The sequence below is a fragment of the Sphingobium sp. 15-1 genome, from assembly GCF_013375535.1.
Taxonomy (GTDB): Bacteria; Pseudomonadota; Alphaproteobacteria; order Sphingomonadales; family Sphingomonadaceae; genus Sphingobium; species Sphingobium aromaticivastans.
Window position 1 is genome coordinate 2,798,890 of sequence record NZ_JABXJG010000001.1, and the last position, 226,012, is coordinate 3,024,901.

The following is a 226,012-nucleotide window of genomic DNA, read 5'->3' on the forward strand; positions in this document are numbered from 1 at the left end:
GAGAATGATTTCGGCCACCTGTGTCCCTCCGGTCCTGAGCGGGGAGAGGAGAGCACTGAGGTTGGTCTCCCGGGATGGGACGGGAATCACCACGCTGATCGAACTTGTGGGGGGGGCGAAAGCGAGTTCGAACAGGCCGAGATGGGCGTCGCGCGCCCAGCCCGGCTGTTCTGCGGTCGCACGCAATCCCCGGCGAGCCAAGGCGTCGGTCACCGCGAGCCGCCCCGCCTCAATGCTTTGCGGCTTCGCGTTCCCGGATAGGGCGGTCGATCCCGGACTTTCCCGCCAGTGATAGAGTATCTGCGGAATATGATCGATGCGCCGTGCGATCTCGGACGCGCGCAGGGCGAAGTCGAAATCCTGGCTGCCGTCATATTCGGACCGGATGCCCCCCAGCGTCTCGAACAGCTCTCGCCTAACCGCCATCGCATGACTGAAGTACATGTAGGACAGCAGCAAGGTCGACGACCAGCCGGGTTTGAACGTCGGTGACTTGCGCTGACCGTCCGGTGCCAGTTTGTCGCTATCGGAATAGGCGAGGTCGCACTCGGGAAAGTCGCTGAAATGAATCGCGAACCGGGCGATGCAGTCCGGGGACAGGAGGTCGTCCTGATCGAGGAACAGCAGTATCTGTCCGTCAGCCAACGCGGCTGCGCTGTTCGTGGCGGCGCCGATGCCCTGATTGCTGGGATGGGTGGCAACGCGGATCCGCCGATCGCTCTTGGCGAGGTTGGCGAGATAGGTCGCAAGCTCCGGGTCCCTGCTCCCGTCATCGACGATGCAGAGTTGCCAATCCTCGAAGACCTGCTCTCTGACGGAGCCTATGGCGGCGGTCAGCATGTCCATCGCCGGGCGATAGACGGGCATCACCACCGATAGGCTTGGCAGGCGGGCGCTTCGAGCGGTCATCGCGGCGATCAGGTTTTCGTCGGCGCGCCGGCTTGCGCCGTTGACGGACAGCCAGGCATCGAAAGGCGGGGGCGTTTCCAGCCAATGCCGATGATCTCTGGGCAGCCATTGCTTCAGCCAAACCAATCTCAGGGCCGCGCGCAGGCCGTGTCCCGCGATCCAGTGATCGATCCGGCGCGGCGGCGGGTTCATCCGTATCATTGTCCTGATGTGTAGACTGACGTCACAAAGGAGGGGTCGCTGCTCCTGCTTTCACGACCGTATCTATCGCCAGCAAAGGGTGTAGGAAGTCTTCCAGATCTGCAAGTCAAAGCGCGCTCGGTCCGTCACACAGGGCTTTGGCCGGATCGGAATGCGTTCCGAGCCATGCATGATTTGCGATACCGGCATCAATCGGAAGCCGATCACACCGCCGAGATGCAGGATACGAATATGATCGCGGGAAATGCCGCGCAAATCCATGACTGCCAGTGCCAGTGCCAGTGCCAGTGCATCGCCCAGAGCCAATTGCACGGTGGTCGATGTGATGTCGACCGTGCATGCCTCCCTGATCTGAAGCAGGACCTGGCGGACGTCCGCCAGGTCCATGCCCACGGCTACTGCAATGGAGGATGCCATGGCAGGCGATTATAAATTGTTCGTTCAGGGATCGGGCAAGAGAGTCGAGCGCGTGGGCTTCCAACTCGATGACTTCATGGTCATGGGCCATAATTTGTTCACTGGAATTATGGTCCAACTCAATCAGATGTTTTGCCAAGTACGCCTCTACAATAGTATTCCAGTATTTCTAGCATTCATCTAGTAATATTCAAAAAATATTACGTTGTGATTGATGTCATTAAAGCATGAAATCTGGATGTTCGTGCCGGACAGAATAACTCCGCGATGGATCGGTTTCAACAGCTTTTGTGTCAACGCTTCTTCTCGACATAGCGCGAGACAAGAGGGGTGGAAGCGGAATTTGGGGAACCGGGGTAGAATTCGGCGAGGGGTTCTTCAGCGGGATGGAAAGTGGCATGAGAGTGGGCTAAGGCTAGCGCGAATATAGTCCCGGAGTATGATGTTGATCTCCTTTTTCCTTGGCGCTGCCCGGTCGCGGGCGCTGCGCGGTGCGTGTCTCTCGGCCATGTTGGTATCGCTCGGTGGCTGCGGAATGATGCCAGCGGTCGGACCGTCGTCGCGAACCATTGTACGGGCGGAAGGTCATACTGTCGCTAACGCTGACATAAAGGTCATCGACGTCACCGACGGCGTTGCGCGCCAGATGGTTGCCGGCAGCCGGGCCGCGCTTTTCTCGGAAGTGCTGGGTCAGGGTGCACCGGACAGCACGGTGGTGGGGCGAGGGGATATTCTCGACATCGTGATTTGGGAGGCTCCCCCGGCGGCGCTGTTCGGCGGAACCATCGGCGGCGCGACAGAGGTCAATCCCGCCAATAGTCAGGTGGCGAAAAGTACGAATATGCCGGAGCAGATGGTCGGTACAGACGGCCGCGTGACCGTTCCCTTTGCAGGATCGGTTCTGGCGGCTGGCCGGACGCCGCAGGACATTGCGCGGGATATTGTCGGGCGCCTTTCCGGGAAAGCCCATGATCCGCAGGTCATTGTCCGCCTTGTCCGTAACGCGACCCGCGAAGTGACGGTCGTGGGCGACGTGGTGACCAATACCCGGTTGCCCCTTACGGCGAAGGGCGAGCGCGTCCTCGACGCTTTGGCGGGCGCGGGTGGCGCCAAGCAACCCGTCGGCAAGATGACCATACAGGTGAGCCGCGGCACGCGCACAACGTCTCTGGCCCTTTCGACGATTATCGCCGATCCCGCCCAGAACGTGTATCTGCAACCTGGCGATGTCGTGACGGCACTCTATCAGCCGTTCAGCTTCACTGCACTTGGAGCGATGGGCGGCAACGGCGAAATTCCGTTTGAGGGTAATGGTATCACCCTGGCTCAGGCTCTTGGCCGGGTGGGAGGATTGCGCGACGACCGGGCGGATGTGCGCGGCGTTTTCATTTTCCGGCTTGAAACGCCGGCGGCGCTCGATCCTGCCATGGCAGCAGGCGCGCGCATGACCCCGGATGGCAAGGTGCCGGTCATCTATCGCATCGACATGAAGGACCCGGCGACCTTCTTCATCGCGCAGAGCCTGCCCATTCGCGACAAGGACGTGCTGTACGTTTCCAACGCGCCGATCGCGGACCTTCAGAAATTCGTGAATATCCTGTCGTCACTGATCTTCCCGGCTATCACGATCCAGAATGCAAACCTATAGGGTGAAGTGTTAGGAGCTTGCCTGATGGTTCAGGCAAGTCCTCTCAGATACGCGCCATAGGCCGACTTGCCCAAGTCTGCGGCCAGACGCTGTAGTTGGGTATCGTCGATGAAGCCCATTCGCCACGCAATTTCTTCCGGGCTGGCGATCTTGAAGCCCTGGCGCTTTTCAAGGACACGCACGAATTCCGCCGCTTCGATCAGGCTGTCCGGTGTTCCGGTGTCCAGCCAGGCGTAACCGCGCCCCATGACCTCGACCGACAACTCGCCACGTTCGAGATAGGCGCGGTTTATGTCGGTGATTTCCAGTTCGCCTCGCGGCGATGGCTTCAGATCCGCGGCTATATCGACGACTTGCTCATCGTAGAAATACAGACCCGTCACCGCCCAGTTCGATCTGGGGTTTGCCGGTTTCTCGTCAATCGACAAAGCCCGTGCCTGTTCGTCGAACTCGACCACGCCATAACGTTCGGGGTCGGTGACATGATAGGCAAAGACGGTCGCGCCATTCGTCTTGGTCAAAGCCTTGCCGAACATCTCGTTCATGCCGTGACCGTAGAAGATGTTGTCACCCAGAATGAGCGCCGATGGTCCGCCCCGCACGAAGTCCGCGCCGATGATATAGGCTTGGGCGAGACCATCGGGGCTTGGCTGCTCGGCATATTGGATGTCCAGACCCCATTGACTGCCATCGCCCAGTAAGGCCCGAAACGCTGGAATGTCGCGGGGGGTGGAGATCAGCAATATCTCCTTGATCCCTGCCAGCATCAGAGTGGACAGTGGATAGTAGATCATCGGCTTGTCGTAGACAGGCATGAGTTGCTTGGAGGTCACCAGTGTCATCGGATGCAGCCGGCTTCCTGTGCCGCCTGCCAGAATGATCCCCTTCATGTTTCAGTCCATACTCTCTGATTAAGGTTAGTTCAGGCCAGGGTGGTCGACTGTCAGCCGACCTTTTCGAGGCCCAGCCGCTCCGTGGTGTAGCGTTGGTCCAAGATGTCCTGCCACCATGACCTGTTGTCGAGATACCAACGGGTCGTGGCCTCTATGCCCTGCTCAAAGGTGACGGACGGTTGCCAGCCGAGTTGATCACGTATCTTGCTCGCGTTTATCGCATAACGTTGGTCATGACCCGGCCGGTCCGCGACGAAATGAATTTGCTCACTATAGGAACGGCCATCGTCGCGGGGGAGGAGGCGGTCCATGATGGCGCAAATGCTGTTCACGACATCGATGTTGCGCCGTTCGGAATTGCCGCCGACATTATAGGTCTCGCCCGGCTTGCCCCGTTCGAAGACCGTTCGCAAGGCACGGGCGTGATCCTCCACGAACAGCCAGTCCCGTACATTGCTGCCATTGCCATAGACCGGGAGTTGCGCGCCCGTCAGCGCACGGATGATAATGAGCGGAATCAGCTTTTCGGGGAAATGATAGGGGCCGTAATTGTTCGAGCAATTGGTTATCAGGACGGGTAAATCATAGGTATGGCCCCACGCCCGGACGAGATGATCCGATGCCGCCTTTGACGAGGAATAGGGCGAGCGTGGATCATAGGCCGTCGTCTCGGTAAAATAGCCCGTCTCGCCCAGAGATCCGAACACCTCGTCGGTCGAGATATGATGGAAGCGGAATGCGGCCTGCGCGGTGCTATCCAGGCTGCGGAAATAGCCTAGCGTCTGCTGGAGCATCGTATAGGTGCCGACGATATTGGTCTGAATGAACTCGCCCGGGCCGTCGATGGAGCGATCGACATGGCTTTCCGCAGCGAGGTGAGCAATCACCTGAGGCTGGAATTCTGTCAGCAGACGTGTCAGGAGCGGCGCATCGCAGATATCACCCTGCACGAAACGGTAACGGGGATCTGCGGCAACGGGAGCAAGCGACGATAGCACGCCCGCATAGGTGAGCTTGTCGAGGTTCAGTATCTCATGGTCGCTATCCGCGATTAGATGGCGGATGAGCGCCGAGCCGATGAAACCGGCTCCCCCGGTGACCAATATGCGCATTATGACCCCTCGTATTGGGCGTGAATCCAGTTCACCGCTCGATAGAAGCGAGCGGCTCACCTGTATATTGGAAAGGGCTATCGAATTCGGCCAGAGTCGGGAGCGTCTCGTCCTTGGCCGACAGGACCGGGCCGGAGGCCGGCAAAGGCCAGTGGATATTGATGTCTGGGCAATTCCACCGCACGCCGCCGTCGCAATCTGGCGCGTAATAGTCCGAAACCTTGTAGATGACCTCCGTATCGGGATCGAGGGTCACGAAAGCGTGCCCGAAACCGACCGGTATAAAAAGCTGGTGGCCGTTTTCCGCGCTGAGTTCGGCGGAAACATGCTGGCCATAGGTTGGCGAGCCAGCGCGCAGATCGACTGCATAGTCGAGTATCCGGCCGCGGATGCACCGAACCAGCTTGGCCTGCGCGTGCGGTGGCTTCTGGAAATGAATGCCTCTTATGGTCCCCGTGGGTGCGGAATAGCTATGGTTGTCCTGCACCAGCCGGACATCGACCCCGGCCTCCGCCCAGCGCGTGTCGACATAGGTCTCAGAAAACCAGCCCCTGTCATCGGAAAAGCGGCGAGGTTTGATCAGCTTGATAGGATTTGTCACGGTCCGCGCCATAGTGAAGATTCCGAACTGCTAGCCGCAGCAAGAGAGATTGCAAAGGGCTATTCGGATTTCGCTGCAATAAGCCGATGGCGCTGGGCGCGATGGACGAGATCGTGATCCTGCCGTGATGCAATGGAGAGCGGCGCTACGCCGATCAGGCGAGCGCCGCTCCCGAATCACAGCACATATTTACTCAGGTCATTATTCCGCGCGATGCTCGCCAGCTTCTTGTCCACATATGTCCCTGGGCCGGAATCGGCTACGCGACTTCGATGGACAGGGAAGCGCCCAACGTGGACAGGCCCTTGCTCATCCTCGAGCTGGATGAAATGCTGATGCATGCATGGGAGTAAGCGCTCGACCGGGCCGCAGATTTTTAGGTTTTCGGTTACCATGTCTAGTGGCGGCCATATCTTGCCGATTTCCTCAAGAGCGTTCGGGCTGATTTTGATCTGGCCGTTTGGTCTTCCGCTTCCGAGACTATGCCGCTGCCGCGGTCAGCCATCTTTTCGGCGTCGACTTTCCGCTTCGTTTCGTATGGGGGCGGATCCGCGCGACGTTGATGCGGCTCATGCGGGACGAATATGGCTATTCCTACGATCCCTGGGATCATCGCCGTTCTCAAGAAGATGAAGCGGATCGGATGGCGTCGGGAGCTGATGCTGAGCGCGTGGTGCAGATCATCTTCGAGGAATTCGGGGACGCCAACAATCTTGCGACCGGCAAGCGTAAGGCGGGCCGCATCCACAAGATCATCCTCTATGGCAGCTACGCGCTGCGGCTGGGTGGACGAGCCCCACACCGCTAGCCGCATCTTACACCGGCTTCTGCGCGGGGACCGTCCAACCCACCACGTCACGTCCTCCACTAGAAGGTGAGCCTCAATCCAGCCATTGCGCTTTGACCACTGGCTTTGGCACCGAATTCCGTTCGGCCGCTCAGGCTCAATGTTAGATGGTCAAGAACATCCAGAGCGGCGCCACCGCTGACTGTCGCCAACGTTCTATCGCGGCTTGCACCTGTCACCGTGAATGTCTCGCTATTGCCCATGAACGCCCCGATGGCGGTACCAACCCGTCCGCTGAGCTGGTGGCGAATGCCTACGGAGAGCCAAGGCCGCACGCGCTTGACCGCATCAGCGCCGAGATAAAGGTCGCCGCTGATGAAATTTGCCTTGAGCGTTTTGCCGGTGACCTCGAGGAGGAAGGGCTCATTTCCAGCCTCGCTGAGGGCTGCCCGTCTGCTCTCTATATGCGTGAAGCCAATTTGCGGTTTCAGGGAAAGGCCGTCGCCAACCGGGAAGCGATAGGCCGCCGCGAAGTCTGTGGTCCATGTCCGTAGCTTGTAGCGCGAATTAGCATCCATCGCGTTCATGATGCTGCGCTTCGTATCCGTCTTGCTGTCATCATAGGTCATGGCAAGACTCAGATCGAAATTCCCACTTCTGGCTTTGACCATCGCGCCGGCCACGATGCCGTCCGCATCGTTCGAGGCGCCGATAGCTCTCATATTCTGCCGCGCATCAACATGCCCGACAAAGACACCAAAGCTCATATCTTGCGTGCCATAGCCGATGCCGCCAAACAGCCCGCTTGTCCTGACGTTCGCTGTTGAGACGCCGGTTAAGGAATAACCGGGCAAACGCCGCCAAGCACCGAAGGCTTGACCGAAGCCGAACCAATTGGAATTCTCCGCCGGAGCGGCAAATGCCGTAGACCGCAGTGCAACGCTGAGCGCCAGGCCATTTTCCACACCAGTCTGGAGCACGGAGGCGTAGGCTTCGGGATTAAGACGGGCAAAGAGTTGAGGATTGGCGGCTCCGTTGCCATCGATCATGGTGGGGGCGGCATCAAGCAGACCCGTGCTGGCGGTTCCTGCAACCAGCAGCCCGTTTACATAATCCACTGTCCTTGCGACTTGGGCATTGGCGCCCACCGGAAGCTGGAATTGTCCCAAAAGCTGGATGGCCGTATCGGTTTGGCGAATGAACCCGAGGACGCTCGTTGCCTTGTCGATAGTGGTGAATTGGCCACTGATACCATCCGAAGCCGTGATCAGATCATAGACGATCCCGGGCGTGAGCGGCCGCTCGCCCGTCAGTTGGAAGGTTGAACCGCTGCCGATGGCGAGCTTGCCGTTGATTACGACCGCATCGCTGACCGTCGGGGTCATCTCGAACATCGTGATAGAGCCAGCATTCAACGCGACATTGCCGTTGATCGTCATCGTGCCGGGCGATGCGCCTGGTGACAGGACCCCATTGACACTGATTGCGCCGTTCACGGTTCCTGCACTGCCGAAGGTGGCGCCGTTTGCCACGGTGACGCCGTTACTCGCGGAGATCGTGGAACCGGGGAGGCCGATCAGGCGACCGGCATTCACGTCGATATGATCGAAACTGATATTGCCCGCCAGGGTGCCGATGCCGCCTTCCAGCGTAAGCCGCTGGAACTGCTGATAAGGGCTAAGGTCTATGGCCTGTCTCGTACCGTCGTTATTATAATAGAGAGAGAGCTGATTGGCACCCGTACCGCCCGAAACGATCCCGCTGACCGACGATCCCTGATAGAAATCGAAACGATCGTCGCCATCGCCAAGATCGACGTCGCCGATGATGGTGCCGTGGTTGATGAGATGATCGGGGCCGGTGCTGCCGGTCACTGCAACCGGTCCCAGTGTCTGCAATGTCGAACCGGCCTGCAGTTCGAACTGCCCGTCCAGTTGCAGTGTGTCGATCTGCAATAGGCCTTGCGTCGCGATGGGGCCGGAACCGGTCACGCCGAAATGCTCGAATTCCACGAACTTCTCGAATGAGGTGGCATCCAGCGTACCGCCTGCGTCCATGTCGAGCAGAACCGTATCGTTCCCGCTTCCACCATAGATCGAGCCGTTGATCTGCGCGGAAAGCTTCTGGATGAAGCGTTCGTCGCCGCTGCTCAGGCGGACGTCGCCGTTGATCGTCCCCTCGTTTCGAGCCGTCGCATCTTCCAGGCCGAGATCGACCGACCCGTTGATCATACCCTTGTTGCTGAAGGAGTGAACGACCCCGGTGAAGCCGCCATCCAACCTGCCTTCATTGATGAAGGAGGATAGGACGCCGATGCCATCGGCCGCCATGCTTGCATCGTAAGTAGCCACCAGCAGGCCACCAATGATGGCCCTGTTGACGATCTGACCGTCTCCAGCGACCCGCAGGCCACGACCGCCATCGGCACCGGTCAGCGTCACCACGCTGTTTGGACCGATGGATTCAACCAGCTCTCCTTCAAAGCTGGTGGGAAGGGCGCCGCCGATCGTCGTGGATGCATTTGCGGTGTAAAAGCGGCCGAAAAGATCGAATCCGTCGCCCGCATCGATAGTGCCGCTCACCCCCGTCATGCCCTCTCGGGTGAGCAGGACATCCCACGTCGATCCGAAACGAAGGTCTCCGTTCAATGTGCCGCCATTGGCGACATAGGTGCTGCGGCTGCCGTACCAGCCATAGGGCGAACCGAGGACGACATCGCCTTCGATCGTCCCGGCATTGACGACCGACATCCCGGATTCGCCGGTGATAGCCATGGTCTGACCCCGGATCATACCCGAAGCCTGATTGACGATCGAGGTATAGCTCGAACTGATCGCGATATCCGCGCGGCTTTCGATCAGGCCGCTATTGTCAATCTTGGGAGCCGAAGAAAAGAAGCCGTAGCCGGCGATCGCCGTCCCATCGACGCTGATGGTTCCATTGTTCACAATCGACGATACGCCGATGATGGCGGAGGACGATCGGGCGTCGCTTTCCTGTCTGACGGTGCCGTTATTGATCAATCGGGTTGTGCCGGAAATGCCGGTCGCGCCGTCCAGCGCTATGCTTCCGCTGTTGGTGACCAGCTTGCCGCCCATGATCGCATAGGGCTGATACCAGTCCCCGGAACCTGTCACGCTGATCGTCCCCGCATTTTCGAAGGTGGCGGTTCCGGCATTCACCGCGGCCAGCCCATAAGCATAACCGTTGTTCGACGTCACGGAGATGTTCCCCTTGCTGGTGACGGTGAGTTCATTGCGCAGCATGCTGCCGTCCCCCACCAACTGGGCTGTCGTCACAGGAGCAAGGTCGAGCACGACATGGTCGGTTTGGCTGAGATCGGCGTTGATGGTCGCCTTGCCCTTGCCGCCGATAGACAGCGCGAGATCCTGAAATGCCGCTGATTGGAGGTCAAGCGTGTGACTGTCCGCAAGCTCGAAGCCAACCGCTTCGAAGCCGGTGGGAGCGATCAGTGTCGTTGTGACGTCGCTATTCACGCGATAGCGGATGGTGTCAAAGCCGGTACCGGCATCGATGGTCCCCGTCACGCCGGCCAAATTGCCTTGTCGGTTGAAATCCGTGATCAGATAGTCGTCGCCACCGCCCAGCAGCAGATTGCCGTTCACCGTTCCGCCATTATCGATGAAGATATCGTTGGCGCTGTCATAGCCGCCATTGCTGATCAGGCGCACATCGCCGTTGATGGTGCCCGCGTTGCGCACTACCGTCTGATAGGCATAGCCCGAAACGCCAATGGCGGCGGTCGTTCCCGTCACGATGCCACCTGCACGATTGTCGAACCGGGCATTATAGCCCAGATCGACGCCTAGGCCGGACGAAGCGCTGATCGTGCCGCTGTTGACGAAACTGGCGCTGTCGATGCGGACGCCGGCGGTCTTGCCTTCGATATTCCCGCTGTTCGACGAGTCGCTGCCTGCTGTCGTATAGCTGTTGATTACCGCGATGCCGCCATTGGAACGGATGGTGCCGGTGTTGGTGAGTGTGCCCGCCATGGAAACGGCCGTGCCGTCCGCCACGATCGTCCCCTTATTGGTAAAGCCGCTATTGCTGTTGCCATAAGATGTCGACAGCAGCAGGCCGGCGCCGCCGACGGAAGTGATGGTGCCGTTATTCTCGCCAAGGCCCAGATTGCTCAAGCTGATGGCATAGGTGCTTGCGTTCGCCATATTGGCGGTAAGATTGCCGTTGTTGATCAGGCCGATCGTCGAGGGATAGCCATAGATCCCCGTTACAAGAGATCCTTCGCTCGTGGCGTCGCGATTGATGACGAGGGTGCCTGTTCCGCCAAGGCCGACGCCATGATCCAGATTGAACCCGTCGTTCAGTTCGACCCGCGCATCATTGCCGAGCGTGAATTGGAACCGCTCGAAATTGAGCGGCATGTTCGCGCCGTTCAGCCTGGCGTTCTGGGTGAGGGTTAGAGCGACAGTGTCAATACCTGCGCCCCCATCGACCGTACCGCTTACATTGGCGAAGCGGCCAAGCGTCGGATCATAAGCGCCGCCATAGAAGAGGTCGTCGCCCCCGTCAAAGACGATGTCGCCTGAAACTGTGCCTTGAGAAGTGTCGATGGTCGACGTTTGGCTGCCCGAAATGCGGATGGAACCGACAATGTCCCCTCGATTGTCGAGATATAGCCCGCTCGACGCTTGGATGGCGCTGCCCGAGCCGTAATTTGCGATCAGCCCGGTATTGCTGATCGAGCTATATTGTAGCGAAAGCGTGGCGTTCCCGGATGTAGACCGGATCGTGCCCAGGTTCGTGATCGGGCCGTTGCCCATGTTCTGAATGGCCGATCCTGCGCCGCCGTCGATGATCCCATCGTTGATCAGGGACCCGACATTGCCGGAAATGCCCCCAATCACGCCCGTCGCGTAATTGCGCATATAATTTATGCTGGTGCCGGCCTGCAGCACAAGCGCCGGACCGGCGGTACCGGTCAGCGTGCCTGAATTGTCCAGCGTGAGCAGGATGCTTCCTTGGCTGTTGTCCGGCCGCTGGGCCAGCCTGATCGCGGAGCTTCCTGAAATGGTGGCGCCGGCATCGACCATGATCGAAGCGACAGCCCCGGGATAGATCCATCCCCATTGTCCATAGCTGGGGGAGGCCCCGGCATAGGGATCCAACATCCCCCAATAGGGCGCGGTATTCGTGACCAGCACGCCATTGACGCCATTGCCATCAACAGTGCCTGAAACGCGCAGCGAATTGATGCTGGCGAGAGTGATGCTCGCGCTGCCGCTGCCCGGCAGCACCAAGGCGCCAGATTGAACGAGGACATTGGTTGTGGTCATCACCGACAGGCCGTCGCTGTCGGTTCCGCTACAGATGGTCTGGGCAGCGGGGATCGTGGGATCCGGTGAGCAGGCTCCATAGGCGTTGGCGGAAACCGCACTCATCGCTACGATGCTGGAAGTCAGAAATGCACGATTACGCATGCGCCGATAGAGCGACATGATGCCCCACTTTATTGCCCCTGTTAATCAGGGACTTAGAGGCATCTGAGCTGCTGTCAATCAATGGTAAGAGCGGGACGCTTTATTTTCCAATTTGACGGCAATTCCTTCTGGTATGACTTGTTGATGGATTGGACGAGGCTTCCCGGCTGGGTTCGCCGAGTGGGCTGCTGACAGGCTAAAGATCGGCTTTACAGCCTTTCCTTTGACGCTGCGTTGTACGGGTAGGCCTATCCTGTTACGCTGTCCCCGGCGCCGCGAATGGACCGGACTTGAATGCCGGGAGGGGTGTGGCAGCGCTTGGGCGTGTCCGGCCAGTATCGGGCTTCTTGCATAGGAGGTTCCAACGCCCGCCCCTTCCTCGCGTCTGCCATCGGCAGCGTAAGGCACGCATGTCAAGTTGTGCTTGTCAGGCCTGTGCGAATAAGACAGTTTCTTCCTACCGCAGGGAGGCCTGCGGCAGGGGCGTGGAACCCCCTATGCAGAGAAAAGCGCTTCAGCGGGATAACCGTTGGAGCCTTTGTGGCTGTCATGGCCGCCTGGATCGTTGCGCCATTGCAGGCGCCACGCCGACGCCCGCGCATGGGTGTTCCACTTTACGCATTATCGCGCCCCTTTGTTCGCAAGGAGGTCGGCGCGATGGCGAAACCCGTCATCAAGATTGGAAGCGGTCGGGACAAGGGGGCGGAGGAGGAAGATTCGCTCCGCGCCTGGCACGCGTCCCATTCTTCCTGGCTGCATGCCTTCCTGCGGCGTTCGCTCCATATCCCGGCATCGGAAGCCGACGATATCGTGCAGGATACCTGGCTGCGGATCATCCGCACATCCCTTGCGGAGGTCGAGCACCCGCGTGCCTTCCTGTCCCGGATCGCGCTCAATCTCTTTCGCGACCGCCGCCGCCGCGATGTCGTGCGAAACGCGCATCACCATCTTGTTCTCGCGAGCGATCGGGATCGGGTCGACGCGCAGGCGCTGACGGAACAGGAAGCGCAAAGGGAATTGGAGCAGGCGATTCTGGATTTGCCCCAGAACATCCGTGATGTATTTGTGCTCAGCCGGTTCCGTCACATGACGAACAGGGAGATCGCGGCGCATCTGGGCATTTCCATCAAGACGGTGGAGTGGCGAATAGGCAAGGCGATCCAATTGTGCGCAAACAGGTTGCGGAGCTAGACGCGGCGGATGGACGACGAGGATATCGCGACAGAAAGGCGGCGTGCAGAAGCGGCGCAGTGGTTCGCGCGCTTGAAAACCCTGCCGGTCTCCGAGAACACGTTGAAGGAATTCTTCGCGTGGCGCCGGTTCAAGCCGAATGCGGAGGCCTTCGAGGAGGCGGAACGCTTCTGGACGGAAGCGGGGAAAGCGGGTGATCGCCCCTCGATCCTGAGGGCTGTCGAGGAAGCCGCCGCTCGCAGCCGCAGCCGGCGGCGCTTTCGGCCCGCGATCCTGATTCCAGCGATAGCCGTTCTTGCCGCGGCGGTAACGGCCGGCATCCACTATATGTCCCTGGCGGGTTCCACTTTCCAGACCGAACCCGGTGCCCAGCGAACGGTCGCGCTGGAGGATGGCTCGCGCCTTCGCCTCAATACCGACACGAGCTTGCGTGTGCGCTATGGTGCAGGCCAGCGGAAACTCGTTCTCGAAAGGGGCGAAGCCCTGTTCAACGTGGCGCACGACGCCGCACGCCCCTTTGTCGTGGCGGCGGGGGAGGTGAGGGTGACGGCGATCGGCACCCAGTTTGACGTGGCTCGCTGGGACGACCGGATTTCCGTCACCCTCGTCGAGGGCCGTGTCAGCATTGTCGCCCCGGACGGAAACGCATTTCAGCTAAAGCCCGGCGAGCAATGGCGCTGGCCCCCGCAGAGCCGGCAAGTCCAGACGGTCAGCGCCGCCAATGTCGTCGCCTGGACACAGGGCCGGATCGTTTTCGACAACAGGACGCTGGACGACGCGATCGCCGAGGTCAATCGCTATGGCGGCAAGCCGATCATATTGGACGCTCCGGCAATGGCTAGGAAACGCATCAGCGGTACATTCGAGGCGGGCGACAAGCAGAGCTTCGTCAAGGCGGTGACCGCTTTCCTGCCGTTGCGCGAAAGTGCGGCTGGCGGCCAGGACATCCGTCTCGTTGTCGACGAAGGGCGACAAGAAAAAATTTCGCTGCCTTAGGGTAGGCCGCCAGTTGCCGCGTCTCATTCCCGAACGCGCTTGAATGCCGATACCGAAAAGCTTGTCGGATCAGCATTTTAAGCCAAAAAAGGGGAATGACGATGGCGATGGGGGCTCTACGAAATATCCTTCGGCACATGGCGACATCTGCCGCGATGCTTGTTCTGGCGGGATCAGGCACGACTGGAGAAGCGCTGGCGCAGATCACAATGCCGCAGGACTTCGCGTTGGACATCCCCGCCGGCTCGTTGCAGTCGGCCCTGACAATCTTTGGCCGCCAGACCGGATTGCAACTCATCTATGCCCCGGAGGCCGTTTCCGGGCGGCAGGTCGAGCGCCTGCGCGGGCGGTTCACGCCCCGTGACGCTCTGCAGAGGTTGATCTCCGGAACTGGCCTTCGCATTCGCGCGGTCGGTGCGAAAGTGATCGTGCTCGAAGGGCCTTCCTCCTCCCATGTGGGGGGAGAGGCGCGGCCGTCCAATGTCGTTCCCGGAACGGCCGAGGCGCGGCGGCCATCGCCGGCATCGGACGGCGCGGATGGGGCAGGCCGCCCGGCCAGCTTGCCCGAAATCATCGTGACCGGCTCCAACATCCGCGGACAGGCGCCGGTAGGCTCGAGCGTCAGGACGATCAGCCGCGCGCAGATGGAGGAAAATGGCTATCGCTCGGTCGCCCAGGCGCTCCAGGCGCTGCCCGGCAATTTCGGCGGGGTCGCCAATGAACAGGCTTCGCTTTCCTTCGTCGACCGCACCGGCACCAACGCCACCCTCTCGAGCGGCGTCAATCTGCGCGGGCTGGGCGCGGCTGCCACCCTCGTGCTCGTCAATGGGCGGCGTCTGGCGGGGGCCGGTAATCTCGGGGACTTTGCCGATGTGTCCAACATACCGATGAGCGTGGTCGACCGCATCGAGGTGCTGATGGACGGCGCCTCGGCCATCTACGGATCGGACGCCGTGGGAGGGGTGGTCAACATCATCATGAAGGACCGGTTCGAGGGTCTCGAAAGCGGAGCGCGCTTCGGGACGGTGACAAAGGGCGGCATGCACGAATTCCAGGCCTATCAGACCGTGGGGACCGAGTGGGGCACCGGCGGCGCGCTCCTCTCCTACGAATATTATGACCGCCGGCCGCTGATGGCGCGGGACCGGCGCTTTTCCCGCACTGCCGACTCCCGCCCGTTGGGTGGCACGGACCACCGCAATATCTACAGCCTGCCCGGGAACATCCTAGGCTTCGATCCCGTGACAGGCGGGCTGGGCGCGCTCTATGCGATACCGGGGGGCCAGAACGGAACGGCGCTTGGGCCCGAGGATTTCCTCGCCGGAGAGGCCAATGCCGGGGATCCGCTCGCAGGCGCTCAGCTCATCCCTGCTCAGACCCGACACAGCATCTATGCGGCAGCGAACCAGGATCTGGGCGGCGGCATCCACCTGTCGCTCGAGGGCCGCTTCACCCGGCGCGATTTCGAAGCGCTGGGCGGCGGCTACATCACCATCCTCACCGTGACCCCGAACAATCCCTGGTTTGTCTCGCCGACCGGGCAATCGGCCGATCTTATCGGCTATGATTTCGGGACGGAGATCGGTGCGAGCCGCGACGGCGGCTGGTCTCAGTCCCTCGGCCTGACGGGCGCTCTCGACATCGATCTTGGCGGCGACTGGAAACTGGCGACCTATGCCGCCTATGCGCGCTCGAAGGAACGGCATCTGACCGACCAGATCGCGAACGAGGCGCTGCTCGCCGAGGCCCTGGGCACGATCGGTGACGATCCCGCGACGGCCTATAGCCCGTCGCGCGATGGCTATTTCAACCCTTATGGCGATGGGTCGGCCAATTCGCCAGCCGTCCTGGCGGCGGTCGGAAGCGGCTTCCTCGATGCGCGCAACGTCATGCATGTCGCGACCGGCAATCTGCAGGCGGATGGTACCCTCACCGATCTTCCCGCCGGCCCGCTGGGGATTGCCCTGGGCGCCAATGTCCGGCGCGAGCTTTTCCGGAGCGACTATACTTCCTTCTACGCCACCGGCACGCCTTCGGTAGATGACCCCATCCGCCATGCCCGGACCATCTTCGCCGCCTTTGCCGAGGCGCGCATCCCGATATTTGGCGAGCAAAATGCGCGGCCGGGTTTGCGCCGTCTCGACCTGTCGATCGCCGGACGCATCGAGCGCTATCCCGATTTCGGAACGACGGCCAATCCCAAATTCGGCTTGAACTGGTCGCCTTTGAAGGGACTGGCGATCCGGGGAACCTATGGCACGTCGTTCCGGGCGCCGAACCTCGCGCAACTGCGCGACCGGGTGAGCACCGTCTTCACGAATCTGGTGAACGCGCGCGGCGCGGCCGTTCCCATCCTCTTTCTGGGCGGCGGGAACCCCGATCTCGAGCCGGAACGCGCACGAAGCTGGACGGTCGGCGCGGACCTCGAGCCGTCGGCCGTGCCGGGGCTGCGCATCAACGGCACGCTGTTCCGGACCATTTTCGATCGACGGATCGACCGGCCAGCGGCGCGCGACCTGCGCAATGCGCTGATCAATCCCGATCTCGCGCCGTTCGTGCGCCATGTTTCGCCCACCACGAACACGGCCGACCGCGATTATGTCCTTGCGCTGGTCGAGCGGTTCGGCGGCGCCGGAACGACCTTCCCGGTGGACCGTATCGCGGCTGTCGTCGACGCGCGCTATGTCAACACCGCCTCGACCGATGTGCGGGGGCTGGACATGGCGATCGGCTATACGGCGCGCCACGGGCGGAACAGTTTCTCGATCGACGCCAATGCGAGCTATCTTCTCGCCTGGCGCCAGCGGACCACGCCGACATCTGTCCGCATCGACCAGCGCAATCTTTCCGGACAACCCGTTGATTTCCGGGGTCGATTGAGCGCATCCTGGCGCCGCGACGCTTTCGACGCGCTTGTCGGCGTGAATTATGTCGATCATTATCGCAGCGCGGTCACCGGCATCCCCATCCATAGCTGGACCACGGTTGACGCGCGCCTCGCCTGGACGGCGCCCAGCGACAGTTCGGTAAAGGGGCTGACCGTCGCACTGGCGGCGCAGAATCTCTTCGACCGGGACCCGCCCTTCTATGATTCCTCCTCGGGTGTCGGCTATGACGCGGCGAATAGCGACGCGACCGGCCGGTTCGTCTCCCTCCAGATCACCAAGCGCTGGTAATCGCGATGAGCCGTTGGCGGACTTTTTGGGCCGCTGCCCTGCTCATCCTGAGCGGGGCGGCCTGGGCCAGGACCTATACGGTCGACGATCTCTTGCGGACCGAGGATTTCGGCGCGCTGGTCTTCGACCCTCAGGACCGCTGGCTGGTCTTCGAGCGGCGGGAATCCTTCCTCGACATGGGTCGGTTCGATATGCTGGCACGTGCCGTCGTCCTGCGGTCGCGGCTTTACCGCGTCGATCTGCGGGTGCCATTTCGAGCCACGCCGCTGCTGCCGGATGCGCAGCCCGGCACGATCCTCTACGGCTTCTCCTCAGGCGGCACGCATCTCGCCATTGGCCGCCTCATGGGCGACCGCTGGCAGCTCGGTGTCGTGACGATGGCCACAGGAGCGGTGCGCTGGTTCGATCTTTCGCCCGACTATAACCCCTTTCACGTCACACTGCGCTGGATATCGGACGAACGGCTGGCGGTGATCGCCGATCCAGCCGGCCAGCGCCCCTGGTGGCTGCGCATCGACAGTCTGCCCGCCGACCGCCTTCCGGCGCGCTGGGCGGCGACACGATCGGGGGCCTCCGCGGCCGTCACCACGGTCGGCAGCGGGCGCTTCAGGGGGGCAGGGGACAGGCTGCCCGACAATCGGCTGGTGTTGGTGGAGGCATCGACCGGCGCCACGACCGTTCTGGCGACGGGACATTTCCTCGCCATGGCGGTCGCGCCCGATCGGGACCATCTCGCCCTGATCGAACAGGGGGAAGCGACGCCCTTGCCGCAGGATCGTGCCGTGAGTCTGATCGACATGCCGTTCCGCCGGATACTGTCCCTCTACGATCTCCGCGCCCGGGCCGCTTGGCATCCCTGCCCGGATTGCGACGTCCAGGGCATGATCCAATGGTCGGTGGACGGCAGCGGCCTTGCCTTTGTGGCGCGGCGCGGCGGCGAGGACTGGGCGGCGGCGAGCGCTTTTGAACTGAACATCGCCCCGCGTTCGCTTGCCAGGCTTGAGGGGCATGGTGTCGTTCCCGCCATCGCGGAATTCCCCGACGGTTCGGTCAGGATGCCCTTCGCCTGGCGCGGCAAGGATATCCTGCTCTTGGGCCAGTCTGCTTCCGGACCGAACCGGCGGACGGACTGGTACAGGCTGCGGGTCCGGGGCGCGCCACAGCCGCTTACAGCGAACCTCTCCCACGTCGGTACTGATCTCTCCCGGATCGGTCGGTGCGCGGCGGCGATGAGAACGGCCGATGGCCCATGGTGCCTTGACGGCACGAAGCCGCAGCGGATGCAGCAACCCGGCACGGGACTCATCGGCAACATCGCCCATATGCGCGACGTCGCGGGCGCCAGTGGCAGGTCTGACCGGACGGAGCGGGTCGAGATTTCCCCGAGCGGCAAAGCGAAGGCGGTCCAGATCCTTGCTTCCGACGGAACGAAAACCCTGCTTGTGATATCCGCGAGCGGGACCGCGATCGTCGATCGCGTCAATCTCCATTTGCGTGATGTCCAGCCCGCCGATCCCCGGCGGCTCACCTACCGGCTGCCTGGCGGCGGCCTTGCGACGGGATGGCTCTATCTTCCGCCGGGTGCTCCTGCCGGGCGCAGTCATCCGCTCGTCGTCATTCCCTATCCGGGGCAGAGCTATGGCAAGGAGCCGCCCGACGGGCAGGGACCGGCCAGCGCGCGCTTTCACGCCAATGCGCAGATATTGGCGGGCGGCGGTTATGCGGTGCTGCTTCCAAGCCTGCCGTCGGGCGCCGCCGCTTCGGACAAGGGGTCGGGATTTGTCGAGGAAGTGGACCTGGCCGTGGACGCGGCGATCAAGACCGGAACCGTCGATCCGCGTCGCATCGCGCTTTGGGGGCACAGCTATGGTGGCTATGCGGCGGCGGCGATCGCTTCGCGTTCATGCCGCTATGCTTCCATCATCGCCTCGGCGGGGGTCTATGATCTTGGCGCGGTTCCCGGCATTTTCGGGCCGACGCTTCGCCTGGCGCCCGAACTGGCCCTGCCTATCGGATCGCAATTCGCCTGGGCCGAAACCGGTCAGGCCCGATTGGGCGTGCCGCCCTGGATCGATCCGGCCGCTTATGTGGCGGCCAGTCCCTTCTATCGTGCCGGCCATATCGCCACGCCGATGTTGATCGTCGCGGCGGACCGCGATCCATCCCCGATGCAGCAGGCCGAACAGCTTTTCTCGGCCCTCTACCGCCAGAACAAGGATGCCCAGTTGCTGACCTATTGGGGCGAGGGGCATGTCATCGGCAGTCCCGCCAATGTGCGCGATCTCTACGCCCGGGTCTTCGCCTGGCTTGATGACACTATGAACCGGCCGCGAGCGGGGCCTTGCGCCCCGCGCGGATCGCCTCCACCCGGCCTTGCCAGACGCGCGCCCAATGCTCCATCAGGATGACCGAGCGCAGCTTCGCATAGCAGTCGAAGCGCATGAGGAAATCCTCGTCCAGCATCGGCTCGAGGCGCTTGCCGTCGAGGACGCCGTTTCGAACGAGCAAACCGTCGAGCAGAAACGCGCGCAGGAAGGGGACGCTCGCGCAAAGGCAACGGCCGAAATATTGGGCCAATACCCCCTTGCCCATGCGCTCGACGACGCTCGCCGGAAGCCGCCCGGCAAAGGCCTGGCGCGCCAGCGCGCGGTCTCTTCGGCCCAGGGTCAGCCGATAGGCATCCGCGGCGATCGTCCACTCCACCAGCGGTTGGGAGAGCAGGGGATGGATCACCGTCAGCGACCGGCTTCGCCATGACGGACCGATCACACTGCGGTCCGTCGCGATCGCCGTGATCTGCACCCGCTTGGCCGGCGGAAGAGAATTGAGCTCGCCTGCCCATTGCGATGCAGGCGCAGGGGTGTCGACATGGATCGGAAGGCCGGCGAGCGCCTCGTCGGCCAGCCCGGCGGTCCTGTGCGGGATCGGGAAGTGGAAAGCGTGACGGGCCACGGTCCAGACCGATTCCCTGCTCCATTTGGCCAATGCCGCATGGGCCTGGATGTCGAAGCGCGGAAAGCTTGGATCGCCCGCGATGAGAGGCGTCGGATGCTGGAAGAAGAGCGCATCGCCGCCGTGCCCCGTGAACAGCGCCGTGGCGCCACGATCCAGCGCGATCTTCGTCAGCGCCCGCTCGTGAAAGAGCGACGCGCTGCTAAGGCCTGGCCGCGCATCGACGGGAAGACCCTCCAGATCCTCTTGCCCAAGCCGTCCGACCGGCATGAAGACCTCGTCCAGCTTTATGCCGGTCTGCGCGCTGATGTCGCGCGCGAACCGCCGTTCATCGCCCGAAAGCTGGCCGGTGAAGAAATTGATTCCCCATCTTATGCCGGCGCCACCGTTCGTCCCTGCGGCCGCCACCACCGCCGAATCGAGGCCGCCCGAGATTTCCAGCATGGTCTGCGCATAGGTTCCGGTCCATGCCTGAACGCAGCGCTGTACGGTTTCGCGCAATTGCGCCGCGTCGGCTTTTCCTGCCTGTTTCCGGTCATAGAAGATGGAAGGCTGCCAGAGCCGTCGCGCTGCCATCTTGCCGCGCCGGATGTCGAGAACCGATCCGGCGGGGATCGTCCCGACGCCCGTCAAGGCTGTCGCCTCTGCCAGCGTGGCCGAATCGACCAGCAATTGTGCGGTCCGTCGCCAATCGATGGCGAGCCCGGAGGGCGCGCAGATCTCCAGCCAGGGCATCACATTCGAAGCGGCGATGCTCAGGCCCTCCTCCTGCCAGATCAGGCCATCGAGCATGCCTATTGGATCGCGGAACAGTGACATCTCGCCATCGCGCCCCAGGCGCACCGCGAGATAGGCGCCCCAATGGTCGCGGATAAGGCGGTCGCACAGGTCCGGGAAAGCAGTGCCCACTTCCGACAGGCCACTGTTTCCGCTGTCCGGACGGCGCGCAAAGAGGTTCCCGATGATGAAGGTTGAAGCCTCCTCGGGACCGATCGTCTTTGCAAAGCTGTCGCCGCCGATCGCTATGAAGCGGCCGGGCCGGTCGATAAGCCGGCGCCAGTTGGAGCAGAGCGGCCGCAAATGGCGCACCAGCGCTTCCGCCCTTGCATCGCCTTCCTTCCAAGACAGGATCAGATAGGGTGTCATGGGCGCTGCGGCGAAACCGTCCAGATGATGGCATAATCCTCGATGCAGTGCCGCAGCTCGTTGAGCAGAAGGTCGCCCGACGCCACCCAGCAATGAGCGCGAAAGGGGAAGAGCTGTACACCGAAGATCCAGTCGGCGCGGAGGCCATGGGCATCGAGGAAATGAAGCAGGGCATAGGAGCCAAACAGGCATTTGGGTGTGAACGGCGTGAAGGAAAGCAGATAGCGGAACAGGTTGGACGCCTGTTCGGGTGTGATCGGCTGTGGTCTGTCCCTTGCCTCGAACCGCTGCACGCGCGTCGCCAGTTCCGCCACCGATCGGCCGGGGAATCCGATGGCGGCCCTGATGAGGGCGGCAAGGAAACGCATGAGATGGGCGAGGGTCGGGCGCGGAAAATTTGAGGGTTGAAGGTCCGTCCAGCGGGACGTCAGCATCGGCCGCGTCGGGTCCGGGTCAGCGCCGCTGGCTAAAGCCATGCGCTGGGCATAAGCGGCGACTGGCTCTTCGGGATCGTAGCGGCAGGCATAATCATCATGCTCAAGGTCGAGGAAGACGATTCCATCGCCCGATCTTACGGCCAGACCCATATTTCTTTCCAAGGATAGGACCTCCTGTCAGGAGCGGGGACGCGGCATCTATCGCTGTCGCGTCCCCGTCTTTCGATATCAGCCGCCGAAGCGCTGCGTTTTGTCGCCGACCAGTTCCGGGGCGATTTCATTCATCGATGCCCGCGTCTGGTGCCGCGCTTTGCCGAGTTTCACGAGGGACCGGCCGGGTCCACGGCCGGATTTGACATCCTGGATATGCATGACTGACTCCTGGTTTGAAGCGACGTCGTTCGTCGCAGGCTCATTAAGGCATGGCTGGGCCAGAAGACGAAGTCATATTGTAGAATATATTGTTGAACTTCTTCATCGATCCGAAGAAATCGTCCAGATATCTCTTGATTCCTTCTGGCATGTCTCGTGATATTTGCTGATGATGCTGCGCGCTTTTCTGACTTCTCCTTTGTTCAGGGTGTCAGCGATATTCCACTTCAGACCCGTGACTGAGAAATGGATTTCCTCCGCCTTGCGAAACAGGGCGAGCCTTCCGGAGAGATAAAGCTGCATTCCTACAAGCGCGGCGTCCCCGCTCTGTTTCGCGATCGCGGCGAAAAGCTGCCATCGATTGCGCGGGCGATTCGGCAGAAGCCTGCCCTCCGCGCAGCGCTGGAGGGCAAGGTCGACGATGAGGCCGTGCGCGGCGTAAAGCTGGTGCAATGTCGCGCTGGTCATCGGCGCGATGAAAAACCCCCTGTTATGGCGTTCCACCAATATGTCCCGGCCTACCAGGTGGCAAAGCGCTTCGCGCACGGGAATGGCGCTGCTTCCCAGATCGCGGGCGATTACCCCTGGGATGATCCTCTCTCCGGGGCGATATCTGCCATTTTCGATTCGGCGCATGATCTTGCGCGCTATTTCGGGACCTGACGATCTTGTACCGTGCTTCATTCCATCCCTCGAGAAGAACTTGACTGCTCATGAGGCGAACGGCTTTGACGGCTTTTGTCGAGCCGGGGTCCGCTATTTCATGGGCGCGCAGTGGGCGGCTGGACCGATTTACGCGTTCGGCTCGCAAGGCCTTGCGGCCAATCCGCAATTTCCCTGCATGTTTTTACGAATGCGATTGCGGTGTCGGGCCGCGACGGGAGAGGAGATAGGTGGGTAGGGCCGATTCCCGTTTCGAATCGGAATTCAATTTGTCATAAATCTGCCATGGAGAGGCCGTTCGCTCGCAAAGGGTGCAAGAATGCTGCTTTCGTCCATCGACTGTCCAGGCGGCCGCGATGTCCTCGCCCAGGTAACGCGCGGCATCAGGCGCAAACGAGATCTTAAAACAAGCCAAGTGGCCGAGCGTATGGGCCTGCCGCTGCGGACCTATGAACTGTTCGAGGCGGGCGGCGGGCGTCTCAGCCTCGACCGGATCAGGAAATTTGCCGAGGCGACGGACAGCGACCCCTTCGCGATCATCCTGTCGGTTGCCTTCGAGGATGCCGGGTTCGCCATCGCCTGTGCCGATACCAAGATGGCGCTTATTCTCGCCATGCATCTGCAGGGCTTTTACGAGGATCGGGGAGCGGACATTGCCTTCCTCGAGCCGCCCAACATCATCGGCGCGTTCGAGCGCATCTTCAAGGAACTGGGGGCGAAACTCGACGATAATGAAGCCTTTTTGCGCCGCTGGTTCGACGGCCGGACTGGGTCTATCAGCCTGGGTTCGCTTTCGGTGCGCGGGGTCCGCCGGCGCAAGGCCTGATGCGCGTTCAGCCGACCAGATCGAGATAGCCCCCCGCGGCCAATTGCCTGGCTTTGGTCATTAATCGCCTTGTGGCCATGCGGAGATAGTCGGAAGCATGGGCCCAGTCGGCATCGACTTTCTGTGTGCCGTATAGTTCGCTTGCCACGGCGCGCACCCGCCTATGATCCGCCAGCGCATTGAGCGTTCGCAGGATCAGGTCGCTCCGGACCGCGTTGCGCGGCTTGCCCAGGAGTGCATGCGGAACTCGTCCGAGCCGCAGCAGCGCGTCGAACTGGCGCAAGGCGAGCAGGCGGCGCTGGAGCAATCTTCGTCCGCCCATGCGAAAATCGAGCATGACGGGACCAGCGAGCAATGTTCCCGCTTCGATGCAGAGCCTGATCGTCAGTCGACCGCAACGGATAGCGAGTTCTTCTCCGGCGGCATCCTTGAGGATCGATGCCGGCATTTTCAGCCTCCCGATATCGAAGGCGTCGGGATGTCCACTCGGGCAGGGCCGCGCCGCGGCGCGGATTGTCATCGGATCGCGGTCGGCGTGCCAGAACAGGCGGGCATTGTCCGCCGGCCGTTCAGGGTCTTCGGCGAAAACGCAGCCCCCATCGGTCGGGCATGTCTGCCGGACGGACCAGTTCAATCAGAGCTGACTGGCCGATCCGTTCCACCGTCGCGGGAGTCGCGCGATAGTCGGCCCGTCGGCGCACGATCTCCCAGGCAAAGGCGCGCGGGTCGCAAAGAGCGCCCGAGTCGGGATGGGATCGCCGGATCAACGCAGGATATGGCGGCATCACTTGCATCAACATCGTCCCTTTCATGTGGAAGGAATGATGTTCAGCGATGATGTGGACGATCCCGCACAAGACGGCCGATCATCATGCGTCAGGACGCATTTTTATCCTTGATTCGCAATGCCTTTGCGGCATTCCGCAAGATGCTCCGCCGGGTAACTCAATATTGTGGGATATATTCGCGGATTCGCGGGAGCACGATAGAAGGGCCATGTCGGGGATAAGGGGGCGGGCGTTGGAACTTCCTGCAGAGGGAGCCCGCTGCTTTGCGACATGCCCGTGCGCCGATTGCCCCCGGCTGTCGGCATCCCGCTATCTCGCGGCACCCGCATGGGCTGACTAACCCCGCCCGTTGTTCCTGACAAGGTGCGCGAGAGTGACGAGAGGGCATTGGCGATCGCGCCAGAGAGCCTTTCGCTTCGTGAGCGGCTTGGCTTTCTCGCACCGGACGCATCCTTCTGACCCGTTCTGCCGTGCCACTGCCGGCACAGCATGGCCTGAAGGCGGGACACGCGTCCCGCTCGACAGACGCTTCACCGGGGCGCATGCGCCCGGGCCAGTTGCCCGGCGCGCCTTCGTCGCGCCGGCGTCGTTGGTGGGCAACCCCTTGGGCGCGGAGGGTGGTCGGCGCGCCCTGATAGGCCCGCGGCGCCGGCCGGCAAGCCTCGCTGCGCTTCGGCTGCTCCACTTCGTTCCGCCCCCTTGGGTGCCGCCCCGCGCCCTTGCGGGCCTGTCCGGTCGCTCCTGCCGCCCACCCCCCACGCCCGGCGGGTTTGCGGTCGGTTTTTGGGCAGCATCAGGAGGCCAGCCATGGCCATTTCCGGCACGCGCCGCGCGCGGGGGGAGGGACGCAACAAGGCGGCGCGCTCCCGCCTCAATCTCTATGACGAGGTGACTACCAAGATCATCGCGCAACTCGACGCGGGCCGCTTTCCTTGGGTGCAACCGTGGGACAGCAGCGCCTGCGCCGGTCCCGGCCTGCCGAGGAACGCGCTCACCGCCCGACGATATTCCGGTATCAATGTGCTGCTTTTATGGAGCGCGGCCATCGCGGGCGGCTATCCCACGCAATGCTGGCTGACCTTCCGGCAGGCGCTCGAGGCAGGCGGCAACGTCCGCAAGGGCGAACAGGGCGTGGCCGTTGTCTATGCCGACCGCTTCACTCCCGAAACCGAGCGGGAACGCGCGCGCGAAACGGGCGAGCATGCCAAGGCCGTTCCCTTCCTCAAGCGCTTCACGCTCTTCAATATCGCGCAATGCGAAGGGCTGCGCGAGGGACTCGCAGGTGATCCCGCGCCGCCGCCCGAACGCGAGATCGTCCCGCGCGCCGAGGCCCTTATCGCCGCGAGCGGGGCGGACTTCCGCATCGGCGGGGACAAGGCCTATTATTCGCCCTCCGGCGACTATGTGCAGGTGCCGCCGCAAACCGCGTTCCGCGACCAGATCAACTTTTATCGCACCGCCTTTCATGAGCTTTCCCATCATGCCGGCGCAGCCCACCGGCTGAACCGCGATCTTTCCGGTCCGTTCGGCTCGAAATCCTACGCACGCGAAGAACTGGTGGCGTTATCTGGACAGTCTGCGCCGGATGCAACCGTGCGGTAAAATCCGCAATGTACATCGACGGCGGGCAGTTATCTGGCTGGCCGTAGCGCTGACCCAAGAGCTGGCGGAGGCCAGCCTGATGACTGCCGAGTCAACCACGCATGGGCCGGTCCACCTTCCGGGAGGGGGGGCAGGGGGAGGGTTTCACGTCGGTGTCTGTCATCGTCGTTTCCGAGGGGCGGGAGATCTCTGGCCTCGATGCGCATGTGCCGCGGATCCTTCGAGATGGCGCGCTCTATGACGCTGACCTCGACCGCTTCTTTCTCGACCTACCGTTGTCGGGTGTCCGTTCGCGCCATTCGCTGCGCGCCTACGCCTATGATGTTGCGGTCTGGCTCCGCTTTCTCGATGCCTGCGGCAAGACGATGTGGACCGCGGAGCGCGATGACGTGACCGCCTATCATCGTGCGCGTCGACGCGACGAAGCCGCCCAGCGGATCAGCGCTGCAAGCTGGAACAGGGCGGTCGCGAGCCTCGATCGTCTCTACCGTTGGGGTGAGCAACAGGGACTGATCGCCGAGGCGCCGTTCAGTCGGCGTGCTGTATGGCGCCCGGCGCATGGCGGCGGTCGCGGCATGATCGCGGCGCGCAACGATGCCTATGAACGTGTCGCCAGGCGATCGGATGTGCGGTTCGTCACGATGGACGACTACCGCATTTTCCGCGAGGTCGGCCTGCGCGGGCTCACCCCTGACGGCACCGAACGCCCCGGCGCTCGCGACCGTAACGGGCTGCGCAACGCACTGTTCGCCGATCTTCTCGTCACCACCGGCCTGCGCCTCGAAGAGGCGTCGGGCTTGCTCACCGCCGAGCTCGCGGCGATCGACCGCGCGGACGGCGATGCCCGACAACTTTGGCTGCCTCTCCCGCCGCCGCTCACCAAGGGCGACCGGGGACGTAGCGTTCTGCTCCCGCGTCGGCTGCTTCGCCAGATCGCCGCCTATGTCGCCGTCGAGCGAGCAGCGGGCGTGGCCAAGTTCGCCGCGCGCGATGGGGCGGCCAGCTTCGAGCGACCGATCCCTGTCCCCCGCGCCGGTCTCGACCGTATGCGCGATGTCTGCACCCCGGAGGAACGATGCCGCCTGATCCTGTGCGACGAGGATGCAACGCCCCGCGAGCCGGCGGCGCTATGGCTGACCGAGGTCGGGCAGCCTGTCCGCCCCAACTCGTGGGAGGTGATCTTCACCCGTGCCTGCAACCGGTGCGAGGAGAACGGCTTCCCGCTGTCGATCAGCCCGCACCAGCTTCGCCACACCTTCGCAGTCCATATGCTCGCCTTGCTGATCCAGCAGCGGCTGCGCGAAGCAGCATTGCCGGCGGGACCGGTGGAGAGCTATCGGCTGATCCTCGGCGACCCGCTGCAACAGGTGCAACGCCTGCTCGGCCACGCCAGCCTCGCCACCACCTATATCTACCTCGACCATATCGCGACCCGCGCCGATACGGTGGACGCAGCCGTTGAGGAACTGCTGGCGTTGCTGCCGGGGCCGCAAAGCGTATGAGCGGTCATCCCCGTAAGGGCCGGCCTGTCGCCTTCGCGCCGATCACGCCGGAGCCGCAGAAGCCCGATCCGGTGCTCGGCCTCAAGTTCACCATCGAGGCCCGGCATGGCGGAACGGTCCAGGTTGATATGGCCGCACTCGATCCTCGCCCGCTCGCTATCGCCTTCGCCGGCGCGCTGCGTCGATCAGCAGCGCTCGGCGGCCCCATCGGTGCGGCCAGCGTCATCAAGCAGTATGTGCAGGTCTATCGTCACTTCTTCGCCTGGCTTGGCGATGGTGCGCCCGAGGTGACCGGCGTCAGCGATCTGCGCGCAGTCCATATCGATGGGTTCGCCTCCGCGCTCGAACAGCGCGGGATGGGCGCGATCCACCGGCACATATCGGTCGGCAAGATCGTCAACACATTGCGCGCGATCGAGGCAGACCGGCCCGATCGGATCGCGCCCGACCTGCATGAGAGGGTGCGCTACACGCTGGCCACATCGGCGGGCCGCTCGACCCCGCGCGATGCTTATAGCCCCTTCGTCGCCCGCGCGTTGCGCGACGCCGCGAGGACCGATGTCGAGGCGATGTTCCGCCGTCTCGGCGCCGACGACCGCACCGATGAGGGCGATCCGGTCATCGCCAGGGCGCGCGCCGATGCCGAAGCGATCATCGCGCGGCAGGGCTTTATCGTTGCAGACCATCCGGCGCTGAAGAGCCTCTATTTCATGCGCATGCGGCGCGGTCTGCCGATCAGCACGCTGGTCGATGACCTCCATGGCCGGCACCATCTGCTCGCGAGCGACCTGCCGGCACTGCTCGTGCTGCTCACGCTCGATACCGGCCTCGAGCCCGAGTGCCTGAAGGCGCTGACCATAGATTGTCTCACCAACCCGCATGCCGGCACGGTGGAGCTGCGCTATCTCAAGCGCCGCGCCCGCGGCGCCGAGCACAAGAGCATGCGCATCCGCGACGGCGGGGGCGGCACGCCTGGCGGTCTTATTCGTCGCCTGATCGAGGTCACGGCGACTACCCGCAAGCATCTGAACGACGATCGTCTTTGGGCTTATCACAACGCTGGCGCCCTGCGGGCAGGTATCCGCCACCCGACGGAACGGATCGATGCCTGGGTAGCTCAGCACGATATTGTCGATGACGACGGCAAGCCCCTCCACCTGCTGCTCTCCCGGCTCCGCAAGACCCACAAGGCGCTATGGTACATCAAGACCGAGGGGCATATGACCCGCTTCGCGGTCGGCCACTCGCGCGAGGTGGCGGCGCGCCACTACGCCGATCTGCCGTCGCTCCGGCCCCTGCACGAGATGGCCGTCGCCGATGCTTTTCGCGCAGCAGTCGCCGCCGCGATACCGACCGTGCTTCCGCCCACCGCCGAGCAGGCGCTGCGCGAAGCACCCGAACAGGCCGCGCCGTTGCTGCCGCCCGATACCGTGGGTCCGTTGCTCGACGGCGAACAGGATGTCTGGCTCGCCGCCTGCGCGGGCTTCCACAACAGTCCCTTCGCCGAGGCCGGATCACCCTGCGCGCAGCCCTTCTGGGGTTGCCTTGATTGTTCCAACGCCGTCATCACCGTGCGCAAGCTCCCCGCGATCCTCGCCTTCCTCGCATTCGTCGAAGAGCAGCGGTTGAGTCTGTCCGCGACCGACTGGGCGGCCAAGTTCGGCCGCGTCCATGCTCGCATCACCGCCCAGGTCGTGCCGGCCTTCTCCGATGCCGTCATTGCCGATGCGCGCCGGCAGATGGAGAGCGAGCGGCTTTATCTGCCGCCGGAGGTCCGCGCATGACCATGCCCGCCCATGCCCAGGCACCGGCCTTCGACGATCGCCCCGTGCTGGCGAGCGCGCCGCTCAAGGAAGGCCATATCCGTGAGGAGCTATCACGCGTCGGCGACCCGAGCTGGGATCTCGGTCCCGCCGTCTTCCGCGAGAACGCCCGGCGCTGCCACGTCACCGTGCATTTCGACGTGCTCGAACATGCCGATGTGCAGGCGGCGATGCGCGCCTATCTCTACGCGCGCCTCAACGTCGATCTTCCGGGCTATCGAACGAAGTTACCACCGGCGAGCATCCGCCAAGTATTCAACCGTGCCCGCCGGTTCCTCGCCTTCGCCCGTGAGCGGCTCGGACGGCTCGACGTTTGCCGTATCGATCAGGCATTGGTCGATGCCTATGCCCGTCATCTTCGTGACGATCCTGCCCGACGACCCGTCATCGTCGGCCACCTCCTCGAAGTGGTTTCCGATCTCTATTACTATCGTGACCACCTCGCTGGCGGAGGCCTTGCATTCGAGCCTTGGGCCGGACAGGCGCCCGCCCGCGTTGCGGGCTACCGCCATGTCCTGGAGAACCGCACGCCGCGCTTCCCGGAAGAGGTCATCGCCGCGCTACTCGCTTGGTCGTTGCGCTATGTCACCATGTTCGCAGACGATATTCTGGCCGCCCGCCGCGAGCTTGCGCGGCTCGAAGCGCGCCGGGATCGCCTTGCCGCCGCCGACGCCGGCCTTCCGGACGCTGATCGCCGGCAACGTCGCCGCACCCGCCTGAAGGCCTATTTCGGTCGCCGACGCCGCGAGGGGCGCGGCGCACCGATCTGGGGCACCGCTCATAACGGCAAGCTGCGCATCGACCCCAACACCGGCGCCGTGACCCCACCGATCAACGCCCATCTCCTGCATCTCCATGCCGGGATCGACGTGCAGGCCGAACCAGGCGCGCATTTCATGCTGACCGGCGGTGAAGCGAGGTTGATCGACGCAGTGGCGGCCGAGCTGGGGGTGGAGGTCGGCGGCATGGACACGCCGATCTCGATCGATCCCGAGAGCGGTCAGCCATGGCGCGCACGTTTCGATGCGAAGACCCTCGCACATGAGGAACGGATGCTCCAGGCGGCCGCCTATATCGTGTGTGCCTACCTGACCGGCATGCGCGACTGCGAGGTGCAGGCGATGCAGCGCGGGTGCCTCTCGATTGTGCGCAGTGAGAATGGCCTGATCGAGCGGCATCGCATCCGGTCGACCATATACAAGCGCCGGGCGGCCATGGGCGAGGCGGCGAGCTGGGTGACGATCGAGCCGGTCGCAGCCGCGATCGCGGTGCTCGAACGCCTGTCGGCACGACCGGCGCGCGCGAGCGGCAGCGATACGCTCTGGCCGGTGCTGCGCACGAGCGCCGTCACCAAGACGCATCTGTCGAGCGAGGTGGTGCGCCAGCTCAACGCTTTCCGCGATCACCTCAACACCGCCTTCGGCAGTCCCGATGCGCCGGTCATCCCACCCGGACCCGATGGCGAGCCGTGGCGCATCACGACGCGGCAGTTTCGGCGCACGATCGCGTGGCACATCGCCAACCGACCGTTCGGCACCATCGCCGGCATGATCCAGTACAAGCATGCGTCCGTCGCCGCGTTCGAGGGCTATGCCGGGACCAGCGCATCGGGGTTCCGCGCCGAGGTCGAGGCGCAGCGCCGGCTCGGTCAGATTGACGACCTGCTGGACTATTTCGACCGGCGGCAGGGCGGCGCATCGCTCGGCGGTCCGGCGGGACCGCGTATCGCGCGGACGCTCGACGATGCCGCCGTCAGACAAGGGCCTTTGCCCGCCATGATCGCCGATCGCGCCCGCCTGCGCGTCATGCTCGCCAGCGTCGCGCGCACCTTCCATGTCGGCCCGCTCGCGGATTGCTTCTTCGATCCCGCGACCGCGCTCTGCCTCAAGCGCGTGACGACCCCCGATCCCGCGCAGCCGCTCACTGCCCTGTGCGAGCCGACCCGCTGTCCCAACGCCTGCATCACCGCTCGCCACAGGCCGGCCTGGGACCGCGCGGCTGCCGATGCCAGGGCGCATTTACGCGAACGGCGCATTTCCGATCTCCAGCGTCAGGCGCTCCAGGGCGAGCTGGATCGTCTGACCGCGGTGATTGCCGGGATCGATCCTCCCGCGCCGTAGACCACCCCGGCTGTTGGCGGAGTCCTGCGCCGGTCGGCGCGCCCGCGCAATGGCTTCGCCGTCCTTCGCTTCGCTGCGGCCCTGACGGGTGCGCGAGCCCCCCTGTGCCCGGCGCGAACAGGCCTCCGCCGCCGGGGATGGTCCCCGGCGCGAGAACGGAGAACAGATCATGTCAGCCTCACCACGTGTCGACATCTACGCTCGCGTCACGCAAGCGATCGTCGATGCCATCGAAGCCGGCACCGGCACTTGGCGCATGCCGTGGCATCATTCCGGCGCCGACGTCACCCGCCCGACCAACATCGCCAGCGGCAAGCCTTATCGCGGCATAAATACGGTCTCGCTCTGGGCCGCCGCCTATGGCAGCGGCTATGCGAGCGGCGTCTGGGGCACTTATCGCCAGTGGCAGGCGCTCGGCGCGCAGGTCCGCAAGGGCGAGCACGCCAGCCTCGGCGTCCTCTGGAAGGAGTTTCGCGCGAAGAGCGACGACGCCGGCGACGATGACGAACACCGACGGCTTTTCGCCAAGGTGTTCAGCCTGTTCAACGCCGACCAGGTCGATGGCTATGCGCCCGAACCGGGGCCGGATCTGCCCGAGAGCGAACGCCTCGCCGCCGCCGAAGCCTTCATCGCCGCCCTCGGCATCGATACCGTCTACGGCTCGGCCAGCGCCTATTATCATATCGCCGAAGACCACATCCACATGCCGGATTTCAGCGCCTTCCACGATGCCCACGGCTTCTACGCCACCCATATTCATGAGGCAGCCCACGCCAGTGGCGCAGCCCATCGGCTCGACCGGGATTTCAGCGCCAAGTGGACCAGGCACGCGCTCGCCATGGAGGAAGCGACCGCCGAGTTGACCGCATCGTTCCTGCTCGCCGATCTCGGGATCGCGCACGAACCGCGACCCGATCACGCGGCCTATATCGCTTCCTGGCTGCAACTGCTCAAGGACGAGCCCCGGGCGATCTTCACCGCGGCGAGCAAGGCGCAAGCGGCAGCCGACTGGATGCACGCCCAGCAGCCATGATCCAGCAGCGACCAAGGCTGAGCGGCCGATCCCTCGCGGGCTCGGCCGCTTCGTCGCGCATGCCGATGCGCGGGCTTCGCCCGCTCACCAGCGGACGCCGCTGGCGCGGCGGCGCTGATTTCTTTGGCCTCCCTCGATGCGGGTCTGGTCGGCGCTCCCTGCTAGGCCCGCCACGGCGCGCCGCAAGCCCGGCTTCGCCGAACTGCTCCATTTCATTTCGCCCCTCCGGGTGCGGCCCGCCGCTTGCGCGGGCCTCTCCGGTCGTTCTCGCCGCCAACCCCGCCTCGGGGGAGCCATGGGGTTTTGGGCAGTGCTGGAGGCACCGATGGTTTTTACCTTCCAACCGCCATTTTTGGCTGGACTGTCAGGATATGTAGCGGAAATCTCCGCCGCCTTCCTCTGCGCGGCGCTGGGGATCGTGCCCACCGTCCGGCACGCCGATTATGTCGGCGCGTGGCTGGCCGTGCTGCGCGAGGATAATCGCGCCATCTTCCGCGCCGCCAGTCAGGCGAGCAAGGCCGCCGACTATATCCTCGCCTTCGAAGCGGCTGACGATCAGGGGAGGCAGGCAGCATGATCCTGCTCCCCGATGACCTTCGCGCGCGCCTGCTGGCGAACGGCGAAAACCGTGGCCCCGACCATGTACCGGTCCTCAAACTGTTCAACCCCATTGGCGCGGCGACGTGGCTGGCTTCGGAACTTCATGAGGATGGCGATACATTGTTCGGGTTGGCCGACCTTGGTTTCGGCTGCCCGGAAATGGGCGCGTTCAGCCTGAGCGAAATCGCCAGAGTCCGTCTTCCCTTTGGGCTGCGGATCGAACGCGACCTCGCATTTACCGCCCGCTTCGGCATCACCGTCTATGCCGACGCCGCGCGCCTTGCGGGTCGTATTACCGAGGACGAACGCTGGCTGGCGATGGCGGCGCGGGCACGCGCGCTTTCGCGCGATCCGGACCGCAATGACCCCACCGACGACGAGATTCCGCGCAACCCGCACGGATGAGCCGCGCGGACTCTTCTTTCCGCGCCTATCCGGCTCCGTCCGCCGCAATTGCCATGACAGGGAACGGAGCCGGTCCACCCAAGATGGAGTGAAGACCCATGGAACTGGCAAATATCGAAATTGGCAAGCTGTTCGTCAGCCGGACCAACATGCGCCATGCCGACAAGGCCCCCGACGTGTCCGACATTCTCCCCACCGTCAAGGCGCGCGGCGTCATCGTGCCGCTGATCGTCCGCCCCGGCGAGGCTGAGGGGGCGCCCGGTATGTTCGGCATCGTCGCGGGCGCGCGGCGCTTCCGTGCCGCCATCCTTGCCGCGCAGGAAACCGGCGAGGCCGAACCGCTGCCCTGCGCGATCATGGGGCCGGGCGACGATGCCGCCGCGCTCGAAGCCTCGCTCATCGAGAATATCGGCAGGTTGGACCCGGATGAGGTGACGCAATGGGAGACCTTCACCCGCCTCATCCAGAAGGAAGGGCGCAGCGTCGAGCAGATCGGCCAGACCTTCGGCCTTACCGACCTCTATGTGCGGCGCATCCTTGCCTTGGGCAATCTCCTGCCGCGCATCCGCGCCCTCTATCGCGATGGCGAGATCAACGTGGCGAGCGTGCGCCATCTCACCCTTGCGACCAAGGCGCAGCAAAAGGCTTGGCTCGCCCTGTTCGACAGTGAAGAATATTGCCCCACCGGCCAGCAACTCAAATCATGGCTGTTCAGCGGCGCGGCCATTTCCACCAGCCACGCGATCTTTCCGCTCGAAAGCTACAAGGGGAAGATCGTCGCGGACCTGTTCGGGGAGGATGGCGTCTTTGCCGACGCTGCTTCTTTCTGGCGCGCGCAGAATGAGGCCATCGCCGCCAAACGCGACGAACTTCTTGCCGCTGGCTGGGCCGATGTGGAGATTATGGAGCCGGGACGCTATTTCCATAGTTGGGAATATGAAAGGACGCCCAAGACCAAGGGCGGCAAGGTGTTCATCACCGTCACCCATCAGGGCGAAGTCGAACTGCATGAGGGCTGGCTGTCCGGCAAGGAAGCAAGGCAAGCGCGCGCGCAGGAGGCCAAGGCGAGCGGCACGCAGGCCGACAAACAGGCCGCGCAGGCGTTGCGCAGCGAGACGACGAGCAGTTTGCAGACCTATGTCGACCTCCACCGTCATGCCGCCGCCCGGGCCGTGCTGACCGATCATCCCGGCGTCGCGCTGCGTCTGTTGGTTGCCCATGCCATTGTCGGGTCTCCGCTCTGGACCGTGCGGGTCGAGACGCAGGCCTGCCGTAATGAGGCGATTGCCGAGAGCGTCGAAACCGGCATGGCCGAAACCCGGTTCGACGAAAAGCGCCGCGCGGTTCTGGCGCTGCTCGACTTCTCGCCGGAAGAGCCGACCGTCGCTGGCGGCCATGGCAAGGATGAGGGCATCGCCGCGATCTTCGCCCGGCTGATCGGCCTTGGCGACGGCGAGGTGCTCGCCATCCTTTCTGTCGTCATGGGCGAGACGATGGAGGCGGGCAGCGCCGTCGTCGAGGCCGTGGGCACTTATCTCAAGGTCGATATGGCAAGTCTTTGGACGGCGGACGATGCCCTGTTCGACCTTGTCCGCGATCGTCAGGTGGCGAACGCCATGCTGCGCGAAGTGGCGGGCAAGAAAGTGGCGGACGGCAATATCGCGGAGAAGGTCAAGACGCAGAAAGCCATCATCCGCGATTGCCTGACCGGCAGCAATGACCGCAGACGGGTCGATGGCTGGGTTCCCCGGTGGCTGCGGTTCCCCGCCGCCAGCTATACCGCTCGGCCTTTCGCGTCCCTTGCGAAATGGAAGCAGGCCGAGGCGCATATGAAGGGACTGCCCGCGCCCTTGCAGATCAAGGGCGCTCCTTCCGATCCGCAGGCGATTGCGGCGGAATGAGGCAGGCCAGGGGCGGCCTTGGCCGTCCCTTCCTCCTTAAGAAGGCGCAAAAAATTTCGCCGGTGGCGCGGCCATGCCGCGCACACCGGCTTATGGCGAGGAGAATATTTACTCGAGCTTGGGGCTCGCGACAGCAGATATTGGCCGTTTCCGCACGAGCGGCTTTTTCCGCCTTCCCGTGGAACCCATTAGCTAGCCTACAGTGGGCATTGCGTTTTGATCGATGAATGGAACAAAAGCGAGGACGCCATTCCACGAATGTCAAGAATTGCACATTTATTGTTATTGGGTATCATGCGGCGATGTCGAATGGAGAGTCCTATGAATGTTTCGGTAGGCGAACGCTGGGAAGATTTTGTGAACGCCGTTGTCAAGTCCGGCCGCTATGGGTCGGCCAGTGAGGTCGTGCGCGAGGGTCTTCGGCTTGTTGAGGAGCGCGAGACCAAGCTTGTCGCCCTACGCGAAACACTGAATGCCTCGATTGCCCAAGGTGGGGAACATGATGCTCATGACGTGAGGCGGCACCTCGCCGCAGTGTCGCAAGAACTGAGCCGTAGCGGCGACTGAGTGCGTCGGCTCGTTTATCTCAAATCGGCCAAAAACGATCTGGCCGGGATCCTCCGTCACATCGCTCTTGAAGGTGGCGATCTCCCGATTGCTCAAGCCTTTGTCGAGAAGCTCATGGCCCGATGCGAGCATGTTGCTAGCCTGCCCGGCACGCTCGGAACCCATCGACCTGAACTGCGACCTGACATTCGATCTCTTTCACATCAGGGATATGTGATCTTCTTCCGTTACCGCGATGATCGCTTGGAAATCGTGAATGTACTGAATGGTCGAGTGGACGTCGAAAATCATTTCGAGGCTCACTGAAGACTGGCGCTGCGGCTGCCCGTGTCACCACGCTCATGAATGTCTCCCGCGCGCTCGGGCTGGAGATGATGCTGGTGCCGCAGGCGATGATCCCCGCCGTCCGGGCGCTGATGCGCCCGCGGGACGACGATGATCTGCCGTCTTCTCTTCCCAGCCCGATTGAAGACGAAGGTCATGGCACAAGCTCCTCTGGCACTGCAGACGGCCCAGTCCCTCGACATGTTCCTCCATGTCCTCACCCGTCAGGGGGTGATGGCCACCTCCGCCGTCGGACCATTCAGGCGATCGACCTTGGGATGGTAGACCTCGAACCCGGCGTCGAGGGCGCGGGGATCGCACTTGCCCTCCGCTGGTCATCGTCGACGACGGCGTTGCGCTATGCGCGCGAACTGGCCGTGGGCAGCAATGCCGCAGCGCGCGTGCTCGGCAAATTGCGTGCAGCGGCGGCTTCGGCGTCGGGATAGCAACTGGTCCGGCAAACTCTTGGATCCGTGCCCGTCACGCCCCGTCCGACATGGCGTACTTGCACGTAGCTGCACATCATGATAGTCTCCTTGCCGACCCATGGTTCTGAGGATGACATCCATGTCCCCCCCCTCCCGGCGCCAACAGCGCGCCATCACCATTCGCTCTGATCGCGCACTCGCCCGCCTCGCGCTTCTGACCCGCAATGGGCGCAGCCAGGTGCAGGTGATTGAGGAAGCGCTGGATCGTATGCCCCTGCCCAAGCCTCTTTCTGATCAGCAAGAACGGCGGGCGCGGATCGAAGCGATTCTCGCCAAGGTGCCGAAACGCCAATATCCCACCATGGCAGAAATCGATACGGAACTGTACGATGAGAATGGATTGCCCCGGTGATTGTCGATAGCTCGGCGCTGATCGCCGTTCTGCTTGGGGAAGAGGGGGGTGACCGCATTCTCGACGCGCTTGACGAGGAAGCCGGCTTCCTGCCGGCACCGGCGCTTGCAGAATTCTGGGCTGTTGCGAGCGGAAGCCGGGTGGATGCAACACAGCCGGCTCGGGAACTCGTGGACCAATGGCGGGATGGCGGTCTGACCGTGCTGCCTTTCACCGAGGATCACGCTCAGCGTGTTCTGGAAGCGATTCCGCTTTATGGAAAAGGCAATGGGCGGGGAGGGTTGCTCAACCTGCTCGATCTGATGGTCTATGCGGTCGCGAAGGAGCGCGGCGAACCGCTGCTGTGTGCTGGCAAGGATTTTGCCGCAACCGACATAGAGCTCCATGCCGCAAGCCGACCCTTCTAGACAAATGGAACGATGGCTTGGCGGAGGCGGAAAGCTCCGCCGGTCTTCAGACGGCGGTCGTGACGGTCGGCGGTGCAGCGGCGATCAGAATGGAAATGGCTTCCGTCCGGCGGCGAATGGGCGAACTCAGGATCAAGCAGGCGGACCTCGATGCCGCGCTCGAGAAGCAATTGTTCGCCCACGAAACTGTCACCCAATCTGGTCCCTTCGCGGGCGCGACGGTGACCAACAAGTCTCCATCCTCGGCAAAGGTTGCCCTGTTCCGCAGCCTGTTCACGGGCCGGGTGGCATCTTCCGGAACGCGCCGTCGTTCTTGCGCCAGTGCTCGAACGCATCGACGCGCATGTGAGGACGATCACGCCGTTCCTGAACTCCTGCGCGAAAAAATGAGGGCTGGAGGGCTTTGGAACAATAGGGCTACACTTTCGGATCGGTGAGATCGCCCATGGGACCGTCGCGGCACGCCCTGATGTTCCGTTGCCTGGCCGCGAGACCGAAGGTCGGCAGGCGCTGCTGCCCGCTTTCGACCGAGACCCGAACCCGGCTGCGTGTCGGACCTATGGGCTGGCCCGCACGCCCGCAACCGGGATGCGCGCCTATTTTCCCCGCCTTCGCTCACGCTCCGGCTCCTCGCGGCCGCTTCGCTCCAAAATAGCCGCGCATCCCGGTCCTCCGCTCGGCGCTCCGGCCCATCGGGTGCGCGCGTCCCGGCCAGCCCATCACGGTCCCGCATCGCCGGGGATCGGCTCCGGCGGGAAAGCGAAAGGAACAGCATATGTCCACTCTCGGCATCGTCTCGCGCAACCGGGAAACCAACGAGATGCGCGGCGCAATCGGTCTTCTTGGCCGCCGCAATCCGCTTAGCATCGAGATCGTTCCCAATCCCGACAAGCGCACAGATGGGCAGCCCGATTTCCGCATCTACAGCGGCACGAACGAACTCGGCGCGGGCTGGATCAAGACCGGACGCGAAACCGGCAAGGCCTATATCTCGCTCCGGATCTTCCACCCGCAGATCGCGCAGTGGCCGATCTACGCCAATCTTGGCCGGGCCGCCGGACAGGAGGACGACGATGTTCTCGCCGTGATTGTCAACGAGACGGTCTGACCGTCTCATGCCCCCGCAACCATGGTTGCGGGGGCTTTCGCGCGGGATGGAGCGCGGGCGGTCGAAAACAGCTCTGTGCGAAATCGACCCTGCCGAGAATGCGTTCGCGCCTGCATTCTCCCGGCCGGTGGTGGACGAATGCTTTTCCTCCGCCGCCTTCGAGGAGGATCACGCATATGGATGACGAAGACGAGAACGCCCGCGCCGCCCGGGCGCGAAAGGGCAGCCCGTTTCTGAATACAGCGCAAGCCGCCTATTATATCGGCCTCAACTGGCGGACCCTCGAACAGATGCGCTGGAAAGGCCTGGGACCCAGTTTCCGCCGCCATGGCCGCTTCATCCGCTACCATATTGACGACCTTGACGCCTGGTCCCGCACCAACGGGAAACCCTCTCCAAAGGGAGGCGCCGATGCGTAAACCGCTCCATCGCCCCAAACCCGCGCCGCTCCTGGATTGGGAACCGCCCCTTGCCCGGCAATTGCGCCGCCGCCGAGGCCCCGTCTTTCTCGCAGGGGGCGCGGGGCTGGTCCTTATCGGTCTCGCCGCGAGCCTCGATTTCGCGATCCGGCCGGCACCCCGCCTCGTCTGGAATGCCTCGTCCAGCGCGCCGATCGGTCTGTGGCGCATTCATCCGGGCAACCGGCTGCGGACCGGTGACATGGTGCTGGCGCGCACGCCGAACTCGGTTCGCGCGCTTGCGGCCAACCGTCATTATATCCCCGCCAATGTCCCCCTCGTGAAGCGGATCGTCGCGGGCGACGGTGACAATGTCTGCGCGCTTGGGGTCACGCTGTTCGTGAACGGCCGGCCGGTCGCCAAGCGGCATGTTCGGGATCGCCATGGCCGCCTGCTGTCTTGGTGGCAGGGCTGCGAACGGCTCCGGGATGGGCGCCTGCTCCTCCTGATGGACCGGCCCGACTCCTTCGACGGGCGCTATTTCGGACCGGTCGACGGGCAAGCGATCATTGGCAGGGCAACCCCGCTGTGGTTACGCTGATCCGCTTTGCAGCGCTGATGCTGGCGCTTTCAATCACGCCCGGCAGCGCGATTGCACGGAATGTGGACCCGGTCGCCGCCTTCAGTCCGGCCATCGAACGATGGCGGCCGATCATTGCGGAGGCATCCCGGCGCTTTGCCGTGCCGCAGGCCTGGATCGCCGCCGTGATGCAGGTTGAAAGCCGGGGGCGTACCCATCTCAACGGCCGTCCCATCGTCAGCCGGGCTGGCGCCATGGGGCTCATGCAACTCATGCCCGGTACATGGGCGGCGATGCGCGAGGCCCATGGCCTGGGCCCCGATCCGCACGATCCGCGCGACAATATCATGGCGGGCGCCGCCTATCTGCGCGCCATGTACGACCGTTTCGGCTATCCCGGCCTGTTCGCCGCCTATAATGCCGGCCCCGGCCGCTATGCCGCGCATCTGCGTGACCGTAGACCGCTCGCCGCCGAGACGCGCGGCTACATCGCCCAGCTTGCCGGAGCGCCCGCCAGTCCCTCCCTGCCGCCCGCGATCCTGTCGGGAACGAGGCTGTTCTTCACGCTCGCCATGGCCCCGCAGCCCGCTGACGAAAGCGTCCAGAGGGAGCCGGCCAGGACGATCCTCGTGCCGCTCGAACCAGCTTGGCAGACCCCCAAATGAGAGCGCGGCGCCAAGCCGAGAGCAAAAATCCGCTCAGCCATGCCCATTATCCGGCATGGATCGGGCCGCCTCAAGGACGACGCCGGACACCATTTTTCCCGGCGATCAGGCGGCATCTCTCCTCGCGCCAGGCCAGCGCGGCGCCGGAAAAAATAGCGCCCGGCATCGCCGCTCGCGCGGCCGCTTCGCGGTCCTTGACCCGGCCCGATCCATGCCGGGCGCCCCTCCTGTCTTTCGAAGATCAGGAGGTCAAGATGACAGTTCAACAGCATATCGACGAACTTCGGGCCGAACTCGAATGGAACGATGACTTGATGGAAATCCGGCAGATCAAGGCCGAACTGGAGGCCGCCCTAGCCGAGCGGGATCGTCAAGAACGGGGGGAATGATGGTGGTTCCGGGGCGGCGTCGCGAGGCGCCGCCGCGCCATCGGCATGATCGGGAGATGGCGGTCGGGGAACGGAAAAGGCGCGGATCGGAGGGGGAACGCGGCTAGGGCAAGATCAAAGAAATGGCGCCATGCCTTTGGGCATCACGCCATAACCTCTTGTCTGCACATCCTTTTTCCGAGGTGGGGCGATGGCGGCACGAATCTGCGTATAGCGCCATGTTCCCCAAAAGACGCGGATTTCCGCCACTCTTCATGGCGCCATCGGCGCTACGCCAAAGGAATTGCACCATGTCGCATGACGACGAGATCGAACCGCATCTGGGCAAGCCGCGCGCAACGCCAATCCGGCGCGGGCGCAGTTATAGGGGACTGGTGTTGCAGGCCGCCAATCTGGCCGGCGGGATCAGGACCGCTGGCGCGCGCCGAAGCCGGTTCCATGGCAACCGATCAGGCGTTGGCGTTGGTGTCGGCCGGGTGCTTGCTTCGCGCGATCGCTTCGCCGCCTACCGCCAACGTCGCGCCATCGTGAAATCACGCATCGTCCGGCTCGACCGGACGAAGGGCATGGATGCAGCGCGCGCGCATCTGCGCTATATCCAGCGCGACGGCGTGACCCGCGAGCGCACGCCGGGCCAGCTCTATTCGACCGGCGAAGACCGGGCCGACGGCAAGGCGTTCCTCGAGCGCCAGACAGGCGATCGGCACCAGTTCCGCTTCATCGTCTCGGCCGAGGACGGCGAGCATTACGACGACCTTAAATCGCTGACCCGCCGCCTGATGACGCAGATGGAGCAGGATCTTGGCACGAAGCTCGATTGGGTGGCGGTCGATCATTTCAACACCGGCCATCCCCACAGCCATATCGTCGTGCGCGGCAAGGACGAGCGCGGCCGCGATCTGATCATCGGCCGGGAATATCTGACCGGAGGAATCCGTGAACGCGCCGCCGAGCTGGTGTCGCTCGACCTGGGGCCGCGCACCGACATCGAGATTGGCGAGCGCCTCCGCAACGAGATCGAGCAGGAGCGGTTGACCAGCATCGATCGTCATCTGTTGCGCGGGATGGACCGGGATCGGATGGTGGCCGCCGCCGACCGCGATCCCTTCCAGCAGAGCTTGCGCGCGGGCCGCCTGCGCAAGCTCGAACGGCTGGGCCTCGCCGACGAGATCGAGCCGGGCCGCTGGAGCTTGGCCGAAGGCATGGATGATGTGCTGCGTCGCATGGGGGAGCGGGGCGACATCATCCGCACCATGCAGCGTGCCTTCTCGCAGCATGGGCTGGAACGCGCCGGGAGCGACTATGTGATTGCCGATCCGGCGGCCATGCAAGCGGTCGTCGGGCGCATGGTGGAGCGGGGTCTGTCCGACGAGCTTAATGACCGCCATTATCTGATCGTGGACGCGACCGATGGGCGGTCGCATTATGTCGATATTGGCAGGGGCGATGCGACGGGTCCGATTCCCGCGGACGCGCTGGTGCGGATCGAACCGAAAATTGTCGCTGCCCGTGCGGTGGATCGCACCGTGGCGGAGGTCGCCGCCGCGCATGGCGGACGCTATTCGATCGATATCCATCTTCGGCATGATCCCAATGCTTCGCAGAGCTATGCCGAAACCCATGTCCGACGTTTGGAAGCGATGCGCAGAATCATGGGCAGCCTTGAACGCGAGGCGGATGGCACATGGATCATCGCTCCCGATTATGTCCAACGAGCGATCCTGTTCGAGGCCCGGCAGGCGAAGGCAGCGCCGGTCATCATCGAGACGCTCTCCACGCTGCCGCTCGACCGGCAAGTGGGCAGCGATGGCGCGACCTGGCTCGACCGGCAGCTAGCCGGCACCGATCCCGAACCGTTGCGCGATGCGGGTTTCGGCCGGGAAGCGCGCGAGGCGCTGGACCAGCGGCGGCGTTGGCTGATCGAACAGGGACTGGCAAAGCAGGAGCAGGATAACATCGTCATCCGCGCGAACCTGCTGGCGACATTGCGGCGGCGGGAACTCGCCCGCGTCGCGGGGCAACTTTCCGACGAGCTCGGGCTGGCTTATGCAGAGGCCAGGCCGGGTGAGCGGATCGAGGGTGTGTATCGTCGCCCGGTAGACCTGGCATCGGGCCGTTATGCGCTGATCGAAAAGAGCCGCGAATTTACCTTCGTGCCGTGGCGACCTGTACTGGATCGCCACATCGACAAGCAGGTGTCCGGCATCATGCGTGGCGATGCGATCAACTGGACGATCGGCCGCCAGCGTAGCGGCCCGTCGATTTCTTAGGGATCGAAAGCAAGGATATCGCATAGATTTTGGCGGTCTATCGTAAATACGGAGTGGCGATGTCCAAGGACGCCGTTTTCATGATGAAGCTGGAACCTGACCTCCGTAATATCTTCATGGAAGGGGTCGAAGCGGCGCATCGCCCGGCTTTGCAGATCGTGCGCGACTTTGCGCGCGGGTTCGCCCAGCGTCAGCGTGAAGCGCAAGGCTATGATGATTTTTTGAGGCAGAAGGTCGAGACGGCCCGTTTGTCGCTCCGTGCCGGGCATGGCCGGTTCAACGAAGAAGTCGAGGCGGACTTCGCTGTCCGTCGAGCAGAGTTGCGGCGTCCTATTGGCGAGGTGGGCGTGTAAAGGCCGGTCAGGCGCGGGAAACCATGCAGAACCGGATTGAGATCGTCGACTATATTGCGGCGGGCCTTGTCAACGACAGCGACAAGATAAACGGGGGACCAACAAGATCATCGGCAACAGTCTCGAGCATTGTGAGAAGTTCACCTTGAAGGCTCATGCGCGCGCCATCCGTTCTTCGAACCTGTCTTGGGCCAGATTGGCTTCGCGCTGATTGCCCAGCCTGATCGCATCGACCAGCGCCAGAAATTCATAAAGTCGCTGATCTATGAGAGCTGCTTCGGGGACAGATTTGAATAATGGCGTTATTGATGAACCTCGCTGGCTTCCTTCGGCGTGAGGCCACACATAGATATCCGCGCCTGAGCTAACAAGTTGTCCTTCGGGCATGGGCGCAGCAGCAAAACCGGTAGCGATGCCACGCTGCGGTGCACCAGGTTTGGCAGGAAACACATACTTCAGCCCGTGCTGAACAAATTCAGTGAGATTGCGTCGGTTGACTTTCGGGCGATCGTTGGACTTAATGGCCAATGTGGCAGCGATACTGCGCTGGAGTGATGCGCTTATCTCCGTTTTGCTGATGCCCAATGCGCTTTCCAGACTTCTCAGTGCAAATGGGTCGGAGCTAACTGGCTCATTAAGGCAGCCTCGCCTGATCTGGTCTTCCAAACTCACCAGCTTGAGCAATATAACGATGTCTTGGCTTTTCATGGCGAGCTCATCTGTCCGCTGTCCTAGGACCAAGGACAAATATGCTCTAAGCCATAGGTGTCAAACACCAAGGATCTTGGAGGTTCAGGCCTTCGGTAATTCCTCAGGCAGTTCACACTCACATCGCATATTTCGGCATCGATAAGATAGAATGCGGGAAGGAAAGCCTGATGCGCGCACTCGCCGCATTTCACCGTCCTCTGCCGCAAATCCCTTTCGCCCACTCGTTGGCACAGGCCGGAGATTAACCGGAACAGCCCGTCTTGTTGTTATCCCATCGTCGGGGGGAAAACATCGACGCGGCCGGCGAAGAACTGACGGAACAGCGCGAGTTTTGCATCGGGCGATGAAGAGGCTGAGATCGTCGGAGTAGTCGGGTTTGTCGCCAACATCTCGTCCGACACTTTCCTGCCCTGTTCCCCTTCGAGCACACGGAGCGCGCGTTCAAGTTCCGACCGCTCGGCATCCAGCGCTGCGAGGCGTGTCCTGATTTGCCGAATCTTTTCGAACGTCATGCTGTCGCCGTCGACCTTTCCGGGGCGCCTTTACAGTGTCCCGCCAAGATTTGTATGCCATGCGGAGTTCGGATTCACAGTGGCAGGCGGAAGGTTCGAAATGCCCGGAAGTAAGCTGCGGGTCTGGGCAAAAGCGCCGTCGCGTCCGATTCCTCCGGATGACGTCGAGAAGCGGGCCATCATGGAAGCTTGTGAGTCGTTCATCAGCGACGTGCTTAAACCGCGTTTCTTGCCTGCGATCAAGCCGACCGAGTGGAACTACGTCATCGACATACGGGGAGCGTATGCGGCAGGGCGCTATCGTTTCATGCAGCGTTACCGATCGGGGATGGTACACAATCGCGGCGAGGAGTTCGATGCGCCCTTCGCGCGGATTGACCGGATGGGGCCGGACAACTTCGACATTCAGTGGATGCGGCACACCGGGCAATGGTGGCGTCTTCATAGTGGGGTGACGTTTGCCCGTGCGCTGCACCTGTTGGAAACGGACGGGGTTCTCCATCCGCCATGATGGGTTTGTCCGAGCGGCGCGCATCCATGAGAAGGCAACGATGACGGCCAGTGATGTGATCGCGCTGTTTCATGAGCGGCGGTGCGCCTTCGCACCGACGGGGGGGTGGGGCGCACCTGATGCCGATCAGATAGGGTTGGCGTACACCCAATAAAGCACGAACCCGGCATGATTCTGAAGAAAAAAATATGAGGTGGGCGGATGGGGGCATGTGTAGGTTAAAGTTGGCATGTCAGTGCAGATTTTTATAAGTATAGATATCGATTGAATCTGTTCTTCACAAGAGTTTTGGAAGCGGATTGGTAAAATTTGATTTTAGTAATAAATTAGATTGTATATTAAATAGTTGCTGTATATTAATAATTAATCCGTCGTATCCGAAACCGGATCATTTTGTATTTTGAAATGCAGGATGAGTTCATGGCGCCCAGCATCTATCTAGCCGCGTATGAAACTGTGCCTCCAGCGGGTTTGGCCGGGTGCAACCGATGTAACGCCTCTTCCCTGACCTGATCCAGCTTTGGCCCCGTCCGTGCCGCATGTCGCGGCCCGCGAGTCGGAGCCATCGCCATGACCCCTACCAAGCTGCTCGTCGGGCAGATTTTCATCGTTTTCGCCATCGTCATCCTGGGGCTTTGGGCCGCGACCCAATGGGCCGCGGCGATGCTTGGCTATCAGGCGCAGCTTGGCCAACCCTGGGCGATCCTGCTCGATACCCCCATCTATCGCCCCTGGCAGCTCTTCGGCTGGTGGTATCATTATGAGGCTTATGCCCCGGCGGTGTTCGACAAGGCCGGAGCGCTGGCGGGCGCGAGCGGTTTTCTGGGTTGCGCCTCGGCTATCATCGGTTCGCTTTGGCGGGCCCGGCAGAAGCGCCATGTCACCACCTATGGTTCCTCGCGCTGGGCGTCGCGCGGAGAGATCGGCAAGGCCGGGCTGTTCGGTGACGCAGGTGTGTTCCTCGGAAGGCTTGGTGCGGATTATCTGCGCCATGACGGGCCGGAGCATGTCATGGCCTTCGCGCCGACCCGTTCGGGCAAGGGCGTTGGGCTGGTGGTGCCCTCCCTGCTGTCCTGGACCGGCAGCACCGTGGTTCATGACATCAAGGGGGAGAACTGGCAGCTCACCGCGGGCTGGCGCTCGCGCTTCTCGCATTGCCTGCTCTTCAACCCGACCGATCCGCGTTCGGCCCGCTACAATCCGCTGCTGGAGGTGCGCAAGGGTCCGGACGAAGTCCGTGATGTCCAGAATATCGCGGACATCCTTGTCGATCCCGAAGGTGCGCTCGAACGTCGCTCGCATTGGGAAAAAACCTCCCACTCGCTGCTGGTCGGCGCGATCCTCCATGTCCTCTATGCCGAGGAGGAAAAGACCCTTGCGCGGGTAGCGACCTTTCTGAGCGATCCGCGGCGATCCTTTGCCCACACGCTGCGCCGGATGATGGCGACCAACCATCTGGGCACCAAGGAGCATCCACAGGTCCATCCCGTCGTCGCGTCGGCCGCCCGCGAAGTGCTGAACAAGTCGGAGAATGAACGCAGTGGCGTTCTCTCCACCGCCATGTCGTTCCTTGGGCTCTACCGCGATCCCATCGTTGCGCGCAACACGGCGGCCTGCGACTGGCGCATCACCGATCTTGTCGATGGGCCGGTGCCGGTATCGCTCTATCTGGTCATTCCGCCGTCCGACATTTCGCGGACCAAGCCGCTGGTGCGCCTCGTCCTGAACCAGATCGGCCGTCGCCTGACCGAACGGCTGGAGGGCGATCCCCGCAAAAGCCGCAAGCATCAGCTCCTCATGATGCTGGACGAGTTCCCGGCCCTGGGGCGGCTCGATTTCTTCGAGACGGCGCTGGCCTTCATGGCGGGCTACGGCATCCGCGCCTTTCTGATCGCCCAGAGCCTCAACCAGATCAGCAAGGCTTATGGCGAGAACAACGCCATTCTCGACAATTGCCATGTGCGCATCGCCTTCTCGTCCAATGATGAGCGCACGGCCAAGCGGATTTCGGATGCGCTCGGGACCGCCACCGAATTGCGCGCGCAGCGCAACTATGCAGGCCACCGGCTCGCGCCCTGGCTCAGCCATGTCATGGTCTCGCGGCAGGAGACGGCCCGCCCGTTGCTGACGCCCGGCGAGGTGATGCAGTTGCCGCCCGCCGACGAACTGGTGCTGGTTTCGGGCTTGGCTCCCATTCGCGCGAAGAAGCTGCGCTATTTCGAGGACCGCAATTTTACGGTGCGGGTGCTGCCGCCTCCCAATCTTGATAATGACGATGGCGTCTATGCCGATCGGCCCAAGCCGCGTCCCGACGATTGGGGCAGCGAGGTGCGTGGTTTGCACATCGGTCTGACGGCAAGCGTCGAGGAAGATGCTCAGGCCTTTGACGAGGAAAGCGAGGGCGGCCCGCAGCAGCAGCGACATCCCGGCCTTCCCGAAGAACAGAGCGTCCAGGTCGTCGAACCCGATCGCGATGTGCTGGTCGGCACGGAGGACGAGAGCGACGAGGTTGCCGACCGGCGCGCCATGGATCGTCTGCGCGGCCTTAATAGCGTGCAGCGGGCCCATGCGATGAACGAAGCCGATCGCGGCGACGATCTGCTGCCGAGCTTCTGATGGAAAGTCGGCAAATATGAAACCCCGCCATCACCTCTATCTGGACGAGGAACTGACCGCGCAACTGGAACGGCTCGGATCGAAACCGGGCACGTCCAAATCTGCGATCGTCGCTGACGCGCTGCGCGCCTATCTCAATCGCCGCGCCACGCGCGAGGTCGACGATCTTCTCAAAGTCCGGCTCGACCGGATCAGCACCCAGCTCGGCCGGATCGAGCGGGACAGCCTTGTCCTTCTGGAAACGCTCTCGCTGTTCGTCCGCTATCAGCTTACCGTCACCGCGCCGCTGCCCGAAGCCGACAAGGCCGCGCAAGCGGTAGGGCGCGAGCGCTTCCGCCGCTTCGTGGATCAGGTCGGGCGGCAACTCGCCACCGGCCGATCGATCGATACCGCCTCTTCCGATGAAGGAGACGCGCGATGAGCAGCGCCGGCAACGCGACCGCTCGCGGTCGTCACTGGGCGATGCTTCGCACGGCGATGGGACCGGCCGTAGCCGCGGCTTTGTCCGATCCCCTCGTCGTCGAGATCATGGTCAACCCTGATGGCGCGCTGCGTCTCGACCGATTGGGCGAAGGGCGTATCGATACCGGCGCACGGCTCGAGCCTGCCGAAACCGAACGGATCATTCGCCTGGTCGCCAGCCATGCGCGCGCGGAGGTTCACGCCAATGCGCCGATCCTCAGTGCCGAACTGCCAGAAGGCGGCGAGCGTTTCGAAGGGCTGCTGCCGCCGGTGTCGGCAGCCCCCTGCTTTTCCATCCGCAAGCCGGCCGCGCGCATCCATCGCCTGATGGATTATGTGACGGACGGCATCATGCGCGCCGAGGTCGCGCTCGCCTTGTCGACCGCGGTGGTCGAGCGCAGGAATATCCTCGTCGCGGGCGGCACCTCGTCGGGCAAAACCACGCTCGCCAACGCGCTCCTTCATGAAATGGCGGATCTCGATGAGCGGGTGATCCTGATCGAGGACACTCGCGAGTTGCAATGCGCCGCGCCTGATACGGTCGCGCTTCGCACCAGGCCGGGCGTTGTGACGATGGCCGACCTGGTGCGCTCGACGCTGCGCCTGCGCCCGGACCGCATCATCATAGGCGAGGTCCGGGGCGGCGAGGCGCTGGACATGCTCAAGGCCTGGAACACCGGCCATCCCGGCGGCATCGCTACGGTCCACGCCAACAGCGCCCGCGCCGCGCTTTACCGGATCGAGCAGCTTGTCGCCGAATGCGTCGTCACCGTGCCGCGGCGGCTGATTGCCGAGGCGATCGACATGGTGGTGTTCATCTCCGGCCGGGGCACCGGCCGCAGGATCGAGTCCGTCGTCGAGGTCGGTGGTCTCGATGCCGACGGCGATTACGCCGTCTCCCACCTCATCATCCCCCACAGTATAGGAGACTGAACCCATGCGCGCCCCTGATGCGTCCATTACCCGCCGCCTGTCGGACAGGCTGCTTGTCGCCGTCGCACTTCTTGTGCCCGTTTCCGCCTTTGCGGCCGGTTCCGGAATGCCCTGGGAGGAGCCGCTGCAGCAGATTCTCGAATCGGTGCAAGGCCCGGTCGCCAAGATCGTCGCGGTGATCATCATCATCACCACGGGCCTGGCGCTGGCCTTTGGCGAGACGTCGGGCGGCTTTCGCAAACTGATCCAGATCGTGTTCGGCCTGTCGATCGCCTTTGCCGCGTCGAGCTTCTTCCTGTCCTTCTTCAGCTTCGGCGGCGGGGCGCTGGTCTGATGGTCGAGACCAGCTTCATCGGCGCGGGTCATTTTGGCGGCGGGCCTGTCGAAGGCTTTGAGGTGCCGCTGCATCGTTCGCTAACCGAACCGATCCTACTGGGCGGCGCCCCGCGCGGGATCGCGATCCTCAACGGCACGCTCGCCGCCGCCATGGGGCTGGGCCTCCAGCAATGGATCGCGGGGCTGCTGCTCTGGCTCGCCGGACACAGTCTCGCGGTCTTTGCCGCCAGGCGCGATCCCGATTTCGCGCCCGTCCTCGCTCGCCACCTCCGGCAGAAGGTCCATCTCTCATGCTGAACCTGCGTGAATATCGTGCCCTGCCCGATCGCCTCGCCGATCATCTCCCCTGGGCCGCGCTGGTCGCGCCCGGGGTGGTGCTGAACAAGGATGGGTCGTTCCAGAGGACGCTTCGCTTGCGCGGACCAGACCTGGAAAGCGCTACCGAAGCAGAGTTGGTGTCGGTCTGCGCGCGGGCGAACAATGCGCTGCGCCGCCTGGGATCGGGCTGGGCGCTGTTCTTCGACGCCGAACGGGTCGAGGCATTGGGTTATCCACCCTCCCGCTTCCCGGACCCGGCGTCCTGGCTGGTGGACGAGGAGCGGCGCGCGCATTTCGACGGACGCAAGGGCCAGCATTTCGAGAGTCGCACCCATCTCACCCTCTGCTATCTCCCGCCCGCCGACCAGTTGAGCCGCGCGGCAAGCGCGCTGCTCGAACGCGAGACGCCGCGGCAGGACCGTAACTGGCGGCAGGAACTCGCCGCCTTTATTGCCCAGACCGATCGGGTGCTGGACCTGTTTTCCGGCTTCATGGCGGAGGTCCGCGCGCTCGATGATGGCGAGACGCTGACCTTCCTGCACGGCTGCATTTCCGCCAGGCGGCACCCCGTCCACGTACCGCAAACGCCGATGTATCTCGACGGGCTGCTGGTCGATACGCCCTTGTCGGGCGGCATCGAACCGATGCTGGGCGATCGACATCTGCGCACCGTCACTGTGCTGGGATTTCCCAATGCCACCCGGCCCGGCATCCTGAGCGCGCTTGAAGCGCAGGGCTTCGCCTATCGCTGGGCGACCCGCTTCATCGCGCTCGACAAGGAAGCGGCCAACAGGGCGCTGACGAAGATCAGGCGGCAATGGTTCAACAAGCGCAAGTCCATCGCGCAACTCATGCGCGAAGTCATGATGAACGAGCCGGTCGCGCTGACCGACAGCGATGCCGACAACAAGGTAGCCGATGCCGATCTCGCGATGCAGGCCTTGGGCGGCGATCATGTGGCATTCGGCCATTATACCGCGACGATCACGGTTTCCGACACGGATCGCGCCGCCGCTGATGAAAAGGTCCGCATCGTTGAGCGGGTCGTGGGCGGGCTCGGCTTCACCTGCATCCGCGAGAGCATCAACGCGGTGGAAGCCTGGCTGGGCTCGCTGCCGGGCCATGTCTATGCCAATGCCCGGCAGCCTTTGATCCATACGCTGAACCTCGCCCATCTGATGCCTCTATCATCGGTGTGGGCAGGGCCGGCCACCAACGATCATCTGGCTGGGCCGCCCTTGCTCTATGCCGAGACGAGCGGATCGACGCCCTTTCGTCTCAGCACCCATGTTGGCGACGTCGGTCATATGCTGATCGTCGGGCCGACCGGCGCGGGCAAGTCGGTGCTGCTGGCGCTGCTCGCGCTTCAATTCCGCCGTTACCCCGGCTCGCAAATCTATATTTTCGACAAGGGGCTATCCGCGCGCGCCGTTGTGTTGGCCTGCGGCGGGGCGCATCATGCGCTGGGCGATAGCGATGCGCTCGCGTTCCAGCCGTTGCGCGCCATTGATGGCGACGCCGAGCGGACATGGGCGGCCGAATGGGTTGGCGCGCTGCTAGCCCACGAAAAGATAGAGGTGACGCCCGAGGTCAAGGACGCGCTGTGGTCGGCGCTCACCAGCCTTGCCAGCGCGCCTGTGGAGCAACGCACGCTGACGGGTTTGTCGGTGCTGCTTCAGTCCAACGCGCTGAAAACCGCGCTGATGCCCTATACGCTGGAAGGGCCGTTCGGGCGGCTGCTCGATGCCGCCGAAAACAGCCTCGCTCTTTCCGGCATGCAGTGCTTCGAGACCGAGACGCTGATGCACAGTGCCGGGGCCGTGCTGCCGGTGCTGACCTATCTCTTTCACCGTCTCGAGGAACGTTTCGACGGCCGGCCTACATTGCTGGTGCTGGACGAAGCCTGGGTGTTTCTCGACAATCCGCTGTTCGCGGCCCGCATTCGAGAATGGCTGAAGGTTCTTCGCAAGAAGAATGTCAGCGTTGTGTTCGCGACCCAGAGCCTCGCGGACATCGCGGACAGCAGCATCGCGCCCGCCATCATCGAAAGCTGCCCGCAGCGCATCTTTCTCGCCAATGACCGGGGGCAAGAGCTGCAGGCGCGTGCCGCCTATGAGCGCCTCGGCCTCAATGGCCGGCAGATCGAGCTTATCGCCCGCGCGACGCCCAAGCGGCATTATTATCTGCAATCGCGGCGCGGCAACCGGCTGTTCGAGCTTGCCCTTGGCCCCATCGCGCTCGCTCTGTGCGGCGCCTCCGATCCCCAAATCCAAAATTTGATCGACCGGCTGCTGGACGAGCATGGCCGCGACGGGTTCCTGGCCGCGTTCCTGCGCGCCCGCGGCCTTGAGTGGGCGGCAGATCTTCTCCCTGATTTTCCCGATATGCCAAATATCGGGAGCGATCCCCTCAACCTCCAGCAGACGGAGTTCGACCTATGAAACCTTATATATTCTCCGCACTCCTCGCGGCCTCATCGGTTGGCGCAACCCTCGTCGTGCCGGTCGCGCCTGTGCACGCCATCGTGGTGTTCGACCCCAGCAACTATGCGCAGAATGTGCTGACCGCCGCCCGCACGCTGCAACAGATCAACAACCAGGTCCGATCGCTTCAGAACGAGGCATCGATGCTGACCGACATGGCGAAGCATCTCCAGCGGCTCGACTTCTCCTCGCTCGCGCAAATCACCCGGTCGATGCAGAAGATCGGCATGCTGATGAACCAGGCCGAGGGTATCGCCTTCGATCTGGCGTCCACCGACGATGCTCTGCGCCGGCAGTTTCCGGCCGTGTTCGACACGACCCTCTCGGACAATGAGATCATCGCCCAGGCGCGCGCCCGGCTACAGGCATCGATGCAGGGCTATCGCCAGACCATGCGCGTGCAGGCGCAGGTCGTCGAGAATATCGGATCCGACGCTGGACTGCTGACGGAACTGGTTGCGCAAAGTCAGTCGGCGGCGGGCAGCCTGCAGGCACAGCAGGCAACCAACCAGCTCATTGCGCTCAGCACCAGGCAGCAGCTCCAGATCCAGCAGATGATGGCGGCGCAATATCGCGCCGACGCGCTCGAACGCGCACGCCAGCAGCAGGGACTGGAAGCCGCGCGCGAGCGAACCAGGCGCTTCATCGGCTCGGCCGACATCTACACGCGCAACTGACGGTATCAGGCAAGGCGGCCCTGGCCATGAATCCCGATCTCAACATCATCGACAGCTTCCTTGAAGCCTTCATCCGCTACATCGACTCGGGTTTCGGTCTGCTGTCGGGGGATGTCGCATTCCTGACCACGGTGCTGATCGGCATCGACATAACGCTGGCCGCCCTGTGGTGGTCGATGGACAATGACCAGGATGTGCTGGGAAAGCTGATCAAGAAAGTCCTCTATGTCGGGGCGTTCGCCTTCATCATCGGCAATTTCTCCCGCCTTGCCGACATCATCTTCAAAAGCTTCTCCGGCCTTGGCATCACGGCGGGCGGCGGCGGTGTATCGGCCGACGACCTGATGCACCCCGGCGCGATCGCCGGGACGGGGTTCGAGGCGGCGCATCCCCTGCTGGAGAAAATGTCCGAGATGTCGGGCTTCCCCGAATTCTTCGGCAATTTTCTCTCGATTGCCGTTTTGCTCCTATGCTGGTTCCTGGTGGTTCTGGCCTTCTTCATTCTCGCCATCCAGCTCTTCATCACCATCCTGGAATTCAAGCTCACCGCGCTCGCCGGTTTCGTGCTGGTGCCGTTTGCGCTCTGGAACAAGACCAGCTTCCTGGCTGAACGGGTGCTGGGCAATGTCGTCTCCAGCGGCATCAAGGTCATGGTGCTGGCGGTCATTATCGGCATCGGCACCAATCTGTTCGATCAGATGACGTCGATTCTCGGCAGCGATCCGGAGATTGCAGAGGCTCTAACCCTATTGATGGGCGCACTGACCCTGTTCGGTCTTGGCATCTTCGGACCCGGCATCGCCGCTGGCCTCGTTTCCGGCGCGCCCCAGCTTGGCGCGGGCGCGGCGGTGGGGACGGTGGCGGGCGCCGCCATCATGACGGGCGGCGCTGCCCTGCTCGGCGCGCGGGGCGCGATGCTGGCGGGGCGTGGCGGCATGGCTGCAATCCGCGCGGGAACGGCAATGGGATCGGCCGCGTCCAGCGCCTATCGGCTCGGACAGGAAAGCTCCGGCAGCACGAGCGTCGGCGCGGGGCTTGGCGGCATCGCTACCGCTGCGGGCGGGATAGCCTCGCAGAGCGTCAAGGCGGCGGCCTCCCACATTGTCGACCCCATCCGCGAGAGCGCCGCCAGGGGCCGGCAGACCGCCTGGGATGCGGGGCGCATGTCACCCGCTCCCGCCGCCTCCCAATCCAGCGCGGCGCCTTCCTCCGAACCGGCCCCGGCATGGGCGCACTCGCTGCGCGCGCAACAGAGCGCCCGCCATCACCGGCACATGGCGTCGCAGACGATCAAGGACGGCGATCGGCCGAGCGGCGGCGCCAATCCCGATCTCAGCGAAAAGGAGTGAAACCGCATGACCTTCAAGCGATCCATCCAGAAATATGGAACCACGCCCCAACCCGAAACGCCTTACCAGCGTGCGGGGCAGCTTTGGGACGAACGCATCGGTTCCGCGCGCATACAGGCGCGAAACTGGCGGCTGGTTGCCTTCTCCTGCCTTGGGCTTAGCGGCGTGCTCATCGCGTCGAATGTCTGGCAGTCGATGCAGAGCCGCGTCGCGCCCTATGTGGTCGAGGTGGATCGACTGGGCGAGGCGCGCTCGGTCGCGCCTGCGATTCAGAACTACCAGCCCACCGATGGGCAGATCGCATGGCATCTGGGCCGGTTCATCACCAATGTCCGCTCGGTCTCGACCGATCCGGTGCTGGTCAAGCGTAACTGGCTTGATGCCTATGATTTCGCGACCGACCGGGCGGCGATCTTCCTCAATGACTATGCCCGATCCAACGACCCGTTCGCCGGGATCGGCCAGCGCAGCGTCTCGGTGCAGGTGACGAGCGTGGTCCGTGCGTCGGACTCCAGCTTTCAGGTCAAGTGGACCGAGAGCATCTACGAGCGGGGCAGTCTCGCCAAAACCGAGCGCTGGACCGCCATGCTGACGGTGGTGATGCAGCCGCCCAGGACCGCCGATGCCCTCCGCAGGAACCCGCTCGGTCTCTTCGTCAATGCGATCGACTGGGCGCGCGAACTGGACGGTCAGCCTTCACAGCCGGGCGGTGCATCCGCGCCGCCGCCGCAGGTCAACGCTCCTGCTTCGACCGCCACGCCTTTGGCGGCGACACAGCCTGTCCCACCCCTGCTCGAACCGACACCGACCTCGGCTCCGGCTTCCGCCGCGCCCGCTGCACCCATTAGCCCCGACCGGAAAGGAACCCATCCATGATCCGCAAAGCCGCCATGACCTTGCCGCTTCTGGCGCTCGCCACTGCCTGCGCCGGGAAGATGCCGCCGCCTGCCATCGCGCTCGACGCTGCGCGGTTCCAGCCCGCTATTCTGGAAGCCGAACCCCCCCGGTCCATTGAGATCGTTCAGACGCCAGTGCCGTTGCCCTTGCCGGGCCAGCTCCTTCCGCGTCCTGCCGCAAGCCGCGAGATCGCAATGCCGACCGCCCGGGTCGAGGCGGCCAACAGGGCTGCCACCCGTGAGCCGTCCAGTTCGGGCTATATCAATGCGGTGCAGGTCTATCCCTGGACGGAAGGCGCGCTTTACCGGCTCTATACGGCGCCCGAGCGGGTAAGCGACATCGCGCTTCAGCCGGGCGAGAAACTGGTGGCGGTATCGGCGGGTGATACGGTGCGCTGGGTCATAGGCGATACGACCAGTGGCGGCGGGGCGGGCGACGAGGCGCGCGTGCATATCTTGGTTAAGCCCTTCGCTCCGGGCCTGGCAACCAACATGGTCATCACCACTGACCGGCGCGCTTATCATCTCGCGCTCGAAAGCACCGACCGGACGGCGATGGCGGCGATCTCATGGACCTATCCGCAGGATCGGCTCGTCGCCCTGCAGCGGCAGAATGCGCGCGCCGAACAAGCCCGGCCCATTGCAGAAGGCATGACGCTCGCCAATCTCCGGTTCAGCTATGCGATCACCGGCGACAATCCACCCTGGCGTCCGGTCAGGGCATGGGATGACGGCAGCAAGGTCTATATCGAATTTCCCGCGCGGCTCGATCAGGGCGAAGCACCACCATTGTTCGTGGTTGGCCCGCTGGGACAAAGCCAGCTCGTCAATTACAGGGTCAGCGGCAATCATTACATCGTCGATCGTCTGTTCGGCGCTGCCGAACTCCGTCTGGGCGAGAACCCGCAAGCGGTAGTGCGGATCAGCCGCACCGACGGTGAGAAGGGGAGGGCGCGCCCGTGAGCGAGCAGCCCCTCGAGGCCGAAGCGCCCGAAACACCGCCCGACACCGGGCAGGCAGCGCCGTCCGAGCCGACATCCGCCAAGGTCAGCCCTGAAAGGCTGACACTGCGTGCCGCGCCCCGCCGGGTGGTTCGCTTCCGGCGCAGCGTCATCGTCGCCGGGGCTGCCATTGGCTCGCTCGCCATCGCCGGCGTCGCGTGGATGGCGCTGGGGCCGAGGACGTTCCGCATCGTCGGCAATGACGAGAAGGCGATCACGGATCGGCGCACGCCCGCCGATGCGGTGGCGAACTTGCCCGGCGACTATAGCAAGGTGACGCCGACGACCCCGATCCTTGGACCGCCGCTTCCCGGCGATCTGGGTAGGCCGATCCTCGATCGTCAGCGCGAGTTGGCTGCGGGCGGAGATCCCCTGTCCGCCGACGCCGATGCCATCACGCGTGAGCAACAGGCGGCCGAAGCCGAACGCCAGCGCATCGCTGCCCAGGTCCATCAAGCGCGTGAGGCAGGCGTGATGGTGCAATCGTCGGGGCGGGCCGCCGTGGCCACAGTCTCCATGGGCGATAGTGCTGCCGCGTCCGAACCCGTGCCTGTCGCCGCCGATAATGCCCAGGCGGACCGTCTCTCGCTCGATCCCGAGCGCGACCAGAATAACCAGCAACGGAAGCTGGATTTTGTGAACGGGCAGGCGTCGGGTGGAATCACCAACGGCCATGCCCTTCTGGCGCCGGCGTCACCCTATCAACTCATGGCGGGAAGTGTCATTGCCGCCAGCCTCATCACCGGTCTCAACTCCGATCTGCCCGGCATGGTGATCGCACAGGTGACGGAACCCGTGTTCGACACGGTGACGGGCCGGACCGTGCTGATCCCGCAAGGCTCCCGCCTTATCGGCAGCTATGACAGCGTGGTCGCCTTTGGCCAGCGCCGCGCGCTGCTCGTCTGGCAGCGTATCATCCTGCCGGATGGTTTGTCGGTGCAGATCGACAACCTGCCTGCCACCGACACGGCAGGCTATGCCGGCCTGGCGGACAAGGTGGATTTTCATAGCTGGCAGCTTCTCAAAGGTGTTGGGCTCTCGACCCTGCTCGGTGTGGGCACCGAACTGTCGCTGGGCAGTGACGAAAGCGACCTCATACGTGCGGTTCGAGAGTCCGCCCAGCAATCGGTGAATCAGGCCGGTCAGCGGATCGTGACGAAGAATCTCGACATCCAGCCCACCATCACCATCCGCCCCGGCTGGCCGCTGCGCGTCATCGTCCACAAGGACATCGTGCTGCGGCCCTGGGGCCAGCCTCGCTGAAGAAAGGAGACAAGCCCATGCTGAAACTCGCCAGGCTTCCCGACCGCACGCCGGTCAAGATAGCGCTCGTCGTTACGCCCGATCTCGCCCATGCGCTGGCCGACTATGCCGCTCTCTACAACCGGACCTATGAGGACAAGGCCGAGGTGGCCGATCTGATCCCGGCCATGCTGGACAGCTTCCTCGCCAGCGATCGCGCCTTTGCCAAGACGCGCAGGGAGGTGACGCCATGATACGCCGGAGGATCATCGGCCGCTTCAAGCGGTCGAAGCAGGGCGGGTGGGAAGGCGAAATCCAGACGCTGACCGTCCAGCGCCATATCCGTCTTGTACCCAACGACGATCGCGTGAGCGACAACGCCCCTTCATTCCGGGTCATGCTGGGCTGGCAGCATGTTGGCGATGCATGGGACCGGCAGTCACGAAGTGATCCGCCACGCGACTATCTGCGCGTCAGGATCGACGATCCTCTTTGCCCGATCAGCGGCGCGCTGTTCATCGACGAGGAAGCAGGCACGGCCCGACTCATGTGGGAGCAGCGATAGCCATGATCGAGCAAACGAAACCCAAACCCTCGGACTATGTCGTCGTCGATGCCGTTGTGACGAAGCCGCTGGCCGTTCGCGTTCCGCAGGCGGTAGCTATGCTGGGGATTAGCCGATCGAAACTGTATGAACTCATACAGTCCGGGGAGATAGAGATCGTCAAGCTCGGGCGCGCTACCTTGATTCCGGTGGAGATCCTTGCCCGGTTTCTGGAAAGCCATCGTCACCCGGACTAATGGGAGGTCGTTGTGGCAAGCAGGAATATCTCGTGCTGGCGCTGGTGTGTGCGGACCGTTCGATGGCGAGGTTTGGTGGTAAGGAGACAACCCGCTTTTGGGTCAGATAACCAACGGACCTGCCATTACACCCTGCCTTGTCAGGAGACCTAAAACCTTTTCCCGACACCCAGCATCAGTTGGCCATAATCGTAGATTCCCGTGCGTAGAGGGGTGTTGCTGTATTGAGCCGCTGCCTTAATGAACCACCCGCGTCTGTTCGCCGGGCTGGTAATTTCAGCCGTGGCGAACCGGGACTGCGTCCAGTCAGTCACGGCATCGCGCTGACCGCCGATGCCAGCCGCCAACAGGTATCGCCAGCCACCGGAATAACGCCGCATCTGGACCACGGGAAGGATTTGAAGATAATAGCGAGGAGAATAATAATCGAATTCGCGGGGGTGCGTACTGTGGTAATAACGCGATCGTAGCTGGAAGCTGAGGCCCCAATCCGATTTGATCGAATGGGTATATGTTCCCCGGGCGTGAAGACGAACATTCTTACCTGTGAATTCCTGGACGCCACCCACAAGCGTGAAGCCGTTATTCTTGTCTATCGGCAGGTCGAGCGCAGCACCAACAAACGTATAATAAATGCCTTCGTCCACACCACGCGGTGTTTCGACAATGTCCCGCTCCACAAAATATTCCTGGCGGAACCTGGCATTATTATGGATGCTGGCAGCACCAAGCACCGTATGCCCGTCCGTGCCGATCTGGCTGGTCCACGCCCAATCCTTCCCTTTGTCGGCATAGCGTAGGAAACCGCGTTCCCGGGTTCTCGCCCGTTGACCGAGCGGCTTGTACCAGGCTTGCTCATAGCGGACACCCAGAAGCTGCTCTTCCCCCAGATATTTGAAGTCGAGATTCACACCTGCGCGATACACTTCCGTATTGTCCGCGTCGGTCGAGGCGAACAGATCGGTGCTCACGGCGTGACTGAACGGCTGATCGTCAGCCGATTGAGCGAAAGCGGGGGCGCCACAGAAGCCAGCGACAATGATTGTAGCGACGACATGGTTGGTATTCATTTTGTGTCCCACGCTTTACGCAATCCTATTAGTTCAACGATATAGCCCCATACGCACACCGGTTGCATGAGCAGGCTGTAGGCAAGGGCATAGAAAAGAAATCCACCGCGATTTCGACGGACCTTCATGCGCTCGCTTTCAAACACATCTTTCTGGATTCGAAATATGACCGTGTTCCAAAGCGCGGCAAGCGGCAGGACCGCCAGCGTCAATGGCCCCGCGATCCAGAAATAGCCGAACAGCGCGAGGATGATTCCTGGAATGAAGACGAAGGTGTAGACCAAGTCTAAAGGCAGGAAGAGGACATTCCACCAGATGAACAGCGTCGTCATCCGCATTTTGAAAAGCAGCGGCCAATAGAGCTTGAACGCCTCCATCAACCCGCGCGACCAGCGCTTCCGCTGAAGCGCGAACTGGCGGAATTTTTCGGGTGCATTGGTGAAGGCAAAGGCATTGGCGGCATAGCCGATACGCGCCCTGCGAGCCAGCATGGCCCAGGAGACGACGATATCCTCGCCTACCCTTTCCGGCCACCCTCCGACCTCTTCCAATGCCTCACGGCGATAAAGGGAGAAAGCGCCCTGCGCGACAAGCGTGCCGTGGTACATGCCCTGCATACGCTTGACGGCGGCAATGCCGTGGAAATAGTCCCACTCCTGTGCGCGGGTGAGCAGGTTGACGCGCGAATTGCGCACCATCACGGCTCCCGCGACGGCTTGTGTGTCGGCAGGATCCGAAAGCAACCGTCCGACAATATTGGTCAAGCCGTCACTACGTACCCAGGAATCGCCATCTACCGTGGCGATCAGGTCATGACGCGCGGCAACAAGTCCATCGTTGAGGACGGCGGATTTTCCCCGATTCTTCTCAAAATCCATCAGACGAAATGAGGCGTTGGGCGGTATCGAAAGCTTGCCGAGCTGTACCCGGACGATGTCGGCCGTATTGTCGCTCGATCCATCGTTCAGGATGATGACCTGATAGGGGCCGGTATAATCCTGCCTTGCCAAGCTCGTCAGCGTGTCAGCGATCCCGGCCGCTTCGTTATAGGCCGCTACCAACACGGTCAGGCCGGGATATTCGGCTATCGGTCGTAGTGGCGGCTTGCGATCAAGCAGCAGGGTCGAGATGAGAAAGGCATTCATGAACCCGGGCACATAGGCAATGAAACCGATCACGATCAGCGCAACAGCCCATCCCGCGACCATGGCCAGATCGTTTAGCCAACGCTGGGAGAGCCATATGCTGAGAGTGGTCCAAGCCACGGCGATAGTGATGGATAGAGCGAATTTTGCACGAACCGACAGATAAAATCGACGCCGTTCCGCTTCGAACTGCCGTATTTGTTCAGGGGATACGTCAACAGGAGGTTCGAGGCCTGGCTCGTCAAAGCCATCCCGCGTCAATTCACTGCCCTGTGGATGAGAAAAAATATCGTCCATGCAACCGGGCGATAAGTGCAATAAATTCCGATATGGTTAACATCTTCGCAAAATGGTCTCGTACTCTGGGCAATTCATTTCCACCTGCCGTTTTCTCCTTGGGGGCGCGCATCATTGCGCGCTATTCAGTGGTGATCGGATCTCGGCTAGGTCAACCTTACGGCAGTCCGCTTTGAGATCACCGAAGGCGAGGCCAAAATGGCAAGAACTGGTCGCCTGACGCTGGCCGGCTTTCCACTGCGCCAACCCGCAGGATTTTGGTATGGATCGGGTGGTTAGGCGACAGTCCGGTTTGAAGCTGACAACGGCTATAGCCGACCTTGCTCGCGATATTGACTTACGACATGATCCGATTGGTGGATCACGAAGGATATAGGAACCCGGCTACAGGCGCAGGGCGGATTGGATGTGCAGTCGCATCCATATTCGGCATCGTTTTTGGTTTGCCGTTCTTCTTCATCGCCACCTATGCAAGTGGCGGCTGCGAAGGCGCTCCGCAGCCATGCAAAAGCGATAATACATGGTTCTGGCTCGCGCTGCTCATCATCGCGCTTTCATGTACAGGTGTGGGATTGCTGACGCGCAGTACTATTCTGCGCTTTCAACGCCGCAAACGGTAAGGTTGGGTGGTTAGACGACAGTCTGGTTTCGTCCAAGAACGGTAATTAAACGACGTTCCGATGCGTGCGTTGCGACTGCCATTCCACCATGGCGACCAAGGCGATCACCAAAAGGCAGACGATGCGCCAGCCGCTGGAAATATCGATAAAAGGCATAAATAGCGGCGCAAGCGAGGCGATGAAGAGAATGCCATTTTCCTTTCGATGCCGTCTCTTTTTAAGAAAAAGGGAAATGGCGATGCCGCTGCCTACCAGAACCAGTATCGCGTAGAGCGCCGTAGAGACCACGGCGGAGCCAGCGAAATGCCTCAAACCGGCGCAGGCGATGCTGAGCAAGGCGACTGCTAACCAAATGTCACGCGAAGGTTTCAGCCAAGCCATTCAACGGCTTGTAGCGTCAGGTGGTGTGTCTGCAATTGCGAAATGGAATTGCTTTCGGGAACGGCAATTTTTGGTCGTTTTTGTACAGACAGCTTACCGAGGCGGCGAGCCAGGGGCGGCGGTCTCATTTCCGAGGAAGCCTAGCGGATAGCCCGAGGCCGTAGCTGCGTTGGTAAGGCACCACAGGGTTTCCTCATCCAATGCGCCAGTGGCAAGCGCGCTGTCGTTGAATGTCGCCATACCGTTTAACGCTTTCAGGGTTCCGGCGGCTTTTGGCCCGCAAAGGTTCTCAAGAGAGCGGGCAAAAGCCGAACTGTTAGATTGCTTCGGATCGTAGGTCGGCAAGCGAGAGAGCAGCCCCTTCTTATCCAACCAAGCCATCGCATCAGCTTTTCCCTGTTCACGCGACAGGTTCCAATATAACGGCTGATACGCCTTCTCTATAGGCGGGCGAAATGTGACATAGTAACTCGACGCGAGAGAGGCGAGCGCCGCACATCGCAGTTGCTCATCAGAGATTGAGGCATCGTCCAGAACTACGATCAAATCTTCTTGGAGCGTGTCATCGAATTTCGAAGCGACCTTTTTGAACCCACATGCTGCGGTCCGTTGTATCGCTACTTCCGGCGTCACCAACACATGTGGCGTATCAAGCGCGCCAGCGAGCAATAAAATTTCGATCAGCAACGTCTTCATTTGGGCGTTGTGCCTGCGTAAAATTACGTCTGCAAGTGGTCGCTTGCAGATAGGCAGCTTAGCGGAGGTTGATCACCTCTCATTTGCAGATGGGTCAAAATGATCGGAGGACGGCGTAGGCGAGGCAGAACCCGTTTAACCTGCTAGGCGCTCCTCGCAGATGATCTTGGTCAGGGATTGCAGTTCGGTGATGCGTTCGGTCAGCCAGTCCAGTTCGTCGTCATCGATCTTGTAGTGCGGTGAATAGCGGGCCTTCACATAGGCGGCGCGCAGCAGCTCGTAGCAGCGCTTGCCGAATTTGGTCTCGGTCTTCCAGATACCGATCAGGCGTTCGTCAAGCTGCTCTGCCCGTTTCGATAGGAAGTTCAGATTGTGCGATTTCGGCTGATACAGGATCAGGACCAGCATGATGCAATAATAGGCGCGTTCCATCGCCTGATGGAGGTTGAACGCAGCTATGTTGCGCCACTTCTGCTGTTCTTCTAAGTCATTTTCTGACCATGCATCCTGTCGGGCATGTTGAGCCATCCGAAGCCAACGCCTCACTTCTCCAAACTCATCGTGATAGTAGAGTTCGGCTTCTTCGCGCGCCTCTTTCTCGGTCAGTTCGCCGGGCTTTTCGAAAGGAAAGCCTGGCTCCTCGAACAGCGCGATCCCTTCCTTGACGATATCGACCCAGAAATAGCGGCCACGCCGGAGTTGGTGGTTCACATCGTCAAGGCTATGGATGATGAGGTTGAGCGGCTGCGGCCAGCCGCTGGCCGTCAGCATGTCGACCATGCGGTCTTCGGCCTTGTCCCAATAGCGGGCGGCGTCGGTCAGATCCTCATGATCCACCACCACCAATATGTCATAGTCGGAGAAATATCGGCCGACCGGATCGACCACCTGCTTGCCGCGAGCGTAACTGCCGAACAGGATGATCTTGAGAATGCGGCCATTGCGCCGATGCTCCGCCTTGCTGCCGGTGGTCGCCTTCTCGAATTCTTCAAGCAGGATTTTGACGGCGCTCTCCATGTCGCGCTGAGCGCGGCGGGGCAGATTGGCGATACGGGCTTGCAGATCACTCACGGGCTTGACCATAGCCTCCACCAGACGGGACGCCACCGTCTTTTCCTTCGGCTTGCGCTCGACTCCCGCGTCTTCCGCCGTAGGGAAGCGGCGGCGGTTGTGGAGCAGGCGTAGGATGATGACGGCATCCTCCTCGATCCGGTAGACGAGGATGAAAGGCGTGTCGGGCACCGGCAGTTCGCGAGCGCCCGCTATCCGCCCGACCCGTGACAGATCGGGATCGATCGCCAGTTGCGCCACTGTCGCACCGATCGAATTCCCCATCGCGATGCCGACATCCCGGTTGAGCTTCAGCAGATAGTCGAGTTGACGGGCACGCTGGTCGCGCGCCTTTGGCAGCCAGAAGACGGGGAGAGGATCAGGCGTCGTCACTATGGCCCGTCTCATCGATCCGCTGCCGCCATTCCGCCTCTATGGCGCCATTGGACAGGCCATGCCGGCGCGTCCTGTCAGCTTCATGCATGGCGTCACCGATCTCACGACGCTGCCAGCGCTCATGGGCGGCCGCTTCGTTATGATTTTCCACCGCTTCCCGCATCATCCTGCGGAGGATTTGCGCCGCGGACAAATCCTGCTCTTCGGCCATGGCGTTGAACGCCGCCTTCAGCGTGGAATCTACCCGAAAGGTGAAGGTTGTGTCCGTCATTGCCTTATTCCTGCCGCTCCATACCATGTTGTTATCGACTGTAACACATTATGGATTGGGGATTGCCGCATGAATTGTATTAGCGTTCTTCGCTAAGGGCTATACAGCTTATCGGTGGGATGTCTCGAAAACGAATGGAATGCGACGGCCTGAAGGTGGAAAATGTCTGTCTGCGACCTAATCATAGATTAACCATTTCTTTCATTCTGTCGTTCATTATGATCGCTTGAATGCCATCCAGTAGCGCTTGGGAAAGCATCGTCTCGGGAAGAGGGGTATTTATGGGGGACATAAGATTAGCTCAGGGAGCGATTTCTCCTCCGATTTTCGCCACTCGCCTCGCTAAGGCAGGTAAATCAGAATTCGGGCTGTCAATTGTCATACCCTGCTTGAATGAACGTGACAGTCTGCCCCATTGTATCGCCCAAGCAGCACGTGCAATTGAGAGTGTGGCGGATCTTTACGGTCTGGTTGGTGAAATCGTCGTTGCGGACAATGGCTCGACTGACGGCAGTCAGGCTATTGCAGAAAATCTAGGTGCACGCGTAGTGCCGGTGACTCGCCGCGGTTATGGAGCAGCGCTGATTGCGGGGTGCGAAGCCGCTCGAGGACAGTATCTTTTGATGGGAGATGCCGACGGAAGCTATGACTTCACGGAAGGCGTCGCCATGATCGAGCGACTTCTGGATGGCGCGGATTTGTGCATAGGCTCGCGCTTTGAGGGCGGTATCGCACCGGGCGCTATGCCGTGGAAGAACCGTTATATCGGCAATCCTGCTCTGACCGGGACGCTGAACCTACTTTTCGGCACGAAAATCGGGGATGCCCATTGCGGATTGCGCGCCATCAGCAAAGAAGCATTTCAAAAATGCGGATTGACCTCCACCGGGATGGAATTCGCCAGTGAAATGATCATCAAGGCGTCTCTAAAACAGTTACGTATCGATCAAACACCAGCAACTCTATCACCTGACTTGCGCAACCGGGAGCCACATCTTCGACCGTGGCGAGACGGATGGCGGCATTTACGTTACCTGCTGATGCTGAGGCCGACGCGGGTGTTCGGTTTGCCTGCTCTATTCGCATTGATGTTCGGGACGATATTGCTGCTTGCCTCCAGCGTGCAATATTTTAGTCCCGGCACATTTCCTCAAATTGGTTCTTATTGGACGCTGCTCGGCTCCACATTGGTTGCATCGGGGCACATGGCGTTCATCATGACCTTGATTGGCTGCTTATGCGGCATCCGTGCGGGTTATCAGCCGTCCGGGTTGTTCAGTCGGTTGATAACTCGATTCACCAACCTGGAGGGGATGTTGCTGATGGGTCTGGGCCTCGTGATTGTTGGCCTTATCATATTGATCGCGGTAGCCGTCGGTTGGGTTCAGCGCAATTTTCAAATGACGAGCTCAATCCTTCCTCCAGTCTTAGGCGCCTTGGCAATCACGCTCGGTCTCCAGACAGCACTGGGCGGTTTTGCCCTCGCGATTGTCGGTGGAAATGAGGCGCATTTCTTCGGTGATTTGCGGAAGCGATCTAAAAAAAACGAGCATGATGATCATGACGCCTTGGCTTAGCGTTATCATTCCCGTGCACATGGGCGAACGATTTCTGCCAGCGACATTGGCTAGCGCTGCCGCCGAAGATCCCGTTGGTGTTGAATTCCGTATATACAATTCTGGCGAAGATGAAGGTGCTGCGCGCCGCGCCGCAGCCCCATATTTCGACCGCATGGACATCATCTGGGAGGATGTACCGCATCTTCAGCCATGGACTGCCAAGACCAACAAGGGGGTTACGGAAGCGCAAGCCTCCCACGTCATCATGCTCCACCAGGATGATCTATGGCTAGCCGGCCATTTGACCGCGGTTCGCAATGCGCTGAATTCCTGGCCTGAAGCAACGATGTCGATCGCGTCGTCGCGTTTTGTAGCGGCGGATGGTCGCCTGTTGGGGGCTTGGCGACTGCCTTTCGCTCCAGGGGTACATGATGGGCATGCTCTGTGGAATATATTGCTGGTTCAGAACAGCATTGCCATTCCGAGCCCTGTCATAAGGCGCGACGCTTGGCTGGCGTGTGGCGGAATGAATGAAGCCCTTTGGTATACTGCAGACTGGGATCTCTATCTCAAGCTCATGAAGCTGGGCGAAATTGCGGTTCGAGAGAGAATTACTACAGGCTTTCGTGTCCATGGCGGTTCATTGACCATGAAGGGTGGTCGTGATCCAGCCGCATTTCGGGATCAATTCGAAATTGTCTTGAGAAATCATTCTGAGGCGATCGAACTCCTGCCTTTGGCAACGAAACAAAAAGTTCATGCCTCAATCACCGTGAATTGCGCCCTTGCTGCTGCGTCCTGTGGCGATTTTTCTGGGCTGACGTCAGCGCTTTTTGCAATCGTCAAGCTTGGGCCACGCGGCGCGGTGAGGTATGTTCAAAAATCTCGGATTTTCGACCGCTTAGTGTCACGGCTTGAACTAATTCTCCTTCAGAAAACGAGTCGGCAGGTAAGAAACTGAAATGAGTGCCCTTATGTGAGAGGGCTTTGCGGCGCGTTGCGCTTAACCCGGCTGTCTCCCCATGAGAACGTAGATAAACGTCTGCCGTCTCGTCGTCGCGCTTAGCGATTGCTAACGTTTCGAGATTGAGAATTCTGGAAGTGGAAATACGAGAGCACGGTTAACGAACGAGGAGGATCGCTCAAAAAAAGCGTGAAAGTGCCACGGCAACACCAGAAAATAATCAGGATTTTGTTCCAACAAACTACGCTCGGAGACGATGGGAATGAGTGATCCCGGTGTAAATGAACCAAATTTATCAGAATTTACTTCACCAATAGCGTAAATATCATCGGCGGTTAATCCACAATATTGCAGGATTACGTTTCCTTTCGTCGATGCCCCAAGGCCAGCAATAATTCTTCCTTCTGACCGAGCATTGGCCACGAATGCGCTGACGGTCTCTCGCGCACGCTCGACTCGATTTCTAAAGGCCTGGAAAGGTCCTAAAGTATCCAAGCCAGCTTTGGTCTCGTCATCGAGTATCTGCGCTACCAGACTATTCTGCTGCTCATACTTGAGAGCCTTACGAACGGTAACCGAAAAGCTCCCTCCATTTACGTCGTTGAACTCGACGTCCTCAATCTTAAGTCCCGTGCGCACTGCCATCCACTGGATTTGCCTGAGTGCGTAGAACTCCAGGTGCTCGTGGCAGACCGTATCGAAAGAATTGGTCGCGAGCATGCTCGGCATATAGCTCTGCTCGAACACCCAGATCCCATCGTCCGCTAAGATATCGCGCACCTCAGCCATGAACGCCATGGGCGCTTCAAGATCGTAGAACATCGAAAACGAAGTCACGACCTTGGCTTTCCGATCACCAAACCGGCTGCGGACCAGTTCGGCAGAGAAAAAATCCGGAATCAGTTCGATGTGCGGCGGGTAGTAATCGCGAAATTTGGAACCCGTCGGATCGACACCGGCAAGTTGCAGCCCCGGCTGCACATAGGCTTTTAGGGTCGTTGCATCGTTACTGCCGATGTCGATGACTAGATCACCTGGCTCGAGTAGAATCTGACTCGAGATTCGTTCAACCTTGCGGTTGAGGTGAGCGACCATGCTGGCGTTCAGACCCGAACGATAGCCATAATTCTCGCCGTACATCTCATCGAGCGCATAACTATGTTCAAGTTGCAGCAAGCCACAGGCGTGTTCGGCTTCGCCGACGCACTTCAGAAGGCGCAGAGGACCGCGTCCGACCTCCTCCTCCTTAGTGCGCGGAAAGACGCCGGTCAGCGCCTGCTCCCCAAGGTCCAGCACGCGCTCGAGATTGGAATTTCCGCAGATCCTGCAGCGCTTTATTTGGGTGTACATTCTTACCTCGGTCTGTTCATGGCTTGATCGAGCCGTTCCAGCTCCGCGTCGACCATAATGCGGATCAGGCCCGGAAAGTCGATCTCGGGCGACCAGCATAATTGATGTTTCGCTTTGGACGCATCTCCTACGAGGGGAACCGGCTCGCTGGGTCGGAAAGCCTCTGCGCTTTCGCGAACGTAGCGCCGATAGTCCAGGCCGACGCATTTGAAAGCCAGATCGCAGAGTTCGCGTACCGAATGAGCCTCTCCTGTAGCGAGGACATAATCGTCTGCCGCCGCAGCCTGCAGCATCAACCACATCCCTCGCACATAGTCACCGCTGTAACCCCAGTCGCGCCGGGCGTCCAGATTGCCCAGAAGCAACGCGTCCGCCAAGCCGAGCTTTATGCGTGCGGCGGCTTGGGCAACCTTGCCGGTAACGAACCCGGGACCGCGGCGTGTGCTCTCATGGTTGAACAGAATGGCGGAGCAGGCGAACAAATCGTGGCGGCGGCGATAGATGCCGACTATCTCATGGGCGTAGAGCTTTGCCGCGCCATAAGGGCTGCGGGGCCGAAACGTGGTGGTTTCAGACTGCGGGCTTTCCAGCGGTTCTCCAAATAATTCGCTGCTGGACGCCTGGCAGAATCGGATGGAAGGGTCCGCGCTTCGGATCGCCTCCAGCATGCGGGCGACTGCCAAGCCGTTTATGTCGCCGATCCCAACCGGATCGTCGTACATGGCTGCTCCGGATGCATAGGCGGCAAGGTTATAGATTTCGGTCGGACGCGCGGCGCGCAACAGGGCGGTGAACGCAGCTTCGTCCTTCATATCCCATGGCACGAGATCGATGGACGGATGCGCTCGCGCCCGGGCGCCGGCCGGATCGCGAGACGTCCCGATGACCCGGCACCCTTTCTCCAACAGGAACTGCGAAAGGTGCCAGCCGTCCTGGCCGGTGACGCCGGTGATGATCGCGCAACGATCGGTCATGGCTGGATCATGGCAGCGGCGGCTCCAGTCGACCCAACCAGAAGCCGGCCAGAAAACGGCTCGCGGCATTGGAATAGCGGCTGCAGGCGACCAGGTCGTATGCCACCGCCCCGCCTCCCTTGCCGACCAGCGCCAGGGCAGTCACTCCGATCAGATTGGCCAGCCGCCCTGGAAAAGCGGCCGCCAGGCGCGGAATGAGACATTCGTAACCCGCGAGTCGATCAGCGAAATAAAGCTCATATTCGGCCCGCGAGTATGCGCCAAGCGCGCGGTAGCCCAATAGCCACCAGAATCGCCGCCAGGGTTCGCGCGGCGTTACCTTTTCCTTGGCTACGTCCGAATAGCCGTCGAAGCTCCAGATCAGCGACGGCCACTTAAAGGCCCAGATCTCGAAACCGCGCGGCCGCCACATAGCGTTGCCCGCGCGAATCCGCACCAGCGGCTCGGCCAGGATTTTCGCCAACCCTATGCCGCGGCTCTGAAAGATCACGCCTACATGGATGAATAGCGAGCCGAAATAGGGCTCCCGCCTTCGGGAAACCCACAGGTCCCTGCGTACGATCACTCCGCCAATGAACGACAGGCAATAGCCCGCATCCGCCAGAAGGTCTTCGGCGTCCTCCGCGCCATATCGGCGCTCGCCACTTAGCGCGAGCCGACCGGACTGCAAGGTGAGGTTGAGGGTGCGGTCTCGTACTTCGGCGTCGACGACCAGCAGGTCGACCGCGCCACCTTCCAGGGCGTCGAGAACACGATCTACCGCGTCTGGGGCCAACAGGTCATCGTCCGGGAATAGCCAACAATGCTCACCTGCTGCATATTCAACCGCCCTGTCGTAATCGCCATCGACACCCGAGTTCTTAGTCTCGCGGAAATATCGTATCGCCGGAAACCGTTCAACATAGGGCGCGACTACCACTGCGGTGTCATCAGGCGAGGCTCCATCGACGATCACGACCTCGACACCGGGTCGAAGCTGGGGGATGATCGAATCCAGCGTCTCGCTGATGAAGGCAGCCCGGTTATAGGTGGCGATACAGATCGTTAGCTGCATCATGTCCCCCGGCGTCGGCCGAGCAGGACGTTCCTGAGGAAAAGCGCGCCCGGAACACGTCGCAACACAGGCGCAATAGGGGTCACGGCTTTCAGCGCCAAGATCAGCGCCCTACCGCAAACCATGGAAGGATAGTAAGCGAGCCGCTGTACGGAACCCGTGAGCGCCCGGTTGGAGACGTGTGCGTACCAATCGTTAACGCCCGTGCGCCGGAAGCGGACATACCCCTGGGCATTGAGGTGATCGCGCACCGTGGACTCCCAAAAGGGCGAGTTGTCCTCAACAATCAGAATCCCTGGCCGCCAGCGATTCAGCGAGAAGCCCTTGAGCAGTTCAAGCTCATGGCCTTCGACGTCGATGGAGACGAAGTCGATGCCGCCGCTCGGTTGCGCTTCATCAAGGATGTCGTCCAGCCGTCGCGTGACGACCTCAACGGGGTCCGTCCGGAATCCGTGCTCCTTGAGAATCTGCGCTGGCTTTCGCTCGTCTCCGAGCGCGGATACCGCGTGCGACTGCTCGGCGCCGGAGGCAACGTGGAGAATTGCGGTTCCAGAGGCGCTCGAGGCTGCACATTCGAACAGCTGAGCCTTTCGTTTTGCGCGCAGTTCGCGACATAGGGCGGGGTTCGGCTCCACCAGAATGCAGTCCCAGCCGAGTTCCTCGAAATGCAGGGTCGTGCTGCCGTCGACGCCGTTATTGGCGCCGACCTCGACGCAGACGCCCCGGTGTTTGCCCTGGAACAGCTTTTCCAGGAGACGGTCTTCGCCGAACTGGGAGTAATACATAGCGTCCATGCTTCCCATGCTCTATGCACTCGCGTCAAGAAGTGGCGGCCGGAAGGCAAATGTTCGTCGGGCGAACTCTACCATGCCGGGAGTCAGCAAGAAGATCGCCAGGAAAGCTACGCCAGCAAGGGTCAGCCCGATGGCCGTGGCTGCAGCAGCAGGCAGGTCCAGCGACCGCAACGCCAAGCCCCCACCACCGACAATGACCAGACTGGCCAGGAGGGGGGCGCCCACGTCGCCGCCCAGCCAGCGCAACCCGATGCCCGGCAGCAGTTTCCGGTGCGTGAGCCAGGTCCCCAAAAAAAGATAGAGCAGGTTGAGGATAGCCCAAGCCGCTGCCGCCCCGACAACACCAAAGCGCAGCGACAGCAAGACAAGCAACGGCGCAAATATGATCAGCAAAGTGATGTTGATCACCATGGGGAGGCTGGATTTTCCGAACGCCAGCTGTAGCGCATAAGGAAAATGCATGGCGCTGTTGAGGGCGGTGCCGAGAAGTAGGAATGCCACCACGACGGGCAAGCTTTTTGCGAGTTCCGCGTCGCCAGTCCAAAAAGTAAAGATCATGGTCGAGAACATCGCCACAAAGGCCGCGACCGGGAACAGCACCGCCATGAGCAGCCGAGTCCCCAGCCGGTACAGTTGTTCGATCTCGTGAAGGCGGCCGGCGGCATGCAGCGACGACATCTGCGGATAGACCGCGCTGAAGGCAGGGGCCGTCAGGACGTAAAGGCTGCGCGCGGCGATGCTTGCCAGGGTATAGCGGCCGAGATCGGTGAGAGGGACGATCTTGCTGAGCACGATCTTGTCGCTTTGCACGAAGATCGCCCCCAAGATCGCTGTCACGGCGATGCCGGCCGAGAAGCGCCAGATGCGTTGCACACCGCCTAGGTCAAAGCGCGGCCGTCGTTCCCCCTGTTCTCGGAGTACACGCCAAGCCGCCGCTCTGACGACCAATATATTGATCATCGCGATCAAAGCCTGCCAGATAAAAAAGGCCTCAATGGTCGGTGAAATCAGGGCGAGGATTCCAACCACCCCAAGATTGGCAGCGGTGACCATCGCCATCTCGATCCCGCTGGCCAAGCCCATGCGGCGCGCTCCGATCAACACACCGAGATAGAGGCAGAGAGGGAAGCGGCAGGCCACGGTGAGCCCCATGAGCGCTAGCACATTGGAAAGCGTGTCGGCGTCGATGGAGGCGCTCAGCCAGTGCCGGGAAATCCAGGGCGCGGCCGCCCACATTCCCGCAGCGATCGCGGCCGCGGCCATCCAATATCCCAAGGCGAGCGTGTGGAGCAGGTCCCGAACCCGCGCGCGTTCATCTTCGCTCGCGGCTCGCGCTACCTCTCGATTGATCGATTGCGAAAGGCCCAGATCGAGTACCGCGAACATCGCCTGTAGCGCGGTGTAGAAACCGATCAGGCCATAAGTCTCGACCCCCAGATAATGGAGGTACAGGGGAACTGTACAAATGGTGACGATCGCTGTCCAGGCAGTGCTGGCGACCCCGGCCGCCAGATTCCATCCCAATCTTGCTTCGCGCTCACTCGTGATGGTCATGAACCTGGAAGCCGTGCTTTTTGACCAACTGGTCCCGTTGCGCCGTCTTGAGGTCCTCTTGCACCATCTCGCGCACCAGTTCGTCGAAGGTCGTCACTGGACTCCAGCCGAGAATCTCGCGGGCCTTGGTCGCGTCTCCGAGCAATGTTTCGACTTCAGCCGGGCGAAAATAACGCGGGTCCACGCGGACGATGCAGCGGCCCTGGCTATTGTAGCCCTTTTCCTCGAGCCCTTCGCCTTCCCAGCGTATAGCGATGCCGAGTTCTGCGCCTGCTGCAGTCACAAAGTCCCGCACACTATGCTGGACTCCCGTGGCGATGACGAAGTCCTCGGGCGCGTCCAACTGGAGCATACGCCACATGGCTTCGACATAATCCTTGGCATGCCCCCAGTCCCTTCTTGCGCCCAAATTCCCGAGGTAAAGCGTTTCCTGAAGGCCCAGCTTTATGCGAGCCAATGCGCGGGTGATTTTTCTTGTGACAAAATTCTCGCCGCGTAGAGGCGACTCGTGATTGAATAAAATCCCATTACAGGCGTATAACCCGTAAGCTTCTTTATAATTTACCGTAATCCAATAGGCGTAAAGCTTCGCTACGCCGTACGGGGATCGCGGATAAAAAGGCGTCCGCTCTGTCTGAGGCATCTCATGGACTTGACCAAACAGTTCGGACGTTGAAGCCTGATAGAAGCGCGTATGCTTTTGAAGGCCAAGAATTCTTATCGCTTCGAGGAGCCGCAGCGTGCCCAGGGCATCCGAATTGGCTGTATAGACTGGCTCCTCAAACGAAACGGCGACGTGGCTCTGGGCAGCCAGGTTGTAGATTTCGTCCGGCTGCACCTGTTGGATGACTCGGATCAGATTACTTGAATCAGTCACGTCGCCATGGTGCAGGAAGAACCGGACATCTTCTTCGTGCGGATCGCGATAAAGATGGTCGATGCGAACGGTATTGAAAAGGGATGCCCGCCGTTTGATTCCGTGAACGATGTAACCTTTGGATAGCAGAAGTGCTGACAGATAGGCTCCGTCCTGGCCCGTGACGCCAGTGATGAGTGCTACCTTGCCGTTTTTCTGCATGACGTCCCCATTGCGTACGCTCAGACGCCACATCCCCCGGTGCCCAAGCAATGCGATAGTCTAATCACTATTTCCTAATGAATTTTGTCCGGTCAGGATAAAATTCAAAAAGTAACGAACCAAAGCATTCCTTCGGGCTGCGGTTCGTACGAGCGATACTTCTCCATCAACCGAGACGAGGATGTACGCGTAGGAGCGGCGTTGTCAACGCTTGGTGGCATTTTCGATCAGCGCCTTTTTTAGTGCCGCTGCATAGTTGGCCCGCGCTAAATGTCTATTGAGAAATCAGTTGGACTTGGCATCCCGCTTTTTCAAACGGAGCTCTGATCGTATATAAATCTGTACTGGCCAAAAGCTCCGGCTTGTTTCCGAAATAGGCCCATGTTGGAGCGTAAAATGCATCGGTACCCAACGCGATGGTGATGCCACGCCTGCAGATGCGTCGAGCCAGTAATTGGGTATCTTCGATATTTTCTAGCGCCAGGCGGATTGGTCTGTTGGAAAGGTTTGGTTGATTGAGCACAAGGTCGTGCGTCAACGGGCCGGCCGTAGCCTTGATGAGGAAGTAATCTGCGCCACTTTGACTGATCCGCGCGCTCGCGTGAGCAAAGGGCGCATAGCGGGCGTGGGCCATCCATGCCTGGATGGGCAAAAGGATCAACAGACTCGCGGCCGTCGCTCGCAGGACCACGGGACGCAATTCCTCATGCCGGGCTGTCAGTTTCTTCCAGCCAAATAGGGCCAGCAGCACGCCATTCCCAAGAACCCCGTGGAGATACCGATAGCCAAAGCCGATCCCTTGATACGGTAATATGATCGCCATCACAAAGATGGGCAGTAGGAAACTCGCTGCAACGGCAGCCGCAAAACGATCCTCGCGCACGGCGCGAAAACCGACCGCCATGAGGGGAAGAAGGAAAAGATGCTGCCAGGTGCAAAAGCGCAGCATGTTCGCCGCCGTAAGCGTCGGATTGGCTATTGTGAGGGAAAATACCTGAAGTAGCCTGGACAGATAATCTGTACCCGCGGCAGCCGTAATCGATGCTGGACCTGCTACAAGGCTGTGAATGAAAATGGGCCATGAGAGCCAGAAAATGCCAATGGCGCCATAGCCAAGCGAGAAAACGGCGAACCTCGGCCATCGGCGCTCGAATAAGGGCAATAGCAGGAAAGGCGCGACGAACAGGGGATGAAAGAGCGGCTGATGCAAGCCGGTCGCCACGAAGCCCACCAAGAGTGCCAGTCCATCGCACAGACGGCGGTCAGCAAGAAAAAGCCGCAACCAGAGCAGGTTGAAAAAAAGATGGGCCGGCATGGCATAGGCCGTCATCCCTGTAATCACGAACTGGCCGGAACCGAGCAACAGTAGCGCGGCGATCGTGGGGGCTTCCCGATCTTCCGGCCAGAGGCGTTTGGCGATACTCCAGATCAGCAGCAGCGAACCTGCCGTCAGCAAAGGTCCGGTCAGCGCGGGATCAGCAATCATGCCGACTGCGGCACGGAGCGCTGCATTAAAAGGTAGATAAGCCGAAACCCATGCAATCGGCTGCCCGACCGGCAGCATGAACTCAAGGTTGAGGGCGGCAGCATCCTTTTGCCATTCCGGAGGCAAGGGCCAAGCAAGGCGGCCATGCGAGAAGATCGCGGCGTCGAAGCTCGCCATCTGCTCATCTCGGCTGAGGTCATAGCCCATGAGAAGCAAGCGGTGCCCCAAATAGCATAAGATCACCAAAGCAAGGGCGACAAGCAGCATATGCCGATCACGAAGCCGCCATTCCCGCGACATCGGACGGACTGAGACAAAGAGTGGAACGGACAGAACTAGGAATGCTTCGAGCAACCAGAGATCCTGTTGCACCAGAAGTTTTGTGGTCACCCAGAGGAGCCGAACCTGAGGTATGAACAAAGCGATTAAAAACAGCACGACCATCGCTATCAGGCATTGCACTGTGATTCGCAGCAGGGATTGAGAAGCTGCTTGCCCTTGCGCTTTAATCAACCGTTTTTCGTTGATGATCTTGATGCTGTTGTTAATCCGTCCGCGGATGTGGTGCATCACTGAGGGTCTCTATTTCTTGCTTCGCTCGGTGTGTATCTGACACATATTCAGGTTATACCAAAGCTATCTCTGAGCTGCATCGAACCATCTCTTGCCGGTCAAATGAAGATCCCCTGGACCAGCGGCGCCGTCGGGCCTTGTGCGTCTGCACGAGCATCTCGGCCCGGTCGCACCTGAGCAGCCGCGTGCGTGGTCCAGCAGTTCGCCCGCGCGCCGGAACGGTTGCTTTGATCATCTCAGGATCGGTGAGACGTTGGAGGCCTATGAGCTGCGTGAGGTCCACCGGATCATCGTTGGCAGTTACGAGATCGCGGCCGGGATCATCTTCATCCTGCGCCCCTGGCGCTGCCGCGGGAACCGCAGCTTCGAATCGGACGGGTGAGGATGGGACCGACCGAAAAAGCGCTGTGATGTAGCTGGAGGATTTCACCGGACGCGGGTGCACTCCGACGGTCAATTTCACTCGGTGGTAGACGGGTGGTAGACGAGCCGAAAATGAAAAAGGCCGCCAAACGGCGACCTCTTTAACTTCTTGATTTCCCTTGGAAATCTGGAGCGGGCGAAGGGATTCGAACCCTCGACCCCAACCTTGGCAACTTCGATGAGCGGCTTCTCCAAGCTTTCCGAGCCTACCCCATACTACGATTTGTTCAGTAGTTATTGATATTTAGCCTATCCTATCGTATCCTGCTGCTGGACGCAATTGGGCGTCCCGTGGAGACAATTTGGAGACAAAGCCCCTTTCGACGAGCTTTGTCTCCAACTGGAGGATCACGATGGCAACCAGCAAACTGACCAAGCGCGCGATCGATGCGCTCGTGCCGCCGGCGAAGAAGCAGGCTGTCCTTTGGGACACGGAGGTGAAGGGCTTCGGCGTGCGGGTGCTGCCGTCCGGCCTCAAGACCTTCATCGTCCAGTATCGCAATGCCGAGGGCATCAAGCGCCGTATCAACATTGCGCGCTATGGCGTGCTGACCGTCGACCAGGCGCGCGATCAGGCCAAGCTCAAGCTGGCGGCCGTCATCGGCGGTGAAGACCCCGCCGACGAAGTTCGCCAAGCGCGAAAAGGTATGACGGTCGAGGAGATGTGCGATTGGTATCTGACCGAAGCGCGGACGGGGAACATCCTCGGCCGCAAGAACCTGCCGATCAAGAAATCGTCGCTCGACATGGATGAGAGCCGGATCAGGACACACATCAAGCCGCTCCTAGGCAAGCGGGTCGTGAAGCATCTGACCATCGCGGATGCCGAGCAGATGCAGACCGACGTGAAGGACGGGAAGACGGCGAAGCCGCGCAGCGGCGGCCGGGGTGGTATGGCGACCGGCGGCGCCGGTGTCGCGGCGCGCTGCGTGGGCACGCTCCAGGCCATCATCGGACATGCGAAGCATAAGGGCCTGCTCGACACTCATCCGACGCAGGGTGCGAAGAAGCTGGCTGGTAAGAAGAGGACGCGGCGTCTGAGCGCCGCCGAGATCGTGATAATGGGCAAGGCGATAGCCTATGCCCAGCGCAACGGCGAGAACCCCGTCGCTCTCGGTGTGCTGCGCATGCTGCTGCTGACCGGATACCGCCGGGAAGAAGCTCAGGCGATGCACCGCGCCTGGGTCAACGGGGCTGCTGGCTATGTCGCGTTCCCGGACACCAAGGGGGGTGCGCAGCTTCGGGCGATCGGCCCTGCGGCTGTCAGGGTCATCGAGAACCAGCCCGGCATCGTGGGCAATCCGCACGCCTTCCCCTCGGAAGTCGGAACGGGGCCGTTCACGGCGGTCAGTGCCTGCATCCAGCGCGTTTGCGCACTGGCGGGAATCGAGGGCGTCACACCGCACACGCTGCGCCATACCTTCGGCAGCGTGGCCGGTGAGCTAGGTTTCTCGGAGCTGACGATCCGCGCCATGCTCGGCCACGCCTCACAGAATGTTACGCAGGACTATGTCCACATTGACGAGGCACTGAAGCTCGCCGTGCGGCGGACATCGGATGAAATCGAGCGGCTGCTTGCTCTGGGCGCTGCGAAACTAGAGACGATGCGGCTCGCCGCTTGGACCACAAAGAGTCGGGGTCGATGCGGCCACACCGCCGGATTCGAATCCCCATGTGGGAGCGTGATGGTGCGAACTGTGTAAATCGAAAATTGTGAGAGACGGAGCAACATGCTTGCGCGGCGGGCGATGGCGACGACCAGAACTGGATCTTCCGGCCTCGCTCACTGTGCGGGCTTCGATAATCGCAAAGTTCAACTTGCTTGGAGGACGATCGGACTTCGTCGCTCCAACCTGCCTGATCCCGATCAAATTACCCGCTAATCACGCATGATCCCGACCGGGAGGCAGAGCTTCAAAACTGCCGTATAGCCCCTTAAAAAACAGGAGCGGATAACCGGGAGGTCCTTCCTCCAGATATTCCACAAAACCAATCACGATTTCATGGTCACCTGCATCATGTATTTGCGAAATCTTACAGCCGACCCATGCTAACGCTCCCTCCACTCGCAGGAAGCCGTCCTGCATCGACAGGTTCAGACCCGCTATCGCTTCGTTGGGCTCTGCACGAAAGATGGACTGGCACAAATCAATATGCTCGATCGCGAGAACGTTCACGCAGAATTTCCCGGTCTCCCGAATAGATGTCCAACTCCTCGATGCGTTAGACGGCATAAAGGCCACCAAAGGGGGGTCGATGGAAACGGAGGTGAATGTTCCGACAACCTAAGTAATTGGCCGGCGCATTTCGTCACCAGATATTATAACACAAACGCTGGTTGGATGGTTACCGAGGACACGGCGAAAGTAACGTTCGTCTATTTTTATATGGGCGATGTGCCCTTCCGGAATTTCCGAACTCATCACGATTTCCTGGCCGTCATATCAAGTGCGACATCGACAATCATGTCTTCCTGGCCACCGACCATTTTGCGTTTACCAAGTTCGACCAGAATCGCGCGGGTATCGACGCCATATTCCACACTCGCCTTCTCTGCATGACGCAGGAAGCTGGAATAAACGCCGGCATAGCCCAACGTCAGCGTTTCGCGGTCAACCCGTACCGGGCGGTCCTGCAGCGGACGCACCAGTTCTTCCGCCGCATCCATGAGCGCGTAGAGATCGGTGCCATGGTTCCAACCCATCCGGTCGGCGGCCGCGATGAATACTTCGAGCGGCGCGTTACCCGCTCCCGCGCCCATGCCCGCCAGCGAGGCATCGACCCGGATCGCGCCGTTCTGCACCGCGACAATGCTGTTGGCGACGCCCAGCGAAAGGTTGTGGTGCGCGTGCACGCCGCGCTGCGTCTCCGGCTTGAGCACCCGGTCATAGGCCTGGAGCCGCGCGGCATAATCGTCCATCGACATGGCCCCGCCGCTGTCGGTGACATAGACGCAATGCGCGCCATAGCTTTCCATCAGCTTGGCCTGGCCGGCGAGCGCGTCGGGCGGCGACATATGGCTCATCATCAGGAAGCCCGACACGTCCATACCAAGCCCGCACGCGTATTCGATATGCTGCCTGGCGACATCAGCTTCGGTGCAATGGGTGGCGACCCGCACCGAGCGCACGCCCAGCTCATAGGCATGCTTGAGATCATGAATCGTGCCGATGCCAGGCAGCAGCAGGGTAGTAAGGACGGCATGTTCGAGCACCTCGGCCACCGCGCCGATCCAGTCCCAATCGGTATGGGCGCCGAAGCCGTAGTTGAACGAGGAACCCGACAGCCCGTCTCCATGCGCGACTTCGATGGCATCGACTTTCGCCCGGTCAAGCGCCCTGGCGATCGCCTGGACGTGGTCCAACCCGTACTGGTGGCGGATGGCGTGCATCCCGTCGCGCAGGGTGACATCCTGGATATAGAGCTTGGTGGTGGTCGGATCGAAGCTCATGCCGCGCTTCCTTCATGCATTCTGGCCGCCATGCGTTCGGCGGTCCTGAGCGCCGCCGACGTCATGATGTCGAGATTGCCGGCATAGGCCGGGAGATAGTGGGCCGCGCCCTCCACTTCGAGGAAGACGGAGACCTTGAGCCCGGTGAACTCGCCGTTCATCTCGGGAATGCGTAGCGGCTGGTTCGAACCGATATGCTCGAACTGGACCTCCTGCTTCAGCCGATAGCCGGGAACATAAGTCTGCACCTGGGCGACCATGTCCTTGACCGATTGCGCGATTAACGCCTGATCGCCGTCCTCGCACAGGCAATAGACGGTATCGCGCATAATCAGCGGCGGTTCGGCCGGGTTCAGCACGATGATCGCCTTGCCCCGCGTCGCTCCGCCGACATCGACGATTGCCTGGCTGGTGGTTTCGGTGAACTCGTCGATATTGGCGCGGGTGCCGGGCCCGGCGCTCTTGGACGCGATGGACGCGACGATCTCGCCGTAATGCACTTTGGCGACGCGGTTGATCGCATGCACTATAGGAATGGTCGCCTGGCCGCCGCAGGTGACCATGTTGACGTTGGGCGCGTCGAGATTGGCGCTGCCGTTGACGGGCGGGATCGTATAGGGGCCGATGGCCGCAGGCGTCAGGTCGATCACGCGCTTGCCCGCCGCGCGCAGCAGCGAATCGTGATGCTTGTGCGCCCCGGCCGACGTCGCATCGAACACGATCTCGATCTCAGAAAATTCCGGCATGGCGATCAGGCCTTCCACGCCCCCGGGCGTGATTGGCACGCCCATGCGCCGGGCCCGCTTCAGCCCGTCGGATTCGGGATCGATGCCCACGAACGCGGCCATCTCTAGCGTGTCGGACAGTCTCATGACCTTGATCATCAGGTCGGTGCCAATATTGCCCGAGCCGATGATCGCGACTTTCGTCTTCGTGCCCATAATCCTAGCTTTCGTAAGTGAAACCGACGGAGCCGAGCCCGCCAATTGTGGCCTTCACGCTGTCGCCCGGCTGCAGCGCCACCATGGGACCGAGCGCGCCCGTCAGCACGACATCGCCCTTGCGCAGCGGCTCGCCGCGTTCGGCCAGCGTGTTGGCCAGCCAGGTCGCCGCGTTCAGCGGATGACCGAGGCAGGCCACACCGGCACCGAGCGAGGCCACGGCGCCGTTGACTTCCAGCGCCATGCCGCATGTCCAAAGGTCCAGCCCGGCAAGCGGCTTGCGGTCCTTGCCAAGAACGAACATCGCGGAAGAACCGTTATCGGCGACGGTGTCGGCGAAGGTGATTTTCCAGTCCGCGATCCGGCTGTCGACGATCTCGATGGCTGCAACCACGCTCTCGACCGCCGCCGCAAGCTCCTCGCGGGTAACGGTGTGGGCTGGAAAATCGTCGCCAATGACAAACGCGACCTCGGCTTCCGCTTTCGGTTGGAGTAGCCTGCCTGATGGCAGTGCATCGCCATCAGGCAATTCCATATCCTCGAACAGGACACCGAAATCCGGCTGATCGACGCCGAGTTGCTGCTGCACCGCCTTCGCTGTCAGCCCGACCTTGCGCCCGATAATCCGGCGTCCCGCCGCTTCCCAAAAGCGCGTGTTGATAGCCTGGATGGCATAGGCTGCTTCTACATCACGGGGATCGAGGTCATCGCGCATCGGGGGAATTGCCTGACCGGCATATGCCTCGCGAAGCCGCGCGGCCAGATCGTTCCAGATGGATGTGTTCACCATCGTCACTCCTAAACAAGATATCGCTAGTCGACGTAATAAGGAGTCTGCGCTGGCTCAATCACGCTTTACTCCGTATAACTCACGAAATGAGACAAGGTACACCCAGGCTAAACTCGCTCGATCGCTCGCTGGACCTCCTCGAGTGCATCATTCTCGATCAAGGGCGCAGACCGGCGCATGAAATCGGGCGACAGCTCAACCTCAAGCGCGCGACTGTCTACCGTATAGTCAAGTCTCTTGAGGAATTTGGCCAATTGCGCGCGTGTCGACGAGGCCATTATGTCGCCGGGCCCCGGATTTTACATATGCTGGCATCGGTCGATCCTCATCACATTCATGCGGAAATTGCACGACCACTGATACGGAAACTTGCCAAATCGGTGGGGCATACCGTCCATCTGGGCGTCCTGGAAGGAGACATGACGACCTACCTGGTCAAGGAAGGGCGTGTCGACGACGGCTTGCTCACCCGCGAAGACATGCAGCTCGAATCCTATTGTTCCGGCATTGGCAAGGTGCTGCTTGCCTATCTGTCCGAGGCGGACCGGCAACGCTATTTGTCCGGCGGACCTTTCGTGCGCTTGACGCAAAATACTATCGTTGATCCGGACGCGCTTCGCGAACATCTGCAAACCGTCAGAGCCTCGGGCTATGCAATCGACGATCGCGAGATCGCTCCCGATCTTTGCTGCCTGGCTGTCCCCATCTTGCAACCCGATCGCTCCGCTACGCTGGCTCTATCCGTCTCAAGCATCGATCAGCGGAAGTTTGAGAAATCCCACGACGCCCTGCTTCGAAAGCTCACGCAAACATCAGAGCAAATTGCGCGGCGTTTATGGGTTGAGACGGTCTGAGTCCCGCATTCGATGGGGAAAGCTGAAAGCGGCTTTGAGCGGACTATCATCGGGTGACATTGCCTCTTGCTAAGGGCGCCATCCAGATGCTGGCGGGCGCCCATGGATTGACAATCTATCGATTCAGATGGATGTTATCGATAAATCGACATGCCGGGTCGGATCAGCAAGATCGCACGCCAGCATGGATCAAGACAGTGATGCGAAAATCGCGCGCTGCGCATGCAAGTGGAGAGGGAGTTTCGGTTTCATGGCCGATGATGTTGCGTTCGGTATTACTTCAGGCCGGGCTGATAGAAATGGCATCCGGTTGCCGGGCCGTATCGTGGCCGAGGTGGACGCCAAGACGCTTTCCGAGCGGACATATGAACAGATCCGAGCCGACATTCAGTCCGGGATGCTTGCGCCTGGCTCGAAACTGTCCACCATAGCGCTCAAGAACAAATATGGCACAAGTCTGAGCACTGTTCGCGAGGCGCTCACCCAGCTTGCGGGAAATGCGCTCGTAACGCAGGAAGGCCGGAAGGGGTTTCGAGTAGCGCCGGTCTCGCAGGACGATCTTCAGGATCTGATCTTCATTCGCAAGTTGCTCGAAGGCGCGGCCATTGCCCGCTCGATCAGCTTCGGCGGCGACGCATGGGAAAGCGCGGTTGTCGGCGCCTATCACGAGCTTCAGCATGTCGAAAAGCGTCTCGCGGCGGCGATCGCGCGGGACGGCGAGGAAGAAATTTCTCGTCTGGACTCGATCTGGGACGAAAAGAACGACCAATTCCACATGGCCGTTGTTTCGGCGTGTGAATCGCCTCGTCTTCTCCAGCTATATCGGGATCTTTACGAACACACCGCCCGATACAGGCGGGTGACGTTCAAGCGTGCGGCCCCTGTCCTCAGAACGGTTGATGAGGAGCACAAGAATATCTTCGAAGCGGTCATCGCGAGAAATATCGAGAAGGCGCAAGCCTTTTCGGCCGAACATCTGGAAGGAATACTGAGCTATTTCACGAAATGAGATTGAGTGAATTACAACAGGAGGGTGAGAGGATCACGCAGGGACCATGAGTCTACAGGAGACAATCACTACCAGGAATGTTGTTATCGAAGTGTTCCGCGTCAGCACCAATGGCACAGATTTGAGGTTGTGATTTAAGGAGGGTTGGGGCTTCGTCGTAGTGACGAAGGAACGAAGATGAAGCCCCAACCCTCCTTGAAAAAATCGCCGGTGAAGGCCCCTGCTGAGCGGGTGGTGAAGGACATCCGGCGGCAGACCCGGCGGCACTTCTCGGCCGAAGACAAGATCCGGATCGTGCTTGATGGGCTGCGCGGCGAGGACAGTATTGCCGAGCTGTGCCGCAAGGAAGGCATCGCGCAGAGCCTGTACTACACTTGGTCGAAGGAGTTCATGGAAGCGGGCAAGCGCCGCCTGGCCGGCGACACCGCCCGGGCAGCGACCACCGGTGAAGTGCAGGACCTTCGCCGCGAGGCGCGCGCTTTGAAGGAATGCGTGGCCGACCTGACGCTGGAAAACCGTCTGCTCAAAAAAAGCATGATCGCGGATGGGGGCGACGACGAATGAGGTATCCCGCATCGGAAAAGCTCGAGATCATCCGGATCGTCGAGCAGTCGCATCTGCCCGCCAAGCGCACACTGGACAAGCTCGGCATCGCCCGCCGGACGTTCTACCGCTGGTACGATCGCTACCTTGCAGGCGGCCCGGAGGCCCTGGAGGATCGACCCTCGGCCCCGAGCCGGGTGTGGAACCGGATCGCGCCCGAAGTGCAGGACCAGATCGTCGAGATGGCGCTGGATTACAGCGAGCTGTCACCGCGTGAGCTGGCGGTGCGCTTCACCGACGAGAAGCACTACTTCGTGTCCGAAGCCACGGTTTACCGCCTGTTGAAGGCCCATGACCTGATCACCAGCCCGGCCTATGTCGTGATCAGGGCCGCCGATCAGTTCCACACCAAGACCACCCGGGTGAACGAGATGTGGCAAACAGACTTCACCTACTTCAAGATCATCGGGTGGGGCTGGATGTACCTGTCGACGGTGCTCGACGACTTCTCGCGTTACATCATCGCCTGGAAGCTGTGCACCAACATGCGCGCAGAGGATGTGACCGACACGCTGGACCTCGCGCTCGCGGCTTCCGGCTGCGACAGCGCCAAGGTGCTGCACAAGCCCAGGCTACTGTCGGATAACGGCCCCAGCTACATCGCGGGCGAGCTGGCGGAATACATCGAGGCCCGGAACATGAGCCACGTGCGCGGCGCCCCGATGCATCCGCAAACACAGGGCAAGATCGAGCGCTGGCACCAGACCCTGAAGAACCGCATCCTGCTGGAAAACTACTTCCTGCCCGGTGACCTCGAGGCCCAGATCGAGGCCTTCGTCGAGCACTACAACCATCACCGTTACCACGAGAGCCTGAACAACGTGACGCCCGCCGACGCCTACTTCGGCAGGGCGCCGGCCATCATCGAACGACGAGAAAGGATCAAGCGACAGACCATCGAACATCGGCGCTTGCAGCACCGCAAGCTTGCCGCCTAACATCAACCCCCAGACGAGGCCCGCACTCCGCTAATTTACGCCGCGAGATGCGCCAAATGTTCTGACGACGGACAACGGCTTCGAGCCAACTGTCGTCGAACGCTCGCCTGGCCCACGCAAGGGCGGCTTTGCAATAGATCTTCGCGGTGCGGCGGTCGAGGTGGCCGATCGCATGGGCATATTGGAAGCCTGTCGCAAGGCGGCGGTCAACATGCGCGAGATCCGACGGTACAATGCCGAAGGTGAGGTCATCTGGCAGACCGACGGAAACTTCGGAGCGGGCGAAGGTGTCGCTGGCGACGTCGAGGTGCTGCGGGACGACCTGACCGACATGCTTCAGGAAAGCGCCTGTGAAGGCGTGGAATATATCTTTGGAGATTCGATCACCTCGATCACCCAGGACGACGACGGCGTTGATGTGACGTTCGCGCATGGCGCCCCCCGCCGCTTCGATCTGGTGATCGGTGCGGATGGGCTACATTCCAAGGTTCGCGAGCTTACATTTGGTCCTGCAAATCAGTTCAAGCGACCGCTGGGGCTCTATGCCGGAATTTTCACGATCCCCAATACGCTGAAGCTCGACCGTCAATGGCTGATGCGTCAGATGCCCGGAAAGATGATCAGCAACATCGACTATGGCCCGGGCAAGCTCACGCGCGGCCTATTGGTATTTTCATCGCCACCGCTGGATTTCGACAGAGGCGACCTGGAAGAGCAGAAGGAAATCCTCGCCAAAGCGTTTGATGGCGATACAAGCTGGGGCGTGCAGACTCTGCTCGATGGGCTCCGCATCAGCACCGACCTGTACTTCGACGAGGTCACGCAGATACACATGCCGCGCTGGTCAAATGGGCGCGTCGCCCTGATCGGCGATGCCGGATACGCGCCTACATTGCTGACCGGGCAGGGAACGAGTCTCGCGGTTGTCGGCGCCTACGTGTTGGCCGGGGAACTCAAGGCGGCGGGCGGGGACTACCAAATCGCTTTCGCGCGCTATGAGGAAGAAGCACGGCCATATGCCGAGCAGAACCAACGGATATTGACCGATTGTCCCGAAATGTCGGTACCCGACACGAAAGAGGAAGTCGACAGGAGGGAAGAGCGTTTTCGCCTCCTGCAGGATGATCCGAATGCCGTAGACGACGACTCTGCCGGTATCTTTATCCAGTCTGCGGCAAATTTCATTCAATTGAAGGATTACGAGAAATCGTAACAAGCACGCGGGGTTAGTTTTCCTGATCCGCGCAATATCGCATGAAACATACGTGGTGGGTTCTAATGACTTTCGGACGACCGGAAGTCACTTACCGACGGATGACTCGCGGCCGGCCTTGAGGATTTTCAAACAAGCTTTTCAAATAGAAAGAGGACTTAATCATGGGTATTAAAACTGGGGATGACTACAGGGCTTCGCTGCGTGATGATCGACAGCTGTTTATCGACGGGAAGTTAATCACGGATGTGACCGAATATGGCCCTTTGAAAGGTGTGATCAGCACTATCGCAGGCATCTACGATCAGCAGAATGATCCGTCATTCAAGGAGATGCTGACTTTCAGGTCGCCTTCCACGGGAGACGTGGTGAGCAAGACCTATCTGGAGGCGAGGACCAAGGAGGAGTTCGAGCAGCTGGCGGCCTGCTACCATGTGCGTGCCCAGACCACCTTCGGCCTGATGGGGCGATTGACCGATTTCATGTCGGCCTACCTTATGGACCAAGTTTGTGCGTTGCGCGTACTAGGCAAGGATGAGGCGGCCGACAAGGCCCAGAAGATCATCGACAATTGCCGGGAGAATGACCTTCAGGTCACCCACGCACTCATCGATCCCCAGACAGACCGATCGAGGGATGACGCGCCCAGCGAAGCCGTTCGGGTCGTGGAGCGTCGGGCCGATGGTGTGGTGGTAAGCGGCTGCCGCCTGCTTTCGACGCTCGCCCCTGTCGCAAACGAATGCTATATTGGCCCCTATTTTCCGCGCAAAGCGGGAGAGGAAGACTTCGTTCTTGCCTTCCAGTTGCCCATGAACGCACCGGGCCTCTCGATCCTGGCGCGCCAAACCTATGATAACGGCCAGAATTCCTTCGACCGTCCCTTGACCAGCCGCTTCGACGAGGGGGACGCCATCCTCGTCTTCGACAAGGTTTTCGTCCCGAACGATCGCCTGATCGTCAACGGTGATTTGGAAGCCTATAACGGGATCATGCAGTTCGGCGCTGGCTATATGGTGATCCAGGCTTGTACGCGTTCGACTATGAAGACGCGTTTCCTGACCGGGATGGCAACGGCCGTCGCACGCATGAACAAGCGCGACAAGACGCCCAAATTCCAGGCTGCCATCGGCGAGCTTGTCGGTTGGGTCAACATCGCCGAAGGTATCCGAACCGCGAGCATCGTCGATGCCCAAAAGCGCATCGAGGCATTTGCTAAGGGCGAGAAAATAGCTGCGGGTGACGGCCTGTCCAGTCCGGTTTTTCAGACCGTTTCGGGCTTCGCGGCGCTCAATTTCCTGTTTCCCTATATCAATACCAAGGCGGTAGACGTCCTGCGATTGGCTGCGGGATCGGGCGTCCTGGCCCCGACCGAGGCCGACTATGACCGGCCGGAGGTGGGATCGATGATGGATCGCTACCTCATAGCGGAAGGCTTCGATTCCAAGGAGCGCCTGAAATTGCTGAAAATGGCCTGGGACATGACGGGCACCGAATTCGGTTCCCGGCAGGGCTTGTACGAGCGCCTCTACTCGGGCGATCCGGAGCGTAATGCCATTAACTGGTTCAAAAATCCGAGCACGGGGGAGTGCGCCTCGCTGATAGACAAGTTTTTCCAGATGTGAGGAAGCTGCGGCCGACCCGCTCTCCGGCGGATTGGGGGTCGGCCGCACCGCTTCGGCGCAAGTCGAAGCGGCATTTCGGCTTCATTCGCGGCGGTGTCTTGAGCCACTAAAGAGGTGGGAAACCGTAATACAACGCGGCGTTCGACACACCGTTAACTTGACACCTTTTAGCGAAATCCTGCGCGCACGCGGAGGCTGATCGCGGTGGCGGCTGCTAGAGACGGATACCCCCTTGATCGTCGGTCATGCCGCTCGAGTTTTGGCAAGATTGTTCATTTGCAACCAAAGCAAACTGATTAGGCAGCGGCGTGCTGGCCAGAACTTCCGCCTGCATCACCGAGATGCCGATTATGCGCAGGGACAACTCAATGCACTCGTCCTCGAAGGACTGATCCCGGCTATGAGCGAGAATGTCCTGGATCGCGCCATGCAGGCAGGCAAACACCATTCTCAAGGCCCGCTCCACATTGAGGAAATGGATCTGGCCCAACTGCTTGCCAACCGAGAACTGCGTCCTGAAGAGCCTGGAAAAGTCGGAGCTGTAAGTGTCACTCGCCACCAGCTCTTTTGCCATGCATCGCGCCCACAGGTGATCCGCCCGCGATCGACACAGCACGAGCCGCAGGAGATATGAAATATTCCGGGTGACGTCCGATTCATCGGAGATCATGTCGCGCGCGACAGCAACGAAATCCGCGCTGCAGCTGTCGTAGATGGCGTCGAGTATGTCCTGCTTCGAGCTGAAGTGATTATAGAAACTGCCGAAGCCTACATCAGCTTCCTCGGTGATATCGGCGATAGTGGCTGCCTCGGGATTCCGGTTCATCATGATGCGTCGTGTCGCGTCGATAAGTTTCTGGCGCGTCATCAGCCGCGTCCGGGTCGAACGCCTCATCGTAGCGGTAGACCTCTCCGTCACAAAACCTCCATTGCGATCATTGCTTGCCGTCCAGCCGCTTAATCCGATGATCGAGCTGCCCACGCGAAATCTTGAGCAAGCGTGCGGCGTGCGACACATTGCCGTCGGTGGCCTTGAGAGTCGCACGGACCACGGCGTCTTCGATCTCGAACAGGCCCAGGCCTTGATTGACCACTGCATTTTCGGCAATCGAAGCGATCGAGCCGTTGTCGGCTAGGGCGCCCGTAGCGTCGCCTTCTGGCATGGCACCGCCGGCATTCAGCACAATCCGGCCGAACTGATTCAACCCAAGCAGGCTGGACTCGCTGAAGGCGCTGTCGAGCGTGAAGAGATGCTCGATATCGATCGGACAATGCGCATCGGCGAGGACGACGCCACGCTCAAGCACGTTCTCAAGTTCCCTAATGTTGCCGGGCCAAGGATAGCTGATCAATGCATGAAGCGCCCGCGTGGATATCCCCGGGATGCTCCGTCCGTGCTTCTCCGCAAATTTCTGAAGGAACCGCCTGACCAGGATGGGGATGTCGTCCTTACGGTCGCGCAAGGGCGGTACCATGATTGGGATGACGTTCAATCGGTAGTAGAGATCTTCGCGAAATCCCCGCGTCCTCACGGCCTCGGTGAGATCCTCGTTGGTCGCCGCGATCACGCGGACGTCCACCCTTACCGTCTTGTTGCTTCCCAGCCGTTCCAGTTCGCCGGTTTGGAGGACGCGAAGCAGCTTTCCCTGCGAGCCCGGAGAGAGGAGTCCGACTTCATCGAGGAAGATTGTGCCCCCATCTGCAGCCTCGAAGCGCCCCTTGCGCGATTCAGTGGCGCCGGTAAAGGCGCCCTTCTCGGCCCCGAACAGTTCGGATTCGAGGAGTTGGTCTGGAATCGCGGCGCAATTGAGCTCAACGAACGGCGACTTGGGATGACCCATCCGGTGAAGCTCGCGGGCGAACATGCTTTTGCCGACGCCGCTTTCGCCTTGCAGGAACACCGTGGCTCGCGTCGGAGCCGCTCTCGCAATCCTGCGCATCACCATTCTGAACGCGGGGGAGTCGCCTACCGGGCTCTCCGGCGCCCCCCCCACCTCGCCTTCGCCCTCATCCGCTGAAGCGCCCGACGGCGGCGAATCTCCAGCGCGGACGGACCCGGAATGGCGCAGATTGTCGTGGCCGGTCCCGCAGTGATGGTCCTCACCTGCCAGCACTTCCCAATCGTCCGCGCGCTTGCAGACCACGCGGCAGACAGGGAAACCCATTGAGCGGCATTCGACCTCGCGCGCCAAGATCGACTTCCCGGTAAAGGCGCTCAAATAGCCCGACGCATATCCTGCCTGCATCCAGCATGTGGGCTCCTGCGACTTGCCGTAGGTTGTCGTGTGCATCTCTTCCTCGGCGCAGTCGCGCCACAGGAACTCGCCGTAGAAATGTTCATCTTCCTCGCTGATCTCCAGCTTGACTAGTTCGACGGTCACGATCCCTTCGATCGAATGGAACTGCATTCCCGTCGCAATGGCTTCGATAACGCCGGTATTGCTGTCGCTTAGCTTGCGGGCCATTTGCCCGTCATCTTCTCCCGAGAGATAGCCGATCCGGGCCAGCAGGCCCTTGGTCAGTTCAAGCCCCACCGTATCGATCAGTTCGGACCTGAGCACGCCGAGGAATTTCGCCTGCAGGAGGATCATGCGCCGGTCGTCGAACCAAATCCGTCCACGCGCCGGATCGAACATCAGGCGTTGAAGGAGGTCGGTAATCCGGTGGCCGTTGATCCGGCTCGCGCCGGTTTCGCCGGCCAGCATTATGTGGCCGCGATCCTGAAAAGTATCCTTATTCTGGACGGTCGCCAATAGCCCTCTCCTGGCACCTGCTTAGTTATTTTCGATGCGGTCGCCGCGATCCAGCTTGTCGCCTTCTCGCGGGCGGAGCGCCGCGACACCGAGCATTGTTACATAGTTATCGTGGTAGATCGTAGGGCCGAATGTGTCAATGTAGCTGATGAGCGCGTCAAATATGATGGATCATTTCCTGTTTGTCGATTGACGCTGGCCCCAAAAAACATGGCTTTCCGTGAAAGCAGCTCGAGAGAACCGAGACACACGAAACAATCGATGATCGCGTTCAGCATCGCACCCATTTCTCTCAAAATTTGTTGTTTAATCTCAATGGGTTGATTTTGAGTGTCCGGCCGTTACGGCTCGCGGCGCAACTTGGCACATCCTTTGCATAGGAGGGCGCAATACAAGCACTGCCTAGTGCATCAAGGGCTGGGCGAATAAACAAGCGAGGGGATGTTCGGATGAGGAAAGTTATAGGCAGGTCGCAACAAGTTTCGCTGTGTTCGATTGCGCTCGTGTTATCTTCGTTCGGCCTTGGCTACGCGCCGGCTTTCGCCCAGACGCCGCAGGACGGCGCCGATGCGAATATTGCCGATGATGCTCGTGAAAGGAAATGCAGATGATAATCAGGACTGCCTATTTTGGCTTTGAGGTATCGGATCTGGATGCGTGGGAGCGTTATGCGGGGTTGATCGGTGTTGGCGTCGAGCGGTCGGGCGATGGGCTGTTCTACCGGATCGACGAGAAGGCCCGGCGCTTTCACTTTGTGAACGGACCTGCGGACGACATCGCCTGGGTCGGCTGGGACGCGGGGAGCCAGGAGAACTTCGATCATCTGCGCTCGCATCTCGACAGCCTTGGTATTGCGATGCGGGATGGCGACGACGCGTCCGCCCGGTTGCGGGGCGTGGAGCGGTATTTCCAATTTGTCGGACCCGTCGGAGCTCGGCACGAGATCGCGCTGGGCCTGGAAGATGCGGAATTCCCTTTTGTTTCGAACAAGGTCCCGCACGGTTTCTTGACTGGTGATCAGGGGCTCGGTCATGCCGCCTTCAACTCAACCGATCACAAGGGCGACGAGAAGTTCATGCGCGAGGCGCTGTTCGCGCAGCTTTCTGACTATATCTACCAGCCGCTGCCCGATGGCAGCACGATGCATGCCTCGTTCCTGCACACCAGCCCGCGCCATCATTCGATCGCCTTCGCCGAGGGGCTGGGAGGAGAGAGCAAACTCCATCATTTCGAGTTGGAAATGAATAATATGGAGGATGTCGAGAGGGCGTATGAACGCGTGCAGGCCGCCGGGATCGCTATCGGACTGACACTGGGTCAGCATTCCAACGACCGGATCGTGTCCTTCTACGCGCACACGCCTTCCAAATTCATGATGGAAATAGGCCATGGCGGCCTCAGGATCGATGACGAGGAGAGCTGGGAGCCGGTGATCCACGATCGCATCAGCGAATGGGGTCACGAGTTCCAGCCCGTCTAAATGATCGAGGAGAAAGACGTGCTGCCGGGCTTGATGCAGAATGCTCAACTGAATATTGCCGACGTCCTGCGTTTTGCGGCCGCGGCGCATGGCGGCCGGGAGATCGTGTCGAAGAATGTGGATGAGCCGATATGGCGCTATGATTATGCGCGGGCCTGGAAGCGCGCGACGCAGGCGGCGCAGGCGCTTGTCCGGCGAGGCGTGGCGCCTGGCGACCGGGTAAGTTCGCTGGCGTGGAACACGCACCGGCATTTCGAGCTGTTCTTCGCGGTGCCGGGTATGGGGGCGGTGCTGCATACCGCCAATCCGCGCCTGCCCGACGACCATCTCGTCTTCACCATCAACCATGCGGGCAGCAAGGTGTTGCTGCTCGATCGCAACATGGTCGAGATCGTCGACCGGATCCGGGACCGGCTGGAGACGGTCGAGCATTACGTCCTGCTGAGCGACCCCGATCGCGCGATCGACGGCTGGGGCTGTTATGAGCGCCTGATCGCCAATGAGGCCGGAGACTTTGACTGGCCGCGGTTCGACGAGAATGCGGGCGCGTTCCTGTGCTACACGTCGGGCACGACGGGCGATCCCAAGGGGGTGCTCTATTCGCATCGTTCGGTCGTGCTGCACGGGCTGGCGGCGGGCCTGAGCGGCGCGCTCAACTTCTCCGCCTTCGACGTGGTCATGCCGTGCCAGTCGCTCTATCACGCGACCGCCTGGGGTCTGCCCTTTGCGGGTGCGATCAACGGTGTGAAGTTCGTCTTCCCCTGCGACAGGTTCGACGGCGCCAGCCTGCAGCAACTCATAACGAGCGAAGGCGTCACCTTCTCGGGCGGCGTGCCGACGATCTGGACGCTGTATCTCGATCATCTGGCGCGAACCGGCGAGACGCCGGGCAGCCTGCAACGGGTGATCATTGGCGGTTCGGCCGTGCCGCGCGACATGGCGGTGGCGTTCGACAAGCTCGGCGTCGTGGTGCAGCAGATCTGGGGCATGACCGAGACCAGCCCGCTCGGCGTCGTCTCCACGCCCACGCCCGCGCTGGCCGCGTTGGGCAAGGACGAGGAGAACGAAACCATCTGGACCCGGCAAGGCCGGATGATGTTCGGTATCGCGATGAAGATCGTCGATGAGGACGGCAATAACCTGCCGCATGACGGCGAAGCATCGGGTGCCTTGATGGTGCGCGGACCCTGGGTGCTGGAGCGCTATTATCGCACCGAAGCTTCGGCAACCGATAGCGAAGGCTGGTTCGACACCGGCGACATCTCCACCATCGACCGGTTCGGCTTCATGCGGATCACCGACCGCAAGAAAGACGTGATCAAATCGGGCGGCGAATGGATCAGCTCGATCGATCTGGAAAATATCGCGGCCGGGTGTCCAGGCGTGAAGGTGGCTGCCGTGGCCGGGGTGCATCATCCCAAATGGGAGGAACGCCCGATCATGCTCGTCGAACCCCTGGAAGAAGGATCGGTGTCGGACGCGGCGATGCGCAGTTGGCTGGAACCTCGCATCGTCAAATGGTGGATGCCCGACCGCATCATCATCGACACAGTCCCGCTCACAGCCACTGGCAAGATCGACAAGAAGGCGATCCGCGACAGATACGGCCAAATGCTTGCCGAACCGGCAGCCTGAGGGCGGTCCCGGCGAACCTCACCTTCATACCCCATTACATCTGGAGACGATAATGACCGATACCCTGGCGCCCGAAAGCCGGTTCGCCGATGCCGCCGATGGCCGCGTCCACTACCATAGCTGGGATAGCTGGGGCGAAGGACCGGCCATCATCCTGATCCACGGCGGTGGTCCGGGCGCCTATGGCTACAGCAATTATCGAAAGAATATCGGCCCGCTCTCGCGGCGCAACCGGGTCATCGTCCTTGACCTGCCAGGTTATGGCCAGTCCGCGCCGCGCGCTCAGCCTGACGGCCTCATCGTCGCGCTCGCCAATTCGGTGCGCGATGTCATGGACCATGCCGGCATAGAAACTGCCAGCCTGGTGGGTAACTCGCTGGGCGGCATGACGTCCCTGCGCTTGGCGCTCGACACCCCCGAGCGGGTCGACAAGCTGATCCTGATGGGGCCGGGTGGCGGTCTGCCGACCTTGTCGCCGTTCCCGACAGAAGGGTTGCAGCGCATGCTCGACTTCTATGGCGGGGAGGGACCGACGCTCGAAAAGCTCGCGCGGGTCACCGACCTGCTGGTTTACGACCGCTCATCGATCACATCGGAGTTGCTGGAGGAACGCCTCAGGATCGCCTCGCTGCCCGAGACGGTCGCCAATCCGCCCCTGCGCACCTTGATGGCGCACCCCAAGGACCATCTCTGGAAACAGGGGCTCGAAAGGCTCGCAAGCCCGACCCTCATCGTCTGGGGCGCCGAAGATCGCGTCCTACCGCTCGACGCCGGGTTCATCCTGCGCAAGCTCATCCCCAATGCCGACATGCACATCTTCTCCAAATGCGGCCACTGGGCACAATGGGAACGTCCCGACGAGTTCAACGCACTGGTGGATAACTTCGTTAATCGGTGACTCCTTACCAGGCACGGTTCTTGGAGACCGCAGACCCTCGGAAACTCGGACGACTTTTGGCAACGCGTGAGCGTTAGATGTCATGGGAATGGCCAGAGCAAAGTATAAGACGGGCTATGAACGGTTCGGCGCCCAAAAGGGCGATTAGGGATCGGCGGGCGAGCTGGCTGGCAGCGCCCACAACGACGTCGTTGCGAGCATATACCTGAATATGGTGGCGAGTTGCTCGGCTGACCAGTCGCCGACGGATCACCCCCCCGAGACCGCCTATCGCAGCGCTCTAGGCCGCGAGTTCGGATATCGCTCTGTGCAGACGCATAAACCTAAGAAGTGCCCAATTGAGGCTATGCGGATATAAAAGGTCAACGTGCTGACGGGCGTCGCATTGTAACCAGCAGAATTCATTCCCTGTCCGCCGCGTAACCTCGCCGAGCGCACCTATAACATCACACGCTGGCAACCGATGTCTGCAGGCGACGATATGCGGCACTGGAGGAGCCGCTCTCCTTCGCGGGCGAGATACGTCGTCTTTCCCATTTCCTCGAGCGCGCAGCCCTTAGCACCGCCGAAGCACTGCCCCGCCAAACGGGGCCGGCGACGAGTCGGAACGGACACAACCTGACCTCCTTGCCCGCTTCGGCGACTCCGATCACGGTCGAGGCGCCTCAGCCTCGGTGGCACGCCGACAAACTCTGCATCATGTTTGATATTGTTATCAGCTGTGATAATTGTGTTCCGAATTGTCCTTATCCGTCTCCAGGTGCCTTACTCAAAGAGTTCGTGACGACGACGATTCCTGAGGAAGGCAAATGCTTCAACGCAGCAGATTTTCCGATTTAACTTAATATAAACAATCACATCGTCCTTTTCGATGCGTTGCCATCTCAGATGGCACGGAAGTTGCTGTATCACGGAGGAGCGCCTGAGGATTGTCACCTGAGTCAAGTGCTGCGCCCGGCAACTAATCGCATCAGCGATGAACGCCTGCGCAGCCGTGGTCCACTCCTTGAACGCAGCAATGAGAAAATCGCCGTAGTTGGATACGGCATCTGGAGATGATAATGTCGAGTAAGACGGAAACCCAGCTTCTAAATCGTTCGGTTCTTATTTCCGGTGCTGGCTCAGCAGGGCAAAGTGTCGGCTACTGGCTGCGTCGTTACGGCTTCGAGCCAACTGTCGTCGAACGCTCGCCTGGCCCACGCAAGGGCGGCTTTGCAATAGATCTTCGCGGTGCGGCGGTCGAGGTGGCCGATCGCATGGGCATATTGGAAGCCTGTCGCAAGGCGGCGGTCAACATGCGCGAGATCCGACGGTACAATGCCGAAGGTGAGGTCATCTGGCAGACCGACGGAAACTTCGGAGCGGGCGAAGGTGTCGCTGGCGACGTCGAGGTGCTGCGGGACGACCTGACCGACATGCTTCAGGAAAGCGCCTGTGAAGGCGTGGAATATATCTTTGGAGATTCGATCACCTCGATCACCCAGGACGACGACGGCGTTGATGTGACGTTCGCGCATGGCGCCCCCCGCCGCTTCGATCTGGTGATCGGTGCGGATGGGCTACATTCCAAGGTTCGCGAGCTTACATTTGGTCCTGCAAATCAGTTCAAGCGACCGCTGGGGCTCTATGCCGGAATTTTCACGATCCCCAATACGCTGAAGCTCGACCGTCAATGGCTGATGCGTCAGATGCCCGGAAAGATGATCAGCAACATCGACTATGGCCCGGGCAAGCTCACGCGCGGCCTATTGGTATTTTCATCGCCACCGCTGGATTTCGACAGAGGCGACCTGGAAGAGCAGAAGGAAATCCTCGCCAAAGCGTTTGATGGCGATACAAGCTGGGGCGTGCAGACTCTGCTCGATGGGCTCCGCATCAGCACCGACCTGTACTTCGACGAGGTCACGCAGATACACATGCCGCGCTGGTCAAATGGGCGCGTCGCCCTGATCGGCGATGCCGGATACGCGCCTACATTGCTGACCGGGCAGGGAACGAGTCTCGCGGTTGTCGGCGCCTACGTGTTGGCCGGGGAACTCAAGGCGGCGGGCGGGGACTACCAAATCGCTTTCGCGCGCTATGAGGAAGAAGCACGGCCATATGCCGAGCAGAACCAACGGATATTGACCGATTGTCCCGAAATGTCGGTACCCGACACGAAAGAGGAAGTCGACAGGAGGGAAGAGCGTTTTCGCCTCCTGCAGGATGATCCGAATGCCGTAGACGACGACTCTGCCGGTATCTTTATCCAGTCTGCGGCAAATTTCATTCAATTGAAGGATTACGAGAAATCGTAACAAGCACGCGGGGTTAGTTTTCCTGATCCGCGCAATATCGCATGAAACATACGTGGTGGGTTCTAATGACTTTCGGACGACCGGAAGTCACTTACCGACGGATGACTCGCGGCCGGCCTTGAGGATTTTCAAACAAGCTTTTCAAATAGAAAGAGGACTTAATCATGGGTATTAAAACTGGGGATGACTACAGGGCTTCGCTGCGTGATGATCGACAGCTGTTTATCGACGGGAAGTTAATCACGGATGTGACCGAATATGGCCCTTTGAAAGGTGTGATCAGCACTATCGCAGGCATCTACGATCAGCAGAATGATCCGTCATTCAAGGAGATGCTGACTTTCAGGTCGCCTTCCACGGGAGACGTGGTGAGCAAGACCTATCTGGAGGCGAGGACCAAGGAGGAGTTCGAGCAGCTGGCGGCCTGCTACCATGTGCGTGCCCAGACCACCTTCGGCCTGATGGGGCGATTGACCGATTTCATGTCGGCCTACCTTATGGACCAAGTTTGTGCGTTGCGCGTACTAGGCAAGGATGAGGCGGCCGACAAGGCCCAGAAGATCATCGACAATTGCCGGGAGAATGACCTTCAGGTCACCCACGCACTCATCGATCCCCAGACAGACCGATCGAGGGATGACGCGCCCAGCGAAGCCGTTCGGGTCGTGGAGCGTCGGGCCGATGGTGTGGTGGTAAGCGGCTGCCGCCTGCTTTCGACGCTCGCCCCTGTCGCAAACGAATGCTATATTGGCCCCTATTTTCCGCGCAAAGCGGGAGAGGAAGACTTCGTTCTTGCCTTCCAGTTGCCCATGAACGCACCGGGCCTCTCGATCCTGGCGCGCCAAACCTATGATAACGGCCAGAATTCCTTCGACCGTCCCTTGACCAGCCGCTTCGACGAGGGGGACGCCATCCTCGTCTTCGACAAGGTTTTCGTCCCGAACGATCGCCTGATCGTCAACGGTGATTTGGAAGCCTATAACGGGATCATGCAGTTCGGCGCTGGCTATATGGTGATCCAGGCTTGTACGCGTTCGACTATGAAGACGCGTTTCCTGACCGGGATGGCAACGGCCGTCGCACGCATGAACAAGCGCGACAAGACGCCCAAATTCCAGGCTGCCATCGGCGAGCTTGTCGGTTGGGTCAACATCGCCGAAGGTATCCGAACCGCGAGCATCGTCGATGCCCAAAAGCGCATCGAGGCATTTGCTAAGGGCGAGAAAATAGCTGCGGGTGACGGCCTGTCCAGTCCGGTTTTTCAGACCGTTTCGGGCTTCGCGGCGCTCAATTTCCTGTTTCCCTATATCAATACCAAGGCGGTAGACGTCCTGCGATTGGCTGCGGGATCGGGCGTCCTGGCCCCGACCGAGGCCGACTATGACCGGCCGGAGGTGGGATCGATGATGGATCGCTACCTCATAGCGGAAGGCTTCGATTCCAAGGAGCGCCTGAAATTGCTGAAAATGGCCTGGGACATGACGGGCACCGAATTCGGTTCCCGGCAGGGCTTGTACGAGCGCCTCTACTCGGGCGATCCGGAGCGTAATGCCATTAACTGGTTCAAAAATCCGAGCACGGGGGAGTGCGCCTCGCTGATAGACAAGTTTTTCCAGATGTGAGGAAGCTGCGGCCGACCCGCTCTCCGGCGGATTGGGGGTCGGCCGCACCGCTTCGGCGCAAGTCGAAGCGGCATTTCGGCTTCATTCGCGGCGGTGTCTTGAGCCACTAAAGAGGTGGGAAACCGTAATACAACGCGGCGTTCGACACACCGTTAACTTGACACCTTTTAGCGAAATCCTGCGCGCACGCGGAGGCTGATCGCGGTGGCGGCTGCTAGAGACGGATACCCCCTTGATCGTCGGTCATGCCGCTCGAGTTTTGGCAAGATTGTTCATTTGCAACCAAAGCAAACTGATTAGGCAGCGGCGTGCTGGCCAGAACTTCCGCCTGCATCACCGAGATGCCGATTATGCGCAGGGACAACTCAATGCACTCGTCCTCGAAGGACTGATCCCGGCTATGAGCGAGAATGTCCTGGATCGCGCCATGCAGGCAGGCAAACACCATTCTCAAGGCCCGCTCCACATTGAGGAAATGGATCTGGCCCAACTGCTTGCCAACCGAGAACTGCGTCCTGAAGAGCCTGGAAAAGTCGGAGCTGTAAGTGTCACTCGCCACCAGCTCTTTTGCCATGCATCGCGCCCACAGGTGATCCGCCCGCGATCGACACAGCACGAGCCGCAGGAGATATGAAATATTCCGGGTGACGTCCGATTCATCGGAGATCATGTCGCGCGCGACAGCAACGAAATCCGCGCTGCAGCTGTCGTAGATGGCGTCGAGTATGTCCTGCTTCGAGCTGAAGTGATTATAGAAACTGCCGAAGCCTACATCAGCTTCCTCGGTGATATCGGCGATAGTGGCTGCCTCGGGATTCCGGTTCATCATGATGCGTCGTGTCGCGTCGATAAGTTTCTGGCGCGTCATCAGCCGCGTCCGGGTCGAACGCCTCATCGTAGCGGTAGACCTCTCCGTCACAAAACCTCCATTGCGATCATTGCTTGCCGTCCAGCCGCTTAATCCGATGATCGAGCTGCCCACGCGAAATCTTGAGCAAGCGTGCGGCGTGCGACACATTGCCGTCGGTGGCCTTGAGAGTCGCACGGACCACGGCGTCTTCGATCTCGAACAGGCCCAGGCCTTGATTGACCACTGCATTTTCGGCAATCGAAGCGATCGAGCCGTTGTCGGCTAGGGCGCCCGTAGCGTCGCCTTCTGGCATGGCACCGCCGGCATTCAGCACAATCCGGCCGAACTGATTCAACCCAAGCAGGCTGGACTCGCTGAAGGCGCTGTCGAGCGTGAAGAGATGCTCGATATCGATCGGACAATGCGCATCGGCGAGGACGACGCCACGCTCAAGCACGTTCTCAAGTTCCCTAATGTTGCCGGGCCAAGGATAGCTGATCAATGCATGAAGCGCCCGCGTGGATATCCCCGGGATGCTCCGTCCGTGCTTCTCCGCAAATTTCTGAAGGAACCGCCTGACCAGGATGGGGATGTCGTCCTTACGGTCGCGCAAGGGCGGTACCATGATTGGGATGACGTTCAATCGGTAGTAGAGATCTTCGCGAAATCCCCGCGTCCTCACGGCCTCGGTGAGATCCTCGTTGGTCGCCGCGATCACGCGGACGTCCACCCTTACCGTCTTGTTGCTTCCCAGCCGTTCCAGTTCGCCGGTTTGGAGGACGCGAAGCAGCTTTCCCTGCGAGCCCGGAGAGAGGAGTCCGACTTCATCGAGGAAGATTGTGCCCCCATCTGCAGCCTCGAAGCGCCCCTTGCGCGATTCAGTGGCGCCGGTAAAGGCGCCCTTCTCGGCCCCGAACAGTTCGGATTCGAGGAGTTGGTCTGGAATCGCGGCGCAATTGAGCTCAACGAACGGCGACTTGGGATGACCCATCCGGTGAAGCTCGCGGGCGAACATGCTTTTGCCGACGCCGCTTTCGCCTTGCAGGAACACCGTGGCTCGCGTCGGAGCCGCTCTCGCAATCCTGCGCATCACCATTCTGAACGCGGGGGAGTCGCCTACCGGGCTCTCCGGCGCCCCCCCCACCTCGCCTTCGCCCTCATCCGCTGAAGCGCCCGACGGCGGCGAATCTCCAGCGCGGACGGACCCGGAATGGCGCAGATTGTCGTGGCCGGTCCCGCAGTGATGGTCCTCACCTGCCAGCACTTCCCAATCGTCCGCGCGCTTGCAGACCACGCGGCAGACAGGGAAACCCATTGAGCGGCATTCGACCTCGCGCGCCAAGATCGACTTCCCGGTAAAGGCGCTCAAATAGCCCGACGCATATCCTGCCTGCATCCAGCATGTGGGCTCCTGCGACTTGCCGTAGGTTGTCGTGTGCATCTCTTCCTCGGCGCAGTCGCGCCACAGGAACTCGCCGTAGAAATGTTCATCTTCCTCGCTGATCTCCAGCTTGACTAGTTCGACGGTCACGATCCCTTCGATCGAATGGAACTGCATTCCCGTCGCAATGGCTTCGATAACGCCGGTATTGCTGTCGCTTAGCTTGCGGGCCATTTGCCCGTCATCTTCTCCCGAGAGATAGCCGATCCGGGCCAGCAGGCCCTTGGTCAGTTCAAGCCCCACCGTATCGATCAGTTCGGACCTGAGCACGCCGAGGAATTTCGCCTGCAGGAGGATCATGCGCCGGTCGTCGAACCAAATCCGTCCACGCGCCGGATCGAACATCAGGCGTTGAAGGAGGTCGGTAATCCGGTGGCCGTTGATCCGGCTCGCGCCGGTTTCGCCGGCCAGCATTATGTGGCCGCGATCCTGAAAAGTATCCTTATTCTGGACTGCGTGGCGACAACTACGATGGCCGGTTGAGCGGCAACTATGATGGCCGGTAGGATCGGTTGTCTGGGCTGATCGTAGGGAGGGGCGTAGCCCTGACCGGAGAGCGGACCAGACAACCGATGGCGATCTTTTTCCCCTTCTTTTGGGGGGCTGATCGGGGCTGTGGCGGGCGGTGGTATCGGAACACTCATCGAACAACGAGCGATGGGTTTGCGATGCCGGGCCACCACATTTCCGATCAGCAGGTATTTCTCTTCATGACCCATCGTCGCCAACACACCCAGGCCGTCGCGGCTGCCAAGGCCGGTATCAGCGAGCGCAGCGCACGCCGGATCGAGAACGATCCGCAGCTTCCGTCCCAGAAGAAGAAGGAGCGCCACTGGCGCACCCGCGCCGATCCGCTCGAGCCATTCTGGCCACGCGTCGAGGAGTTGCTCCAGATCGACGGTATCATTGCCGTCACGGTCTTCGAGACGCTCCAGGACGAGTTCGGCGAGGATGCTGTTCCCGATGCGATACGACGAACACTTGAACGCCGGATCGCCCGCTGGCGGGCACTGCACGGCGGCGAGAAGGAGATCTTCTTCCCGCAGCATCATGAGCCCGGTCGGCAGGGCCTGTCGGATTTCACGGTATGCGACAGTCTCAAGGTCACCGTTGCCGGCGAGACCCTAGCCTATCGCCTTTACCACTTCCGCTTGGCGGCGAGTGGCTGGGAGCATGCGGCTGTCGTGCTGGGCGGGGAGAGCTTTGCCGCCCTTTCGGAGCACCTGCAGGATGCCTTGTGGAAGCTGGGCGGCGCGCCGGCCGAACACCGCAGCGATTCCCTGTCAGCCGCCTACAAAAACCTCGACGCCGATGCGCAGCGGGATTTTACCCGAAGCTATGACGAGCTGTGCCGTCATTACGGCATGCTCGCTACCCGCAACAACCGCGGCGAGGCGCACGAGAACGGATCGATCGAAGGTCCGCATGCCCATCTCAAGCGACGGCTCGATCAGGCCTTACGCCGGCGGGGAAGCCGCGATTTCGTCAGCATCGAGGCCTGGCGCGAGTTCGTTGAGGCGCAGGTCGCCAGACAGAACCGGCGGCATGCTGCGCGCATCGATGCAGAACGCAGGGTACTCAAGGCGCTGCCCGCAAGGCGAACCACCGATTTCGCCATGGTCACCGTCGATGTCACCCGCAACGGCACCGTCGCCATCGATCGGGTTACCTATTCGGTGCCTTCCCGCCTCGTCGGACGGCGCCTCAACGCGCATCTCTTTGACGATCGCATCGAGCTCTTCCTCGGTCCGGACAGGGTAATGTCCACGCCGCGTGTGCGGATCAGTCATCCCCACCGGGGGCATAGCATCGATTTCCGGCACATGATCGGTAACCTGCGCCGCAAGCCCGGTGCACTGCGCAACCTCGTCTACCGCGAAGCCCTGTTCCCCGATCACGCCTACCGGCGGGCCTGGCAAGCCTTCGATGCCCAACTCGATGGACGGCAGGCCTGCCGCGATGCCGTCGCGCTGCTCGATATCGCCGCCAGGGGCGACTGTGTCGACGTGCTGGCCCGGCGGATCGATGAGGCTCTCGACAGCGGGCGCTTGCCCGATGTCGATGCGCTCAGGGACGAGTTCCTGCCAACCGCAAGATCGCAGCGCGATGTCGCTATCCCGCCACCCGATCTGCACAGCTACAACAGCTTGATCGCCAGCGGGGAGGTGCACTGATGACCCGCACCAAGGATCAGGCCGCCGCCGTACTGCCTACCCTGCTGAAGGCCTTGCGCCTGCCGAGCATCAACCGCAACTGGAAGCGCCTCACCGACACCGCCGATCGCGATGGCTGGCCGGCCGCCAACCTGCTGGCCTCGCTTCTCGAGATCGAGATGGCTGATCGCTCCTCCCGGCGCATCCAGCGCCATCGCGACCAGTCCGGCTTGCCCGCAGGCAAGACCTTCGCCACCTTCGATTTCGACGCCGCCCCCGGCATCCGCAAACCGCACCTCTTGTCCCTCGCCGCCGGTGACGACTGGATCGAGAACGGCGGCAACCTGCTGCTGTTCGGCCAGAGCGGGACCGGCAAGACGCACGCAGTTGCCGCCATTGGCCATGCCCTCATCGACACGGGGCGGCGCGTCCTGTTCTGCTCCACCACCGACATGGTCCAGAAGCTCCAGTCCGCGCGCCGCGACCTCAGCCTGCCCGCCATGCTCGACAAGCTCGACAAGTTCGATCTCATCGTGCTCGACGATCTGTCCTACGTCCGCAAGGACCAGGTCGAGACCAGCGCCTTGTTCGAGCTCATCGCCCACCGCTACGAACGCCACTCGCTCGCCATTACCGCCAACCAGCCATTTTCGGCATGGGACAACGTCTTCCCTGATCCCGCTATGACTGTCGCCGCGATCGACCGCCTCGTGCACCACTCGACCATCATCGAGATGAACGGCGAAAGCTACCGCAAACGTTCCGCCGTCGCCCGTATCAACGCCGGCGATTACGACCCGCCGAATGGCGCCCCGGACCGGCCATCATAATTGTCGCTGGCTTCGCGCTCGGGAGCACCCTTGCTGAGGCAACGGGTAATTGTCGCCAGCGGCAATTACATGCCAACCATCCCATGCGCTTCAGACCCTCGCTTCCGGCCAGCGTCAGCGACAATTACCCAGCGTCGTAATTGTCGCTCGACGGTTGCTCCCCGCAACAGCAAATGGTAGCCAGAATTCACCAACCGGCGCGGCCACCTATCGGCCATCATAATTGACGCCGACCGGACTCCGTAATCGTCGCGCTACACTGGACGGTCGCCAATAGCCCTCTCCTGGCACCTGCTTAGTTATTTTCGATGCGGTCGCCGCGATCCAGCTTGTCGCCTTCTCGCGGGCGGAGCGCCGCGACACCGAGCATTGTTACATAGTTATCGTGGTAGATCGTAGGGCCGAATGTGTCAATGTAGCTGATGAGCGCGTCAAATATGATGGATCATTTCCTGTTTGTCGATTGACGCTGGCCCCAAAAAACATGGCTTTCCGTGAAAGCAGCTCGAGAGAACCGAGACACACGAAACAATCGATGATCGCGTTCAGCATCGCACCCATTTCTCTCAAAATTTGTTGTTTAATCTCAATGGGTTGATTTTGAGTGTCCGGCCGTTACGGCTCGCGGCGCAACTTGGCACATCCTTTGCATAGGAGGGCGCAATACAAGCACTGCCTAGTGCATCAAGGGCTGGGCGAATAAACAAGCGAGGGGATGTTCGGATGAGGAAAGTTATAGGCAGGTCGCAACAAGTTTCGCTGTGTTCGATTGCGCTCGTGTTATCTTCGTTCGGCCTTGGCTACGCGCCGGCTTTCGCCCAGACGCCGCAGGACGGCGCCGATGCGAATATTGCCGATGATGCTCGTGAAAGGAAATGCAGATGATAATCAGGACTGCCTATTTTGGCTTTGAGGTATCGGATCTGGATGCGTGGGAGCGTTATGCGGGGTTGATCGGTGTTGGCGTCGAGCGGTCGGGCGATGGGCTGTTCTACCGGATCGACGAGAAGGCCCGGCGCTTTCACTTTGTGAACGGACCTGCGGACGACATCGCCTGGGTCGGCTGGGACGCGGGGAGCCAGGAGAACTTCGATCATCTGCGCTCGCATCTCGACAGCCTTGGTATTGCGATGCGGGATGGCGACGACGCGTCCGCCCGGTTGCGGGGCGTGGAGCGGTATTTCCAATTTGTCGGACCCGTCGGAGCTCGGCACGAGATCGCGCTGGGCCTGGAAGATGCGGAATTCCCTTTTGTTTCGAACAAGGTCCCGCACGGTTTCTTGACTGGTGATCAGGGGCTCGGTCATGCCGCCTTCAACTCAACCGATCACAAGGGCGACGAGAAGTTCATGCGCGAGGCGCTGTTCGCGCAGCTTTCTGACTATATCTACCAGCCGCTGCCCGATGGCAGCACGATGCATGCCTCGTTCCTGCACACCAGCCCGCGCCATCATTCGATCGCCTTCGCCGAGGGGCTGGGAGGAGAGAGCAAACTCCATCATTTCGAGTTGGAAATGAATAATATGGAGGATGTCGAGAGGGCGTATGAACGCGTGCAGGCCGCCGGGATCGCTATCGGACTGACACTGGGTCAGCATTCCAACGACCGGATCGTGTCCTTCTACGCGCACACGCCTTCCAAATTCATGATGGAAATAGGCCATGGCGGCCTCAGGATCGATGACGAGGAGAGCTGGGAGCCGGTGATCCACGATCGCATCAGCGAATGGGGTCACGAGTTCCAGCCCGTCTAAATGATCGAGGAGAAAGACGTGCTGCCGGGCTTGATGCAGAATGCTCAACTGAATATTGCCGACGTCCTGCGTTTTGCGGCCGCGGCGCATGGCGGCCGGGAGATCGTGTCGAAGAATGTGGATGAGCCGATATGGCGCTATGATTATGCGCGGGCCTGGAAGCGCGCGACGCAGGCGGCGCAGGCGCTTGTCCGGCGAGGCGTGGCGCCTGGCGACCGGGTAAGTTCGCTGGCGTGGAACACGCACCGGCATTTCGAGCTGTTCTTCGCGGTGCCGGGTATGGGGGCGGTGCTGCATACCGCCAATCCGCGCCTGCCCGACGACCATCTCGTCTTCACCATCAACCATGCGGGCAGCAAGGTGTTGCTGCTCGATCGCAACATGGTCGAGATCGTCGACCGGATCCGGGACCGGCTGGAGACGGTCGAGCATTACGTCCTGCTGAGCGACCCCGATCGCGCGATCGACGGCTGGGGCTGTTATGAGCGCCTGATCGCCAATGAGGCCGGAGACTTTGACTGGCCGCGGTTCGACGAGAATGCGGGCGCGTTCCTGTGCTACACGTCGGGCACGACGGGCGATCCCAAGGGGGTGCTCTATTCGCATCGTTCGGTCGTGCTGCACGGGCTGGCGGCGGGCCTGAGCGGCGCGCTCAACTTCTCCGCCTTCGACGTGGTCATGCCGTGCCAGTCGCTCTATCACGCGACCGCCTGGGGTCTGCCCTTTGCGGGTGCGATCAACGGTGTGAAGTTCGTCTTCCCCTGCGACAGGTTCGACGGCGCCAGCCTGCAGCAACTCATAACGAGCGAAGGCGTCACCTTCTCGGGCGGCGTGCCGACGATCTGGACGCTGTATCTCGATCATCTGGCGCGAACCGGCGAGACGCCGGGCAGCCTGCAACGGGTGATCATTGGCGGTTCGGCCGTGCCGCGCGACATGGCGGTGGCGTTCGACAAGCTCGGCGTCGTGGTGCAGCAGATCTGGGGCATGACCGAGACCAGCCCGCTCGGCGTCGTCTCCACGCCCACGCCCGCGCTGGCCGCGTTGGGCAAGGACGAGGAGAACGAAACCATCTGGACCCGGCAAGGCCGGATGATGTTCGGTATCGCGATGAAGATCGTCGATGAGGACGGCAATAACCTGCCGCATGACGGCGAAGCATCGGGTGCCTTGATGGTGCGCGGACCCTGGGTGCTGGAGCGCTATTATCGCACCGAAGCTTCGGCAACCGATAGCGAAGGCTGGTTCGACACCGGCGACATCTCCACCATCGACCGGTTCGGCTTCATGCGGATCACCGACCGCAAGAAAGACGTGATCAAATCGGGCGGCGAATGGATCAGCTCGATCGATCTGGAAAATATCGCGGCCGGGTGTCCAGGCGTGAAGGTGGCTGCCGTGGCCGGGGTGCATCATCCCAAATGGGAGGAACGCCCGATCATGCTCGTCGAACCCCTGGAAGAAGGATCGGTGTCGGACGCGGCGATGCGCAGTTGGCTGGAACCTCGCATCGTCAAATGGTGGATGCCCGACCGCATCATCATCGACACAGTCCCGCTCACAGCCACTGGCAAGATCGACAAGAAGGCGATCCGCGACAGATACGGCCAAATGCTTGCCGAACCGGCAGCCTGAGGGCGGTCCCGGCGAACCTCACCTTCATACCCCATTACATCTGGAGACGATAATGACCGATACCCTGGCGCCCGAAAGCCGGTTCGCCGATGCCGCCGATGGCCGCGTCCACTACCATAGCTGGGATAGCTGGGGCGAAGGACCGGCCATCATCCTGATCCACGGCGGTGGTCCGGGCGCCTATGGCTACAGCAATTATCGAAAGAATATCGGCCCGCTCTCGCGGCGCAACCGGGTCATCGTCCTTGACCTGCCAGGTTATGGCCAGTCCGCGCCGCGCGCTCAGCCTGACGGCCTCATCGTCGCGCTCGCCAATTCGGTGCGCGATGTCATGGACCATGCCGGCATAGAAACTGCCAGCCTGGTGGGTAACTCGCTGGGCGGCATGACGTCCCTGCGCTTGGCGCTCGACACCCCCGAGCGGGTCGACAAGCTGATCCTGATGGGGCCGGGTGGCGGTCTGCCGACCTTGTCGCCGTTCCCGACAGAAGGGTTGCAGCGCATGCTCGACTTCTATGGCGGGGAGGGACCGACGCTCGAAAAGCTCGCGCGGGTCACCGACCTGCTGGTTTACGACCGCTCATCGATCACATCGGAGTTGCTGGAGGAACGCCTCAGGATCGCCTCGCTGCCCGAGACGGTCGCCAATCCGCCCCTGCGCACCTTGATGGCGCACCCCAAGGACCATCTCTGGAAACAGGGGCTCGAAAGGCTCGCAAGCCCGACCCTCATCGTCTGGGGCGCCGAAGATCGCGTCCTACCGCTCGACGCCGGGTTCATCCTGCGCAAGCTCATCCCCAATGCCGACATGCACATCTTCTCCAAATGCGGCCACTGGGCACAATGGGAACGTCCCGACGAGTTCAACGCACTGGTGGATAACTTCGTTAATCACCAATAGCTGTTCTACGCTGAGCCAAATCACGCCCAAACCGGCGTGATCAATCATCATCAATGTATTTCCGATATATCTCGGCCCCCTTCGTATCATGTGAGCGAGCCGGTGATTGAATTGCGCCAGCTTCGCTACTTGATTGCGGCGGCCGAGGCGGGCAGCTTCAGTCGCGCGGCGCGCAGTATGAATATTAAGCAGGCCACCCTCAGCCGGCACGTCCTCGAAGTCGAGAAGCGCCTTGGTATGATGCTGTTCGACCGCAGAACGCGCGGCGCGACCTTGACGCCGAACGGCAAGACTTATCTGCGGACGGCCCAGCGTATCGTGAGGGAGTTTGAGGAGCTGAACGCTTGGGTCAGTGCTACAAAGAACGGCGAAATCGGCAAGCTGGCCGTGGGGTTCTACACGTCCTTCTCGGCCGGAAATCTGCGCGCCACCTTGAGCGAGTTCGGCGAACGCTATCCCGATGTGAAAGTGCGCGGATTCGAGCGCGACCGCGACTTGCTCCTTGCAGGAATCGAAAACAGTCTGCTCGATATCGCGATCATGATTGGCGACACACCTTATCCGGGGCTGATGAGCCGCTCCTTCTGGAGTGAACGCATATTGGTGGCGATACCGGAAGGCCACTCGCTTGCCGCACGCGACCGTATCCACTGGAGCGACCTGACCGGCGCACGCTTCCTGTTGACTGAGCGAGATCCCGGCCCGGAGACGCGCAACATGCTCTTGGGCAAGCTCGGGATGCCCGGCTACACGCCGGAGATCGACATGGACGACATCGGCCGTGACACGGTGCTGAGCGCCATCGCGCTTGGCGGACACATTTCGATCGTTGCGGAATCAGCGCTCGGCATTCAGGTGCCGGGAGTGGTCTTCCGCGAGATCCACGAAACCAACGGGCACATGCGGATCGGCTTTTCCGGCTATTGGCGCGAGGACAATGAGAACGCAGTGCTGCGCCGGTTCCTCGATTTCGTGGCCACGCGCTATTCGTTGCCGCCGATCCCTGCGCGGCCGTCCTCGCATCAGCAACCAGGAAAGGAGCCGTCATGACGCAAGGCAAGACACTCATCATCGTGCTGGTCACGCTCATCATCGGGTTCGGCGCGGGGTTCGTGCTGCGCCCGGTCATCAGCCCCGTCAGTCAGACGGCGGTCGGCACCGTCCCGACCGCACCTTCGGCCGAGGCGCGCGGAACACAGTATTTCGCGGCGCATCTGGATGAGGCGCGGCAAGTCGTGGCGCAATGCGCGGATGATTCGGCGCGCGGCGAGGAATGCGCGAATGCCCAGGCCGCTGTTACCGAGGCGGAAGGCCGAGCGCGCTTCAAGAAGTTCATGGGCAACTGAGGACCGCGCGGCCCATCAATTCCCCTGCGCGCGATGCCGGCGAAAGGCCCGGTCGGTTTCCATGAACCGGGCCAGCATCGGCGCGACCAGCTTTTCAGGCGGAACCGGCGGTCCCCCGGTCTCGCCCGCGAGCGCGGCGGCATAGGCGACAAGATCGCGGTGGATCGGCGCCGGCAGCTCCACGGTGAGCTTCACCGGCCTGTCGTCGGCCAGCGGCCCCAGCTTCAACTTCGTCATCGTGTCGCTCCAACAGGTTCGAGCACCAGGTCGCGGGTCAGAACGACCCGCAACGGATGGCCCGGCCGAATGGTGAGCGTCGGCTGCACGTTCAATTGCCGCCGCACGATCTGCTGGCCGGTCTGGTTGATGGTGTCCTGCGAGCCGCGGCGCAGCGCGCGGGTGAGGTCGTCGTCCTCGTCCGCGCCCAGCTCTGTGCCAACGCCGAGGAGTGTCGAGATGGCGGCAGCCTTGAGCAGATTGCCCCAATGCTGGTTCACGCGATCCTGCAAGCCGGCGAACCCGGCCGCGTCGGCGCCGGGCTGGCGCTCGAGAACGATCGAGGGGCCGTCCGGCAATATCAGCCGATCCCAGGCCAGCAGCACGCGGGTCTGCCCGGCGGCGATCTCGCTGTCATATTCGCCGATCAGGCGCGCGCCCTGCGGGATGAGGAGGATGCGGCCCGTGGGGCTGTCATAGACATTAGCCGTCACCTGGGCGGTGATCTGGCCGGGCAGGTCGGAACGGATGCCGGTGATGAGCGCGGCCGAGATGATGCTGCCGGCCTGCACGATGTTGGGCGATGCCGGAGCCGTAAGCCGCTCGACGCTCACCGTGCGCTGGCTGGACGCCTGGGCCATGAAGGCGCGCTTGGCGGCCTGGTCGCCCTGCGCCGTCTCGGCGGGTGGCGTGGCGGCAGGCGCTTCCGGCACAACCGCGATCTGCGGCATGGCCGCGCCCGCCCCTGCGGTCCCGCCGCCAAGGAACACGCCGCTCATGCGGGCGGCGTCGCGTTCCTGTTGGGCGCGCTGGCGGGCCGCTTCCTGGGCTTGAACGCGGGGATCGGACTGCGCGCCGACCGGCGGGACCGGCACATGCTCCCCGCGCTGCTGGGCGGAGGCGATCGGGCCGCCGAGATCGCCGGGAAGCGGAGGACCGAGCCGCGGCGCCTGGCCGTAATCCTTCGGCCCCGACGTAATCGTCTCGGCCGTGGCGCGGCTCTCGGTGCTGTAGAGTTCCTTCGCTTCCTTCTGGCCTGCCGGCTTGAGCGCATAGATCAGCGAGCCGCCGATGCCGAGGCCGGCGGCGACGCCGATAACGGCCAATGCCTTTCTCGACAGGCGCATGACACGGGGCGGGTCGCCGCGAAGCTGAAAGGCTTGCGGATCGGAGCGCGGCGGCTGCGGCGCGGCCGGTTCCACGGGATCGCTCACGGCCGCCGCCCCCGTCCATCGTCGCGCACGATGCGGACACGCTGCTCGCTGCGCTTGTCGCCCAGGCGCAACTCGGCGGCGGCGAACAGCCGGTCCACCACCATGTAGCGGCCATGGACGCGGTAGTTGACCAGCTCGGCGTCGCCGGCCGCGCCGGTCACGAACAGCGGCGGCATCTCGCCCTGCGAGATCCCGGCGGGAAACTCGATGAACACCTGGACGGAATCGTCGAAGGCGCGGACAGGCCTCCACGGCGCGCGGTCGCCTTCGATCCGGTAGCGGAAATTGAGCGCCGCCACGTTCACGCCGGTCGCCGCCGGGGCGGCGGATGCGGCGGCGGCGTTGCGCACCTGCAAGGCGATCAGGGCGTCGTGCGGATAGGTCCACGAGACCGACGCCATGTAGGTCGCGGCCGTGGCGCGCAGCTCCAGATGATAGGTGCGACGGTCGGTGTTGATGACGAGGTTGGTGGCGAGGTCGGACCGCGTTGGCTTCACGAGGATATGCACGCGGGCCGTGGCGCCGCTGCCGCTCACCGTGTCGCCGATGATCCAGCGCACGGTGTCACCGGCCGCGACCGGCCCGGCGCCCACAAGCTGTTCGCCCTCCTGTAAGGCGATGTCCGTCACCTGGCCGGGCGCGGCATAGACCTGATAGAGCGCGCCGTCGGTCCAGGGATATTGCTGGATGGCGTTGAGGAAGCCGTCGCGCACCGGCTGCACGCGGGCGGCGGCGTTCGCCGCGCCGACGCGGCTGCGCGGATCGGCCGGCTCCGGCGGTGATGCGCTTTGCACCACCGGCTTCAACTGGCCGGGAAGCGGCAGCGGCTCGGGGATCGTCACGACCTCGACTACACGCGAGGGCTCTGCAGCGGGCGTCGCCGCGATCTCCACCGGCGGATCGTCATAGGTGATGGCGGGCGGCTTCACCGAGGTGGTGGCGCAGCCGGCGAGCGCGGTGGCGGAGACCAGCAGGACCGCCGAGGCGGAGCGACGGAAAGGCGTGTGCGTCATTGCGACAGCTCCTTTGACCAGTTGAGGGCGTTGACGAAGACGCCGAGCGGATTCTTGCGCAGCGCGTCGGGCGTGCGCGGCGGCTGCACGACGATGGTGAGGATCGCGGACCAGCGTTCGGTGGCCGCGAGGCTGCCGTCCTGATAACGGCGCTCGGTCCAGGCGACGCGGAAGCTGTCGGGCGAGGCCCGGATGACGCTGGATACATCCACCGCGACCTGCACCTTGCCGACCTGCGTGAAAGGGTCGTTGCTGCGCGCATAGTCGTTGAGCGCCATCGCCCCGCGATCAGTCGTGAAGTCGTAGGCGCGTAGCCAGTTCTGGCGGACGATCACCGGATCGGCGGGGATCGCGCGGACCTGCTCGATGAAGCGGGCGAGATGGAACGCGATCTGCGGGTCGGTCGGGCGGTAGCCGGCGTCGGCCGGCGCGACCGCTTGCGCCTCGCCCAACCGATCGACTTGCACCACCCAGGGCACGATATGGCCGCGCGCCGACTGCCAGATGATGCCGCCGGTGAGGCCGCCCGAAAGCGCCAGCGCACCGAAGAAGGCGAGCCGCCAGTTCTTCGCCTGCACGCGCGCCGAGCCGATGCGGTCATCCCAGACCTGCGCGGCGCGCTGGTAGGGCGTGACGGGTTCGGCGGTCTGGCCGTAGCGGATGGTGGGGCGTCGGAACATGGGTCAGTCCTTCTCTTTGATGTCGGGACCACCGCCGCCACCGTGGCTGTCGCCCGCCTTCATGGTGTGGGCGAGGACGGTCGCGCCGTGGGTCATCGACTGGCGGTGTTTCATCGCCGCCGCCCAAGCGGGCGCACCCGAGGCGCCGGCGGCAGAGGAAGTGGTCGCCGCTCCGGCGGTCGCGGCGGCGGGCGCGGGCCCGCCGGTGATCGTGCCGCCGCTGGCGGTGAAGCCGGCGCGGACGCCCGCGCGGAAATTGGCCTTCATCGCCTCGCCGCCCTTGGCGGCCGCCTTGCGCAAGGGGGAGAGGACTGCGTTCGCCGCGCTTCCCGCCGCCGCCTGGCCGACCGCGGACATACCGCCCGCGACTGCGCCCGCGCCGCTCTTGCCCAGGGAGCCGAGGCTGTAGGCGCTGGTCGCTCCGCCTGCCATCTGAGCGCCACCCCGCGCGGTGGCGCCGGTCATCCGGGCGGCCGCGCCGGCGGCGGAACCAACCGCTCCCACGCCGAGCCGTGCTGCGGCTGCGCCGCCGACCAAGGCGCCCGCTGCCGCGAGCGCGGTGCCGGCCGCCGCGCCCGCGCCGAGCTGCGGGCCGCCCGAGACGATGCCGTTGGCGATGCCGGGGCCAAAAATCGCGAGGCCCAGCAGCGACAACGCGGCGAGCGCGATGGCCATGACCTGATTGATGTCGGGCGCGACACCGAGGTTCGCGCCGGTGAACTGGCTGAACAGCGTGGTGCCGATGCCGGTGATGACGGCGAGGACCAGCACCTTGATGCCGGTCGAGACGACATGGCCCAGCACGCGCTCGGCCATGAATGCGGTCTTGTTGAAGAAGGCGAAGGGCAACAGGACGAAGCCGGCCAGTGTCACCAGCTTGAACTCGATCAACGTGATGAAGACCTGCACCGCGATGATGAAGAAGGCGAGCACCACGATCACCCAGGCGAGCAGCAGCACGAGGATCAGCGCCAGGTTCGAGAACACGGCCCACAGGTTGGAAAATTGGCCCGCCGCGTCCATCAGCGGCTTGCCCGCTTCCAACCCCTTCGCGGCGATCATGCCGGGCTTCATGAAATCGGTGATCGACATCGCGCCGCCGCTGGCTTGGAGGCCGAGGCCCGCGAAGCTCTCGAAGACGATGGTGGCCAGGGTCGAGAAGTTGCCGATGATGAAGGCGAAGGTGCCGATATAGAGCGTCTTCTTGACGAGGCGCTGAAGCACGTCCTCGTCCGCGCCCCAGGCCCAGAACAGGCCGGCCAGCGTCACGTCGATCGCGATCAGCGTGGTCGAGAGGAACGCGACCTCGCCGCCGAGCAGCCCGAAACCGCTGTCGATGTAGCTTTGGAAAACGCCCAGGAAGGTGTCGATGACGCCGGTGTCGTTCATGGCGCGAAGCCTTCTTCGGACGGCGACGCGTCGCCGTCGTGCTCTGCGGCCGGGGCAACGTCGTCCTGGCGGAAGAAGCGGCGGCGGTTTGCGGCCCACGCCGCCTCGCAGCCGCTGTCCGGCATGGTCAGCGTGGCGCAGCGGTCAAGCTCGCGGGCGAGCCTGTCCTGCCCCTCGGGTGCGCGCACGGCAAAGGGCGTCAGGGCCACGGGCGCACGGTCATGGGTGACGGCGACGATCGCCACCGTCATCATCATGCCGGCCAGCGCCGCAATGCCCGCGATCTTCGCTGTGCGCGACATGGACGAGCCTCAGTTGCCCATGAAGCGGCGGAACCGCTCGCGCCCCTCGGCCTCTTCGGCGGCCTGACGGGCGGATTGCAGCGCCTGGGCACGGCCCTGTGCCGCGACTGCGGCGGTCAGGTCCGCGAGCTGCTGCGATTGCAGGGCGAGAAGCTGGTTGCCGGCCTGGGTCGCCTGGAGCGCGCCGGTCGCCGACTGGCTGGCCGAGACAAGCCCGTCCATCGTCGTGCGCGCGCCGTCGATATTGCCGACGACACCGGCCTGAACGCGCATGGCGTCCTCGAACGCCCCGACGCTATCCTCCCAGCGCGCGTTGGCGTTGGAGACCATCCGCGCGTGATCGCCGGTCAGCGCCGCGCCCTTGTAGCGATCGGTGAACGCCTCCTGGACATTTTGCACATCGTAGGCGATGCGCTGCGCTTCGCCGAGAAGCTGCTGGGTGCGCTGCACCTGCTGCTGCAACTGCTGGAGCGAGCTGAACGGCAGCGAGGCCAGGTTGCGCGCTTGGTTGATGAGGCCGGTCGCCTGGTTCTGGATTTGCTGGATCTGGTTGTTGATCTGTTGGAGCGACCGGGCGGCCGTCAGCACGTTCTGCGCATAGTTGGTGGGGTCATAGACGATGCCCCCGAACTGCGCGTGCGCGGGCACGGGTGCGATGGTCGGCGCGATGGCCAAGGCGGCGAGGACGCTGGCCACGAGGGCGCGGCGGGCGGGCGGCAGTTTCATGAGGAAATCTCCATGTCAGGCGTGAGAGGGAGTTCGGGCTGGCGGTCGGACACAGGTTCGGGCAGCAGCTCGACGGCCCAGGCGCAGCCGCGATGCCGCAGCCATTCAGCGGCGAAGGCGGATGTCCCGTAGGTTTCGATGATCTCGGCGATGGCGAGCTGGTCGGCCTTGGCCGAGGCGGCGGTGAAGGCCAGCGCGACCTCGCCCAGCCCCAGCTCGAACAGCCGGTTGCCGCGCCGCGACTGGCAGTAATAATCGCGCTTGGGCGTCGCCCGGCTGAGGATTTCGATCTGGCGGTCGTTGAGTCCGAACCGCTCGTAGATCGCCGCGATCTGCGGCTCGGCCGCGCGCTCGTTGGGCAGGAAGATGCGCGTCGGGCAGCTCTCGATGATGGCCGGCGCGATACTGCTGGTCTCGATGTCGGCGAGGCTCTGTGTCGCGAACACGACGCTGGCGTTCTTCTTGCGCAGCGTCTTCAGCCACTCGCGGAGCTGGGCGGCGAAGTCCGGGCTGTCGAGGACAAGCCAGCCCTCGTCGATGATAATGAGCGTGGGGCGTCCGTCCAGCCGGCCTTCGACCCGGTGGAACAGATAGGACAGCACGGCCGCGGCCGATCCGGCGCCGACCAGGCCCTCGGTCTCGAACACTTGCACATCGGCTGCGCCCAGCCGCTCGGCCTCGGCGTCGAGCAACCGGCCCCACGGCCCGCCGATGCAATAGGACGCGAGCGCCTGCTTGAGCTGCTGCGACTGGAGCAGCACGGCCAGGCCCGTCAGGGTGCGCTCCGACATGGGCGCCGACGCCAGTGAACCCAGGGCCGACCAGATATGCTCCTTGGCCTGGGGATCGACCGCGACGCCTTCGGACGCGAAGATCGCCGCCAGCCATTCGGCGGCCCAGGCGCGTTCGGCGGGATCGTCGATATGGGCGAGCGGCTGGAGCTGCACGCCATCGCCCGCCTCGTCGGCAAGCATCCCGCCCAAGTCCTGCCAGTCGCCGCCCATGCCGATCGCGGCGGCGCGGATGCTTCCGCCGAAATCGAAGGCGAAGACCTGTGCGCCTTCGTAGCGGCGGAACTGCATCGCCATCAGGGCGAGCAGCACGGACTTGCCCGCGCCGGTCGGGCCGACGATCAGCGTGTGGCCGACGTCGCCGACATGAAGGGAAAACCGGAACGGGGTCGAGCCTTCGGTCTTGCCGTGGAGCAAGGGGGGCGCACCGAAATGCTCGTCCCGTTCCGGCCCCGCCCATACCGCTGACAGGGGGATCAGGTGGGCGAGATTGACGGTGGAGACCGGGGGTTGGCGGACATTGGCGTAGGTGTGGCCGGGTAGGCTTCCCAGCCATGCCTCGATCGCGTTCATCCCCTCGGGAATGACGGTGAAGTCGCGGCCCTGGATGATCTTCTCGACCAGCCGCAACTTCTCGGCCGCGATGGCGGGATCGCGATCCCACACCGTCACCGTCGCGGTGACATAGGCCATCCCCGCATAGTCGGCGCCCAGCTCCTGCAGGGCGGTGTCGGCGTCGGCGGCCTTGTTCGAGGCGTCGCTGTCGAGCAGCGTGCTCGCCTCGTTGGTCATCACTTCCTTGAGGATCGCTGCGACGGACTTGCGCTTGGCGAACCACTCGCGACGGATGCGGGTGAGCAGCCTGGTCGCGTCAGTCTTGTCGAGCATGATCGCGCGGGTGGACCAGCGATACTCGAACGCCAGCCGGTTCAGCTCGTCGAGCAGGCCGGGAAAGGTGACGCTCGGAAAGCCGATGATGGTCAGCGTGCGCAGATGATGGTCGCCCAGGCGGGGCTCCAGCCCGCCGGTTAACGGTTCGTCGGCGAGCAGCGCGTCCAAGTGCATCGGGGTTTCCGGCACGCGCACGCGCTGCCGCCGGGTCGAGATCGTGCTGTGCAGATAGGTCAGGGTCTCGGCGTCATCGAGCCAGCGGACCTCGGGCACGAAGCCTTCGACCAGGTTGAGCACCCGGTCGCTGCGGTCGCTGAAGCCCTTGAGCAGCTCCCACGGATCGACGCCCGTATTCGCGCGGCCCTCGTAGAGCCAGGCTTCGGCCCGCGCGGCGTCCTCGGCCGGCGGCATCCACAGCAGCGTCAGATAATAGGCGCTCTCGAAATGCGCGCCTTCCTCGCGGAACTGTTCGAGCCGCTCCATATCGACCAGCGCCGACACCGGATCGGGAAACTCCGAGTCCGGGTAGTCGCGCGCCGGCGTGCGCTGCGCCTCGACGAAGATCGCCCAGCCCGAGCCCAGGCGGCGCAGCGAATTGTTGAGCCGCGCCGTGGTGGCGACCAACTCGGCGGGCGTGGCGCTGTCGAGATCGGGGCCGCGGAAACGGGCCGTGCGCTGGAACGAGCCGTCCTTGTTGAGGACGACGCCCTCGGCGATCAGCGCTGCCCAAGGCAGGAAGTCGGCCAGGTGGGCGGCTTTGCTGCGGTATTCGCGCAAGCTCATCATGGCTGCATCCAGCTCGGATAACGGAGGTGGCGGCGGGCCACGTCCACGAATTGCGGATCGCGGCGCACGGCCCAGACGGACAGCGCATGGCCGATCACCCAGATGACGAGGCCGGCGATCCAGAGGCGCAGGCCGAGGCCAATCGCGCCCGCCAGCGTGCCGTTGACGATGGCGAGCGCGCGTGGGGCGCCGCCGAGCAGGATCGGCTCGGTCAGCGCCCGGTGGACGGGGGCATAAAAGCCCGCGATCGGCTCGGCTGTGTCCATCAGACCAGCGCCCCGCCGCCAAACGAGAAGAACGACAGGAAGAAGCTCGACGCGGCGAACGCGATCGACAGGCCGAACACGATCTGAATAAGCTTCCGCGCGCCGCCCGACGTGTCGCCGAAGGCGAGCGTCAGTCCGGTGATGATAATAATCAGCACCGCTATGATCTTGGCGACCGGGCCCTCGATGCTTTCGAGGATCGACTGGAGCGGGGCTTCCCACGGCATCGACGATCCGCCCGCATGGGCCGGAACGGCGAAGGTTAGCGCGACGACGCTCGTAGTGGCGGCAAGCATGGCGCGGCGTGCGCCATGCCGAAAGGCATGGATCATGGCAGGTCTCCCGGTTGGGTGGTGGAAAGCGGCGTGAGGCGGTAGTCGCCGGTGGCCGGGTCGAGCCCTTCGACGCGGGCCAGCTCGGAGAGCCGGCGGCCGTGTCCGTCGCGGACCAGCACGGCGATGAGGTCGATGGTCTCGCCCAGCAGCGCGCGCGGGACCGTCACAACGGCCTCCTGAATGAGCTGCTCCATACGGCGCAGCGCCCCGAGCGCGGTCCCGGCGTGGATCGTGCCGATGCCGCCCGGATGTCCGGTGCCCCACGCTTTGAGGAGGTCCAGCGCCTCGGCGCCACGCACCTCGCCGATGGGGATGCGGTCGGGCCGCAAGCGCAGCGATGACCGAACGAGATCTGACAGCAAGACGACGCCATCCTTCGTGCGCATGGCGACCAGGTTGGGCGCGGCGCATTGTAGCTCGCGCGTGTCCTCGATCAGGACGATGCGGTCGGTGGTCTTGGCGACCTCGGCGAGCAGCGCGTTGACCAGCGTGGTCTTGCCGCTGCCGGTGCCGCCCGCGACGAGGATGTTCGCGCGGGATTCGACACCGTGCCGCAACGCCTCGGCCGCAGCCGGCGACATGATCCCGGCCGCCGCATAGTCTCCGAGCGTGAAGACGGCGACGGCGGGCTTGCGGATCGCGAAGGCCGGGGCCGCGACAACAGGCGGCAGCAATCCCTCGAACCGCTCGCCCCCCTCGGGCAGCTCCGCCGAGACACGGGGACTGCGAGCATGAACCTCGACGCCGACATGATGCGCGACCAGGCGCACGATGCGCTCGCCATCCGCGGCGGTTAGCGTCATGCCGGTGTCGCTGATGCCTTTGCCAAGCCGATCGACCCACAGCCGACCATCGGGGTTCAGCATCACCTCGATGACGGCGGGATCGTCGAGCCAGCCCGCGATCGACGGTCCCAGCGCCGTGCGCAGCATCCGCGCGCCGCGTGTCCTGGCCTCGGAACGGATCGGTTGGACGGTCAAGTGAAGGCCCCTGAAATGGGCCGGGCGTACCGCCGCCCGGCGTCAGGGGCACATCAAGAGAGACAGCAAAGGCCAGGATTCAACAAGTAAATGCGGACGTCGTAGTCTGGCGAAGAAAGACAGGGAGCGGCGTAGGCGGCTCATTCTTCTTGAGGCGGCAAGTCTTCGCTGATCTCCTGCCGGACTCTCGGACCTTTCGCGAGTCGACGGCCCAACGCCTCCATGAAAGCGTCGTAGCGATCACCGCCCTGGCGGCGCATGGCGGCCCGCTCCGCTTCGGGCGGCGGCGGCGTGTTCGACAGCCAGAAGCGCACGAACAGCGCAATCATCTCGACACCGATCCCCACATCACGCTCCAGCCGGGTCGTGCGCCGGTCCAGCCGGTCGAGCCGCTTGGCGATGGCTGCTTCGCGCTGCTCGTCGGCGTCAGGCGACAGGAATGAGGCGATGGCGGCCTCGGCGACCAGGGAGCGGGATTTGCCGCGCCGGTCGGCATAGGCCGCGAGCGCGTTCATCAGCTCGGGGTCGAGATAGACCGAGAACGGCGTCTTGGTGCTCATAGCTCGATGCCGTCGCCGGGATCGAGCGACGCCCTCTGTGCGAGCCCCTGCATCTGGCGACGCACCGCCGCCTGCCGCGCCGCGTCGGTGTCGGTGTCGGCCTCGATTTCGTCCAGCTCGAACTCGTTGGCGGGCGCAGGCTTGGGCGGGGGCGCAACGTCGATATGGCGTTCCATGTCGGGCTGGCGGCGCAGGCCCGTATTCGCCGCGTCCTCATCCTCGCCGGCGGTCTCGTGCGGCTGGTCCTGCTGCGGCTGTTCGGGTTCCGGCGGCGCAGCGATCGGGGACAAGCCGCTCCAGTCGTCGGGACGTGGCTTGCCAGCGCCGGCCTTCACGCCCGGCGGCGGTAGCACCCTTTCGGTGAACCGCCGGTCCTTATAGTAGCGGACCTTCTTCGCCCGGATCGGCGCGATGCCCGCGACCATGACGATCTCGTCGTCGGGCGGGAGCTGCATCACTTCGCCGGGGGTCAGGAGCTGGCGGGCGGTCTCGGAGCGCGACACCATCAAATGCCCGAGCCAGGGCGAGAGGCGATGCCCGGCGTAATTCTTCATCGCCCGCATCTCGGTCGCGGTGCCCAGCGCGTCCGATATGCGCTTGGCGGTGCGCTCGTCATTGGTGGCGAACGACACCCGCACATGGCAGTTGTCGAGGATCGCGTTGTTCGGCCCATAAGCCTTTTCGATCTGGTTGAGGCTCTGCGCGATCAGGAAGCTCTGGATGCCGTAGCCGGCCATGAACGCCAGCGCGCTCTCGAAGAAGTCGAGCCGCCCCAGCGCGGGAAACTCGTCGAGCATCAAGAGCAGGCGATGGCGCGATTGCCGCGCCTGCAAATCCTCCGTCAACCGCCGTCCGATCTGGTTGAGGATGAGGCGGATGAGCGGCTTGGTGCGCGAGATGTCGGACGGCGGCACGACGAGGTAGAGCGTCGCCGGCCGCTCGTCCTCGACCAGATCCTTTATGCGCCACTGGCAGGTCCGCGTGACCTGCGCGACGACGGGATCGCGGTAGAGGCCCAGGAACGACATGGCGGTGGACAGCACGCCGGATCGCTCGTTGGCGGATTTGTTCAGCAGCTCGCGTGCAGCGCTGGCGACGACGGGATGCACACCGGCTTCGCCCAGGTGCGGCGTCGTCATCATGGCATGTAGCGTGGACTCGATGGGCTGGCGCGGGTCCGACAGGAAGGCGGCGACACCGGCCAGCGTCTTGTCCTCGCCCGCATAGAGGATATGGAGGATCGCGCCCACCAGCAGCGCGTGGGAGGTTTTTTCCCAATGATTGCGCTTCTCCAAACTCCCTTCGGGATCGACCAGCACATCGGCGACATTCTGCACGTCGCGCACTTCCCAGGCGCCCTTTCGGATTTCGAGCAGCGGGTTGTAGGCGGCCGACGCGGCGTTGGTCGGATCGAACAGCAGGACGCGCGCGTGCTGTGCGCGGAAGCCGGCGGTGAGCTGCCAGTTCTCGCCTTTGATGTCATGGACGATGGCGGAGCCCGGCCAGGTGAGCAGCGTCGGCACGACCAGGCCGACACCCTTGCCTGATCGCGTCGGCGCGAAGCACAGCACATGCTCGGGGCCATCATGCCGCAGATAGTCGGGCCCGAGCCGCCCGAGCATGACGCCGTTCGGCCCGAGCAGCCCGGCTGCGCCGACTTCCTTGCGCGCCGCCCAGCGCGCCGAGCCGTAGGTCTGGGCGTTCTTCAGCTCGCGTGCCCGCCATACCGACATAGCGATGGCGACGACGATCGCGGCGAACCCGCCAGAGGCGGCGATGAAGGCGCCGGTCTGGAATATCTCCGGCGCATAGGCGTCGAACGAAAACCACCACCAAAAGAAGGCCGGCGGCGGATAGACGGGCAAGTCGCCGAGCCTGAACCAGGGCGGGCCGAGTTCCGGCTGATAGGCCAGCGCCGCGGCCGTCCACTGCGTCGCCGCCCAGACCGCGGCGAGCACGATCAGAAAGACGGTGATGACCTGGCCCCATAGAATCTTGGTCGCGGACATGAACTATCTCCTTTGCCGGCTCACAGGCCGAGCCCCCGGCCGCGCCCGAGCGACCAGTCCACGCCGCCGTCGCCGCGCATGACGCCCGAGATGTGCTTGCCGATCTGGCGGTCGAGCGAGGGGGACCAGGGCACGAGCTGGAAGCCGAGGCCGTTGTCGATCATGGCGAAGCGGCCCGAGGCCAGCGTCAGGCGCTGGCGCACGGTGCCGGCGACATACTCTCCGGCCTTGGACGGTGTGTGCCGCAGGCCGATCTCGGCCGACAAGTCCTTAGCGGTCGTGTCCAGCTCGCGCCGTTTGAGCGTGTCGAGCAAGTTGCGGGCGAAGATGATCCGCTGCCCCTGCCGCCGCGCCAGCTGCTCGTCGGCGAGATGTTCGGCGCGCGCCTCCATCGCGGCGCGCACCTCAGTCCCGAACCCGCCGCCAAGATCGCGGCCATCACCCGACAGGTTGCGGCGGTCGAGCCAGGTGGCGCCCGGCGCGCGGACCTGCGCCGACAAGTCCATGTCCGAGCGCACGGCCAGCGCCACCCGCCGCCGGCCCTTACGATCCTCGAAATGGCGCAGCTCGACGATCGCGCCAGGCCTGCAATCGCCGGTCGCCTCGATGTCGGAAAAGCGGATGTGGTGGGTGCGCCCGTCGATGCCGTCCACGATCGCGTAGCCGCCGCCGGTCAGCTCGTCATGCAGGCCGCGATCGACCAGCCTGCCGACGACGGGCTGGGCGGGATCGGCGTCGAGCACGTAGCTGGCGGCGCCCCGGTCGATGCCGCGGTCGCTCATCGCCTTGTGCATCCGCTTGATGATGTCGCCGCGCTCGGCCAGCTCGCGCAAGCCGGCCTGCGCATCGCCCGCCAGCGTCCACTGGCCGGGCGCGATCTCGCTGGCGAGGCCGAGACCTTCCAGCTTGCGCAGCCGTCCCATCCGCAGCGTGTGTTCGCCGTCCGGCCGAACGCCCGGCTCGGGCGCCATGTTGATTACGCCATCCCGCTGCAGGGTGCGTGATAGATCGCGGTCGATCTCGGTCCAGCGTTCCGCCTCGACCTGACGCTCCAGCGATTGCCGGATGTCGAGGTCGCTGCGCAGGCCCAGCTCGCGGGTGACGATCTCGCGCGCCTGCGCTCGCAATCCCTCGCCGATATAGTCGCGCGAGATGACGAGGTTCTGCCCGTCCTCGCCGACGCCGCGCACGATGATGTGGACGTGGGGATTGTCGGTGTTCCAGTGCTCGACGGCCCGCCAGTTCAGGCGCGTGCCGAGATCCTTTTCCATCCGCGTCATCAGTTCGCGGGTGAAGCCCTTGAGGTCGCGCACCTGCTCCGCGTCCTCGGGCGAGACGATGAAGCGGAAATGGTGCCGGTCGTTCTCGCAGCGTGCCGCGAACGCGTTGCGGTCCAGGCCCTCGGCCTCGGCGCCGAACAACACGCCCTTCTCGCCGTCGCGGGTGACGCCATCGCGTTGCAAATAGTTGAGGTGGGCCGCAAGCGAGGCGCGGCCGCCATGCCGGACGACGCGGGCTTTGACGATGACTTGGCGCGATCGGTGGCCGAGCCGATGGGTGGCGCGCAGGCTGGCGACCCGGCCCCGCCCGAAGGTCGAGCGGCCGGGCGCGATGATCCGGCCCCGGCGCGAGACATGGCCGCCGGCGCGCTGGGCGGCGACGAGCGCCTGGGCGATGATAGGCAGCGCGCGCTGGCCGCCGCGCGAACGGATGCGACCTAGCCGAATGCGGAAATCGTCGTCGCCGCTCATGGCGCGAGGCTCCGCAATGTGCGGAAAACCGTGATGTTTGCTGGTGTTCGGCGCTCGCCGCACATTGCGCGTTTCGCGCGCACATTGCGCAGCAGTGGCCAAAAGCCTTGAGTATCAAGGCTCCGACCGGGGCAAAATGGCATCGCACATTGCCGCCCTTTATCTTGCCCTCGTTCCTTCCCCTGCAAAGTCAGAACCTTCACCCCTTCCGGCGCTGCGAAAGTCTGCGAGGCAATTCGCCAGAGGGCGCCGCAGCCGCTCATTGCGCGGCTCGGCCGGAAAGGGAGACGAACAGGCCGGCCTGACGCGGCGACACGGCGGCCACCGCGATAGCCGCAGGATCAGCAGGCGGATGCTCTGGCGACACGGCGGCGACGCCACGTTCAGCGTCCGACTGCACCTGCGAAACCGCGCCCGAGCGTGCCGTGAACAATGCGGCGCGACGCCAGGCGAACGGGTCAGGCGGCGGTGCGGCGGCAAGCTGGGTGTCGGGCGAACCGCCAGTGATCGACGCCAGCTTTGCGAGATAGGCGCGCGTCTCGGCGGGCAGCGGACGGCCATGCGAGAGATGCTCGTCGGTGCGACCCGGCCCGGCATTGTAGGCCGCCAGCATCGCCGTCACGTCGCCATAGCGATCGTGCAGTTCGCGCAAGTAGGCCGTGCCCGCCATGATGTTGTCGCGCACATTGAAGGGATCGGACCCGAGCCCGTAACGCGCGCGCAGACCGGCCCAGGTGGCGGGCATGATCTGCATCAGACCCCTTGCGCTAGCGGTCGAGACCGCGCGGGCATCGCCGTTGCTTTCGACGCGCATGACCGCCCATATCCACGCCTCCGGGATGCCGAAACGACGCGCGGCGTCGGCGACGTGTGCGGCATAGGGATGACTCGCCCTCGCCCGCTCGGCCGGCGCGTCCTGCGCCAGCGCGGCGACCGGCGCAGCGCCGGGCGACAGCAGCAACAGGATCGCAAACCAAGCAGGCAATCCGCCCTCGCTCCGACGCCAGCCTGCCAGCGTGCTCGCTGCGGCCAAGGGTGCGCGCGAAGCGCCGGCCGGGGGCCGCCCTGGACCTTCGCTGCGGGCCCCGGCCGGCCTGCGACCGAGTGGGACAAAGGGATGAGACGCCTTTCCCGCGAACAAAGGGATGACCGGAACAACGGCGATCACCGCGGTGCTGACGGTGGAACGCACGGCCTCAGTCCTGCTCGCGGCGCTTCTGCGGACGGTTCCACCGCAGCGACCAGGAGGATTGGTCGCCGTCGTTCTGGAACAGGGCGGCGCGGATCGGCTGCACGAGGGCGGGATCGTCGAGGCGCAGCGAGACATATTCGCCGGCGCGCTCGCCGGTCTCATTCCAGCCCGCGCCGACTTCCGGCCCGTCCTCGCTGTCGCCGAGATGGACGCGCCAGTCAGGCATGTTCTCGCCGTCTTGGCGGTCGGCCGGCACGAGGCAGAGCGGCGCGTCGAGCGTCAGCGTATGGATGCGGCCCTCATAGCCGTGGCGGGTGCGGGTGAAGCTGCCGATCTGCATGGGATACTCCTTTCGTTGGCAGGGTGGTTGCAGGGGTCATGGCCGCAGGCCGCGCCACCGCAGCGGCGTGTCCGGCGTGTCGCGGGTCAGCAGCGGGGTTGCCCGGCCGAGCAGCGTCGAGGCCGGCAGCGCGCCGAAATAGCGGCCGTCCATGCTGTCGGGGACGGTTGGATTGAGCAGCAGCAGTTCGCCTGGCTTCAGCGTCCGGCAACCCTGCCAAGCGGGCAGAGCACGGCCGCGGCCGTCCCGCGCGCGGGCGACGGCGACGGGCCGTGCGTCGACGCTCACCGCGCCGCCCTTCCGGCATATGCGTTGTCCGGCTTTCGCCGCGACATGCTTCAGCAGCGGCACCCCCTCGGGGAGATAGCGGCGAGCGGCCAGCCAGCGGGCCAGCGGCGGAGTCGGCGTCACGGCGACCAGCACGCCGGCCGGCGGATCGCTGTCGGTCTGTATCCGGTAGAGCCCGATCGGCGCGCTGGCGCTGGCGTTCCAGATGAGCCGCGGGCGCGGATCGAAAATCGCCACCGTGACAAACATTCCGGCGAACAACTCGCCCGCCAGCACCGTTGCGATGACATAGCCGAGGCGCGTCATCCCTCGATCTCCCGGCGCTTGAGCCAGGCGCGATGGCGCTCGATCGTGTAGGGTCGCGGCTGATGACCGCCGGCGATACGGTTGTGGACGTGTCGCCAATGATCGGGCGCGGCGTCGCAGGGATCGACGCCGGCCGCCTCCACCGCGTCGATCGCGGCGAGCACCTGGGCGACCTTCGGCCAGCCCTCGATCTTGAGCAGGATGTCGCCGCCCGGCCTGACGAACGGCAGCGTCGTGTAGGGCTCGCCCGCCGCAACCGCGCGCACCACGTCGATGCGCGATATGATCGTGCCGAAATCGTTGGACGCCCAGCGGACGAACGCGAAGACGGCGCCTGGCCGGAAGCTGGCGACGCGCGTGCGGCGTGTGGTGATGCGATCCTGCGCGGCCCGGCCGAAGCGTATCCAATGCTCCAGCTTCTTCTCGATCCAGGTCAGCTCGACATGGGTGAGGCCGTCGTGGGCCAGCGCGCTCAGCGCGCCACCGCCGCGTGGGCCGGCGGGCCTGTCGGGATTCATTGGCGGTCTCCGGGATTAGGGTGCGCAGCGCGCGTGTGGCGCGCGGCCTTCAGCGCCGGGCTGTCCACAGCCGCGCGCGCCGTTAGCAAGAATCCGAAGGATTCTTTTCTATTAGCACCGTTAGAAGGGAGTCGATTTCGCGAGGATTTCCGCAGGTTTGCGAGGACCGCGCGTTCCCGATAGTCCGTGTCCGGCGTTCCCGATCGTCCGAATCCGCCTGTTCCTGATAGTCCGAGCCTCATGGCCGGTTATCCACAGGCTTGAGGCCGACGCGGCGCACGGCGGCGTCGAACGGATCTTGCGCGATCGGGGTGAAGGTCAGCCGGTCGCGGCCGAGCGCATGTTCGAGCGCGAGGACGTAGCCGGGCAGCGGTTGACGGGCGACGATGCCGCGCAGCTCGAACGCGAAGCGCCGGAGCGGCGAGAGCACACCCGATTTCAGATGGAGGTGCGGAACGTCGAAGCTCCAGCCGCCGTGCTGGCGGCCGCCATGCTTGCGGACGATGCGGTAAAGCCAGCGCTCCAGGCCGCCGGTGAGATCGAAATAGGCGCGGTCGATCGTCAGGACGAGCGCGCGATCCAGCACGCCGGCATAGAACCAGTCCGCCAGGATCAGTTCGATGCCGAGCGCGCGACCATTGCCGTCCGCCCGCTCGCGCCATTCGTTGATCCAGGAAAAGCGATGGCGCCGGCGCTGATGCTCCTGCCGGATCGAAGTGGCGACCGTCGTGGATTGCAAACGGTCGAGCGCCGCCTTCAGGCGCTCGTAGCTCGCCTTGCCGAAGCCGCGCCGGGTGAACGCCAATATCTCGTGCGGCGTCGTCGCCATCAGGCGCGAGGTTGGCCGTCCGGCATCGCGCGCCTCGATGAGCTGGCTGGCCGCCCAGATCAGCACGTCGGCGTCCCAAATAGTCGCCATGCCGTGCTCGGGCACGGCTTCGACCGAGATCCAGGTCGCGCCCATGCGGAAGTCGATCGGCGCCGCGCGCCTGGTCTTGGCGAGGCTGAAGAACGGCCAGGCCATCAAGTCCTGCGCGTCGCGGACGGCGAGGTCGCCGGGGACGGAACGGAACAGCTCAAGCTGCGTCCGCTCGACGCTGGACCGGTCAGACGGGGACGACGCGGCGGGCATGGGTGCTCAGCGCCGCACGCAATCGGTGGGCAGGCGCTTGGCGGGGTAAACCACGCCGGCGCCGGGATCACAGGTCGAGCGGCGGGTGCCAAGCGCCGCCCAGGCATCGAGGTCGTCGATCGCGTAGACGATGCGGCCGCCGAGTCGGCGGAACACCGGCCCGGTGCCGAAGCAGCGATGTTTCTCCAGCGTCCGCGCCGACAGGCCGAGATGGATCGCCGCATCGGGCGTCTTGAGATAGCGTGGCGTCGTGACGGCGACAGGCTCGGCCATGATGATCCTCCTGATGATGGCCGGCTCCGAAAAGCGGGGCCGGCGGACAGGAGGCGATGGTGGCGAAATGACCCCAAGCCGAAGAAGGGACAAAGTCGAGGGGGTCGGGAATGTCCCCCTCAACCGCCGCGCAGCAAGCGGATATAGCCGCCGTCGCGCAGCTCCACGGCCTCGGCGATCCATCGGCTGATGCGCTTGCGCTCGCGGCTTTCGGTCCAATCGGCGGCGTTGTAGGCGCAGACGTCGCCGTCGATCAGCGCGGCGGCCAGCTCCTTGCGGGTGGCGCCGGCCTGAAGGCCGTCGAGCACTTGCAACAGCGTGAGCAGATGACGCCGCCGGAAGGGCGTCGGACGCAAGGGCGGCGGCCCGGCCGCCAAGCCACCCAGGCGGCGGGACAGCCGCTCGGCGGCCGCGAGGCGGGTGATGGGATCGCTCCCGATCGGCAGCATCATGGCCAGCGGCCGGTCGAGCGAGCCCGACACCCAGAGATGCGCGTCGCCATCGGTGTCAGCGAGGATGAGATGGAGGAAGTCGCCGATTCTCGTCCGCGCGCGAACGGCGCCCAGCATTTTCATGTCGAGGCCCGGGACAGCGCCGATGTCGGGCAAGGCCGGCGCCAGGACGATGCTGGCCGGGGACAGGTCCGGCCGCGCCACCGCCAGCTTCGGATCGAAGGCGAAAGCCGGCGCGGCGTGGAAGCTGATTCCCCAGCGCCGCACCAGACCGGCGGTCGCCTCGTCTGCGGTGATCGCGCCGCGCTTCACGCGGCCGAGCGCGCGGTGGTAGTCGGTGCGATACTGTTCATTCCGGCTGACGTAGCCGATGGCGATGTCGGAATATTGCAGCGCGTCGTCCCCGGCTTCGTCCGGGGACACGCGCCAATCCTTCTCAGGCGGCATCGTAACCCTCCCAAGCATGGCCCTCTGGGGAGCGCGTTGGAAGATGTTCTCAGGCTCGCCGTTGGCGAGAAGCCCTGCCGAGCGGGCGAGCGCATAGCGGATTCAAGTCAGCGTTTTGACTGGCTTTTCCGAACCGCCGGCGGGCGGCCAAGGTCGATTCTACGACCCTGGCGGACGCAGATAATGGCGGTAGCCGGTCTCGCTCATCCACCGGGCGCGAGCGAGATGGGAGTCGTGGACGAGGCGCGCGCGTTCGGGTTCGGCGGCCGGGTCGATCCCGAAGATGATCCGCACGGCTTCGCGCCAATCGGCTTTTTCCTCGGCGGCATCGAGCAGCCGCCAATAGGTCCGATGATGGCGTTCGTCATACTCGGTGACGTGCGGCGCATCGGGCGCGCGGTCCTCGAAAGCGGCTATCGCCATCGCCTCGCTCCGCCTTCAGCCATTGCCCCCTGCGCGTGCCGATTCACCAAACATACACCATAATGGATCGAAATAATCGCCCCGACGCGGCTATGGCCGAGTCATGTCGAGGGGATAATCTACTCAACAGCAAGGCCCGTTTACTTCCGGGTCTTCTCCAGAGCCTCGCGCACCACCATCAGGCCTTCGCCGCGATCCGAATCGAGAAAGACGACGCCAGCCGCCTCCAGCGCCCTGACCACCTGATGCCGCGTGTCTTCGCGCACGGGCAGGCCGCTCTCTGACTCGACGCGCTTCAGCGCGGTCAGAGCAACAAGGGCCTTGTCGGCAAGCATCTCCTGTGTCCAACCGAGAAGCGCGCGTGCGGCCCGCACTTGGCGGGAAGTGATCATGCATGACCACCTCCACAAGCAACGCGCTGTACGCCATGAAAACGACTATTATAGTCGTCTTGGGATAATGTGAATATACGCGCTCATGAAAACGGCCGCGCGGCCGTCGCCGATCCGGGTCGAGCCGGATCGGCGCAAATCCATAGCTGCCGGGAAGCCTAAAGCCGCAGGGCCGAAACCGGCCCTGCGGCGGCGCGTGGTTATCCCGCCTTCAAACGCTGCATGCCTTCGGCCAGCGTCCAGAGCGCGCGATTAAGGGTGACGTTCTGGTCGATGCCGTTGATGGCGCGGGTCTGGCTGCGGCGGATGCGGCCCTCGGCATTGCGCTTGCGGCCATGCAATCCGCCACGAACGACGTTTTCCTGAATGACGTTGAACGTGCTCCACAGGCTGGAGCCTACATCCTCGCGGCGGCGCGGCTCGATGATCTGCTCGGGACGAAGCGGGCTTTCGTCCTCGCCATAGCGGGCGACCAGGCTCACCTCGCCGAGCAACCGCCGCTCGTCATCGGAAAGCTGCGTCGCTTTCATGCCCTCGCTGGCGTCGATCAGGCGCGGGAAATCCTCGGCAACGGTATAGACGCCTTCGATGATGTCGTCCTGAATGTTGCCCTTGTGGGGGACGCGGACTTCCTCGAACCGCTCGCCCGCGATCATGCTGTTGGTGCAGACGAAGCGCAGCATCCCGGCGAACATCTGATAGGCGCTGGTCCCGTCATGGCTGTTGACGATGATGACCTCGGCGGCCTCGGGCTTGCCGATGCCGTCATCGCGGCGCAGGCGCAGCATGTGCTTGGCGTGACCGTGGCGGCCGCCGTCGCGGGGGACGGACTGGACGGCGAAGAACGGGAACCACCCTTCCCGGCGCAACCCCTCCACGATGTCGATGGTCGGAACATAGACATAGCGCTCCGAACGGCTGTCATGCGCCTCGCGGGCGAAGATGGACGGGACGTGCCGATACAGCGCCTCGTTGTCGAGCGCCTCATAGCCGCTGATCTGGTGGGCGTTGCGGCCGAACCGGGTCGCGAGTTGATGATACATGGTCGGTTCCTTCCTTGGGCTTGGGTTTCCGCGCAGCGGAGCGCCGCGCTGAAACCCTGCCCGTCGGCGAGACCGGGGGTGCAAACGGAGGGGCGGCTTCGCGGGGAACCGGCTGCACGGAACGCGAAGCGTGGAGGAAGCTGGGCGGAAGCTGATCCGAAGTGCGCCAGGGGCAGCGCCCCAAGCACCGCGCCGCGCCAGCGGCGCCGATCTAGAGCATTCGGTCCCGGCTAGCGGGAACGACCGTAGCTGTTCGCTTTCGGAAATAGACCCGCTCCGTTTTGGGCTCGGCGAGGGCCTCGAACCCGGCATCCAGCCAGGCCCGGCGTTGCGGCGCGCTGCAATCCGCATCTCCCTTAGCGCACCACCATTCAGGCTCGGCCGCGCCACGCGGCAGCAGGCCGCCGATGATGCTCTCGATCTGCGCGAAGCCGAGTTCGACGTCCTCGGCGTCGTTACGGACTTTCCACCGTCTCAGGAAAGCGCCCAGCGCATCGTATTTGCCCATCCCGACGTTCCCGCCTTTCAGCTCGGGATCGTCAAGCGGATGCGCGTCGGATCGAGTTGGTGGTTGGGATAGCCGGTGGGACGGCCCATCGTCAGCGCCATCATGATCCGGGTCGAGCAGATGGCACAGTCGAGTGCGGATGCCACGCCGTCGGCGCAGTCGATGCAGGCGCGGCGGGGCTTTGAGCCGTCGAGCAGACCGATCAGCAGATGTTCGTCGTCGGACAGCATCACTCCGCCCACAGCGATCGGTCGGCCAAGCGCGGCTTCGCATAGCGCCATCAGGCTGGCGAACACCGGCGCGAGCATCCCGCAGTCGTGGGGCGACAGCGTCATGTAAAGCCGTTGCTGAACGGGAGCGCGCGCATCGCGCGCCGCGCGCCAGCAGCGGGCGGCGGCCGTCACCAGCTCGTCGGGAGCGGGAATCGCCTCGCCGCGTGCGACGGTCGCGTGCATCATGAGACCCGCCTCAACGCCAGCCGGCCGGCGCCGACGAGCAGCGTCGTCACGGCCGGCAGGCTGGTCGTCATTGATCGGTCCTGCCGGGCGGTCATGGCGTCGCTCTCCTCGGTTCGGCTCCCCTTGCCTCGACCGTTCGGATAGCCTAGTTGCGAATAATTCTCAATTAGGAATCGCGATGTCAGCGCAGAACACCTATCAGGTCGCCGACTGGAACGGCCCCAGCGGGGAGCGCTGGGTCGCCAACCAGGCGCGGCTCGACGCCATGCTGGCGGTGTTCGGCGACGCTGCAATCGAGACCGCCGCGCCAAGGGCGGGCGAGCGCGTGCTGGACGTCGGCTGCGGCGCGGGCGCGTCGAGCCTGGCTTTGGCGGCTCGCGTCGGCGCGAAAGGCGAAGTGCTGGGCGTGGACATATCCGAGCCGCTGATCGAACGGGCCTGCGCGCTGATGCCGAAGGAGGCGCCGGTCGTGTTTCAGGTGGCCGACGCCGGCAGCGCGCCGCTGCACGAAAGCGCGTTCGACATTCTATTCTCGCGCTTCGGGGTGATGTTCTTCGATGATCCGGTACCGGCCTTCGCCCATATGCGCCGCGCGCTCAGGCCCGGCGGCCGGCTTGCCTTCGTCTGCTGGCGCGGTGCGGCCGAGAACGATTGGGTGCGCCTGCCGATGAGCGCCATCCGTGACATCATCCCGCCGCCTGCGCCGCCCGACCCCGAAGCGCCTGGTCCGTTCTCGTTCGGGGACCGGGATCGCGTCGCACGCATCCTGACGGCGGCCGGGTATAGCGACATCACTATCGCGCCCTTTGACGACTCGATCCCGTTCGGCCAGGGCGCGACGCGGGACGCGGCGATCGACGACGCGGTGGAGATGGCGTTCGAGGTCGGCCCGCTGTCGCGCGCTCTCGCCGATCAGCCGGACGACATCCGCGCCCGCGCCTCGGCGGCGGTTCGCGCCGCCTTCGCCGGACGTCCCGGCGAGCGGTCGGTGATGATCGATGGCGCGGCCTGGATCGTCGCGGCGCACAATCCGCTAAGTTGACGGCGTTCAATAGGGGAAGACGCCCCGCTCTGTGGAGCGGGGCGTCGTCGGCCGCTCAGCGCGACCAGATGAGGGCGTATTCGCCGGCGGTCTCGGTCTCGACCAGGGTGGCGTAGATCGGAGCCGGGAAGCTCGGATCGTCCAGCTTGACCGAGATGTAGTCGCGGCCCTCGCGGCTGGTCTTCTTCCAGGCGGCGCCGATGTCCATGTCGCCGGCGCTGATGCGGAAGTCGGGGGACTTCTCGCCTTCCTTCTCGACCGGGCGAAGGGTCGCCTTGGTGCTGAGGGTGAGCGTCTTGATGACGCCGTTGAACTCGCCCTTGCTGTTGGCGGTGAAGGTGCCGATCGTAGCCATGTCGTAATCTCCTGCTTGCTCGGGCCACGCCCATCGCGGCCTCGATGGCTCGGCGTTGGTCGGGGCGCGATCGACCCCGCACCGCTTGCGGCTGGAACGCAGTGGAGGTTGGGCGGCGGGCGGCTTTTTTGCTTCGCGATGCAAAGCCGAAGGCGGCGGAAAAAAGCCGCCCGCCGCCCTTGCGGGAAGGCGATCAGCCTCGGTCAGACAAGCCATTGGAGAGGCCGTGTGGCGCGGCGACGGCAGTTCTCAGGTGGCGACAGGCGTGCTCGGCGAATCCGCAGCACCGGGCGCTTCGGTGGAAGGAGTATCCAGCCTCAGTCGCTCACGCGAGGACGGACGTGCGGGACAACAGGCGGGGCCGACGCCCGCTACCGGAGCGGCGGATCAGGCGCCGCCGCCAGGGGAAGGCTTCTGCGTGTCGCGCATGATCCGCGCCCAGGGGTTCAGGTCCGGCTCGGCGATCTTCGTCAGGGTGTTCGTATCGCGGTGCAGGAACGGCGTGTCACGCCCACGCACCAGCAGGCTGGTCTCGGACACATAGCTCCATGAGCCGTCGGCGTGGAAATCGACTTCGATCTGATAGGAGTCCGTGCGGAAGGCCAGCTCAAGGAAGGTCGTCGAGCAGATCCCGTATTCGGTCTGGCCGCGCTCGGCCTTCAGGATCAGCTTGGTGGCGTCCGGCTCCGCCTGTCCCGCGGCGATGGCGATCTGGCCGCGCGGGATCGCCACGGTCTGGAGGATGAGGCCGGTCGCCGGCTCCCACAGCCAGTAGCCGACCTGGTCGTGGAAGGCGATCTGCTCTTCCGTGGTGTTGATGTGGACGTGGTAGCGCAGGCCGTAGAAGAGCTGTGGACCGTTGGTCTGCGCGTCGATCGGCTGAATCTCGATGCGCTCATAATAGTCCCGCTGTTCGGGTCCATCGGCCTTGGGGTTGAGATCGACGCCACGATGACCTTCCCATATCCCGGCCAAACGGCGGAGCGGTCCGAGATTAGCAAGGGTGTCGGAAGCTGCATCGGGTTCGGTGAAGATGTCGTCCGGTATATCCATATGGTTCCTTCCTCTCGTCGGACTAGCAGCCTCCGTTCAGGGCGCTTCCGCGCCCGTCTCGATTCGTCTGTCGGAAATCGACCATAGCCAGCGCAACCGGGAATGTCGTGAACGGGCTCTGGTCGCCGGCCGTTCGACGCGGGCGCGCGCTCGCGAGTGACAATAGCGCCCCCGCATCGACGGGTGTCGCGCCTATTGAGGAGTATGATCGACGAGTATCACGCTGACCCTGCTCGATCTTGCCGGCATCGTCGCGCTTCTGCTGTGGGGCGTCCACATGGTCCAGACCGGCGCGCAGCGCGCGCTCGGGGCGGGGCTGCGATCCTTCCTGGCCCATCGACTCGGCAATCAGTTCAGCGCCTTCCTCGCCGGGCTCGGCGTCACCGCGCTGCTCCAGAGCAGCACCGCCACCGGCCTGATGCTCACCAGCTTCGCGTCCGAGGGACTGGTGGCGCTCGCGCCGGGCCTCGCCGTGATGCTGGGCGCCAATGTCGGCACGACGCTGATCGTCCAGCTTCTCGCTTTCGAAATCTCGATCATCGCCCCGATCCTGGTGCTGATCGGCTATCTCCTGTTCCGGCGCGGACAGGCCGGGACGCGGGATTCGGGCCGCATCTTCATCGGCCTCGGGCTCATGCTGTTCGCCCTCCACCAACTCCTGAGCCTGCTCGACGCGCTCACGGCGATGGAGGCGACGCAGAGCTTCGTTGCGATGCTCTCGACCCATTTCGTCTTCATCGTCCTGCTCGGGATCGTCCTGACCTGGGCGTCGCATTCGAGCGTGGCGGTCGTGCTGCTCGCCATGTCGCTCGCGACCAAGGGCGCGCTGACCGTGCCCGCCGGGATCGCATTGGCGCTCGGCGCCAATATCGGCACGGCGATCAACCCGGTGCTGGAGGGCGGCGCGCGCGATCCCGGCGCCCGGCGGCTGCCGATCGGCAACCTGCTCAACCGCGTGGTCGGCGTGCTGGCGGTGTTGGCGATCTATCCGTGGGTCGCGCCGATAATCACGAGCATCGAGAGCGCGCCCGGCCGGGCCATCGCGAACTTCCACACCGGCTTCAATCTGGCGCTGGCGCTGATCTTCTTGCCCCTGCTTACGCCCTATGCGCGGCTTCTCGAACGGCTGCTGCCGTCGCGGCCCGAACAGGTCGGACCCGACACGCCGCGCTATCTCCAGTCGGTGGCGGTCGGCGCCCCGGTCACGGGGGCGCTCGCCGGCGCGACACGCGAGGCGTTGCACATGGCCGACGTGCTGGAGGAAATGCTGTCCGGCCTGCGCGAGGCGCTCGCCAACCCCAACCGCAGGCGGATCGAGGAGACGAAAGCGCTGGATGACCGGCTCGACCGGCTCAACCGTGCGATCAAGGAAAACCTGCTGGCGATCGACACGGCGCGTCTGAACGAGGCGGACAATGAGAAGCTGGCCCGCATTCTCACCTTCTCAATCAATCTCGAACAGGCCGGCGACCTGATCGACCGCGGCCTGCTGGGCGTCGCCAATCGCCGGATCAAGCGGGGCCTGGCCTTTTCCCGTGAGGGGACGGCGGATCTGATCTCGCAGGTCGATCGACTCGTGGAGACGCTCCACCAATCGACGGCGGTGTTCCTGAGCGGCGATGTGACGGCCGCGCGGGCGTTGGCGGCCGAGAAGGACGGGTTCCGCCGCCTGGAGGATGAAGCGACCGCCGCGCATTTCGACCGGCTGCGGTCGGGCAATGTGGAAACGGTGGAGACGAGCGCGCTGCATCTCGATGCGCTGCGCGATCTCAAGCGGGTCAGCGGCCATCTGATCGAGGCGTCGGCCTATCCGATCCTCAAGCAACGGGGCGATCTGCTCCCCACAAGATTGCGGACCCTCAAATGAGCGAGCGGCCGCGCCCGGCAAAGGGCGCGGCCGCGGTTTTTTGAGGTGGCGACGGAAAGAAGGCCGGGACCGCTCGCGCGGCCCCGGCCCAGGCCGTTATTCGGCGGCGACGGCATAGAACGCTTCGCCGTCCTCCGCTCCGGTATCGGGGGCCTCCGCTGCGAACGGCTGCTCCACGGTCCCGCTATCCCCGGCCTCGACGGGCGCAGGCTGGTCCACCTCCGGCTCGGGCGTCCGCAGCACGGCGGGAAGCCAGCCGGCCCCAGCCAGAAGCTGCTCGGCGGCTTGCGCCATGTCCGGCTTCTTCATGTCCGCAATCCGGCGGGCGGCATCCTCCGATACGCCTTCGGCGACGGCCTCCACGATATGCGCCTTGGTGACGCGGCCAAGGTAGCTGTCCACGGTGGGCGTCCAGTCCTTCGCCACATCCAGCGCCAGCGCGCGCGCCAGCCTGTCCGCCGTTTGCAGCGAGGGGGGCTTGCGATCCCACGGGAGGCGCAGGGCGTTGACGGTGCGGGACGCGCAATGCGCCAGCAGCGCCAGCCGCTCGTCGTCGTCCATCCCGACGACAAAGCTCCAAAGGTCGGCCACGTTACGCGGCATCCGCTCGGCCCAAGCCTCGCGCGCCTCGTTCGCCCGCGCAGCCAATGGTGTGTCCTCGATCCCGTCCGCGTGGCTGCCCAGCGGCGTCACGGTCGGACGAACCTCAAGGCAACCGGCCTCGGCATAGCTGTAGAACAGTTGCGCCGTGAGCGTGTGGGTCAGGGCGATCAAGGCCATGCCGGGGCGCTCTCCAAGGGCGACACGCAAGGCCAGCGTCCGATGGGCGGACAGGTCGCGGGTGAGGCTGTCGGAAATCGGCTTGCCCGGTTCCCCGTCCTCTTCCTCGATCCCCTGCACGTCCTCGTCGCCGTCCTCGGCCTGCTCGTCCTCGACGGCTTCCCGCCCGATGGCTTCGCCTTCGCCCTCCTCCTCGGGCTGCGGGTCGGCCAGCGCCTCGTCCTCGGGCCGGACAAAGCCGCGCTCGAGACGGGGAACGCCGTCATGGGTCAGCACCACGAACACCCCGCCATGCGCGATCACGTTGGCGTCGTAGGCGTGGCGCTTCTCGGAGATGGCGTCGATCTCGTCGGAAATCGCCTCCAGCTTAGCCGCCACGTCCTCGGGCATCTCGTCATAGGACGAATAGCCCTCTGCCAGTTCGTCATGCGCGGTGGACAGGGCATCAAGTCGCGCCTCGTCCTCGTCGGACAGGGCGACGGTCTGCGGATAGAAGCGCCGCATCCCGTGTGCATGGGGATAGTCGATATGCGCTTCGGTCCATTTCCAGCCCTCGGCCTGCACTTCGGCGGCAACCTCGCGCAGCTTCTCGATGGCGAGCATGTCGAGCAAGCCCACGTCCTCGAAGAAACCGCCCCGATCCTCGCTGAACAGGTCACGGATGATATTGCCACCCGCCTCGATATAGGCGTCGGCCCCGACGAACACCGCGCGCCGGTCGGTCGCCGGAACATTGCTCGCGATCATGTCGCGGCGGATGATCCACGGCTCGCGATTGTGGTGCAGGTTCTCGAACACCTGCTCCTGACGGGCGTGGTCCTCGGTGATGGCGAAGGCCATAAGCTGGTCCAGCGTAAGGCCGTCCTCACGATAGACCTGCAACAGCTTCGGGCTGACAGCGCCCAAGCGAAGCCGCTGCTTCACCACATGGGCGGACACCCCGAACCGCGCGCCGATCTCTTCCGCGCCCCATCCCTTGTCGCGGGAAAGCTCCGCGAACCGCTCGAACTGGTCGGCGGGGTGCATCGGCGTCCGGGTGACATTCTCGTCAAGGCTGACCTCGGCCGGATCATTCTGCGTGTCCAACCAGCAGCGGATGGCCTCCGACTTCCTGATCTGCTTGCGCTTGGCGCGCAGCAACTGCGCCTGTCTGCGGCCTTCGCCAGCGGTCACGAAATAGCAGCCCGTCGGCGTCCCGTCCGCCTTGACCTCGGGCTCCACGACAAGGTTCTGGATCATCCCCTTGTGCTGGATGGAAGCGGCCAGCGCCGCGATGGCGGCCTCCCCATGCGGCACCTTGCGGGCATTACGCGGGGACTTCTTGAGCTTGGCAAGCGGCACGAAAATCTCGATGCCGGACACAGGCTCGGCGGCTGCGGTTTCGGTAACAGCGTTCATCACACTTCTCCTTCAAAACCACACGCACCCCGGAATGGGGTGGGCGGCGAAAGAGCGACCGGCAGGCCCGGCGGCGGAGCCGGGACGCACCCGAAGGGCTGGAACAAAGAGAAGGTAAGCGCGGCCACGCGCGTTGCGGCCCGGCGCGGCGGGCCTAAAGGGAAGCGACGCCCATCCCATAGCGGGAGTGCAACGATCAACGCGATCGGGCCGGCGAACGCCCTGGCGCGATTTCCGCAGAGGGAAGAACCCCGATCCGCATGGCGGATTGACCCATGGGCGCACGAGCGCCCCACGCCAGTCCGGTCGTCACCCGCATGGGATGAGACCCGTCAGGGACTCGGTCGAAGCGCAGCGGAGATAGGGCGGCGGTCCCGCAGGGAGGCGCCATGACTTTCACATCACTACTTCTCTCTTGCATGTCGGAATATCCGACACTACATATAGCCTATGTAGGCAAATCGTGCGAGGCGTAGATGGCGACAATTGCACCTACCAAGCCGGTTACGGTAGCATTCCCCACGAACGACGTCATTGCGACGCTCGTGGCTGAGCTGATCGAAGTGGCAAAGGCGGAGGCGCAGGTTCGCGGCATTCCGCTTCCCCCGGATAATCCGAAGATCATCAAGGCTCCCATTCCGATGGATTCGCTGTCGGTCGTCGACACGCTGTGTGCGCTTGAACCTGTTGTCGGCTTCGAACTGCGCGAGAGCATCGTCCGCACGGGTGGCTACAGTTCGATCGAAGCTGCGCTCGAACATCTTGTCCCCAAGATCGAGCGCGTATGGATTCGCAAGAAAGGATCGAAACCATGACCAATCTCGCATTGCGTCACGAGGACGACGAGGAGGAGCGGCGACGCTTGGGGGAGCGACTGCGCGAGGCCCGGAAATATCTGGGCCTGAAACAAGAAGAGGTAGCGGCCTATCTCAAGATCCCGCGCACGGGACTCACCGATATTGAAAACGGGCAGCGCCGCGTCGAGGCGATCGAGTTGACTCGGCTCGCGCGGCTGTATCGGCAGTCGGTAGGCTATTTCACTGGCGAGGACGAAGCCTCGGCCAGCCTGCCGGCAGATGTCGCACATTTGGCGCGGCGCGTTGCCGATCTGTCCACGCAGGACCGCGAAGAGCTTGGCCGCTTCGCCGACTATCTGCGCGCGCGGTCAGGCGGAGGACAGAGCTGACCATGGCGCTCGACTACGCGAGCGCGGTTCGCGCCGGGGCCATGGCCGCTGGGCGGCTACATCGGCAGTTGAATACGCGCGAAGTGATTGAACAGCAGGGCGGCAATGTCGATGTGTTCAGCGCGATCCACGCGGTCGATCTGCCGTTATTGCTCCGGCCACTCAAGGGGCTGCTCGGTGCCTATCTGAGCGCGCCGGCGCATGGCGTCTTGGTGACGACGGAGCGGCCAATGAGCATTCAGCGCTTCACGGCCGCTCACGAGCTGGGCCATTTCTCGATGCAACATCAACCCAGTCTGGATGACGAAAGCATCTTGCGGCGGATGCCGAACTCGCCCGAGCCCGGTGGGCTGTTTCAGGAAACCGAGGCGGACGCCTTTGCTATCGCCTTCATGATGCCAAAATGGCTGATCCTGTCACACAGCGCGCGCCAGGATTGGCAGGTCGATGATTTCCGCCGTCCCAACGTCGTGTATCAACTCTCGCTGCGCTTGGGGGCCAGCTACGAAGCGACGTGCCGAACGCTGCTGCGCTACAATCTGATCTCGCAATCGACCATGACCGATCTGCTGCGGACGCAGCCGCGTGCGCTGAAGGTCGATCTGCTCAAGGATTATCGACCAGCCAATTATCGTGGCGACGTCTGGCTCCTAACCGAACGCGATGCCGGCACGAGAATCGACGGGAGCCGCAACGACCTGTTCGTGCTCCGGCTCAAGGAGCATAGCGGTGGCGGGTATCTGTGGGATTTTGACCAGCTTATCGCGAGCGGCTTTGCCATCGTTCGCGACGACCGCGAAGCGGTCGATGCTGATGGGATCGGCGGGCCGATCGTTCGGCGGGTCACGGCCGCCATTGAAGCGGCACAACGGGGTCGGATGTCGATCGAGGAACGGCGGCCATGGCAGCCGGTGCCGGCGTTGGCCCATTTGACGTTCGACTTCGACCTGACCGGCCCCGAACCCGAAGGTCTTTCGCGCGCCGAGCGGCGGCATCTGCTTGAGGCCGCCTAGCTCCCATGATCGAGATCACGACCGATCTTCGGCCCTTGTTCGGTGCTGCGCGCGATCAGGGAGCGCGACCTACCTGCTTGGCCTTTGCCGCAAGCGATGCTCATGCCGGGCTGCGTGATGGATGGGCGCCGCTATCCTGCGAATTTGCCTTCTATCATGCCCAGCGACGTGCGGGCCGATCGCCGGCACAAGGCGCGCTGCTGTCGGCGATGCTCGATGCGCTGCGCGGCGACGGACAACCTGAAGAACATGGCTGGCCCTATCTTGAAGCCGTCCCCGAAGATCACGGCCTGTGGAACCCGCCTGCTGTGGTCGGGGATCGCTATGGGCGCGATGGCCAGCCGGGGACGAAGAATCTCGCCTCGATCATCGCCTTGCTCGACACGGGTCGGCCAGTCGTGATTCTGACGATGCTCTCGCGCTCCTTCTTCATGCCGACAGGCGATGGTGTCGTCGATCCGGCCAATGACGAGCAGCCTGAGGCGAGCCAGCGCCATGCCGTGCTCGCCGTAGGCCACGGCAAGGTCGACGGCACAGCCGCAATTCTCGTCCGCAATAGCTGGGATACGGGATGGGGCCTCGACGGACATGCATGGCTCACGGAAAGGTTCCTGGCGCCGCGGCTCTTCGCCACAGCGAATTTGATGGAGGCAGTCGATGTATCTTCCAGTACCCTCGCAGCCTGACTGCGTTTCCGCGTGGCGCGAGGCGGTGCGGGCAGTTGATGGCACAACCGGCCATCAAGCCTATAATGTCATCATCGACGTTGCCAATCCCTCGGCGCGCGCGACGCTCGCCGATCCCGTGGTCGCGGAGGTAGATGCCTTTCTCGCCGGGCGGGGCAAGAAGCCGATTGAGACGGTCGCCAACACGATCTTTCCGGCAGCGCTCTACCACCGCCATGGCGCGCCGCTCTTCTTCGATCGGTTCCGGGACAATGTGCTTCCGAAGGTCAGGTTGAAGGAAGCCTGGTCGGGCTACTATTTCGAGCGGATGATGCAGTTGCCCCAACTCGACGGGCCGCCGATCAATCAGATTTGGGGGATCGTCAAGCGCCTGCGCAATCCGAAGGTGCGCGCCCTCAACAAGTTCGAGCTGAGCATTTTCGACCCTGCCCGCGACGTGAACGATTCGCCTTACGGCGGGCAGTGTCTGAGCTTCGCAAGCCTCAAGCTGATCGGCAAAGGCGATCAACGCCGGATCGCCATGACGGCGTTCTACCGCAACCATTTCTACATCGAAAAGCTACTGGGCAATCTGATCGGCCTGGGTAGGTTGCAGTCGTTCATCGCCAAGGAGGGGCGGGTTGGACTTGGACCGCTGACGATCGTCTCTACCCATGCCGAGATAGACACCGGCAAATGGAATCGCGGTGATCTCCAGGAGCTTTTTGCGCGCTGCGATCAGGCGAGCGCGCAGCTCCTCGCCGCAGCATAAGGCGCTTCCAATGGTAGGCGCGGCGTTTCGAGAGCGCTGCCATCAATTCCGTACATCGCAAACATGCCTTCGATGAAGTCGCGCTGCCCGCCATAGCTCGGATGGCGGACGGCCGTCGTCGGGATACCGACATCGCCAAGGGCTAGGTGAGCATCGCGCCCGATCGCGACAATGCGCTGGGGCTGGAGCATGGCAATCAGCGCCTGAAGCAAAGGCCAGGTCGCTTCACGTTCTCCACGGGTATGACAACGGTTCGACAAGGGATCGCCCGCTTCATGCGGATGGAATGGGAAGACGTTCCAGAGCATGACCGGCTGTCCGATTTGTTCGAGCACGCGCCAGACAATCGCCGCCGTCCGCTCAGCGACCGCCGGGCCTTGCGTCGCACGTTGAAGTGCGATGCCGCCCATCAACGCGCCCGCCCTGTCGAGATGAATCTCATCCGTGAGGGGAACGCCCGTGCGCCGGCCGCCGCGATAGCCGAGGTCGCGGGCAATCCAGATTGTCTCCACCTTCGCGTCCAAGGCAGCGGTCAGTAGCCGTTCCAGATTGTCGCGCCGTTTGGCGGCCGCGTCGCGCCGGTCATGAACGGCGCAACGGTCACGCCAGGGATTGAAAACAGAAGGAAGCTCGGTTGCCGCCAGAGTGGAAACGAAATGCTTAGGGCTCATGACGGCAGTTCCTTGATACGCAGGCGACGATGGGCGAAGTCGATCGTAACGCGACCGCGCCGGTGTTTCTGGAGGAAGCGGAAGGCCGCGTAGCCCTGGAGGATCGCTTCCTCCCAGAGCCACAACGGACAGCGTTCGGATTCGTAGCCAGCGACGAACTGGCGGACATGCTTGAGCATGTCCAGCGGCAGGCCGCCTGATTTTACCTTGTCGAAGTAGCGAAGCTGCTGGGCCTGACCGAAAATCCACGAGGTGACGCCTTCCTCGATCAGGATGGCCCGCGCACCATCCTCCGCATCATCGAGCTTGGGGTCGCTCTTGCGCTTCAGGCGCAGCAACGCACGGAGGACAGGCGACCAGCCCAAGACCGCCACATGCGCATAGTGAAAGACGTCGTGGAAGCGGTAATCGTCGGGTTCGACCGCATTGTCGGTGAGCCGATCACCGACGTAGACGCCGCTTGATCGCTGATAGACGAAGGTTTGGCCGCGAACCGTGCGCTCATAGACGTCGATCGTCATCCGCCGAGGGAGTTGCTCCTCGGGGTCCATCGTCGCATCGGTTGGTGCCGGATAGACTTTCTCGCGGGGCCAGCGGTCAAAGATCTTATGGAGGTTTTTGACGGCTGCGGCCTCAATCGTAACCCCGGAATCGTTGGCGGCCTGGATCAGCCTGCGCATGACCGCTACAAGCTGACCGGCGAGCATCGCCTTGTCTCGCGTCAACGCCCCCAATTGGAAGCCATTGACGAGGACGCCAACCTCGCCGGCGAGCGCGAGCAGCGTGTGCTCGAACTGCGGCATGGGCGCCTTGGCCAGCGGAATATGGGCGGGCTGGAGCGCATGGAAGCTCAAGGCGCCGTTGCCTCCGGCCCGCCACTCATCGTCGCCACGCGCGGCGTTCGCCGCGATGTCGCTAAGCTCCAGCGCACTGCGACGCGCAACGGCCGCGAGATACCAAAGAACATCGCCAAGTTCCTCGGCAACGGCATCAGCATAGCCGAGGTAGGAGGCAGCATCGCGCTGTTTCTTCTTGGCCTCGCTTAGAAGGCTTCCCGCTTCGCCGAACAAACCGAGCATCGAGAATCCGAGTGCGCTTTTCCCGCTTCGCTGGTCCGTGCGAGCAGCCTGTTTGGCATAGTCATCGATCGTCAGGGCCGCAAACTCGTCCGCCATCAGCTGCGCTTCCGGCGATCGGAGATTGCCTCCGGGGGCACATTGACGCCGTAGGCTTGGAGCGCCCGCAGTACGATCATGCGGATCGGTTCGCGGGCGTCGAGCGCCCGCTGACCAAGATCGCGCTTAGTCACCCCTGGGACCTGAATTTGAAGATGCTCGTCATCGGCATCGCTGCGAGCCTCCGCTTGTTTCATGAAAACATTAAATCATAGTTTCATGAAACTATGAAGCTACGAATTGCTCGCGGGAGTAATACGATCGCGGAGGAGCTTGAGGGATGCGGGAAAGCACCCGGACAGAGAGCGGACAGCGGACTCTCGCTGTCGGCTCGGCGTCGCCAGGCAAGTGTTGTCACCACACTTGCCTGATTCCAGCCCGGATCGGCCATTGTCTCCAGCCAGTGGCCTATCAGGCAGAGCGGACGGGTTGCTTCGCGACACGGCCAATTGACGCAACTTTCGCTAGTCAACGCTATGGGTGGCCTATTTCTGGCAATTATCTGGAGACATTATGGAGACAACGGCCTCCGCGCCCAGCATTGTCTCCAACGAAAAAGCGGCCCGAAGGCCGCTAATCCACTGTTTTCTTTGATGAAAACTGGAGCGGGCGAAGGGATTCGAACCCTCGACCCCAACCTTGGCAAGGTTGTGCTCTACCCCTGAGCTACGCCCGCTCTGGCGGCCGGAGGAGGTGTCCTCTCGGCGGGTGGGGGGCAACTAGCAGCGGCTTCCCACCTCGGCAAGGGAGAATCTGCACAAAGTCATTTTTTTCTACGCGAAGCCATTTCGTCCCAAATAGCGGGATCGGCTATTGCGCCTTGGCGCCGCGTTGCGATATGCTACTGTTCATTCCCTTCAGTCTCTGCCCAACCGACGGATATAATGACCTCCCATTTCGTATCGCATGGGGATCAGGAGGAGTGCAGCCATGACCGCCGAACCATTGACGCGCCGCAGCCTGCTCCAAGGCAGCGCCGCCGCCGCCGCGATCCCCGCTTTGGGAGAGGCGCAGGCGGCTCCCGTCAGACGCAAGGAAGGAGCGCCGATGACGCCCGTAGGATTGACCGTGAACGGTCGCGAAGTGCATCTGCAACTCGACCCGCGCACGACACTGCTCGATGCCCTGCGCGAGCATCTGCACCTGACCGGCACCAAGAAAGGCTGCGACCATGGCCAGTGCGGCGCCTGTACGGTGATCGTGGAGGGGCGGCGGATCAATAGCTGCCTCACCCTCGCCGTGATGCATGAGGGCGATCATGTGACCACCATCGAAGGGCTCGGCACGCCGGAAAAGCTCCATCCCATGCAGCGCGCCTTCATCACTCATGACGGCTATCAATGCGGCTATTGCACGCCCGGCCAGATCTGTTCGGCGGTGGCGGTGCTGGAGGAGATCGAGGCGGGCATCCCAAGCCACGCCACTGAAAATCTCGACCAGGTCGCCTTTTCCGAGAATGAGGTGCGCGAGCGGATGAGCGGCAATATCTGCCGCTGCGCCGCCTATCCCAACATCGTCGCGGCGATTCGCGAGGTAGCGGGGGAGGAAAAGGCATGAGACCCTTCACCTACAGCCGGGCCGCCAGCGTCGAGGAGGCGGCCAAGACAGCCGCCGCCACCCAGGGCGCGCGCTTCATCGCGGGCGGCACCAATCTGCTCGACCTGATGAAGCTCCAGATCGAGACGCCGGCCCATCTGATCGACGTCAACCATCTCGGCCTCGACCGCATCGAGCCGACGGCGGAAGGCGGCTTGAAGATCGGGGCGATGGTCCGCAACACCGATCTGGCCGCCGACAAGACCGTCCGCCGCGATTATGCGGTGCTGAGCCGCGCCCTGCTCGCGGGCGCCTCGGGCCAACTCCGCAACAAGGCGACGACGGGCGGCAACCTGCTCCAGCGCACCCGCTGCCCCTATTTCTACGACACGCGCATGCCCTGCAACAAGCGCCAGCCCGGCAGCGGCTGCGGCGCGCTGAAGGGAATGAGCCGCAGCCTTGCCATCCTGGGCACCAGCGACGCCTGCATCGCCCAGCACCCGTCCGACATGGCGGTGGCGTTGCGCCTGCTCGATGCGCAGGTCGACACGATCAGTGCCGATGGCGGTCGTCGCTCCATCCCGATGGCCGACTTCCACCTGCTGCCGGGCGAGACGCCGCATATCGAAAATGCGCTGAGGCCCGGCGAACTCATCACCTCCGTTACTTTGCCCAAGCCCCTGGGCGGCACCCATGTCTATCGCAAGGTGCGCGACCGCGCCTCCTATGCCTTTGCGTTGGTGTCGGTCGCGGCGGTGTTTGAGAAGGATGGCCGGGCGCGCTTTGCCTTCGGGGGCGTAGGGGCCAAGCCCTGGCGTACCGATGCCGCCGATGCGGCGGCTCCCTCCGGCGCGGCGGCTGTGGCGGAGGCGGCGCTCAGCGGGGCGCGGCCCACCGCGCACAATGCCTTCAAGCAGCAACTGACCGCCCGCACCCTTGCCTCGCTCTATCGTCAGAAGGGGGCCTGAGCCATGAAGTTCGACACGCCCGCCACCACCAACCCGATCGACCGGGGCCGCGTCATCGGCATTCCCCATGACCGCATCGACGGCGCCGCGAAGGTCACCGGCACCGCGCCCTATGCCTATGAACGGCACGATGCCGCGCCCAACGCCGCCTATGGCTGGATCGTCGGATCGGCCATCGCCAAGGGGCGGATCAACGCCATGGACCTGCGCGCTGCCGAAGCCGCGCCCGGCGTGCTGGGCATCGTCACGCACCAGAATGCGGGGCTGCTCGGCAAGGGCAATATGAACACCGCCCATCTGCTCGGCGGCCCGCAGATCGAACATTATGAGCAGGCGGTGGCGCTGGTGATCGCGGACACGCTGGAAAATGCGCGCGACGCCGCCCGGCTTGTCCGCATCGACTATGCGCCGGAACAGGGCCGCTTCGACCTGGCGGCGGAGCGCGACAAGGGCGTTCCGCCCGAAGGCGGCTTCGGCGGCCCTGCTGATACCAAGGCGGGCGATTTCGAAGCCGGTTTCGCCAAGGCGGCGGTGAAGATCGACCAGCACTACACCACGCCCGACCAGAGCCATGCGATGATGGAGCCGCACGCAACCATCGCCGCCTGGAATGGCGACAAGCTCACGCTCTGGACCTCCAACCAGATGATCGCCTGGAGCGTGGGCGAGATGGCGAAGACGCTGAACATCCCCAAGGAGAATATCCGTTTCGTCTCGCCCTATATTGGCGGTGGATTCGGCGCGAAGCTGTTCCTGCGCGCCGATGCGCTGCTGGCGGCGCTGGGGTCGCGCATGGTCGGCCGTCCGGTCAAGGTCGCGATCGCCCGGCCGCAAATCCCCAACAACACCACCCACCGCCCCGCCACCATCCAGCGTATCCGCATCGGCGCGGACAAGCAGGGCGTGATCGACGCCATCGCGCATGAGGTCTGGTCGGGCGACCTGCCCGGCGGCGGCGCGGAAACGGCGGCGCAGCAGACGCGCCTGCTCTATCGCGGCCCCAACCGGTTGACGACGCACCGCCTGTCGACGCTGGACTTGCCGGAAGGCAATGCCATGCGCGCGCCGGGCGAGGCGGTGGGCCTGCTGGCGCTGGAGGTCGCGATGGACGAGCTGGCCGAGGCCTGCGGCGTCGATCCGGTCGAACTGCGCATCCGCAACGACGTGCAATATGATCCCGAAGCCGGGCCGCAGCGCCCCTTTTCCAGCCGCAAGCTGGTCGAATGTCTTCGCGAGGGCGCGGAACGTTTCGGCTGGAGCCGCCGCAACCCGAAGCCGGGTCAGGTGCGCGATGGCCGCTGGCTGGTCGGCATGGGCGTCGCCTCCGCCTTCCGCAACAATCTGGTCGTGAAATCGGGCGCGCGCATCGGCGTCGATGCCAAGGGGCATGTCATCGTCGAAACCGACATGACCGACATCGGCACCGGCAGCTATACGATCATCGGCCAGACGGCGGCGGAAATGCTGGGCGTGCCGCTGGAGGCAGTGACCGTGCGGCTGGGCGACAGCCGCTTTCCCGCATCGGCCGGGTCCGGCGGACAATGGGGCGCGAACAGCGCCACGGCGGGCGTCTATGCCGCCGCCATGGCCCTGCGCGCCAGGCTGGCGGAAAAGGCGGGCTTCCCGGCGGACAAGGCGCTGTTCGAGGATGGGCTGGTGCGCCTGGGCAACCAGTCCCAGGCGCTGGGAGCCCTAGCCGGAAGCGAGGGCCTCTGGGCGGAGGACAGCATGGACTATGGCGACCTCGCCAAACGCTATGCGCAGGCCACGTTCGGCGCGCATTTCTGCGAGGTAGGCGTCGACATCGACACCGCCGAAGTCCGCGTCCGCCGCATGGGCGGAGCCTTCGCCGCCGGGCGCATCCTCAACCCCAAATCGGCGCGCAGCCAGGTGATCGGCGCGATGACCATGGGCGTGGGCGCGGCGTTGATGGAGGAACTGAGCGTCGACACCCGATTCGGCTTTTTCGTCAATCACGACATGGCCGAATATCTGGTGCCGGTGCATGCCGATATTCCCCATCAGGACGTGCTGTTCGTCGACGAGCTGGACGACAAAAGCTCGCCCATGAAGGCCAAGGGCGTCGGTGAGCTTGGCATTTGCGGGGCGGGGGCGGCGGTCGCCAATGCGATCTACAATGCCACGGGCATCCGGTTGCGGGATTATCCGCTGACGATCGACAAGATTCTGGCCGCGTCAACCGGAAAAAGGGTCGCTTGAACTTCTCCTGCGGCGTCTCTAGTCCCCTCCGCAAAAGAGTAGGGAAAGGGCGCCATGAAATATCTTCCGCTGTCACTGGTTCTGGCCGCGATTCCAACCGTCGCGGCGGCTGAGGCGGAGGCGCCTGACCCCGCCCGCATCGTCGTGACGGGGGAGGGGCTTTCCCTGCCGCCGGGGACGCCGGCCTATGGATCGGTGATCATCGACCGGGACCGGCTGACCAACAGCGCCTCCGGCCGGATCGAAAGCGTGCTGGGCGATGTCGCCGGTTTCCAGCAGTTCCGCCGCTCCGACAGCCGTTCGGCCAATCCTTCGGCGCAGGGGGCGACGCTGCGCGCCTTGGGCGGCAACGCGTCCAGCCGGACGCTGGTCCTGCTCGACGGCGTGCCGATGGCCGATCCCTTTTTCGGCTATATCCCGTTCAGCGCGCTGGTGCCTGACCGCCTGTCGGTGGTGCGGGTGACGCGGGGCGGCGGCATAGGCGCTTTCGGCGCGGGCGCGGTGGCCGGGACCATCGAACTCGCCAGCGCCACCCGCGACCAGCTTCCCACCTTCGCCGCCAGCGCCTTCTACGGCAGCAAGGATGCGACCGAACTCTCCGCCAGCCTGACCCCGGACCTGGGCAACGGCTATGTCTCGCTGTCGGGCCGCTGGGACCGGGGCGACGGGTTCCAGACCACGCCGAAGGACCAGCGCGTCGCCGCCACCGCGCCCGCCGCCTATGACGGCTGGTCCACCAATTTGCGCGCCGTCGCGCCGCTTTCCGCCACATCGGAAATCCAGTTCCGCGGCACCATCTTCCATGACGAGCGCACCCTGCGCTTTAAGGGCGCGGACAGCATGAGCGAGGGGCAGGACGCCAGCATCCGCTTCATCTCTCGTGGCGCATGGCAGGTCGATGCGCTGGCCTATATCCAGGCGCGCAACTTCTCCAACATCGTGATTTCGGCCTCCACCTTCCGCAAGTCGCTGGACCAGCGCAACACCCCCTCGACCGGCATTGGCGGCAAGATCGAGCTGCGCCCGCCGGTCGGCCCCGACCATGTGCTGCGCATCGGCGCCGACACCCGCTTTGCCACCGGCGACATGTTCGAGGACGCCTATAACGCCAATATCGCGGCCAATCCCGTCACCGCCCGCCGTCACGCAGGCGGCGAGCAGATGACGACCGGCCTCTTTGCCGAGGATGACTGGACCCTGGGCAAGCTGGTCCTGACCGGCGGCGTGCGTGCGGATCGCTGGACGATCAGCAACGGCTTCTTCCGCGCCACCGGCACCGGCGCAGCGAACAACAGCTTTGCCGACCGCTCCGACTGGCAGTTTTCGGGCAGGGCGGGCGCGCTCTACCGGATCAGCGACGCGCTCGCCCTGCGCGGTGCGGCCTATACCGGCTTCCGCCTGCCTACGCTCAATGAACTCTACCGCCCCTTCGTGGTCTTCCCGATCACCACCCGCGCCAACCCCGCACTGACGCCGGAGAAGCTGAAGGGCGTGGAGGCGGGCATCGACTTCAGCCCTGTTCCGGGCCTGACCTTCTCGGCCACCGGCTTCATCAACCGGCTGGACGACGCCATCGCCAATGTCACCCTCACCAATGTCGCCAACACGCGTGAGCGGCAGAATGTCGATCATATCACCGCCAAGGGGATCGAGCTGACCGCGATCGGCCGGGTGGGCGACTTTCTGCTGTCGGCATCCTATGCCTATAGCCACAGCAGCGTCCACGCGCCGGGCATGGCCTTTGACGGCCTGACCCCCGCGCAAAGCCCGCGCCACGCCGCCAGCGCTACGCTGGCCTGGGAACCGAAGCAGGGGCCTGCGCTCTCCGCCACGCTGCGTTATGTCAGCAAGCAATATGAGGACGACCTCCAGACCGATGTGCTGCCCCATGCGCTGACCGTCGACGCGGTGGCGCGCCTGCCGCTGGGCCATGGTGTGACCCTGGTCGCGCGCGGTGAGAATCTCTTCGACGAAGAATTGATCACCCGCAATGCCGGAGGGTCCATCGACCTGGGCACGCCCCGGACCCTGTGGATCGGTTTCCGTTTCGCCGGCTAAGGCGCAACCCTCGGAAAAAGCACGCTGGTTGCGGCCGGGCAAAGCTGTATGAGGGACGCCATGCGCCTCTCATTCCTCTTCGCCCTGCCGCTTCTCGCCGCCACGCCCGCCCAGGCCTGGGGGCCGATCGGCCACCGGATCACCGGCGCCATAGCCGACCGGAATCTGAGCGGCGCGGCGCGCGCCCAGGTCCGCCTGCTGCTGGGGACCGAGGATCTGGCGGAGGCGTCGACCTGGCCCGACGACATGCGGTCCGACCCGGCCGACTATTGGCGCAAGACGGCTAGCCCCTGGCACTATGTCACCGTCAGGCAGGGCGATCGTTACGGCCCCGCCGACGCTCCGAAGGAGGGCGACGCGATGACGGCGCTGACCCGCTTCACCGCCACCCTTCGAGACCCCAGGGCGTCAATGGACGACCGCCGCATGGCGCTGCGCTTCGTGGTTCACATCGTGGGCGACCTGCATCAGCCGCTGCATGTCGGCGGCGGCGACGACCGCGGCGGCAATGACGTGAAGGTCACCTTCTTCGGCGCGGCGACCAATCTGCATTCGGTCTGGGATTCGGGCCTGATCGAGCAGCGCGCCTTGTCCTATTCGGAATATGCGGACTGGTTGTCGCGGTCGATCACGCCGGAACAGACCATAGCATGGAGCGTCTGCGATCCGGATGTATGGACCCGCGAAAGCATGGCGCTGCGCAAGACCGTCAATCCGGCAGACCCGAACCTGTCCTGGGATTATGCCTATCAGCATCGCGCGGCGCTGGACGACCGGTTGCGCCGCGCCGGCGTCCGCATCGCCGCCTGCCTGAACGCGATCTTCGATTCGCCGCGACAGCCCTAGGCTTTGGCTGCGCAGGAGCACGGCGTGCTGTAATCAAGGCCGCTTCAGCAGCCGCTCCACAATCGCCCGCGCCGCCAGCGTCACATCGTCCCAGGTCACGTCGAACCCGGCATCGTCGCCAAAATAGGGGTCGGTCACCCCGCTCCCCTCGCGCCCCGGCACCAGGTCCATTAGCAACCGCAGCTCTGCGGTCCCGTCCGAAGGCCGGACCCGTCGCAAATTCCTCAAATTCTCCGCATCCAGCGCGAACACATGATCGAAGCGCCGGAAGTCCCCGGCCGTCACCTGCCGCCCGCGATAGCCCGAAATATCGATCCCGTTGCGCAGCGCCACGGCCTGCGCCCGGCGGTCCGGCGGCGACCCCACATGCCAGTCTCCGGTCCCTGCCGAATCCACGACGATCTCGATCCCGACCCGTTCCGCCTCCGCGCGGAGCGCTGCTTCCGCCAAGGGCGAGCGGCAGATATTCCCCAGGCAGACGAACAGGACGGAAGCGCTCATCCCTCGGCCGCCGCCGTCGAAAGCCCCAGTTGCGGCACGCCGATCGACCGCCGCCCGCCGAAATCGGTCCGCGCCACGATCACGCCCAGCTTCTCCATATAATCGATCAGCCGCCGCACCCGCCCCGGCGAACTGGTGCCATAGGCCCGCGCCAGCGCCGCATCGTCAGGACAGGGCAGTCCCTGCATCGCCGCCCGCGCAATCAGCAGGAAGGGGGCCAGCATATCTTCCGGCACCGGCTCCGCCGCCTTCATCGCGTCGGCCCAGCGCAGGTCGTCGGCATCGAACATCCCCGCCTGCGCCATGGCGAAGCGCTTGCGGAACGCCGGCAGATCGAGCGGCGGCGTCCGCAATCCCTTCATCCGGCACCGCACGCCGAAATCCTGATAGAGCGTCGACACGCTGGGTTGCGCCTCGCCCAGATCGGCTACGATCTCCTCCAGCACGGCGATCACCACCGGCTCATTCTGTCCGAAGTCCAGCTCCGGCGCTGCGGGCCTGGCCGAAGGCGCGGCGGCCAGCGCCCGCATCAATTCCTCCGCAGGTAGAGGCGGCGGCTCGGCGCGCACGGGGGCAGGGGGCAAAGCCTCTTCCTCGCCCGCGCTCGCGAACAGCAATTCCTGCAAATCCCCGGTCGCGGCGACCGGCGGCGGCATCAGCTTGTGGGTGCCGCCCCGCGTGCTGGTCTTGACCGATCCGATCTTCACCGCCACCGGCCGCCGGCAGATCGCCGGACCCAAAGCCAGAAAGCGCCCGCGCTCCAGATCGCGGATCTGCTCGGCCTGCCGCCGCTCCATGCCCAGCAGGTCAGCCGCGCGCGCCATGTCGATGTCGAGGAAAGTGCGCCCCATCAGGAAGTTCGACGCCTCCGCCGCGACGTTCTTGGCCAGCTTCGCCAGTCGCTGCGTCGCGATGACTCCGGCCAAGCCGCGCTTGCGTCCCCGGCACATCAGGTTCGTCATCGCGGCCAGCGAAAGCCGCCGCGCCTCGTCCGACACATCGCCCGCCGCCACCGGCGCGAACATCTGCGCCTCGTCCACCACCACCAATGCGGGATACCAATGGTCGCGCGGCGCGTCGAACAGGGTCGACAGGAAAGTCGCGGCGCATTTCATCTGCGCCTCCAGCTCCAGCGATTCGAGGCTCAGCACCACCGAGGCGCGATGCTCGCGAATCCGCGCCGCCATCTTGACGATCTCACGCTCATTATAGTCGCCCGCGTCGATCACCACATGGCCATATTCATCGGCCAGCGTGACGAAATCGCCCTCCGGATCGATCACCACCTGCTGGACCAGAGCGGCGCTTTCCTCCAGCAAGCGGCGCAACAGATGCGACTTGCCCGACCCGCTATTGCCCTGGACGAGCAGACGGGTGGCAAGCAATTCCTCGACGTCGACCAGAACGGGATTGCCGTTGCTGTCGTTTCCTATGCTGATGCTGGCGGTCACCATTGTCCTTTGGCCTAGGGCGGGGGCTTCGCGCAAGCCTAGTGTCAAAACCGACCTGCTCCTGCGAAGGCACTCGAACGAGACGAGTGGCTCGCAAGAGCCCAGCTCAGACGGCGGGACTGGACTCCTGCCTTCGCAGGAGCACGGCATCTCTTTTGGCAAGGTTGCGGATTCCCTTGACCATCCCATTGTTGCGATGCAGCATCGATCCATCATGGCGACTCTTGCATCCTCTTCCGCGCCTGCGATCACGCAGAACCCCGACATCCGTTTTCTCGGCCGCCTGCTGGGCGACGTCATCCGCGCCTATGGCGGGGAGAAAATCTACAAGCAGACCGAATATATCCGCTCCGCCTCGGTCGACCGGGCGCGGGGCCTGCATGGCGCCGATGTGGTCGACACCGGCCTCGACGCGCTCAGCCTGGACGACACCTTGTCCTTCGTGCGCGGTTTCATGCTCTTCTCGATGCTCGCCAATCTGGCCGAGGACCGCCAGGGCGTCGCCGCCGAACCCGGCGCCGATGTCGCCTCCGCCGTGGAGAAGCTCGATTCCCACGGCATCGGTCGCGACGCCGTGCTCGACCTCCTGTCCCATGCCCTGATCGTCCCCGTCCTCACCGCCCACCCCACAGAGGTGCGGCGCAAGAGCATGATCGATCACAAGAACCGCATCGCGGACCTGATGCTGCTCAAGGATGGCGGCCGGGCGGAAACCGACGAGGGCGAAAATCTCGACGAGGCGATCTTCCGCCAGATCGCCCTGCTCTGGCAGACTCGCCCGCTGCGCCGCGAAAAGCTGTTCGTCGCGGACGAGATCGAAAATGTCCTCGCTTATTTCCGCGACGTTTTCTTGCCGGTCCTGCCCGCCCTCTATGCCCGCTGGGAACGTGTGCTGGGCGCGCGTCCGCAAAGCTTCCTGCGCGTCGGCAACTGGATCGGCGGCGACCGCGACGGCAATCCCTTCGTGCAGGCGCCCCAGCTCCGCCTCGCGCTTGCCAAGGGCTGCGAGGCCGCGCTGACCTTCTATATGGAGGCGCTTCACGCCCTGGGCGCGGAGCTTTCGCTCTCCACCGAACTCGCCCATGTGCCGCAGGCGGTGTTGGACCTGGCCGACGGTAGCGGCGACAATTCGCCCAGCCGTCAGGACGAACCCTATCGCCGCGCCATTTCCGGCATCTACGCCCGCCTCGCCGCCACCTATCAGGCGCTTGCCGGCAAGAACCCGTCGCGCCCTTCGACCCTCAAGGGCGAGCCTTATGCCGGGCCCACCGACCTCCGCCGCGACCTCGTCACGGTCGCGCAGGGCCTCGCCAGCGAGGGCGACGGCGCGCTGGCTTCGGGCGGCGCGCTCGGCCGCCTGATCCGCGCGGTGGAGACCTTCGGCTTCCACCTTGCCACGCTCGACATGCGCCAGAACAGTGACGTCCACCAGAATGTCGTGGCCGAACTGCTGAAAGTGGCGGGGGTCGAGGCGGACTATGCCAGCCTCGACGAATATGCGCGCATCGCGCTGCTTCGCCGGGAGCTGGCGAACAATCGGCCGCTGGGCACCGCCTTTTTCGAATATTCGGAAAGCACTGCCTCCGAACTCGCGATCGTCCATGCCGCCGCCGAAGCGCACCGCATCTACGGCCCGCAATGCATCACCCATTATATCATCTCCAAGGCGGAGAGCGTTTCCGACCTGCTCGAAGTCAACATCATCCTCAAGGAAGCGGGTCTCTGGCGCGCCGGCACCGACGGCGCGCCGCCGCAGGCCGCGATCATGGCGGTGCCGCTGTTCGAAACCATCGCGGACCTTGAAGCCGCGCCCAAGATCATGGGGGCCTATTTCGGCCTGCCGGAAATCGCGGGCGTGGTGCAGCAACGCGGCCATCAGGAAGTGATGATCGGCTATTCCGACAGCAACAAGGATGGCGGCTACATCACCTCCACCTGGGGGCTGTTCCAGGCGAGCAAGGCGCTGGCCCCGGTCTTTGCCGACGCGGGCACGGCGATGCAGCTTTTCCACGGCCGCGGCGGCGCGGTCGGGCGCGGCGGCGGCTCCTCCTTCGCGGCGATCCAGGCCCAGCCCAAGGGCACTGTGCAGGGCCGCATCCGCATCACCGAACAGGGCGAGGTGATCGCCGCCAAATTCGGCACCCGCGACGTCGCCATGACGAATCTGGAGGCGATGACCAGCGCCACCCTGCTGGCGTCGCTCGAACCCGAGGCGATTTCGGACCGCGACGCCGCCCGCTTCGCCGCGGCCATGGATGAACTGTCGAAAACCGCCTTCGCCGCCTATCGCGGCCTGGTCTACCGGACGGAGGGTTTCAAGGAATTCTTCCGGCAGTTGACGCCGATACAGGAAATCTCCGGCCTCAAAATCGGCTCGCGCCCTGCCAGCCGCACGAAAAGCACTCGGATAGAGGATTTGCGCGCCATCCCCTGGGTGTTCAGTTGGGCGCAGGCGCGGGTGATGCTGCCCGGCTGGTATGGCGTCGGTCATGCGCTGAGCGCCTTTGAGGACAAGGCGTTGCTGGCCGACATGGCGCAGCACTGGTCCTTCCTGCAATCTGCCCTCGCCAATCTGGAGATGGTGCTGGCCAAGTCCGACCTGGGCATCGCCGCCCATTATCTGCCGCTGGTGGAGGATCAGACGCTCGGCACGGCGATCTTCGACCGCATCCGCGAAGGCTGGGACATGACTCATGACGGCCTGCTCGCCGCCACCGGCCAGTCGCGCCTGCTGGAGAAGAATCCGAAGCTGGACAGCTCCATCCGCCTGCGCCTGCCCTATATCGAGCCGCTGAATCTGCTCCAGGTCGAACTGATGAAGCGCCACCGTGGCGGCGAAGACGATCCGCGCATCAAGGAAGGCATCGAGCTGTCGATCAACGCGATCGCCACGGCTTTGAGGAACAGCGGCTGACAGGGGTGGAGGGTGGACTGCCTGCTTTCCTTGAAGTGCACCGTGCTCCTGCGAAGGCAGGAGCCCAGTTCCTTGGTCGCGGTGATCCACAACGGCTGAACTGGGTTCCTGCCTTCGCAGTAACACGGTGCGCCTGACGTCCGGAATGGGCCAAAGCCAGCCCACGTTCATCCGATTTCCCCGTCCTGCACCCGCTGATCCATTCCCGGATTCAACCCAGCGTTCCGACCAGCACGCAACCGCGCCTCCAACCGCGCCATTCACAACCAATTCAAGCAGCCCGCGTTATGCAGGATATGGATGCGAATGAAGGAGAAAGGCGATGACCGGGACCGGACGGAGGTTCCTCGCCGTGATCGGCCTTGCCGGCGCGTTGGCCTTGGGCGGCTGCGCCTATGACGATGGCTATTATGGCGGCGTGAGCGTCGGCAGCGGCTATTATGGCGGCGGCTATTATGACGATGTTTGGGGGCCGGGCTATTACCGCCCCGGCTATTATAGTGGTTGGTATGACGGCTATTATTATCCCGGCAGCGGCTATTATGTGTACAACCGCGGCGGCCACCGCCAACGTTGGAATGAAGGCCAGCGCCGCTATTGGGAAGGCCGCCGCGAAGCCCGGCGTGAGGAGGGCAGGCGCGGCGACTGGAACAATGACGCGCCGCGCCAGCGCTGGCGGGAGCGTTCCGGCGGCGATGGTGGCCGGTGGAACGGAAATTGGAGGAATGCCCGTCAGGGCAATCCCTCCGCGGGCGCCGCGGCGCCGCAGCCAGGAAGGGGGCAAGGGGATATGACGACAGCACGGCCGGACCGCAATTGGGGCAATGCGCCGCGCGCGCGCTCCGACGGCGGCGCGCGTTCCGACAGCGGCGGGCGGTCGCGGCGGGATGGCTGGCGGGGCCGGCGCGACTGATGCGGCTTCGTTACGGTACGGCCCTTGGCCTGCTCTTGCTCGCGGCCTGCGATGGCCGGGAGGAGAGCGCGATCGACAATCTGGCCAATGGCGCGAACGCGGCGCAGGTCGAAAATAATGTCCGGGCGGAGGCGCAGGCGGCGTTGGAGCCGCTCGATCCGCCCGCGCCCGGCACCCCCGGCGGCCTGCCGGTCGACCCGCAGCCGGTGGTGGAGGAAGATTCCATCGATCCCAAAGGCGCGCAGGGCGCGGCGCAGGTCGTGCAGGGCTATTATGGTCTGCTGGAGGAAAAGCGTTATGACGACGCGCAGGACCTCTGGAACGACAATAGCGCCATCGGCGCCGAGGATGATGTGCGTTTCGCCGCCCGTTTCCGGGGCTTCAGCGAGGTTCACGCCCATGTCGGCGCGCCGGGAGAGATGGAAGGCGCGGCGGGATCGCTATTCGTGACCGTGCCGGTGCAGGTCTATGGCCGCATCGCCGTGAACGGCAAGCCCTGGTATCGGCTGCGTCAGGTGACGCTGCGCCGGGCCAATGACGTGCCTGGCTCCAGCGAGGCGGATCGCCGCTGGCATATCGAAAGCATCGGTCCCTATGAACCGCCTGCACAGGAGGCGGCGGAGACGGGCAACGCCATCTCCGCCACGGATAAGGCCAAGTGATTTCCAGTCGTGCAATGGAACATTGCACGACTGGAAATCACGATAAGCAAAGCTTTTAGGAAACCGTAGCCTTCACGATCTTGCCGGGGGTCTTGGGCGGCTCGCCCTTGGGCAGCGCGTCGACATGCTCCATGCCGGAGGTGACTTCGCCCCAGACGGTGTACTGGCCGTCGAGGAAGGTGGCGTCGTCGAAGCAGATGAAGAACTGGCTGTTCGCGCTGTTCGGGTTCATCGCGCGGGCCATGGAGCAGACGCCGCGGACATGCGGTTCGCGGCTGAATTCGGCCTTCAGGTCAGGCAGCTTCGATCCGCCCATGCCGGTGCCGGACGGGTCGCCGCCCTGGGCCATGAAGCCGGGGATGACGCGGTGGAACACGACGCCGTCATAGAAGCCGTCCTTGGCCAGATCGGTGATGCGCTCGACATGGCCGGGGGCAAGGTCCGGGCGCAGCTTGATGACGACGTCGCCGCCGCTGTCGAGGCTGAGGGTCAGGGTATCGTCGGCCATGAAAAATCCTCTCTTGGGGGAAAATGGGAATGATCGACCATATAAAGCGTTAAGGCCGGGATGGAAGCGTCTTGGGGCATTGCATTTATGACGGGCATCGGCAAAAGCGGGCAAATGTTACAGGAACCGGACAGTAGGGGACGCGATGAGCGAACGAGCCGATACGGCCGAACCCCGGCCGGACGAATTGGGCGATATTGCCGCTGAGCAGGCCGAATCCCGCCATGACGAGGATGATCGGCTGAAGGGTCAATTCGTCTCCGCCGTGCTCGACGCGGTGGAGGAGGATGATCGCGACCGCGCGCGCGAACTGGTCTCGCCGCTGCACCCCGCCGACATTGCCGATCTTCTCGAACTCACCCCGTCCGAACGGCGAGGGGCGGTGGCGGCGGCGCTGGGCGATCTGGTCGGCGCGGAGGTTCTTTCCGAACTCAACGACTATGTCCGCGAGGATATTCTCGACGCGCTGCGGCCCGAGCAGGTGGCGGAGTTCGCCGCCGAACTCGACACCGATGACGCGGTCGCCATCATCGAGGATATGGAGGAGGCCGACCAGCAGGCCGTCCTCGAAGCGATGGAACCGGAAGACCGCGCCGCGATCGAAAGCGCGCTGTCCTATCCGGAGGAATCCGCCGGCCGCCTGATGCAGCGCGACCTGGTCGCGGTGCCGGAGCATATGACGGTCGGGCAGGTGATCGACTATCTGCGCGACAATCGCGACCTGACGTCGGATTTCTGGGAAATCTTCGTCGTCGACGAAGCGCATAAGCCGATCGGCACCTGCCAGTTGAGCTGGGTGCTGACCTGCCCGCGCAGCGTCGCCATGGCCGACCTGATGAAGCGCGAACAGACGCTGATCCCGGTCGACATGGACCAGGAAGAGGTGGCGCTGCGCTTCCAGAAATATGCGCTGATCTCCGCCGCTGTCGTGGACGCCAGCGGACGGCTGGTCGGCATGATCACGGTCGACGACATCGTCCACATCATCTCCGAGGAAGCGGGCGAGGACATTCTCCGCCTGTCGGGCGCGGGCGAGGGCGACATCAACCAGCCGATTCTGGAAACCGTGCGCACGCGTTTGTCCTGGCTGGTGGTCAATCTGGGCACGGCCATTCTCGCGGCATCGGTGGTCGGGCTGTTCCAGGCGACCATCTCCAAATATGTCGTGCTCGCCGTGCTGATGCCGATCGTGTCGGGCATGGGCGGCAATGCGGGGACGCAGACCATGGCGGTGGCGGTGCGCGCGCTCGCCACCAATCAGCTCACCAGTTCCAACACCATCCGCCAGATCGTCCGCGAATTCCGCATCGCCAGCGCCAACGGCATGGCGCTGGGCATATTGATCGGCGTCGCGGTGGGGTTGATCTACGGCAATCATGATCTGGGCATCGTCATTGCGCTGGCCATGCTCATCAACAATCTGGTGGCGGGGCTGTCGGGCATATTGATCCCGGTCGCGCTGGATCGGGTGAATGTCGATCCTGCCGTGTCATCCGCCGTGTTCGTGACCACGATGACGGACGTGATGGGCTTCTTCTCCTTCCTTGGTCTGGCCACGGTCTGGGGTTTGTAATCCGCCAACCAGCGCCCATCTTCACGCCATGCCGCTCCACCTCACCAAGATCGCCTTCCAGAGCGAAAGCCCCGCCACGCTTCGCGCCTGGCTGGAAAGCCATGCGGAAGAGGCGCGCCTGACCACCCGCTATCTGCCCAAGCGGGTCGAGGAGCTGGCGGGCGGGTCGCTCTACTGGATTCACGGGCATCAGCTTGTGGGGCGCAGTCCGATATTGGGTTTTCAGGAAACCGGGCAGGGCCGTTACTGGATCAGGCTGGAACCCCGGCTTATTCCCGTCCGCGCGCAGCCCAAGCGGGCGCATCAAGGCTGGCGCTATCTGGAAGGCAAGGACGCGCCGCCCGATCTGGGTGAGGGCGAGGTGGATGATCTGGACGCCATGCCGACGCGGTTGCTGGGGGAATTATCGCGCTTGGGGCTGCTTTAAGGTCTAAAATTACCGTGTTCCTGCCTTCGCAGGAACACGGTAATTTTCAGGCAAGCGCCTTCACCTGCTCACCGATTTCGCGCAACTCCTTTACGAAGCGCTTCCTTTCCTCCGCCTTGCGCGCCTCATCGGGCACCCGCAGCAAATAGCTCGGATGCACCGTCACCCAGCCCTGCGCGCCGCTTTCCAGCGTTATCGGCGCACCGCGCAGCCGGCTGATCGTCACCGCCTTGCCCAGCAGCGCGCGCCCCGCCGTAGCGCCCAGGGCAACGACGATCCGGGGCCGCACCAATTCCAGCTCCTGCGTCAGCCACCAGCGGCAAGCCTGGATTTCCGGCGTCTCGGGCGTCTGATGGATGCGCCTTTTGCCGCGCCGTTCATGTTTGAAATGCTTGACCGCATTGGTGACATAGACCTGCGTCCGATCGATCCCGGCTTCCTCCAGCGCCTGGTCGAAAAGCTGCCCGGCGGGGCCGACAAAGGGCCGTCCGGCCAGATCCTCCTGATCGCCGGGCTGCTCGCCTATGAACATCAGGGGTGCATCCACCGGCCCCTCCCCAAACACCGTCTGCGTCGTGTCGCGATAGAGCGGGCAGCGGGTGCAGCCCATCGCCTCCTCGCGCAGAGCCTGCCAGGCCGTGGCGGCATTCCCTGGGTGGGGGGCGGGTTTGGGCGGCGTCGCGATCATGGCCGCCTCCCGCGCCTGGGCGCCCGCCACCAGCTCCGGGATAAGCGCGGCCTCCGGCAGATTGCGCCAATATTTGCGCGGCATTTCGGACAGCATGGCGCCAAGCTTGAGCCGCGCCGGATTGAAGATCGCCGCATAATAGCCCTTCCATATCTCCTCGACCGGGTCGTCCGCCGGCGCATCGTCGCGGGTCGCGCCGGGCCCTTCCGACAACGTCCCGCCGTCCCAATGGATGCTGAGTTCGGGCGTCAGGATCGACCAGCGCATGGAGGCGAAGCGGCGGACGAAGAAGCCCGCATTGGCCCGGACGATATGATGCTCCGGCTCAAACCAGGCGATGAAGCGCGCTCCGTCCGCATCCGACAGTTCGCGGAAGCGGACGAAGGCGCGCATCTTGTGCATGTCCCGCCGCACGGCCTTGGCCAGCCCCTCCACCCGGCGGACCAGCGGGTCGGCGCGATCCTCCAGCCCGGTCGGGCGCGCCCGCAATTGCACGAGCAGGGCGTAAAGCAGGGCGAAACGTTGCGGGTCGCGGTGCAGGATGGCGGTTTCGGCCAGCTCGACAAAGGCGCGCGGGACGGAGAAGGCGGCTTCGCCCGCGGCCGGGGGCGGTTCATCGCCGGCGAAGAGATCGCCCGCATCCTTATCCCCCTGCCAGACGATGTCGCCCGGCGCGATCCCGCCCAGCGCGAAGGCCCGGGCGGCGCGGCGCCATCCGTCGAAATCGTCCGGGCCGTTCAGCCGCGCATGATACATGGCTTGCCGCGCCCCGGTTGGAGCGCCGGGAGGATGGCCGACTCGCCCTTAATCGTCCGCATCGGCTGCCGCGCGCTGGAGTTCCGCCGGTTTGCGTTTTGCAAACAGGTCCGCCAGCTTCTGCTCCTCCTCCGCCGTCAATTCCCGCGCTGCGTCGGGAAACATCTCTTCCTCTTCCTCGTCGATATGATGGAGATAGCGCTTCTTGAGCTGGGCGAAGACGCCGTTCCATTCCTCGCCGTTGAAGGGGAGTTCCTCCAGCTCCTCCAGATAATCGTCGATCTCCTTATGCTCGGAAACGCTGTGCTGGGCGTCTTCGCGCAGGTCAGGGCGCGCCAGCATGGTGGCGTAGAGAGTTTCCTCCTCCGCCGCGGCATGGGCGGTCACCTCGACCTTGAACTGTTCGAACAGCTTTTCCAGCCGGTCGGGCTGGCCCTTCGCCTCGGCCATCTTGTCGAATAGCTGGCGATGCGCGTCGTGATCCTGTTTCAATCGGTCGAAAATGCTGGCGTCGGCCATGGGCATGCTCCTTCTCGTCAGGAAGGAACAACGACGGATCGCGGCTTTGGGTTCAGCCGAAAAGAGCGCGGAAGATGATCGCGACGGGAATCCAGAGCAGCCCGCCGACGATGCTGGCGGACCAGAGCTGTACCAGATCGCGGCGGAAACGCAGCGTCAGGCCCTGCGCGGACAAACCGCTGCGGTCGAGCATTTCCCAGCGCCGTTCCAGCCCGCGCGCCGCGACGGCAAAGCCGCCGATCGCAATGATGATGCCCAGATGCAGCAGCAGCGATCCGCCCATCTTGGCGACGATGAAGATCTGCAGCAGGCAGAAGACGACCAGCGCGGCGGCCAGATGGGTACTCATCCGCCGGGCATGACCCGTGCGGTGGGTTGCGCCATCGTTCCACTTCGTCGCCAAGCAACCAGCCCTTTCCTTGCGTCGGACAAGGAAAACATGAACGGCCCCGCCAATCAACGGCAAAATGGGCGCGACTCACGGAAAAAGCTCATATTGCGCGGCGGGCGGCGGCGCGATGGGCAGGGTCAGCCGATCGGCCAATCGCACCGGGCGCCAGTCGGCCGCGACCAGAAAGGGCCGCAGTTTCGCGATGCCCCGCGTCAGCCGCGCCACATCGTCCAGACGCAGCCGACGATGGCGGCGGCTCGCGACGATCCGGTCCACCGCCTTGACGCCCAGGCCCGGCACCCGCAGCAGCGCTTCGCGGGGGGCGCGGTTGACGTCGACGGGAAAGGTTTCGCGGTGCCGCAGCGCCCAGGCAAGCTTGGGATCGATGTCGAGCGGCAGGCAGCCGGTCTGCGGATCGGTCGCGCTTTCCAGCTCCTCCGCCGAATAGCCGTAGAAGCGCATCATCCAGTCGGACTGGTAGAGCCGATGTTCACGCATCAGCGGCGGGCGTTTCAGCGGCAATATGCTGCTGGGCGAAGGGATGGGCGAAAAGGCGCTGTAATAGACGCGGCGCAGCTTGTGGCGGCTGTAGAGCGCACTCGCCCGCCGGATGATGGCGCGGTCGTCGGCCTGATCGGCGCCGACGATCATCTGGGTCGACTGGCCGGCGGGGGCGAAGCGGGGGGCGTGGGCATAGCGGCGGCCGGCGTCCGACCCATCCTCTATTGCGCTGCGCATGCCGGCCATTGCGGCTTCGATCTGCCGCCCGTCCTTTTCGGGGGCCAAAGTCCGCAGCCCCTGTTCGGTCGGCAGTTCGACATTGATCGACAGGCGGTCGGCATGAAGTCCCGCCTGATGCGCCAGCTCCGGGGCGGCGTCCGGGATCGTCTTGAGATGGATATAGCCGCGAAAGTCATGCTCCTCGCGCAGGCTGCGCGCGACCGCGATCATCTGCTCCATCGTATAGTCGGACGAGCGGATGATGCCGGAGGAAAGGAACAGCCCCTCGATATAATTGCGGCGGTAGAAGCTGAGCGTCAGCTCGACCAGCTCGCGCACCGTGAAGCGGGCGCGCCGCACGTCGCTGGACCGGCGGTTGATGCAATAATGGCAGTCGAAGATGCAGCTATTGGTCAGCAGAACCTTGAGCAGCGAAATGCAGCGGCCGTCGGGCGCATAGGCATGGCAGATGCCTATGCCCTCGGTCGAGCCGATGCCCCCCTTCCGCCCCGACGCGCTGTCGCGCTTCGCCGTGCCCGACGAAGCGCAGGACGCGTCATATTTCGCCGCATCGGCAAGGATTTCCAACTTCTGTCGGGTGGTGAGCGCGGTCATAATTGTTCATGATATGTTCCTTGTTCGCGAATGTCCATGATCTCGATCAGTTTAGGACTTATTCGCGCCAGCCCGGATCGATCCGGTCGATGCGGCGAACCATCGCCTCGAAATCGGGGACGCCTGGGCCTACGGGCAATTGTACGCCGCTCAGGTCCCGCTGATGCACGGCAATGACCTCGGCTGGAATTTCGACGGGCGTTCCCGCCGCGCCGGTGGCGACCTGAATCTCGCAGGCGCGCTGGAGCATCCATTGGGTCAGGAACGCTTCCGGCAGAGACTTCGCCATGACCAGCGTGCCATGGTTGCGCAGCATCATGATGCGGCGGCCGCCCAGATGGGCGATCAGCCGTTCGCCCTCTTCTGGGCGGATCGTGACGCCCTCGAAATCATGATAGGCGATTCGGCCGATGAAGGCGGCGGCGTAGAAATTGGTGGGCGTCAGCCCCTCCCGCGTGGCGCTGACCGCCATGCCCGCGGTGGTGTGGGTGTGGATGATGCAATGCGCGTCGGGCAGGTGGCGGTGGAAGATGCTGTGCTGGGTGAAGCCGGCGCGATTGACCGGATAGGGGTTGCCGTCCAGCACATGGCCGTCAATGTCGATCTTGACCAGGCTCGATGCCGTCACTTCGCCGTAGAGCAGGCCGAAAGGGTTGATGAGGAAGGCGTTTTCCTCCTCCGGCACGCGCAGGGTGATGTGGTTGTAGATCAGCTCCGACCAGCCCAGATGGTCGAAAATGCGGTAACAGGCGGCGAGCTGCTGGCGGGCGGCCCATTCCGTGGCGGACATGTCGGGGCGCTTGCCCGTGGTCTTGGCGGCGGTTGCCATGGCGATCCTCCTTCTTGTTTATGGGGGCGACTATCTGCCCGTCCCGCGCCTCTGTCGAGAAAAACGGCTTTTGGGTTGAATTTGCGCGACTCTGCTGATAGGGCGCGCCCCACACGGCGCAGGGTGACCTGCGGCGACTCACCGCTATTTCATTCGGGCGGCCCGTCGGGAAGGGTTATGTTTCCTGGCGATCCGTCCGTTTTCGACTGGAGTTTGACTGGCTTATGCAAATCATCGTTCGCGACAACAATGTCGACCAGGCCCTGCGCGCGCTCAAGAAGAAGCTGCAGCGTGAGGGCGTGTATCGCGAGATGAAGCTGCGCCGTCACTATGAGAAGCCCTCGGAAAAGCGCGCCCGCGAAAAGGCCGCTGCCGTGCGCCGCGCCCGCAAGCTGGAGCGCAAGCGCGCCGAGCGCGACGGCGTCCGTTAAGGATCGCCGTTATCGGGACGGTCGCCTGATCGTCCCGTTCCTCTGCTGACAAACATCACCCGCACCAATCCGCGAGGCATAGCGCATGTCCACCACGGCCGTTCCCCTTCGTCCAATCGCCAAGGGGTCGCTGACGCGTCTCTGGGTGGGTATTGCCGTGGTCGCGCTGGCGGCCGGCGGTCTGGCCTGGGCCGGGCAGCAGGGCGTGAAGTCCTCGCCCACCAGCTTCCTGGCGCATAATGGCGGCGAGGAAGGCGTGGTGACGACCGAATCGGGCCTGCAGTACAAGGTGCTGGAGGAAGGCGCCGGTCCCAGCCCGACGCCCGCCGACGTGGCGCTGGTGGGCTATAAGGGCACGCTGCTCGACGGCACGGTGTTCGACGAGAATCCGCAGACCGCGATGCCGGTCGACGGTGTGGTTCCCGGCTTCTCCGAGGGCCTGCAGAAGATGAAGAAGGGCGGCAAGTACCGCCTGTGGATTCCGCCGCAGCTCGGCTATGGCGAGCAGGCGGCAGGGCCGATCCCGGCCAATTCCGTGCTGGTGTTCGACGTCCAGTTACATGATTTCAAGTCCAAGGCGGACATCATGCGCATGCAGCAGATGATGCAGCAGCAGGGCGGAATGCCGCAGGGCATGCCCGGCCACTGAGTCCGGCCGCAGTCGAAAAGCGAAGAGGGCCGGGATTTCCCGGCCCTTTTTCTTGGATGACTTCTCTTTGGCATGATCCGTGTTCCTGCGAAGGCAGGAACCCAGTTCTGACGCCCGGTCTGGACTCCTGCCTTTGCAGGAGCACGCCGTACTGAATAACTACCCAACCACCGGAACCGCCGCACTCCTGCCGTTCTCAACCTCCAGCGCCTTTGAGCGCTCCTCCAGCCAGACTTTGATCATCGCGACGATCGGATCGGCCAGGAACAGCCCCATGATGCCGAACAGCGCGCCGAAGAGGATCTGCGCCGCCAGGACAAGGGCAGGCGCAAGATCGGTGGCGCGCTTGGCGACCATCGGCACGATCAGATAGCCGTCGACGATCTGCACCACCAGATAGACGCCAAAGGCATAGAGCCCGGCGTCCGAACCCGCGGAAAAGCCCACCAGCACGATCAGCACGCCGGAAATGATCGACCCGATATTGGGCAGGAAGGCGAACAGCCCGGTCAATATGCCGAGCAGCCCCGCCATCGGCACGCCGCCCGCCCAGAGCAGCAACCAAGTGCCCACGCCCTCCACCGCCATGCCGATCAGCCGCCCGAACATCAGCCGCCGCAGCGTCCAGCCCATCTTGTCGGCAATGGCGTAGAAACGGCCGCGCTTGTCCATCGGCAGCATCCAGGCGACGCCGCGCTCGTACAGCTTGGGCTCGATCGCGATGAAGATGACCAGCACCAGCATCATGACCCCGCTGGTGATCGCGCCGACCATCGTGCCGACCGCCGCCGTGACCCGGCCCAGCGAACTCATCGCCTGCTGCGCCAGGCTCTTGAAATCCTCCGGCGTGGTTGTGACGCCCAGTTGCTGGAGCCAATGGCCGATGCGGTTGACCTGCGTCTCGACGATGACCCGCATCGCCTGCGCCTGCGCCGCCAGGCTCGATCCGGTCAGATAGAAGGTATAGACTATAGACCGGGCATGAAAATATATTGATTTCGAGTTGGTTGATGGGTATGATTGACCATGGAAACAGACGCCCGGAAATTGAGCGCATCAGCGCTTCACGAGCTTCGCCGGCAGGTGATCCGCCTTCACAAGTCGGGCCACAAGGTGATGCGGATTGTCGAGCTGACGGGCCTTTCGTGGCCGGCAGTTCGCAAAGCGATCGACAACTATGAAGCGGAAGGCAGCAAGGGTCTTAAGCCCAAGGAGCGTGGCCGGTCCCAAGGTGACGGACGGAGCCTGAGTCCAGAGCAGGAGTTGCACATTCGCCGGCTGATCAGCGAAAAGCGTCCCGAACAACTGAAGATGGAATTTGCGCTGTGGACCCGCGGCGCGGTGATGGAATTGATCGCGCGGGAATGTGGCATTCCCCTGAAAATCCGAGCGGTTGGGAATTATCTCAAGCGGTGGGGGTTCACACCGCAAAAGCCGATCCGTCGCGCCTATGAGCAAAACCCTCAGGCCGTGAGGGCCTGGCTGGAGACGAGTTATCCTGCGATCGAAAAGCGGGCAAAGGCCGAGGACGGCGAAATCCACTGGGGGGACGAGACCGCAGTCGTCAACACGGACGTGCGCGGTCGATCTTATGCTCCAAAGGGAGAAACTCCAGTGGCCTACGCGCCTGGGAGCCGTGCCAAGTTGTCGATGATCTCAACGGTCACCAATCAGGGCAAGACGCGCTGGATGATCATCGAGGACAACTTTGGCGCCGAACGGCTGATCGAGTTTCTCGAAGCCCTGATCAAGGACGCTGATCGCAAGATATTCCTGATCCTCGACAATCTTCGGGCCCACCACTCAAAACTGGTCAAAGCATGGCTCGAAACGCGCAAGGACAAAATCGAGATCTTCTATCTCCCCAGCTACTCGCCCGAATTGAACCCGGACGAGCGGCTCAATGCCAGCCTGAAGCATGCCATCAGCACCACCGTGCCGGAGAAAACCAAGGCCAAACTCAAAGCCGCGGCCCAAAACCACATGACTGGCCTCGCAAATTCTCCAGAAAAAGTCCGCGCTTTCTTCAGAGACCCCCGTTGCAAATATGCAGCCTAACTATCAACGTGCCGGATCAATAGGAAGGCGAGCGCCGCGACCAGCACGATGGCCAGCCGCCAGCCGCGCCCGACCGGCAGCACCCGGCCCAGCAGCCGCGTGCCCCCGTCCATCATGGTGGTCAGCACCAATGCGCCCATGATCAGCATGATCGGCTGCGCCAGCAAGACGAGCAGCGCCACCGCGATGCCCATGGCGAACCACACGCCGGCCCGCTTGATCTCATGTTGGACCAGCGGGCTGCGCAATTCGCTGGGGCCGGGTTCCTCGATGTGGATGTTCGTCCCGCTCAACCCAAGCCCCTATCCGGAAAAGCTTATTCCGGCGGAGTAACGCTTGCCGGACGCAGGCTGTTCCCCGCGCGTCCGCCGCGGAAGGCGTGGAACCAGCTCAGCGGGTTCCAGGATGAATCGCCGTCCAGCGAGAAGGTGATGAACTCCGCCCGGCCGCCGATCGCTTCCCACGGCACCGGCCCGCCCAGCCCATTTTCCTCCAGCGGCGCGCGGCTGTCGGCGCTGTTGTCGCGATTGTCGCCCATCAGGAAGACGTGATCGGCGGGAATCCGCACTGGCGGATACCAGTCGAGCGTGCTTGGCCCCATGTCGATGACCACATAGCTCTTGCCGTTGGGCAGGGTTTCCTGCCGCACCGGCAGTTCGCACCAGCTCCTGCCGTTCGCGTCCGTCACCAGCGCGCCGGGAAACTGCATGGGCGGGCAGGGGGCGTTGCCGTCCACGGGAATGCGGATGGGCTTCAGCACCTTCTGCGGCACCGGCACGCCGTTCAGCACGACCTGGCCGCCGCGCACCTCCACTATGTCGCCGGGCAGGCCGATGACCCGCTTGATATAATCCTCGCGCTTGTTCTGCGGCGAGACGATGACGATGTCGCCGCGAGCCGGCAGCCGCCCGAAAATCCGGCCTTTCAGGAACGGCAGCGGGTGGAAGCTGGGCGAGACATAGGACCAGCCATAGGGAAATTTGCTCACCACCAGCCGGTCGCCCTTCAGCAGCACCGGCATCATCGATTCGCTGGGAATGTAGAAGGGCTTGGCGACGAAGCTGTGGAAGGCCAGCACCGCCAGGATCAGCAGGGCGATGCTCTTGACTTCCTGCCACCAGTCGACCGGGCTCTTCCCTGGTTCGGCGGCGGGCGTGGGCTGTTCGGAGGAGGCAGGATCGTTTTCGGTCATGTCGGCTGCCGTCATGGGAGGATTTCCGGCTGGAGAGGCACTGCGCTTATAATGGCAGAACTTCGATGATCACAAAGGCTTGTGCCCATGGATGATCGTCGGTTAGCGTCAAGTGAACGACCGGCCGATGTCCCGCCGGAACCAGCGATTCGAGCCGCGCCAGCGCGCCGCCCGTCAGGTTCAGCGTCGGCGCGCCGCTGGGGCCGTTGACGACGCCGATGTCCTTCATGAACACGCCCCTCTTGAAGCCGGTGCCGACGGCCTTGGAAAAGGCTTCCTTGGCGGCGAATCGCTTGGCGAGCGTGCCTGCCTTGGTGAAGGGGCGCCGGTTGGCCTTGGCGCGTTCGACATCGGTGAAGACGCGATTCTCGAACCGCTCCCCGAAGCGATCGAGCGAATTCTGGATTCGCTCGATATTGCAGAGGTCGGAGCCGAGGCCGATGATCACGCTTTTGCCGCTTTCATCGGGCCAGATCCATCTGGCGGCGCATTTCGCGGATGCTGCTCTCCAGCCCGCTGAAGATCGCCTCACCGATCAGGAAATGCCCGATATTGAGCTCCGCAACCTGCGGAATGGCGGCGATCGGCCCGACATTGTCGAAGGTCAGGCCATGGCCCGCATGCGGTTCGATGCCGTTCTTGGCCGCCAGCGCCGCCGCATCGGCCAGGCGGCGCAGTTCCTCCGCCCGCTCCGAGCCTTCCAGATGCGCGTAGCGGCCGGTGTGCAGCTCTACTACGGGCGCGCCAAGGCGAATCGCCGCCTCGATCTGCGCCGGGTCCGGCTCGATGAACAGGCTGACGCGCACGCCCGCTTCATTGAGCGCGCCGACGATCGGCCGTAGCGCCTCGATCTGACCGGCGGCATCGAGACCGCCCTCGGTCGTCCGCTCCTCGCGCTTTTCCGGCACGATGCAGGCGGCGTGCGGCCGATGCTTGAGCGCTATGCCCAGCATCTCCTGCGTTGCCGCCATTTCCAAATTGAGCGGCACGGTCAGCGCCGCCATCAGCGTGGCGATATCCTCATCGCGGATATGCCGCCGATCCTCACGCAAATGGGCGGTGATGCCGTCGGCGCCTGCCTTGGCCGCCAGCAGCGCGGCCTTGACCGGGTCGGGATGCGCTCCCCCGCGTGCGTTGCGGATGGTCGCCACATGATCGATGTTGACGCCCAGGCGCAAAGGGACGGGGGAGTGGGGCATGCTATTGCTTCCGGCTGCCGGGCTTGATCGCCGGGATCGCCGCCAGTTCGGGCGGGATCTGGTCGGCATCATAGACCGGGAAGTTGATGCTGACGAGCGGGTAGAAGGGCACGCCCAGTTCCACTTCGCCGGCCGACCGGTCGACCAGCGCGACTTCGGCCAGGACGATGCCGCCCTCCGCCTCGACCGCCTCGATCGCCTGGCGGGAGGACAGGCCGGTGGTAACGACGTCCTCTACCATCAGCACCTTCTGTCCTGGCGTGATGGCGAAGCCGCGGCGCAGCTCGAACGTGCCTTCCGGCCTCTCCAGGAACACCGCGTCCTTGTCGAGCGCGCGGCCGACTTCATGGCCGATGATGAGGCCGCCCATGGCGGGCGAGACCACCAGATCGATCTCCTGCCGCAATTCGCGCGGCAGCTTCTGCACGGTCGCGCGCGCCAGCCGGCCGGCGCGCTCGGCGTTCATCAGCACGCGGGCGCACTGGAGATAATTGGCGCTGCGGCGGCCCGAGGACAGAATGAAATGCCCCTCCAGCAACGCGCCCGCAGCCCTGAATTCCGCTAAAACTTCCTCGTCGGTCATCCGTATCTTCGATCCATTCGGCCACGCCGCCGCAGGCAAGCGATGCGGCATGGCTTTCCCCTCATGAGTCTCCCCATGATCGCGCCCCTGTGCGCGGGGAGCGAGATAGGCTCACCAACTAGGCGTTGCAACAGCGAAGAAAATCTGGTTGTGGAACCTTGAGGCGTAAAAAAAGATGCTTATAAGCCGCGGCAGACCGATACGGGCGGGGGGACGTGTATGCGTGTGTCTTCGTTGCAGCGGCGCCAAGGGGTTACGGGGTAAGAAGACGCTATGAACAAGGTGAAATCGCTCGTTCTCGCCGGGTTGTTGGCCTTTGCGCCCACACTCGCGCTGAACGGTCCGGCGCTGGCTCAGGAACATGCCGCGGTCGCGGCTCCGGCTGCCGGGAATGAGGCTGCGGCCGCCGATTCGGCCAGCAACGCAGCGGCGCCCGCCGCAGAGGCATCGCCCGCCGCCAAGGTGGCTGCGCCGCCGCGGATGAAGCCGACGCCGGGCATCGGCATGCCGATGCCGGGGGAAATCACCCTTCAAAAGCAATTCTCGCCCACGGGCCATACGGCCCGCTGGCTGCATGACGTGATGCTGCTGCCGATCATCACCATCATCTCGATCTTCGTTCTGATCCTGATGCTCTATGTGATGGTCCGCTTCCGCCGCAGCGCCAATCCGACGCCGTCCAAGACCTCGCACAATACCGTGATCGAGGTGATCTGGACCGTGGTGCCGGTGGTGATCCTGCTGGCGATCGCGGTGCCCTCGATCGGCCTGCTGGCGGACCAGTACAAGCCCGCGCCCAAGGACGCGCTGACCGTCAAGGTCACCGGCTATCAGTGGTATTGGGGCTATGAATATCCCGACAACGGGATTCCGGAGTTCGTCTCCAACCTGCTGCCTCGCGAAAAGGCGGAGGCGAATGGCGAGCCCTATCTGCTCGCGCCCGACAACCGTCTGGTCCTGCCCGTCGGCCGCCCGATCAAGCTGATCATCACCGGCGCCGACGTGATCCACAGCTTCGCGGTTCCTTCGCTCTGGGTGAAGATGGACGCGGTGCCGGGCCGCCTCAATGAGAAGAGCTTCACCATCGAGAAGCCGGGCGTCTATTACGGCCAGTGCTCGGAGCTTTGCGGCGCGCGCCACGGCTTCATGCCGATCGCGGTCGAGGCGCTGGAACCCGCCCAGTTCGAACAGTGGGTGCTCTCGCAGGGCGGCAAGCTCAAGGGCGCTGCCGAAGCCGCCACGGCCGAGGCGCCTGCGCCTGCCGCCGCCCCCGCTGCCAAGCTTTGATGTAAGGGCTTAGACGCCATGACCACCATTACCGCAGATCATCACGGCGACCATGCTCATGAGCATCATGACGCCGATCACAAGCCGGCCTTCTTTCAGCGTTGGTTCATGTCGACCAACCACAAGGACATCGGCACCCTCTATCTGATCTTCGCGATCATCGCCGGCATCATCGGCGGCGCGATCTCCGGCCTGATGCGCGCTGAACTCGCCGCGCCGGGCATCCAGTATCTCCAGACTTGGGCGCAGTTCAGCGACGGCCCCGAAGCCACGCTGGACCAGGCCTATCACCTGTGGAACGTGCTGATCACCGCCCACGGCCTCATCATGGTCTTCTTCATGGTGATGCCCGCGATGATCGGCGGCTTCGGCAACTGGTTCGTGCCGATCATGATCGGCGCGCCGGACATGGCCTTCCCGCGGATGAACAATATCAGCTTCTGGCTGCTCATCCCGGCTTTCGCCCTGCTGCTCGGTTCGACCTTCTTCCCCGGCGGCACCGGCAACGGCGCGGGCACCGGCTGGACGGTCTATGCGCCGCTCTCGACCAGCGGTTCCGCGGGTCCGGCGGTCGACATGGCGATCCTGTCGCTGCACATCGCTGGCGCTTCGTCGATCCTGGGCGCGATCAACTTCATCACCACCATCCTCAACATGCGCGCGCCGGGCATGACCCTGCACAAGATGCCGCTGTTCGTCTGGTCGGTGCTGGTCACCGCCTTCCTGCTGCTGCTTGCCCTGCCGGTTCTGGCCGCCGCGATCACCATGCTGCTGACCGACCGCAATTTCGGCACCACCTTCTACGATGCCGCCGGCGGTGGCGATCCGGAACTGTACCAGCATCTCTTCTGGTTCTTCGGCCACCCCGAAGTGTACATCATGATCCTGCCGGGCTTCGGCATCGTCAGCCAGATCGTCTCGACCTTCAGCCGCAAGCCGGTCTTCGGTTATCTCGGCATGGCCTATGCCATGGTTGCGATCGGTGTCGTCGGCTTCGTCGTCTGGGCGCACCACATGTTCACCACCGGCATGTCGGTGAATGTGAAAATGTACTTCACCGCCGCGACGATGGTCATCGCCGTGCCGACCGGCATCAAGATCTTCTCCTGGATCGCGACGATCTGGGGCGGGTCGATCAGCTACAAGACGCCGATGGTCTGGGCGCTGGGCTTCATCTTCCTGTTCACCGTGGGCGGCGTCACCGGCGTGGTGCTGGCGAATGGCGGCGTCGATGACGTGCTGCACGACACCTATTATGTGGTCGCGCACTTCCACTATGTTCTGTCGCTGGGCGCGGTGTTCGGCCTGTTCGCGGGCTTCTACTACTGGTTCCCGAAAATGTCGGGCCGGATGTACAACGAGTTCCTCGGTCATCTGCACTTCTGGGTGTTCTTCATCGGCGTGAACCTGCTGTTCTTCCCGATGCACTTCCTGGGCCTGTCGGGCATGCCGCGCCGTTATCCCGACTATCCGGAAGCCTTTGCTTACTGGAACAAGGTCGCCAGCCACGGTTATGAGATCATGGCCGCGGGCATGCTGATCTTCTTCGTCAACCTTGTCTGGTCGCTGGTCGCCGGCAAGAAGGCGGAGGGCAATCCCTGGGGTGAAGGCGCCACGACGCTGGAATGGACGCTGACCAGCCCGCCGCCCTTCCACCAGTTCGAAACGCTGCCGGTCATCGACTGACCGCAGGCCGGGGCGTTCCGGTTTGCCGGAACGCCGGGATTGGCGTAAAGGCCGCCAATTCCTGGAATCGGGCAATCCCGGCACGGTCATCGCGCCGGGATGCCGCATGAGGAGACTATGGCAAGTACGCCGATCATGTCCGAAAGCTCGGCTCCTGTGATTCCCGCGCATTGGCGGGATTTCGTCGCGCTGACCAAGCCGAGGGTGATGACGCTGGTCGTCTTCACCGGGCTTTGCGGTCTGCTCGCGGCGCCCGGCCATATTCATCCGATTCTGGCCTTCACCGCGATTCTCTGCATCGCGCTTGGCGCGGGCGCGGCGGCGGCGCTCAACCAGTGGTATGAGGCCGACATCGACGCGAAGATGAAGCGCACGGCCAACCGCCCGCTGCCCGCTGGCCGGATGGACCGGCAGTCGGCGCTGCATTTCGGGGTCGGACTGTCCTTCTTCTCGGTCCTGCTGATGGGCGTCGCGACCAATTGGCTGGCGGCGGCAGTGCTGGCGGTGTCGATCCTCTTCTACGTCTTCGTCTACACCATCTGGCTGAAACCCCGGACCGCGCAGAATATCGTCATCGGCGGCGCAGCGGGCGCCTTTCCCCCAGTGATCGGCTGGGCGGCGGTGACGGGCGACATCAGCGCCTTGCCGGTGGCGCTGTTCATGCTGATCTTCTTCTGGACGCCGCCGCATTTCTGGGCGCTCGCCCTGTTCGTCAAGACCGACTATGCCGCAGCGGGCATCCCCATGCTGCCGGTGGTTTCCGGCGAAGTGGCGACGCGCCGCCAGATCTGGTTCTACACCGCGATCATGGCGATGGCGGCGATGGCCCCGGTGCTGCTGCATCTGACCGGACCGATTTACGGGACGGCGGCGCTGCTCGGCACGGCGCTGTTCGTGGCTATGTCCTTTCAGGTCCTGCGCCGGCGGGAAAGCGATCCCGCCCGCATGGCGCCGGAAAAGCGGCTGTTCAAATATTCGATCCTCTATCTCTTCCTGCTCTTTGGAGCAGTGGTGGTCGACCGGTGGGTGTTCGCATGACCCCTGAAGAAGACCGGCAGGTCCGCGCCCGGCAGAAATCCCGCGCCATCGTGACCGGGTTGCTGTTGGGCGCTCTGGTCATTCTCTTCTACGCGATCACCATCGCGAAGATCGGCGGCGGGCATTGATGGCGAGCCTTCCTCCTTCTCCCTTCGACCGGGACCGCCGCAACCGGCGGACGCTGATCGGCATGGCGGGCGTCGGCCTGGCCATGCTCGGCCTGGGTTTCGCCTCGGTGCCCCTCTACCGGATTTTCTGCGAGCAGACCGGCTTTGGCGGCACCACGAAGCGCGCCGCCGCTAATGTGCAGGTGCAGGAAGCGGTCGGGCATCGCATGTCGATTCGCTTCGATTCCAACGTGACGCCGGGCATGCCCTGGCAATTCTATCCCGAACGCCGCACCCAGACGGTGACGATCGGCGCGCGGAACATGGCGATCTTCATCGCGAAGAACATGTCGGACAAGCCGGTCACGGGCACCGCCAGCTTCAACGTCACGCCGCTTCAGGCGGGCGCCTATTTCACCAAGATCCAGTGCTTCTGCTTCACCCAGCAAACGCTTCAGCCGGGCCAGCAGGTGCGCATGCCTGTCATCTATTATGTCGATCCGAAGATATTGACGGATGCCGACAATAAGGACACGCAGGAAATCACGCTCAGCTACACCTTCTATCCTGTTGAGCAGGACAAGAAGCCAAGCTAAGGCACAATCATAACGCGAACGGGGATGAGAAACGTCATGGCAGGCGCCAAGAACCACGATTATCATATTCTTCCGCCCAGCATCTGGCCCTTTTTCGGCTCCATGTCGGCGCTGGTCATGGCTTTCGGCGCGATCATGTGGATGCATCCCGATGCGATGCCCGCCGGCGGCGGCTGGGTTTTCCTGATCGGCGTCGCGGGCGTGCTGTTCACCATGTATAGCTGGTGGGCGAACGTCATTTCCGAAGCCCATGCCGGCGACCATACGCCGGTGGTCCAGCTTCACTTGCGCTACGGCATGATCCTGTTCATCGCATCGGAAGTCATGTTCTTCGTGGGCTGGTTCTGGTCCTTCTTCGACTTCTCGCTCTTCCCGAGCCAGTTGGCGCCGATCGAGGGCATGTTCCCCTCGAAGGGCATCGAGGTGATGAACGCCTTCGAACTGCCGCTGCTCAACACGCTGATCCTGCTCTGTTCGGGCACGACCGTGACCTGGGCGCACCATTCGCTGATCCATGGCGACCGCGAAGGGCTGAAGAAGGGGCTGACCGCGACCGTCATTCTGGGCGTGCTCTTCTCGTCCATCCAGGCCTATGAATATGCCCATGCGCCGTTCCCCTTCGGTCACAGCCCCTATAGCTCGGCCTTCTACATGGCGACCGGCTTCCACGGCTTCCACGTCCTGATCGGCACCATCTTCCTGCTGGTGAACCTGATCCGCGTGCATAAGGGCGATTTCACCCCGCGCCAGCATTTCGGCTTCGAGGCGGCAGCCTGGTACTGGCATTTCGTCGACGTGGTGTGGCTGTTCCTCTTCGTCGTCATCTATGTCTGGGGCGGCTGGGGCGCGCCGGTGCACGGCGGTTGATCCCGCCGGAGCATGGATGATCATCGGATAGCGGCCGGACTTGTTCCGGCCGTTTTCTTTTTCGGAAAGCCGGCATATGCCAGACAGCATGTCCCCGTCTGATCCCCGCCCCGCATCTCAGCCGCTGCTGGTCGCCGCGGCGGTGGGCGCTTGCCCCCAATGCGGCGCGCAGACGCTGTTTTCGGGCCCGGTCCGTTTTGCGGGGTCCTGCCGGTCCTGCGGCCTCGATTATGGCCAGTTCAATGTGGGCGACGGCCCGGCGGCGTTCCTGACCCTGATCATCGGCGCGGTGATGGTGGCGATGGCGTTGATCTTGGAACTGAAGGTCCATCCGCCGCTCTGGCTGCATATCCTGCTCTGGACGCCGCTGACGGTGGCTGCCGTGATCGGCAGCCTGCGCGTGGCCAAGGGTGCGCTGCTGATCCTCGAATATCGCAACAAGGCGCGCGAGGGCCGGTTGACCCAACAGGACCGCGAAGCGTGAGCCGCCGCCTGCCTCTCATCCCGACCTTGATCGTCGCGGCGGCGGTGCTGGTGATGATCGGCCTGGGCGTCTGGCAATTGCAGCGCCGGGCGGAAAAGGACGCCGCGCTGGAACTGGTGGCATCCAATCCCGCCAAGCCTCCGGTCGCCTTTCCCGCCTATCCCCCTGTGCCGCCTGAATTGCTGTTCCGCCGGTCTTCGGCCCATTGCCTGCAGGTGGTCCGCTGGCGCAGCGAAGCGGGCCGCGCAGCCGATGGTTCGGTGGGCTACCGCGCCATTGCCGAATGCACGACGGGTGCCGAGGGCCCCGGCCTGCTGGTTGCGGTGGGGGTCGCCCGGACGCCCGACGCCAAGCCTCAATGGCGCGGCGGCCAGATGCGCGGATGGATAGGGGAGGAGCCCGATCATCGCTCGCTCCTGTCGCGGATCGGCGGCAAGGCCATGCCCCTGCGGCCCATGCTGATCGCCGGAGAGGCTGTGCCGGGCTTGAAGCCGCTCGCGCCGCCCTCCGTCGCGGACGTGCCCAACAACCATCTGGCCTATGCCGTGCAGTGGTTCTTCTTCGCTGCCATCGCGGTGATCATCTACTTGCTCGCGTTGCGCAGACGGACGGCACGACCTTAAAAGCTTGCCCGAAGCCGCGTCCGGCGTTACCGCGCTACCCCATCATGCATTATGTGAGCACCAGGGGGAGCGCGCCCGCGCTCGGGTTCGAGGATGTGACGCTGGCGGGGCTGGCGTCCGATGGCGGCCTTTATCTGCCGGAAAGCTGGCCCAGCTTTTCCGCGGAGGATATACGCGCGCTTTCGGGCCTGTCCTATGTCGAAACGGCGGTGCGGGTCATGGCGCCCTTCGTCGCCGGTTCGCTGAGCGAAGAGGAATTGCGGGAGCTGTGCGCGGCCGCCTATGGCCGGTTCAGCCATGATGCGGTGACGCCGCTGGTGCAACTGGATCACCGGCATTGGCTGCTCGAACTGTTCCACGGCCCGACGCTGGCGTTCAAGGATGTGGCGCTGCAACTGCTCGGCCAATTGTTCGAGCGGTTCCTGTCGCGGCGGGACGATCATCTGACCATCGTCGGCGCGACGTCGGGCGATACCGGTTCGGCGGCGATCGATGCCGTCGCGGGCCGCGAGAAGATCGACATCTTCATGCTGCACCCCGAAGGCCGCGTGTCGGACGTCCAGCGTCGCCAGATGACCACGGTGCTGGCGCCCAATGTCTATAATATCGCCATCGACGGCAGCTTCGACGACGCGCAGGCGCTGGTGAAGGCGATGTTCAACGATGCGGCCTTCGCCCGTCGCTTCAACCTGTCGGCGGTGAACAGCATCAACTGGGCGCGGCTGATGGCGCAGGTCGTCTATTATTTCTACGCCGCCGTCCGTCTGGGCGCGCCGGAACGGGCGATCGCCTTTTCCGTGCCCACCGGCAATTTCGGGGATGTGTTCGCGGGCTATGTCGCGGCGAAGATGGGCCTGCCCGTTGCCAAGCTGATGGTCGCGACCAACGTCAACGACATCCTCCACCGGGCACTGTCCGAGGGCGATTACAGCCAGGGGCAGGTGGTCGCGACCGCGACGCCCAGCATGGACATTCAGGTCAGCTCGAACTTCGAACGGCTGCTGTTCGACGCGGGCGGGCGCGATGGCAAGGCGCTGGCGGAACAGATGAAGGGCTTCGAGGCGAGCAAGGCGATGCGCCTCACCAATGCGCAGCGGGATGGGGCTTCGGCGCTGTTCACGTCGGCGCGGGTCGATGCCGACGCCATGACCATGGCGATGCGCTGGGCCTATGACGCGGCGGGGCAGGTGATCGATCCACACAGCGCGGTCGGCCTGGCGGCGGCGCGGGCGATCGATCTCGATCCCGCCGTGCCGGTGGTCACGCTGGCGACGGCGCATGCGGCGAAATTCCCCACGGCGGTCGAGCGGGCCACGGGTCTGCGCCCGTCGCTGCCCTCGCGCGTGGGCGATCTGTTCGCGCGGGAAGAGGCCTATGCCAAGCTGCCCGGTACCTTCGACGCGGTCACCGCCTATGTCGCGGAGCGGGCGACGCCGAGGGGTTGAGGTGAACCTCCAGACCCTCATCGGTGAGCCCTGGCCGGATTATGGCCTGATCGATTCCGGCCATGGACGGAAGCTGGAGCGCTACGGCCGCTTCCGCTTCATCCGGCCGGAGCCGCAGGCGATGTGGGTGCCCGCGCAGGACGACTGGCGGGCCGACGGCGAATTCATCCCCGGTTCCGACGAGGAAGGCGGTGGGCGCTGGTTCTACGAGCGACCCGTGCCCGCCGAAGGCTGGCCGCTGCACTGGAACGAGGTGACGTTCCAGGCCAGTTGCACGCCCTTCCGCCATCTGGGCTTCTTTCCCGACATGGCGCCGGTCTGGGATTGGATGCGGGGCAAGGTCGCGGACAAGGCGGAACCGCAAGTCATGAACCTGTTCGGCTATACTGGCGTCGGCACGCTGGCGATGGCGGCGGCGGGTGCGCAGATGGTGCATGTCGACGCTTCCAAGAAGTCGGTGGCGCAGGCGCGGGCCAATGCGGCGCTCTCGGAGCTGGAGGATCGGCCGGTGCGCTGGATCGTCGACGATGCGGCGAAGTTCGTGGCGCGGGAGGTGCGGCGGGTGCGGCGCTATGACGGCATATTGCTCGATCCGCCGAAATATGGGCGCGGGCCGGATGGGGAGGTCTGGCGGCTGGAAGAGGATTTGCCTGGACTGATCGCCCATTGCCGGCAGTTGCTGGATGCGGACAGCCGGTTCTTGTTCCTGACGGTTTATGCGGTGCGCATGTCGGCGCTGGCGATCGGGGAATTGCTGAGCCAGGCCTTTGCCGATCTGCCGGGCACGGTGGAAGCGGGCGAGTTGGCGGTACGAGAAGAGGCGCGGGGGCTGATGCTGCCCACTGCCATCTGGGCGCGATGGAGCCGCTGAACTGAAATAAGCGGGGGGTTTTGGCTAATCCAAGGCATTCCCCCTCCCGCCGGCGGGAGGGGTTAGGGGTGGGTGCGAGCGCAGCGAGCTTCCAGCTTAGCCGTTGAAAATCCCCGCTGATGTCGCGCCAGCCACCCCCTGGCCCCCTCCCGCCTGCGGGAGGGGGAATGTCCTGAATCCACCCCTTTCACCCTCCTCCATCGCCCTTGGCCGCGCGCAGGACGGCCTCGCCCTTCTTCCCCAATTCGCGTTTCAGTTCTTCCGGGCGCGGCGCCACCAGGAAGCCGAAGCTGACGCAGCCCTCCTTGCTCTCGACCGCATGATGCAGGCGGTGGGCCTGGACGATGCGCTTCATATAGGATGAGCGCGGGACATAGCGGTGCGCGACGCGGCGATGCACGATGATGTCGTGGAAGCCGAGATAGATGGCGCCATAGGCCGCGATGCCAGCGCCCACCGCCGTCGCCCAATCGCCCCACTGCCATTGCACCCCGCCCAGCAGCAGCAGGATGGAGGGCATGGCGAAGATCACGAAATAGAGATCGTTCGCTTCCCAACGGCCGGTGCGGGGGCGGTGATGGCTGGCATGCAGGAACCAGCCCGGTCCATGCATCACCCAGCGGTGCATGACATAGGCGAAGCCCTCCATCGCGGCGATCGTGGCCAGGAAGATCAGGGCGAGGGGCAAGGCGGTCATGCGGCCCCTTATAGGGCGAGGCCGGCGTTCAGGCGACCCGCAAAGGGCAAGAAAAAGGCCGCGATCCTTGTGGATCGCGGCCCCCTTCGTGACTTTTCAGACGATCAGAAGGACGCGGTGATCGAACCGACCACGCCGGCCTTGCTGATGTTGCGGCCGCTCGGGCTGTAGAGCGACTTGTCGGTGTCGACATAGCTCACGCCGAAGGTCAGGTGGCTCCAGGTGTAGGTCGCGCCGATGTTCCAGTCGGTATATTCCTTGCCGATGGTCAGGTAGCTGGGACCGAAGCTGTGGCCCAGATGCGCCGATACGCCCAGCGGGGTGTTCGGGATGCTGGCCGACAGGTCGCCCGCGACGTACAGATTGTCTTCCTTGCCGTTGCCGACGGACAGAGCCTTCGCCTTGGGCGCATAGGCAGCGCTCAGCTTGGCGGTCGCCGGGCCGAAGGTGCCCTTGACCGAGGCATAGGGCTCAACGAAGTCGGTGTTGCCGCCGCCCGAACCCGGATAGTAATAATACAGCACGCCGACGTCGAAGGTGGCCGCGCCGACGGTCTTCGAATAACCGGCGATCAGGTCGAGTTCCTGGTCGCTGCCAGCGGCGACATAATCGTCGATCGAGCTGCCCCAGGTCGAGACGTAGAAGCCCGATTCATGGGTCACGGTGATGCCGCCCTGCAGCGCGAAGCGCTTGTCGGTCTGCGAGATGCCGCGGAAGCGATAGTCGGTGACGACGGCCGCATTGCCGGTGACGGTCAGCGCCGGAGTGGGCTCGTCCTGGGCGAAGGCGGGTGCCGACACGGCGGCCGCCAGAGCCAGGGCCGAAAGGCCGAGAATGGACTTACGCATATGATTTCCCCTTGGTCGTTATCTGCGATCGTCCCGCCTGCGTCATGGTCCCAAGTCTCTGTCGTCCCTGCACGGGATGGACCGGGTTGCCTCAACGAGTGAGGGGATGCCTTTCCCCGCTGCGGCGCACAAGATTTTATTGCCGTTGCGTGTCGTTTGCTTCTTCAATGTTGCTGGTCTGCAACAAAATCAGGCATGATTATGGCGCGGCGCTGCCCGATGCGCGCTTTTCGCCGTAATTGTCGCAGGACGAAGGGCTATCGCAGCGGCGTAACGCCGCGGGGCGCGTGGATGACGCGCTGCGGATAGGGGATGGCGATGCCATGTTCGCGAAACAGCAGCCACAGCCGCCCCAGCACATCGGACTTCACATTGCCGACGCCGCTTTCCGGGTCGCTGATCCACACCAATATGTCATGTTCGACGCGATTCTCGCCAAAGGCCGTGAGCCAGACATTGGGCTTGGGATTGCGCAGCACGCGGGGGCTTTCTTGCGCGGCGCGGAGCATCAGCTCCTGCGCCAGCTTCAGGTCGCTGTCGAAGCTGACGCCGACGGGGATGCGGACGCGGACGTTGCGGTCGGAATAGGACCAGTTCTCCACTTCCTGCGTCATCAGATTCTCGTTCGGGATCAGATGTTCCTTGCCGTCGCGGGTGATGACGCTGACGGCGCGCACGCCGATCTTGTTCACCCAGCCGAAGCTGTCGCCCACCACGATGACGTCGCCCGGCTTGATCGAACGGTCCATCAGCAGGATGATCCCGGCGATCAGATTGCCGAAGGTCTTTTGCAGGCCGAAGCCGACCGCCAACCCCAGCGCGCCGGAAAAGACCGCGAAGGCGGTCAGGTCTATGCCCAGCAGGTCGACGCCGATGAAGAAGGCGACGACGATGACGGCGATGGCCGCCAGCTTCTGCGCCAGCAGCTTCTGCGTGGCGTCCAGGCCATGGGCGCGGGTGATGCTGCGCCCAACGATGCGGTTGGTGAGGCGCACCAGGGCGAACAGCGCGACGCAGATGGCGGCCATGCTGACGAGGCCGAGCAGGGTGACGCGCCGCTTGCCGAGGTCGAGGCCGACGCCGTCGAGCATGTCGGCCACGGGCGCGAAGCCCCCGCTGCTGCCGGACAGGACCATGACGAACAGCAGCAGGGCGATGGGCAGCACGGCAAGGCGCGCTATGGCAAGGCTGCGCAGGATGTGCACGGCGAGCAGCGAGAGCGACAAAGCGAGGGCGGCGCCCAGGATCAGATGGGCGAAATCCCCAATCGGCCAGAAGGCGACGGCCATAACCATCATGGCGGCGGCGATGAGGTGGTGCAGGATTGGGCGGAGATGGCCCGCCAGCGCTTCCCCCAAGGCGCGGAAACGGCGGCGCAGGCGGGGCGAGGCGAAGCGGGAGGCGGCGCTGGCGATCAGATAGATGGCGACGGCCAGCGCCACGGCGATCAGCGGGTGGACGATGGCGGGATCGCCCGGCAGCCGGGAGAGCAGCGCGGGCAGGCCCGGCATCATCCGCGCACGGCCCGGAAGCGGGCGAGACCGGCGTCCAGGTCCACGATCAGGTCGTCGGGGTCTTCGAGGCCGATTTGCAGGCGGACGGCGGGGCCCGCTGCCTGCCAAGCGGTGGCCGTGCGGTAGCGGGCGGGGTCGACTGGCAGGGCGAGGCTTTCGAAGCCGCCCCAGCTATAGCCGATGCCGAAATGGGCGAGGCCGTCGATCAGGGCGGCGCGGGACTTTTCGTCGCCGCCCTTCAGGACGAAGCTGAACAGGCCGCTGGAGCCGGTGAAATCGCGTTGCCACAGTGCATGGCCGGGGCAGGAAGGGAGCGCCGGGTGGAGGACGCGGGCGACATCGGCTTGTCCGGACAGCCAATGGGCGATCTTCAGGGCGCTGGCCTGATGCTGGTTCAGGCGGACGCCCAGCGTGCGCAGGCCGCGCGCGGCGAGCCAGGCGTCGTCGGGGCTGGTCATCTGGCCGAACAGATAGGCGGTCTGGCGGATTTTCGGGAAATAGGCCGGGGTGGCCGTCACCGATCCCATCATCACGTCGCTGTGGCCGACAATATATTTGGTGCAGGCGAGGATGGCGATGTCGACATTATGAGACAACGCCTGGAAGAAATAAGGCGTGGCCCAGGTGTTGTCGATCAGGGTCGCGATGCCCTTTTCGCGCGCGATGGCGGTAATGGCGGGGACGTCCTGCACCTCGAAGGTCAGGCTGCCGGGGCTTTCCAGGAAGATGGCGCGGGTGTTGGGGACGATCAGATCCGCTATTCCCGCACCCACGGTCGGGTCGTAATAGACCGTCTCTATGCCCAGCGGGCGCAGCATCTGTTCGCAGAAATTGCGGGTCGGGTCATAGGCGCTGTCGACCATCAGCAATTGGTCGCCGGGCTTCAGCACCGCCATCAGCGCGCAGGCGATGGCCGCGACGCCGGAGGGGTAGAGCATCGTGCCTTCGGCGCTCGGCTCCATTTCGGTGAGGGCGTCGGCCAGGCTCCAGGCGGTGGGCGTGCCCTTGCGGCCGTAGAAGAGGCGCTCATGGGTGCTGCGGCCCGCCGCGCTGCGCAGATGGGCGACATCGTCGTAAAGGATGGTGGAGGCGCGCCAGACCGGCGGGTTGACGATGCCGCCGGGCTGGCCGGGCATGCCGGTCCATTCGGGCTTTCGGCCCGCCTGCGCGAGTTGGGTAAGGGGCTTGCGGGGCCCTGGCTTGTCGGAATCGTGGCTCATGCGGCGGGGCCGGTTTCCTTCGGCGTGGCGGAGTCCAGGCCCCATTCGGACCAGCTCCCGTCATAGAGGGTGACGTCGGTCTTGCCGAGCAGTTCGAGGCCCGCGAGGATGATCGCCGCCGTGACGCCGCTGCCGCAGCTTGTGATGGTCGGGCGGTCGAAATCAGTCCCGGCGTCGAGGAAGAGACGGCGGAGCTCCTCGCCCTGCTTCATGCTGTTGTCGGCATGGTAGAAGGCGGATGAGGGGATGTTGCGGCTGTGCGGGATATGGCCGGACGCCATGCCGGGGCGCGGTTCCTTTTCCTCGCCGGTGAAGCGGGGCGCGCCTCTGGCGTCCAGCACCTGTTCGGCCTGGGTTTCGAGATTGGTGAGGAGGTCTTCCTTGGTGCGGACCTGCCCGACGGCGCGCTGGGCGGTGGCGTTGCCGCGCGGGGGCGTGGGGACGCCGGATTCGGTGGAGCGTCCCTCGGCCAGCCATTTGGGAAGGCCGCCGTCCAGGATCGCGGCGCTTTTGCCCACACCGTAGAGACGCATCATCCACCAGCCGCGCGCGGCGCTGTGGGTCGGGCTGTTGTCGTAGACGATGACGCGGCTGTCGGCGTCTATGCCGAGTTGCTGGCAGCGCTCCGTCATGAAGGCGTCGGTGGGCAGCATGCCGGGGCGCGGGTCGTCGGGGTCGGCCAGGGTGGGAAGGTCGAGGAAGGTCGCGCCAGGAATGTGAGCGGCTTCGAATTCGGCCCTTGGGTCGCGAGGCGTGCCGGGGAGGAAGAGGCTGGCGTCGACGATCCTGAGGTCGGCCTTGCCGAGTTCCCCGGCGAGCCAGTCGGTCGATACCAATATGTCCATATGCGCGCCTATTCCTTCTCTGCCTTGTCCGACGGACACCGTGTTCCTGCGCAGGCAGGAACCCAGTTCAAACGGCGGGTCTCGGCTCTCATGAGCCACTTGTCGCATTCGAGTGCCTTCGCAGGAGCACGGCAGGTTTTCACTCTAGGGTCGGTAGGCGACTGTGAAAAGGGCCGATTGGTCCTAGCTGGCGAGGCTGAGCGCGGTCGCCCGGCTGCCGGGGGTGCGATATTGGCGCGGGCCAAGGTCGAGGCGGAAGGGGGAGAGGCGCTCGACCGGCGGCGTCTGTTCCTCGCCCACGATGAAGGTGCCGCCGGTGCGGCCGGTGCCTTCGCTGTCGCCCGCCAGGTCCGTCCAGCGATATTGCGCGTCGAAGGCGATCAGCGGGATCAGCAGGGCGCGCTGGCCCATCTGGATCGCCGCGATTTCCTGCGCGTTAAGGCGCATCTCGCCGGTAAGCTTCTGCGTTTCGCCCGGTGCGATCGAGACGATGGAATGGACGGGGAGGCCGGTCTCGCCCGCGAAGAATTGCTGGAACAGCGTCTGCTGCTGCGCGTCGGCATTGGCGATCAGGCTGCGGACGAGAATGTCCTCCGCCGCCCGGTTGCCGCGATTGTGGAGCGTCAGCGTGTAGCCGATGGTCGCGCCCATCAGCGTCAGGCGGGCGGCCTGCACTTCCATGGCGAGGTCCAGCCAGGGGCGCTCGCTGGCGGCGGGTGCGGGTGTGGATTCGGGCTTGGCCGGGGCCGGTGGCGGGGCGGGGGTCGCCTTGGGTTGCGCGGGGCGGGGAGCTGGAGGCGCGGGTTCGGGTTCGTAATAGGGTTCGTCGATCTCCTCCGGCTTGCGGCGGCGAAGCCAGAGGAAGGCGCCGATCAGCAGGACGGCGCCAGCGGCTGCTGCGGCGATCCAGGGCCAGTAGGGGGCGGGTTCCTCCGCGGGCGCAAGCGGGGCTGCTTCGGGCGCGGGGGCAGCGCCATTGTCGGCGGGCGGGAGGGATTGGTTCTCCACCGCCTCGGGGGCTGGCGCGGGTTCGCTGGGCGGGGCGCTCGCTGGCGGCGTCTGGCTTTGTGGTGCCGGTTGAGGGCTGCGCCGGGCCTCGGCCGGGCGGGGCTGCTGTTGCGGCGTAGGCTGTGGCGCGGGAGTGGCGGCGGGCGGAACCTGGATCGTCGGGGTGACGACCGGCGGCGGCGTCACGGTCGTGGGCGCGCCGCGAAAGACGTCCAGTTCGGGGCCTTGTCTGTCGGGATTAGTTGTTTGCGGCTGGGTCGTGCGCGGCAAGTTGAAGACCGGCTCCGTGCCGTTTTCCTGCTGGGCAAGGGCGGGTGCGGCCAGCAGCAGCGGCGCGGCGAGCATAAGCGAGAAACGGAACCCCATGGGTCGCAGCCAAGGCATAAGCCCCAGTGAACCCGCCATGAACGAAAGGCAAGAGAGGCGCGACGATGACATATGGCGTGCAATCGCGTAGATGGCCTGCCCATGACTGACACGCCGACTCCCCTTCAGCCTTCTCCGATTCATCTGGGCCAGACCAGCGCCCTGCCGTCGCGTCCCGAAGAGGCCGTGCTGGACTATGTGCCCAATCCCCGGCCGGGCAAGCCCTATCTGGTGCGCTTCACCGCGCCGGAATTCACCTCCCTCTGTCCGGTGACGGGGCAGCCGGATTTCGCGCATCTGGTGATCGACTATGCGCCCGCCGCGACCATCGTGGAATCGAAGTCGCTGAAGCTGTTCCTGGGGGCGTTCCGCAACCATGCCGCTTTCCATGAGGATTGCACGGTGGGGATCGGGGAGCGGCTGTTCGCGGAGATGAACCCGATCTGGCTGCGGATCGGCGGCTATTGGTATCCACGCGGCGGGATTCCCATCGATGTGTTCTGGCAATCGGGGGAGCCGCCCGCCGGGCTTTGGCTGCCTTCGCAGGATGTGCCGGGTTATCGCGGGCGGGGGTAATTCGCCCGAAGAGAGAATCGTGCTCCTGCCTGCGCAGGAGCACGGGATGTTTCCGGCCCGTCTCTGTTTGACAAACGAACAACAACATTCGACCAACGACATGGGCGGTGAGACGCCCGCCTTGACCGGCAGGCCGAAACAGCCGATCCCCCTGTCATCATGGCGCGAGCCTTTTGCCGCGCCGTTCCAACGTGTCGGAGTTGCGAACCTCATGCCCTTTTCGAAGATTCTCCCGTTGATGCTGGCGGCCGCGCCCCTTGCCATGGCGATGCCCGCGCTGGCGCAGACGGCGCCCGCAGGCCCCGCCGCGGGCGTCACCACCCAGTTGCCGCGTGGCGCAGCGCCCAGCCATTATGCGATCCAGGTCACGCCCGATGCGGCCAATCTGAAGTTCACAGGCAAGGCGGCCATCGACGTCACGGTGGCGCAGGCCATGCCCGCCCTGGTGCTGAACGCCGCCGACCTGACGGTGAGCAGCGTCACCCTGACGCCTGCAAAGGGCAAGGCGGTAAAGGGGACCGCCAAGGTCGACGCCGACGCGCAGACCGTGACCTTCGACTTCGGCAAGCCGGTCCAGCCGGGCAGCTACACGCTCGCCATCGATTATGCGGGCACCATCAACACCCAGGCGAACGGGCTGTTCGCGCTCGATTATACCGACAATGCGAGCAAGGCGAAGCGCGCCCTCTTCACCCAGTTCGAGGCGCCCGATGCCCGCCGCTTCGTGCCCAGCTTCGACGAGCCGAGCTACAAGGCGACCTTCGACCTCTCCGCCGTCATCCCCGCCGACCAGCTTGCGGTCAGCAACATGCCGGTCAAGAGCAGCGCCGACGCAGCCGGGGGCAAGAAGCTGGTGACGTTCGGCACCTCCCCGAAAATGTCCTCCTACCTGCTGTTCTTCGGTCTGGGCGAGCTGGAGCGCGCCACCAAAATGGCCGGCGCGACCGAAGTCGGGGTGATCACTGGCAAGGGCAACACCGGCAAGGCGCAACTGGCGCTGGACGCATCGGCGGCGATCCTGCCTTATTATAACGACTATTTCGGCGTGCCTTTCCCGCTGCCCAAGCTGGATAATGTGGCCGGACCGGGCCAGAGCCAGTTCTTCTCCGCCATGGAGAATTGGGGCGCGATCTTCACTTTTGAGCGCGCGCTGCTGGTCGATCCGCGCTTCACCTCCGAAAGCACGCGGCGGACTATCTATTCCATCGTCGCGCATGAAATGGCGCACCAGTGGTTCGGTGATCTTGTCACCATGGCCTGGTGGGACGATCTCTGGCTGAACGAAGGTTTTGCAAGCTGGATGGCCACCAAGGTCACCGACAAGCTGAACCCGGAATGGGAAATGCTGCTGTCCCGCGTCAATGGCCGCGAGCGCGCGATGAGCCTGGATTCGCTGGTGACGACCCACCCGATCCTCCAGAAGATCCACACCGTTGATGAGGTGAACCAGGCCTTCGACGACATCACCTATGAAAAGGGTGAGGCGGTCATCACCATGCTGGAGGGCTTTGCCGGGGAGGATGCGTGGCGCTCGGGCATCCGCGCTTATATGAAGCAACATGCCTATGGAAACACCGTGACCGACGATTTGTGGAAAGCGGTCGAGGGCGCGGGCGCCAAGGGCGTGGTTGGCATCGCGCATGATTTCACCAGCCAGCCGGGCATTCCGTTGGTGAAGGTCGACAGCGCGCAATGTCAGGGCGGATCGACGATCCTGTCGCTCAGCCAGGGCGAGTTCAGCCGCGACCGGAAGGACAAGACCCCGCTCAAATGGAATGTGCCGGTGATGGCCCAGACCATCGGCGGGGCGCAGCAGCGGCTGATTCTGAACGGATCGGCGCAGGTCACGTTGCCGGGCTGCGGCGCTTATGTGATCAATGCGGGGCAGACGGGCTATTATCGCTCGCTCTATCCTGAAACCAATGTGAAGGCGCTCGCGAGGGATTTCACCAAGCTCGCCTCCATGGACCAGATCGGCCTGCTGGCGGATAATTTCCAGCTTGGCCTGGGCGGGTACCAGCCCATGGGTCTGGCGCTTGACTTGATCGACGCCGTGCCTGTCAATGCCAGCCCCGCCGTGCTGGCCGAGGTGCCGGGTTATCTCGACAGCGCCCATACGATGCTGGAGAGCGACAAGGCGGCGCAGGCGCGGGTTGCGGCCTATGCCTCGAAGAAGCTGAGCCCGGTGCTGGCCAGCGTCGGTTTCGACGCCAGGCCGGACGAGAATCCGCAGGTGCCGGTGCTGCGTTCCTCGCTGGTGTCGACCCTGGGCGGCATGGGCGACAAGGCGGTGGTGGCCGAAGCGAACAAGCGCTTTGCCGCGCTGGCGGGCAATCCGGCGGCGCTGGACGGACCGCTGCGTAATGTCTGGTTGCGGATCATCGCGGAAAATGCCGACGCCGCGACTTGGGACAAGCTGCGCGCCATGGCCAATGGGGCGAAGACGGACCTCGAAAAGAGCACGGTCTTCGCGCTGCTGGGCGTCGCCAAGGATGACGCGCTGGCGAAGAGGGCGCTGGACCTCGCCATGACCGACGAGCCGGGCAAGACGACCAGCGCGGCGATCATCTCCGCCGTGGGTGGGGAGCATTCGATGCTCGCCGTCGACTATGTGCTGGCGCACCGCCAGCAATATGAGGCGATGATCGACGTGTCGGCGCGCTCTCAGGCGATTGCGCGGCTGGGCGGCAACTCCGCCGATCCGGCGATGGTGACGAAGCTGGACGGCTATGCGACCCAATATCTGACGCCGGAATCGCGCAAGGTGGTGGATCGCTCCATCGCCGCGATCAAGACGCGGATTGAGACGCGGGCGCGGCTGAAGCCCGCGCTGCTCGCCTGGTTCGCCAAGAAGTGAGATGTGGGGGCGGTGAGCGATCCACCGCCTTTTTTTAGTCCTCCCCATCTTTCGATGGGGAGGAATTTCTTACAGCAACCGCCGCTCGAAGGCGCCGCGCTCCAGTTCCTCCCGGAAATCGGGATGGGCGATCCCGATCAGCGCGCGGGCGCGTTCCGACAGCGTCTTGCCCTTCAGGTCGACCCAGCCATATTCGGTGACGACGATATGCGTATCCGTGCGCGGCGTCGTGACCGGCCCGTCGAGCCACGGCACGATCCGCGAGACCGTCCCCTTCGCCGCCGTCGAGTGGCAGGCGATGATCGAACGCCCGCCCTTCGACGCATAGGCGCCACGCACGAAATCGAGCTGGCCGCCGGTGCCGCTATATTGGCGGCCGTTCATATATTCAGAATTGCAGGCGCCGCCCAGGTCGACCTGAATCGTGGCGTTGACCGAAATCACCTTGTCGTTCCGCGCTATGATGTGCGGGGCGTTCACATGCTCGACCGGATGCGCCTCCAGCGCCGGATTGTCGTGCAGGAAGTCGTAAAGGCCCTGATCGCCCATGGCGAAGGTGAAGACCGATCGGCCGGGATGGATCGCCTTGCGGCTGTTGTCGACCACGCCCGCCTTGATCAGCCTGACCAGGCCAGGGGTGAGCAGTTCGGTGTGGATGCCAAGGTTCCGGTGATCCATCAGCGCGGCGCAGACCGCGTCCGGCACCGCGCCGATGCCCATTTGCAGGCAGGCGCCGTCCTCCACCATGCCCGCGATGATCGCGCCGATGGCTTCGTCGTTGGGCGTGCGCGGCAGGGGCGGAATCTGCACCAGCGGGACATGGTTCTCCACAATCGCCGTGATCGCCGAGAGCGGGATTTTGCAGTTGCCATGGACATAAGGCATGGCGGGGTTGACCTCCACGATCAGCCGGGCGCCGCTGCGCGCCATCATCAGGGCATAGTCGGTGTTGGTGCCCAGGCTGAAATGGCCGTCCGCGTCCATGGGCGAGACGGTGACGAACAGCGTGTCGGCGCGCAGGCTCTCCGTCAGGATGCGGGGAATCTGGTGGAACTGGACCGGCATCGTTTCCACATAGGGCTGCGTCGTGCCGGCGCGCTGGGCGTCGGCCCCGCGCTCGACGCCGCCGTGGAAGAGGCTGACATGGCGGATGCGGTCGCTGAGGTCGGGCGACAGGATCGACTGGCTGGCGGCGGCGCAGGCAAGCATGCAATAGAGCGTGCCGCCAGTGAGATCGCCGGAGCGGACGCGGTCGGCCAACGCGTCCATCAAGGCGGGCGGATAGCTGATGGCAAGGCCGACGACCATCTTCGCGCCACTGGGGACCAATGCGGCGGCTTGCGCTGCGGTCATGGTCTTGGCGCGATAATCTTCTGCGATGGACATGCTGCTCTCCCCGGCTTTTGGAGGGATTGTCGCGCCGTTGGCAGCGGAGCGCAATCGCGACGAAAGTAGGGGGCAGTCTCTCCCCTTGCCCCCTTGCCTCCTGTCCCCTTGCCGACGCGGGGGAGGCTTTAGCGGGCCAGGCCCAGCGCCTGGGCGATGTCGTCCCAGGCGACCAGCTTGAAATTCTGGGCAGCCGCGGCGTTGTGGCCGTCCTGCGCCACGAAGAGCCCGCCGGGATAGGCGGGGCCGAAATCGCCCAGCATCAGGTCGATGCCGTCGGTTTCCTCCGACCCGCCAATGGCGCCGTCGACCACGCGGAAGCGCCCGGCATAGCTGTCATCGCTCAGGCTATAGGCGACATAGGCATTGTCCCCCTGGCTGGAGACGAGGACATAGCCGTCCTTCTCCCCCATCGGCGCGATGGCGACGCCCTCGGCATCCATGACGAGATTCTTGCCGTCGGCCGCCGCGATCTTCGTCGGCGCGGTCGGGCCAGCCGGTCGGGCGTCGAAGCGCCAAAGGCCGACATCCTCCTCCGCCACATAAAGGATGCCGGTGCGGTCGTCGACCGCGCAGCCTTCCGACTGGGTGCCAAGCTTCATGGAGCGGACGATACTGCCGCTCGGCGTGGCGCCCGAGAGATTGAGCGCGACCTGATTCACCGTGCCGTCCTTCATCACGATGAAGGCGGAGGTCGTGGCGGCGTCCCTATACAGGCAGACGCCATAGGCTTCGCCCTTGCCGCCCTCGACCTTGCCAAGCGCCGAAAGTTTCGCGGTGGCCGGATCGAGACGAAAGAGGGCGAGGCTGGCATTGGCGACATCGTTGCGGTCGCTGGCGACGACCAGGATGCCGCGCTGGCCGCCGATCGTCACGCCGTCGCGCAGGTCGACATTGTTGACCCGCCCCGCGTCGAGAAAGTCGCGGGTCTTGCCATCCAGGCCATAGACGTACAGCCCGGCCTTCTTGTCGGTGCCGACGATCAGGCTTTGCGACGGGTCGGCGGCGTTGCGCCAGATCGCCGGATCGTCCGCCGCATCGGCATTGGGCGTGCCGACGGGGGCGGTTTCCCCTCGCGCAGTGATCGATGCGGCCGGCGTGGCGTTGGCGATGCGGACTGCGACCGGGATTTCCTTTTCTCCTGCGGCGGCGCAGCCCGCCAGCGCCAGCAGGGCGAGCGTGGAACTCAACGCGCCCAGCGCTCCTCGCAAAAATGCTGAATCTCTCATGCCATGGATCGTCATTTCATCGCCCCCGAAACCATTCCTTGCCAGGATCGGAGCCGATGCCGGGCGAAGGTCATGATAGGAAAACCGGGCCGGTCGAACGCGTCGCCCCGCCCCGAAGCGGGCTTTGCTGGCGGCGGGAGGTGACAATTTGATGACGCGGGGGAATGGGACGGCCTTGTCACAAATGGACCCTGAAGTGACATGGAAATGAAATCATGGGGTCATGCGGCTGTAAACCGTCCCCTCTAAGCGGCTCCCGTCACCGCGCAACAGGCGCGGGAAAATGGGGGACATCCATGAACATTCATTGCACGCGGCGCGCTGGCCGCAGCCTGGCGCTGTATCTGCTGGTCATGAGCGCGGCGCCCATCGCGATCGGCACCGCCCAGGCGCAGGCGCCCGCCGTCGACGACGCGGAAGGCCAGATCGTCGTCACCGGCACCCGCCCGATCGCTGAATCCGAAGCCGCCGCGCTGGAGATCCAGAAGAATACGGACTCGTTGGTCACGGTCGCCGCGTCGGATTCCGTGGGCCGTCTGCCCGACCAGAATATCGCCCAGGCCGCCAGCCGCCTGCCCGGCATCAGCGTCGAGCGCGACCAGGGCCAGGCCCGCTACATCAACCTGCGCGGCGCGCCCAAGACCTGGACCACTCTGTCGTTCGACGGCATCAATGTGGTCAGCCCGGAAGGCCGCGACGCCCGCTTCGATTCCATCCCGTCCGCCATCGCGGGCAAGATCATCGTGTCCAAGGCGGTGACGCCCGACATGCCGGGCGAAACGGTTGCGGGCAATGTCAACGTCATCACCCGTTCGGCCTTCGACTATGACGGCTTCCATCTGGCGGGCAAGGGCGGCCTTGGCTTTGCCGAGCTTGGCGACAAGCGGGAATATGAAGGGGCGCTGGTCATGTCCAACCGCTTCCAGACCGGCATCGGTGAAATCGGCGTGCTGCTGTCGGGCAGCTATTATGAACGCAACATGGTCACCGACAATTTCGAGACCGATTATGAACGGGTGGGCGCGCAGGACAGCCGGCCCAGCAACGAGACCCGCTTCTGGGCGCATGAGGCCGAGAACAAGCTGTACCGCCTGACCCGCAAGAACTGGTCCGTCTCGGGCCGGGTCGACTGGAAGCCGGACGCGCAGAATACGGTCTCGCTGCGTTCGATCTACACCATCTTCACCGACGACGAGGCGCGCGACAATTACCGCTTCGATTTGGACGACCGCCAGAGCGACGGTTCGACCTCCTCGGCGGCCTGCACGATCACGCCGAACGCGACGCCGACCAACAGCGGCTATGCCGACGTCTGCATCGGCAACACGCCGCAGCAAGGCACGGTCTATGGCATCGACATCCGCCAGCGCTCGACCCTGCGTGCCTTCCGCCAGTCGGTCTTCACCAACACGCTGGCGGGCGACCATGAATTTGCCGACGGCTGGAAGCTGAGCTGGGTCGGCAACTACACCGAGTCGAAGGACGACCGTTCGGTCGTCGGTGAAGCGACCTGGGACAGCCCCAGCACGCGCAACCTGCGGCCGACCGTCGCCTATGATTTTTCCGACCCGAACCTGTCGCGCCTGACGCTTTACCGCACGCTGCAGCTCGCCAGCCCGACGCGTTACACCGCCGGCGCGCAGGTCACGGATGTCGACAGCTTCACCAAGCCGCTCTCCGGCTTCACCGTGCTGGATGCGGTCGACACGACCAAGGCCTATACCGGCCGCCTGGTCCTGGCCCGCGAGCTGGAGCATGCCACGCTGAAGGCGGGCATCCAATATGACCGCCGAACCAAGGTCGCTGACGAACAGCAGATCACGTTGAGCGCTGCGCAGGCCGGGACGATCATGCCCACGGACTATAACCAGTTCTCGCTCGACCAGAAATTCCTGGGCGAGATTCCGATGGGCTACACCTTCCACTATTTCGACACCGACAAGATGCGCGCCGCGTCGAAGGCGGCGCAGGCGGCCTTCGCCTTCGCGCCGAACACCGGCAATAATTATGACGTGCGCGAGGAAATCATCGCCGGCTATCTGATGGGCACCTTCCGCTACGACTGGGGTTCGGTCGTGGGCGGCGTGCGCGTCGAGCATATCAAGAATCGCGGCTCTGCGGTCGGCACCATTGCGGGCGTCAGCGGTCTCGTCACGGCGGAAGCCACGCAGACGCTGGCCTTTCCCAGTCTGCACATCAACTATAATGTCGACGACACGAAGAAGCTGCGCCTCTCCTTCAACAGCGGCGCCGCGCGCGCCGACTATGATCAGTTGCGGCCCAACGTCGTCGTCAACGACAGCAACGAGACGATCTCGGGCGGCAATCCGGCGATCAAGCCGGAGCGCGCCTATGGCATCGACGCCTATTTCGAATGGTATCTGCGTCCGCAGGGCTATTTGATGATCGGCGCCTTCTACAAGAAGATCGAGGATTTCCTCTACACCTCCTCGCGCACCTTCAACTCGGCCGCGCTGAACAGTAACGGCATCGATCGGTCGGGCTATAGGTTCAGCGGCCTCGTCAACGGCGGTTCGGGCCGCATCTACGGCCTGGAAGCGGCCGCGCAGTTGCAGCTTGAGCCATGGACGGACAGCCTGGGCCTGCCCGAATTCCTCGGCGGCTTCGGCGTGTCGGCCAATGTTACGCTTAACAATAGCAAGGTGAATCTGCCCGGCCGCACGCTCCGCCTGCCGGGCACGTCGGACTTCGTCTACAATATCGGCGGCTATTATGAGAAATACGGGCTGTCGCTGCGCCTGCAATATCAGAACCGTAGCAAGTGGCTGGATACGGTCGGTTCGCTGGCCGATGGCGGCGACACTTATTGGGACTCGGACGACGAGCTGGATTTCTCGGCGCGCTATGCGGTCACGAAGAATTTCGAGATCTATTTCGATGCGTCGAACCTGCTCAACCATCCGGGCCGCCGCTTCTCCGATCCCGGCAGCCTGCTGCGGGCGAGCGGTGTGCAGGCGCCCAACACCAGCAACCAAACGATCGAATGGGAGCGCTTTGGTCGCCGCTATACGGGCGGCATCCGGTTCAACTTCTGATCCGGCGAAAGGGAATTGAGAAGGGGGCTGCCGTGGGGCGGCCCCCTTTTTATGGGGCTTTAGGATGCGTGGGATTCGGCCGAAATTGGCTGAAAATGGTCAGTTGCGGCCATTAGGCGCACCGTGTTCCTGCGAAGGCAGGAACCCAGTTCAGGCGGAGCGATGATCACTAAGAGCAGGACTGGACTCCTGCCTTCGCAGGAGCACGGTGCGTTCTAGGAAAGAGCGCAAGTAAGCCGTCCGCTCACTCCCAATCCACCCAAGCCAAACCTGGGCAGGCCCCAATCCTTCCTTATCCTCCGATGGGGAGGATTACACAGGTCACCCCAGCGGCGCGCTAGCCCAATGCCTTAGCCTCCCGTAAAGCGCCGCAATCACGCCAAAGAAGGCGATCACCGAAAGCACCACAGCCCAGGGGTTCTCCGCCACCAAAGCCAGCGGCGCGTCGCTGTCGGTCGCCGCGACGATCCCCGCGAAGGCGACGCCGAACAGGCTTTCGCCCACGATGAAGCCGGTCGCCATCAGCACGCCCATACGCTCGGCAAATTCGGGGTGGGACTGGCGCAGCGCCCAGCGGTTGTAGACATGGCCGATCACCGCGCCGACCGGGATCAGCAGGGTCAGCGCCATCGGCAGATAAATGCCCATGCCGACGGCGAGAGGCGGCAGGCGCAGCTTGCCCGCCTTGCCCAGCAGCTCGTCGATGGCGACCACGACCACGCCGATGCCTGCGCCGAAGCCGATCAGCTTCCAGTCGAGATCGCCACCCAGCACGCCCTTGGCCAGAGCCGAGATCAGCGCGGCCTGCGGGGCGGGGAGGGCGCTCGCCTTGGCGCCGGGCGCCCCCGCAAAGCCGAAGGCGCTGTTCAGCAGGTCCAGCACTGGCGGGATCACCAGTGCGCCGAAGATCACGCCCAGCACCAGCGCGATCTGCTGTTTCCACGGCGTCGCGCCGACAAGCTGGCCGGTCTTCAGGTCCTGCAAATTGTCGTTGGAGATGGTCGCGACGCCGAAGACGATCGCGGTCGTGAACAGGGCATAGGCGATGAGCGCCTGGCTTTGCTTGGGGTCGCCGCCCGAGCCGTAGATCGCCGCGAGGATCAGCGAGGCGCCCAGCACGGCGAGGATGCCGACGCCGGAAATCGGGCTGTTCGACGCGCCGATCAGGCCCGCCATATAGCCGCAGACCGAGGCGATGACGATGCCCGCGACCAATATATAGGCCAGCGTCAGCGCAATGATCGGTACGGGGTTGAGTGCGATCGGCCCGCCCTGCGCGAACACCCAGAGCAGGATGGCGATGGGGATGAGCGAAGCGAGGATGGTGCCGCCGACGATGCCGATCGGCAGATCGCGCTCGGTGATGTCGAGCAGGCCTGCATTGCCCGCCTTGCGGACCTTGGCGGCGGCGAGGGCGGAGCGGATGCCGCTGATGATGGGGCCAAGAATCTTGAGCAGCGTCCAGATCGCCGCCACGCCGATCGTGCCCGCGCCGATGAAGCGCGCCTTCATGCGGAAGGTGGTGCCGACCAGTTCCGAAAGGTCCGCGCCCGAGGGAAGCGGGGCGGTGAGATAGGGGACGAGGCCGACCCAGCTTATCAGCAGGCCGAAGAACATGGCGACGCCCACCGACAGGCCGACCAGATGACCGACGCCGATCAGCGCCATGGAAAAGCTGGTGGAGACGCTGGATGCGCCCGCGCCGAATTTGAAGAAGGTGGCGGCTTCCTCCGCGATCAGCCTGGTCTTGGCGAGGATCGCGAAGGCGGCGGCAGCGACCGAACTGGCGATGATGGCGGCAAGGCCGCGCTTATTCTCCTCCAGCCCTTCGCGGGAGCCTGCGCCCACTTTCAGCACTTCGGCAGCGGCCACGCCCTCGGGATAGGGCAGGTCGGAGCCGGTAACGAGCGCGCGTCGAAGCGGCACCGAATACATGACGCCCAATATGCCGCCCAGCGCGATGGTGAAGGCGCTGAGCCAATAGGGGAAACCCTGCCACCAGCCGATGATCACCAGCCCCGGCAGCACGAAGATGATCGCGGACAGCGTGCCGGCGGCCGAGGCAATGGTCTGGACGATGTTGTTTTCCAGGATCGTGCCGGTCGCGAACAGCCGCAGCACCGCCATGGAAATGACGGCCGCCGGGATGGACGTGGCGAAGGTCAGGCCGATCTTCAGCCCCAGATAGACGTTCGCCGCGGTGAACAGCAAGGTGATCAGCGCGCCCAATATGACGCCGCGAAGCGTCAGCTCCGCCATCGGGGCCGCCTTGGCCGAATCACTTGTCACTGGTCTGTCCCCTTGCCTGCGGCTGTTTTATAAACGTCCGGTAATAATGTTGCTTGGGCGTGGATCAATCGGAAAGTGAGTCTGAGCGCGCTCAAGAGGGGGCGAGGGGCTTGAGATCGGCGGCTACGGCCGCGTCCAGATAGGCGTCGACCAGCCGGGTCCAGAGCGTGTAGCCGCGCGGGTTCATGTGCAGGCCGTCGGGCCGGAACAGCGACGCGTCGGGCAGGCCGTCCGGCGCCAGCAGCACGCGGCCGACATCCAGATAGTCGAAGCGCGTCACCCGCGCCCGCGCCGCCACCGTCATGTTGACCGCCGCCATTTTCGGCCAGAGCGTCCAGCGGATCGGGCTGGGTTTCAACGACAGATAGGCGATATGCGCCTTGGGATAATCGGCGCGGAGCTGCTTGAGCAGAGTCAGCACATTGTTCGCGACCTCGCCCGGCGCGGCGCCGGCGGCCAGATCATTTTCCCCGACATAGACGAGGATGGAGCGCGGCTTGGCCTTGGGCAGCAGGCGCTTGTAATAACGCAGCACATCCGGCGTGGTCGCGCCGCCGAAGCCGCGGTTGACGGTGCCGATGTCCGGGAAACTTCCGGGAATGTCCCACAGGCGGATGCTGGAGCTGCCCAGGAACAGCGTGGCGTCGGTGATGGCCGGCCCCGCCTCATTGGCCTTGGCGAAGGCCTCGATCTCCCGGGAGAAGGGGAAGGCGGGATCGGGATTGACCTTGAGCGCCGATGCTGGAAGCGCCGATGCCGGCGGCGCGGCCTGCACCAGTCCGCCCGGCGCGAGCAGCAGGGCGAGCCCGAGCAGCGCCCGGCCCCCCTTGATGCCGCCCTTAATGGCGATGGAGCGGGCGTAGCTGATATTTGCCGTTCGCATAGGTGCCGAACATGTCGGAAATGGCGGGATGGTCGACAGGTTCCTCACTGTCGTCCGCGATCAGATTCTGCTGGCTGACATAGGCTACATAGCTGCTTTCGCCATTTTCAGCGAGCAGATGGTAGAAAGGCTGATCCTTGTCCGGCCGGACCTCCTCGGGGATGGCCTGATACCATTCTTCGGTATTGGCGAAGACCGGATCGATGTCGAACACTACGCCGCGAAAGCCGAAGAGTCGGTGCTGAAGCACGTCCCCGATGCTGAAGCGGGCGTGGACGATCGGCGGGGCGGTAATATCGGGTCCGAAAATCTGAATCATGTCGTTCATATGACGCAATTTAGGATGGTTGCGGTGCGAAACAAGAAAAATGCTCGTCGCTGCTTGGCAAGGGTGAAATCATTCGCTAATGGCCGCCGCTCGACCGGGACGGCACGCGCCGGACCTTCTGCGGAGAGGTGGCAGAGTGGTCGAATGCACCGCACTCGAAATGCGGCGTGCCCGCGAGGGTACCGAGGGTTCGAATCCCTCCCTCTCCGCCACTTTTTCCTCTGCAATAGTCCAGATGAAGCCAGAAACCCCGGAAATCCGGGCATTTTCTGCGCGTCATTTGTCCGCAACGGTCCTCATTTGTTCTCATGTAGCTGATCTGCCATATGGCGTGATCCATGGTATGTGAGTCGGGGAATATGGTATGGGGGCACTGACGGACGCGAAGGTGCGCAACGCGCGCGCGATCGAGAAAGCCTACAAGTTGTCCGATGGCGAGCAGCTATATCTGCACGTCTCCACCGCCGGCGGTCGCACCTGGCGCATGAATTATCAATATGGCCGGAACGCCCAGGGCAAGCCGGTCCAAAAAACGCTGACGATCGGGAGCTATCCGGCGATATCGCTGAAGGACGCGCGCGAGGCGCGGGACGTCGCGAAGACGCTGCTTGCCAAGGGCAATGAGCCGAAGCCCATCGATCTGTTCCAGCGCGCCGCGCCGGTGGCCGACACCAGGCCGACATTCGGCGCCATCGGCCGCGAATGGCATGAATTGCAGAAGGGCGGCTGGTCCAAGGTCCATACCAAGGACGTACTCGACAATCTGGAAACGGAGGTATTCGCCCAGATCGGTCATTTGCCGGTCGAAGACATCACCGCGCCTATGGTGCTGAAGCTGTTGCAGGGCATTGCCGCGCGCGGGGCAATCGAGACGGCGCACCGGACCCGCCAGCGGATCAGCGCGATATTCGTTTATGCCTTGGCGACGGGGCGCGGCATCGCCGATCCGGCGGCAAGCCTATCGATTGCGCTGCCGAAGAAGCCCAAGGCGAAGCCGCAGCCAGCCATCACGACGCTGGACGACCTGCGCCAGCTGCTGATCAACTGCGAGGCGGAGCGGTGCCGCGCGCCGACGAAGCTGGCATTACGGCTGATCGCGTTAACGGCGGTGCGGCCGAACGAATTGCATGGCGCGCGCTGGGCGGAATTCGAAGGCCTGGACGGTAAGGAGCCGCTTTGGCGCATCCCCGCGCGCCGCATGAAGGGCGACAAGGATCGCAAGGCGGAAATCGAAGGGGATCATTTGGTGCCATTGTCGCCGCAGGCGGTGGCGGTCATCCAGGCCATGATGCCTCTGACCGGCGATTTGGACTTAGTCTTCCCAAGCGACAGGCATCGGCACAGGCCAATGAGCGAAAACACTCTGCGCGCCCTGCTTATCCGCGCCGGCTATTTCCAGCGTCACGTCCCGCACGGTTTCCGTTCGGCCTTCTCGACCATCATTAATGAACGGGTGGAGCGGCAATGGCGGGAAAGCGGCCACACCGGCGCATCGCCGGATCGCGCAATCATCGACTTGATGCTGGCGCACATTCCGCAGGGGACGTCCGAGTCTGAAGGGGCATATAATCGTGCCGCCTATATGGCGAGGCGGCGGGAACTGGCCTGCGAATGGGCCGATATTCTGCTGGCCGATATGTGGCCGCCCCAAGTCCACATTGGTCAGCCGATCCGATGGGCAGCGACCGGGCCTGGTCGGCCCGGTCGATAGGGTCAGGCTGCCTGGCTGATCCAGGCATCCACCTCGCTTTCGATCCATCGGGAACATTTCGCGCCCAGCTTGCGCGGGGCGGGAAACTGTTCGCGGCCGATCAGCGCATAGATATGCGATCGAGACAGTGCGGTGCGGGCGACGACGTCGTTGATCCGCAAGAAGCGTTCGGGTTGAGGCGTCATGCGGCGATCCTTTCTTCCGCAATCTGATCATCGTTGGCGGCATTAGCGCGGGCGAGCGCTTCGGACATGACCGGCGATACGCTGTTGCCGCACATCCGAACCTGCGCCGTTTTGGTCAGAGGCTTGCCGTTGAATTCCAAATCAATGATGTAATCAGCGGGGAAGCCTTGGGCGAGGAACAATTCGCGCGGCGACAGCATTCGCATGCCGATGTCCGCGATGACATATTCCTCCCCGGCGATCGTCACCGTCACCAAGCCGAAGCGCGCCTTCGCCGTGACCGCATGCAGCGGATCGGTCAGGTCTTGGCCGTGCTGGGCTGCGCCGTAGTATTTGACGAGGAAGGCACGGACCTCGCCATAATGCAGGCCGCCGGCCATGACGGTTTCTATAGGTGCATTGAGGGGCTTGCCCGCCTGGTTGTTCTGGAGCTTCACGAGATGGCTGGTGACGATGTTCTGCTGTGTGCCGCGTCCCGTGATGGTGCTGACCGGCGTTCGTGTGTCGTGGCCGGCATGCAGGCCGCCGCGCGGCATGTTGTTGTGCTGGGCCATGAACGCGGTGACTAGGTATTGATGCGCGCCGCCGGCTGTTACTGTGTGGGTCGGCTCATTCGTGGCCGTGTGCGGCTTGCCGCTGTTGCGCATCGTCATAATGTGCGGAGCGACCAGCGCGATTTCGCCTCGATGCGCAATGTCAGGATGGGGCAGCGGGGCGAAATAGGGCGCGACGACTGCGAACTCTCCGCCCTTGGCCGTCGTGATCGTCCGAAGCGGTTCATCGCCAGCGTAGGCGCGACCGGCGCCCCACTGGCCATTGCAGACGGGCACTATGAAGGGATGAGGCGCATTGATGACATAGCGCATGATGCCGGCGGCGATCCGGCGACAGGTCGCATCCTTCAGCGAGCGCTTGCGATCAAAGATCGACGGACAGGCAATCGACCAGTCGATGATTTCCGCAGCGGTGCGCCATGGCAGCAATCGGCCGCCATCGACAGCCGGAGTTCCGGGCTTGCCGTGCGTCGGCTTCGGCCAGCTGATGGGCTGACCGTCGCATCGCGCGATCAGGAACAGGCGCTTGCGGGACGTGGGCGCCCCGAAGTCGCAAGCGCGCAACTCCCTCCATTGGACGCGGTAGCCAGCGCGGCGCAGCTTCGCTACCCACTGGTCGAAGGTCTTGCCCTTGGCCTTCGGGCAGGGTCGCCCATCCTCCCCCAGCGGCCCCCACGTGCGGAATTCCTCGACATTTTCGAGCATGATAATGGCGGGACGAAGCATCGGGCCAAGTCGGTCGATCCAGTGATGAACGACCCACGCTAGATCCCGGATATTCTTCTCGACGGGCTTCCCGCCCTTGGCCTTGCTGAAGTGCTTGCAATCGGGAGAAAACCACGCGAGCCGAACTGGACGCGGGCGACCTTCGAAGGTGACGGCTTCCAACGGGTCCACGGCCCAAACGCTCTGGCAATGATGCCGGGTCGTTGGGTGATTGGCAGAGTGCATCGCCACGGCTTCAGGATCATGGTTGATTGCGACATCGACCCGCCGCATCAACGCGCGCTCGATGCCGGTTGAAGCGCCGCCGCCGCCGGCGAAATTGTCGACAATGATGCCGTCATTCCAGTCGCGGCTCGCGATCGAGGCTTCGAGATTAAGGAGCTGGCTTGTTTTCAACGGCTTTCTCCCTTGGCGCTCGCGAGGGCGCCGGCGATGATGAAGGGGATCGCCAGCAGGGCGGCGATGATGAAAAGGGCGCGGATCAGGCCTTTGGCGATCATGATTGGTCCCCGGTGATGCGCGCCGCGATGGCGCTGGCTGTGGCGGATTTGGTGGCGAGATAGCTGCGCGCTTCGAGGCAGTTGGCGGACCAGGCGCGGATTTGCCCCGTCGCCCATGTGTAGCTGATCGCTTCGCGCAGGGGCTTCGGCACCTGAAACCAGTGAGGCCGGCACATTAGGATGCCGCGACGGACCGGGGTGTCACACCCCGGCGCATCGCACGTCCGCATCGGACGCTGTTTGCGGGCCGCCATTATTCGATGCCCAGCGCGTTCTTGTAGGTGTCGACGATCGACTCATGCTCAAGCCGGAAGTGGCGCTCCATCTTCCGAATTTTGACGATGTCCCGCATGGCCTTGACGTCATAGCCATTGGCCTTGGCCTCCAGATAGACGTCCTTGATGTCGTCCGCGATGCCCTTCTTTTCCTCTTCCAGGCGCTCGATGCGCTCTATGAAAAGGCGTAGCTGGTTGGCGGCGGCGTTGCCTTCGGAAGCGGGCTTTTCCGCGACGACAGCCGGCGCGGCGGCATTTTCGCCTGCGCAATCGACATCGTCGTTATCCGCCTCGACATCGAATGGCAGAGCGTCGGCGGAGACAAGAACGGTGCGGGCGCCGACATGGTTGGGCGCGGAGACGATGCCGCCCCTCTCCATGCGCTCTACCAGCTGCGCCGCGACATTGTAGCCGACGCGCAATTGACGCTGGAGCCAACTCGTGGACGCCTTCTGATCGCCAATGACTAGCGTTGCGGCTTGGCGATAAAGATCAGAAGCGGCGGTGTTTTCAGCGGTGTTGGACATGGGATTTCCTTCAGTTCGTGATGGTTGCCGCGATCAGCGGGCCGAAGATGGCGAGGATGATGCCGGCGACGATCGCGCCGGCGGCGAAGAGGGCGCGGGTGCGCAGGGAGGCTTCAGCGAAGCGTTCGGCCAGCGGGCGACAGCGGTCGCACCGGCACGTCGCGGCATGGATGACGTCAGGGCGCCGCATCAGGCGATGACCTTTTTGCGTTCCAGCTGCTCGCAGCGGGTGCAAAGATCGGGATCGGTTTCCGACCAGGTGGCATCATTGCCGTTGGTGTCGTATTGCGTCGTCCACTGGTCCCACCCGCAGGCCAGGCACAGGCGGGGGTGCTGTTCGGGCGGCGTGTCGCAAAGCTGGCGATAGACGTCGAGGTTGAAGTTATAGGCCCGCGACATATCCGCGCCGAAGAAATGGCGCTGCATCCGATAGCCCACGGTTTCGAGTTCGCGGATATTCCGCTCGACGTCGGCCTGGTGTTCGGGGCGGTGCCAATAGGGACGGGCCGCCTGTTCGATCGTCATGCCGGCGGCGGCGCGGCGCATTTTGACATATTCCCAGGGCATGACGACGGGGCGGGCCGCCGGTTCGGTTTCGCCCAGCATGGCGAGCAGAGAGGGAGCGTTACGCATGGATCGTCCTTTCGCTGTCAGGAGTGCTTGGCGACCGCGCGCGACGGGTCATGGAAGACCCAGCAGCGGACGGCGCCGATGTTGTCGTTGATGGAATTGACCGTCGCCTGCTCGATGAAGCGGCGGGATTTCGAGGTTTTGAGGGCGCGGATCAGTTCGGAATGGGTGGGCAGCTGAAGCCGCTTTTCGGCGCAGCGGGCCTCCATTTCGTTCAAGCGGACAGCGATCAGCCCCTCTTCCCACCGGCGATGGTGGTTGATCTTGCCGGTGGATGCGCCCTTGGTTTCGTTCTCTTCCAGGTAGTCGAACCGTTCCCAGAAGAGGCTTACGATCGGGTCTTCGCTGTTGACGGCCAGCTGGCGGTCGCTTGCCATCTGGACGATGAAGCGGGCTGTCTCGGCCTGCTGACTATCGCTGATGGGGACGATGGTGCGGATCGCGTCGAGGAAGGCGAGCAGCTGACCATGCGTCTTGGCGAGGCGGTTGGTGCGGATCGCGGGCATCGCCAGCAATTCGGTTTCATATTGCGCGAAGGCCTGGGCAAAGCGGTTGAGGATTTCCTGCTCGCGCCGGACGGCATGAAGGATGAAGCCGGAAATCTTTTCGACCGGCCATTGCTCAAGCCGCTCCGCCGCGATCTTCGTTTCCGGCGTGAAATGGGCCATGTCGAAGCCCAGCGACATGATGCGTTCCAGCACCGCGCGGCTCGCATTGACCGGCTCGTTCTGCTCGATCACGATGGAACCGCGGAATGGCGGGTCGAAGGTTTCCATGCCGCCATTGCGGACGCCACGCGACCGGACGGTGCGGCCGTTATAGGCGGTCTTCAGTTCTTCCCATTCGAATTTGCGCGAATGACTTGCTTCCTCGCGCCGGTCGCCTTCGATCAGCACGACCGGCAGATTGCCGACCTTGCCCAGATGGCGAGCGATAGCCGCTGGCGTCGATTTGGCAGGGTCGAAACCTTCATGCCCTTCGCGAGCGAGCAGCTTCCACAGGAATTCGACCAGCGTGGACTTGCCGGTGCCGGGGAGGCCATACATTTCTAGGAAGGGGAAGCTCTTCATGTTGAGCGGCGCGAAGCGCACCTGTTCAGCGAACAGCGAGCCGAAAAAATAGGTCAGGCAGACGATGCCTTTCGCGCCATAGGCGGTCCACAGATCGGCAAGCCAGCTGGTGTCCAGCTGGTCGGCGTCATAATCGATATCCAACAGCCGTTCGGACGTCCCCAGCTTTAGGGCCTGCTTTCCGATCTGGAAAAATTCATTGTCGTTCGGCTTGTAAACTCGCCCGCTCGAAACCGCATATTGACCGAAGACATAGGCCTTCGCGTCGCGGCAATAGCCGGTGAAGCCAAGCGGGCGCACGTCGGGCAGGTCGGGCGTCTGCTGTTGCAGGATGCGGGTCAGCTGGTGGGCGCTGCCGGTCCAGACGCCACCGAAGGCGAACAGGCGGTCTTCGAAATTCGAGGCCTTGCGCAGCTGGGCGGCGGTGAAATCGCCCTTCACAGAGGGGCGCTTGCCGCTGGGGAAGGATATGTTGAGGAAGAAGCGGGTTTCGTCGGTGGCGTCGTCGCGCTGGCGATACAGGACGCGGAACGCGCAATTGGCGATTTCCTCGACCATCAGCGCCTCGCGCGAGGCCTGCATGCGGATTTCCGCCTCTACGCTGGCGTCGATGTCCTTTAGTTCGCGGGTGCGGCTCTTGCGATATTCGTCAATCTTCTCCTGCACCACGGCGACGTCGATCGCGCACCAATAGGTCCGGTTGCCGAAGGTGAAATGAAAGCTGGTCCAGCGGTGCTTTTCCCAGATCAGGAAAGCCTTTTCCTGGGCGTCCTTCGCCAGCAGTACCTTGCCGAACCACAGATATTCTGCGCGATGGTCGGCGGTCAGCCGGTCGAGGCCCAGCAAGTCGTTCCAATCCAGCACCTTGCCGGTTTCGTCTTCGCCGCAGGGCTGGGCGGCGCTTGCCTGCCATCCCTGCTCTTTCGCGAGCTTCACATGCTGGCGGCTCGCGCTGGTGCCAGCGCCGCCGGCGTCATAGGCAAAAACCAACCTGGGCGAGCGCAGGGGCTTGTCCGACGTCGCGATATGCGCCCGAAGCTGTTTCAGGAACTCTTCAGGATAGTTGTTGCACGACATGGCGGAGACGGCGCGCTGGCCGGCCTGCTCAAGCGCCCAGGCGTTGAAGATGCCTTCGGCAATCCAGATGCTTTCCGCATCGGCCATGTCCTCGATCGAGACGTCAGGCCTTTGCCATGCCTGCCCCTTGTAGGATTTGCCGTAGGCGAAGTTCGCCTTCTTCTCGAACCGACCAGGCTGGTCGATCAGCCGTTCCCACCAACTGCCACCGGGGAGCGGAAAGCGGACGGTGGCGGAGCCGATGCCGCGCTTCTGATCCTGAAACCATTCCTGGGTATAGGCCTCGCGCATTCCCATCAGGTTCAGCTTGCGGGCGTCGGTCAGATAGGCGTCGGCCGCCGCGTGGGGGTTCTCGCGGGTCTTCTGATAGCGGTTCGACCAGGTGTCGAAGATTTCGGGATAACGGTCGCGGACCGTCTCTTCCCAGCCGCATTTTTCCTGCCGATTGCACTTCAGCATCCAAGGGCTGTCGGCGTTCGTATAGACCTCAAAGGCGCCGCAGTCGGGGCACTTGCCACGGCGCAGCCATGAGCCTTTGTCGGTCTTCCACTGGAAATCGGCTTTGAGCCTGGGCAGCAGTTCGCGGCGAATGTCGTCACGCATGGACATGGCGAGAATGGGACTTTCGAAGGCAAAGGAAGGGCGTTCCCGGCGGCGGGGGCGCCGGGTGGCTTGGGTGGCGATCGAGGCGGGGCGACCCGCTAGATCAGCTGGTTATGGCATCGGCGGCGGGTTCGCTGGGCGGCCCGCCATCATCATTGGCGGCGCGGTCGTTGTCCGCGTGACGCCATTGGGTCATCGGCAGCGCGGCCAGCGGTTGCGGCATCCGGCTAGGCACGGTCGCCCGCAGCGTCGCCATGCCGACGACGAACTGGCAACCGCATCGCTCGACGTTCCGGCAATGATAATAGACCTCGCGATAGAGCAGCGTGGCCTTGCCAGTTGTCGATCGGGCAAAGGCCCGTTCACCGCAGCCGGGGCATTGCACCGACGGCATGCGGGGCGCGCCCCCGCCATTATTGAGTTTCGGCCGCTGGCCATCGATCATCATGCTTCCCCCGCTGCTCGCTGACCGGCTCCATTGCCGTTCACGAATGACTTCAGCCGACCAAGAAGGCGGGTCGCGGCGCTGGCGACGTCCTCGGTTTCGGCAATGGCGCGATGAATGGCCGTGTCTGACACACCCGGCTGCATCACAGGGATGCTGCTGCCGATGGCGTCGGCCGTTTCTTTCGATAGATCCGTGATCGCCTGGGCGAGCGCCGCGCGACAGGCCAGTGACTGGCCCAGCGTGACGTCCAACTGGCGGGCATAGCTTTGCAGGATCGGCGGGAAATCGCCGCCGGCCTCCATATAGGCGCGATCGAGGGCGATGGCCTGGTCAAGCGTTGGCGTCCCCTTGCGGTCGCTTTCGCTCCAATGGCGAACGGTGCGCTTGGCGCGCCGCGTGAGCGTCGCGGCCTTGTCCCAGCCAATGAGGGCGACCGCCGTCGTGATGGCGAGGGAAAAGGACAGAGGCGCGCGGACCTTGGTCATGCCAAGCCTGCCTTCCGTATTTCGGCCATCGAACGATCGGTGGTGTCGCAATAGGCATCCAGCAGCGTATGCGCCTGGTCACGCGCTAGGTTCATGGCAGAAGCATTGCGCATGTGCGCATAGGCAGCGAACTCAGCCAGCTTCGCGTCCAAAAGGGATTTCTGCGCCGTCGCCGTGTGGGAAAGGTCTGCGATCAGCTTCATATCCATGTTCATGCCCCCGGCCTCCCCAGGGCGCACATGGCGAAGATCGTCGCGCTGCTCATGACGAGAAAGGCGGCGAGGCTATACCAGCGCGGCAATTGCGGAGCGGGTGTCGGTTCGTCCCGATGGGCGGTCAATTCTTCCGCCACGGTCAAGGTGTGCCGCGCGACAAATTGTCCGCGCAGCCGATATTGGGGGCGGCTCATGCTGCCACCGCCACGGTGCCCGCATGGCGCCCAGCTGCAATGGCAATATGGCCGGAATTGGTGAGTTCGACGGGCTGGCCCTTGCGGACGTTGCCAAGGCGATATTGGGCGGTGATGGCGCGGAACAGGTCGCGGCGGGTGCAGCGCAGCTTCGTTTCCAAATCGCTGGCGCTCACCGGATGGCCAGCGTCGAACAACGCATTGAGCAGGCCGATCTCCAAATGTTCGGCATGCGAGAAAGACTTGCCGCATTTGCGCGCGGGCATGGTGATGACGGGCATCAATGGATGTCCTTTCGTTGCAATTTGACGACCCGATCGCAAGGGACGGGAGCAGCCAGAGCCGGTATGATGCCCCCACATTCTTCGCCGGGGCCGATGCCTTCGGTGGGCAGAGAAAGGGGATAGATGTCGGGGCGAAGAAGATTCCGCGAAACGCCAGTGTCCGCCTCAACGGCAAGCACATGCTCAGGCGGCAGGCGCTTTGACGTCTGGAGCCATTTCCAGACTGTGGGCTGCGCCTTCTTGCAGATGCGGCCCATAGCGGACTGACCGCCAGCTAAATCAACAGCAAGTTGGAGAGCCTGGAACGGGGTAAGGGTGACGCTACCTACCGGCGCGATCCGGCGTTGGACTGCTAACGCAAGCATTTGAGATAGGGTAAGTTTGTTGCTCATAGAGCCATCTATAGACGCATCTATAGACTCGTCAATAGGCAAATCTAACTTTCGGTCTATAGACGAATCTATAGGGTGGCGCGCCATGGATTTTGGCGGGCGCATCCGATCACGGCTTGAAACTTTAGGCATGTCGCAAGCGGAACTGGCGCGGCGCGTGGGCATCAAGCAACCCAGCATCAATCATCTGATCAAGAACGGCGCCCAGGGATCGAAGCACATCCACCAAATCGCCCAGGCGCTGCAAACCACGCCGGCTTATCTGAGCGGCGAAACCGATGATCCCGCCGAAGGCTATGTGGCCCTTCCTTCGACCGACGTCATCGCTGGTGAATTGGGTTTGGTTCCAGTCCGCGAAATCGATCTGCGCTATGGCATGGGTGCAACCGAATTGGAGGTTCCGGTCACGACGACCGTCCGCCATTTTTCGCGCGAGTGGATCAAGATTTATACCGGTGCGTCGCCGGATCATCTGTATTTCGCGCAGGGCATCGGGGATTCGATGGCGCCGACCATCCTCGACAGTGATTTGCTGCTGATCGACGCGTCCGAACAAACGCTGCATCTGGCGGACAAAATCTGGGCCTGCGCCTATGGCAACAGCGGAATGGTCAAGCGCCTGCGCCAGATGGCGGATGGCTCGATCAAGATCATGAGCGATAACCAGAATGTGCGCGACGAAATCGCCTACGACAACGAACTCCACGTTCTCGGCCGTATCGTTGCGATAGTCAGGAAAACGTAATTAGCCGTTTACGGCAAATCCAACTGCCAGAGCCGAGGATGACGTGGAACCCATACGGATCAAAACGCTTCAACTTAATTCTATTGGGCCGTTTTCCCTATTACAAATCGACTTCGACCTTCAGTCCGGTATCAATTTAATCTGCGGTGACAACGGGATCGGAAAGTCAACAATTCTCGAAGCCATCGCTTCAACTATTTCCCAGATTCCCAATCGTCTTAAAAAGAAGGCCAATAGCGAAAGCGGGCGGGCTGCCGTTCAAGTCTGGAACGGCGAATCGACAAGAGAATATGAAATCGCTGTCAATGCTTTCGCGCCAGATCAAAGTGACAACCAGTATAACCCCTCCTCTGAGTCTCGCGGGATTATTTATATCCGCGCCAGTCGAGATTTCACATATCAGCGTCGCGAGACAATTGACCGGGATCCGACGCTCAGCGAGTACGAACAGGGGGTCCGATTATCAAGCGGTTTGGACTCGAGTGAAATTAAAAGATGGTTCTTGAATAGATACGTTCTGTCCAGCCACTCTGAAGATGCTGGCTGGATGGATTACATGACGAGAAACCTTGATCTTGCAAAATCATTTTTTTCGATATTGGACGAGCAATTTCATTTCGAAGGAGTAAATGCGAGGACCTTCGAAATCATGGTTCGAACTCCTACGGGGATACTTCCATTTGAGTATTTATCATCTGGTTTCAAGTCGACCTACACTCTTCTTCTTGGGTGTCTGAAGGAGATTGAATATCGGAACTTGGCAGTTGCGGCAGATGATTTCGGCGGCGTCATAATGATCGATGAGATTGAATTGCATCTCCATCCGACCTGGCAACAAAAGATCGGTTCAATCTTAAAACGTGCTTTTCCGAATGCACAAGTTATTGCGACTACACATAGTCCTCACGTAATCCAGTCAGCGTCCACTTCTGAAGTAATAGCATTGGGTAGGTCGGCTGATGACGATGTTTTTGTGCGACGAGGCGAACCAAGCAGGTTCGGTTATAGCGGATGGTCATTGGAAGAAATCTTAGAGGACGTCATGGGTGTTGCAGACACCAAGAGTGTTGCCTATCGCTCAGTCCTGAAGCAGTTCGATGAGGCGGTTGACCGTCAAGACTTTGACAGCATGCAGGAAGCCAAGGTTCTTCTCAAGGAAATGCTGCATCCTAGCAGCCACATTAGGAAAATCATCGAACTTGCATCCGCACCAGTGCAGGATCGTGCTGAATGATTCGTCTTAAACGGGCTCCCGTTCCCTCAAAACTGGATGCTTCAAAAATTTCGGAACTCACCGATCAGTTCAAAGCAGACGGCAGCTCTGTTTGGAACAAGAGTTTTATTAAAAAGCCTTTGCTTGCATCTTCATCTGGAAAATGTGCATTTTGCGAAGCGAAGATCGATGAAGAATCGAAGTACATGGAAGTTGAACATTTCCGTTGCAAGAAACATCATCCTAATCTTGTCGTCATCTGGGACAACCTTCTCCCTTCTTGCAAGCGTTGCAATGGAGAAAAGGGCGAACACAACGTGGTAACTGACGGCATGATTGTTGACCCCTATGTCGATAATCCCAACAAGCATCTTTATCTGAGGAATTTCCGACTATACGAAAAGGATGATATTGGAAAGGAAACCATTCGCGCGGTTTATCTAAATGACTCGGACCGGGTTGTAAGATTGAGATTTGAGATTGGAACAGAGGTTTGCGAAGCACTTTGCACAATTAAAGAGGATGTGGACAAAATATTGGCAGGGGATACTTCGCTAAAAACTCAAAAGAAGGTTGTTCGTGCCGTTCACAAGCTTCTGAACGAGGCTCAGCCGTCAGAACAATATAGCGCAACTGTGGCAACGGTCCTTCTCGCTGACCCGAATTACATGTCAATACGAAGCTATCTCGAAGGATCGGGCATTTGGTCTCAATTTCAAGAATTAGAAGACAAAGCGAAAAAAAATGCTCTGTTTTAATTGATCAAGGGGCCGTCTCCATCTTCAAATCGGTGCCATAGCCGCCACTGTTATCAAGCATGTGCGTGACTTCCGCGATCAGCCAGGTCGTCGCGTCGATTTCATCCTTGAAGCCTGATGCTTTCACCCGCGTTTCGGGGAAGGCGTCGGGCCGGCCTAGCGCAAGTTTCATGTCGAACGTCGCCGGCGCGCGCTTGATCCGGTCGCGCTCCGCAATGGCGGCGCGCTTCGCGGATGCTTCGTCGGGATAGACCTTCCGCAGCTTCTTCGCGCCGTCTTCCTTGCCCACGGTGAAGCTTTTGCGCTTCGCCCCCTTCTTGTCGTGCCAGCTGGCCGTCACGCCCTCCTGCCCGTCCCGCTTCTGGCGCGACCAGGTGTGGCCATCGCCATCGCGGCGGGTGATGGTAAGGGTCGGCAAAGCCTTGCCGCTGGTGGTCGTCCCGGCGCCCTTGCGCGCAAAGATCAGATGCTTGTTCTTGATGGTAGCGACCGCGTCATTCTCGCGGCCGAGACGCTTGAGGAAGGCGATATCGCTTTCCCGGTTCTGGGTGATGGACGGCAGCGCGATCGAGGACAGGTCGGCCGCGACCTTCAGGGTCAGGCCGTTCCGGCCCGCGATATCCTTCAGCACGGCGCCCAACGTCGTATTCTTCCAGCTCTGTTCGCGACGGTTGCGGATCGCGCTGGTGAAATCGGCGGCGCGGGCGCGTATCCTGATCTGATCGGGTGGCCCGCTATGGGTGACGTCATCCACCTTGAAGCTGCCCTTCTCGACCAGGCCGGGGGTGACGTCGCGCCCCTGTTTCCAGCCCAGATGGACCTGCAAGGTAGCCCCTTCCTTCGGGATCGCAAGCATGCCGTCGCTGTCGTCCAGCACGATATCCAGCTGGTCGGCTTCGTCGCCGCGCTTTTCGGACAGGGTGAGCGACACCAGGCGCGGGCGCATCCTGTCGGTCAAATCCTTGCCGTCGAGCGTCACGCGCCAGTCGGGAATGTTGACGATCCGGTCGGTCATGCCGAAGCCTGCGCCGTCGCCGGGTCGTCCACGCGCCACAGGTCGATGCCGAAATCGATCCGCAGGGCGCGGCCATCGGCCATCAGCACGGCATGGCGTTCGTCCAGCGACCGGATGATGAAATTGCCGAAGACGGTTCCATCGCCGCCCACCAGCGGCAGGGCTTCGCCGGCGTTGCCCATCTCGCGCAGGGTGTCGAGCGAAACGCGGCCATCGCTGATTTCGGCATAGGTGGAACCGGAAAGGCTGACGGTTTCCTCTCCCACGCCAAGGAACTGCGCTGCGTCGCGGGTGCCGACGCGGCTCGCCATGGCAAAGCGCCAATCCGTCTTCCGCTGAAGTTCGTCATAGGCCAGCGTCGGGATCTGAAAAAGGAACATGCCAAGGGCCATCAGGTGCATATTTCAGTCCTCAATCGTCCTCGAAGCCGCGTCCGCGCCGCTCGCGCTCGATCGCTTCGAGGGCCTTGCGGACCTCTTCCGCTATATCGGTGGCGGATGCGCCGGGGCCGGCGGTGATGTTGATGTTGTAGGTCGCCGGCGCGGGCGCGACGGCAGAGGACGGCGCGCTGGCGGCGGATTGAGCCATGGCGGGGGAAGCCGCGGCCATGACAGGGGCGACGGCGCCAGCGGCAAGCGCGCTGGTCATCCGTCCTGCGATGTCGGTCATGCGCGCCAGCAATCCATCGCCGCTGGCGGTCATGTTGCCGGTCATCGCATCCGACAAGCCGGAAATCCGGGCCAGCGGGCTATCTGTGTTCGCGGCAAGCCCCTGATCCAAGCCGGCCATGACGAAGCCCCCCAGCCCTTCGAAGACGCGCGAGGGCGAATGGATGCCCAGCTTCGCCTTGAACCAATTGGCGACCGAACTGGCTGCGCCGATGATGGTCGATTTGAGCGCGCCGAGCATGCCGAGGACGCCGTTGATCAGGCCTTGGATCAGATTGCGTCCGATTTCGGTGAAATTCAGCGACCGCAGGAAAGTGAGCGCCGGCGCGAAGGCGCTGATCAGCAGGCCCAGCGGCGTGAATTTCAGGAAGGCGGCGATCAGAAAATTGATCGCGCCGCCGACCATGGCCTTGATGTTTTCCCACAAGGCAGAGAACCAGGCCGTTATCGCGCCCCAATTGTCATAAATCAGATAGGCCGCAGCCGCGACGGCGGCCACGGCGGCGACGATCAGCAGCAGCGGCCCCAGGGCGATGCCCAGCGGCGCGGCAGCGGCGGTCAGAGCCGCGAAGCCCAGCGCCAGGCCGCCGAGCAGGATCAACAGCGCGGCGCCGGCGCCCATGAAGATCATGATACCTTTTGCGAGGACGGGATGTTCCTGCGCCCATCCCCGCATCGAACTGGCCGCTGACTTCACATAGTCGGCCAGCTGGACGACCGTTGGCAGCAATGCCTTGCCCATGGTGATGTTGAGGCCGGAAAGCGCATTGGTGGCGAGGCCCGTCGCGCCTTCGGTGGTGGCAATGCGGTTGAGGAATTCGCCGTGCATCGATCCCGCGACCTTGTCGGCGTCGCCCACCAGTTCAAGGCGGCGCTTCAGCCCGTCGAGGTTGGTCAGCATCGGAGCGATGGCCGCAACGCTTTCCGAACCGAAAAGCTGGGTCAGGATGCCCGATTGCTTGTCCGCGTCCAGCTTGCCGATCCGCTCCATGACGTCGATGATCGTGCCGGCGGCGTCCGTCTGCATCCGCTTGCCAACGTCGGTCGCCTCAAGCCCCAGCTGCTTATAGGCGGCGATCTGCGATTTGGTGGCCGCATCGCCCTTGGTGAGCGCCAGCATCGTATTCTTGATGCCGGTGGCCGCGACCTCGCTGGGGACGCCGATGCTGTCCAGCGTGGAGCCGAGGGCGGCGATCTGCGGCGCGGCCAGGCCGGCGACCTTGCCCAAGGGGCCGATGCGCGTGATGATGTCGGTAACGTTCGCGGCCTTGCCGCCGAAGGTATTGGTCAGGGCATTGACGCGGTCGCCCAGGGCGACGACGCCGGCCTGGGGCAATTCGAACGCGGTGCGCCACTTCGCCATCGTCTCGCCCGCGATATCGGCGGTCATGTCGAAGGCCACGCCCATTTCGGCCGCGTCATTGGTGAACTGCAACAGCTGCTCACGCTGGTCGCGCATGGGCTTGCCGAATTTGTCCATGCCGACGCCGGCGGCACCCGCAGCGGCGGCGATGGTGGCGAGTTCGTTCGCAGCCATGGGAATGCGCTCGCTCATGTCGAGAAAGTCGGTGGACATGCGCTCGATCGCCGGCGCGGCCATGTTCGTGACCTTGGAGACGTCCGCCATCGCGCTTTCGAGGGACATCGCCTGTTTGGTCGCGGCAACGACCGGCACGGCGGCGGCGGTGCCGGCGGCGATCATGCCGAGGCCAACGCCCGTCGCCTTGCCGCTGATGTCGTTCAGCTTGTCCGAATTGCGCTTCGCCTGCTCGACCTTTTCCAGCTGGGCCGTCTGCTGGCGCAAGGCCTGGTTGGTGTCATGGACGCGGCCGGCAAGGCGGCCTTCGTGCGAAGCCAGGTCCGCGACGTCGATGCCGGCGGCCGACAGCTTGGCGGCAAGCTGCTGAAGTTCGGTGCCGCCGGCGTCGAGGCGGGCGGCCAGCTGGGCGGTGTGGCGTTCGGCCTTCTCGAATTCGGCGCGCAGCTTCTTCGTGGGGCCTTCGGTCGCGGCGATCTGGTCGCGCAGGGCGGCGACGCGCTGCTGGGCTTCCTCATATTTCCGCGTATCGTCCGCGAACCGGGTTTCCTTGGCCTTGTAGCTGCTGACCTGCTTTTGCAGGGCGTCGAGGGACTTCAGCTGCTTTTGCGTTTCGGCCAGGTCGCGGCGCGCCGCAGCGGACGCGCCGGTGATCTGCTTCAGCGGTGCCGTGACGCGGTCCAGCCCTTCAAGGATGACCTGCAATCGAAGGTTCTTGTCTGCCATCAGCGCTTCTTCGTTTTCGGCGTTTCGGGGGGCTTGGAGCGTTTGGCGGCCTGATCGCGCCAGGACATGAGTTCGGACAGGTGCATGTCGTCCATGGATTGCGGCGGCCAATGAAAGATGACCGCCACGTCCGCCATCGCGTCATCTACTGATCGAGGGCATCCATACGCTGCGACTTCTGCAACAAAAAACCGCCGATTTCCGCGCCGCATGCGAGCAGGTCCGCCGGGTCGAGGTTGGCGGCCTCGGCTTCGGAAATGGGCGGCGTCGAGATGCGGGGCAGCAGCTTGGTCAGGGCATCGACCTTCAGCTGGCCCAGATCGACCAGGGAGAGGCCGCGCAGTTCGCCCGACTTGGGCTTGCGCAGGTTGATGGTGTCGACCGTCTGTTCGCCGCGCACGATGGGCGTGTCGAGGCTGACGGTGCGGAACAAGGGGGTGGCGGGTTCGCTCATGATGATTTTCCGGTGATGAAGGGAAAGGTTGCCCGACGCGGCGCGCCGGGCAGGATGGATCAGAAGAGGCCGAGGCCACTGCGCTGTTCGGCCATCAGATCGACGCCGTTGACGATAAAGACGGCGTTCAGCGGATCATATTCGATCTCGGTTCGGCCGTTCCAAACCAGCTTGAAATAGGCGAGCGTGGTCGTGACCTTGAATTCCCCGACCTCGCCCACTTCCTGGTCGCCCATGTCGACTTCGTTGTGGCGACCGCGCACGATGACCTCGACCGTATCGGTCGCGCCGGTGTCGTCCTTCTGGTGGAAGCCGACCCAGCGCAGATAGACGCCGTTGACCAGGAGGACGCCGAACTGGCGAAGGATATCGCGCATCGGGCCGCCAAAGGTCGAGGCCATTTCCAGAAGGCCGTCCATGCCCATGTCGATGCCGATGGCACCGGGCATGCCGCCGCCGCGCCATTCCTCAATCTTGCGGGTCAGCGGGGGCAGGGTCACGGTTTTGACCTCCCCCATGTAATTCTGGCCTTCGTTGAAAAGCATCATGTTCTTGAGGATGCTGGGGAGTCCCATGGCTTGCTCCTATGCGAATGAGGGGGAGGGAGGCGGGCCGGTCAGCTGTTGCCGGTCAGCAGGCTCGCGAAGTCCGCGAAATAGCTGTCGGTGATGCGCTGGTTGAAGCCGAGGTCTTCGAGCGGCGGCGGGACCGTATAGTCATAGTCGATCCGCAGCTTGCCGGCCTTCAGGCTGACGGTGCTGTTGTTCGCCTCGTCATACCAGGCGTTGGCGCCCAGGACGACGCCGGCGGCCTTCAGCTGAAGGAAGAAGCCGTTGATCGTCTCGACAATGTCGCGGACCAGCGCCGGCGTTATGGGCTTGTCGATCGCCCAGAGCATGCCGTTGACGACCGTGTCCGCGAGCAGCTGGGCGACGCGCACGGTGCTTTCGAAGGCGAACAGGCTTCCCGCCTCTGCCGTGGTGCGGTTGCCCCAGAAACGATAGCCGCTGTCGGTGCGGATCAGCGCCGTGATTTCCTTGGCGTTCAACTGGCCCGCTTCGCTACTGGCGTCCTCGATATCCCAATAGATATCCTTGGTCAGACCGACGACGCCCTGGACCTCATAATTGGACAGGGTCTTGTGCGGCCCCACTTCCTCATCGATCCGCGCGCGGAGGCCCATGGCACGGGCAGCGGCGAAGCTGGCGATGTTGGCGGCTGACGCGGTATCGAAGGCGAGGAAATCGGGATAGAGCAGCATCAGTTCGCGGCCACTGAAATTGGCGCGGAACAGGATGGCGTCGGCCGTCGCCTCACCGACCAGGCGAGCATAGGCGAAGCCGCGCAACTTCTGCGCGACGACGACCAGGGCAGCAATGACCGCCTGCGTTTCGAGGCCGGGGGCACCGATGATCTTCGGCTTGACGCCCAGCTGCGCCTGCGCCGCCAGCAGCGCCTGCATGCCCGTCTTCTGCCCGTTTGCGTCCGTCGTGCCGATGACGTTCGCAGCGGTGCCAGCAGCATCGGCGCCTTCCTCCACGCGGACGACCACGACGACAGGGCGAGCCTGGTCCGCAATGGCGCGCAGCGCAATGGCAAGCGTTCCATCGACGCCGGCATTGCCGATCGCCGCTTCAATATCGGTGATGCGGACGGGGCGGTTCAGCGGAAAGGCGTCGGCATCAGCGTCGGCCGAAGTCGCGACCAGGCCGATGATGGCCGTCGAAACGGCGGTGAGGGTGCGGGCGCCCTCGCTGATTTCGGTAAGCGTGATCCCATGTTTGAAGGCCATGATCGGCTCCTTGGCTAGACAGAGAGGGGGATGGAGAGGCGGACGAGGGCGTTGGTGGCGCTAGTGTCGGTGCGGGTCGCATCGATCGTGATCGTGGCGGAGCCGGGGCGCTCGCCCGCGACCAGGCCGACGCGGCGCAGGCGAATACGGTTTTCCCAGCGCGACAGGGCGACAGCGGTCGCCGCGTAGAGGCGCAGGATGTTCGCCGACGTCATGGGCTGGTCAATCAGTTCGAGCAGCAGGGAGCCATATTCGCGGCGGCCGACGCGCGATCCCATAGGGGTGCCGAGAATATCAGCCACCGATTGCTTGATATGGTCGAGGCCATCGAGAACCGCCCCGCTGATCCGCGCCATGCCTGCCATCAGACGGGCGCCCCTGTCTGGGCGGCGCCGGACTGGACGCCACTATGCTTATGGCCCTTCAGGCTCTTGCCGCCGCCCAGGACGTCTTCGGATGCGGTGACTGTGCCGGCGACATTGACGTTGCCATTGATCGTCACATCGGCGTTGAAGGTGGCACCGCCGGGAGCATCGATCATCGCGGTGCCGCCTTCGGGCAACGTGACGGCCAGCGCATGCACGGCCTGATCATAGGCGATGATCGCGCCGTCTGCGAATTCCAGATGGACGACGTCGGGATTGGTGGACGGTGGCGGGCAGGCGTCGGAATAGAGGCCCAGGACGACAAAGGCGCTTTCCATATCGCCTTCGGGGGAAAGGATGACGCACTGTTCCCCGACAGTCGGGGGTGACCAGGTGCGGACGCCGCCGGCGCGCTGCGCGATCCATGGCAGGTCGCCGGTCGTGATATCGCCGGTTTCGACGGTGCAGGTGGCGTTGGCGTGATCGACCGATGCGATGGTGCCTAGCTGGATGACCTGCCCGGTCAGCTGTTCATGATCTTGGGATTGCGCCATGGGCGGACCATGGCGCGCACCTTCCTGCGTTTCGCGGGCGCGCATTTGTAGAGGCCGCCTCTACAAATGCGGTTGATTGTTTGCTGCCCTTTGTTGGCTCGCCTTTACGCCGCTACGTCAAAGATGGGTGGCTTTCGGTCAGGCAGCTTTGGCGCTGGAATTGTGCAAAGCTGACTTTGGGATAGTTCAGCCGTCGCACTTGGCAGCTATCCTCGGCCGAACTGACATAAGTTGCGCGTTCCTTAACTCGAACCCAGCGGAACGGCTTCCTGACAACACAAGCATGAAATCTCGATCGTCGCGCATGTAGGTATGTGCATAATATTTGATAGGCAACGACGAAGGCACGTCGCCTCCTGTCACCAATCGCTTCACCTGAACATGAGCGTCGATCCAGCCATGACCGAGAATATCTTCGTCATTTTGGACTGATTTATATTCGCCATTCTTTATTCGGCCGACCACGATAGTATCGGCGCATCCGTGGGACAAAGTTCTGTCCTCAATCGTTGCGGACTGAACCGTCGCGCAAGCTGACGTCAAAGCCGCGATTGCTAACAGGGATGATCTCGGTTTCATTCGCAGGAATGTGGCCCGATGGGCTTTGTGAAGCAATGGCTGCTTACAGGCGCATGACGTGTTCATTCTCATAGCAAAAAGTGGTCGTCATCGGGTGCTAAACATGAGTAGCAAGGCGAACGCGGCTCCCGTCACGGCGATGAAAACCCATCCGCTTAGACCCAACCAATAAAGGATCGGTTTATCATGGCGCTTGAACGTTAGCCCTCTGCTCGTCACGATGCCCGTTCGAAACGAGACGACAGCCTCGCGAACGAAGAACGCAACGAACAGCGTCAGAAAGATCAGTGCAACATAAAGCATGTGGCACAGGCATATCACGCGTGAACGTCAGCTTCTAGGAGATGCAAGGGTCGCCATTGACAGCAAAAACTGGTCGTTCGCAGACTAGCGGTTTCAATCCGCATGCCAGTGGATAAACGCCAACCCCGATAGAAAAATGGCGAACGACAATACGGCTAGGCACCACCATTCCAGAGATTCGGGGGCCACGCGAAGCGACAACGCCATCAATGGTGCCTCTACCAAAAGGAGGGCTGCAATCGTCAACCACGCCGATAGATTGAGAGGCAGGTAGTTATAGCCGAGCCAACGTCGGAAGCGGGGCTTATCCATCGGCACACAATAGCAGCGTGTCCAACGTCTGCAATCGGAGTGCTGATCCGATCAATCGAATGGCAAGGAATGGTCGCTAGAGGGCCGGCCGCTTTCGCCCCTGCGCTGATGTAGGCGCAGGGGCTGAACGTCACAGATCGTTAGCAGGAAGCACGAAGTTGCTGATCAGTACTTCACCTGCTTTCGTCGGCTTGCCGCCGATGCTGTAGGTGGTGTCGATCGAGGCTATGGCGAAGCGCGCGAAGGTCTCTCGCACACCGGCGGTGTCGTTAAGCGACATCAGGAACTTACCTTTGATCCCTGCCAGCTGCTCGGCCAGCGCAGCGAAATCGCTGCGGCTGAAGACATCGGCCCCATAGTCGCGTTCGCAGGCCCAATAAGGTGGGTCGAGGTAGAAAAGAGCGCCGGCGCGATCATAGCGTCGGATGAAATCGGCATAGGGAAGCCGCTCGATCACGACGGATTGCAGCCGTTCATGGACATCGGCCAACATAGGCTCGATCTTGCCGACGTCGAAACGGGCGGGTGCGGCGGCATCGACGCCGAAGCCTCGGCCCGACACCTTGCCGCCGAAAGCGAGGCGCTGGACATAGAGGAAGCGGACGGCGCGCTGAAGGTCGGTCAGGCGATCGGGATCTTGTCCAAGGAGCCGTTCGAATTCGGCGCGGCTCGCGACGCGGAAGCGGAGCATGTCGACCAGATAGGGATAATGCTCCGCAAGGCAGCGGAACAGCGTCACGACGTCGCCGGAAATGTCATTGATGGCTTCGGCGCGCGGGCGGCGCGAGCGGCGCAGGAAGATGCCGCCCATCCCCACGAAGGGCTCCGCATAGCTGCTGTGCGGGATGCTGTCGATTATGGCGCAAATTCGCCGGGAAAGGTTGCGTTTTCCGCCGATATATCCGGCGACGGGAGAAACCGGGCGAACGGGAACAAAAGAGGTAGACATGTAGGAAATCCTGCACGATGTCCCGCCATGGCATGCCACGGAGGGAACTCAAAAACGGGCGGGCGCGCCGCCCTGAGAGTGCGAGTGCAGGCTCGCGGTTTGGAGATGTGGGGACATCCCAAGCCCCCTCCGTTAAGGGGGAGCGGCGGCGTTCATAGCCGCCGCCGGTCTCTATTCGGCTGACGGATCGACCGCAGGCATTTCCGGTTCCGGCGGCGGCATGGTGATGACGCCAAGGCCGATCTTGTGAGCGACGCCGCGCGCCACTTCCGCGACGCGCTCCTTCGTCGCCGCCTTGTCATAGCTTCCGTCATCTTTCAGCACGGCATTAACGCGGCGTTCGTGCTTGATGTCGCCGCTGGTGAAAGTGACGGGGACGCTGCGGCTTTCGCTGTCAAATGCGCCGATTTTGGTGGTCAGTTCGGTCATGGATCAATCCTCGCTTAGATGGTTGGGGCGATAGGCCAGTCGATAGCCGTCAGGTCAGCGACAGTTTCAGGGAGGTCTCGCAGCGCTTGGCGATATTGCCGCCACTCCGCACGCTGTTCATCGGTCAGGCTGACGTCGGGCATCTGGGTATGATCGCAGTCCGCGAGGAGGCCATTACGGCGCTGGCGGAGAGCGGCTAGAAGCTGGGCATCGGTTGGCGGCGGCGGCGCGATCGTCATCGGCATTCCGTCCCCATCGGCGACTATGATCCTGCCGGTCGCTTGCTCATCCATCATCTGGCGGTGCAGGTCGGCGGATATCGCTACTGCATCAGCGGGCAGGGCGGAGTGGATAGCGTCGTCAAAGAAGGCGATATCGCCGGGGCTGAAATAGAGGCACATGCGGAGTTTCCTTATCGGCCAATGGCATAAATGCGGCAGTAGGTCGGGCGGTCAGCATCATTGTCCGAACGAGCGCGCATGACGGTGCAGCCGCTGGTCGTTGGGTCGCCAACCAATTGATACCATGTGTCAGCTTCCACGCTGGCGATGTCGACACGCGTTGTTAGCTGTACATCCAACACCGCATTCGGGAACTGAATAGGAAAGGTTGCGGACGCCGTGGTTTCAACATTCTGCTGCGATGCAGTCGTACACCACTGCATGATCATGCCGTTCGGGAGCCTTTGATAACCCGCAGCCGACAAATTGTTGGCGAAATCGGCATATTTCGCCAAGTCGCTGGCTTGGTAGCCGTCGACCATATCGGCATCCAGACCGGAGCCGCTGCCGTCATTGTCGGGGCCGAACAGGTGGTTCCCCGCGCGGCGAACGGTCGAGCCGTTCACATCCAAAATACCACCCGACAGATTGCCGTCGAAGACGAAATTGCCCTGATCGGTCGCATCGACAGTCGCCTTGAGGCGCGTGCCGGCCCATCCGATATAGACGAAGTTGGAGCCTTGGCCGACGCCGCCGCCTATCCTGACGGGTGTATAGCCGAGGCGGGCTGGAATGTTCGTGAAATAGCTGCTGTCCTGCCCGTCGAGAAGATCAGCATCCAAGCCGGAGCCAGCGCCGTCATTGCCTGCGTGCCAGAGGGGATTGCCGCTCCAAAGCAAGGTGCCTGACTGAAACAGCGCGAGCGAACGAACAAAAGCCCCCGATGTGTCCGAAAGCGCAAAAGTCAGAGCGCTGGCGGTTGTGTCGTAATAGCCGACCACGCGATCAACATTATTGGCGGAGGGACGCCAGATGAACGCGGGCGAAGCTGAAATGCTGTAAAAGTTGGTCGCGTTCACTGCGCCGGTGAATGTATCCCCCGCTCTGTTCGCGGGCGTGTAGCCAAGGCGAGCCGTTATGTTCGTGTAATAGCCGCTGTCCTGTCCATCGAGCATGTCGGCGTCGAGGCCAGACCCGGCACCGTCATTACCGGCGTGCCACACGGTCGATCCGTTATAGGTCATGCCGCCGGACGACCAGAGCGAGAAATATCGCTCGTTGCCCGCCGACTGCCGGTTCCAAGAGAAGGTCAGCCCTCCCGTTTCATGCAGGTACATGATGGCCTGATTGGCACCGCTGTTTGGCAGCGCCACTTGCCCCGCATAGATTGTCGGAACAGCAATGTTCCCCGTAAACGTGTCGCCTGCCCTATTCGCTGGCGTATATCCAAGCCGGGCAGTGATGTTGCTATAGTAGCTCCCGTCCTGCCCATCGAGCAAATCTGCGTCGAGGCCGGATCCGCTGCCATCATTGTCAGGGCCGAACAGATGGTAACTTCCACGGCGAACGGTTGCGCCGTTCACGTCCAGAGCGCCGCCAGAAAGATTGTTGTCAAAAACGAAATTGCCCTGATCTGTGACATCAACGGTCCCCTTCAAGCGGGTTCCAGACCATCCGATCTTGACGACGTTCCCCAGCTGACCGTTGCCTGTGCCCTGCTGGACCGGCGTGTAGCCGAGGCGAGCAGTGATGTTGGAATAATAGCTACCCTGCTGGCCGTCGAGCAGATCGGCATCCAGCCCCGATCCTGCGCCGTCGTTCGCCGGATGCCAGATACCTGAGTTGCCTACGCCAAAGCGGGCGTCGAGCCAGGCGGTCACCGCGTCCTTCACCATCTTCGCAGCAGGAACGCGGCTGGTGTCGAGTCCAGCGATCGTTTCGGCCAAAGTGGACAGTTCAACGACGCCAATCTGTTCAGTTGTGGCGGGCGGGTTGAGGAAATTGGCGTCGCCAAAGGTGATGGTGGTGGCTGCAATGTCCTCGAATTTGACGTCGATGCCGAGCAGCATCATGGCCTGCGCGGATTTCTCGATCAGGACGGCGGCCTGCCCGTAAATGCCGAACAGCGTCCCGTCGGCCAGATACATTGCGAGGCTGCGCACGTTGAAAACGTCGCCGCTTTCGTCCCGCACGATCAGGTGAATGGTATCGTCCGCGACGACATCGCCCGACAGTGTCGCGAGGCGCTTGAATTCACCAGGCAGGGCCGCAGTAGCCGGGGTGGCGGTGACGGCGGTCGCGGTAAGCCCGACTTGGGCGATCGTGACAGGTGCCGTCCCGGTGTTGGCGGCGTTCACGAGCGCGGTGCGGCCCGCATTGGTGACGATGAAGGTAAAGGCCATGATTCCTCCGGTCAGGCCGCCGGCGCCGTGCAGGACAGGCGGGCGTAGATGGTCGGGCGCACCGCTGCGATCAGGCCAACGCTGGCCTTGGCGGTGATGCCCTGGGTGAAAGTGAAATGGCTGCGCACCGGCTTGGCGCGGCCGACTTCGGCAATGACCTGGTCGACAAAGGCGGCCGATGCCGGCGCGCCGTTCTGATCAAGGTTCAAGACCAGGCTGAAGGTGTGCGGATCGCCTTTCGGCACCATCTGCCACCATTCGCGGATCGCGACCGAACCGCCGAAACTCTGGACGACCGAACGAACAGATGCGGCGGTGCCCTTCTGGCGCGCGATAGGGATCGCCTTTCGAACGCGCTCGCGCTTGATCCCTTCCGACCAATCGGACGACCAATTGTCTAGGGACAGTCCCCAGGCCAGCCAAGGCAGCAGGCTAATGGGGCAGTTGTCAGGCGACCAGACAGTGCGGATCGGCGTGGGCAAGTCGAGCATGCCAGCAGCGACCTGTTCCAGCGCCTTTTCCAGCGCGGTCGAGCCGGGAGGCAGCAGCGTGGGATAGGTCATTCGCCCGTCCCCGCATAGTTGACGGTCGTGCCGATGCAGAATGGTGCTTGGGTGCGTGAAATGATGATGTCGGCCGCCGGCGAGGTCAGGACGACATTCTGGACGCCCTCGACATGCAGGGCGGCGAAGAGGGCCGAGCGAGTGATGTCTCGGCCCAGGCGGTGGCTTGCCTCGACATAGGCATCAAGGCTTGCCTGGGCGGCGGCCAGCACCACGCCCCCGTCAGGGCCGCTGAAGGTCGTCAGAGTGGCAATGACCGCATAGTTTACGATCGAAGCGGATTGCACGGTGACGAAGTCGGTTAGGGGGCGCCGCGTTTCATCCGACACATAGGCCGAAATCGTCGCGATCAATTCGGGGGAGGCGGTTCCGGAGCCGGTGCGGGAGAGGATCGAAACCAGCACTTCGCCGGGATCGGGACTGGTGGCGCTGGCGTCCAGCACATCGGCATCGGCCGACAGGGCATGGAAAATATAGGCGCCCTCCGGTCCCGCGACCGAATAGCCTTCGGGAGCCAGCACCATTCGGCGGCGGAAATCGGTGTCGCTTTCCATCACCGCCGGGATGCCCAGCACGGTATCCGCCGGCGTGATCGTCAGGCGGGTAATGCCGAACAGGGCCGCGATATTGTCGAGGTCGGCACCCACGGCATAGGCCGGCATGACGGCGCGGCAAGCGTCGTTTACGCGCTGGCGGACCATCTGAACGATGTAGGAAACGACCTGCAACAGCTTCGTCGCCGGATCGCTGTCGCGGCTTTCGAATTCCGGCATGAGCGCGACCATGCGCGCGACTGCGTCGGCCTCGATCGTATTGAAATCGAGAGCCTCGATAATGTCCGGCGCGGGGAGGCGCGACAGATCAACGGCGGTATAGGTTGCATCGGCCATGGCGCCCATGTCGGGCGGGGGTCATGGGGGGCGCTACCGCCTGCATTTGTAGAGGCGGCCTCTACAAATGGACCAGTCTAAACTCAGAGGGTCGAGAGAAACTCAACATTTAAGGATCGCGAATGGATTTCGCGAACGGATCATCATGTTGTAGCAGGTCCGCAAAATGGCAGCGACCTGGAGGGCTTATGGGGGTAGGTAATACGTTCGATCGGTGGTCTAGTCGCGTTGCAAACATCTGGACCTTTGCGGGAGCAGTAGTCCCTGGGACAATTGCCGCATTCGTGATCGGCTCAGCTTCTAAAAGCATTGGTTGGATTAGCCATTTGGGCGCCTTTGGCGTATTGTCATCAGCCTTGATTGCCTTCTTTTTAACTACTGTATCGATCTCGCTAATGTCGAGAGCCAGCTTGTGGCGAGTAGAAGCGCGGAATAGATCGAGGTTAAGTGGTGACAGTTCTCCGTTCGACCCGATGCAAACAATTTTCCAAAACAAACGGATAAAGGTAACTGATCTTGTAAATCCATACGATCAAGTTGTATTGAATAAGAAATTTATAAACTGTGAAATCATAGGACCAGCCAACATTTTCGTTGTATTTAACAACGCAAAATTTCTTAGAAATCATTTCGATCATGCCGACGCCATAGAAATTCGGGACGATGCTATCCCACAAAATGCGATTGGCTTTGCGGGATGCGATTTCGAACAGTGCCGATTTTTCAAAGTAAGCATGTTGTTTCAGGCAAATAGCCGAAAGGCGGCGGATCAAATTATCGCCAATTTGAACTGGCTGACTGACATTGAGCCTGCGGTTCCGGCGCTGGAAGATCAATCAGGCTCCGAAAATAGCCTTAGACGGTTCTTCCGAAAGGTTGTTGGAGCGGGCCGAGACTGAGCGAAGGCTCAAAGCGTTTCCATGTGATTGTATAGCAAATCCAGCAGCCGTTCCCGATCTGCTGGCGTGGCCCCCAGCAATTCGCGCTGGGGATAGGGAACCACCTTCGCGCGTAGTGATGGCTTATCGCGCAGGCCATATTGGTGGACGCCGGCGATCTGCGACACCTTGCCGGAAAATCCGACCCAAAAGCCCTGGTCGTCGGCGCTGGTCTTCATGAACCGGGAACTGGCGAGGCGGCGGAACATGGCCTTTCGCCGCAGGCCGCCGCGCCGGCGCAGTTTGCCGCCGCCAGCATTGCGATATTCTTCCGGCACCGGAAGCCATTTGACGACCTTGGCGAACTCGAAAGAGCGGATCGCGCCGGCCTCGATATCGAAGCCGGTCATCATCTGGCCGTTGCCCCAGGTGAAACTTTTCATGATCACGCGGCGCGGTGCACCGCCGCCACCAGCGGGATAGAGAAAACAGGCCGCGCCCCGGCCCGACACCGGCGGTTCCTTCTTCTTGCGCGCTTCGAAGGCCGATCCGTCGGGCTGTCGCTGGGCGGTGATGCGCTCGCGCTGGCTGATCGCCAGTTCGCGGGCCATGCGGCGCATGAGGGCGCGCCGCTGGCCCGACGATAGGCCGCGCAGCAGGCTTCCCGCGATCCGTTCGATTTCGGCCAAGTCGTCGCTCATGTCGCCGGCGGCACCGCCGGGGTCAGCACGGCGTCAGGATCATCGGTTTGC

General features: G+C 63.1%; 223 protein-coding genes, 2 tRNA genes and 7 pseudogenes (2 of these 232 running past the window's edge). 105 read left to right on the forward strand and 127 right to left on the reverse strand.

Annotation, left to right across the window (positions count from 1 at the left end; all coding sequences use genetic code 11):
- Together HUK72_RS13350 and HUK72_RS13355 are read right to left on the reverse strand one after the other, a co-directional pair.
- Positions 1-1,101 carry the 5' end (the start) of a glycosyltransferase gene (locus HUK72_RS13350; protein WP_176597197.1) on the reverse strand. 1,866 nt of this gene lie to the left of the window's left edge, so the window shows 1,101 of its 2,967 coding nt (coding positions 1-1,101); the start codon lies at positions 1,099-1,101; its stop codon lies beyond the left edge, outside the window.
- Positions 1,102-1,173: 72 nt separating this feature from the next.
- Positions 1,174-1,527: a hypothetical protein gene (locus HUK72_RS13355; protein ID WP_218035968.1), complete on the reverse strand. Its 354-nt coding sequence runs from the start codon at positions 1,525-1,527 to the stop codon at positions 1,174-1,176.
- Here HUK72_RS13355 and HUK72_RS27000 point away from each other — a divergent pair.
- Both HUK72_RS27000 and HUK72_RS13360 read left to right on the forward strand, forming a co-directional pair.
- Positions 1,526-1,711: a hypothetical protein gene (locus tag HUK72_RS27000; RefSeq protein WP_218035969.1), complete on the forward strand. Its 186-nt coding sequence runs from the start codon at positions 1,526-1,528 to the stop codon at positions 1,709-1,711. The two genes, HUK72_RS13355 and HUK72_RS27000, sit on opposite strands and share 2 nt — an antisense overlap.
- 351 nt (positions 1,712-2,062) lie before the next feature.
- Positions 2,063-3,175: a polysaccharide biosynthesis/export family protein gene (locus tag HUK72_RS13360; protein WP_255325715.1), complete on the forward strand. Its 1,113-nt coding sequence runs from the start codon at positions 2,063-2,065 to the stop codon at positions 3,173-3,175.
- A gap of 29 nt (positions 3,176-3,204) precedes the next feature.
- Here the strand turns inward: HUK72_RS13360 and rfbA are convergent, their stop codons facing one another.
- The 3 genes from rfbA to rfbC are packed head-to-tail and all read right to left on the reverse strand — an operon-like array spanning position 3,205 to position 5,781.
- Complete coding sequence (gene rfbA, locus HUK72_RS13365; RefSeq protein ID WP_176597200.1) at positions 3,205-4,065, reverse strand: glucose-1-phosphate thymidylyltransferase RfbA; 861 nt, start codon at positions 4,063-4,065, stop codon at positions 3,205-3,207.
- Positions 4,066-4,118: 53 nt separating this feature from the next.
- The gene (gene rfbB / locus HUK72_RS13370) at positions 4,119-5,180 is read right to left on the reverse strand and encodes a dTDP-glucose 4,6-dehydratase (protein ID WP_176597201.1); all 1,062 of its coding nucleotides are present in this window, start codon (positions 5,178-5,180) and stop codon (positions 4,119-4,121) included.
- A 31-nt stretch (positions 5,181-5,211) separates the two neighbouring features.
- On the reverse strand, positions 5,212-5,781 hold the full coding sequence (gene rfbC, locus HUK72_RS13375) for a dTDP-4-dehydrorhamnose 3,5-epimerase (protein ID WP_336952687.1): 570 nt from the start codon (positions 5,779-5,781) through the stop codon (positions 5,212-5,214).
- Between the two features lie 460 nt (positions 5,782-6,241).
- Between rfbC and HUK72_RS27635 the strand changes: the two genes are divergently transcribed.
- Entirely contained in the window at positions 6,242-6,589 is a 348-nt protein-coding gene (locus HUK72_RS27635) for a hypothetical protein (RefSeq protein ID WP_369805957.1), read from the forward strand.
- 59 nt (positions 6,590-6,648) lie between these two features.
- Here HUK72_RS27635 and HUK72_RS13385 read toward each other — a convergent pair whose 3' ends face one another.
- Complete coding sequence (locus tag HUK72_RS13385) at positions 6,649-11,988, reverse strand: autotransporter domain-containing protein (protein WP_176597203.1); 5,340 nt, start codon at positions 11,986-11,988, stop codon at positions 6,649-6,651.
- Between the two features lie 696 nt (positions 11,989-12,684).
- Between HUK72_RS13385 and HUK72_RS13390 the strand changes: the two genes are divergently transcribed.
- The 4 genes from HUK72_RS13390 (at position 12,685) to HUK72_RS13405 (ending at position 19,798) form a co-directional block, all read left to right on the forward strand.
- The gene (locus HUK72_RS13390; RefSeq protein WP_176597204.1) at positions 12,685-13,218 is read left to right on the forward strand and encodes an RNA polymerase sigma factor; all 534 of its coding nucleotides are present in this window, start codon (positions 12,685-12,687) and stop codon (positions 13,216-13,218) included.
- A 327-nt stretch (positions 13,219-13,545) separates the two neighbouring features.
- Positions 13,546-14,214, forward strand: coding sequence for a FecR family protein (locus tag HUK72_RS13395; protein ID WP_255325816.1), 669 nt, complete (start codon positions 13,546-13,548; stop codon positions 14,212-14,214).
- 137 nt (positions 14,215-14,351) lie between these two features.
- The gene (locus tag HUK72_RS13400) at positions 14,352-17,390 is read left to right on the forward strand and encodes a TonB-dependent receptor (RefSeq protein ID WP_176597206.1); all 3,039 of its coding nucleotides are present in this window, start codon (positions 14,352-14,354) and stop codon (positions 17,388-17,390) included.
- A gap of 5 nt (positions 17,391-17,395) precedes the next feature.
- A complete protein-coding gene (locus tag HUK72_RS13405) occupies positions 17,396-19,798 on the forward strand; it encodes a S9 family peptidase (protein WP_176597207.1) in 2,403 nt (800 codons plus the stop codon).
- On the opposite strand, the gene HUK72_RS13410 is transcribed toward HUK72_RS13405, so the two are convergent.
- The 4 genes from HUK72_RS13410 to HUK72_RS13425 form a co-directional block, all read right to left on the reverse strand.
- A complete protein-coding gene (locus tag HUK72_RS13410; RefSeq protein WP_176597208.1) occupies positions 19,707-21,488 on the reverse strand; it encodes an asparagine synthase C-terminal domain-containing protein in 1,782 nt (593 codons plus the stop codon). The two genes, HUK72_RS13405 and HUK72_RS13410, sit on opposite strands and share 92 nt — an antisense overlap.
- Positions 21,485-22,075, reverse strand: a complete 591-nt coding sequence (locus HUK72_RS13415; RefSeq protein ID WP_176597209.1) for a lasso peptide biosynthesis B2 protein — start codon at positions 22,073-22,075, stop codon at positions 21,485-21,487. Before HUK72_RS13415 ends, HUK72_RS13410 begins: the two co-directional genes overlap by 4 nt.
- Positions 22,076-22,153: 78 nt before the next feature.
- Positions 22,154-22,297 (reverse strand): hypothetical protein, encoded by a 144-nt coding sequence (locus HUK72_RS13420; protein WP_176597210.1) that lies wholly within the window; start codon positions 22,295-22,297, stop codon positions 22,154-22,156.
- A gap of 102 nt (positions 22,298-22,399) precedes the next feature.
- Positions 22,400-22,981 carry a GntR family transcriptional regulator gene (locus HUK72_RS13425; protein ID WP_255325716.1) on the reverse strand — a complete coding sequence of 194 codons (582 nt, stop codon included), beginning with the start codon at positions 22,979-22,981 and terminating at the stop codon, positions 22,400-22,402.
- Between the two features lie 394 nt (positions 22,982-23,375).
- Here HUK72_RS13425 and HUK72_RS13430 point away from each other — a divergent pair, with 394 nt between their 5' ends.
- Entirely contained in the window at positions 23,376-23,786 is a 411-nt protein-coding gene (locus HUK72_RS13430) for an XRE family transcriptional regulator (RefSeq protein WP_369805958.1), read from the forward strand.
- 7 nt (positions 23,787-23,793) lie between these two features.
- Here the strand turns inward: HUK72_RS13430 and HUK72_RS13435 are convergent, their stop codons facing one another.
- Together HUK72_RS13435 and HUK72_RS27640 are read right to left on the reverse strand one after the other, a co-directional pair.
- Positions 23,794-24,420: a DNA -binding domain-containing protein gene (locus HUK72_RS13435; protein ID WP_176597213.1), complete on the reverse strand. Its 627-nt coding sequence runs from the start codon at positions 24,418-24,420 to the stop codon at positions 23,794-23,796.
- Positions 24,356-24,598, reverse strand: coding sequence for a transcriptional regulator domain-containing protein (locus tag HUK72_RS27640; RefSeq protein WP_369805993.1), 243 nt, complete (start codon positions 24,596-24,598; stop codon positions 24,356-24,358). The genes HUK72_RS13435 and HUK72_RS27640 overlap by 65 nt, the downstream gene beginning before the upstream one ends.
- A 783-nt stretch (positions 24,599-25,381) precedes the next feature.
- On the opposite strand from HUK72_RS27640, the gene HUK72_RS13440 reads away from it, so the two are divergent.
- From HUK72_RS13440 to HUK72_RS13460, 5 genes are all read left to right on the forward strand, one after another.
- Positions 25,382-26,176, forward strand: coding sequence for an ArdC family protein (locus HUK72_RS13440; RefSeq protein ID WP_176597214.1), 795 nt, complete (start codon positions 25,382-25,384; stop codon positions 26,174-26,176).
- A gap of 152 nt (positions 26,177-26,328) precedes the next feature.
- On the forward strand, positions 26,329-27,678 hold the full coding sequence (locus HUK72_RS13445) for a site-specific integrase (protein ID WP_176596485.1): 1,350 nt from the start codon (positions 26,329-26,331) through the stop codon (positions 27,676-27,678).
- Positions 27,675-29,462 carry a hypothetical protein gene (locus HUK72_RS13450; protein WP_176596486.1) on the forward strand — a complete coding sequence of 596 codons (1,788 nt, stop codon included), beginning with the start codon at positions 27,675-27,677 and terminating at the stop codon, positions 29,460-29,462. Before HUK72_RS13445 ends, HUK72_RS13450 begins: the two co-directional genes overlap by 4 nt.
- Positions 29,459-31,621: an integrase gene (locus tag HUK72_RS13455; RefSeq protein WP_176596487.1), complete on the forward strand. Its 2,163-nt coding sequence runs from the start codon at positions 29,459-29,461 to the stop codon at positions 31,619-31,621. Before HUK72_RS13450 ends, HUK72_RS13455 begins: the two co-directional genes overlap by 4 nt.
- A 169-nt stretch (positions 31,622-31,790) precedes the next feature.
- Entirely contained in the window at positions 31,791-32,654 is an 864-nt protein-coding gene (locus HUK72_RS13460) for an ArdC family protein (protein WP_176596488.1), read from the forward strand.
- Positions 32,655-32,738: 84 nt separating this feature from the next.
- Here the strand turns inward: HUK72_RS13460 and HUK72_RS27260 are convergent, their stop codons facing one another.
- A complete protein-coding gene (locus HUK72_RS27260) occupies positions 32,739-32,870 on the reverse strand; it encodes a hypothetical protein (RefSeq protein ID WP_255325652.1) in 132 nt (43 codons plus the stop codon).
- 109 nt (positions 32,871-32,979) lie between these two features.
- Here HUK72_RS27260 and HUK72_RS13465 point away from each other — a divergent pair, with 109 nt between their 5' ends.
- The 5 genes from HUK72_RS13465 (at position 32,980) to HUK72_RS13485 (ending at position 36,433) form a co-directional block, all read left to right on the forward strand.
- Positions 32,980-33,231, forward strand: a complete 252-nt coding sequence (locus HUK72_RS13465; protein WP_176597215.1) for a zincin-like metallopeptidase domain-containing protein — start codon at positions 32,980-32,982, stop codon at positions 33,229-33,231.
- On the forward strand, positions 33,228-33,659 hold the full coding sequence (locus HUK72_RS13470) for a DUF2958 domain-containing protein (RefSeq protein ID WP_176597216.1): 432 nt from the start codon (positions 33,228-33,230) through the stop codon (positions 33,657-33,659). The genes HUK72_RS13465 and HUK72_RS13470 overlap by 4 nt, the downstream gene beginning before the upstream one ends.
- A 98-nt stretch (positions 33,660-33,757) precedes the next feature.
- The gene (locus tag HUK72_RS13475; protein ID WP_176597217.1) at positions 33,758-35,560 is read left to right on the forward strand and encodes a ParB N-terminal domain-containing protein; all 1,803 of its coding nucleotides are present in this window, start codon (positions 33,758-33,760) and stop codon (positions 35,558-35,560) included.
- 321 nt (positions 35,561-35,881) lie between these two features.
- On the forward strand, positions 35,882-36,127 hold the full coding sequence (locus HUK72_RS13480; RefSeq protein ID WP_087573886.1) for a type II toxin-antitoxin system ParD family antitoxin: 246 nt from the start codon (positions 35,882-35,884) through the stop codon (positions 36,125-36,127).
- Positions 36,128-36,433: a type II toxin-antitoxin system RelE/ParE family toxin gene (locus tag HUK72_RS13485; RefSeq protein WP_176597218.1), complete on the forward strand. Its 306-nt coding sequence runs from the start codon at positions 36,128-36,130 to the stop codon at positions 36,431-36,433. It begins immediately after the preceding gene.
- Here the strand turns inward: HUK72_RS13485 and HUK72_RS13490 are convergent.
- Positions 36,427-36,609: a hypothetical protein gene (locus HUK72_RS13490; RefSeq protein ID WP_176597219.1), complete on the reverse strand. Its 183-nt coding sequence runs from the start codon at positions 36,607-36,609 to the stop codon at positions 36,427-36,429. The two genes, HUK72_RS13485 and HUK72_RS13490, sit on opposite strands and share 7 nt — an antisense overlap.
- 58 nt (positions 36,610-36,667) lie before the next feature.
- Here HUK72_RS13490 and HUK72_RS13495 point away from each other — a divergent pair.
- The 11 genes and pseudogenes from HUK72_RS13495 to HUK72_RS13540 all read left to right on the forward strand — a co-directional run.
- Positions 36,668-36,897: pseudogene (locus HUK72_RS13495) on the forward strand (integrase); the annotation flags it as partial.
- Positions 36,898-37,018: 121 nt separating this feature from the next.
- Positions 37,019-37,291, forward strand: coding sequence for a type II toxin-antitoxin system VapB family antitoxin (locus HUK72_RS13500; RefSeq protein WP_255325717.1), 273 nt, complete (start codon positions 37,019-37,021; stop codon positions 37,289-37,291).
- A complete protein-coding gene (locus HUK72_RS13505) occupies positions 37,288-37,698 on the forward strand; it encodes a type II toxin-antitoxin system VapC family toxin (RefSeq protein ID WP_176597221.1) in 411 nt (136 codons plus the stop codon). Before HUK72_RS13500 ends, HUK72_RS13505 begins: the two co-directional genes overlap by 4 nt.
- A 17-nt stretch (positions 37,699-37,715) precedes the next feature.
- Positions 37,716-38,135: a hypothetical protein gene (locus HUK72_RS13510; RefSeq protein ID WP_176597222.1), complete on the forward strand. Its 420-nt coding sequence runs from the start codon at positions 37,716-37,718 to the stop codon at positions 38,133-38,135.
- Positions 38,136-38,473: 338 nt separating this feature from the next.
- The gene (locus HUK72_RS13515) at positions 38,474-38,806 is read left to right on the forward strand and encodes a DUF736 family protein (RefSeq protein ID WP_087573891.1); all 333 of its coding nucleotides are present in this window, start codon (positions 38,474-38,476) and stop codon (positions 38,804-38,806) included.
- Positions 38,807-38,982: 176 nt separating this feature from the next.
- Positions 38,983-39,225: a helix-turn-helix domain-containing protein gene (locus HUK72_RS13520; protein WP_087573892.1), complete on the forward strand. Its 243-nt coding sequence runs from the start codon at positions 38,983-38,985 to the stop codon at positions 39,223-39,225.
- Positions 39,218-39,805 (forward strand): S26 family signal peptidase, encoded by a 588-nt coding sequence (locus HUK72_RS13525; RefSeq protein ID WP_176597223.1) that lies wholly within the window; start codon positions 39,218-39,220, stop codon positions 39,803-39,805. Before HUK72_RS13520 ends, HUK72_RS13525 begins: the two co-directional genes overlap by 8 nt.
- Positions 39,793-40,449, forward strand: a complete 657-nt coding sequence (locus HUK72_RS13530) for a lytic transglycosylase domain-containing protein (protein WP_369805959.1) — start codon at positions 39,793-39,795, stop codon at positions 40,447-40,449. Before HUK72_RS13525 ends, HUK72_RS13530 begins: the two co-directional genes overlap by 13 nt.
- 254 nt (positions 40,450-40,703) lie before the next feature.
- Complete coding sequence (locus HUK72_RS27265) at positions 40,704-40,838, forward strand: hypothetical protein (RefSeq protein WP_254911438.1); 135 nt, start codon at positions 40,704-40,706, stop codon at positions 40,836-40,838.
- A 290-nt stretch (positions 40,839-41,128) separates the two neighbouring features.
- Entirely contained in the window at positions 41,129-43,108 is a 1,980-nt protein-coding gene (gene rlxS / locus HUK72_RS13535) for a relaxase/mobilization nuclease RlxS (protein ID WP_176597224.1), read from the forward strand.
- A gap of 29 nt (positions 43,109-43,137) precedes the next feature.
- Entirely contained in the window at positions 43,138-43,461 is a 324-nt protein-coding gene (locus HUK72_RS13540; protein WP_255325718.1) for an antitoxin of toxin-antitoxin stability system, read from the forward strand.
- 153 nt (positions 43,462-43,614) lie between these two features.
- On the opposite strand, the gene HUK72_RS13545 is transcribed toward HUK72_RS13540, so the two are convergent.
- Both HUK72_RS13545 and HUK72_RS13550 read right to left on the reverse strand, forming a co-directional pair.
- Positions 43,615-44,169, reverse strand: coding sequence for a hypothetical protein (locus tag HUK72_RS13545; RefSeq protein WP_176597225.1), 555 nt, complete (start codon positions 44,167-44,169; stop codon positions 43,615-43,617).
- 269 nt (positions 44,170-44,438) lie between these two features.
- The gene (locus HUK72_RS13550; RefSeq protein WP_176597226.1) at positions 44,439-44,684 is read right to left on the reverse strand and encodes a hypothetical protein; all 246 of its coding nucleotides are present in this window, start codon (positions 44,682-44,684) and stop codon (positions 44,439-44,441) included.
- A gap of 100 nt (positions 44,685-44,784) precedes the next feature.
- Here HUK72_RS13550 and HUK72_RS13555 point away from each other — a divergent pair, with 100 nt between their 5' ends.
- From HUK72_RS13555 to HUK72_RS13625, 15 genes are all read left to right on the forward strand, one after another.
- Complete coding sequence (locus tag HUK72_RS13555; protein WP_176597227.1) at positions 44,785-45,195, forward strand: hypothetical protein; 411 nt, start codon at positions 44,785-44,787, stop codon at positions 45,193-45,195.
- A 570-nt stretch (positions 45,196-45,765) separates the two neighbouring features.
- Entirely contained in the window at positions 45,766-47,811 is a 2,046-nt protein-coding gene (locus HUK72_RS13560) for a conjugal transfer protein TraG (RefSeq protein WP_176597228.1), read from the forward strand.
- A gap of 16 nt (positions 47,812-47,827) precedes the next feature.
- Positions 47,828-48,232 (forward strand): CopG family transcriptional regulator, encoded by a 405-nt coding sequence (locus tag HUK72_RS13565; RefSeq protein ID WP_176597229.1) that lies wholly within the window; start codon positions 47,828-47,830, stop codon positions 48,230-48,232.
- On the forward strand, positions 48,229-49,206 hold the full coding sequence (trbB, locus tag HUK72_RS13570; protein WP_176597230.1) for a P-type conjugative transfer ATPase TrbB: 978 nt from the start codon (positions 48,229-48,231) through the stop codon (positions 49,204-49,206). Before HUK72_RS13565 ends, trbB (HUK72_RS13570) begins: the two co-directional genes overlap by 4 nt.
- A 4-nt stretch (positions 49,207-49,210) precedes the next feature.
- The gene (locus HUK72_RS13575; RefSeq protein ID WP_176597231.1) at positions 49,211-49,540 is read left to right on the forward strand and encodes a TrbC/VirB2 family protein; all 330 of its coding nucleotides are present in this window, start codon (positions 49,211-49,213) and stop codon (positions 49,538-49,540) included.
- Complete coding sequence (locus HUK72_RS13580; RefSeq protein ID WP_176597232.1) at positions 49,540-49,839, forward strand: VirB3 family type IV secretion system protein; 300 nt, start codon at positions 49,540-49,542, stop codon at positions 49,837-49,839. Before HUK72_RS13575 ends, HUK72_RS13580 begins: the two co-directional genes overlap by 1 nt.
- The gene (gene trbE, locus HUK72_RS13585; RefSeq protein WP_176597233.1) at positions 49,833-52,301 is read left to right on the forward strand and encodes a conjugal transfer protein TrbE; all 2,469 of its coding nucleotides are present in this window, start codon (positions 49,833-49,835) and stop codon (positions 52,299-52,301) included. The genes HUK72_RS13580 and trbE (HUK72_RS13585) overlap by 7 nt, the downstream gene beginning before the upstream one ends.
- On the forward strand, positions 52,298-53,020 hold the full coding sequence (gene trbJ, locus HUK72_RS13590) for a P-type conjugative transfer protein TrbJ (protein ID WP_176597234.1): 723 nt from the start codon (positions 52,298-52,300) through the stop codon (positions 53,018-53,020). The genes trbE (HUK72_RS13585) and trbJ (HUK72_RS13590) overlap by 4 nt, the downstream gene beginning before the upstream one ends.
- 26 nt (positions 53,021-53,046) lie before the next feature.
- Positions 53,047-54,369: a P-type conjugative transfer protein TrbL gene (gene trbL, locus HUK72_RS13595; protein WP_176597235.1), complete on the forward strand. Its 1,323-nt coding sequence runs from the start codon at positions 53,047-53,049 to the stop codon at positions 54,367-54,369.
- A gap of 6 nt (positions 54,370-54,375) precedes the next feature.
- Positions 54,376-55,245, forward strand: a complete 870-nt coding sequence (gene trbF, locus HUK72_RS13600) for a conjugal transfer protein TrbF (RefSeq protein ID WP_255325719.1) — start codon at positions 54,376-54,378, stop codon at positions 55,243-55,245.
- On the forward strand, positions 55,242-56,228 hold the full coding sequence (gene trbG, locus HUK72_RS13605) for a P-type conjugative transfer protein TrbG (protein WP_176597236.1): 987 nt from the start codon (positions 55,242-55,244) through the stop codon (positions 56,226-56,228). Before trbF (HUK72_RS13600) ends, trbG (HUK72_RS13605) begins: the two co-directional genes overlap by 4 nt.
- The gene (locus tag HUK72_RS13610) at positions 56,225-57,529 is read left to right on the forward strand and encodes a TrbI/VirB10 family protein (RefSeq protein ID WP_176597237.1); all 1,305 of its coding nucleotides are present in this window, start codon (positions 56,225-56,227) and stop codon (positions 57,527-57,529) included. The genes trbG (HUK72_RS13605) and HUK72_RS13610 overlap by 4 nt, the downstream gene beginning before the upstream one ends.
- 17 nt (positions 57,530-57,546) lie before the next feature.
- Positions 57,547-57,762, forward strand: coding sequence for a DUF2274 domain-containing protein (locus tag HUK72_RS13615; protein ID WP_176597238.1), 216 nt, complete (start codon positions 57,547-57,549; stop codon positions 57,760-57,762).
- Complete coding sequence (locus tag HUK72_RS13620; protein ID WP_176597239.1) at positions 57,759-58,073, forward strand: DUF736 family protein; 315 nt, start codon at positions 57,759-57,761, stop codon at positions 58,071-58,073. The genes HUK72_RS13615 and HUK72_RS13620 overlap by 4 nt, the downstream gene beginning before the upstream one ends.
- A gap of 2 nt (positions 58,074-58,075) precedes the next feature.
- A complete protein-coding gene (locus HUK72_RS13625; RefSeq protein WP_176597240.1) occupies positions 58,076-58,309 on the forward strand; it encodes a helix-turn-helix domain-containing protein in 234 nt (77 codons plus the stop codon).
- A 149-nt stretch (positions 58,310-58,458) separates the two neighbouring features.
- Here HUK72_RS13625 and HUK72_RS13630 read toward each other — a convergent pair whose 3' ends face one another.
- Entirely contained in the window at positions 58,459-59,379 is a 921-nt protein-coding gene (locus HUK72_RS13630; RefSeq protein ID WP_176597241.1) for a hypothetical protein, read from the reverse strand.
- A complete protein-coding gene (locus HUK72_RS13635; RefSeq protein WP_176597242.1) occupies positions 59,376-60,821 on the reverse strand; it encodes a glycosyltransferase in 1,446 nt (481 codons plus the stop codon). Before HUK72_RS13635 ends, HUK72_RS13630 begins: the two co-directional genes overlap by 4 nt.
- Before the next feature lie 332 nt (positions 60,822-61,153).
- Here HUK72_RS13635 and HUK72_RS13640 point away from each other — a divergent pair, with 332 nt between their 5' ends.
- Positions 61,154-61,441: a hypothetical protein gene (locus tag HUK72_RS13640; RefSeq protein ID WP_218035970.1), complete on the forward strand. Its 288-nt coding sequence runs from the start codon at positions 61,154-61,156 to the stop codon at positions 61,439-61,441.
- Positions 61,442-61,486: 45 nt separating this feature from the next.
- Here HUK72_RS13640 and HUK72_RS13645 read toward each other — a convergent pair whose 3' ends face one another.
- From HUK72_RS13645 to HUK72_RS13660, 4 genes are all read right to left on the reverse strand, one after another.
- The gene (locus tag HUK72_RS13645) at positions 61,487-61,822 is read right to left on the reverse strand and encodes a hypothetical protein (RefSeq protein WP_218035971.1); all 336 of its coding nucleotides are present in this window, start codon (positions 61,820-61,822) and stop codon (positions 61,487-61,489) included.
- A gap of 93 nt (positions 61,823-61,915) precedes the next feature.
- A complete protein-coding gene (locus HUK72_RS13650; protein ID WP_176597244.1) occupies positions 61,916-62,518 on the reverse strand; it encodes a hypothetical protein in 603 nt (200 codons plus the stop codon).
- Positions 62,519-62,653: 135 nt separating this feature from the next.
- Positions 62,654-63,976: a type II toxin-antitoxin system RelE/ParE family toxin gene (locus HUK72_RS13655; RefSeq protein ID WP_218035972.1), complete on the reverse strand. Its 1,323-nt coding sequence runs from the start codon at positions 63,974-63,976 to the stop codon at positions 62,654-62,656.
- Entirely contained in the window at positions 63,948-64,235 is a 288-nt protein-coding gene (locus HUK72_RS13660) for a ribbon-helix-helix protein, CopG family (protein ID WP_176597246.1), read from the reverse strand. Before HUK72_RS13660 ends, HUK72_RS13655 begins: the two co-directional genes overlap by 29 nt.
- 281 nt (positions 64,236-64,516) lie before the next feature.
- Here HUK72_RS13660 and HUK72_RS13665 point away from each other — a divergent pair, with 281 nt between their 5' ends.
- The gene (locus tag HUK72_RS13665) at positions 64,517-65,812 is read left to right on the forward strand and encodes a glycosyltransferase family 2 protein (RefSeq protein ID WP_176597247.1); all 1,296 of its coding nucleotides are present in this window, start codon (positions 64,517-64,519) and stop codon (positions 65,810-65,812) included.
- Positions 65,787-66,755 carry a glycosyl transferase gene (locus tag HUK72_RS13670; RefSeq protein WP_176597248.1) on the forward strand — a complete coding sequence of 323 codons (969 nt, stop codon included), beginning with the start codon at positions 65,787-65,789 and terminating at the stop codon, positions 66,753-66,755. The genes HUK72_RS13665 and HUK72_RS13670 overlap by 26 nt, the downstream gene beginning before the upstream one ends.
- A gap of 111 nt (positions 66,756-66,866) precedes the next feature.
- On the opposite strand, the gene HUK72_RS13675 is transcribed toward HUK72_RS13670, so the two are convergent.
- The 7 genes from HUK72_RS13675 to HUK72_RS13705 all read right to left on the reverse strand — a co-directional run bounded on the left by HUK72_RS13675 (position 66,867) and on the right by HUK72_RS13705 (position 75,621).
- A complete protein-coding gene (locus HUK72_RS13675; RefSeq protein ID WP_176597249.1) occupies positions 66,867-68,108 on the reverse strand; it encodes a class I SAM-dependent methyltransferase in 1,242 nt (413 codons plus the stop codon).
- A gap of 2 nt (positions 68,109-68,110) precedes the next feature.
- A complete protein-coding gene (locus tag HUK72_RS13680; RefSeq protein WP_176597250.1) occupies positions 68,111-69,082 on the reverse strand; it encodes a GDP-mannose 4,6-dehydratase in 972 nt (323 codons plus the stop codon).
- Positions 69,083-69,089: 7 nt separating this feature from the next.
- Positions 69,090-70,139, reverse strand: coding sequence for a glycosyltransferase (locus HUK72_RS13685; protein ID WP_176597251.1), 1,050 nt, complete (start codon positions 70,137-70,139; stop codon positions 69,090-69,092).
- Positions 70,136-70,921 (reverse strand): FkbM family methyltransferase, encoded by a 786-nt coding sequence (locus tag HUK72_RS13690; RefSeq protein WP_218035973.1) that lies wholly within the window; start codon positions 70,919-70,921, stop codon positions 70,136-70,138. Before HUK72_RS13690 ends, HUK72_RS13685 begins: the two co-directional genes overlap by 4 nt.
- Before the next feature lie 21 nt (positions 70,922-70,942).
- Positions 70,943-72,484 carry an oligosaccharide flippase family protein gene (locus HUK72_RS13695; RefSeq protein ID WP_176597253.1) on the reverse strand — a complete coding sequence of 514 codons (1,542 nt, stop codon included), beginning with the start codon at positions 72,482-72,484 and terminating at the stop codon, positions 70,943-70,945.
- Positions 72,468-73,562, reverse strand: coding sequence for a GDP-mannose 4,6-dehydratase (gene gmd, locus HUK72_RS13700; protein ID WP_176597254.1), 1,095 nt, complete (start codon positions 73,560-73,562; stop codon positions 72,468-72,470). Before gmd ends, HUK72_RS13695 begins: the two co-directional genes overlap by 17 nt.
- Before the next feature lie 274 nt (positions 73,563-73,836).
- Positions 73,837-75,621 (reverse strand): hypothetical protein, encoded by a 1,785-nt coding sequence (locus tag HUK72_RS13705; protein ID WP_176597255.1) that lies wholly within the window; start codon positions 75,619-75,621, stop codon positions 73,837-73,839.
- A 139-nt stretch (positions 75,622-75,760) separates the two neighbouring features.
- Here HUK72_RS13705 and HUK72_RS13710 point away from each other — a divergent pair, with 139 nt between their 5' ends.
- Together HUK72_RS13710 and HUK72_RS13715 are read left to right on the forward strand one after the other, a co-directional pair.
- A complete protein-coding gene (locus HUK72_RS13710) occupies positions 75,761-76,003 on the forward strand; it encodes a type II toxin-antitoxin system RelE/ParE family toxin (protein WP_255325720.1) in 243 nt (80 codons plus the stop codon).
- Between the two features lie 394 nt (positions 76,004-76,397).
- Positions 76,398-77,747, forward strand: a complete 1,350-nt coding sequence (locus HUK72_RS13715; protein WP_255325721.1) for a site-specific integrase — start codon at positions 76,398-76,400, stop codon at positions 77,745-77,747.
- 180 nt (positions 77,748-77,927) lie between these two features.
- Here HUK72_RS13715 and HUK72_RS13720 read toward each other — a convergent pair.
- The 4 genes and pseudogenes from HUK72_RS13720 to HUK72_RS13735 form a co-directional block, all read right to left on the reverse strand.
- Positions 77,928-78,314: pseudogene (locus tag HUK72_RS13720) on the reverse strand (flavin reductase family protein); the annotation flags it as partial.
- Positions 78,315-78,466: 152 nt separating this feature from the next.
- Positions 78,467-79,495, reverse strand: a complete 1,029-nt coding sequence (gene dmpG, locus HUK72_RS13725) for a 4-hydroxy-2-oxovalerate aldolase (protein ID WP_176592408.1) — start codon at positions 79,493-79,495, stop codon at positions 78,467-78,469.
- A complete protein-coding gene (locus HUK72_RS13730) occupies positions 79,492-80,436 on the reverse strand; it encodes an acetaldehyde dehydrogenase (acetylating) (RefSeq protein WP_176592409.1) in 945 nt (314 codons plus the stop codon). Before HUK72_RS13730 ends, dmpG begins: the two co-directional genes overlap by 4 nt.
- 4 nt (positions 80,437-80,440) lie before the next feature.
- Complete coding sequence (locus tag HUK72_RS13735; protein ID WP_176592410.1) at positions 80,441-81,226, reverse strand: 2-keto-4-pentenoate hydratase; 786 nt, start codon at positions 81,224-81,226, stop codon at positions 80,441-80,443.
- Between the two features lie 86 nt (positions 81,227-81,312).
- Here HUK72_RS13735 and HUK72_RS13740 point away from each other — a divergent pair, with 86 nt between their 5' ends.
- From HUK72_RS13740 to HUK72_RS13760, 5 genes are all read left to right on the forward strand, one after another.
- On the forward strand, positions 81,313-82,080 hold the full coding sequence (locus tag HUK72_RS13740) for an IclR family transcriptional regulator (RefSeq protein WP_176592411.1): 768 nt from the start codon (positions 81,313-81,315) through the stop codon (positions 82,078-82,080).
- Between the two features lie 250 nt (positions 82,081-82,330).
- Positions 82,331-83,089: a GntR family transcriptional regulator gene (locus HUK72_RS13745; protein ID WP_176597256.1), complete on the forward strand. Its 759-nt coding sequence runs from the start codon at positions 82,331-82,333 to the stop codon at positions 83,087-83,089.
- Positions 83,090-83,266: 177 nt separating this feature from the next.
- Positions 83,267-84,630, forward strand: a protein-coding gene (locus HUK72_RS13750; protein ID WP_369805960.1) for an IS3 family transposase whose coding sequence is annotated in 2 segments (ribosomal slippage) — positions 83,267-83,614 and positions 83,617-84,630 — 1,362 coding nt in all. Because the reading frame shifts where the segments join, the coding sequence is not laid out codon by codon here.
- A gap of 61 nt (positions 84,631-84,691) precedes the next feature.
- The gene (locus tag HUK72_RS13755; RefSeq protein ID WP_176597856.1) at positions 84,692-85,843 is read left to right on the forward strand and encodes an FAD-dependent monooxygenase; all 1,152 of its coding nucleotides are present in this window, start codon (positions 84,692-84,694) and stop codon (positions 85,841-85,843) included.
- A 164-nt stretch (positions 85,844-86,007) separates the two neighbouring features.
- Positions 86,008-87,465 (forward strand): 4-hydroxyphenylacetate 3-hydroxylase N-terminal domain-containing protein, encoded by a 1,458-nt coding sequence (locus HUK72_RS13760; RefSeq protein WP_176597257.1) that lies wholly within the window; start codon positions 86,008-86,010, stop codon positions 87,463-87,465.
- A 214-nt stretch (positions 87,466-87,679) separates the two neighbouring features.
- On the opposite strand, the gene HUK72_RS13765 is transcribed toward HUK72_RS13760, so the two are convergent.
- A complete protein-coding gene (locus tag HUK72_RS13765) occupies positions 87,680-88,333 on the reverse strand; it encodes a TetR/AcrR family transcriptional regulator (protein ID WP_176592423.1) in 654 nt (217 codons plus the stop codon).
- Between the two features lie 67 nt (positions 88,334-88,400).
- Entirely contained in the window at positions 88,401-90,218 is a 1,818-nt protein-coding gene (locus tag HUK72_RS13770; RefSeq protein WP_176592424.1) for a sigma-54-dependent Fis family transcriptional regulator, read from the reverse strand.
- A 607-nt stretch (positions 90,219-90,825) separates the two neighbouring features.
- Between HUK72_RS13770 and HUK72_RS13775 the strand changes: the two genes are divergently transcribed.
- The 3 genes from HUK72_RS13775 to HUK72_RS13785 are packed head-to-tail and all read left to right on the forward strand — an operon-like array spanning position 90,826 to position 94,231.
- Positions 90,826-91,698 carry a VOC family protein gene (locus HUK72_RS13775; protein ID WP_176597258.1) on the forward strand — a complete coding sequence of 291 codons (873 nt, stop codon included), beginning with the start codon at positions 90,826-90,828 and terminating at the stop codon, positions 91,696-91,698.
- The gene (locus HUK72_RS13780) at positions 91,699-93,333 is read left to right on the forward strand and encodes a long-chain fatty acid--CoA ligase (RefSeq protein WP_218035974.1); all 1,635 of its coding nucleotides are present in this window, start codon (positions 91,699-91,701) and stop codon (positions 93,331-93,333) included.
- Between the two features lie 52 nt (positions 93,334-93,385).
- Positions 93,386-94,231, forward strand: a complete 846-nt coding sequence (locus tag HUK72_RS13785; RefSeq protein WP_176592420.1) for an alpha/beta fold hydrolase — start codon at positions 93,386-93,388, stop codon at positions 94,229-94,231.
- Between the two features lie 552 nt (positions 94,232-94,783).
- On the opposite strand, the pseudogene HUK72_RS27270 reads toward HUK72_RS13785, so the two are convergent.
- Positions 94,784-94,932 (reverse strand): annotated as a pseudogene (locus HUK72_RS27270) (alcohol dehydrogenase); the annotation flags it as partial.
- Positions 94,933-95,292: 360 nt separating this feature from the next.
- Between HUK72_RS27270 and HUK72_RS13790 the strand changes: the two are divergent.
- Both HUK72_RS13790 and HUK72_RS13795 read left to right on the forward strand, forming a co-directional pair.
- Positions 95,293-96,528 (forward strand): FAD-dependent monooxygenase, encoded by a 1,236-nt coding sequence (locus HUK72_RS13790; protein WP_176597259.1) that lies wholly within the window; start codon positions 95,293-95,295, stop codon positions 96,526-96,528.
- Positions 96,529-96,692: 164 nt separating this feature from the next.
- Positions 96,693-98,150 carry a 4-hydroxyphenylacetate 3-hydroxylase N-terminal domain-containing protein gene (locus tag HUK72_RS13795; protein WP_176597257.1) on the forward strand — a complete coding sequence of 486 codons (1,458 nt, stop codon included), beginning with the start codon at positions 96,693-96,695 and terminating at the stop codon, positions 98,148-98,150.
- Positions 98,151-98,364: 214 nt separating this feature from the next.
- Here HUK72_RS13795 and HUK72_RS13800 read toward each other — a convergent pair whose 3' ends face one another.
- Entirely contained in the window at positions 98,365-99,018 is a 654-nt protein-coding gene (locus HUK72_RS13800) for a TetR/AcrR family transcriptional regulator (protein WP_176592423.1), read from the reverse strand.
- A 67-nt stretch (positions 99,019-99,085) separates the two neighbouring features.
- Positions 99,086-100,855 (reverse strand): sigma-54-dependent Fis family transcriptional regulator, encoded by a 1,770-nt coding sequence (locus HUK72_RS13805; RefSeq protein WP_176597260.1) that lies wholly within the window; start codon positions 100,853-100,855, stop codon positions 99,086-99,088.
- A 296-nt stretch (positions 100,856-101,151) separates the two neighbouring features.
- On the opposite strand from HUK72_RS13805, the gene istA reads away from it, so the two are divergent.
- From istA to HUK72_RS13840, 7 genes are all read left to right on the forward strand, one after another.
- A complete protein-coding gene (gene istA, locus HUK72_RS13810) occupies positions 101,152-102,615 on the forward strand; it encodes an IS21 family transposase (protein WP_176597857.1) in 1,464 nt (487 codons plus the stop codon).
- A complete protein-coding gene (istB, locus tag HUK72_RS13815) occupies positions 102,615-103,424 on the forward strand; it encodes an IS21-like element helper ATPase IstB (protein WP_007686496.1) in 810 nt (269 codons plus the stop codon). Before istA ends, istB begins: the two co-directional genes overlap by 1 nt.
- Before the next feature lie 881 nt (positions 103,425-104,305).
- Entirely contained in the window at positions 104,306-105,178 is an 873-nt protein-coding gene (locus HUK72_RS13820; RefSeq protein ID WP_176597258.1) for a VOC family protein, read from the forward strand.
- Positions 105,179-106,813 (forward strand): long-chain fatty acid--CoA ligase, encoded by a 1,635-nt coding sequence (locus HUK72_RS13825; RefSeq protein WP_218035974.1) that lies wholly within the window; start codon positions 105,179-105,181, stop codon positions 106,811-106,813.
- Between the two features lie 52 nt (positions 106,814-106,865).
- Positions 106,866-107,714, forward strand: a complete 849-nt coding sequence (locus HUK72_RS13830; protein WP_176592428.1) for an alpha/beta fold hydrolase — start codon at positions 106,866-106,868, stop codon at positions 107,712-107,714.
- Between the two features lie 102 nt (positions 107,715-107,816).
- Positions 107,817-108,764, forward strand: a complete 948-nt coding sequence (locus HUK72_RS13835; RefSeq protein WP_176597858.1) for a LysR family transcriptional regulator — start codon at positions 107,817-107,819, stop codon at positions 108,762-108,764.
- Positions 108,761-109,060 (forward strand): hypothetical protein, encoded by a 300-nt coding sequence (locus HUK72_RS13840; protein ID WP_176592430.1) that lies wholly within the window; start codon positions 108,761-108,763, stop codon positions 109,058-109,060. The genes HUK72_RS13835 and HUK72_RS13840 overlap by 4 nt, the downstream gene beginning before the upstream one ends.
- A gap of 15 nt (positions 109,061-109,075) precedes the next feature.
- Here the strand turns inward: HUK72_RS13840 and HUK72_RS13845 are convergent, their stop codons facing one another.
- The 26 genes from HUK72_RS13845 to HUK72_RS13970 all read right to left on the reverse strand — a co-directional run bounded on the left by HUK72_RS13845 (position 109,076) and on the right by HUK72_RS13970 (position 130,741).
- Positions 109,076-109,297, reverse strand: coding sequence for a DUF2274 domain-containing protein (locus HUK72_RS13845; protein ID WP_176592431.1), 222 nt, complete (start codon positions 109,295-109,297; stop codon positions 109,076-109,078).
- Entirely contained in the window at positions 109,294-110,490 is a 1,197-nt protein-coding gene (locus tag HUK72_RS13850; RefSeq protein ID WP_176597261.1) for a TrbI/VirB10 family protein, read from the reverse strand. Before HUK72_RS13850 ends, HUK72_RS13845 begins: the two co-directional genes overlap by 4 nt.
- Complete coding sequence (gene trbG, locus HUK72_RS13855; protein ID WP_176597262.1) at positions 110,487-111,503, reverse strand: P-type conjugative transfer protein TrbG; 1,017 nt, start codon at positions 111,501-111,503, stop codon at positions 110,487-110,489. Before trbG (HUK72_RS13855) ends, HUK72_RS13850 begins: the two co-directional genes overlap by 4 nt.
- On the reverse strand, positions 111,500-112,183 hold the full coding sequence (gene trbF, locus HUK72_RS13860) for a conjugal transfer protein TrbF (protein ID WP_176597263.1): 684 nt from the start codon (positions 112,181-112,183) through the stop codon (positions 111,500-111,502). Before trbF (HUK72_RS13860) ends, trbG (HUK72_RS13855) begins: the two co-directional genes overlap by 4 nt.
- A 3-nt stretch (positions 112,184-112,186) precedes the next feature.
- Positions 112,187-113,572, reverse strand: coding sequence for a P-type conjugative transfer protein TrbL (gene trbL, locus HUK72_RS13865; RefSeq protein ID WP_176597264.1), 1,386 nt, complete (start codon positions 113,570-113,572; stop codon positions 112,187-112,189).
- Positions 113,569-113,874, reverse strand: coding sequence for a putative entry exclusion protein TrbK-alt (gene trbK-alt / locus HUK72_RS13870; protein ID WP_176597265.1), 306 nt, complete (start codon positions 113,872-113,874; stop codon positions 113,569-113,571). Before trbK-alt ends, trbL (HUK72_RS13865) begins: the two co-directional genes overlap by 4 nt.
- A 9-nt stretch (positions 113,875-113,883) precedes the next feature.
- Positions 113,884-114,600, reverse strand: a complete 717-nt coding sequence (gene trbJ / locus HUK72_RS13875; protein ID WP_176597266.1) for a P-type conjugative transfer protein TrbJ — start codon at positions 114,598-114,600, stop codon at positions 113,884-113,886.
- Positions 114,597-117,068 (reverse strand): conjugal transfer protein TrbE, encoded by a 2,472-nt coding sequence (gene trbE, locus HUK72_RS13880; protein WP_176592438.1) that lies wholly within the window; start codon positions 117,066-117,068, stop codon positions 114,597-114,599. Before trbE (HUK72_RS13880) ends, trbJ (HUK72_RS13875) begins: the two co-directional genes overlap by 4 nt.
- Positions 117,065-117,334 (reverse strand): VirB3 family type IV secretion system protein, encoded by a 270-nt coding sequence (locus HUK72_RS13885; protein ID WP_176597267.1) that lies wholly within the window; start codon positions 117,332-117,334, stop codon positions 117,065-117,067. The genes trbE (HUK72_RS13880) and HUK72_RS13885 overlap by 4 nt, the downstream gene beginning before the upstream one ends.
- Positions 117,334-117,630, reverse strand: a complete 297-nt coding sequence (locus HUK72_RS13890; protein WP_230188009.1) for a TrbC/VirB2 family protein — start codon at positions 117,628-117,630, stop codon at positions 117,334-117,336. Before HUK72_RS13890 ends, HUK72_RS13885 begins: the two co-directional genes overlap by 1 nt.
- 32 nt (positions 117,631-117,662) lie before the next feature.
- The gene (trbB, locus tag HUK72_RS13895; RefSeq protein WP_176597268.1) at positions 117,663-118,649 is read right to left on the reverse strand and encodes a P-type conjugative transfer ATPase TrbB; all 987 of its coding nucleotides are present in this window, start codon (positions 118,647-118,649) and stop codon (positions 117,663-117,665) included.
- A gap of 140 nt (positions 118,650-118,789) precedes the next feature.
- Positions 118,790-119,209, reverse strand: coding sequence for a CopG family ribbon-helix-helix protein (locus HUK72_RS13900; RefSeq protein ID WP_176592442.1), 420 nt, complete (start codon positions 119,207-119,209; stop codon positions 118,790-118,792).
- Positions 119,206-121,218, reverse strand: coding sequence for a conjugal transfer protein TraG (locus tag HUK72_RS13905; protein ID WP_176597269.1), 2,013 nt, complete (start codon positions 121,216-121,218; stop codon positions 119,206-119,208). The genes HUK72_RS13900 and HUK72_RS13905 overlap by 4 nt, the downstream gene beginning before the upstream one ends.
- Positions 121,219-121,238: 20 nt before the next feature.
- Positions 121,239-122,969 (reverse strand): VirD2 family relaxase/mobilization nuclease, encoded by a 1,731-nt coding sequence (locus tag HUK72_RS13910; RefSeq protein ID WP_176597270.1) that lies wholly within the window; start codon positions 122,967-122,969, stop codon positions 121,239-121,241.
- Positions 122,970-123,228: 259 nt separating this feature from the next.
- A complete protein-coding gene (locus tag HUK72_RS13915; protein ID WP_230187804.1) occupies positions 123,229-123,954 on the reverse strand; it encodes a lytic transglycosylase domain-containing protein in 726 nt (241 codons plus the stop codon).
- A gap of 211 nt (positions 123,955-124,165) precedes the next feature.
- On the reverse strand, positions 124,166-124,501 hold the full coding sequence (locus HUK72_RS13920; protein WP_176592445.1) for a DUF736 domain-containing protein: 336 nt from the start codon (positions 124,499-124,501) through the stop codon (positions 124,166-124,168).
- 36 nt (positions 124,502-124,537) lie between these two features.
- Positions 124,538-125,095: a S26 family signal peptidase gene (locus tag HUK72_RS13925; protein ID WP_176592446.1), complete on the reverse strand. Its 558-nt coding sequence runs from the start codon at positions 125,093-125,095 to the stop codon at positions 124,538-124,540.
- Positions 125,092-125,613, reverse strand: coding sequence for a DUF2840 domain-containing protein (locus HUK72_RS13930; RefSeq protein ID WP_176597271.1), 522 nt, complete (start codon positions 125,611-125,613; stop codon positions 125,092-125,094). Before HUK72_RS13930 ends, HUK72_RS13925 begins: the two co-directional genes overlap by 4 nt.
- A gap of 238 nt (positions 125,614-125,851) precedes the next feature.
- Complete coding sequence (locus HUK72_RS13935; protein ID WP_176592448.1) at positions 125,852-126,745, reverse strand: replication initiator protein A; 894 nt, start codon at positions 126,743-126,745, stop codon at positions 125,852-125,854.
- 6 nt (positions 126,746-126,751) lie between these two features.
- Positions 126,752-127,018: an AlpA family transcriptional regulator gene (locus HUK72_RS13940; protein WP_176592449.1), complete on the reverse strand. Its 267-nt coding sequence runs from the start codon at positions 127,016-127,018 to the stop codon at positions 126,752-126,754.
- Positions 127,019-127,137: 119 nt separating this feature from the next.
- Positions 127,138-127,917, reverse strand: coding sequence for a DUF2285 domain-containing protein (locus tag HUK72_RS13945; protein ID WP_176597272.1), 780 nt, complete (start codon positions 127,915-127,917; stop codon positions 127,138-127,140).
- Between the two features lie 159 nt (positions 127,918-128,076).
- Positions 128,077-128,340: a DUF2285 domain-containing protein gene (locus HUK72_RS13950; RefSeq protein ID WP_176597273.1), complete on the reverse strand. Its 264-nt coding sequence runs from the start codon at positions 128,338-128,340 to the stop codon at positions 128,077-128,079.
- A gap of 140 nt (positions 128,341-128,480) precedes the next feature.
- Positions 128,481-128,732: an XRE family transcriptional regulator gene (locus tag HUK72_RS13955; protein WP_176592452.1), complete on the reverse strand. Its 252-nt coding sequence runs from the start codon at positions 128,730-128,732 to the stop codon at positions 128,481-128,483.
- Between the two features lie 200 nt (positions 128,733-128,932).
- On the reverse strand, positions 128,933-129,775 hold the full coding sequence (locus HUK72_RS13960; protein ID WP_176592453.1) for a DUF932 domain-containing protein: 843 nt from the start codon (positions 129,773-129,775) through the stop codon (positions 128,933-128,935).
- A 211-nt stretch (positions 129,776-129,986) separates the two neighbouring features.
- The gene (locus HUK72_RS13965) at positions 129,987-130,283 is read right to left on the reverse strand and encodes a hypothetical protein (RefSeq protein ID WP_176592454.1); all 297 of its coding nucleotides are present in this window, start codon (positions 130,281-130,283) and stop codon (positions 129,987-129,989) included.
- Positions 130,284-130,300: 17 nt separating this feature from the next.
- The gene (locus HUK72_RS13970) at positions 130,301-130,741 is read right to left on the reverse strand and encodes a hypothetical protein (protein WP_176592455.1); all 441 of its coding nucleotides are present in this window, start codon (positions 130,739-130,741) and stop codon (positions 130,301-130,303) included.
- Positions 130,742-130,919: 178 nt separating this feature from the next.
- On the opposite strand from HUK72_RS13970, the gene HUK72_RS13975 reads away from it, so the two are divergent.
- The gene (locus tag HUK72_RS13975) at positions 130,920-131,783 is read left to right on the forward strand and encodes a class I SAM-dependent methyltransferase (protein ID WP_176592456.1); all 864 of its coding nucleotides are present in this window, start codon (positions 130,920-130,922) and stop codon (positions 131,781-131,783) included.
- A 55-nt stretch (positions 131,784-131,838) separates the two neighbouring features.
- Here HUK72_RS13975 and HUK72_RS13980 read toward each other — a convergent pair whose 3' ends face one another.
- Both HUK72_RS13980 and HUK72_RS13985 read right to left on the reverse strand, forming a co-directional pair.
- On the reverse strand, positions 131,839-132,138 hold the full coding sequence (locus tag HUK72_RS13980; RefSeq protein WP_176592457.1) for a DUF736 domain-containing protein: 300 nt from the start codon (positions 132,136-132,138) through the stop codon (positions 131,839-131,841).
- Between the two features lie 387 nt (positions 132,139-132,525).
- Positions 132,526-133,191: an FABP family protein gene (locus tag HUK72_RS13985; protein ID WP_176592458.1), complete on the reverse strand. Its 666-nt coding sequence runs from the start codon at positions 133,189-133,191 to the stop codon at positions 132,526-132,528.
- A 229-nt stretch (positions 133,192-133,420) separates the two neighbouring features.
- Between HUK72_RS13985 and HUK72_RS13990 the strand changes: the two genes are divergently transcribed.
- A complete protein-coding gene (locus tag HUK72_RS13990; RefSeq protein WP_255325819.1) occupies positions 133,421-135,058 on the forward strand; it encodes a Na/Pi cotransporter family protein in 1,638 nt (545 codons plus the stop codon).
- A 96-nt stretch (positions 135,059-135,154) separates the two neighbouring features.
- Here HUK72_RS13990 and HUK72_RS13995 read toward each other — a convergent pair whose 3' ends face one another.
- The gene (locus HUK72_RS13995; protein WP_176597274.1) at positions 135,155-137,236 is read right to left on the reverse strand and encodes a ParB/Srx family N-terminal domain-containing protein; all 2,082 of its coding nucleotides are present in this window, start codon (positions 137,234-137,236) and stop codon (positions 135,155-135,157) included.
- A gap of 476 nt (positions 137,237-137,712) precedes the next feature.
- On the opposite strand from HUK72_RS13995, the gene HUK72_RS14000 reads away from it, so the two are divergent.
- The 5 genes from HUK72_RS14000 to HUK72_RS14020 are packed head-to-tail and all read left to right on the forward strand — an operon-like array spanning position 137,713 to position 140,872.
- Positions 137,713-138,051 carry a hypothetical protein gene (locus HUK72_RS14000; RefSeq protein ID WP_176592460.1) on the forward strand — a complete coding sequence of 113 codons (339 nt, stop codon included), beginning with the start codon at positions 137,713-137,715 and terminating at the stop codon, positions 138,049-138,051.
- Positions 138,048-138,422 (forward strand): helix-turn-helix domain-containing protein, encoded by a 375-nt coding sequence (locus HUK72_RS14005; protein ID WP_176592461.1) that lies wholly within the window; start codon positions 138,048-138,050, stop codon positions 138,420-138,422. The genes HUK72_RS14000 and HUK72_RS14005 overlap by 4 nt, the downstream gene beginning before the upstream one ends.
- A gap of 2 nt (positions 138,423-138,424) precedes the next feature.
- Positions 138,425-139,435 carry an ImmA/IrrE family metallo-endopeptidase gene (locus tag HUK72_RS14010; RefSeq protein ID WP_176592462.1) on the forward strand — a complete coding sequence of 337 codons (1,011 nt, stop codon included), beginning with the start codon at positions 138,425-138,427 and terminating at the stop codon, positions 139,433-139,435.
- A gap of 5 nt (positions 139,436-139,440) precedes the next feature.
- Positions 139,441-140,121 (forward strand): C1 family peptidase, encoded by a 681-nt coding sequence (locus HUK72_RS14015; protein WP_176597275.1) that lies wholly within the window; start codon positions 139,441-139,443, stop codon positions 140,119-140,121.
- The gene (locus HUK72_RS14020) at positions 140,093-140,872 is read left to right on the forward strand and encodes a hypothetical protein (RefSeq protein WP_176592464.1); all 780 of its coding nucleotides are present in this window, start codon (positions 140,093-140,095) and stop codon (positions 140,870-140,872) included. Before HUK72_RS14015 ends, HUK72_RS14020 begins: the two co-directional genes overlap by 29 nt.
- On the opposite strand, the gene HUK72_RS14025 is transcribed toward HUK72_RS14020, so the two are convergent.
- From HUK72_RS14025 to HUK72_RS14040, 4 genes are all read right to left on the reverse strand, one after another.
- Positions 140,839-141,543 carry a uracil-DNA glycosylase gene (locus HUK72_RS14025; RefSeq protein WP_176592465.1) on the reverse strand — a complete coding sequence of 235 codons (705 nt, stop codon included), beginning with the start codon at positions 141,541-141,543 and terminating at the stop codon, positions 140,839-140,841. The two genes, HUK72_RS14020 and HUK72_RS14025, sit on opposite strands and share 34 nt — an antisense overlap.
- Positions 141,540-142,718 carry a nucleoside triphosphate pyrophosphohydrolase family protein gene (locus HUK72_RS14030; RefSeq protein WP_176597276.1) on the reverse strand — a complete coding sequence of 393 codons (1,179 nt, stop codon included), beginning with the start codon at positions 142,716-142,718 and terminating at the stop codon, positions 141,540-141,542. Before HUK72_RS14030 ends, HUK72_RS14025 begins: the two co-directional genes overlap by 4 nt.
- Complete coding sequence (locus HUK72_RS14035) at positions 142,718-142,852, reverse strand: hypothetical protein (RefSeq protein WP_255325723.1); 135 nt, start codon at positions 142,850-142,852, stop codon at positions 142,718-142,720. The genes HUK72_RS14030 and HUK72_RS14035 overlap by 1 nt, the downstream gene beginning before the upstream one ends.
- A 467-nt stretch (positions 142,853-143,319) precedes the next feature.
- Positions 143,320-143,394, reverse strand: a tRNA-Gly gene (locus tag HUK72_RS14040).
- Positions 143,395-143,648: 254 nt separating this feature from the next.
- On the opposite strand from HUK72_RS14040, the gene paoA reads away from it, so the two are divergent.
- The 5 genes from paoA to HUK72_RS14065 are packed head-to-tail and all read left to right on the forward strand — an operon-like array spanning position 143,649 to position 150,346.
- Positions 143,649-144,275 (forward strand): aldehyde dehydrogenase iron-sulfur subunit PaoA, encoded by a 627-nt coding sequence (paoA, locus tag HUK72_RS14045; RefSeq protein WP_176597277.1) that lies wholly within the window; start codon positions 143,649-143,651, stop codon positions 144,273-144,275.
- Positions 144,272-145,222 carry an FAD binding domain-containing protein gene (locus HUK72_RS14050; RefSeq protein WP_176597278.1) on the forward strand — a complete coding sequence of 317 codons (951 nt, stop codon included), beginning with the start codon at positions 144,272-144,274 and terminating at the stop codon, positions 145,220-145,222. Before paoA ends, HUK72_RS14050 begins: the two co-directional genes overlap by 4 nt.
- Positions 145,223-145,225: 3 nt before the next feature.
- A complete protein-coding gene (gene paoC, locus HUK72_RS14055) occupies positions 145,226-147,442 on the forward strand; it encodes an aldehyde oxidoreductase molybdenum-binding subunit PaoC (protein ID WP_176597279.1) in 2,217 nt (738 codons plus the stop codon).
- 54 nt (positions 147,443-147,496) lie between these two features.
- A complete protein-coding gene (locus HUK72_RS14060) occupies positions 147,497-149,500 on the forward strand; it encodes a TonB-dependent receptor (RefSeq protein ID WP_176597280.1) in 2,004 nt (667 codons plus the stop codon).
- 60 nt (positions 149,501-149,560) lie between these two features.
- Positions 149,561-150,346: a S1/P1 nuclease gene (locus HUK72_RS14065; protein WP_176597281.1), complete on the forward strand. Its 786-nt coding sequence runs from the start codon at positions 149,561-149,563 to the stop codon at positions 150,344-150,346.
- Between the two features lie 33 nt (positions 150,347-150,379).
- Here HUK72_RS14065 and HUK72_RS14070 read toward each other — a convergent pair whose 3' ends face one another.
- The gene (locus HUK72_RS14070; protein ID WP_176597282.1) at positions 150,380-150,847 is read right to left on the reverse strand and encodes a low molecular weight protein-tyrosine-phosphatase; all 468 of its coding nucleotides are present in this window, start codon (positions 150,845-150,847) and stop codon (positions 150,380-150,382) included.
- Entirely contained in the window at positions 150,844-152,298 is a 1,455-nt protein-coding gene (locus tag HUK72_RS14075) for an ATP-binding protein (protein ID WP_176597860.1), read from the reverse strand. The genes HUK72_RS14070 and HUK72_RS14075 overlap by 4 nt, the downstream gene beginning before the upstream one ends.
- A 214-nt stretch (positions 152,299-152,512) precedes the next feature.
- On the opposite strand from HUK72_RS14075, the gene ppc reads away from it, so the two are divergent.
- The 3 genes from ppc (at position 152,513) to HUK72_RS14090 (ending at position 156,787) form a co-directional block, all read left to right on the forward strand.
- Positions 152,513-155,212 carry a phosphoenolpyruvate carboxylase gene (gene ppc / locus HUK72_RS14080; RefSeq protein ID WP_176597283.1) on the forward strand — a complete coding sequence of 900 codons (2,700 nt, stop codon included), beginning with the start codon at positions 152,513-152,515 and terminating at the stop codon, positions 155,210-155,212.
- 322 nt (positions 155,213-155,534) lie between these two features.
- On the forward strand, positions 155,535-156,125 hold the full coding sequence (locus tag HUK72_RS14085; RefSeq protein ID WP_176597284.1) for a hypothetical protein: 591 nt from the start codon (positions 155,535-155,537) through the stop codon (positions 156,123-156,125).
- Complete coding sequence (locus tag HUK72_RS14090; protein ID WP_176597285.1) at positions 156,125-156,787, forward strand: hypothetical protein; 663 nt, start codon at positions 156,125-156,127, stop codon at positions 156,785-156,787. Before HUK72_RS14085 ends, HUK72_RS14090 begins: the two co-directional genes overlap by 1 nt.
- A gap of 55 nt (positions 156,788-156,842) precedes the next feature.
- Here the strand turns inward: HUK72_RS14090 and HUK72_RS14095 are convergent, their stop codons facing one another.
- A complete protein-coding gene (locus tag HUK72_RS14095; RefSeq protein ID WP_176597286.1) occupies positions 156,843-157,295 on the reverse strand; it encodes a peptidylprolyl isomerase in 453 nt (150 codons plus the stop codon).
- Between the two features lie 145 nt (positions 157,296-157,440).
- Here HUK72_RS14095 and mgtE point away from each other — a divergent pair, with 145 nt between their 5' ends.
- Entirely contained in the window at positions 157,441-158,868 is a 1,428-nt protein-coding gene (gene mgtE, locus HUK72_RS14100; protein WP_176597287.1) for a magnesium transporter, read from the forward strand.
- 28 nt (positions 158,869-158,896) lie between these two features.
- Complete coding sequence (locus HUK72_RS14105) at positions 158,897-159,295, forward strand: DUF1489 family protein (protein ID WP_176597288.1); 399 nt, start codon at positions 158,897-158,899, stop codon at positions 159,293-159,295.
- A 46-nt stretch (positions 159,296-159,341) separates the two neighbouring features.
- Here the strand turns inward: HUK72_RS14105 and HUK72_RS14110 are convergent, their stop codons facing one another.
- From HUK72_RS14110 to HUK72_RS14130, 5 genes are all read right to left on the reverse strand, one after another.
- Complete coding sequence (locus tag HUK72_RS14110; protein WP_176597289.1) at positions 159,342-160,739, reverse strand: UdgX family uracil-DNA binding protein; 1,398 nt, start codon at positions 160,737-160,739, stop codon at positions 159,342-159,344.
- Positions 160,740-160,787: 48 nt separating this feature from the next.
- Positions 160,788-161,258 (reverse strand): hemerythrin domain-containing protein, encoded by a 471-nt coding sequence (locus tag HUK72_RS14115; protein WP_176597290.1) that lies wholly within the window; start codon positions 161,256-161,258, stop codon positions 160,788-160,790.
- Between the two features lie 52 nt (positions 161,259-161,310).
- Positions 161,311-161,607 carry a hypothetical protein gene (locus tag HUK72_RS14120; RefSeq protein ID WP_369805961.1) on the reverse strand — a complete coding sequence of 99 codons (297 nt, stop codon included), beginning with the start codon at positions 161,605-161,607 and terminating at the stop codon, positions 161,311-161,313.
- Between the two features lie 129 nt (positions 161,608-161,736).
- Positions 161,737-162,984: a putative DNA modification/repair radical SAM protein gene (locus HUK72_RS14125; RefSeq protein ID WP_176597292.1), complete on the reverse strand. Its 1,248-nt coding sequence runs from the start codon at positions 162,982-162,984 to the stop codon at positions 161,737-161,739.
- Between the two features lie 58 nt (positions 162,985-163,042).
- A complete protein-coding gene (locus tag HUK72_RS14130) occupies positions 163,043-163,813 on the reverse strand; it encodes a class II aldolase/adducin family protein (protein ID WP_176597293.1) in 771 nt (256 codons plus the stop codon).
- Positions 163,814-164,037: 224 nt separating this feature from the next.
- Between HUK72_RS14130 and rpsU the strand changes: the two genes are divergently transcribed.
- Both rpsU and HUK72_RS14140 read left to right on the forward strand, forming a co-directional pair.
- Complete coding sequence (gene rpsU / locus HUK72_RS14135; RefSeq protein ID WP_004208618.1) at positions 164,038-164,244, forward strand: 30S ribosomal protein S21; 207 nt, start codon at positions 164,038-164,040, stop codon at positions 164,242-164,244.
- 85 nt (positions 164,245-164,329) lie between these two features.
- Positions 164,330-164,893 (forward strand): FKBP-type peptidyl-prolyl cis-trans isomerase, encoded by a 564-nt coding sequence (locus tag HUK72_RS14140; protein ID WP_176597294.1) that lies wholly within the window; start codon positions 164,330-164,332, stop codon positions 164,891-164,893.
- A gap of 159 nt (positions 164,894-165,052) precedes the next feature.
- On the opposite strand, the pseudogene HUK72_RS14145 reads toward HUK72_RS14140, so the two are convergent.
- Positions 165,053-165,865 (reverse strand): annotated as a pseudogene (locus HUK72_RS14145) (AI-2E family transporter); the annotation flags it as partial.
- 54 nt (positions 165,866-165,919) lie between these two features.
- Between HUK72_RS14145 and HUK72_RS14150 the strand changes: the two are divergent.
- Complete coding sequence (locus tag HUK72_RS14150; RefSeq protein WP_176596472.1) at positions 165,920-166,951, forward strand: IS630 family transposase; 1,032 nt, start codon at positions 165,920-165,922, stop codon at positions 166,949-166,951.
- Between the two features lie 17 nt (positions 166,952-166,968).
- Here HUK72_RS14150 and HUK72_RS14155 read toward each other — a convergent pair.
- The 5 genes and pseudogenes from HUK72_RS14155 to pyrE all read right to left on the reverse strand — a co-directional run.
- Positions 166,969-167,244, reverse strand: a pseudogene (locus tag HUK72_RS14155) (AI-2E family transporter); the annotation flags it as partial.
- A 23-nt stretch (positions 167,245-167,267) separates the two neighbouring features.
- Complete coding sequence (gene lepB, locus HUK72_RS14160; protein ID WP_176597295.1) at positions 167,268-168,158, reverse strand: signal peptidase I; 891 nt, start codon at positions 168,156-168,158, stop codon at positions 167,268-167,270.
- Between the two features lie 31 nt (positions 168,159-168,189).
- On the reverse strand, positions 168,190-168,591 hold the full coding sequence (gene acpS / locus HUK72_RS14165) for a holo-ACP synthase (protein ID WP_176597296.1): 402 nt from the start codon (positions 168,589-168,591) through the stop codon (positions 168,190-168,192).
- Positions 168,592-168,604: 13 nt separating this feature from the next.
- A complete protein-coding gene (locus tag HUK72_RS14170) occupies positions 168,605-169,342 on the reverse strand; it encodes a pyridoxine 5'-phosphate synthase (protein WP_176597297.1) in 738 nt (245 codons plus the stop codon).
- Between the two features lies 1 nt (position 169,343).
- Positions 169,344-169,925: an orotate phosphoribosyltransferase gene (pyrE, locus tag HUK72_RS14175; RefSeq protein WP_176597861.1), complete on the reverse strand. Its 582-nt coding sequence runs from the start codon at positions 169,923-169,925 to the stop codon at positions 169,344-169,346.
- Between the two features lie 273 nt (positions 169,926-170,198).
- Between pyrE and coxB the strand changes: the two genes are divergently transcribed.
- The 10 genes from coxB to HUK72_RS14220 all read left to right on the forward strand — a co-directional run bounded on the left by coxB (position 170,199) and on the right by HUK72_RS14220 (position 178,929).
- Positions 170,199-171,212 (forward strand): cytochrome c oxidase subunit II, encoded by a 1,014-nt coding sequence (gene coxB, locus HUK72_RS14180; protein WP_176597298.1) that lies wholly within the window; start codon positions 170,199-170,201, stop codon positions 171,210-171,212.
- An 18-nt stretch (positions 171,213-171,230) separates the two neighbouring features.
- Positions 171,231-172,898, forward strand: a complete 1,668-nt coding sequence (gene ctaD / locus HUK72_RS14185) for a cytochrome c oxidase subunit I (RefSeq protein ID WP_176597299.1) — start codon at positions 171,231-171,233, stop codon at positions 172,896-172,898.
- 117 nt (positions 172,899-173,015) lie between these two features.
- Entirely contained in the window at positions 173,016-173,936 is a 921-nt protein-coding gene (locus HUK72_RS14190) for a heme o synthase (protein WP_176597300.1), read from the forward strand.
- Positions 173,933-174,064 (forward strand): hypothetical protein, encoded by a 132-nt coding sequence (locus HUK72_RS27275; protein WP_254911587.1) that lies wholly within the window; start codon positions 173,933-173,935, stop codon positions 174,062-174,064. The genes HUK72_RS14190 and HUK72_RS27275 overlap by 4 nt, the downstream gene beginning before the upstream one ends.
- Positions 174,064-174,639, forward strand: coding sequence for a cytochrome c oxidase assembly protein (locus HUK72_RS14195; protein ID WP_176597301.1), 576 nt, complete (start codon positions 174,064-174,066; stop codon positions 174,637-174,639). Before HUK72_RS27275 ends, HUK72_RS14195 begins: the two co-directional genes overlap by 1 nt.
- A 36-nt stretch (positions 174,640-174,675) precedes the next feature.
- Positions 174,676-175,506 carry a cytochrome c oxidase subunit 3 gene (locus HUK72_RS14200; protein ID WP_176597302.1) on the forward strand — a complete coding sequence of 277 codons (831 nt, stop codon included), beginning with the start codon at positions 174,676-174,678 and terminating at the stop codon, positions 175,504-175,506.
- 76 nt (positions 175,507-175,582) lie between these two features.
- Positions 175,583-175,990, forward strand: coding sequence for a DUF983 domain-containing protein (locus HUK72_RS14205; RefSeq protein WP_176597303.1), 408 nt, complete (start codon positions 175,583-175,585; stop codon positions 175,988-175,990).
- The gene (locus tag HUK72_RS14210; protein ID WP_176597304.1) at positions 175,987-176,613 is read left to right on the forward strand and encodes an SURF1 family protein; all 627 of its coding nucleotides are present in this window, start codon (positions 175,987-175,989) and stop codon (positions 176,611-176,613) included. Before HUK72_RS14205 ends, HUK72_RS14210 begins: the two co-directional genes overlap by 4 nt.
- 44 nt (positions 176,614-176,657) lie before the next feature.
- The gene (gene thrC, locus HUK72_RS14215) at positions 176,658-178,058 is read left to right on the forward strand and encodes a threonine synthase (RefSeq protein ID WP_176597305.1); all 1,401 of its coding nucleotides are present in this window, start codon (positions 176,658-176,660) and stop codon (positions 178,056-178,058) included.
- A gap of 1 nt (position 178,059) precedes the next feature.
- Positions 178,060-178,929, forward strand: coding sequence for a class I SAM-dependent methyltransferase (locus HUK72_RS14220; protein ID WP_176597306.1), 870 nt, complete (start codon positions 178,060-178,062; stop codon positions 178,927-178,929).
- Between the two features lie 187 nt (positions 178,930-179,116).
- Here the strand turns inward: HUK72_RS14220 and HUK72_RS14225 are convergent, their stop codons facing one another.
- The 6 genes from HUK72_RS14225 to HUK72_RS14250 all read right to left on the reverse strand — a co-directional run bounded on the left by HUK72_RS14225 (position 179,117) and on the right by HUK72_RS14250 (position 185,427).
- A complete protein-coding gene (locus HUK72_RS14225; protein WP_176597307.1) occupies positions 179,117-179,626 on the reverse strand; it encodes a sterol desaturase family protein in 510 nt (169 codons plus the stop codon).
- A 104-nt stretch (positions 179,627-179,730) separates the two neighbouring features.
- On the reverse strand, positions 179,731-180,474 hold the full coding sequence (locus HUK72_RS14230; RefSeq protein ID WP_176597308.1) for a TorF family putative porin: 744 nt from the start codon (positions 180,472-180,474) through the stop codon (positions 179,731-179,733).
- A 257-nt stretch (positions 180,475-180,731) separates the two neighbouring features.
- The gene (locus HUK72_RS14235) at positions 180,732-181,988 is read right to left on the reverse strand and encodes a mechanosensitive ion channel family protein (RefSeq protein ID WP_176597309.1); all 1,257 of its coding nucleotides are present in this window, start codon (positions 181,986-181,988) and stop codon (positions 180,732-180,734) included.
- Positions 181,985-183,208, reverse strand: coding sequence for a cystathionine beta-lyase (metC, locus tag HUK72_RS14240; protein WP_176597310.1), 1,224 nt, complete (start codon positions 183,206-183,208; stop codon positions 181,985-181,987). Before metC ends, HUK72_RS14235 begins: the two co-directional genes overlap by 4 nt.
- Entirely contained in the window at positions 183,205-184,053 is an 849-nt protein-coding gene (locus tag HUK72_RS14245) for a sulfurtransferase (protein WP_176597311.1), read from the reverse strand. The genes metC and HUK72_RS14245 overlap by 4 nt, the downstream gene beginning before the upstream one ends.
- 183 nt (positions 184,054-184,236) lie before the next feature.
- Positions 184,237-185,427: a hypothetical protein gene (locus HUK72_RS14250; RefSeq protein ID WP_176597312.1), complete on the reverse strand. Its 1,191-nt coding sequence runs from the start codon at positions 185,425-185,427 to the stop codon at positions 184,237-184,239.
- Between the two features lie 102 nt (positions 185,428-185,529).
- Here HUK72_RS14250 and queF point away from each other — a divergent pair, with 102 nt between their 5' ends.
- Positions 185,530-186,003, forward strand: a complete 474-nt coding sequence (gene queF, locus HUK72_RS14255; protein ID WP_176597313.1) for a preQ(1) synthase — start codon at positions 185,530-185,532, stop codon at positions 186,001-186,003.
- Between the two features lie 211 nt (positions 186,004-186,214).
- Positions 186,215-188,860 (forward strand): M1 family metallopeptidase, encoded by a 2,646-nt coding sequence (locus tag HUK72_RS14260; protein WP_176597862.1) that lies wholly within the window; start codon positions 186,215-186,217, stop codon positions 188,858-188,860.
- A 69-nt stretch (positions 188,861-188,929) separates the two neighbouring features.
- Here the strand turns inward: HUK72_RS14260 and HUK72_RS14265 are convergent, their stop codons facing one another.
- Together HUK72_RS14265 and HUK72_RS14270 are read right to left on the reverse strand one after the other, a co-directional pair.
- Complete coding sequence (locus HUK72_RS14265; protein WP_176597314.1) at positions 188,930-190,246, reverse strand: acetyl-CoA hydrolase/transferase family protein; 1,317 nt, start codon at positions 190,244-190,246, stop codon at positions 188,930-188,932.
- A gap of 128 nt (positions 190,247-190,374) precedes the next feature.
- A complete protein-coding gene (locus HUK72_RS14270) occupies positions 190,375-191,475 on the reverse strand; it encodes a phytase (protein WP_176597315.1) in 1,101 nt (366 codons plus the stop codon).
- Positions 191,476-191,771: 296 nt separating this feature from the next.
- On the opposite strand from HUK72_RS14270, the gene HUK72_RS14275 reads away from it, so the two are divergent.
- Positions 191,772-194,531: a TonB-dependent receptor gene (locus HUK72_RS14275; RefSeq protein ID WP_176597316.1), complete on the forward strand. Its 2,760-nt coding sequence runs from the start codon at positions 191,772-191,774 to the stop codon at positions 194,529-194,531.
- A gap of 321 nt (positions 194,532-194,852) precedes the next feature.
- Here the strand turns inward: HUK72_RS14275 and HUK72_RS14280 are convergent, their stop codons facing one another.
- From HUK72_RS14280 to hspQ, 3 genes are all read right to left on the reverse strand, one after another.
- Positions 194,853-196,790 carry an OPT family oligopeptide transporter gene (locus tag HUK72_RS14280; protein ID WP_218036120.1) on the reverse strand — a complete coding sequence of 646 codons (1,938 nt, stop codon included), beginning with the start codon at positions 196,788-196,790 and terminating at the stop codon, positions 194,853-194,855.
- 121 nt (positions 196,791-196,911) lie between these two features.
- Positions 196,912-197,703 carry a GDSL-type esterase/lipase family protein gene (locus HUK72_RS14285; RefSeq protein ID WP_176597318.1) on the reverse strand — a complete coding sequence of 264 codons (792 nt, stop codon included), beginning with the start codon at positions 197,701-197,703 and terminating at the stop codon, positions 196,912-196,914.
- Positions 197,660-198,031, reverse strand: coding sequence for a heat shock protein HspQ (hspQ, locus tag HUK72_RS14290; protein WP_176597319.1), 372 nt, complete (start codon positions 198,029-198,031; stop codon positions 197,660-197,662). Before hspQ ends, HUK72_RS14285 begins: the two co-directional genes overlap by 44 nt.
- A 122-nt stretch (positions 198,032-198,153) precedes the next feature.
- Here hspQ and HUK72_RS14295 point away from each other — a divergent pair.
- Positions 198,154-198,243 (forward strand) — tRNA-Ser (locus HUK72_RS14295).
- A 152-nt stretch (positions 198,244-198,395) separates the two neighbouring features.
- A complete protein-coding gene (locus HUK72_RS14300) occupies positions 198,396-199,742 on the forward strand; it encodes an integrase arm-type DNA-binding domain-containing protein (RefSeq protein WP_176597320.1) in 1,347 nt (448 codons plus the stop codon).
- A 2-nt stretch (positions 199,743-199,744) separates the two neighbouring features.
- Here the strand turns inward: HUK72_RS14300 and HUK72_RS14305 are convergent, their stop codons facing one another.
- From HUK72_RS14305 to HUK72_RS14370, 14 genes and pseudogenes are all read right to left on the reverse strand, one after another.
- Positions 199,745-199,927, reverse strand: coding sequence for an AlpA family transcriptional regulator (locus HUK72_RS14305; protein ID WP_176597321.1), 183 nt, complete (start codon positions 199,925-199,927; stop codon positions 199,745-199,747).
- Entirely contained in the window at positions 199,924-201,603 is a 1,680-nt protein-coding gene (locus HUK72_RS14310; protein ID WP_255325726.1) for a DNA cytosine methyltransferase, read from the reverse strand. Before HUK72_RS14310 ends, HUK72_RS14305 begins: the two co-directional genes overlap by 4 nt.
- Positions 201,604-201,703: 100 nt before the next feature.
- Positions 201,704-201,859 carry a hypothetical protein gene (locus tag HUK72_RS27010; RefSeq protein WP_218035978.1) on the reverse strand — a complete coding sequence of 52 codons (156 nt, stop codon included), beginning with the start codon at positions 201,857-201,859 and terminating at the stop codon, positions 201,704-201,706.
- Positions 201,860-201,960: 101 nt separating this feature from the next.
- Positions 201,961-202,200, reverse strand: a pseudogene (locus HUK72_RS27280) (DUF2312 domain-containing protein); the annotation flags it as partial.
- A 114-nt stretch (positions 202,201-202,314) separates the two neighbouring features.
- Positions 202,315-202,509 (reverse strand): annotated as a pseudogene (locus HUK72_RS27285) (DNA translocase FtsK); the annotation flags it as partial.
- Positions 202,510-202,519: 10 nt separating this feature from the next.
- On the reverse strand, positions 202,520-202,699 hold the full coding sequence (locus HUK72_RS14330) for a hypothetical protein (RefSeq protein WP_176597323.1): 180 nt from the start codon (positions 202,697-202,699) through the stop codon (positions 202,520-202,522).
- Positions 202,699-203,142 carry a hypothetical protein gene (locus tag HUK72_RS14335; RefSeq protein WP_176597324.1) on the reverse strand — a complete coding sequence of 148 codons (444 nt, stop codon included), beginning with the start codon at positions 203,140-203,142 and terminating at the stop codon, positions 202,699-202,701. The genes HUK72_RS14330 and HUK72_RS14335 overlap by 1 nt, the downstream gene beginning before the upstream one ends.
- Positions 203,143-203,159: 17 nt before the next feature.
- Complete coding sequence (locus HUK72_RS14340; protein WP_176597325.1) at positions 203,160-205,889, reverse strand: toprim domain-containing protein; 2,730 nt, start codon at positions 205,887-205,889, stop codon at positions 203,160-203,162.
- A 103-nt stretch (positions 205,890-205,992) separates the two neighbouring features.
- Complete coding sequence (locus HUK72_RS14345) at positions 205,993-206,337, reverse strand: ogr/Delta-like zinc finger family protein (RefSeq protein ID WP_176597326.1); 345 nt, start codon at positions 206,335-206,337, stop codon at positions 205,993-205,995.
- Positions 206,334-206,822 (reverse strand): hypothetical protein, encoded by a 489-nt coding sequence (locus HUK72_RS14350; RefSeq protein ID WP_176597327.1) that lies wholly within the window; start codon positions 206,820-206,822, stop codon positions 206,334-206,336. The genes HUK72_RS14345 and HUK72_RS14350 overlap by 4 nt, the downstream gene beginning before the upstream one ends.
- Positions 206,819-207,037: a hypothetical protein gene (locus HUK72_RS14355; RefSeq protein ID WP_176597328.1), complete on the reverse strand. Its 219-nt coding sequence runs from the start codon at positions 207,035-207,037 to the stop codon at positions 206,819-206,821. The genes HUK72_RS14350 and HUK72_RS14355 overlap by 4 nt, the downstream gene beginning before the upstream one ends.
- On the reverse strand, positions 207,034-207,231 hold the full coding sequence (locus HUK72_RS14360) for a hypothetical protein (RefSeq protein ID WP_176597329.1): 198 nt from the start codon (positions 207,229-207,231) through the stop codon (positions 207,034-207,036). The genes HUK72_RS14355 and HUK72_RS14360 overlap by 4 nt, the downstream gene beginning before the upstream one ends.
- The gene (locus HUK72_RS14365) at positions 207,228-207,512 is read right to left on the reverse strand and encodes a hypothetical protein (protein WP_176597330.1); all 285 of its coding nucleotides are present in this window, start codon (positions 207,510-207,512) and stop codon (positions 207,228-207,230) included. The genes HUK72_RS14360 and HUK72_RS14365 overlap by 4 nt, the downstream gene beginning before the upstream one ends.
- On the reverse strand, positions 207,512-207,880 hold the full coding sequence (locus HUK72_RS14370; protein WP_176597864.1) for a YdaS family helix-turn-helix protein: 369 nt from the start codon (positions 207,878-207,880) through the stop codon (positions 207,512-207,514). The genes HUK72_RS14365 and HUK72_RS14370 overlap by 1 nt, the downstream gene beginning before the upstream one ends.
- Positions 207,881-207,992: 112 nt before the next feature.
- On the opposite strand from HUK72_RS14370, the gene HUK72_RS14375 reads away from it, so the two are divergent.
- Genes HUK72_RS14375 through HUK72_RS14385 form a run of 3 tightly spaced genes read left to right on the forward strand, consistent with a single transcriptional unit; the run spans position 207,993 to position 210,623 of the window.
- Positions 207,993-208,652: a S24 family peptidase gene (locus tag HUK72_RS14375; RefSeq protein ID WP_218035979.1), complete on the forward strand. Its 660-nt coding sequence runs from the start codon at positions 207,993-207,995 to the stop codon at positions 208,650-208,652.
- Positions 208,653-208,695: 43 nt separating this feature from the next.
- Positions 208,696-209,886: an AAA family ATPase gene (locus HUK72_RS27645; protein WP_176597332.1), complete on the forward strand. Its 1,191-nt coding sequence runs from the start codon at positions 208,696-208,698 to the stop codon at positions 209,884-209,886.
- Positions 209,883-210,623, forward strand: a complete 741-nt coding sequence (locus HUK72_RS14385) for an HNH endonuclease (protein WP_176597333.1) — start codon at positions 209,883-209,885, stop codon at positions 210,621-210,623. Before HUK72_RS27645 ends, HUK72_RS14385 begins: the two co-directional genes overlap by 4 nt.
- A gap of 4 nt (positions 210,624-210,627) precedes the next feature.
- Here the strand turns inward: HUK72_RS14385 and HUK72_RS14390 are convergent, their stop codons facing one another.
- The 15 genes from HUK72_RS14390 to HUK72_RS14460 form a co-directional block, all read right to left on the reverse strand.
- Positions 210,628-211,638, reverse strand: a complete 1,011-nt coding sequence (locus tag HUK72_RS14390) for a contractile injection system protein, VgrG/Pvc8 family (protein ID WP_176597334.1) — start codon at positions 211,636-211,638, stop codon at positions 210,628-210,630.
- Positions 211,635-212,039, reverse strand: coding sequence for a phage tail protein (locus HUK72_RS14395; protein WP_255325728.1), 405 nt, complete (start codon positions 212,037-212,039; stop codon positions 211,635-211,637). Before HUK72_RS14395 ends, HUK72_RS14390 begins: the two co-directional genes overlap by 4 nt.
- Positions 212,040-212,049: 10 nt before the next feature.
- A complete protein-coding gene (locus HUK72_RS14400; protein ID WP_176597335.1) occupies positions 212,050-214,569 on the reverse strand; it encodes a phage tail tape measure protein in 2,520 nt (839 codons plus the stop codon).
- Positions 214,569-214,706: a GpE family phage tail protein gene (locus HUK72_RS14405; RefSeq protein ID WP_137710118.1), complete on the reverse strand. Its 138-nt coding sequence runs from the start codon at positions 214,704-214,706 to the stop codon at positions 214,569-214,571. Before HUK72_RS14405 ends, HUK72_RS14400 begins: the two co-directional genes overlap by 1 nt.
- Before the next feature lie 8 nt (positions 214,707-214,714).
- Entirely contained in the window at positions 214,715-215,023 is a 309-nt protein-coding gene (locus tag HUK72_RS14410; protein ID WP_176597336.1) for a phage tail assembly protein, read from the reverse strand.
- Between the two features lie 59 nt (positions 215,024-215,082).
- The gene (locus HUK72_RS14415) at positions 215,083-215,598 is read right to left on the reverse strand and encodes a phage major tail tube protein (RefSeq protein WP_176597337.1); all 516 of its coding nucleotides are present in this window, start codon (positions 215,596-215,598) and stop codon (positions 215,083-215,085) included.
- Between the two features lie 41 nt (positions 215,599-215,639).
- Entirely contained in the window at positions 215,640-216,818 is a 1,179-nt protein-coding gene (locus HUK72_RS14420; RefSeq protein ID WP_369805994.1) for a phage tail sheath subtilisin-like domain-containing protein, read from the reverse strand.
- An 11-nt stretch (positions 216,819-216,829) separates the two neighbouring features.
- Positions 216,830-217,180, reverse strand: coding sequence for a GPW/gp25 family protein (locus tag HUK72_RS14425; protein WP_176597339.1), 351 nt, complete (start codon positions 217,178-217,180; stop codon positions 216,830-216,832).
- Complete coding sequence (locus HUK72_RS14430; RefSeq protein WP_176597866.1) at positions 217,180-217,734, reverse strand: phage baseplate assembly protein V; 555 nt, start codon at positions 217,732-217,734, stop codon at positions 217,180-217,182. Before HUK72_RS14430 ends, HUK72_RS14425 begins: the two co-directional genes overlap by 1 nt.
- Positions 217,735-219,058: 1,324 nt before the next feature.
- On the reverse strand, positions 219,059-219,877 hold the full coding sequence (locus HUK72_RS14435) for a DNA adenine methylase (RefSeq protein ID WP_176597340.1): 819 nt from the start codon (positions 219,875-219,877) through the stop codon (positions 219,059-219,061).
- A gap of 171 nt (positions 219,878-220,048) precedes the next feature.
- The gene (locus HUK72_RS14440; protein ID WP_176597341.1) at positions 220,049-220,306 is read right to left on the reverse strand and encodes a hypothetical protein; all 258 of its coding nucleotides are present in this window, start codon (positions 220,304-220,306) and stop codon (positions 220,049-220,051) included.
- A gap of 14 nt (positions 220,307-220,320) precedes the next feature.
- Positions 220,321-220,707, reverse strand: a complete 387-nt coding sequence (locus HUK72_RS14445; RefSeq protein WP_176597342.1) for a tail fiber assembly protein — start codon at positions 220,705-220,707, stop codon at positions 220,321-220,323.
- 11 nt (positions 220,708-220,718) lie between these two features.
- Positions 220,719-222,929 (reverse strand): phage tail protein, encoded by a 2,211-nt coding sequence (locus HUK72_RS14450; protein WP_176594951.1) that lies wholly within the window; start codon positions 222,927-222,929, stop codon positions 220,719-220,721.
- 11 nt (positions 222,930-222,940) lie between these two features.
- Positions 222,941-223,492: a phage tail protein I gene (locus HUK72_RS14455; protein WP_176597343.1), complete on the reverse strand. Its 552-nt coding sequence runs from the start codon at positions 223,490-223,492 to the stop codon at positions 222,941-222,943.
- The gene (locus tag HUK72_RS14460) at positions 223,489-224,382 is read right to left on the reverse strand and encodes a baseplate J/gp47 family protein (RefSeq protein WP_176597344.1); all 894 of its coding nucleotides are present in this window, start codon (positions 224,380-224,382) and stop codon (positions 223,489-223,491) included. The genes HUK72_RS14455 and HUK72_RS14460 overlap by 4 nt, the downstream gene beginning before the upstream one ends.
- Positions 224,383-224,570: 188 nt before the next feature.
- Here HUK72_RS14460 and HUK72_RS14465 point away from each other — a divergent pair, with 188 nt between their 5' ends.
- Entirely contained in the window at positions 224,571-225,281 is a 711-nt protein-coding gene (locus HUK72_RS14465; protein WP_176597345.1) for a hypothetical protein, read from the forward strand.
- An 8-nt stretch (positions 225,282-225,289) separates the two neighbouring features.
- Here the strand turns inward: HUK72_RS14465 and HUK72_RS14470 are convergent, their stop codons facing one another.
- The gene (locus tag HUK72_RS14470) at positions 225,290-225,961 is read right to left on the reverse strand and encodes a phage virion morphogenesis protein (RefSeq protein ID WP_176597346.1); all 672 of its coding nucleotides are present in this window, start codon (positions 225,959-225,961) and stop codon (positions 225,290-225,292) included.
- Positions 225,958-226,012: the 3' end of a phage tail protein gene (locus tag HUK72_RS14475; RefSeq protein WP_176597347.1), read on the reverse strand. It continues 461 nt past the right edge of the window; the window shows 55 of its 516 coding nt (coding positions 462-516); the start codon falls outside the window, past its right edge; the stop codon is at positions 225,958-225,960. The genes HUK72_RS14470 and HUK72_RS14475 overlap by 4 nt, the downstream gene beginning before the upstream one ends.

Bases quoted from the DNA above. Each gene is read 5' to 3' on its own strand.
- HUK72_RS13840 (WP_176592430.1), top strand. From the start codon at position 108,761: ATGACGCAAGGCAAGACACTCATCATCGTGCTGGTCACGCTCATCATC.
- istB (WP_007686496.1), top strand. From the start codon at position 102,615: ATGACCCGCACCAAGGATCAGGCCGCCGCCGTACTGCCTACCCTGCTG.
- HUK72_RS13715 (WP_255325721.1), top strand. From the start codon at position 76,398: ATGGCAACCAGCAAACTGACCAAGCGCGCGATCGATGCGCTCGTGCCG.
- trbE (WP_176592438.1), bottom strand. From the start codon at position 117,068: ATGATGAGCTTGCGCGAATACCGCAGCAAAGCCGCCCACCTGGCCGAC.
- HUK72_RS14390 (WP_176597334.1), bottom strand. From the start codon at position 211,638: ATGACCGACCGGATCGTCAACATTCCCGACTGGCGCGTGACGCTCGAC.
- HUK72_RS14115 (WP_176597290.1), bottom strand. From the start codon at position 161,258: ATGGCCGACGCCAGCATTTTCGACCGATTGAAACAGGATCACGACGCG.
- HUK72_RS14105 (WP_176597288.1), top strand. From the start codon at position 158,897: ATGCCGCTCCACCTCACCAAGATCGCCTTCCAGAGCGAAAGCCCCGCC.
- HUK72_RS13965 (WP_176592454.1), bottom strand. From the start codon at position 130,283: ATGGGCAAATACGATGCGCTGGGCGCTTTCCTGAGACGGTGGAAAGTC.
- trbG (WP_176597236.1), top strand. From the start codon at position 55,242: ATGATCCGCAAAGCCGCCATGACCTTGCCGCTTCTGGCGCTCGCCACT.
- HUK72_RS14340 (WP_176597325.1), bottom strand. From the start codon at position 205,889: ATGCGTGACGACATTCGCCGCGAACTGCTGCCCAGGCTCAAAGCCGAT.
- HUK72_RS13985 (WP_176592458.1), bottom strand. From the start codon at position 133,191: ATGGATATACCGGACGACATCTTCACCGAACCCGATGCAGCTTCCGAC.
- hspQ (WP_176597319.1), bottom strand. From the start codon at position 198,031: ATGAACGACATGATTCAGATTTTCGGACCCGATATTACCGCCCCGCCG.
- HUK72_RS13415 (WP_176597209.1), bottom strand. From the start codon at position 22,075: ATGGGTCTGGCCGTAAGATCGGGCGATGGAATCGTCTTCCTCGACCTT.
- HUK72_RS13960 (WP_176592453.1), bottom strand. From the start codon at position 129,775: ATGTATCATCAACTCGCGACCCGGTTCGGCCGCAACGCCCACCAGATC.
- HUK72_RS13780 (WP_218035974.1), top strand. From the start codon at position 91,699: ATGATCGAGGAGAAAGACGTGCTGCCGGGCTTGATGCAGAATGCTCAA.
- HUK72_RS13905 (WP_176597269.1), bottom strand. From the start codon at position 121,218: ATGTCCGCGACCAAGATTCTATGGGGCCAGGTCATCACCGTCTTTCTG.
- trbE (WP_176597233.1), top strand. From the start codon at position 49,833: ATGCTGAACCTGCGTGAATATCGTGCCCTGCCCGATCGCCTCGCCGAT.
- coxB (WP_176597298.1), top strand. From the start codon at position 170,199: ATGAACAAGGTGAAATCGCTCGTTCTCGCCGGGTTGTTGGCCTTTGCG.
- HUK72_RS14060 (WP_176597280.1), top strand. From the start codon at position 147,497: ATGAAATATCTTCCGCTGTCACTGGTTCTGGCCGCGATTCCAACCGTC.
- HUK72_RS14150 (WP_176596472.1), top strand. From the start codon at position 165,920: ATGGAAACAGACGCCCGGAAATTGAGCGCATCAGCGCTTCACGAGCTT.
- queF (WP_176597313.1), top strand. From the start codon at position 185,530: ATGACTGACACGCCGACTCCCCTTCAGCCTTCTCCGATTCATCTGGGC.
- HUK72_RS13970 (WP_176592455.1), bottom strand. From the start codon at position 130,741: ATGATGCACGCGACCGTCGCACGCGGCGAGGCGATTCCCGCTCCCGAC.
- HUK72_RS14335 (WP_176597324.1), bottom strand. From the start codon at position 203,142: ATGCGTAACGCTCCCTCTCTGCTCGCCATGCTGGGCGAAACCGAACCG.
- HUK72_RS13740 (WP_176592411.1), top strand. From the start codon at position 81,313: ATGAGACAAGGTACACCCAGGCTAAACTCGCTCGATCGCTCGCTGGAC.
- HUK72_RS13580 (WP_176597232.1), top strand. From the start codon at position 49,540: ATGGTCGAGACCAGCTTCATCGGCGCGGGTCATTTTGGCGGCGGGCCT.
- pyrE (WP_176597861.1), bottom strand. From the start codon at position 169,925: ATGACCGACGAGGAAGTTTTAGCGGAATTCAGGGCTGCGGGCGCGTTG.
- HUK72_RS14190 (WP_176597300.1), top strand. From the start codon at position 173,016: ATGGCAAGTACGCCGATCATGTCCGAAAGCTCGGCTCCTGTGATTCCC.
- HUK72_RS14370 (WP_176597864.1), bottom strand. From the start codon at position 207,880: ATGCTTGCGTTAGCAGTCCAACGCCGGATCGCGCCGGTAGGTAGCGTC.
- HUK72_RS13420 (WP_176597210.1), bottom strand. From the start codon at position 22,297: ATGCATATCCAGGATGTCAAATCCGGCCGTGGACCCGGCCGGTCCCTC.
- HUK72_RS13745 (WP_176597256.1), top strand. From the start codon at position 82,331: ATGGCCGATGATGTTGCGTTCGGTATTACTTCAGGCCGGGCTGATAGA.
- HUK72_RS13665 (WP_176597247.1), top strand. From the start codon at position 64,517: ATGGGGGACATAAGATTAGCTCAGGGAGCGATTTCTCCTCCGATTTTC.
- trbJ (WP_176597234.1), top strand. From the start codon at position 52,298: ATGAAACCTTATATATTCTCCGCACTCCTCGCGGCCTCATCGGTTGGC.
- rlxS (WP_176597224.1), top strand. From the start codon at position 41,129: ATGTCGCATGACGACGAGATCGAACCGCATCTGGGCAAGCCGCGCGCA.
- HUK72_RS13390 (WP_176597204.1), top strand. From the start codon at position 12,685: ATGGCGAAACCCGTCATCAAGATTGGAAGCGGTCGGGACAAGGGGGCG.
- HUK72_RS13470 (WP_176597216.1), top strand. From the start codon at position 33,228: ATGATCCTGCTCCCCGATGACCTTCGCGCGCGCCTGCTGGCGAACGGC.
- rfbA (WP_176597200.1), bottom strand. From the start codon at position 4,065: ATGAAGGGGATCATTCTGGCAGGCGGCACAGGAAGCCGGCTGCATCCG.
- HUK72_RS14445 (WP_176597342.1), bottom strand. From the start codon at position 220,707: ATGTGCCTCTATTTCAGCCCCGGCGATATCGCCTTCTTTGACGACGCT.
- HUK72_RS14365 (WP_176597330.1), bottom strand. From the start codon at position 207,512: ATGCCCGTCATCACCATGCCCGCGCGCAAATGCGGCAAGTCTTTCTCG.
- HUK72_RS14070 (WP_176597282.1), bottom strand. From the start codon at position 150,847: ATGAGCGCTTCCGTCCTGTTCGTCTGCCTGGGGAATATCTGCCGCTCG.
- HUK72_RS13945 (WP_176597272.1), bottom strand. From the start codon at position 127,917: ATGCCGCCTGAGAAGGATTGGCGCGTGTCCCCGGACGAAGCCGGGGAC.
- gmd (WP_176597254.1), bottom strand. From the start codon at position 73,562: ATGCAGAAAAACGGCAAGGTAGCACTCATCACTGGCGTCACGGGCCAG.
- HUK72_RS13920 (WP_176592445.1), bottom strand. From the start codon at position 124,501: ATGCAGATCGGCAGCTTCACCCGCACCCGCCACGGCTATGAGGGCCGC.
- istA (WP_176597857.1), top strand. From the start codon at position 101,152: ATGACCCATCGTCGCCAACACACCCAGGCCGTCGCGGCTGCCAAGGCC.
- HUK72_RS14355 (WP_176597328.1), bottom strand. From the start codon at position 207,037: ATGAACATGGATATGAAGCTGATCGCAGACCTTTCCCACACGGCGACG.
- HUK72_RS14265 (WP_176597314.1), bottom strand. From the start codon at position 190,246: ATGTCCATCGCAGAAGATTATCGCGCCAAGACCATGACCGCAGCGCAA.
- HUK72_RS13670 (WP_176597248.1), top strand. From the start codon at position 65,787: ATGATGATCATGACGCCTTGGCTTAGCGTTATCATTCCCGTGCACATG.
- HUK72_RS14230 (WP_176597308.1), bottom strand. From the start codon at position 180,474: ATGCGTAAGTCCATTCTCGGCCTTTCGGCCCTGGCTCTGGCGGCCGCC.
- HUK72_RS13690 (WP_218035973.1), bottom strand. From the start codon at position 70,921: ATGTATTACTCCCAGTTCGGCGAAGACCGTCTCCTGGAAAAGCTGTTC.
- HUK72_RS13480 (WP_087573886.1), top strand. From the start codon at position 35,882: ATGAATGTTTCGGTAGGCGAACGCTGGGAAGATTTTGTGAACGCCGTT.
- trbG (WP_176597262.1), bottom strand. From the start codon at position 111,503: ATGACGCACACGCCTTTCCGTCGCTCCGCCTCGGCGGTCCTGCTGGTC.
- HUK72_RS13550 (WP_176597226.1), bottom strand. From the start codon at position 44,684: ATGACGTTCGAAAAGATTCGGCAAATCAGGACACGCCTCGCAGCGCTG.
- trbB (WP_176597230.1), top strand. From the start codon at position 48,229: ATGAGCAGCGCCGGCAACGCGACCGCTCGCGGTCGTCACTGGGCGATG.
- HUK72_RS13805 (WP_176597260.1), bottom strand. From the start codon at position 100,855: ATGCTGGCCGGCGAAACCGGCGCGAGCCGGATCAACGGCCACCGGATT.
- HUK72_RS14415 (WP_176597337.1), bottom strand. From the start codon at position 215,598: ATGGGACTCCCCAGCATCCTCAAGAACATGATGCTTTTCAACGAAGGC.
- HUK72_RS14250 (WP_176597312.1), bottom strand. From the start codon at position 185,427: ATGGGGTTCCGTTTCTCGCTTATGCTCGCCGCGCCGCTGCTGCTGGCC.
- HUK72_RS13820 (WP_176597258.1), top strand. From the start codon at position 104,306: ATGATAATCAGGACTGCCTATTTTGGCTTTGAGGTATCGGATCTGGAT.
- HUK72_RS14305 (WP_176597321.1), bottom strand. From the start codon at position 199,927: ATGACGCCTCAACCCGAACGCTTCTTGCGGATCAACGACGTCGTCGCC.
- HUK72_RS14330 (WP_176597323.1), bottom strand. From the start codon at position 202,699: ATGCGGCGCCCTGACGTCATCCATGCCGCGACGTGCCGGTGCGACCGC.
- HUK72_RS13545 (WP_176597225.1), bottom strand. From the start codon at position 44,169: ATGAAAAGCCAAGACATCGTTATATTGCTCAAGCTGGTGAGTTTGGAA.
- mgtE (WP_176597287.1), top strand. From the start codon at position 157,441: ATGAGCGAACGAGCCGATACGGCCGAACCCCGGCCGGACGAATTGGGC.
- HUK72_RS13735 (WP_176592410.1), bottom strand. From the start codon at position 81,226: ATGGTGAACACATCCATCTGGAACGATCTGGCCGCGCGGCTTCGCGAG.
- HUK72_RS13630 (WP_176597241.1), bottom strand. From the start codon at position 59,379: ATGAATACCAACCATGTCGTCGCTACAATCATTGTCGCTGGCTTCTGT.
- HUK72_RS14065 (WP_176597281.1), top strand. From the start codon at position 149,561: ATGCGCCTCTCATTCCTCTTCGCCCTGCCGCTTCTCGCCGCCACGCCC.
- HUK72_RS14195 (WP_176597301.1), top strand. From the start codon at position 174,064: ATGGCGAGCCTTCCTCCTTCTCCCTTCGACCGGGACCGCCGCAACCGG.
- trbK-alt (WP_176597265.1), bottom strand. From the start codon at position 113,874: ATGTCGCGCACAGCGAAGATCGCGGGCATTGCGGCGCTGGCCGGCATG.
- HUK72_RS13795 (WP_176597257.1), top strand. From the start codon at position 96,693: ATGGGTATTAAAACTGGGGATGACTACAGGGCTTCGCTGCGTGATGAT.
- HUK72_RS13830 (WP_176592428.1), top strand. From the start codon at position 106,866: ATGACCGATACCCTGGCGCCCGAAAGCCGGTTCGCCGATGCCGCCGAT.
- HUK72_RS14000 (WP_176592460.1), top strand. From the start codon at position 137,713: ATGGCGACAATTGCACCTACCAAGCCGGTTACGGTAGCATTCCCCACG.
- HUK72_RS13900 (WP_176592442.1), bottom strand. From the start codon at position 119,209: ATGAGCACCAAGACGCCGTTCTCGGTCTATCTCGACCCCGAGCTGATG.
- HUK72_RS14400 (WP_176597335.1), bottom strand. From the start codon at position 214,569: ATGGCAGACAAGAACCTTCGATTGCAGGTCATCCTTGAAGGGCTGGAC.
- HUK72_RS14030 (WP_176597276.1), bottom strand. From the start codon at position 142,718: ATGGCGGACGAGTTTGCGGCCCTGACGATCGATGACTATGCCAAACAG.
- HUK72_RS13980 (WP_176592457.1), bottom strand. From the start codon at position 132,138: ATGGCTACGATCGGCACCTTCACCGCCAACAGCAAGGGCGAGTTCAAC.
- HUK72_RS13675 (WP_176597249.1), bottom strand. From the start codon at position 68,108: ATGTACACCCAAATAAAGCGCTGCAGGATCTGCGGAAATTCCAATCTC.
- lepB (WP_176597295.1), bottom strand. From the start codon at position 168,158: ATGACGGCAGCCGACATGACCGAAAACGATCCTGCCTCCTCCGAACAG.
- HUK72_RS14200 (WP_176597302.1), top strand. From the start codon at position 174,676: ATGGCAGGCGCCAAGAACCACGATTATCATATTCTTCCGCCCAGCATC.
- trbL (WP_176597264.1), bottom strand. From the start codon at position 113,572: ATGAACGACACCGGCGTCATCGACACCTTCCTGGGCGTTTTCCAAAGC.
- rfbB (WP_176597201.1), bottom strand. From the start codon at position 5,180: ATGCGCATATTGGTCACCGGGGGAGCCGGTTTCATCGGCTCGGCGCTC.
- HUK72_RS14005 (WP_176592461.1), top strand. From the start codon at position 138,048: ATGACCAATCTCGCATTGCGTCACGAGGACGACGAGGAGGAGCGGCGA.
- HUK72_RS13825 (WP_218035974.1), top strand. From the start codon at position 105,179: ATGATCGAGGAGAAAGACGTGCTGCCGGGCTTGATGCAGAATGCTCAA.
- HUK72_RS13785 (WP_176592420.1), top strand. From the start codon at position 93,386: ATGACCGATACCCTGGCGCCCGAAAGCCGGTTCGCCGATGCCGCCGAT.
- HUK72_RS14430 (WP_176597866.1), bottom strand. From the start codon at position 217,734: ATGGCGCAATCCCAAGATCATGAACAGCTGACCGGGCAGGTCATCCAG.
- rpsU (WP_004208618.1), top strand. From the start codon at position 164,038: ATGCAAATCATCGTTCGCGACAACAATGTCGACCAGGCCCTGCGCGCG.
- HUK72_RS13910 (WP_176597270.1), bottom strand. From the start codon at position 122,969: ATGAGCGGCGACGACGATTTCCGCATTCGGCTAGGTCGCATCCGTTCG.
- HUK72_RS14450 (WP_176594951.1), bottom strand. From the start codon at position 222,929: ATGGCCTTTACCTTCATCGTCACCAATGCGGGCCGCACCGCGCTCGTG.
- HUK72_RS13525 (WP_176597223.1), top strand. From the start codon at position 39,218: ATGCGTAAACCGCTCCATCGCCCCAAACCCGCGCCGCTCCTGGATTGG.
- HUK72_RS13620 (WP_176597239.1), top strand. From the start codon at position 57,759: ATGATACGCCGGAGGATCATCGGCCGCTTCAAGCGGTCGAAGCAGGGC.
- HUK72_RS13455 (WP_176596487.1), top strand. From the start codon at position 29,459: ATGACCATGCCCGCCCATGCCCAGGCACCGGCCTTCGACGATCGCCCC.
- HUK72_RS13790 (WP_176597259.1), top strand. From the start codon at position 95,293: ATGTCGAGTAAGACGGAAACCCAGCTTCTAAATCGTTCGGTTCTTATT.
- HUK72_RS14270 (WP_176597315.1), bottom strand. From the start codon at position 191,475: ATGAGAGATTCAGCATTTTTGCGAGGAGCGCTGGGCGCGTTGAGTTCC.
- metC (WP_176597310.1), bottom strand. From the start codon at position 183,208: ATGAGCCACGATTCCGACAAGCCAGGGCCCCGCAAGCCCCTTACCCAA.
- HUK72_RS14245 (WP_176597311.1), bottom strand. From the start codon at position 184,053: ATGGACATATTGGTATCGACCGACTGGCTCGCCGGGGAACTCGGCAAG.
- trbF (WP_255325719.1), top strand. From the start codon at position 54,376: ATGACCTTCAAGCGATCCATCCAGAAATATGGAACCACGCCCCAACCC.
- ctaD (WP_176597299.1), top strand. From the start codon at position 171,231: ATGACCACCATTACCGCAGATCATCACGGCGACCATGCTCATGAGCAT.
- HUK72_RS14120 (WP_369805961.1), bottom strand. From the start codon at position 161,607: ATGAGTACCCATCTGGCCGCCGCGCTGGTCGTCTTCTGCCTGCTGCAG.
- HUK72_RS14235 (WP_176597309.1), bottom strand. From the start codon at position 181,988: ATGATGCCGGGCCTGCCCGCGCTGCTCTCCCGGCTGCCGGGCGATCCC.
- HUK72_RS13760 (WP_176597257.1), top strand. From the start codon at position 86,008: ATGGGTATTAAAACTGGGGATGACTACAGGGCTTCGCTGCGTGATGAT.
- HUK72_RS14085 (WP_176597284.1), top strand. From the start codon at position 155,535: ATGACCGGGACCGGACGGAGGTTCCTCGCCGTGATCGGCCTTGCCGGC.
- HUK72_RS14285 (WP_176597318.1), bottom strand. From the start codon at position 197,703: ATGCGAACGGCAAATATCAGCTACGCCCGCTCCATCGCCATTAAGGGC.
- HUK72_RS14425 (WP_176597339.1), bottom strand. From the start codon at position 217,180: ATGGCAGGCATGGCGCGGATCAGCGGGGCGGTTCTCGATGGCCTCGAC.
- thrC (WP_176597305.1), top strand. From the start codon at position 176,658: ATGCATTATGTGAGCACCAGGGGGAGCGCGCCCGCGCTCGGGTTCGAG.
- HUK72_RS13410 (WP_176597208.1), bottom strand. From the start codon at position 21,488: ATGACACCCTATCTGATCCTGTCTTGGAAGGAAGGCGATGCAAGGGCG.
- HUK72_RS13975 (WP_176592456.1), top strand. From the start codon at position 130,920: ATGTCAGCGCAGAACACCTATCAGGTCGCCGACTGGAACGGCCCCAGC.
- HUK72_RS14455 (WP_176597343.1), bottom strand. From the start codon at position 223,492: ATGACCTATCCCACGCTGCTGCCTCCCGGCTCGACCGCGCTGGAAAAG.
- HUK72_RS14350 (WP_176597327.1), bottom strand. From the start codon at position 206,822: ATGACCAAGGTCCGCGCGCCTCTGTCCTTTTCCCTCGCCATCACGACG.
- HUK72_RS13395 (WP_255325816.1), top strand. From the start codon at position 13,546: ATGTCCCTGGCGGGTTCCACTTTCCAGACCGAACCCGGTGCCCAGCGA.
- HUK72_RS14280 (WP_218036120.1), bottom strand. From the start codon at position 196,790: ATGGCGGAGCTGACGCTTCGCGGCGTCATATTGGGCGCGCTGATCACC.
- HUK72_RS14410 (WP_176597336.1), bottom strand. From the start codon at position 215,023: ATGAGCGAACCCGCCACCCCCTTGTTCCGCACCGTCAGCCTCGACACG.
- HUK72_RS14470 (WP_176597346.1), bottom strand. From the start codon at position 225,961: ATGAGCGACGACTTGGCCGAAATCGAACGGATCGCGGGAAGCCTGCTG.
- HUK72_RS13515 (WP_087573891.1), top strand. From the start codon at position 38,474: ATGTCCACTCTCGGCATCGTCTCGCGCAACCGGGAAACCAACGAGATG.
- HUK72_RS14440 (WP_176597341.1), bottom strand. From the start codon at position 220,306: ATGACCGAACTGACCACCAAAATCGGCGCATTTGACAGCGAAAGCCGC.
- HUK72_RS13385 (WP_176597203.1), bottom strand. From the start codon at position 11,988: ATGAGTGCGGTTTCCGCCAACGCCTATGGAGCCTGCTCACCGGATCCC.
- HUK72_RS14405 (WP_137710118.1), bottom strand. From the start codon at position 214,706: ATGGCGGACGTGGCGGTCATCTTTCATTGGCCGCCGCAATCCATGGAC.
- HUK72_RS27275 (WP_254911587.1), top strand. From the start codon at position 173,933: ATGACCCCTGAAGAAGACCGGCAGGTCCGCGCCCGGCAGAAATCCCGC.
- HUK72_RS14170 (WP_176597297.1), bottom strand. From the start codon at position 169,342: ATGCCCCACTCCCCCGTCCCTTTGCGCCTGGGCGTCAACATCGATCAT.
- HUK72_RS14395 (WP_255325728.1), bottom strand. From the start codon at position 212,039: ATGCACCTGATGGCCCTTGGCATGTTCCTTTTTCAGATCCCGACGCTG.
- HUK72_RS27000 (WP_218035969.1), top strand. From the start codon at position 1,526: ATGGCAGGCGATTATAAATTGTTCGTTCAGGGATCGGGCAAGAGAGTC.
- HUK72_RS13695 (WP_176597253.1), bottom strand. From the start codon at position 72,484: ATGACCATCACGAGTGAGCGCGAAGCAAGATTGGGATGGAATCTGGCG.
- paoC (WP_176597279.1), top strand. From the start codon at position 145,226: ATGAAGTTCGACACGCCCGCCACCACCAACCCGATCGACCGGGGCCGC.
- trbJ (WP_176597266.1), bottom strand. From the start codon at position 114,600: ATGAAACTGCCGCCCGCCCGCCGCGCCCTCGTGGCCAGCGTCCTCGCC.
- HUK72_RS14465 (WP_176597345.1), top strand. From the start codon at position 224,571: ATGGGGGTAGGTAATACGTTCGATCGGTGGTCTAGTCGCGTTGCAAAC.
- HUK72_RS14010 (WP_176592462.1), top strand. From the start codon at position 138,425: ATGGCGCTCGACTACGCGAGCGCGGTTCGCGCCGGGGCCATGGCCGCT.
- HUK72_RS13460 (WP_176596488.1), top strand. From the start codon at position 31,791: ATGTCAGCCTCACCACGTGTCGACATCTACGCTCGCGTCACGCAAGCG.
- HUK72_RS13405 (WP_176597207.1), top strand. From the start codon at position 17,396: ATGAGCCGTTGGCGGACTTTTTGGGCCGCTGCCCTGCTCATCCTGAGC.
- HUK72_RS13360 (WP_255325715.1), top strand. From the start codon at position 2,063: ATGATGCCAGCGGTCGGACCGTCGTCGCGAACCATTGTACGGGCGGAA.
- HUK72_RS13950 (WP_176597273.1), bottom strand. From the start codon at position 128,340: ATGGCGATAGCCGCTTTCGAGGACCGCGCGCCCGATGCGCCGCACGTC.
- HUK72_RS13650 (WP_176597244.1), bottom strand. From the start codon at position 62,518: ATGAAGACGTTGCTGATCGAAATTTTATTGCTCGCTGGCGCGCTTGAT.
- HUK72_RS14375 (WP_218035979.1), top strand. From the start codon at position 207,993: ATGGATTTTGGCGGGCGCATCCGATCACGGCTTGAAACTTTAGGCATG.
- HUK72_RS14460 (WP_176597344.1), bottom strand. From the start codon at position 224,382: ATGGCCGATGCAACCTATACCGCCGTTGATCTGTCGCGCCTCCCCGCG.
- HUK72_RS14275 (WP_176597316.1), top strand. From the start codon at position 191,772: ATGAACATTCATTGCACGCGGCGCGCTGGCCGCAGCCTGGCGCTGTAT.
- HUK72_RS13775 (WP_176597258.1), top strand. From the start codon at position 90,826: ATGATAATCAGGACTGCCTATTTTGGCTTTGAGGTATCGGATCTGGAT.
- HUK72_RS13565 (WP_176597229.1), top strand. From the start codon at position 47,828: ATGAAACCCCGCCATCACCTCTATCTGGACGAGGAACTGACCGCGCAA.
- HUK72_RS13615 (WP_176597238.1), top strand. From the start codon at position 57,547: ATGCTGAAACTCGCCAGGCTTCCCGACCGCACGCCGGTCAAGATAGCG.
- HUK72_RS14300 (WP_176597320.1), top strand. From the start codon at position 198,396: ATGGGGGCACTGACGGACGCGAAGGTGCGCAACGCGCGCGCGATCGAG.
- HUK72_RS13625 (WP_176597240.1), top strand. From the start codon at position 58,076: ATGATCGAGCAAACGAAACCCAAACCCTCGGACTATGTCGTCGTCGAT.
- HUK72_RS13685 (WP_176597251.1), bottom strand. From the start codon at position 70,139: ATGATGCAGCTAACGATCTGTATCGCCACCTATAACCGGGCTGCCTTC.
- HUK72_RS13925 (WP_176592446.1), bottom strand. From the start codon at position 125,095: ATGACGCGCCTCGGCTATGTCATCGCAACGGTGCTGGCGGGCGAGTTG.
- HUK72_RS27260 (WP_255325652.1), bottom strand. From the start codon at position 32,870: ATGAAATGGAGCAGTTCGGCGAAGCCGGGCTTGCGGCGCGCCGTGGCG.
- HUK72_RS13890 (WP_230188009.1), bottom strand. From the start codon at position 117,630: ATGCTTGCCGCCACTACGAGCGTCGTCGCGCTAACCTTCGCCGTTCCG.
- HUK72_RS14360 (WP_176597329.1), bottom strand. From the start codon at position 207,231: ATGAGCCGCCCCCAATATCGGCTGCGCGGACAATTTGTCGCGCGGCAC.
- HUK72_RS13465 (WP_176597215.1), top strand. From the start codon at position 32,980: ATGGTTTTTACCTTCCAACCGCCATTTTTGGCTGGACTGTCAGGATAT.
- HUK72_RS14260 (WP_176597862.1), top strand. From the start codon at position 186,215: ATGCCCTTTTCGAAGATTCTCCCGTTGATGCTGGCGGCCGCGCCCCTT.
- HUK72_RS14025 (WP_176592465.1), bottom strand. From the start codon at position 141,543: ATGAGCCCTAAGCATTTCGTTTCCACTCTGGCGGCAACCGAGCTTCCT.
- HUK72_RS27265 (WP_254911438.1), top strand. From the start codon at position 40,704: ATGACAGTTCAACAGCATATCGACGAACTTCGGGCCGAACTCGAATGG.
- HUK72_RS13500 (WP_255325717.1), top strand. From the start codon at position 37,019: ATGTCCCCCCCCTCCCGGCGCCAACAGCGCGCCATCACCATTCGCTCT.
- HUK72_RS14090 (WP_176597285.1), top strand. From the start codon at position 156,125: ATGCGGCTTCGTTACGGTACGGCCCTTGGCCTGCTCTTGCTCGCGGCC.
- HUK72_RS13660 (WP_176597246.1), bottom strand. From the start codon at position 64,235: ATGACGGACACAACCTTCACCTTTCGGGTAGATTCCACGCTGAAGGCG.
- HUK72_RS14225 (WP_176597307.1), bottom strand. From the start codon at position 179,626: ATGACCGCCTTGCCCCTCGCCCTGATCTTCCTGGCCACGATCGCCGCG.
- HUK72_RS13845 (WP_176592431.1), bottom strand. From the start codon at position 109,297: ATGACGAAGTTGAAGCTGGGGCCGCTGGCCGACGACAGGCCGGTGAAG.
- HUK72_RS14345 (WP_176597326.1), bottom strand. From the start codon at position 206,337: ATGATGATCGATGGCCAGCGGCCGAAACTCAATAATGGCGGGGGCGCG.
- paoA (WP_176597277.1), top strand. From the start codon at position 143,649: ATGACCGCCGAACCATTGACGCGCCGCAGCCTGCTCCAAGGCAGCGCC.
- trbL (WP_176597235.1), top strand. From the start codon at position 53,047: ATGAATCCCGATCTCAACATCATCGACAGCTTCCTTGAAGCCTTCATC.
- HUK72_RS13520 (WP_087573892.1), top strand. From the start codon at position 38,983: ATGGATGACGAAGACGAGAACGCCCGCGCCGCCCGGGCGCGAAAGGGC.
- HUK72_RS14435 (WP_176597340.1), bottom strand. From the start codon at position 219,877: ATGTCTACCTCTTTTGTTCCCGTTCGCCCGGTTTCTCCCGTCGCCGGA.
- HUK72_RS13995 (WP_176597274.1), bottom strand. From the start codon at position 137,236: ATGAACGCTGTTACCGAAACCGCAGCCGCCGAGCCTGTGTCCGGCATC.
- HUK72_RS14130 (WP_176597293.1), bottom strand. From the start codon at position 163,813: ATGGCAACCGCCGCCAAGACCACGGGCAAGCGCCCCGACATGTCCGCC.
- HUK72_RS14050 (WP_176597278.1), top strand. From the start codon at position 144,272: ATGAGACCCTTCACCTACAGCCGGGCCGCCAGCGTCGAGGAGGCGGCC.
- HUK72_RS13645 (WP_218035971.1), bottom strand. From the start codon at position 61,822: ATGGCTTGGCTGAAACCTTCGCGTGACATTTGGTTAGCAGTCGCCTTG.
- HUK72_RS13885 (WP_176597267.1), bottom strand. From the start codon at position 117,334: ATGGACACAGCCGAGCCGATCGCGGGCTTTTATGCCCCCGTCCACCGG.
- ppc (WP_176597283.1), top strand. From the start codon at position 152,513: ATGGCGACTCTTGCATCCTCTTCCGCGCCTGCGATCACGCAGAACCCC.
- HUK72_RS14125 (WP_176597292.1), bottom strand. From the start codon at position 162,984: ATGACCGCGCTCACCACCCGACAGAAGTTGGAAATCCTTGCCGATGCG.
- HUK72_RS13940 (WP_176592449.1), bottom strand. From the start codon at position 127,018: ATGGCCGAGCCTGTCGCCGTCACGACGCCACGCTATCTCAAGACGCCC.
- HUK72_RS13930 (WP_176597271.1), bottom strand. From the start codon at position 125,613: ATGAATCCCGACAGGCCCGCCGGCCCACGCGGCGGTGGCGCGCTGAGC.
- HUK72_RS13450 (WP_176596486.1), top strand. From the start codon at position 27,675: ATGAGCGGTCATCCCCGTAAGGGCCGGCCTGTCGCCTTCGCGCCGATC.
- HUK72_RS14385 (WP_176597333.1), top strand. From the start codon at position 209,883: ATGATTCGTCTTAAACGGGCTCCCGTTCCCTCAAAACTGGATGCTTCA.
- HUK72_RS13730 (WP_176592409.1), bottom strand. From the start codon at position 80,436: ATGGGCACGAAGACGAAAGTCGCGATCATCGGCTCGGGCAATATTGGC.
- HUK72_RS13955 (WP_176592452.1), bottom strand. From the start codon at position 128,732: ATGATCACTTCCCGCCAAGTGCGGGCCGCACGCGCGCTTCTCGGTTGG.
- HUK72_RS14095 (WP_176597286.1), bottom strand. From the start codon at position 157,295: ATGGCCGACGATACCCTGACCCTCAGCCTCGACAGCGGCGGCGACGTC.
- HUK72_RS13555 (WP_176597227.1), top strand. From the start codon at position 44,785: ATGCCCGGAAGTAAGCTGCGGGTCTGGGCAAAAGCGCCGTCGCGTCCG.
- HUK72_RS13800 (WP_176592423.1), bottom strand. From the start codon at position 99,018: ATGACGCGCCAGAAACTTATCGACGCGACACGACGCATCATGATGAAC.
- HUK72_RS13425 (WP_255325716.1), bottom strand. From the start codon at position 22,981: ATGAAGCACGGTACAAGATCGTCAGGTCCCGAAATAGCGCGCAAGATC.
- HUK72_RS13560 (WP_176597228.1), top strand. From the start codon at position 45,766: ATGACCCCTACCAAGCTGCTCGTCGGGCAGATTTTCATCGTTTTCGCC.
- HUK72_RS14140 (WP_176597294.1), top strand. From the start codon at position 164,330: ATGTCCACCACGGCCGTTCCCCTTCGTCCAATCGCCAAGGGGTCGCTG.
- HUK72_RS13635 (WP_176597242.1), bottom strand. From the start codon at position 60,821: ATGGACGATATTTTTTCTCATCCACAGGGCAGTGAATTGACGCGGGAT.
- HUK72_RS13935 (WP_176592448.1), bottom strand. From the start codon at position 126,745: ATGCCCGCCGCGTCGTCCCCGTCTGACCGGTCCAGCGTCGAGCGGACG.
- HUK72_RS14020 (WP_176592464.1), top strand. From the start codon at position 140,093: ATGTATCTTCCAGTACCCTCGCAGCCTGACTGCGTTTCCGCGTGGCGC.
- HUK72_RS13680 (WP_176597250.1), bottom strand. From the start codon at position 69,082: ATGACCGATCGTTGCGCGATCATCACCGGCGTCACCGGCCAGGACGGC.
- HUK72_RS13355 (WP_218035968.1), bottom strand. From the start codon at position 1,527: ATGGCATCCTCCATTGCAGTAGCCGTGGGCATGGACCTGGCGGACGTC.
- HUK72_RS14015 (WP_176597275.1), top strand. From the start codon at position 139,441: ATGATCGAGATCACGACCGATCTTCGGCCCTTGTTCGGTGCTGCGCGC.
- HUK72_RS13575 (WP_176597231.1), top strand. From the start codon at position 49,211: ATGCGCGCCCCTGATGCGTCCATTACCCGCCGCCTGTCGGACAGGCTG.
- HUK72_RS14110 (WP_176597289.1), bottom strand. From the start codon at position 160,739: ATGTATCATGCGCGGCTGAACGGCCCGGACGATTTCGACGGATGGCGC.
- dmpG (WP_176592408.1), bottom strand. From the start codon at position 79,495: ATGAGCTTCGATCCGACCACCACCAAGCTCTATATCCAGGATGTCACC.
- HUK72_RS27640 (WP_369805993.1), bottom strand. From the start codon at position 24,598: ATGAAAGGGACGATGTTGATGCAAGTGATGCCGCCATATCCTGCGTTG.
- HUK72_RS13475 (WP_176597217.1), top strand. From the start codon at position 33,758: ATGGAACTGGCAAATATCGAAATTGGCAAGCTGTTCGTCAGCCGGACC.
- trbF (WP_176597263.1), bottom strand. From the start codon at position 112,183: ATGTTCCGACGCCCCACCATCCGCTACGGCCAGACCGCCGAACCCGTC.
- HUK72_RS13765 (WP_176592423.1), bottom strand. From the start codon at position 88,333: ATGACGCGCCAGAAACTTATCGACGCGACACGACGCATCATGATGAAC.
- HUK72_RS13400 (WP_176597206.1), top strand. From the start codon at position 14,352: ATGGCGACATCTGCCGCGATGCTTGTTCTGGCGGGATCAGGCACGACT.
- HUK72_RS13655 (WP_218035972.1), bottom strand. From the start codon at position 63,976: ATGAGACGGGCCATAGTGACGACGCCTGATCCTCTCCCCGTCTTCTGG.
- HUK72_RS13490 (WP_176597219.1), bottom strand. From the start codon at position 36,609: ATGACCTTCGTCTTCAATCGGGCTGGGAAGAGAAGACGGCAGATCATC.
- HUK72_RS14205 (WP_176597303.1), top strand. From the start codon at position 175,583: ATGCCAGACAGCATGTCCCCGTCTGATCCCCGCCCCGCATCTCAGCCG.
- HUK72_RS13440 (WP_176597214.1), top strand. From the start codon at position 25,382: ATGGCCATTTCCGGCACGCGCCGCGCGCGGGGGGAGGGACGCAACAAG.